Origin of the sequence: Pontibacter akesuensis, assembly GCF_001611675.1 — a bacterium.
GTDB classification, from domain to species: Bacteria; Bacteroidota; Bacteroidia; order Cytophagales; family Hymenobacteraceae; genus Pontibacter; species Pontibacter akesuensis.
The window spans coordinates 2,306,699-2,537,384 of the sequence record NZ_CP014766.1; the positions used below are offsets into that span (position 1 = coordinate 2,306,699).

The 230,686-nt window shown below is 50.4% G+C and carries 222 protein-coding genes, 6 tRNA genes and 1 riboswitch (2 of these 229 cut by a window edge); of the genes, 125 read left to right on the forward strand and 103 right to left on the reverse strand.

All coding sequences use genetic code 11. The features are described 5' to 3' along the window. Positions 1-27 carry the 5' portion of a hypothetical protein gene (locus A0W33_RS09755; RefSeq protein WP_068837969.1) on the reverse strand. The gene continues 201 nt to the left of window position 1, outside the view, so the window shows 27 of its 228 coding nt (coding positions 1-27); the start codon lies at positions 25-27; its stop codon lies beyond the left edge, outside the window. A gap of 235 nt (positions 28-262) precedes the next feature. On the opposite strand from A0W33_RS09755, the gene A0W33_RS09760 reads away from it, so the two are divergent. Next, positions 263-1,045, forward strand: coding sequence for a DUF5602 domain-containing protein (locus A0W33_RS09760; RefSeq protein ID WP_139237183.1), 783 nt, complete (start codon positions 263-265; stop codon positions 1,043-1,045). 63 nt (positions 1,046-1,108) lie between these two features. On the opposite strand, the gene A0W33_RS09765 is transcribed toward A0W33_RS09760, so the two are convergent. From A0W33_RS09765 to A0W33_RS09775, 3 genes are all read right to left on the reverse strand, one after another. Next, positions 1,109-2,848 carry a M28 family metallopeptidase gene (locus A0W33_RS09765; RefSeq protein ID WP_068837971.1) on the reverse strand — a complete coding sequence of 580 codons (1,740 nt, stop codon included), beginning with the start codon at positions 2,846-2,848 and terminating at the stop codon, positions 1,109-1,111. Positions 2,849-2,918: 70 nt separating this feature from the next. Beyond that, on the reverse strand, positions 2,919-3,395 hold the full coding sequence (locus A0W33_RS09770; protein ID WP_068837972.1) for a very short patch repair endonuclease: 477 nt from the start codon (positions 3,393-3,395) through the stop codon (positions 2,919-2,921). A 129-nt stretch (positions 3,396-3,524) separates the two neighbouring features. Further along, positions 3,525-3,824 (reverse strand): hypothetical protein, encoded by a 300-nt coding sequence (locus A0W33_RS09775; RefSeq protein WP_068837973.1) that lies wholly within the window; start codon positions 3,822-3,824, stop codon positions 3,525-3,527. A gap of 336 nt (positions 3,825-4,160) precedes the next feature. Between A0W33_RS09775 and A0W33_RS09780 the strand changes: the two genes are divergently transcribed. The 4 genes from A0W33_RS09780 (at position 4,161) to lpdA (ending at position 12,227) form a co-directional block, all read left to right on the forward strand. Then, a complete protein-coding gene (locus tag A0W33_RS09780; protein WP_068837974.1) occupies positions 4,161-5,702 on the forward strand; it encodes an MFS transporter in 1,542 nt (513 codons plus the stop codon). A 425-nt stretch (positions 5,703-6,127) separates the two neighbouring features. After that, positions 6,128-8,902, forward strand: a complete 2,775-nt coding sequence (locus A0W33_RS09785; RefSeq protein ID WP_068837975.1) for a 2-oxoglutarate dehydrogenase E1 component — start codon at positions 6,128-6,130, stop codon at positions 8,900-8,902. A gap of 90 nt (positions 8,903-8,992) precedes the next feature. After that, positions 8,993-10,597 (forward strand): 2-oxoglutarate dehydrogenase complex dihydrolipoyllysine-residue succinyltransferase, encoded by a 1,605-nt coding sequence (gene odhB, locus A0W33_RS09790; RefSeq protein ID WP_068837976.1) that lies wholly within the window; start codon positions 8,993-8,995, stop codon positions 10,595-10,597. 226 nt (positions 10,598-10,823) lie between these two features. Then, positions 10,824-12,227 carry a dihydrolipoyl dehydrogenase gene (lpdA, locus tag A0W33_RS09795; protein WP_068837977.1) on the forward strand — a complete coding sequence of 468 codons (1,404 nt, stop codon included), beginning with the start codon at positions 10,824-10,826 and terminating at the stop codon, positions 12,225-12,227. 260 nt (positions 12,228-12,487) lie between these two features. Here lpdA and A0W33_RS09800 read toward each other — a convergent pair whose 3' ends face one another. Genes A0W33_RS09800 through A0W33_RS09815 form a run of 4 tightly spaced genes read right to left on the reverse strand, consistent with a single transcriptional unit; the run spans position 12,488 to position 15,451 of the window. Then, on the reverse strand, positions 12,488-13,201 hold the full coding sequence (locus tag A0W33_RS09800) for a DUF4097 family beta strand repeat-containing protein (protein ID WP_068837978.1): 714 nt from the start codon (positions 13,199-13,201) through the stop codon (positions 12,488-12,490). A gap of 25 nt (positions 13,202-13,226) precedes the next feature. Beyond that, a complete protein-coding gene (locus A0W33_RS09805) occupies positions 13,227-14,117 on the reverse strand; it encodes a DUF4097 family beta strand repeat-containing protein (protein ID WP_229802128.1) in 891 nt (296 codons plus the stop codon). A gap of 34 nt (positions 14,118-14,151) precedes the next feature. Continuing rightward, a complete protein-coding gene (locus tag A0W33_RS09810) occupies positions 14,152-14,952 on the reverse strand; it encodes a HEAT repeat domain-containing protein (protein ID WP_068837979.1) in 801 nt (266 codons plus the stop codon). Then, complete coding sequence (locus A0W33_RS09815) at positions 14,939-15,451, reverse strand: RNA polymerase sigma factor (protein WP_068837980.1); 513 nt, start codon at positions 15,449-15,451, stop codon at positions 14,939-14,941. Before A0W33_RS09815 ends, A0W33_RS09810 begins: the two co-directional genes overlap by 14 nt. A gap of 275 nt (positions 15,452-15,726) precedes the next feature. On the opposite strand from A0W33_RS09815, the gene A0W33_RS09820 reads away from it, so the two are divergent. Then, positions 15,727-16,509, forward strand: a complete 783-nt coding sequence (locus A0W33_RS09820; RefSeq protein ID WP_068837981.1) for a pentapeptide repeat-containing protein — start codon at positions 15,727-15,729, stop codon at positions 16,507-16,509. Between the two features lie 56 nt (positions 16,510-16,565). Here the strand turns inward: A0W33_RS09820 and A0W33_RS09825 are convergent, their stop codons facing one another. Further along, a complete protein-coding gene (locus A0W33_RS09825) occupies positions 16,566-17,123 on the reverse strand; it encodes a hypothetical protein (protein WP_068837982.1) in 558 nt (185 codons plus the stop codon). A 374-nt stretch (positions 17,124-17,497) separates the two neighbouring features. On the opposite strand from A0W33_RS09825, the gene A0W33_RS09830 reads away from it, so the two are divergent. The 5 genes from A0W33_RS09830 (at position 17,498) to A0W33_RS09850 (ending at position 22,941) form a co-directional block, all read left to right on the forward strand. Then, positions 17,498-18,217, forward strand: coding sequence for an ABC transporter ATP-binding protein (locus A0W33_RS09830; protein WP_068837983.1), 720 nt, complete (start codon positions 17,498-17,500; stop codon positions 18,215-18,217). Positions 18,218-18,415: 198 nt separating this feature from the next. Continuing rightward, on the forward strand, positions 18,416-19,660 hold the full coding sequence (locus A0W33_RS09835; RefSeq protein WP_068837984.1) for an ABC transporter permease: 1,245 nt from the start codon (positions 18,416-18,418) through the stop codon (positions 19,658-19,660). Positions 19,661-19,888: 228 nt separating this feature from the next. Then, positions 19,889-21,139: an ABC transporter permease gene (locus A0W33_RS09840; protein ID WP_068837985.1), complete on the forward strand. Its 1,251-nt coding sequence runs from the start codon at positions 19,889-19,891 to the stop codon at positions 21,137-21,139. A 97-nt stretch (positions 21,140-21,236) separates the two neighbouring features. Continuing rightward, a complete protein-coding gene (locus tag A0W33_RS09845; protein WP_068837986.1) occupies positions 21,237-22,331 on the forward strand; it encodes an efflux RND transporter periplasmic adaptor subunit in 1,095 nt (364 codons plus the stop codon). A gap of 124 nt (positions 22,332-22,455) precedes the next feature. Further along, positions 22,456-22,941, forward strand: coding sequence for a GNAT family N-acetyltransferase (locus tag A0W33_RS09850; RefSeq protein WP_068837987.1), 486 nt, complete (start codon positions 22,456-22,458; stop codon positions 22,939-22,941). Between the two features lie 329 nt (positions 22,942-23,270). Here A0W33_RS09850 and A0W33_RS09855 read toward each other — a convergent pair whose 3' ends face one another. Both A0W33_RS09855 and A0W33_RS09860 read right to left on the reverse strand, forming a co-directional pair. Further along, on the reverse strand, positions 23,271-25,778 hold the full coding sequence (locus A0W33_RS09855) for a TonB-dependent receptor domain-containing protein (protein WP_068837988.1): 2,508 nt from the start codon (positions 25,776-25,778) through the stop codon (positions 23,271-23,273). Between the two features lie 269 nt (positions 25,779-26,047). Beyond that, entirely contained in the window at positions 26,048-26,587 is a 540-nt protein-coding gene (locus A0W33_RS09860) for an RNA methyltransferase (protein WP_068837989.1), read from the reverse strand. A gap of 292 nt (positions 26,588-26,879) precedes the next feature. Here A0W33_RS09860 and mutS point away from each other — a divergent pair, with 292 nt between their 5' ends. From mutS to A0W33_RS09885, 5 genes are all read left to right on the forward strand, one after another. Beyond that, a complete protein-coding gene (gene mutS / locus A0W33_RS09865; RefSeq protein ID WP_068837990.1) occupies positions 26,880-29,513 on the forward strand; it encodes a DNA mismatch repair protein MutS in 2,634 nt (877 codons plus the stop codon). A 283-nt stretch (positions 29,514-29,796) separates the two neighbouring features. Next, a tRNA-Gly gene (locus A0W33_RS09870) sits at positions 29,797-29,869 on the forward strand. A 78-nt stretch (positions 29,870-29,947) separates the two neighbouring features. Then, positions 29,948-30,031, forward strand: a tRNA-Leu gene (locus tag A0W33_RS09875). 400 nt (positions 30,032-30,431) lie between these two features. Then, on the forward strand, positions 30,432-31,712 hold the full coding sequence (locus tag A0W33_RS09880) for an AAA family ATPase (protein WP_068837991.1): 1,281 nt from the start codon (positions 30,432-30,434) through the stop codon (positions 31,710-31,712). Then, positions 31,702-32,316: an RloB family protein gene (locus tag A0W33_RS09885; protein ID WP_068837992.1), complete on the forward strand. Its 615-nt coding sequence runs from the start codon at positions 31,702-31,704 to the stop codon at positions 32,314-32,316. The genes A0W33_RS09880 and A0W33_RS09885 overlap by 11 nt, the downstream gene beginning before the upstream one ends. Positions 32,317-33,107: 791 nt before the next feature. On the opposite strand, the gene A0W33_RS09895 is transcribed toward A0W33_RS09885, so the two are convergent. Further along, a complete protein-coding gene (locus tag A0W33_RS09895) occupies positions 33,108-33,827 on the reverse strand; it encodes a hypothetical protein (RefSeq protein ID WP_068837994.1) in 720 nt (239 codons plus the stop codon). 179 nt (positions 33,828-34,006) lie between these two features. Between A0W33_RS09895 and A0W33_RS09900 the strand changes: the two genes are divergently transcribed. The 4 genes from A0W33_RS09900 (at position 34,007) to A0W33_RS09915 (ending at position 37,995) form a co-directional block, all read left to right on the forward strand. Further along, a complete protein-coding gene (locus A0W33_RS09900; RefSeq protein ID WP_068837995.1) occupies positions 34,007-34,858 on the forward strand; it encodes a DNA/RNA non-specific endonuclease in 852 nt (283 codons plus the stop codon). Between the two features lie 114 nt (positions 34,859-34,972). Further along, a complete protein-coding gene (locus A0W33_RS09905; RefSeq protein ID WP_068837996.1) occupies positions 34,973-35,632 on the forward strand; it encodes an SOS response-associated peptidase in 660 nt (219 codons plus the stop codon). Positions 35,633-36,048: 416 nt separating this feature from the next. Further along, the gene (locus A0W33_RS09910; protein WP_139237182.1) at positions 36,049-36,780 is read left to right on the forward strand and encodes a hypothetical protein; all 732 of its coding nucleotides are present in this window, start codon (positions 36,049-36,051) and stop codon (positions 36,778-36,780) included. 201 nt (positions 36,781-36,981) lie between these two features. After that, complete coding sequence (locus A0W33_RS09915) at positions 36,982-37,995, forward strand: hypothetical protein (RefSeq protein WP_068837998.1); 1,014 nt, start codon at positions 36,982-36,984, stop codon at positions 37,993-37,995. A 96-nt stretch (positions 37,996-38,091) separates the two neighbouring features. Here the strand turns inward: A0W33_RS09915 and A0W33_RS09920 are convergent, their stop codons facing one another. The 6 genes from A0W33_RS09920 to A0W33_RS09945 all read right to left on the reverse strand — a co-directional run bounded on the left by A0W33_RS09920 (position 38,092) and on the right by A0W33_RS09945 (position 42,926). Continuing rightward, positions 38,092-38,649, reverse strand: a complete 558-nt coding sequence (locus A0W33_RS09920) for a hypothetical protein (protein ID WP_068837999.1) — start codon at positions 38,647-38,649, stop codon at positions 38,092-38,094. Positions 38,650-38,980: 331 nt separating this feature from the next. After that, positions 38,981-39,910: a phage/plasmid replication domain-containing protein gene (locus A0W33_RS09925; RefSeq protein WP_068838000.1), complete on the reverse strand. Its 930-nt coding sequence runs from the start codon at positions 39,908-39,910 to the stop codon at positions 38,981-38,983. A gap of 35 nt (positions 39,911-39,945) precedes the next feature. After that, positions 39,946-40,479, reverse strand: coding sequence for a hypothetical protein (locus A0W33_RS09930; protein ID WP_068838001.1), 534 nt, complete (start codon positions 40,477-40,479; stop codon positions 39,946-39,948). Then, positions 40,473-40,778, reverse strand: coding sequence for a helix-turn-helix domain-containing protein (locus A0W33_RS09935; protein ID WP_068838002.1), 306 nt, complete (start codon positions 40,776-40,778; stop codon positions 40,473-40,475). Before A0W33_RS09935 ends, A0W33_RS09930 begins: the two co-directional genes overlap by 7 nt. 139 nt (positions 40,779-40,917) lie before the next feature. Beyond that, the gene (locus A0W33_RS09940; RefSeq protein ID WP_068838003.1) at positions 40,918-41,835 is read right to left on the reverse strand and encodes a hypothetical protein; all 918 of its coding nucleotides are present in this window, start codon (positions 41,833-41,835) and stop codon (positions 40,918-40,920) included. A gap of 2 nt (positions 41,836-41,837) precedes the next feature. Next, positions 41,838-42,926 carry a site-specific integrase gene (locus tag A0W33_RS09945; protein ID WP_068838004.1) on the reverse strand — a complete coding sequence of 363 codons (1,089 nt, stop codon included), beginning with the start codon at positions 42,924-42,926 and terminating at the stop codon, positions 41,838-41,840. 882 nt (positions 42,927-43,808) lie between these two features. On the opposite strand from A0W33_RS09945, the gene A0W33_RS09950 reads away from it, so the two are divergent. Then, positions 43,809-44,273, forward strand: a complete 465-nt coding sequence (locus A0W33_RS09950; RefSeq protein WP_068838005.1) for an STAS/SEC14 domain-containing protein — start codon at positions 43,809-43,811, stop codon at positions 44,271-44,273. Between the two features lie 78 nt (positions 44,274-44,351). Here A0W33_RS09950 and A0W33_RS09955 read toward each other — a convergent pair whose 3' ends face one another. From A0W33_RS09955 to A0W33_RS10110, 32 genes are all read right to left on the reverse strand, one after another. Then, a complete protein-coding gene (locus tag A0W33_RS09955) occupies positions 44,352-44,768 on the reverse strand; it encodes a hypothetical protein (protein WP_068838006.1) in 417 nt (138 codons plus the stop codon). 189 nt (positions 44,769-44,957) lie between these two features. Further along, positions 44,958-46,274 (reverse strand): rod shape-determining protein RodA, encoded by a 1,317-nt coding sequence (gene rodA, locus A0W33_RS09960; RefSeq protein ID WP_082815192.1) that lies wholly within the window; start codon positions 46,272-46,274, stop codon positions 44,958-44,960. Positions 46,275-46,278: 4 nt separating this feature from the next. Continuing rightward, positions 46,279-48,108: a penicillin-binding protein 2 gene (gene mrdA, locus A0W33_RS09965; RefSeq protein ID WP_068838007.1), complete on the reverse strand. Its 1,830-nt coding sequence runs from the start codon at positions 48,106-48,108 to the stop codon at positions 46,279-46,281. Next, positions 48,105-48,638, reverse strand: a complete 534-nt coding sequence (locus tag A0W33_RS09970; RefSeq protein WP_068838008.1) for a hypothetical protein — start codon at positions 48,636-48,638, stop codon at positions 48,105-48,107. Before A0W33_RS09970 ends, mrdA begins: the two co-directional genes overlap by 4 nt. Then, the gene (gene mreC, locus A0W33_RS09975) at positions 48,628-49,494 is read right to left on the reverse strand and encodes a rod shape-determining protein MreC (RefSeq protein ID WP_068838009.1); all 867 of its coding nucleotides are present in this window, start codon (positions 49,492-49,494) and stop codon (positions 48,628-48,630) included. Before mreC ends, A0W33_RS09970 begins: the two co-directional genes overlap by 11 nt. A 6-nt stretch (positions 49,495-49,500) precedes the next feature. Continuing rightward, the gene (locus tag A0W33_RS09980; protein ID WP_068838010.1) at positions 49,501-50,526 is read right to left on the reverse strand and encodes a rod shape-determining protein; all 1,026 of its coding nucleotides are present in this window, start codon (positions 50,524-50,526) and stop codon (positions 49,501-49,503) included. A gap of 876 nt (positions 50,527-51,402) precedes the next feature. Further along, the gene (gene purH, locus A0W33_RS09985; RefSeq protein WP_068838011.1) at positions 51,403-52,926 is read right to left on the reverse strand and encodes a bifunctional phosphoribosylaminoimidazolecarboxamide formyltransferase/IMP cyclohydrolase; all 1,524 of its coding nucleotides are present in this window, start codon (positions 52,924-52,926) and stop codon (positions 51,403-51,405) included. A 31-nt stretch (positions 52,927-52,957) separates the two neighbouring features. After that, entirely contained in the window at positions 52,958-53,551 is a 594-nt protein-coding gene (gene purN / locus A0W33_RS09990; RefSeq protein ID WP_068840047.1) for a phosphoribosylglycinamide formyltransferase, read from the reverse strand. Between the two features lie 85 nt (positions 53,552-53,636). Next, on the reverse strand, positions 53,637-54,020 hold the full coding sequence (locus A0W33_RS09995; protein ID WP_068838012.1) for an SRPBCC domain-containing protein: 384 nt from the start codon (positions 54,018-54,020) through the stop codon (positions 53,637-53,639). A 145-nt stretch (positions 54,021-54,165) separates the two neighbouring features. Continuing rightward, positions 54,166-54,990, reverse strand: a complete 825-nt coding sequence (locus A0W33_RS10000; protein ID WP_068838013.1) for a Cof-type HAD-IIB family hydrolase — start codon at positions 54,988-54,990, stop codon at positions 54,166-54,168. Between the two features lie 66 nt (positions 54,991-55,056). Then, the gene (locus A0W33_RS10005; RefSeq protein WP_229802131.1) at positions 55,057-55,554 is read right to left on the reverse strand and encodes a PaaI family thioesterase; all 498 of its coding nucleotides are present in this window, start codon (positions 55,552-55,554) and stop codon (positions 55,057-55,059) included. Between the two features lie 98 nt (positions 55,555-55,652). After that, entirely contained in the window at positions 55,653-56,084 is a 432-nt protein-coding gene (locus tag A0W33_RS10010) for a Fur family transcriptional regulator (RefSeq protein WP_068838014.1), read from the reverse strand. A gap of 112 nt (positions 56,085-56,196) precedes the next feature. After that, complete coding sequence (locus A0W33_RS10015; RefSeq protein ID WP_139237181.1) at positions 56,197-57,039, reverse strand: geranylgeranylglycerol-phosphate geranylgeranyltransferase; 843 nt, start codon at positions 57,037-57,039, stop codon at positions 56,197-56,199. A gap of 110 nt (positions 57,040-57,149) precedes the next feature. Then, a complete protein-coding gene (locus A0W33_RS10020) occupies positions 57,150-57,344 on the reverse strand; it encodes a cold-shock protein (protein WP_068838015.1) in 195 nt (64 codons plus the stop codon). 118 nt (positions 57,345-57,462) lie between these two features. Beyond that, a complete protein-coding gene (locus A0W33_RS10025) occupies positions 57,463-57,960 on the reverse strand; it encodes a KdsC family phosphatase (RefSeq protein ID WP_068838016.1) in 498 nt (165 codons plus the stop codon). A 113-nt stretch (positions 57,961-58,073) separates the two neighbouring features. After that, on the reverse strand, positions 58,074-58,619 hold the full coding sequence (locus tag A0W33_RS10030) for a hypothetical protein (RefSeq protein ID WP_074937234.1): 546 nt from the start codon (positions 58,617-58,619) through the stop codon (positions 58,074-58,076). A gap of 117 nt (positions 58,620-58,736) precedes the next feature. Beyond that, the gene (iscX, locus tag A0W33_RS10035; protein WP_068838018.1) at positions 58,737-58,973 is read right to left on the reverse strand and encodes a Fe-S cluster assembly protein IscX; all 237 of its coding nucleotides are present in this window, start codon (positions 58,971-58,973) and stop codon (positions 58,737-58,739) included. Positions 58,974-59,112: 139 nt separating this feature from the next. Beyond that, positions 59,113-59,442, reverse strand: a complete 330-nt coding sequence (locus A0W33_RS10040) for a 2Fe-2S iron-sulfur cluster-binding protein (protein WP_139237180.1) — start codon at positions 59,440-59,442, stop codon at positions 59,113-59,115. A 101-nt stretch (positions 59,443-59,543) separates the two neighbouring features. After that, a complete protein-coding gene (locus A0W33_RS10045; protein WP_068838019.1) occupies positions 59,544-60,320 on the reverse strand; it encodes a Rossmann-like and DUF2520 domain-containing protein in 777 nt (258 codons plus the stop codon). Continuing rightward, entirely contained in the window at positions 60,317-61,288 is a 972-nt protein-coding gene (locus A0W33_RS10050; protein WP_172798106.1) for a glycosyltransferase, read from the reverse strand. Before A0W33_RS10050 ends, A0W33_RS10045 begins: the two co-directional genes overlap by 4 nt. 309 nt (positions 61,289-61,597) lie before the next feature. Continuing rightward, positions 61,598-64,186, reverse strand: coding sequence for a cytochrome c biogenesis protein CcsA (gene ccsA / locus A0W33_RS10055; protein WP_068838021.1), 2,589 nt, complete (start codon positions 64,184-64,186; stop codon positions 61,598-61,600). A 100-nt stretch (positions 64,187-64,286) separates the two neighbouring features. Further along, positions 64,287-64,712, reverse strand: a complete 426-nt coding sequence (locus tag A0W33_RS10060; RefSeq protein ID WP_068838022.1) for a cytochrome c maturation protein CcmE domain-containing protein — start codon at positions 64,710-64,712, stop codon at positions 64,287-64,289. A 97-nt stretch (positions 64,713-64,809) separates the two neighbouring features. Next, positions 64,810-65,076: a CcmD family protein gene (locus tag A0W33_RS10065; RefSeq protein WP_229802133.1), complete on the reverse strand. Its 267-nt coding sequence runs from the start codon at positions 65,074-65,076 to the stop codon at positions 64,810-64,812. Further along, complete coding sequence (gene ccsA, locus A0W33_RS10070; protein WP_068838023.1) at positions 65,063-65,728, reverse strand: cytochrome c biogenesis protein CcsA; 666 nt, start codon at positions 65,726-65,728, stop codon at positions 65,063-65,065. Before ccsA (A0W33_RS10070) ends, A0W33_RS10065 begins: the two co-directional genes overlap by 14 nt. Positions 65,729-65,922: 194 nt before the next feature. Then, on the reverse strand, positions 65,923-66,594 hold the full coding sequence (locus A0W33_RS10075) for a heme exporter protein CcmB (RefSeq protein ID WP_068838024.1): 672 nt from the start codon (positions 66,592-66,594) through the stop codon (positions 65,923-65,925). Between the two features lie 156 nt (positions 66,595-66,750). Beyond that, the gene (gene phoU, locus A0W33_RS10080) at positions 66,751-67,467 is read right to left on the reverse strand and encodes a phosphate signaling complex protein PhoU (RefSeq protein ID WP_068838025.1); all 717 of its coding nucleotides are present in this window, start codon (positions 67,465-67,467) and stop codon (positions 66,751-66,753) included. 58 nt (positions 67,468-67,525) lie between these two features. Further along, on the reverse strand, positions 67,526-68,287 hold the full coding sequence (gene pstB, locus A0W33_RS10085; RefSeq protein WP_068838026.1) for a phosphate ABC transporter ATP-binding protein PstB: 762 nt from the start codon (positions 68,285-68,287) through the stop codon (positions 67,526-67,528). An 82-nt stretch (positions 68,288-68,369) separates the two neighbouring features. After that, a complete protein-coding gene (pstA, locus tag A0W33_RS10090) occupies positions 68,370-69,227 on the reverse strand; it encodes a phosphate ABC transporter permease PstA (protein ID WP_068838027.1) in 858 nt (285 codons plus the stop codon). Further along, positions 69,220-70,095, reverse strand: coding sequence for a phosphate ABC transporter permease subunit PstC (gene pstC, locus A0W33_RS10095; protein ID WP_068838028.1), 876 nt, complete (start codon positions 70,093-70,095; stop codon positions 69,220-69,222). The genes pstA and pstC overlap by 8 nt, the downstream gene beginning before the upstream one ends. Positions 70,096-70,171: 76 nt before the next feature. Beyond that, positions 70,172-71,170 (reverse strand): PstS family phosphate ABC transporter substrate-binding protein, encoded by a 999-nt coding sequence (locus A0W33_RS10100; RefSeq protein WP_068838029.1) that lies wholly within the window; start codon positions 71,168-71,170, stop codon positions 70,172-70,174. 223 nt (positions 71,171-71,393) lie between these two features. Further along, complete coding sequence (locus A0W33_RS10105) at positions 71,394-72,584, reverse strand: porin (RefSeq protein WP_068838030.1); 1,191 nt, start codon at positions 72,582-72,584, stop codon at positions 71,394-71,396. A gap of 143 nt (positions 72,585-72,727) precedes the next feature. Continuing rightward, positions 72,728-74,038 (reverse strand): porin, encoded by a 1,311-nt coding sequence (locus A0W33_RS10110; protein WP_229802135.1) that lies wholly within the window; start codon positions 74,036-74,038, stop codon positions 72,728-72,730. A gap of 458 nt (positions 74,039-74,496) precedes the next feature. On the opposite strand from A0W33_RS10110, the gene A0W33_RS10115 reads away from it, so the two are divergent. Both A0W33_RS10115 and A0W33_RS10120 read left to right on the forward strand, forming a co-directional pair. Further along, entirely contained in the window at positions 74,497-77,295 is a 2,799-nt protein-coding gene (locus A0W33_RS10115; protein ID WP_068838031.1) for a TonB-dependent receptor, read from the forward strand. A gap of 49 nt (positions 77,296-77,344) precedes the next feature. Continuing rightward, positions 77,345-78,676 (forward strand): hypothetical protein, encoded by a 1,332-nt coding sequence (locus A0W33_RS10120; protein WP_068838032.1) that lies wholly within the window; start codon positions 77,345-77,347, stop codon positions 78,674-78,676. A 151-nt stretch (positions 78,677-78,827) separates the two neighbouring features. On the opposite strand, the gene A0W33_RS10125 is transcribed toward A0W33_RS10120, so the two are convergent. From A0W33_RS10125 to A0W33_RS10145, 5 genes are all read right to left on the reverse strand, one after another. Next, positions 78,828-79,016 carry a hypothetical protein gene (locus tag A0W33_RS10125; protein ID WP_068838033.1) on the reverse strand — a complete coding sequence of 63 codons (189 nt, stop codon included), beginning with the start codon at positions 79,014-79,016 and terminating at the stop codon, positions 78,828-78,830. A gap of 170 nt (positions 79,017-79,186) precedes the next feature. Then, entirely contained in the window at positions 79,187-80,146 is a 960-nt protein-coding gene (locus A0W33_RS10130; RefSeq protein ID WP_068838034.1) for an AAA family ATPase, read from the reverse strand. Between the two features lie 160 nt (positions 80,147-80,306). Continuing rightward, on the reverse strand, positions 80,307-80,747 hold the full coding sequence (locus A0W33_RS10135; RefSeq protein ID WP_068838035.1) for a hypothetical protein: 441 nt from the start codon (positions 80,745-80,747) through the stop codon (positions 80,307-80,309). Between the two features lie 328 nt (positions 80,748-81,075). Then, a complete protein-coding gene (locus A0W33_RS10140; RefSeq protein ID WP_068838036.1) occupies positions 81,076-81,462 on the reverse strand; it encodes a hypothetical protein in 387 nt (128 codons plus the stop codon). 320 nt (positions 81,463-81,782) lie between these two features. Beyond that, positions 81,783-82,886: a hypothetical protein gene (locus A0W33_RS10145; RefSeq protein ID WP_068838037.1), complete on the reverse strand. Its 1,104-nt coding sequence runs from the start codon at positions 82,884-82,886 to the stop codon at positions 81,783-81,785. A 33-nt stretch (positions 82,887-82,919) separates the two neighbouring features. On the opposite strand from A0W33_RS10145, the gene A0W33_RS10150 reads away from it, so the two are divergent. The 4 genes from A0W33_RS10150 (at position 82,920) to recO (ending at position 87,036) form a co-directional block, all read left to right on the forward strand. Beyond that, on the forward strand, positions 82,920-83,243 hold the full coding sequence (locus tag A0W33_RS10150; RefSeq protein ID WP_068838038.1) for a 2Fe-2S iron-sulfur cluster-binding protein: 324 nt from the start codon (positions 82,920-82,922) through the stop codon (positions 83,241-83,243). A 161-nt stretch (positions 83,244-83,404) separates the two neighbouring features. Then, complete coding sequence (locus A0W33_RS10155) at positions 83,405-84,001, forward strand: thymidine kinase (protein WP_068838039.1); 597 nt, start codon at positions 83,405-83,407, stop codon at positions 83,999-84,001. A 17-nt stretch (positions 84,002-84,018) separates the two neighbouring features. Next, a complete protein-coding gene (porZ, locus tag A0W33_RS10160) occupies positions 84,019-86,322 on the forward strand; it encodes a type IX secretion system anionic LPS delivery protein PorZ (RefSeq protein ID WP_068838040.1) in 2,304 nt (767 codons plus the stop codon). A 3-nt stretch (positions 86,323-86,325) separates the two neighbouring features. After that, positions 86,326-87,036, forward strand: a complete 711-nt coding sequence (gene recO / locus A0W33_RS10165) for a DNA repair protein RecO (protein ID WP_068838041.1) — start codon at positions 86,326-86,328, stop codon at positions 87,034-87,036. Between the two features lie 65 nt (positions 87,037-87,101). Here the strand turns inward: recO and A0W33_RS10170 are convergent, their stop codons facing one another. From A0W33_RS10170 to A0W33_RS10180, 3 genes are read right to left on the reverse strand one after another with little or no spacing between them, the layout of a single operon-like run. After that, positions 87,102-87,617: an FKBP-type peptidyl-prolyl cis-trans isomerase gene (locus tag A0W33_RS10170; RefSeq protein WP_068838042.1), complete on the reverse strand. Its 516-nt coding sequence runs from the start codon at positions 87,615-87,617 to the stop codon at positions 87,102-87,104. Between the two features lie 12 nt (positions 87,618-87,629). Beyond that, on the reverse strand, positions 87,630-88,601 hold the full coding sequence (locus A0W33_RS10175) for an FKBP-type peptidyl-prolyl cis-trans isomerase (RefSeq protein WP_068838043.1): 972 nt from the start codon (positions 88,599-88,601) through the stop codon (positions 87,630-87,632). A gap of 25 nt (positions 88,602-88,626) precedes the next feature. Next, a complete protein-coding gene (locus tag A0W33_RS10180) occupies positions 88,627-89,649 on the reverse strand; it encodes a DHH family phosphoesterase (RefSeq protein ID WP_068838044.1) in 1,023 nt (340 codons plus the stop codon). Between the two features lie 222 nt (positions 89,650-89,871). Here A0W33_RS10180 and A0W33_RS10185 point away from each other — a divergent pair, with 222 nt between their 5' ends. Next, complete coding sequence (locus A0W33_RS10185) at positions 89,872-90,291, forward strand: nucleoside-diphosphate kinase (RefSeq protein WP_068838045.1); 420 nt, start codon at positions 89,872-89,874, stop codon at positions 90,289-90,291. Positions 90,292-91,067: 776 nt separating this feature from the next. On the opposite strand, the gene A0W33_RS10190 is transcribed toward A0W33_RS10185, so the two are convergent. Continuing rightward, positions 91,068-91,448, reverse strand: a complete 381-nt coding sequence (locus A0W33_RS10190) for a LysM peptidoglycan-binding domain-containing protein (protein ID WP_071890032.1) — start codon at positions 91,446-91,448, stop codon at positions 91,068-91,070. 193 nt (positions 91,449-91,641) lie between these two features. Here A0W33_RS10190 and A0W33_RS10195 point away from each other — a divergent pair, with 193 nt between their 5' ends. Further along, positions 91,642-92,052: a hypothetical protein gene (locus A0W33_RS10195; RefSeq protein ID WP_068838046.1), complete on the forward strand. Its 411-nt coding sequence runs from the start codon at positions 91,642-91,644 to the stop codon at positions 92,050-92,052. A 75-nt stretch (positions 92,053-92,127) separates the two neighbouring features. Here A0W33_RS10195 and A0W33_RS10200 read toward each other — a convergent pair whose 3' ends face one another. The 3 genes from A0W33_RS10200 to dxs form a co-directional block, all read right to left on the reverse strand. Further along, positions 92,128-93,285: an MFS transporter gene (locus A0W33_RS10200; protein WP_068838047.1), complete on the reverse strand. Its 1,158-nt coding sequence runs from the start codon at positions 93,283-93,285 to the stop codon at positions 92,128-92,130. A 100-nt stretch (positions 93,286-93,385) separates the two neighbouring features. Further along, a complete protein-coding gene (locus A0W33_RS10205; protein WP_068838048.1) occupies positions 93,386-94,156 on the reverse strand; it encodes an alpha/beta fold hydrolase in 771 nt (256 codons plus the stop codon). Between the two features lie 249 nt (positions 94,157-94,405). After that, positions 94,406-96,322, reverse strand: a complete 1,917-nt coding sequence (gene dxs, locus A0W33_RS10210) for a 1-deoxy-D-xylulose-5-phosphate synthase (RefSeq protein ID WP_068840054.1) — start codon at positions 96,320-96,322, stop codon at positions 94,406-94,408. A gap of 368 nt (positions 96,323-96,690) precedes the next feature. On the opposite strand from dxs, the gene A0W33_RS10215 reads away from it, so the two are divergent. Next, on the forward strand, positions 96,691-97,461 hold the full coding sequence (locus A0W33_RS10215; RefSeq protein WP_172798107.1) for a segregation and condensation protein A: 771 nt from the start codon (positions 96,691-96,693) through the stop codon (positions 97,459-97,461). Positions 97,462-97,627: 166 nt separating this feature from the next. Continuing rightward, positions 97,628-98,689, forward strand: coding sequence for a lysylphosphatidylglycerol synthase transmembrane domain-containing protein (locus tag A0W33_RS10220; RefSeq protein ID WP_068840056.1), 1,062 nt, complete (start codon positions 97,628-97,630; stop codon positions 98,687-98,689). Positions 98,690-98,776: 87 nt separating this feature from the next. Here A0W33_RS10220 and A0W33_RS10225 read toward each other — a convergent pair whose 3' ends face one another. Further along, positions 98,777-99,205 carry a nuclear transport factor 2 family protein gene (locus tag A0W33_RS10225; RefSeq protein WP_068840057.1) on the reverse strand — a complete coding sequence of 143 codons (429 nt, stop codon included), beginning with the start codon at positions 99,203-99,205 and terminating at the stop codon, positions 98,777-98,779. A 129-nt stretch (positions 99,206-99,334) separates the two neighbouring features. Between A0W33_RS10225 and A0W33_RS10230 the strand changes: the two genes are divergently transcribed. Then, positions 99,335-100,477 carry an FAD-dependent monooxygenase gene (locus A0W33_RS10230; protein WP_068838049.1) on the forward strand — a complete coding sequence of 381 codons (1,143 nt, stop codon included), beginning with the start codon at positions 99,335-99,337 and terminating at the stop codon, positions 100,475-100,477. Between the two features lie 178 nt (positions 100,478-100,655). Beyond that, positions 100,656-101,171, forward strand: coding sequence for a hypothetical protein (locus A0W33_RS10235; RefSeq protein WP_139237179.1), 516 nt, complete (start codon positions 100,656-100,658; stop codon positions 101,169-101,171). A 57-nt stretch (positions 101,172-101,228) separates the two neighbouring features. On the opposite strand, the gene A0W33_RS10240 is transcribed toward A0W33_RS10235, so the two are convergent. Both A0W33_RS10240 and A0W33_RS10245 read right to left on the reverse strand, forming a co-directional pair. After that, positions 101,229-102,314, reverse strand: a complete 1,086-nt coding sequence (locus tag A0W33_RS10240; protein ID WP_068838051.1) for a hypothetical protein — start codon at positions 102,312-102,314, stop codon at positions 101,229-101,231. A gap of 414 nt (positions 102,315-102,728) precedes the next feature. Further along, complete coding sequence (locus tag A0W33_RS10245; RefSeq protein WP_068838052.1) at positions 102,729-103,718, reverse strand: aspartate-semialdehyde dehydrogenase; 990 nt, start codon at positions 103,716-103,718, stop codon at positions 102,729-102,731. Positions 103,719-104,176: 458 nt separating this feature from the next. On the opposite strand from A0W33_RS10245, the gene A0W33_RS10250 reads away from it, so the two are divergent. Next, the gene (locus tag A0W33_RS10250; protein WP_068838053.1) at positions 104,177-106,747 is read left to right on the forward strand and encodes a lamin tail domain-containing protein; all 2,571 of its coding nucleotides are present in this window, start codon (positions 104,177-104,179) and stop codon (positions 106,745-106,747) included. A 663-nt stretch (positions 106,748-107,410) separates the two neighbouring features. Here A0W33_RS10250 and A0W33_RS10255 read toward each other — a convergent pair. Further along, positions 107,411-108,619, reverse strand: a complete 1,209-nt coding sequence (locus A0W33_RS10255) for an alpha/beta fold hydrolase (RefSeq protein ID WP_244888601.1) — start codon at positions 108,617-108,619, stop codon at positions 107,411-107,413. Positions 108,620-108,819: 200 nt separating this feature from the next. On the opposite strand from A0W33_RS10255, the gene A0W33_RS10260 reads away from it, so the two are divergent. After that, positions 108,820-109,641: a sulfite exporter TauE/SafE family protein gene (locus A0W33_RS10260; protein WP_068840058.1), complete on the forward strand. Its 822-nt coding sequence runs from the start codon at positions 108,820-108,822 to the stop codon at positions 109,639-109,641. A gap of 212 nt (positions 109,642-109,853) precedes the next feature. Here the strand turns inward: A0W33_RS10260 and A0W33_RS10265 are convergent, their stop codons facing one another. From A0W33_RS10265 to A0W33_RS10280, 4 genes are read right to left on the reverse strand one after another with little or no spacing between them, the layout of a single operon-like run. Then, the gene (locus tag A0W33_RS10265; protein ID WP_068838055.1) at positions 109,854-111,287 is read right to left on the reverse strand and encodes a TolC family protein; all 1,434 of its coding nucleotides are present in this window, start codon (positions 111,285-111,287) and stop codon (positions 109,854-109,856) included. Beyond that, positions 111,284-112,648, reverse strand: coding sequence for an HlyD family secretion protein (locus A0W33_RS10270; protein ID WP_068838056.1), 1,365 nt, complete (start codon positions 112,646-112,648; stop codon positions 111,284-111,286). The genes A0W33_RS10265 and A0W33_RS10270 overlap by 4 nt, the downstream gene beginning before the upstream one ends. Positions 112,649-112,654: 6 nt before the next feature. Continuing rightward, positions 112,655-114,391, reverse strand: a complete 1,737-nt coding sequence (locus A0W33_RS10275) for a peptidase domain-containing ABC transporter (RefSeq protein ID WP_068838057.1) — start codon at positions 114,389-114,391, stop codon at positions 112,655-112,657. 10 nt (positions 114,392-114,401) lie between these two features. Beyond that, positions 114,402-115,085, reverse strand: a complete 684-nt coding sequence (locus A0W33_RS10280; protein ID WP_068838058.1) for a TetR/AcrR family transcriptional regulator — start codon at positions 115,083-115,085, stop codon at positions 114,402-114,404. A gap of 355 nt (positions 115,086-115,440) precedes the next feature. Between A0W33_RS10280 and A0W33_RS10285 the strand changes: the two genes are divergently transcribed. Next, entirely contained in the window at positions 115,441-116,706 is a 1,266-nt protein-coding gene (locus A0W33_RS10285) for a DEAD/DEAH box helicase (RefSeq protein WP_068840059.1), read from the forward strand. Positions 116,707-116,807: 101 nt separating this feature from the next. Here the strand turns inward: A0W33_RS10285 and A0W33_RS10290 are convergent, their stop codons facing one another. The 4 genes from A0W33_RS10290 to A0W33_RS10305 form a co-directional block, all read right to left on the reverse strand. Then, positions 116,808-117,290, reverse strand: coding sequence for a hypothetical protein (locus A0W33_RS10290; RefSeq protein ID WP_068838059.1), 483 nt, complete (start codon positions 117,288-117,290; stop codon positions 116,808-116,810). Between the two features lie 90 nt (positions 117,291-117,380). Continuing rightward, the gene (locus A0W33_RS10295) at positions 117,381-117,908 is read right to left on the reverse strand and encodes a dihydrofolate reductase family protein (protein ID WP_068838060.1); all 528 of its coding nucleotides are present in this window, start codon (positions 117,906-117,908) and stop codon (positions 117,381-117,383) included. A 21-nt stretch (positions 117,909-117,929) separates the two neighbouring features. Beyond that, entirely contained in the window at positions 117,930-118,607 is a 678-nt protein-coding gene (locus A0W33_RS10300; protein ID WP_068838061.1) for an energy transducer TonB, read from the reverse strand. Positions 118,608-118,693: 86 nt separating this feature from the next. Next, positions 118,694-119,098 (reverse strand): thiol-disulfide oxidoreductase DCC family protein, encoded by a 405-nt coding sequence (locus tag A0W33_RS10305; RefSeq protein WP_068838062.1) that lies wholly within the window; start codon positions 119,096-119,098, stop codon positions 118,694-118,696. Between the two features lie 340 nt (positions 119,099-119,438). Here A0W33_RS10305 and A0W33_RS10310 point away from each other — a divergent pair, with 340 nt between their 5' ends. Then, positions 119,439-119,834 (forward strand): hypothetical protein, encoded by a 396-nt coding sequence (locus tag A0W33_RS10310; protein WP_068838063.1) that lies wholly within the window; start codon positions 119,439-119,441, stop codon positions 119,832-119,834. Positions 119,835-119,961: 127 nt separating this feature from the next. Here the strand turns inward: A0W33_RS10310 and A0W33_RS10315 are convergent, their stop codons facing one another. Together A0W33_RS10315 and A0W33_RS10320 are read right to left on the reverse strand one after the other, a co-directional pair. Then, positions 119,962-120,318, reverse strand: a complete 357-nt coding sequence (locus tag A0W33_RS10315; RefSeq protein ID WP_068838064.1) for a c-type cytochrome — start codon at positions 120,316-120,318, stop codon at positions 119,962-119,964. A 4-nt stretch (positions 120,319-120,322) separates the two neighbouring features. Beyond that, positions 120,323-121,774 (reverse strand): PQQ-dependent sugar dehydrogenase, encoded by a 1,452-nt coding sequence (locus tag A0W33_RS10320; protein ID WP_068838065.1) that lies wholly within the window; start codon positions 121,772-121,774, stop codon positions 120,323-120,325. 75 nt (positions 121,775-121,849) lie between these two features. On the opposite strand from A0W33_RS10320, the gene A0W33_RS10325 reads away from it, so the two are divergent. Further along, positions 121,850-122,185 (forward strand): DUF2752 domain-containing protein, encoded by a 336-nt coding sequence (locus A0W33_RS10325; protein ID WP_068838066.1) that lies wholly within the window; start codon positions 121,850-121,852, stop codon positions 122,183-122,185. 99 nt (positions 122,186-122,284) lie between these two features. After that, positions 122,285-122,638, forward strand: a complete 354-nt coding sequence (locus A0W33_RS10330) for a TM2 domain-containing protein (RefSeq protein ID WP_068838067.1) — start codon at positions 122,285-122,287, stop codon at positions 122,636-122,638. On the opposite strand, the gene A0W33_RS10335 is transcribed toward A0W33_RS10330, so the two are convergent. Both A0W33_RS10335 and A0W33_RS10340 read right to left on the reverse strand, forming a co-directional pair. After that, positions 122,639-124,594, reverse strand: a complete 1,956-nt coding sequence (locus A0W33_RS10335; RefSeq protein ID WP_068838068.1) for a M1 family aminopeptidase — start codon at positions 124,592-124,594, stop codon at positions 122,639-122,641. 221 nt (positions 124,595-124,815) lie between these two features. Continuing rightward, complete coding sequence (locus tag A0W33_RS10340) at positions 124,816-125,700, reverse strand: TraB/GumN family protein (RefSeq protein WP_082815195.1); 885 nt, start codon at positions 125,698-125,700, stop codon at positions 124,816-124,818. Between the two features lie 139 nt (positions 125,701-125,839). Here A0W33_RS10340 and A0W33_RS10345 point away from each other — a divergent pair, with 139 nt between their 5' ends. From A0W33_RS10345 to A0W33_RS10365, 5 genes are all read left to right on the forward strand, one after another. Further along, on the forward strand, positions 125,840-126,661 hold the full coding sequence (locus tag A0W33_RS10345) for an MOSC domain-containing protein (protein WP_308428469.1): 822 nt from the start codon (positions 125,840-125,842) through the stop codon (positions 126,659-126,661). 1,099 nt (positions 126,662-127,760) lie between these two features. Further along, a complete protein-coding gene (locus tag A0W33_RS10350) occupies positions 127,761-131,009 on the forward strand; it encodes a SusC/RagA family TonB-linked outer membrane protein (protein ID WP_068838069.1) in 3,249 nt (1,082 codons plus the stop codon). Between the two features lie 10 nt (positions 131,010-131,019). Beyond that, on the forward strand, positions 131,020-132,540 hold the full coding sequence (locus A0W33_RS10355) for a RagB/SusD family nutrient uptake outer membrane protein (RefSeq protein WP_068838070.1): 1,521 nt from the start codon (positions 131,020-131,022) through the stop codon (positions 132,538-132,540). Between the two features lie 148 nt (positions 132,541-132,688). Further along, positions 132,689-134,365, forward strand: coding sequence for an amidase (locus A0W33_RS10360; RefSeq protein WP_068838071.1), 1,677 nt, complete (start codon positions 132,689-132,691; stop codon positions 134,363-134,365). A 129-nt stretch (positions 134,366-134,494) separates the two neighbouring features. Further along, a complete protein-coding gene (locus tag A0W33_RS10365) occupies positions 134,495-136,885 on the forward strand; it encodes a prolyl oligopeptidase family serine peptidase (protein ID WP_068838072.1) in 2,391 nt (796 codons plus the stop codon). A gap of 59 nt (positions 136,886-136,944) precedes the next feature. Here the strand turns inward: A0W33_RS10365 and A0W33_RS10370 are convergent, their stop codons facing one another. Next, positions 136,945-137,748 carry a phosphatase PAP2 family protein gene (locus A0W33_RS10370; protein ID WP_068838073.1) on the reverse strand — a complete coding sequence of 268 codons (804 nt, stop codon included), beginning with the start codon at positions 137,746-137,748 and terminating at the stop codon, positions 136,945-136,947. 1 nt (position 137,749) lies between these two features. Beyond that, positions 137,750-138,553: a phosphatase PAP2 family protein gene (locus A0W33_RS10375; RefSeq protein ID WP_068838074.1), complete on the reverse strand. Its 804-nt coding sequence runs from the start codon at positions 138,551-138,553 to the stop codon at positions 137,750-137,752. 271 nt (positions 138,554-138,824) lie between these two features. On the opposite strand from A0W33_RS10375, the gene metK reads away from it, so the two are divergent. Next, entirely contained in the window at positions 138,825-140,129 is a 1,305-nt protein-coding gene (gene metK / locus A0W33_RS10380) for a methionine adenosyltransferase (protein ID WP_068838075.1), read from the forward strand. Between the two features lie 148 nt (positions 140,130-140,277). Here metK and hpf read toward each other — a convergent pair whose 3' ends face one another. The 4 genes from hpf to A0W33_RS10400 form a co-directional block, all read right to left on the reverse strand. Beyond that, positions 140,278-140,577, reverse strand: coding sequence for a ribosome hibernation-promoting factor, HPF/YfiA family (gene hpf / locus A0W33_RS10385; RefSeq protein WP_068838076.1), 300 nt, complete (start codon positions 140,575-140,577; stop codon positions 140,278-140,280). A gap of 24 nt (positions 140,578-140,601) precedes the next feature. Continuing rightward, positions 140,602-141,480, reverse strand: coding sequence for a tyrosine-type recombinase/integrase (locus tag A0W33_RS10390; protein ID WP_068838077.1), 879 nt, complete (start codon positions 141,478-141,480; stop codon positions 140,602-140,604). A gap of 69 nt (positions 141,481-141,549) precedes the next feature. Then, positions 141,550-141,744, reverse strand: a complete 195-nt coding sequence (rpsU, locus tag A0W33_RS10395; protein ID WP_068838078.1) for a 30S ribosomal protein S21 — start codon at positions 141,742-141,744, stop codon at positions 141,550-141,552. A gap of 149 nt (positions 141,745-141,893) precedes the next feature. Further along, complete coding sequence (locus tag A0W33_RS10400; RefSeq protein ID WP_068838079.1) at positions 141,894-143,033, reverse strand: acyl-CoA dehydrogenase; 1,140 nt, start codon at positions 143,031-143,033, stop codon at positions 141,894-141,896. A gap of 243 nt (positions 143,034-143,276) precedes the next feature. On the opposite strand from A0W33_RS10400, the gene A0W33_RS10405 reads away from it, so the two are divergent. From A0W33_RS10405 to A0W33_RS10435, 7 genes are all read left to right on the forward strand, one after another. After that, a complete protein-coding gene (locus A0W33_RS10405) occupies positions 143,277-144,029 on the forward strand; it encodes a tyrosine-protein phosphatase (protein WP_068838080.1) in 753 nt (250 codons plus the stop codon). 36 nt (positions 144,030-144,065) lie between these two features. After that, on the forward strand, positions 144,066-145,058 hold the full coding sequence (locus tag A0W33_RS10410) for an NAD-dependent epimerase/dehydratase family protein (RefSeq protein WP_068838081.1): 993 nt from the start codon (positions 144,066-144,068) through the stop codon (positions 145,056-145,058). A 65-nt stretch (positions 145,059-145,123) separates the two neighbouring features. Continuing rightward, the gene (locus A0W33_RS10415) at positions 145,124-146,521 is read left to right on the forward strand and encodes a tetratricopeptide repeat protein (RefSeq protein WP_068838082.1); all 1,398 of its coding nucleotides are present in this window, start codon (positions 145,124-145,126) and stop codon (positions 146,519-146,521) included. Between the two features lie 6 nt (positions 146,522-146,527). After that, a complete protein-coding gene (locus A0W33_RS10420; protein WP_068838083.1) occupies positions 146,528-147,301 on the forward strand; it encodes a phosphosulfolactate synthase in 774 nt (257 codons plus the stop codon). Positions 147,302-147,406: 105 nt separating this feature from the next. Next, positions 147,407-148,351 carry a DUF368 domain-containing protein gene (locus tag A0W33_RS10425; RefSeq protein ID WP_068838084.1) on the forward strand — a complete coding sequence of 315 codons (945 nt, stop codon included), beginning with the start codon at positions 147,407-147,409 and terminating at the stop codon, positions 148,349-148,351. 22 nt (positions 148,352-148,373) lie between these two features. Next, positions 148,374-149,111: a shikimate dehydrogenase family protein gene (locus A0W33_RS10430; RefSeq protein WP_068838085.1), complete on the forward strand. Its 738-nt coding sequence runs from the start codon at positions 148,374-148,376 to the stop codon at positions 149,109-149,111. 101 nt (positions 149,112-149,212) lie between these two features. After that, positions 149,213-149,617 carry a YkvA family protein gene (locus tag A0W33_RS10435; RefSeq protein ID WP_068838086.1) on the forward strand — a complete coding sequence of 135 codons (405 nt, stop codon included), beginning with the start codon at positions 149,213-149,215 and terminating at the stop codon, positions 149,615-149,617. Between the two features lie 3 nt (positions 149,618-149,620). Here the strand turns inward: A0W33_RS10435 and A0W33_RS10440 are convergent, their stop codons facing one another. After that, positions 149,621-149,833 (reverse strand): hypothetical protein, encoded by a 213-nt coding sequence (locus A0W33_RS10440; protein WP_068838087.1) that lies wholly within the window; start codon positions 149,831-149,833, stop codon positions 149,621-149,623. A gap of 136 nt (positions 149,834-149,969) precedes the next feature. Here A0W33_RS10440 and A0W33_RS10445 point away from each other — a divergent pair, with 136 nt between their 5' ends. The 9 genes from A0W33_RS10445 (at position 149,970) to A0W33_RS10485 (ending at position 160,459) form a co-directional block, all read left to right on the forward strand. Continuing rightward, positions 149,970-150,548, forward strand: a complete 579-nt coding sequence (locus tag A0W33_RS10445) for an RNA polymerase sigma factor (RefSeq protein ID WP_082815196.1) — start codon at positions 149,970-149,972, stop codon at positions 150,546-150,548. Further along, positions 150,532-152,265, forward strand: coding sequence for an outer membrane beta-barrel protein (locus tag A0W33_RS10450; protein ID WP_068838088.1), 1,734 nt, complete (start codon positions 150,532-150,534; stop codon positions 152,263-152,265). Before A0W33_RS10445 ends, A0W33_RS10450 begins: the two co-directional genes overlap by 17 nt. Before the next feature lie 271 nt (positions 152,266-152,536). After that, a complete protein-coding gene (locus A0W33_RS10455; RefSeq protein ID WP_068838089.1) occupies positions 152,537-152,908 on the forward strand; it encodes a hypothetical protein in 372 nt (123 codons plus the stop codon). A 477-nt stretch (positions 152,909-153,385) separates the two neighbouring features. Further along, on the forward strand, positions 153,386-154,783 hold the full coding sequence (locus A0W33_RS10460) for a DUF4270 family protein (RefSeq protein ID WP_172798108.1): 1,398 nt from the start codon (positions 153,386-153,388) through the stop codon (positions 154,781-154,783). A gap of 10 nt (positions 154,784-154,793) precedes the next feature. After that, positions 154,794-155,813, forward strand: a complete 1,020-nt coding sequence (locus A0W33_RS10465) for a Kelch repeat-containing protein (RefSeq protein WP_082815197.1) — start codon at positions 154,794-154,796, stop codon at positions 155,811-155,813. Between the two features lie 143 nt (positions 155,814-155,956). Then, positions 155,957-156,331 carry a hypothetical protein gene (locus tag A0W33_RS20900; RefSeq protein WP_139237178.1) on the forward strand — a complete coding sequence of 125 codons (375 nt, stop codon included), beginning with the start codon at positions 155,957-155,959 and terminating at the stop codon, positions 156,329-156,331. A 168-nt stretch (positions 156,332-156,499) separates the two neighbouring features. Continuing rightward, a complete protein-coding gene (uvrB, locus tag A0W33_RS10475; RefSeq protein WP_068838092.1) occupies positions 156,500-158,527 on the forward strand; it encodes an excinuclease ABC subunit UvrB in 2,028 nt (675 codons plus the stop codon). Positions 158,528-158,654: 127 nt separating this feature from the next. Further along, positions 158,655-159,188, forward strand: coding sequence for a GNAT family N-acetyltransferase (locus A0W33_RS10480; protein ID WP_068838093.1), 534 nt, complete (start codon positions 158,655-158,657; stop codon positions 159,186-159,188). A 353-nt stretch (positions 159,189-159,541) separates the two neighbouring features. Continuing rightward, on the forward strand, positions 159,542-160,459 hold the full coding sequence (locus A0W33_RS10485) for an SMP-30/gluconolactonase/LRE family protein (protein ID WP_068840064.1): 918 nt from the start codon (positions 159,542-159,544) through the stop codon (positions 160,457-160,459). 35 nt (positions 160,460-160,494) lie between these two features. On the opposite strand, the gene A0W33_RS10490 is transcribed toward A0W33_RS10485, so the two are convergent. Next, positions 160,495-162,699, reverse strand: coding sequence for a B12-binding domain-containing radical SAM protein (locus A0W33_RS10490; RefSeq protein ID WP_068838094.1), 2,205 nt, complete (start codon positions 162,697-162,699; stop codon positions 160,495-160,497). Between the two features lie 284 nt (positions 162,700-162,983). Here A0W33_RS10490 and A0W33_RS10495 point away from each other — a divergent pair, with 284 nt between their 5' ends. Further along, positions 162,984-163,301: a hypothetical protein gene (locus A0W33_RS10495; protein ID WP_139237177.1), complete on the forward strand. Its 318-nt coding sequence runs from the start codon at positions 162,984-162,986 to the stop codon at positions 163,299-163,301. A gap of 73 nt (positions 163,302-163,374) precedes the next feature. On the opposite strand, the gene A0W33_RS10500 is transcribed toward A0W33_RS10495, so the two are convergent. After that, positions 163,375-163,602, reverse strand: coding sequence for a DUF2798 domain-containing protein (locus A0W33_RS10500; protein WP_068838096.1), 228 nt, complete (start codon positions 163,600-163,602; stop codon positions 163,375-163,377). A gap of 51 nt (positions 163,603-163,653) precedes the next feature. Next, on the reverse strand, positions 163,654-163,818 hold the full coding sequence (locus A0W33_RS20905) for a hypothetical protein (protein WP_157578022.1): 165 nt from the start codon (positions 163,816-163,818) through the stop codon (positions 163,654-163,656). Positions 163,819-163,970: 152 nt separating this feature from the next. Here A0W33_RS20905 and A0W33_RS10505 point away from each other — a divergent pair, with 152 nt between their 5' ends. Continuing rightward, entirely contained in the window at positions 163,971-164,297 is a 327-nt protein-coding gene (locus A0W33_RS10505) for a hypothetical protein (protein ID WP_068838097.1), read from the forward strand. A 78-nt stretch (positions 164,298-164,375) separates the two neighbouring features. Here A0W33_RS10505 and A0W33_RS10510 read toward each other — a convergent pair whose 3' ends face one another. Beyond that, positions 164,376-165,479, reverse strand: coding sequence for a YncE family protein (locus tag A0W33_RS10510; RefSeq protein WP_068838098.1), 1,104 nt, complete (start codon positions 165,477-165,479; stop codon positions 164,376-164,378). A gap of 33 nt (positions 165,480-165,512) precedes the next feature. Beyond that, entirely contained in the window at positions 165,513-167,420 is a 1,908-nt protein-coding gene (locus A0W33_RS10515) for a TonB-dependent receptor plug domain-containing protein (protein ID WP_082815198.1), read from the reverse strand. 104 nt (positions 167,421-167,524) lie between these two features. Next, positions 167,525-167,729: riboswitch (cobalamin riboswitch) on the reverse strand. A 113-nt stretch (positions 167,730-167,842) separates the two neighbouring features. Between A0W33_RS10515 and A0W33_RS10520 the strand changes: the two genes are divergently transcribed. Next, positions 167,843-168,442, forward strand: a complete 600-nt coding sequence (locus A0W33_RS10520; RefSeq protein ID WP_068838100.1) for a DNA-3-methyladenine glycosylase — start codon at positions 167,843-167,845, stop codon at positions 168,440-168,442. 91 nt (positions 168,443-168,533) lie between these two features. Here A0W33_RS10520 and A0W33_RS21335 read toward each other — a convergent pair whose 3' ends face one another. The 5 genes from A0W33_RS21335 to A0W33_RS10540 all read right to left on the reverse strand — a co-directional run bounded on the left by A0W33_RS21335 (position 168,534) and on the right by A0W33_RS10540 (position 171,573). Further along, complete coding sequence (locus A0W33_RS21335; protein WP_082815199.1) at positions 168,534-168,737, reverse strand: PLDc N-terminal domain-containing protein; 204 nt, start codon at positions 168,735-168,737, stop codon at positions 168,534-168,536. Between the two features lie 221 nt (positions 168,738-168,958). Further along, positions 168,959-169,468: a GNAT family N-acetyltransferase gene (locus A0W33_RS10530; protein WP_172798109.1), complete on the reverse strand. Its 510-nt coding sequence runs from the start codon at positions 169,466-169,468 to the stop codon at positions 168,959-168,961. Positions 169,469-169,739: 271 nt separating this feature from the next. Beyond that, complete coding sequence (locus A0W33_RS20910) at positions 169,740-169,913, reverse strand: hypothetical protein (RefSeq protein WP_157578024.1); 174 nt, start codon at positions 169,911-169,913, stop codon at positions 169,740-169,742. Positions 169,914-170,053: 140 nt separating this feature from the next. Continuing rightward, complete coding sequence (locus A0W33_RS10535) at positions 170,054-170,266, reverse strand: hypothetical protein (RefSeq protein ID WP_068838103.1); 213 nt, start codon at positions 170,264-170,266, stop codon at positions 170,054-170,056. A 116-nt stretch (positions 170,267-170,382) separates the two neighbouring features. Then, positions 170,383-171,573, reverse strand: a complete 1,191-nt coding sequence (locus tag A0W33_RS10540; RefSeq protein ID WP_068838104.1) for a THUMP-like domain-containing protein — start codon at positions 171,571-171,573, stop codon at positions 170,383-170,385. 156 nt (positions 171,574-171,729) lie between these two features. Here A0W33_RS10540 and A0W33_RS10545 point away from each other — a divergent pair, with 156 nt between their 5' ends. Together A0W33_RS10545 and ahcY are read left to right on the forward strand one after the other, a co-directional pair. After that, on the forward strand, positions 171,730-172,425 hold the full coding sequence (locus A0W33_RS10545) for a DUF4397 domain-containing protein (RefSeq protein WP_068838105.1): 696 nt from the start codon (positions 171,730-171,732) through the stop codon (positions 172,423-172,425). Positions 172,426-172,591: 166 nt separating this feature from the next. After that, positions 172,592-173,899: an adenosylhomocysteinase gene (gene ahcY / locus A0W33_RS10550; RefSeq protein WP_068838106.1), complete on the forward strand. Its 1,308-nt coding sequence runs from the start codon at positions 172,592-172,594 to the stop codon at positions 173,897-173,899. Between the two features lie 141 nt (positions 173,900-174,040). Here ahcY and A0W33_RS10555 read toward each other — a convergent pair whose 3' ends face one another. Together A0W33_RS10555 and A0W33_RS10560 are read right to left on the reverse strand one after the other, a co-directional pair. Further along, a complete protein-coding gene (locus tag A0W33_RS10555) occupies positions 174,041-174,790 on the reverse strand; it encodes a LytR/AlgR family response regulator transcription factor (RefSeq protein ID WP_068838107.1) in 750 nt (249 codons plus the stop codon). A gap of 30 nt (positions 174,791-174,820) precedes the next feature. Then, positions 174,821-177,775 carry a two-component regulator propeller domain-containing protein gene (locus tag A0W33_RS10560; protein WP_172798110.1) on the reverse strand — a complete coding sequence of 985 codons (2,955 nt, stop codon included), beginning with the start codon at positions 177,773-177,775 and terminating at the stop codon, positions 174,821-174,823. Positions 177,776-178,143: 368 nt separating this feature from the next. Between A0W33_RS10560 and A0W33_RS10565 the strand changes: the two genes are divergently transcribed. The 6 genes from A0W33_RS10565 (at position 178,144) to nadD (ending at position 182,424) form a co-directional block, all read left to right on the forward strand. Further along, positions 178,144-178,920 (forward strand): glycosyltransferase family 2 protein, encoded by a 777-nt coding sequence (locus A0W33_RS10565; RefSeq protein WP_068838109.1) that lies wholly within the window; start codon positions 178,144-178,146, stop codon positions 178,918-178,920. A gap of 66 nt (positions 178,921-178,986) precedes the next feature. Next, the gene (locus tag A0W33_RS10570; RefSeq protein WP_068838110.1) at positions 178,987-179,973 is read left to right on the forward strand and encodes a glycosyltransferase family 2 protein; all 987 of its coding nucleotides are present in this window, start codon (positions 178,987-178,989) and stop codon (positions 179,971-179,973) included. A gap of 389 nt (positions 179,974-180,362) precedes the next feature. Further along, on the forward strand, positions 180,363-180,956 hold the full coding sequence (locus A0W33_RS10575; RefSeq protein WP_068838111.1) for a sigma-70 family RNA polymerase sigma factor: 594 nt from the start codon (positions 180,363-180,365) through the stop codon (positions 180,954-180,956). 25 nt (positions 180,957-180,981) lie between these two features. Further along, entirely contained in the window at positions 180,982-181,263 is a 282-nt protein-coding gene (locus tag A0W33_RS10580) for an anti-sigma factor family protein (RefSeq protein ID WP_068838112.1), read from the forward strand. 7 nt (positions 181,264-181,270) lie between these two features. After that, positions 181,271-181,855 (forward strand): guanylate kinase, encoded by a 585-nt coding sequence (gene gmk, locus A0W33_RS10585; RefSeq protein ID WP_068838113.1) that lies wholly within the window; start codon positions 181,271-181,273, stop codon positions 181,853-181,855. After that, a complete protein-coding gene (gene nadD / locus A0W33_RS10590; protein ID WP_068838114.1) occupies positions 181,852-182,424 on the forward strand; it encodes a nicotinate (nicotinamide) nucleotide adenylyltransferase in 573 nt (190 codons plus the stop codon). The genes gmk and nadD overlap by 4 nt, the downstream gene beginning before the upstream one ends. 145 nt (positions 182,425-182,569) lie before the next feature. Here the strand turns inward: nadD and frr are convergent, their stop codons facing one another. The 3 genes from frr to A0W33_RS10605 form a co-directional block, all read right to left on the reverse strand. After that, positions 182,570-183,133 carry a ribosome recycling factor gene (gene frr / locus A0W33_RS10595; protein WP_068838115.1) on the reverse strand — a complete coding sequence of 188 codons (564 nt, stop codon included), beginning with the start codon at positions 183,131-183,133 and terminating at the stop codon, positions 182,570-182,572. 54 nt (positions 183,134-183,187) lie between these two features. Then, the gene (gene pyrH / locus A0W33_RS10600; protein WP_068838116.1) at positions 183,188-183,964 is read right to left on the reverse strand and encodes a UMP kinase; all 777 of its coding nucleotides are present in this window, start codon (positions 183,962-183,964) and stop codon (positions 183,188-183,190) included. A gap of 81 nt (positions 183,965-184,045) precedes the next feature. Continuing rightward, positions 184,046-184,546: an acetyl-CoA carboxylase biotin carboxyl carrier protein subunit gene (locus A0W33_RS10605; protein WP_068840065.1), complete on the reverse strand. Its 501-nt coding sequence runs from the start codon at positions 184,544-184,546 to the stop codon at positions 184,046-184,048. Between the two features lie 86 nt (positions 184,547-184,632). On the opposite strand from A0W33_RS10605, the gene A0W33_RS10610 reads away from it, so the two are divergent. The 52 genes from A0W33_RS10610 (at position 184,633) to hscA (ending at position 223,863) form a co-directional block, all read left to right on the forward strand. After that, positions 184,633-187,179, forward strand: a complete 2,547-nt coding sequence (locus A0W33_RS10610) for a M1 family aminopeptidase (RefSeq protein WP_068838117.1) — start codon at positions 184,633-184,635, stop codon at positions 187,177-187,179. Between the two features lie 150 nt (positions 187,180-187,329). Then, a tRNA-Tyr gene (locus A0W33_RS10615) sits at positions 187,330-187,412 on the forward strand. A gap of 75 nt (positions 187,413-187,487) precedes the next feature. Beyond that, positions 187,488-187,560: transfer RNA gene (locus A0W33_RS10620), tRNA-Gly, on the forward strand. A gap of 116 nt (positions 187,561-187,676) precedes the next feature. Then, a tRNA-Thr gene (locus A0W33_RS10625) sits at positions 187,677-187,748 on the forward strand. Positions 187,749-187,821: 73 nt separating this feature from the next. After that, positions 187,822-189,009: an elongation factor Tu gene (tuf, locus tag A0W33_RS10630; protein WP_068838118.1), complete on the forward strand. Its 1,188-nt coding sequence runs from the start codon at positions 187,822-187,824 to the stop codon at positions 189,007-189,009. 108 nt (positions 189,010-189,117) lie between these two features. Further along, positions 189,118-189,190, forward strand: a tRNA-Trp gene (locus A0W33_RS10635). A 31-nt stretch (positions 189,191-189,221) separates the two neighbouring features. After that, positions 189,222-189,413, forward strand: a complete 192-nt coding sequence (gene secE / locus A0W33_RS10640) for a preprotein translocase subunit SecE (RefSeq protein WP_068838119.1) — start codon at positions 189,222-189,224, stop codon at positions 189,411-189,413. A gap of 12 nt (positions 189,414-189,425) precedes the next feature. After that, positions 189,426-189,983, forward strand: a complete 558-nt coding sequence (nusG, locus tag A0W33_RS10645; RefSeq protein WP_068838120.1) for a transcription termination/antitermination protein NusG — start codon at positions 189,426-189,428, stop codon at positions 189,981-189,983. Positions 189,984-189,996: 13 nt separating this feature from the next. Next, positions 189,997-190,440: a 50S ribosomal protein L11 gene (gene rplK, locus A0W33_RS10650; RefSeq protein WP_068838121.1), complete on the forward strand. Its 444-nt coding sequence runs from the start codon at positions 189,997-189,999 to the stop codon at positions 190,438-190,440. 13 nt (positions 190,441-190,453) lie between these two features. Further along, complete coding sequence (gene rplA, locus A0W33_RS10655; protein ID WP_068838122.1) at positions 190,454-191,146, forward strand: 50S ribosomal protein L1; 693 nt, start codon at positions 190,454-190,456, stop codon at positions 191,144-191,146. Positions 191,147-191,150: 4 nt separating this feature from the next. Then, a complete protein-coding gene (gene rplJ / locus A0W33_RS10660) occupies positions 191,151-191,675 on the forward strand; it encodes a 50S ribosomal protein L10 (protein ID WP_068838123.1) in 525 nt (174 codons plus the stop codon). A 43-nt stretch (positions 191,676-191,718) separates the two neighbouring features. Continuing rightward, positions 191,719-192,099, forward strand: coding sequence for a 50S ribosomal protein L7/L12 (gene rplL / locus A0W33_RS10665; RefSeq protein ID WP_068838124.1), 381 nt, complete (start codon positions 191,719-191,721; stop codon positions 192,097-192,099). A 161-nt stretch (positions 192,100-192,260) separates the two neighbouring features. Further along, positions 192,261-196,133 (forward strand): DNA-directed RNA polymerase subunit beta, encoded by a 3,873-nt coding sequence (gene rpoB / locus A0W33_RS10670; RefSeq protein WP_068838125.1) that lies wholly within the window; start codon positions 192,261-192,263, stop codon positions 196,131-196,133. A gap of 102 nt (positions 196,134-196,235) precedes the next feature. Next, positions 196,236-200,549, forward strand: coding sequence for a DNA-directed RNA polymerase subunit beta' (rpoC, locus tag A0W33_RS10675; RefSeq protein ID WP_068838126.1), 4,314 nt, complete (start codon positions 196,236-196,238; stop codon positions 200,547-200,549). A 3-nt stretch (positions 200,550-200,552) separates the two neighbouring features. Continuing rightward, positions 200,553-200,870: a DUF3467 domain-containing protein gene (locus tag A0W33_RS10680; RefSeq protein WP_068838127.1), complete on the forward strand. Its 318-nt coding sequence runs from the start codon at positions 200,553-200,555 to the stop codon at positions 200,868-200,870. A 104-nt stretch (positions 200,871-200,974) separates the two neighbouring features. After that, positions 200,975-201,388 (forward strand): 30S ribosomal protein S12, encoded by a 414-nt coding sequence (rpsL, locus tag A0W33_RS10685; protein ID WP_068838128.1) that lies wholly within the window; start codon positions 200,975-200,977, stop codon positions 201,386-201,388. Between the two features lie 18 nt (positions 201,389-201,406). Then, a complete protein-coding gene (rpsG, locus tag A0W33_RS10690) occupies positions 201,407-201,874 on the forward strand; it encodes a 30S ribosomal protein S7 (RefSeq protein ID WP_068838129.1) in 468 nt (155 codons plus the stop codon). Between the two features lie 2 nt (positions 201,875-201,876). After that, on the forward strand, positions 201,877-203,979 hold the full coding sequence (gene fusA, locus A0W33_RS10695; RefSeq protein WP_068838130.1) for an elongation factor G: 2,103 nt from the start codon (positions 201,877-201,879) through the stop codon (positions 203,977-203,979). A gap of 9 nt (positions 203,980-203,988) precedes the next feature. Further along, entirely contained in the window at positions 203,989-204,294 is a 306-nt protein-coding gene (rpsJ, locus tag A0W33_RS10700) for a 30S ribosomal protein S10 (protein ID WP_068838131.1), read from the forward strand. 182 nt (positions 204,295-204,476) lie between these two features. Next, positions 204,477-205,094, forward strand: coding sequence for a 50S ribosomal protein L3 (gene rplC, locus A0W33_RS10705; RefSeq protein ID WP_068838132.1), 618 nt, complete (start codon positions 204,477-204,479; stop codon positions 205,092-205,094). Position 205,095: 1 nt separating this feature from the next. After that, entirely contained in the window at positions 205,096-205,725 is a 630-nt protein-coding gene (rplD, locus tag A0W33_RS10710) for a 50S ribosomal protein L4 (RefSeq protein ID WP_068838133.1), read from the forward strand. Next, positions 205,725-206,012, forward strand: coding sequence for a 50S ribosomal protein L23 (gene rplW, locus A0W33_RS10715; protein ID WP_068838134.1), 288 nt, complete (start codon positions 205,725-205,727; stop codon positions 206,010-206,012). Before rplD ends, rplW begins: the two co-directional genes overlap by 1 nt. A gap of 10 nt (positions 206,013-206,022) precedes the next feature. After that, a complete protein-coding gene (gene rplB / locus A0W33_RS10720; RefSeq protein WP_068838135.1) occupies positions 206,023-206,850 on the forward strand; it encodes a 50S ribosomal protein L2 in 828 nt (275 codons plus the stop codon). A gap of 3 nt (positions 206,851-206,853) precedes the next feature. Then, a complete protein-coding gene (rpsS, locus tag A0W33_RS10725) occupies positions 206,854-207,132 on the forward strand; it encodes a 30S ribosomal protein S19 (RefSeq protein ID WP_068838136.1) in 279 nt (92 codons plus the stop codon). A 2-nt stretch (positions 207,133-207,134) separates the two neighbouring features. Next, positions 207,135-207,527 (forward strand): 50S ribosomal protein L22, encoded by a 393-nt coding sequence (gene rplV, locus A0W33_RS10730; RefSeq protein ID WP_068838137.1) that lies wholly within the window; start codon positions 207,135-207,137, stop codon positions 207,525-207,527. Between the two features lie 5 nt (positions 207,528-207,532). Beyond that, complete coding sequence (gene rpsC / locus A0W33_RS10735; protein WP_068838138.1) at positions 207,533-208,300, forward strand: 30S ribosomal protein S3; 768 nt, start codon at positions 207,533-207,535, stop codon at positions 208,298-208,300. A 29-nt stretch (positions 208,301-208,329) separates the two neighbouring features. Then, on the forward strand, positions 208,330-208,752 hold the full coding sequence (rplP, locus tag A0W33_RS10740) for a 50S ribosomal protein L16 (protein ID WP_068838139.1): 423 nt from the start codon (positions 208,330-208,332) through the stop codon (positions 208,750-208,752). Continuing rightward, on the forward strand, positions 208,752-208,952 hold the full coding sequence (rpmC, locus tag A0W33_RS10745; RefSeq protein WP_068838140.1) for a 50S ribosomal protein L29: 201 nt from the start codon (positions 208,752-208,754) through the stop codon (positions 208,950-208,952). The genes rplP and rpmC overlap by 1 nt, the downstream gene beginning before the upstream one ends. 14 nt (positions 208,953-208,966) lie before the next feature. Continuing rightward, positions 208,967-209,221, forward strand: coding sequence for a 30S ribosomal protein S17 (gene rpsQ / locus A0W33_RS10750; RefSeq protein ID WP_068838141.1), 255 nt, complete (start codon positions 208,967-208,969; stop codon positions 209,219-209,221). Position 209,222: 1 nt separating this feature from the next. Beyond that, positions 209,223-209,591, forward strand: coding sequence for a 50S ribosomal protein L14 (gene rplN / locus A0W33_RS10755; RefSeq protein ID WP_068838142.1), 369 nt, complete (start codon positions 209,223-209,225; stop codon positions 209,589-209,591). 18 nt (positions 209,592-209,609) lie between these two features. Beyond that, on the forward strand, positions 209,610-209,933 hold the full coding sequence (gene rplX, locus A0W33_RS10760) for a 50S ribosomal protein L24 (RefSeq protein ID WP_068838143.1): 324 nt from the start codon (positions 209,610-209,612) through the stop codon (positions 209,931-209,933). A 1-nt stretch (position 209,934) separates the two neighbouring features. After that, a complete protein-coding gene (gene rplE / locus A0W33_RS10765; RefSeq protein WP_068838144.1) occupies positions 209,935-210,489 on the forward strand; it encodes a 50S ribosomal protein L5 in 555 nt (184 codons plus the stop codon). A 2-nt stretch (positions 210,490-210,491) separates the two neighbouring features. After that, complete coding sequence (rpsN, locus tag A0W33_RS10770; RefSeq protein WP_068838145.1) at positions 210,492-210,761, forward strand: 30S ribosomal protein S14; 270 nt, start codon at positions 210,492-210,494, stop codon at positions 210,759-210,761. Between the two features lie 89 nt (positions 210,762-210,850). Then, entirely contained in the window at positions 210,851-211,249 is a 399-nt protein-coding gene (rpsH, locus tag A0W33_RS10775; protein ID WP_068838146.1) for a 30S ribosomal protein S8, read from the forward strand. Positions 211,250-211,263: 14 nt separating this feature from the next. Continuing rightward, positions 211,264-211,818 (forward strand): 50S ribosomal protein L6, encoded by a 555-nt coding sequence (gene rplF / locus A0W33_RS10780; RefSeq protein ID WP_068838147.1) that lies wholly within the window; start codon positions 211,264-211,266, stop codon positions 211,816-211,818. A gap of 8 nt (positions 211,819-211,826) precedes the next feature. Beyond that, the gene (rplR, locus tag A0W33_RS10785; RefSeq protein WP_068838148.1) at positions 211,827-212,174 is read left to right on the forward strand and encodes a 50S ribosomal protein L18; all 348 of its coding nucleotides are present in this window, start codon (positions 211,827-211,829) and stop codon (positions 212,172-212,174) included. 5 nt (positions 212,175-212,179) lie between these two features. Next, positions 212,180-212,698 carry a 30S ribosomal protein S5 gene (gene rpsE, locus A0W33_RS10790; RefSeq protein WP_068838149.1) on the forward strand — a complete coding sequence of 173 codons (519 nt, stop codon included), beginning with the start codon at positions 212,180-212,182 and terminating at the stop codon, positions 212,696-212,698. Between the two features lie 5 nt (positions 212,699-212,703). Continuing rightward, entirely contained in the window at positions 212,704-212,883 is a 180-nt protein-coding gene (rpmD, locus tag A0W33_RS10795; protein ID WP_068838150.1) for a 50S ribosomal protein L30, read from the forward strand. 2 nt (positions 212,884-212,885) lie between these two features. After that, a complete protein-coding gene (gene rplO / locus A0W33_RS10800) occupies positions 212,886-213,332 on the forward strand; it encodes a 50S ribosomal protein L15 (RefSeq protein ID WP_068838151.1) in 447 nt (148 codons plus the stop codon). 9 nt (positions 213,333-213,341) lie between these two features. Then, positions 213,342-214,658 (forward strand): preprotein translocase subunit SecY, encoded by a 1,317-nt coding sequence (gene secY / locus A0W33_RS10805; protein WP_068838152.1) that lies wholly within the window; start codon positions 213,342-213,344, stop codon positions 214,656-214,658. Positions 214,659-214,661: 3 nt separating this feature from the next. Next, the gene (gene map / locus A0W33_RS10810; RefSeq protein ID WP_068838153.1) at positions 214,662-215,435 is read left to right on the forward strand and encodes a type I methionyl aminopeptidase; all 774 of its coding nucleotides are present in this window, start codon (positions 214,662-214,664) and stop codon (positions 215,433-215,435) included. Beyond that, a complete protein-coding gene (gene infA / locus A0W33_RS10815) occupies positions 215,436-215,654 on the forward strand; it encodes a translation initiation factor IF-1 (RefSeq protein ID WP_025609076.1) in 219 nt (72 codons plus the stop codon). Between the two features lie 5 nt (positions 215,655-215,659). Continuing rightward, positions 215,660-215,776, forward strand: coding sequence for a 50S ribosomal protein L36 (gene rpmJ, locus A0W33_RS20650; protein ID WP_071890035.1), 117 nt, complete (start codon positions 215,660-215,662; stop codon positions 215,774-215,776). A gap of 9 nt (positions 215,777-215,785) precedes the next feature. Beyond that, positions 215,786-216,163 (forward strand): 30S ribosomal protein S13, encoded by a 378-nt coding sequence (gene rpsM / locus A0W33_RS10820; RefSeq protein ID WP_068838154.1) that lies wholly within the window; start codon positions 215,786-215,788, stop codon positions 216,161-216,163. 9 nt (positions 216,164-216,172) lie between these two features. Continuing rightward, positions 216,173-216,565 (forward strand): 30S ribosomal protein S11, encoded by a 393-nt coding sequence (rpsK, locus tag A0W33_RS10825; RefSeq protein ID WP_068838155.1) that lies wholly within the window; start codon positions 216,173-216,175, stop codon positions 216,563-216,565. Positions 216,566-216,586: 21 nt separating this feature from the next. After that, the gene (gene rpsD, locus A0W33_RS10830) at positions 216,587-217,192 is read left to right on the forward strand and encodes a 30S ribosomal protein S4 (protein WP_068838156.1); all 606 of its coding nucleotides are present in this window, start codon (positions 216,587-216,589) and stop codon (positions 217,190-217,192) included. Positions 217,193-217,229: 37 nt separating this feature from the next. Continuing rightward, complete coding sequence (locus A0W33_RS10835; protein WP_068838157.1) at positions 217,230-218,219, forward strand: DNA-directed RNA polymerase subunit alpha; 990 nt, start codon at positions 217,230-217,232, stop codon at positions 218,217-218,219. Positions 218,220-218,291: 72 nt separating this feature from the next. Further along, the gene (gene rplQ / locus A0W33_RS10840) at positions 218,292-218,864 is read left to right on the forward strand and encodes a 50S ribosomal protein L17 (protein ID WP_068838158.1); all 573 of its coding nucleotides are present in this window, start codon (positions 218,292-218,294) and stop codon (positions 218,862-218,864) included. A gap of 77 nt (positions 218,865-218,941) precedes the next feature. Further along, a complete protein-coding gene (gene carA / locus A0W33_RS10845) occupies positions 218,942-220,057 on the forward strand; it encodes a glutamine-hydrolyzing carbamoyl-phosphate synthase small subunit (RefSeq protein WP_068838159.1) in 1,116 nt (371 codons plus the stop codon). A gap of 22 nt (positions 220,058-220,079) precedes the next feature. Further along, positions 220,080-221,357, forward strand: a complete 1,278-nt coding sequence (gene eno / locus A0W33_RS10850; RefSeq protein ID WP_068838160.1) for a phosphopyruvate hydratase — start codon at positions 220,080-220,082, stop codon at positions 221,355-221,357. 88 nt (positions 221,358-221,445) lie between these two features. Continuing rightward, the gene (locus A0W33_RS10855) at positions 221,446-221,745 is read left to right on the forward strand and encodes an FtsB family cell division protein (RefSeq protein WP_068838161.1); all 300 of its coding nucleotides are present in this window, start codon (positions 221,446-221,448) and stop codon (positions 221,743-221,745) included. A 252-nt stretch (positions 221,746-221,997) separates the two neighbouring features. Next, on the forward strand, positions 221,998-223,863 hold the full coding sequence (gene hscA / locus A0W33_RS10860) for a Fe-S protein assembly chaperone HscA (RefSeq protein WP_068838162.1): 1,866 nt from the start codon (positions 221,998-222,000) through the stop codon (positions 223,861-223,863). A gap of 585 nt (positions 223,864-224,448) precedes the next feature. Here hscA and A0W33_RS10865 read toward each other — a convergent pair. Both A0W33_RS10865 and A0W33_RS10870 read right to left on the reverse strand, forming a co-directional pair. Continuing rightward, positions 224,449-224,793 carry a hypothetical protein gene (locus A0W33_RS10865; RefSeq protein ID WP_068838163.1) on the reverse strand — a complete coding sequence of 115 codons (345 nt, stop codon included), beginning with the start codon at positions 224,791-224,793 and terminating at the stop codon, positions 224,449-224,451. Positions 224,794-224,802: 9 nt separating this feature from the next. Next, positions 224,803-225,870 carry an Ldh family oxidoreductase gene (locus A0W33_RS10870; protein ID WP_068838164.1) on the reverse strand — a complete coding sequence of 356 codons (1,068 nt, stop codon included), beginning with the start codon at positions 225,868-225,870 and terminating at the stop codon, positions 224,803-224,805. A 196-nt stretch (positions 225,871-226,066) separates the two neighbouring features. On the opposite strand from A0W33_RS10870, the gene A0W33_RS10875 reads away from it, so the two are divergent. Continuing rightward, positions 226,067-228,448, forward strand: coding sequence for a hypothetical protein (locus A0W33_RS10875; protein WP_068838165.1), 2,382 nt, complete (start codon positions 226,067-226,069; stop codon positions 228,446-228,448). 195 nt (positions 228,449-228,643) lie between these two features. On the opposite strand, the gene A0W33_RS10880 is transcribed toward A0W33_RS10875, so the two are convergent. Next, a protein-coding gene (locus A0W33_RS10880; protein ID WP_068838166.1) for a PKD domain-containing protein crosses the window boundary here: on the reverse strand, positions 228,644-230,686 show its 3' portion. Its footprint extends 126 nt past the window's final position; the window shows 2,043 of its 2,169 coding nt (coding positions 127-2,169); the start codon falls outside the window, past its right edge; its stop codon occupies positions 228,644-228,646.

Consider the following 230,686-nt stretch of genomic DNA (forward strand, 5'->3'; position numbering starts at 1 on the left):
AAAAGCTAATTTCCAAGTCTTTTTCATAATCTTAATCAATTTGATTTTGTACTTATTTATACGATATCACTAAAAAAGTAACCCTTTCCGGTAATTGAATTTATACATTTTCGAGGTGAAGGGTTATTAATTGCTAGTAAATATGCTAAATTGGTGAGTAAAGTGGCTAAAGGAATGAAAAATTTTAAAGGGCATTTGTTGTGGATTTGTAGTTTTATTTGTATTTATTTGATGTAAGTATCAACCAAGCAAGTATAAGCTTATGAAAAGAATCTTACAAAGTATGAAATCATGTGCCCTGCTGATGGGAGCGGCACTCGTGCTGGCTTCGTGTGATAAGCAGGACGACCTGAAAACAGAAGTGCATTATGGTCCGGAAACAGTAATTGGCGAAGGGACAGTGCGGGCCTGGGTACAGACTGCGCCTAACAACAAGCCGGTGGCTATTGGACTGAGCATGTCCAAAAAAGTTATCGCGTCGCTGCCGAACGAGATGACGGAGTATAAACTTGACTTGCCTAAAGGGTTGGATATTGCACCATACGACCACGTGGTGCTGGACTGGAACCCGATGGGCCACCCGCCAATGAACTATGAGCACCCGCACTTCGATATGCACTTCTATATGATATCAGACGAAGAGCGCAAAGCCATACCTGGAGGGCCGCAGCAGCACACGGCTGCCTTTGCAGAAAGCTTTATGCCTCCATCGTATGTTTCGGCTGTGGATGCCGTACGGGAAATGGGTGTTCACTGGATCAATAAATTCTCCCCAGAGCTAAACGGGGAACACTTCACGCACACCTATATTATTGGGGTCAACCAGGAAAAGATCATTTTTTACGAGCCGATGATCACGCTGGCATACCTGCAGGGGCTGGACAAAGGGCAGAAGAACGTGTTGAAGGTAGAGCAGGCGCCAAAGGTGCAGCGCAATGGCTACCATCCGCTCTCTTACACGATCTACAACGATGCTGTGGAGGACGAGTTTGACGTTTCGCTGACAGAGCTGCAGTATAGAAAAGCAGAAAAGTCCGGTAAATAAAAAACAGAAAGGCCCTGCTGCACACACGCAACAGGGCCTTTTGTATTAGATAAAGTATAAAGCTTATTTCGCCGCGGCTGTATTCGACAGCATTTCCTCGCGCCGGGCTTTGAACTCAGTTCCCGGCTTCCATTCCGGATACTTCTCTGTGTTGGCTACTCTGTTGCCGACCCTGAAGAACAGCTGCAGGTCTTCCACTGCGCCTGCCAGGTTCCAGTCGTCACGCACTTCGTCTGTTGGTTTGTGGTAATCGTTGGCGGTGTAGTTCTCGTTCCACTTCTGCACATAGTCGGCCGGTTGGTTACGCGCTTTCACGCCTGACTCCGCATACAATGCCGGCACGCCCTGCTTGGCAAATTCAAAGTGGTCGGAGCGGTAGAAAGAGCCGTTCTCTGGAGTCTCCTCCGGTACAATATACCGGTTCTGCCTTTTTGCCTCTTCTGCCAGTACATCTTCCAGCGTAGTGTTGCCATAGCCAATCACCACCACGTCCTCTGTAGGGCCGTAGGCATTCAGCACATCCATGTTAATGTTGGCCACCGTCTTCTCTAGCGGGTAGAGCGGGTTGGTGGCGTAATACTTAGAGCCAAGCAGCCCTTTTTCCTCAGCCGTTACAGCCAGGAACAGGATGGAGCGCTTGGGCTTCGTTTCCATTTTGCTGAATGCCTCGGCTAGCTCCAGCAGCGCCGCAGTGCCCGTGGCATTGTCCAGGGCGCCGTTGTATACCTGGTCGCCCTGTAGCTTCGGGTCTTTGCCCAGGTGGTCCCAATGCGCCGTGTACACCACGTACTCATCCTTCAATTTCGGATCAGAGCCTTCTAGCTTCGCAATCACGTTCTGAGACTGTACCTCACGTAGTTTGTTCTTGATGTTGAAGCTGGCGGTTGCCTTCAGCGGCACGGGTTTAAAATCCTTTTGCCGTGCTGCCTGCTTTAGCTGGCTGAAGTCGCGACCAAGGGCGGTGAAAATCTCGCGGGCTTTGGGCTCGGTGATCCAGGCCTCTACCTTCGCGCGGTCCATGTGCTTGTTGGCTTTGCTGATGTCAATGCCTTCGCGGCTGTTGCTCCCCGAAATAACCTCGTACGGATATCCGGCAGGCCCGGTCTCGTGTATAATGATGGCAGCGGCAGCACCCTTCTCTGCGGCTATTTCATACTTGTAAGTCCAGCGGCCATAGTAGGTCATGGCTTTGCCGCCAAACATGGTGGTGTCGAGCTGTTGTGCGTTGTTAGGGTCAGGTATGGGCGGGTCGTTCACGAGCATCACAATCGTTTTACCCTTTACATCCAGCCCCTTGTAATCATCCCAGCCAAATTCCGGGGCTACAATGCCATATCCCACGAACACCATGTCCGAATTATCGATGTTCACCTCAGGTACATAGTGCTTGGACAAGGCTACGTAGTCGTTTGGAAAGTTAAGCGGTATCTTCTTGCCATTGGCCGTGATCGTGGCCGTAGGCGTAGGCGTATAGCCGAACATCGGCACTTTCTGTACAAAGCTGCCATCCGGGTTGCCGGGCTGCAGGCCCAGTGCCTTGAACTGGCGGGTGAGGTAAGCGACGGTAGAGTCTTCTCCGGCGGTACCTGGGGCGCGTCCTTCGAAGGCATCAGAGGCCAGCGTGGTGGTGTGGGCAAGCAGGTCTTCGGCGTTGATGCTCTGCAGTGCCGGTTGTAGGTTCGTACTGTCAGCGTTGGCTGTGGCGTTGGCGGCCTCGTCGTTCTCGCTTACCTGGCGGGAGTTTTCGTTGCAACCGACAGCCAGAAGCCCAAGCAGGCCCAGCAGCGGGATATTTTTTTTCATAAGGTTAAGTATAGGGTGGTTTTACCTTCAAGTTAAGGAAAAATTATACTTAATCCGGCGCAATTTGTTGCTACGCAGCCACCTGCCAGCTTGCCGGCACACCCTGGTGCAGTTCACGTATGACGGCTACAATGCTCTGGAGGCCCTGTTGCAGCTGGCATTCCCACACTACCACGCGCTGCCATCCGGCCTCGTTGTACAGGCGCTTATACTTTGCGTCGCGGGCCTGGTTCTGTTCGAACTTGTGTTGCCAGAAGGGGAGATTAGTTTTAGGAAGAGCGGGTTTGCAGTACGGGCAGCGGTGCCAGAAACAACCGTGCACAAACACGGCCAGCCGGCGGCCGGGGTAGCAGATGTCAGGTTTGCCGGGAGCTTTAAGCCAGTGCACGCGGTAGCCGCGCAGGCCTGCTCGCCACAATGCCTGCCGCAGTTTCAGCTCGGGTCTTGTGTTCTTGCTTTTGTTGCCCCGCATGTAGCGGCTTATTTTCTCCTGTGCCGTTAAAGGCTCCGGTGGCTTTTTATAGGTTTTGCTCTTCTTTTTTGCCAATGTACTACATGCTGGTACTTAAGTATAACACTGGTTTTGGCGGCTTAGTTTAAGATAAATAAAAGCCAGCATCAAAAGTTTTCATAACATGGAAAGGCTTGCGCGTTGTGTTGTATGCATGTCCGCAGATCAGATGCGGTAGTAAATGCGGTTCATGGTGTTGTTGTATGGATCGTAACCGGGGCGCTTTTTTGTGAACCTGTTGTCGAGGAGTTGCGTCTGGCGCATCTGTTTCAGGTCGAAGCAGTGCCAGCCTTCGGCCGCCTTGCCGTCTTTGCTGATAAGCCAGGCGCAGAGGCAGTCTTCGTTCTGGTGGGTGTGGCCCAGCAGGTGCGGCTCCACTACATGCTTTTCGTCCTTGTAGTGAAACTGAACCAGCAGCCTGGCCCCGATGGCTTTGGAAAGTTCTTCCAGCAGATAGCTATACATACCTATTACTAGTTTGAGTGTGTTCTCTGTCTGGCGTTGCTGCGCAGCTACTCATCTCCCGAACCCAGCTATGGTGTGACAGCTGTTCCCATGCTTAAAAGTAAAGACACACAAGTTGTTATAACAGGAAATTAAGTAGGGAAAAGTAACATTAGTATAGCAGTTGCAACATTGATTGGATTGCGGTTTAAGACAAGTATAGGATGATAACTCTGATGAAAAAGGTGTGCTAACACATTGAAAGTAACATCAACGGATAAGAAAATAAAGTAATAGAATGGGAGCCGTTCTTTGCTGGAAACAACTTTTAAAGCCATTCCGCAAGTATAGCCCTACATGCAGTACCAACCACAGACAGATGAGGCCACCGGAAAGTGGGTGCTGGTATCGGCCACCACGGCGTCGGCTATGGCTTTTATAGATGGTTCTGCGCTGAACGTGGTGCTGCCCTCCCTCCAGCGTGACTTGGGTGCCACTGCCACGGACCTGCTTTGGATACTGAATGCTTACCTGCTTTTCCTGGCTTCGCTCACGCTGCTTGGCGGCACGCTCGGCGACCGGCTGGGGCGGAAAAAAGTATTTATGTGGGGCATCGGCCTTTTCATGCTTGCCTCACTGGGTTGTGGGTTGGCGCCGTCTCCTGCGCTGCTAATCCTGGCGCGGGCGGTGCAGGGCGTGGGCGGTGCCCTGATGGTGCCGGGCAGCCTGGCGATCATCTCCTCTTATTTTAAAAAGGAAGAGCGGGGGCAGGCTATCGGCACCTGGTCGGCAGTGACCACCATGGTCACGATGGTAGGCCCGGCCTTAGGCGGCTTTCTGGCAGATCTGGGCTGGTGGCGCGCCGTATTCTTCCTGAACCTGCCGCTCGGCCTGTTGGCTTTGCTGGCGTTATACTTCAAAGTGCCGGAGAGCCGCAGTAGCACAGGCGGAAAACCCATGGATTGGCTCGGGGCGCTGCTGGCCATACTTGGTCTGGCAGGCATTACGTACGGCTTTATCTCGATGCCTGAGTTGGGCTTCCGAAGTATAGCCGTGGCCGGTACACTGGTAGTTGGTGCGTTAGCGCTGCTGCTGTTTGTGTGGGTGGAGGCTAAAAGCAACCAACCCATGGTGCCGCTGCAACTGTTCCGAAATTCCACCTTTAGTGGTGCCAACCTGCTCACGCTGCTGCTGTACGGCGCGCTTAACGTGGGGCTGTTTATATTGGTCCTAAACCTGGTGCAGGTGCAGCAGTACAGCCAGTTGCAGGCGGGACTGGCCACGCTGCCCTTCGCTTTGCTCCTGATGCTATGCTCCCGCAGGGTGGGCAAACTGGCCGGTACCTATGGGCCGCGCTGGTTCCTGATAGTGGGGCCGGCATTGGTAGCCGTCGGATTTGTGCTGCTGGGGCAGGTGGAGCAGGCAGCCGGCTTTGCGAACTACTGGCATACGTACCTGCCGGGCGTGCTGGTGTTTGGGGCGGGCATGGCGTTAACGGTGGCACCGCTCACCACTGCGGTGATGGGTGCCGTGGAAGACGCCCTGGCTGGTACGGCTTCTGGCGTGAACAACGCGGTAAGCCGTACGGCGGGGGTGCTAAGTATAGCCGTGGTAGGAGCCATGGCCGTGGCTACGTTTGGGCAGGAGCTGCAGGCAAGTATGGCAAGTATAAATCTGGGTGCTCCGGCAACACAGGAAATCCTGGCGCAGGCAGATCAGTTGGGAGGGGCTACTGTGCCGGAGCAGGTACAGGGAGCGCAGCGGGTACAGGTGCAGCAAGTGTTGGATGCAGCCTTTTTGGAGGCCTATACTTTGGTGATGCACATCTGTGCCGCGCTTGCTTTGCTTGCTGCAGTAGCAGCCTTTTTCCTCGTTTCCCCACAGGAGCGCCAGCTTTGAAGTGTAAAACCACTTTCCATCAATCTGAAAAGGGTCAGGCAGTGGCCTTTACTAAATGTATCGTGTTTCTAGTCTTGCCACAGGTTCCGCTTAGCAGTTAACCGACCTGAAACAGGCAGGTTGCTGCGGCTTTTCATGCTTGCTGCTCTTGCATAGTGCGCTTAGTATCAATATTGTGGACACGGATGGGGTGATGCCAGGATTCAGTTATACAGTTTTGCTGCCCCACGTGATCGCATTAACAGGCAGATACTAAGAAGATTAAGCGCCCTTGGAAACTTTATACAACCGAAGCAGCAAAAACAGGGTATTTACTAGAACATTAGTCTTGATAATGAGTTGTATTTGCTTATGCGAATGTGTGAAATTTGATTTTTCAATAATACTTCTAACTTTGTCTTTCACACACGCAGTAGTTTTAAATTATGGATAAATATACGTACATCGCCAACGCGCACGGCGATTATATAGATGGTCTGTACAAGGACTATCAGCAAAACCCAGAGTCAGTAGACGCTGGCTGGCGCAAATTCTTTGAAGGTTTTGATTTTGCTTCCGCCTATGGCGAGAACGGACACAACGGTGAAGCCGTTGCTATCGCTGCTCCGGCTCCAACTGCAGCTCCTGCGAAAGGAACTGTGGCAGAAGGCGAGTCGGAGAAAGAGGTGGCCGTGCGCAACCTCATCCACGCGTACCGCACACGCGGCCACCTGCGCGCGCTCACGAACCCGGTACGTGCCCGCAAAGACCGCAAAGCGCGTCTTGATCTGGCTGATTTCGGATTGACGGAAGCTGACCTGGACACCGTGTTCAACGTGGGAGAAGTGATCGGCATCGGCCCGGCCACTTTGCGCGACATTGAGGCTGCCCTGAAAAAAATCTATTCAGGCGCCATCGGCTTTGAGTACATGTACATCCGCGACGCGGAGGTGCTGGAGTGGTTCAAAGAGAAAGTGGAGAAAGACTCGCTTAACTTCAACCCATCACTCGATTTCAAGAAGCGCATCCTTTCCAAACTAAACGAGGCAGTGGTGTTTGAGAACTTCCTGCACACGAAGTTTTTGGGCCAGAAGCGTTTCTCACTGGAAGGTGGCGAAACAACCATCCCCGCCCTGGATGCCATCATCGACAAAGGCTCTGAACTGGGCGTTGAAGAAGTAGTGATCGGTATGGCGCACCGTGGCCGCCTGAACGTGCTGGCCAACATCATGGGCAAAACCTATGAGCAGATCTTCACGGAGTTTGAAGGCACCGCTGTTCCGGATTTGACTATGGGTGACGGTGACGTGAAGTACCACATGGGCTTCTCGTCTGAAGTAATCACCCCATCCGGCAACAAAGTGAACCTGAAACTGGCGCCGAACCCATCGCACCTGGAGGCGGTGAACCCGGTAGTAGAAGGCTTTGTACGTGCCAAAATAGACACGCTTTATAACAAGGATGCAGACAAGATCCTTCCGATCCTGATTCACGGTGATGCCGCCGTGGCAGGCCAGGGCATTGTGTACGAAGTGACGCAGATGGCGAACCTGGAAGGCTACAACACCGGTGGTACCATCCACTTTGTGATTAACAACCAGGTAGGTTTCACAACCGATTTTGAAGATGCCCGCTCCTCTATCTACAGCACAGACGTTGCCAAGGTAATTGATGCGCCGGTGTTGCACGTGAACGGGGATGACCCGGAGGCGGTGGTGTTTGCCATGCGCTTTGCCATGGAATACCGCCAGAAGGTGAACAACGACATCTTTATCGACATGGTGTGCTACCGCCGCCATGGCCACAACGAGTCAGACGAGCCGAAGTTCACGCAGCCACAGCTGTACAACCTCATCTCGAAGCACGCCAACCCACGCGAAGTATACAACAAGCAGTTGATTGCAAGCGGTGCGATTGAAGCAGACTTGGCTAAGAGCATGGACAAGGAGTTCCGCAAAATGCTGCAGGACCGCTTGGACATGGTGAAGCAGAAGCCGCTGCCTTACAACTACCAGCAGATGGAGAAAGAGTGGCAGGAACTGCGCCGTTCCGAGCCAGAGGATTTTAATCAATCGCCGGAAACAGGTATCTCTGCTGAGGCGGTAGAAGCCGTAGGAAAGGCACTGACCGAATTGCCACAGGGCTTTAAGCCACTCAAGCAGATCGAAAAGCTGATTAAGGAGCGCAAGGAAATGTTCTTCGAGACCAAGCAACTGAACTGGGCAGCCGGCGAATTGCTGGCTTACGGCTCTATTTTGCTGGATGGCCGAATTGTGCGTTTCTCCGGTCAGGATGTGCAGCGCGGTACTTTCTCACATCGCCACGCGGTGTTGCACGATGCCGTTACCAGCGCGCCTTACAACAACCTGAACTATATTCGTGAGGGCCAGGGTTCTTTCGAGATCTACAACTCGCTGCTGTCGGAGTATGGCGTGCTAGGTTTTGAGTTTGGCTATTCCATGGCGAACCCGAACGCACTCGTGATCTGGGAAGCCCAGTTCGGTGACTTTGCCAACGGTGCCCAGGTAATGATCGATCAGTTTATCACAGCCACAGAATCAAAGTGGCAGCGCATGAACGGTCTGGTGATGCTGTTGCCGCACGGCTACGAAGGCCAGGGACCGGAGCACTCGAATGCCCGCCCGGAGCGCTTCCTGCAGCTAGCTGCCGAGAACAACATCTTCGTGACAAGTATAACCACACCGGCTAACCTGTTCCACTTCATGCGTCGCCAGTTGGCGCTGCCGTTCCGCAAGCCGGCTATCAACATGTCGCCTAAGTCGTTGCTGCGCCACCCGCTGGTGTCTTCTCCGGTAGCCGACTTTACATCGGGAGGCTTTAAAGAAGTTATAGGTGATGACTACGCCACGGCTAAGTCTGTGAAGAAAGTGTTGCTGTGCTCTGGCAAAGTATACTTTGATTTACTGGAAGAGCAGCAGAACAGCAAGCGCAAGGACGTGGCACTTATCCGTCTGGAGCAGATGGCGCCATTCCCGAAAGTGCAGTTGGAGGCTGAGCTTGCCAAGTATAAAGACGCGAAGATTTACTGGGTACAGGAAGAGCCTGAGAATATGGGCGGCTGGACGTACATCCTGCGCCTGATGCGCAAGCAGATCGAGGACGTGGTGGCCCGTAAAGCCAGTGCCTCGCCTGCCACAGGTTACAACAAGGTACACGTAAAAGAGCAGCAGGAACTGGTGCAAAGAGCATTCGCCATCTAATGAATAATTTAAAATGAGTAATGACTAATTAAGTAGATTAGTCATTACTCATTCATAATTCTTAATTCGTAATTCATAATTGAATAATATATGAGCTTAGAAGTAAAAGTGCCTACCGTAGGTGAATCGATCACTGAGGTAACTATAGCCCAGTGGCTTAAGAAAGACGGTGACCGTGTGGAGATGGATGAGGTGATTGCTGAGCTGGAATCTGACAAAGCCACATTCGAACTGCCAGCTGAAGGCGCAGGCATTTTACGTATTGTAGCACAAGAAGGCGATACCATCGAAATCGGTGCTGTGATCTGCAGAATCGATCAGGATGGTGTTTCGGCATCTGCTCCTGCGGCGGCCCCTGCTGCCCAGGCGTCACAGCCAGCCGCGCAAGCAGCTGCTCCTGCCGAGGCGGCATCGCAGCCAGCCGCAGTAGCAGCCGGTGAGCCAGTAGAAATGAAAGTGCCGACTGTTGGTGAATCCATCACAGAAGTAACGATCGCCAGTTGGCTGAAAAATGACGGCGACCATGTGGAAATGGACGAAGTAATCGCTGAGCTGGAGTCTGATAAAGCTACTTTTGAGCTGCCGGCTGAAGCTGCCGGTACACTGCAGATTGTAGCTCAGCAAGGCGATACGGTAGAGATTGGTGGGCTGCTTTGCAAGATCGTTCCGGGTGCAGGCGCTGCCAATGCACAGGCGCAGGCCAACGCCAAGCAGGATGCCGCTACACAAAAAGTAGCGCAGCCAGCGGCACAAGCTGCCGCCGCTACAGGGTATGGCAACCAGACGTATGCTTCTGGTACACCATCGCCGGCTGCCGGTAAAATACTTACAGAAAAAGGCATCAACGCTGCCGACGTGCAGGGCACAGGCCGCGACGGACGCATCACCAAAGAAGATGCGCAAAATGCACAGCAGGCTGCCGCTAAACCGGCTGCTGCCCCTGCTCCGAAGCAGGAAGCTACTGCCGCCGCAGCGGCTCCGGCTGCCGCAGGAGAGCGCAACCAACGCCGTGAGAAAATGAGCTCGCTGCGCAAAACCGTTGCCCGTCGCCTGGTGCAGGTGAAGAATGATACGGCCATGCTGACTACCTTTAACGAGGTGGATATGAAGCCGATTATGGACATCCGCAGCAAGTACAAGGAGCAGTTTAAGGAGAAGCACGAGGTAGGCTTGGGCTTCATGTCGTTCTTTACAAAAGCGTGTACAGTTGCCTTGAAGGAGTGGCCTGCGGTAAACGCGCAGATTGATGGCAATGACATGATCTTTAATGATTTCGTGGATGTGTCCATCGCTGTTTCCTCACCAAAAGGCCTGGTCGTGCCGGTTATTCGCAACGCGGAAAGCCTGACACTGGATGGCATTGAGAAAGAGGTTATTCGTTTAGCGAAAAAAGCGCGCGACGGCAAATTGTCTATCGAGGAGATGACAGGCGGTACCTTCACCATCACCAACGGTGGTGTGTTCGGTTCCATGATGTCTACTCCGATCATCAACGCGCCGCAGTCGGCTATACTTGGTATGCACAACATCGTGCAGCGCCCGGTTGCTATAGACGGTAAAGTGGAGATCAGACCAATGATGTACCTGGCCCTGTCTTACGATCACCGCATTATCGACGGCCGTGAGTCGGTTAGCTTCCTGGTGCGCGTGAAGGAACTGCTCGAAGATCCGATGAGATTGCTGTTAGGGGTATAGTAAATAGAAATAAAGGAGGGGTTAGCTAAAAAGCTTGCTCCTCCTTTTTTTGATTGTCCCCTTGGGGGGGCTTTAGGGGGGGCTGCGAACGTAAAACATCCCCCTACCCCCTTCAAAGGGGGACTTCCCCAACCCCTGCCCCTCCTTGGAGGGGCAGGGGTTGGTCTAACGTTCAAAGAGAAAACAATACAAAACGAGAGGGAACTCTCCTTAAAGTATAAAAAGAATGAAATACGATGTAACCGTAATCGGTTCTGGACCTGGTGGCTACGTGGCAGCGATTCGTTGTGCGCAGCTGGGCCTGAAAACCGCTATTATTGAGAAGTATAATGTACTGGGCGGTACGTGCCTGAACGTGGGCTGTATCCCGTCTAAAGCGCTGTTGGATTCGTCCGAGCATTTCCACAATGCGGCCCATGCCTTCAAAGACCATGGCATTGAGTTGGAGAACCTTCAGGTGAATCTGCAGCAGATGATTCAGCGCAAAGCAGGAGTGGTGAAGTCGAACAACGACGGCATTGCGTACCTGATGAAAAAGAACAAGATCGACACCTACTACGGCCTGGGCTCTTTCGTGAGCAAGAACACGATTAAGGTAACAGACGCAGAAGGGAAAGAGCAGCAGATCGAAACAGACAAAACGATTATCGCGACAGGCTCCAAGCCAACATCGCTGCCGTTTCTGCCTGTGGATAAGCAGCGCATCATCACGTCTACAGAGGCGTTGACGCTGACAGAAGTGCCAAAGAACATGATCATCATCGGTGGTGGCGTGATCGGGCTGGAACTTGGTTCTGTGTATGCACGCCTGGGTTCTAAAGTGCAGGTGGTGGAGTACATGGATTCCATCATCCCAACCATGGACCGTGCACTGGGCAAAGAGCTGCAGCGCATCCTGAAGAAGACGCTTGGGTTCGAGTTCTTCTTCAACCACAAAGTAACCGGCGCTACCAACGAGGGCGAAACGGTGAAAGTAACGGCCGAGAACCCGAAAGGAGAGGCGGTAACGTTTGAGGGCGACTACGTGCTTGTTTCTGTGGGCCGTAAACCGTACACCGAAGGCCTGGGCCTGGAGAACGCCGGGGTGCAGTTGGGTGACCGGGGCATGATTGCCGTGAACGATCACCTGGAGACTAATGTGCCGGGTATTTATGCCATTGGCGACGTAGTGCGTGGCGCGATGCTAGCACACAAAGCCGAGGAAGAAGGCGTGCTGGTGGCCGAGCAGATTGTGGGGCAGAAGCCGCACATCAACTACAACCTGATTCCGGGCGTGGTGTATACCTGGCCCGAGGTGGCGAGCGTTGGTTTTAGCGAAGAGCAGCTGAAGGAGCAGGGTCGTGCCTATAAGTCAGGCTCATTCCCGTTCAAAGCATCTGGCCGCGCCAAAGCATCCGGCGATACAGACGGTTTCGTGAAAGTACTGGCTGATAAGGAAACGGATGAGATCATCGGCGTGCACATGATTGGCCCGCGTATTGCCGACCTTATTGCCGAGGCAGTGACAGCCATGGAGTTCCGTGCCTCTGCCGAGGATGTGGCCCGCATGAGCCATGCACACCCGACTTATGCCGAAGCTATGAAGGAAGCGTGCCTGGCAGCGACGGAGAACCGTGCGTTGCACATCTAAGCAAAATCTTTCTCAAGTATAGAATGGCAGCGCCACCTCATTTGAGGTGGCGCTGTTTGTGTTTTAAGGCTTGTACTCTGGGATAAGTAGCTATAAGCTGACCAGACGCTCGCAGGAGCTGCGCACGCTGCGAGGTCTTCCGACAAGTATACTTAGTGCTCTTCAAATATAATTTTTAAAGCTAGCAAGTGCCATTAGAAACTGTGTTGAAATCTTCTTACGAATCATTTCTAATTCATAATTTATAATTTGGCCCAGCACTAGTCCTGCTTACGGAAATAAATGTCGTTGCTGATGCTTTCCAGGTTAATTTTGGAGCCGCCGCCGTTCACGTTCCCTTTTAGCTCATATCCCACCATGGGTGCATCTTTTCTGCCATTCGGAAATTCCATTCCCAAATCAGAGTATACCTCACCGGTGATGGTCTCCAGCAAAACTGTGGCTCCTTTCTTTTCGGACCAGTTCATGTCTACAAAGCCGCTGATGGATTTGGCGTGCACCGGACCAGTAAGGCCCCGTAGCTCGATATTGCCGTTAATGGTTTCCACGGTCAGGTCCGCATCACGAGGCACGAAAATCTCATAGTTGATCTTGGTGCAGGTGTAGCTGTGGTCCCCGTTGTCTCCGTTGATCTGCATGCTGTAGTTCCCCCGACTTCCCGGGCAGTCTTCAGCTTTGCCTTTCTTTATCAGCTCTTCGTCCAGGTCAACTTTTGCCCGGGCGCTCGTGTTGTCTGATTTGAAATCGAGGGTCAGCGCGTCGTTCAGTTTGCCGCCGTTTATCTCGTAGTCAATTTTGATGGAGGCTTCTTTTTTATCCCAGGCAGTTATCTTGATGTTGTCACCAAAGGTAAGCTTTAGGTCGATTTTTTTGTTCGCCGGCACCGCCAGCACCTTCTCCACTGTTTTAGTCTGGGCCAGTAAGCTTGTGGTAAATGCAAACCACACTAAGCTTAAAACGAATACTTTTTTCATAGTCCTTTAGATTATAGTTTTTGAATTACTTGCTCTTGCGGATAAACATATCCCCCGTAATGGTATACAAACTCACTTCTGCTCCACCACCGTTCGTAGTGGCTTCGATGGTGTCACCTCCGGCCACGCGGGGCAAGCCGTTCTTCGTGTTGCCCGCCCGGTTCATATCGAAGTCAGAGTAGACCTCTCCTTGTAGCGTCTTCAGTTTAAAGCTGGCTTTGGTGCTTGCCGGAAGCGAAATATCCACAGTGCCTGCCACCGAAGAAATGGCGGTGGGCTTACTCTGGTTAAGACCGGAGAATTTTGCAACGATATCCCCGGCCGTTGTATTGGCGATAACGGGACCCGTTACATTGGTGAGCGTGGCGTTGGAGTTGTTCAGCTTTAGCTCAATCTCCCCGTTCATGTCCGCCATGGTTATGTCATTACCGGTCCAGTTCGTCTCCGCATACACCACGGCAGCGTTCTTTGGAATTCGGATAATGTAGTTGCCACTCTGGCGGGAGGCTTTGCTGATCCTGATTGTGTTGTTCTCCTTTGTTACAGCCAGTCCGAAGCCCGTGTTATCTTCCAATTGGTTATACATTGGTTTAAGTCCTTTGGCGCGTTCTGGCGGAGCATCTTGGCCATCGCCTTCTATAATCACCTCATCGCCGTTGTATCCCACTATCTGCACGCCGCTGTTGAACATCGACAGGATAACACGGCTGTCTTTGTTATTGGCCAGCTTCACTTTATGCGTGAGCGGCTTGTTCTGTGCCGCCGCATCATCCTGTTGTAAAGCTACTTCGTTTGTTGCTGTCTCTGAGCCATGGGCCCATGCCAAGCTGCTAGTGTGCGGGGATGCCGCTACTGCGCCCATGCTTTTTCCGGTGAGCATCAGACATACCGATGCCATTAACATTATTTTTTTCATGTTTCTATTTTATACTTAATGTCAGAATTTGATTTTATATAAGAATGCCGATGCCTTCCTGGGCTTTGTTCTTTACAATGGGTAAGAGGTCTTCTTTCTCGGCCAGCTTCCTGAACTGCTCCACAGCCTTTTTCTCCTTTAGCTGCACCAGCATGTCTATCAGCGTGATCTGCATCAGCGGGTCTGTTTGTTTCGGCAGCGACTTGATCAGGGCATTCCGTACCTGCTCGCTTTCCTTGAACTTGAAGAGTGCCTCGCTGGCGGCAAGGCGCACATTCACGTTCGGATCGCTGTTCATGGTGCTGATGAGCAGGGTGATCACCTCATCGTCTTCGGGGGCTGCGCTAAATTCTTGGCTTACTACTTGGATGCGGTCGCTGGCTGAGTAATCTGCCGCGGGCCCTGTTGCCAGCACCTGCTTCATTTCCTGTACCTCTTTCCTCAGAGCGGCAATTTCCGGCGTCTGCTGCGCCGTGGTGGAGCCATTCATGTAGTGGCTGCCTGCCCAGAAGGCACCTGCCACCAGCAGAATGGTTGCTGCCACGCGCCAGTAGGCGGTTGCTCCCTGCAGCATCGGGAAAAACAAGTGCTTGCCCTGCTGTGGTGCCTTTGCCTGCTTTTCTATCTTCTCAAACAGCCACTCGTCTGCCAAGAACTTATCCAGTTGCGCCTCCTGCTGTTGCGCATAATAGCCGAACTGCGCGGCGTGCGGCTGCAAATGCTTCGGCAACTCTTGCTCCCGGCTGAAGAAATCCTGCAGTTGCTTTTCCTCGGCCACCGTGGTTTCGCCCTCGTAGTATTTTTGCAGCAGTGCCTCTATGTTATCCCACTTCATAATTTTCCAGCTTTAAGAAACTGTCACGTACACTTTTGCGGGCCCTTGAAAGTATAACCCGAATGTTGTTGACGGTTAAATTCGTAATCTGCTCTATCTCCTCGAAAGAACAGCCTTCCACATCGCGCAGATGCAGGATAAGCTTTTGCTGTTCCGGCAGCCCTGCCACCAGGCCTTCTACCTTGCTCATGCTGTCGGCCGATTCGGTGTGCTGGTAGGGTGTTACTTCTCCCGAGCTTAGCTCCAACCCTGTGGCATCCACCATGCGTTTCCGCTTGCTAGTCTTGATGCTGTCCAGGCACAGGTTTCGGGTGATAGTCATGGCAAAGGCCTCGATGCTGGTGTAGGCATGCAGCTTGTGCTTATTTGTCCAGAGTTTCAGGAACACGTCCTGCAGGATATCCTCTGCTTCTTCTTTATCCCGAAGTATAAAGACAGCCAGCCGATACAGCTTTTGCTTTGCAGGAAGCACCTTGCTTTTAAACTCTTGTAAATCCATTCAGTAACAGAGACGACCGGGGTGGGAAAACATTACAGCAGATAGAAAAAAAATATTTCTGACTGCGGCGTGGCAATGGCAAATTTTAAAAATCCCTTTCAAAGCAGATGTGGCTACAATTTTGGGGCAAATGAAAGATGGCTTTACAGGCTAAAGGTTGCAGCAGCACCGGTTGCCGGGGCAGTTTTTTCAGGTCCGAGGCAACCTTCTGCTTTCTCCTGGCATCTTTTAATCAGAAGCTTAGGGAAAGAACGTTAACCTTAATTAAAACTTTGATGAAAGGAATTCAGCTACTACTCGTAATCCTCATGTTGCCGCTGCTGGCATGGGCTCAAAAAAGTGTGAATGCATCTGAGATCATCGCCAAAATAAGCCGTGGCGAGGCCGTGTCTTACAAAAACGCCGTGATAGTGGGCGACCTGGACATGACCAAGCTCCAGAACATGAAGCAGGACAAGAACAGCAACAGCGCAAGCAAGGAGTACACCAGCACCGTAAAAGCTCCGCTTACTTTTGTGGATTGTATTTTTAAAGGCGATGTGCTGGCTTATTTCAACCCCGAGAACAGCGGCTTTCTGAACACCTCGGGCAACGAGATGTACAAGACGAACTTTGAGGGCGATGTGGTGTTTGAGAATTGCACGTTTGAGGAAGCCGCCGCTTTCAAGTATAGCGCGTTTGATGGTAAGGTATCGTTTATGAGCAGCCGATTTGCCGAAGAGGCGCTGTTTAAGTATGCCGACTTTGAGAAGGGCGTGAACTTCAGCAACGTTCGGTTTGGGGGCGATGCCAACTTTAAGTATGTGGAGTTTCCGGAGCGCGTAAGCTTTGCCGGTGCCACGTTTAAAGAGGAGGCAAACTTTAAGTATACCGAGTTCGAACGAGGCGTAAACTTCGAGAAGGCCAGCTTCGACGGAACGGCCAACTTCAAGTATGCCGAGATCTCCGACAGCTTCAACGTGAAGGGAGCCAGGTTTAACGGTGGCGACGACTTTAAGTACACCCAACTCAACAACAGACAGGTATCCCTTACCGCCCTTCGGGAAATGAACCGATAAGTTTCGTTCTACATAGCTTGCACGTATCGCCGCTCCTATGGGGTGGCGATACGTGTTTAAGTGCCCCGCACCAGTTGCAGTATACTTCCCAGGCCCTCATCAGAAGTATAGGCTTTAACGGGAGGCAAGGCCAACCACGCGTGGCGCACCTGGTTGAGCAGGTCCAAATCTATGCTCCGGTTATACTTTATACTTGCCACAGCGGCAGCAATGGCCGATTTGAGGTGGTTGGCTTTTACACGCAGGGTGTGGCGGGCATAGCGGGCAGGGTGCAGGTGCACGTGGCGGTTCTCCGCCAGCCCCCAGCGCAGTGTCCAGTCGGAGCCGTCGGAGAGGGGAAGCACCTGAAAGCCGGCGGAGCCAAGGTGGCGCAAGTATGGCTCAGGCTGTAGCAACTGCCGCTCCTGCAAGTATAAAATGGCTTCCCTGGCTAGCTGCTGCGGCGAGAGAGGCCCCAGGTACAGGTCCAGTTGCGAACTGCCAATGGTACGCAAAGCTTTGATTAGTTGCTGCTCCGGCACACGTACGCTTTCCTGCACAAACCCTTCGATAAAGTCCAGGTGGTGCTTGAGGGCGTGAAACAGAACAGGCTCCGGTAGCTGCTGAGTGAACATCTGCTTATGTACGCAAGCCCCTCAAGCGGGATTACTTTAAAAGGGCGCCTATAAGTTTACAGGGGATGTAGCAGGAAATCCTCACTGTTAATCAGTCAGAAAATATTTTAATAGGCAGGCAACCTGTATGCCGGCTGTTGCATCTATCTGCTACAATGGCAACAACTTAGGCGACTTGTTTGCCTTTGCCCCATCAAACCTGCCGTTCGCCAATGTATAGCTTTTGTTATGCTGATTTGGTCGACACAGATATGCGGTAGGTAGAGGAAAAGGCGTTGTAAGTAGAATATAAACAGGATTTAATTAAACATATCAGTACCTTGCAATACAAACTACCGTAAAACAGAAGGTGCCTATACTTTAACTGCCAGCCTATGATACAGCTACAGAACATCCATAAGTACTATGCCATGGGCCACAACAAGATGCATGTGCTCAAAGGCATTGATGTGCACGTGCAGGAGGGGGAGTTTGTATCAATCATGGGGTCCTCGGGCTCAGGAAAGTCTACGCTGCTCAACATCCTGGGTATCCTGGACGACTATGACCTTGGCGACTACACGCTGGCTGGCACACCTATCCGGAACCTTTCTGCCGCCAAAGCAGCCTACTACCGCAACAAGTTTCTGGGCTTTGTTTTCCAGTCGTTCAACCTGCTGTCGTTTAAAAATGCGATGGAGAACGTGGCGCTGCCGCTATACTACCAGCAGGTGGGCCGTAAGCAGCGCAACAAACTGGCGCTGGAGTACCTGGACATGGTCGGGCTGAAGGACTGGGCAGAGCATTCGCCAAACGAACTGTCGGGCGGGCAGAAACAGCGTGTGGCTATCGCCCGCGCCCTCATCTCGCAGCCCAAACTTATACTTGCCGACGAACCAACGGGCGCCCTGGACACCCAGACGTCCTACGATGTAATGGATATCTTTAAAGAAGTTAACCGCAAAGGCATGACGGTGGTTATCGTGACGCATGAGAACGACATTGCCGCGCAGACGCACCGGGTAATCAGACTAAAAGATGGCCTGATCATGAACGATGACCACGGGGTGATGGAGCGGGCAAGTATGGCTTCGGAAGCTGGAGGAGAATTCTGAATGAGTGAATTTTTCATTTCAGGTATGTCATCTCGACGATAGGAGAGATCTCTTCAGAATTCCAGATAGATTTCTCACTACCGTTCGAAATGACAGAACGTGCCGACTAAGTTACAAGGATTCAATCATTCAAAAATCAGTCATTCAAAATTCCCCATTCACACAGTCACTCACTCGCTCATTCAAAATTAAAAAAGCATGTTCGACATAGATAAATGGCAGGAGATACTGGGCACGATGCGCAAGAACAAACTGCGCACGTTCCTGACGGCCTTTGGTGTGTTCTGGGGCATCTTCATGCTGGTGCTGCTGCTGGGAGCGGGCAAGGGGTTGGAGAATGGCGTGATCAACCGCTTCGGAGATGGCGCGAAGAACAGTATCTATGTGTGGAGCGGCAAAACAGCGGTAGCGCACAAAGGCATGAAGCCCGGTCGCCAGATCCAGCTCACCAACCAGGACCTGGACGCTATCAACCGTGAGGTAGCCAACCTGAACATGATGGCCCCGCGCAACCGGGTGTGGGGGGAGTATACCATCAACTACAAAAAGCAGAACGGCTCTTACCAGGTATTCGGTACGGAGCCCGATTTTCTGGAACTGAACGGCGAGCGCGCCTACCGGGGCCGCCTGCTGAACAATTACGATGAAGCGGAGAAGCGCAAAGTAGTGGTGCTCGGGGAGCAGGCTTCCCTGGTGCTGTTCGGTGAGGAGGACCCTGTTGGCAAGTATGTCAACATCCGGGGTAATTATTTTAAAGTGGTGGGTACTTTCAAAACACGCGGCAACAACAGTGCCCGCCGCGAAGAGCGTGCTTATATACCATTCTCCACCTTGCAAAGCACTTTTAACCAGCCTAACCAGGTGCAGATGATGGCGCTGGTGGCTCAGGATGGCGTGCCTGCGGCAGAGATGGAAGAAAGGCTGCGCGAGTTGCTGGCACAGCGCCACAAGTTCGCGGCCGAAGACGACATGGCTCTTGGCATTGAAAATACAGAGAAGGAGTTTCTCAAAATAATGGGCCTGTTCAACGGCATCCGCATCTTTGTCTGGATTGTGGGCATCGGAACGCTGATAGCAGGTATTGTGGGGGTGAGCAACATCATGATGATCATTGTAAAGGAGCGTACCCGCGAGATAGGCGTGCGCAAAGCACTGGGGGCTACGCCGCTTTCCATCGTGAGCCTAATCCTGCAGGAGTCAGTGGTGATCACGGCTTTTTCCGGTTACATGGGCCTGCTGTTCGGCACCATGGTGCTGGCGTTGCTGGAGTACATGATGGTTTCCTCCGGTGTAGAGGCACCGTTCTTTGCCAACCCCGAAGTAGACCCAAGCGTGGCGATTGCCGCTACGGTGGTGCTGGTGCTTTCCGGCGCGCTGGCAGGCCTGATGCCCGCCCTAAAGGCAGCTTATATCAAACCGGTAGAGGCACTGCGGGCGGATTGACGAATTTTGAATGAGTGGTTGAGTGAATGAGTGAGCTTTTCATCTCAGTTATGTCATCTCGACGATAGGAGAGATTTCTTCAGAATTCCAAATAGATTTCTCACTACCGTTCGAAATGACAGAACGTGCCGACTAAGTTACAAGGATTCAATCATTCAAAAATCAGTCATTCAAAATTAAAACATTCGCTCAATCACGCATTCGCACATTCAAAATTCATCAAGCGCCATGATAGACATCGATAAATGGAACGAGATCTACACCACCGTCAAAAAGCACAAGCTTCGCACGGCGCTGACGGCCTTTGGTGTGTTCTGGGGCATTTTTATGCTGGTGGTGCTCCTGGGAGCCGGAAAGGGCTTGGAAAATGGGATTACAAGTGAGTTCAATGTGGCCAAAAATGCCGTCTTCCTCTGGACTCAGCGTACGAGCGTGCCTTACATGGGGCTTAAGGCGGGGCGCACGATCCAGATGACGAATGATGATGTGGCGGCTATCAAGGCGAATATACCTGAGGTAAGTGTGGTGGCGCCGAGCAACCAGCTGTGGGGCGATTTTACGGTTAACTACCAGGATAAGAGTTCAGCCTTTACCGTAAACGGCGAGACGCCGGAACTGCTGGCCGTGAAGCCGCTGAATGTGACTACCGGCCGTTTTGTCAATGGCATTGACCTGAAGGAACGCCGCAAGGTGGCTGTGGTCGGTCCGCGGGTGCTGGAGGTGCTGTTTCCGGAGGAAAAGAACCCGATTGGCAAGTACATCAGCATCAAAGGCAGCTATTTTCAGATCGTCGGCACCTTTGAGCCGATTGGAAAGGGGGAGGACGTGGTGGAAGATTCGAAGGTAATTTACATTCCGCACACCACGCTGCAGCAAACCTACAACCAGGTAAACAAGGTGGGCTTTATGGCGATGATTCCAAAGCAGGGCGTTCCCGCTACGGTAGTAGAGGACAAAGTGAAAGCCCTGCTCATGCAACGCCACCAGGTAGCCCCTGCCGATCTGAAAGCCTTCGGCACTGCCAACGTGGAGAAGGAGTTTCAGGATGTGCAGGGCATGATTGCAGGCATTGCCGCCTTCAGTTGGCTGGTAAGTATAGGCACCATCTTCGCAGGCATTATTGGTGTGGGTAACATTATGCTGATCGTTGTAAAAGAGCGGACAAAAGAGATTGGTGTGCGCAAAGCACTCGGGGCTACACCCTGGTCCATCATCAGCCTCATTATCCAGGAATCTATTGTGATAACGGGTTTTGCAGGATACATTGGCCTGATGGCAGGCACCGGAATTATCGCGCTAATTGAGTATGCGATGCGGGAGTTTGATATCCAGGCTGGCTTCTTTGGAATCCCGGGGATCAACCTAAGTATAGCCGTCACAGCCACGCTGCTGCTCGTGTTTACGGGTGCCCTCGCAGGCTTGATTCCAGCCACAAAAGCGGCGCGCGTGAGTCCGGTAGTGGCGCTGCGGGACGAGTAGTTCCAGGATGTAGACAAGAAGTGCCTCCCGCACAGTCACAAAGTGAGAGGCATCAGAACTGATAAATGATAATTGTTAATTGATAAATGATTACCCTATGAAAAAGGTATTATTAGGCTTATTCGTGATCGTTTTTATTGGCCTGTCCGGCTGGTTGGGGTATTACTTTTACAACAAAGCGAATACAGATCCGGTGGTGTACAAAACAGAGTCGCCTTTTGAGACGGAGATCGTGAAGAAAACGGTGGCCACAGGTTCGATTGTGCCGCGCAAGGAGGTGCAGGTGAAATCACAGGTGTCGGGTATTGTGGAGGAACTGTACGTGGAGGCGGGGCAGGTAGTGAAGAAAGGGCAGCTGCTGGCCAAAATACGCATTGTGCCGAACATGGTGAGCGTGAACAATGCCGAAACGCAGCTGCAAACGGCCAAATTAAATTTTGATGAAGCCAAGCGCGAACTGGCCCGCTATCAGGAGCTGTACGCACAGAAAGTAGTGCCTGAGCAGGAGTTTCGCAAGTATAAAGCTGACTACGACATGAAGCGCGAGAACCTGTCGGCGGCAGAAAGCAACCTGCAGCTGGTTCGGGAGGGCTCGTCGCGCAAAAAGGGCCAGTCATCAAACCTGGTTTACTCTACCATTGATGGCATGCTGCTGGATGTGCCGATTAAGGAAGGAACGTCCATCATAGAGCGCAATAACTTCAACGAAGGAACCACCATCGCCTCTGTAGCCGACATGCGCAGCCTGATATTTGAAGGCAAAATAGATGAATCAGAAGTGGGTAAACTGAAGGAGAACATGGACCTGCTGCTCACGATCGGCGCTATCGAGGGGCGTGTGTTCGATGCCAAGCTGGAGTACATCGCGCCGAAGGGTGTGGATGAGGAGGGCACCATCAAGTTTCCGATACGGGCGAAGGTACTGCTCGATGAAAAAGACTTTATTCGCGCCGGCTACAGCGCCAACGCAGACATTGTGCTGGACAAGCGCGAAAAAACGCTGGCTATAAAAGAGAGCATGCTGAAGTTCGAGGAAGAGCGGCCGTACGTGGAGGTGGAAACAGCGCCGCAGCGTTTCGAAAAGCGCATGATCAAAACCGGTTTGTCTGATGGCATTAACATCGAAGTGTTGTCGGGCTTGCAGAAGAAGGACAAGATAAAAGTAATGGAGGCGGGAATCGCGCAGTTGTAAGTACTAGCATTGTGTTTGTGTTTAGTTAAAAAGCGGGTGTGGTTACCCGCTTTTTTTGTGCCCTCTAAGTATAGATTACCGCTGCAGGCTCTACCTTTGCATTCGTTATACTTACAGCGCATTTATGGCACAGCACTACAACACGCCCTCGGCTATACAAATCGTAGATTTCAACCTCTTCTACGCTCAGGCTTTCTACGACCTCAACCACGAGTGGATCTCTAAATACTTTGTGATGGAGGAAGCCGACACCAAATCATTGACTGACCCACAAGGATACATCATCAGCAAAGGCGGCCATATCCTGATGGCGCTTTTCAATGGGGAGCCGGTAGGCACCTGTGCGCTACTGAATGACGGAGAAGGTGTCTTTGAACTAGCTAAAATGGCGGTAGCACCCAAAATGCAGGGCATGAAGATCGGGAGAATGTTGGGTGATGCTGCCATCGAACGGGCACGTCTGGCGGGTGCAAACAAAGTATACCTGGTATCCAACCGCCGCCTGCAGACTGCTTTGAATCTGTATGAGCGCCTGGGTTTTGTGGAGGTGCCGATGCCGCCGAGCATTTATGAGCGGGCCGATATTATGATGGAGCTGGAGTTGAAGTAGGGGAAAGTATAGGCTGGGCTGGGGAGATGTACTCTGTTGCTTTTCCTCGCTACGTGTCATTCTCTCTTACTCCCTGTCTGGCGCAAGCGTCCGCTTGTGCCGTTGACAGCACCTGCTATACTTTCTAAGCCACCCTCTTTCGTTGCTTCAACCAAGCTATCTTTTCTAGCCGCAGTTCATCCTACAGCCCCCAACTACCAAACGTTTCACCTTATACTTTGGAGCGCTTACGGTTGGGGTGAGGTAAAAGTCCCCCTTTGAAGGGGGTAGGGGGATGTTGCACTTCTGCTGAACATTGGCTTCTCCGAACGCAACCTCAACCACCCCTCTTAAAACTCCCCCTCGTCCCCATCACCGCCTTCTTCTCTGTCACCCTGGTCTCCGCGTCGGTTGCGGTTGTTGTCGTCGCTGTTGATGCGGTAGGTGAAGCCGAGGTAAATGATGCGACTTTGGCGGCGGTTCTCACTTTCTGTCCGGAAGCCCGGGCCATAGCTCAGGAAGTTAAACTGGCGGGTGTTGAAGATGTCCGACACGCGCAGCGAAACGGTGCCGTTGCCTTTCAGCACTTCCTTCTTCACGCCCAGGTTCGAGGTAAACATTTGCTCCATACGGCCCTGAATGTCGGCGGAAGGGGCGCGGTAGTAACCGGACAGTTGTATTTCAAGGTCCTTCCACACCGTCATGTTTGAGTTCAGCCTGGCATTCCAGCTAAGCTGGCTGTTGCTAAGTTCGGTGTCTCCCTGGGTGGTGCTTAACTGTGTTCTAAAGCCGGACACGCTGCCGTTCAGGCGCCACCAGTTGTTTACCGGGTAATTGATGCCAAACTCCACGCCGTAGGAAGTGTTGCTGGAGAGGTTCAGGAAGGTGGTCTCTGTGCCGGGAAGGGTGTCGCCGTTGATGACAACGTTGATGGGAGTTCTGAAGCGCTCTATCTCGTCGGTAGTGTGGCGGTAAAATATACTGGAGTTGAAAGAGGCGCTGCCCCAGTACCTCAGGTAGCCAAGCTCCAGCGAGTTCACAAACTCCGGTTTCAGGTTCGGGTTACCGTAGTCGATGTTGAACCTATCCGACCTGTCCACAAACGGGTTCAGGAAGCGGCTGCGGGGCCTGTTAATGCGGCGGCTGTAGCTGAACTGCACCTTGTTATTCTCGTCGAAATCGTTCGTGATGAAAAACGTCGGGAACAGGCTGAAGTAGTTGTTGTCCACCGGGTCTTGTGAGATTTGGTCAGGCGTTGTGTTGAGTTGCTCTGTGCGCTGGTCTGCTGTAGTATAGGTTTGCTCCGCGCGCAGGCCAAACTGGTAGCTGATGGTTTTAAACTTGTTGCTGTAGTTGGCATACACGGCATGTACCAGCTCATCGTATATGAAGTGGTTGCTTTGGTTTACATCATACTCCAGCAGGCCGGTGCTGTTGTTTCGGTTAAAGAAGCGCGAGTCCTCATCCAGCCGCTCAAAGGTGCTGCGGAAACCGGCTTCAAGGTTGCTGTTCTCAGACAGGGGGTGCACGTAATCCGCCTTGGCCACAAACTCAAAGTTGCCATCGTCTACCAGTGTCTGCTGCACCTCGGGCGCTTCCTCCAGGTTTTCCTCCCTAAAGTTGCTTACCTCCTCGTCCACGTTAGTGTTGAACACCAGGTCAGCCGTCAGTTCCTGCCCCTGCTTGTCGAAGGTTTGGCGGTAGCCCAGGGTGATGTCCATGGCCTGCTCGTCCTCCACTTCGTCGGTGTTGCGCAGGCGCGTGCCCGTCTCCAAACGGTTCTCATCCAGAAAGCGGTAGTAGATGTTGTTTGTTCCTTCATCCTTGCCAAAACGGTACAGCGCAGAGGCGGACAAGGTATGCTTGGGCGTGAGGTAGTAATCGGCACCCAACCTAAAGTTGTGGGAGATATCGGTGCTGTTGCGGTCGCCCCGCTGAATACGGTAGCTGGTGCTGTCAAGTAGCTCAGACTCGTCGTAGTAATAGTTCTCGGTAAAGCTGTTGCTTTCGCCCGGCCGCGTACGCTGCCTAAAATCGTAGCCCCCGTTCAGCGACCACTTATCATAGCGGTAGTTCAGGTTCAGGGAGGTGTTGTAGTTATCGTAAGTGCCGGCCGTAACCGAGGCAGAACCGTAGAAGCCCGGCTTCTTCTCCTTTTTGAGCACCAGATTGATGATGCCGGAAGTACCCTCCGGGTTATACTTGGAGGAAGGGTTGGTGATCAGTTCGATGCTCTCAATCAGGTTCGCCGGGATCTGGTCCATGGTGAGGTTCGAGAGGGCGGAGCGCTTGCCATCGATGAGGATGGTGACGTTGGAACTGCCGCGCATACTCACGTTGCCGTCAATATCCACCGTTACCGAGGGTAGGTTCTCCATCACCTCGGCCACCGAACCGCTCTGAGCGTTGATGTCCTGGGCTACATTCACCACTCGTTTGTCGAGCTCAAACTCCACCAACTGCTGCTCGGTCACAATCTCTACCTCGCTTAGTTTGGTGGCCGCTGCCTTTAGGGCAATGGTGCCCAGCGCGGCTGTGGGGTTATCGGCCGAAACGGTAATGTTCGGAACAAACTTGGTGGGGTAGCCCACGCGGGAGGCGCGAAGTATAAACTGGCCGAAAGGCACGCGCTCAAGTATAAAAAGGCCTTCTATGTCGGTGGTAGCGCCGGTTATCAGGCTGGAGTCGCGGGCGGAGAGCAGCACCACGTTCGCAAAGCCAACCGGGGTTTTTGATTCGCCCTCTACCAAGGTGCCCGATACTTTGCCACTGCCGCCTGTTTGCTGTGCCTGCAGCAGGAGCGGGGAGAAGAGGGCAATGAGGAAATAGAACAAAGAACGGTAAGTATGTATTTTCATAGTTGGTGCAATGCAAATAGAACAAAAAAGGACAGCCGTCGCACGACTCCTGTTTACCAGGGATATGCCCGTGATATGACAGGGTAGCCTTGGCTTCCTATATAATCAGACCTGAAAGCAGCAGAAGGGTTTAAAACTGCAGGATGTTTTTTTGTAAGCGACTGACTATTAAGTATAGTCCCAACAGGAAGTGGCCTTTCTTGTTTTGGCGCGACTGAAAAGGGCACGGCGTTTTAGCGCATGCCAGCCATAGTATAGTTTACGTCAGTTTATACTTCCTGTGTTAGTGTTTTGCTCAGGAAGTCCCACACCACCACCCCGGTTGCCACCGAGATGTTGAGCGAGTGCTTTGTGCCGAATTGCGGAATCTCCAGTATAAAGTCAGACAAGTTGATTACTTCCTGCTCTACCCCAAATACCTCGTTGCCCAGCACCAGCGCGTACTTCTGGTTTGGCTGCGGCTGAAACTGGTTCAGCATGATGCTGCTCTCGGCCTGCTCCACTGATCCTACCTTGTACCCCTGCGCCTGCAGTTGCTTCACCAATGCCAGCGTGTCCGGCACATGCTCCCACTCCACTGACTCAGTCGCACCGAGGGCCGTTTTCTCGATGTCGCGATGCGGGGGCTTACCTGTAATGCCGCAGAGGTATACTTTCTCGGCCATAAAGGCATCAGCCGTGCGGAAAACAGAGCCTACATTATTCAGGCTGCGCACGTTGTCTAGCACCAAGACTAACGGTATTTTTTTCTTATTTTTGAATTCTTCAACCGAGTCGCGGTTGAGGTCGTCCATCGAGAGTTTTCGCATTGGTAGAGATATAAGACACAGGACGTAAGACACAAGATTTGCGGACGCCCTTGTAACTGCAAAGGTCAGGCGTTTTAGGCAAAAGTCAAACTTTAGGCACAATGGCGTAGGAATGACTTGTAGCATGGCTGTTTTGAGTTGCTTAATTCAGGGCTTATACTTGAGGGGCCGGTTTAAAGCTTTACGTTCTCTAAAGCTAACAAAGTATAAATTTCTCTCCTCGGAGGGGCAGGGGTGGGTTTGCTTCCATTCCTAATTCATAATTCAGCATTCATCATTAGTGAAGTATAGTATGAAAGGAGAAGGCAAAGAAACAGTAACCCCGCTGATGAAGCAGTACAACGCCATTAAGGCGAAGCATCCGGGGGCGTTGCTGTTGTTCAGGGTAGGGGATTTTTACGAAACCTTCGGCGAAGATGCCGTGAAGGCCAGCAAACTGTTGGACATTGTGCTGACAAAGCGTGGCGCCGGTTCCCCTTCTGAAATCGCCCTTGCCGGTTTTCCGCACCACTCCCTGGATACCTATTTGCCCAAACTGGTGCGTGCCGGGGAGCGCGTGGCTATCTGCGATCAGCTGGAAGACCCTAAATCGGTAAAAGGCATCGTGAAGCGCGGCGTGACGGAGCTTGTAACACCGGGCGTTTCTTTTAACGACCAGGTGCTGGAGCGGCGCAGCAACAACTATTTGGCTGCGGTGCAGTTCGGCAAAACCGAAGTAGGCATCTCTTTCCTAGATATCTCCACTGGCGAGTTTATCACCGCCCAGGGCGATAAAAATTACATTGGCAAACTGCTGCAGAGCCTGGCGCCGGCGGAGGTGCTGTTCTGCAAGCGCGAGAAAGAACGCTTCATGGAGCTGTATGGCCCCGACTTTCGGTACTATGCGCTGGAAGAGTGGGTGTTCAGCCACGACTTCGCCTATGAGTCGCTGACGCGGCAGTTTGGCACGGCCACATTGAAAGGCTTTGGCATTGAAGGCATGGCCGAGGGCATTATTTCGGCTGGCGCTATACTTCACTACCTCTCTGAGACGCAGCACAACGAGATCAGCCACGTTGCCACCATCTCCCGCCTGGAGGAGGACAAGTATGTGTGGCTCGATCGGTTTACGGTGCGCAACCTGGAACTGCTGTACCCGCAGCACCCCGAGGGCGTGCCGCTGATTGAGGTGCTGGACCAGACCATAACCCCCATGGGTGCGCGTCTGCTTAAGAAGTGGGTGGTGCTGCCGCTGAAGGATGTGGTCCAGATTCGCCGCCGCCTGGACACGGTAGAGGCCCTGATGCAGCACGATGAGCTGCTGGACGAGCTCTACAAGCACCTGAAGCAAATCAACGACCTGGAGCGCCTGATTTCGAAAGTGGCGGTGCGCCGCGTGAATCCCCGGGAATTGGTGCAACTGGCAAAGGCGCTGGAGGCCATACTTCCCATCAAGAAAATACTCGCAGCAAGTGGCATACCAGCCCTGCAGAAGCTGGCCGATCAGCTGGCGCCGTGCGATGGGTTGCGGGAGGAGATTCGCAATACACTAAAGGCAGAGCCGCCCATGCTCACGAACCAGGGTAACATGGTGAACGATGGCGTGCACGAAGAGCTCGATGAGCTGCGTGCCATCTCGTTTTCGGGCAAGGACTACCTGGCGCAGGTGCAACAGCGGGAAGTGAAGAACACGGGCATCAGCTCCCTTAAGATTGCCTACAACAAAGTATTTGGCTATTACCTGGAGGTGAGCAACGCGCACAAAGACAAAGTGCCAGCCTCCTGGATCCGCAAGCAGACGCTGGTGAACGCCGAGCGCTACATCACTGAGGAGCTGAAGACCTATGAGGAGAAAATCCTCAATGCCGAGGAGCGCATTTACGCTATTGAGTTTGGCCTGTTCAATGAGCTGGTGCTGCATGCGCTGGATTATGTGGCGCAGATACAGCAGAACGCCAAAGTAATCGGTGTGATCGACTGCCTGAGCTCCTTCGCCAACATCGCGCAAAGCAGCAATTACGTGAAGCCGGAGGTAAGCGATTCGCTTATACTTGATATCACCAAAGGCCGCCACCCGGTTATCGAGAAGCAGCTGCCGCTGGGAGAGGTGTACGTGCCGAACGATATTTTCCTGGACAAAGAGGAGCAGCAGATCGTGATTATTACCGGTCCGAACATGGCTGGTAAGAGCGCACTGCTGCGCCAGACGGCCCTCATCGTGCTGATGGCGCAGATCGGGTCGTTTGTGCCTGCGGAGGCCGCCAAAATTGGTGTTATCGATAAAATATTCACCCGCGTGGGCGCCTCTGATAACTTATCGAAAGGCGAGTCTACGTTTATGGTGGAGATGACCGAGACAGCCAGCATCCTGAACAACCTCTCGGACCGCAGCCTGATTCTGATGGATGAGATTGGCCGGGGCACGAGCACGTACGATGGAATTTCGATTGCCTGGGCTATTGTGGAGCACCTGCACAACCACCCGCAGTTCCGGGGCAAAACCCTTTTCGCCACCCACTACCACGAACTGAACCAATTGGCAGAAGACCTGCCGCGCGTGAAGAACTACAATGTGTCGGTGAAGGAGGCTGGCGGAAAGATCCTGTTTATGCGCAAATTGGTGGCAGGAGGCAGCGAGCACAGCTTCGGTATACATGTGGCGCAGATGGCAGGTATGCCGAACAATGTCGTGCTTCGCGCCAACGAGATCATGCACCACCTCGAAAAGGAAAAGGTAACGGACGAGGCGCCACAACAGAAGCTGAAGCACGCACCGAAGAGCAACTACCAGCTCAGCATGTTCGAGCTGAACGATCCGCAGCTGGCGCGTGTAAAAGAGCTGATGGAGCAACTGGACATTAACACTATCACGCCAGTGGAAGCCTTACTCAAACTTAACGAGCTGAAACTGCTGCTGCAGGACAAGAAGCGGGAGGCGGTGCGGTAACAGGTTTAAGCTGTATTTATACTTGGTGTACCCTGTGCATATGCTGTACTTATAGGTATGGCAGGGTTTTATGTACTGATATTTAGGCTACAACTATGGGGTGCAGTACTTGTGCTGCAACAGGCAATGCATGGTACTTATCTCACTACTGAAAAATTTCTCACTGATTATCAGTAGAAAAAGGGACAAGAGGAGAAAAAAAGTAGCCCAGCTATTGACAAGTGAGATTTTGTCTCTATCTTTGCATCACTAAATCACTACGGCGGTTTGGTAAAATCAAAAAGCGGGAGTAGCTCAGTTGGTAGAGCGCGACCTTGCCAAGGTCGAGGCCGCGGGTTCGAATCCCGTCTCCCGCTCTGCTAAAGGAAACAAAGACGTTGTGCTGAACAACGTCTTTGTTTTTTAAGCGAATCTCTTCGGGAATAGCCCGAGTTGCCGGGATGGTGGAACTGGTAGACACGCAAGACTTAAAATCTTGTGAGCGCAAGCTCGTGCGGGTTCGATTCCCGCTCCTGGTACTATTTTAATATTATAAAAGGCTGTAAGTGAATAACTTACAGCCTTTTTTTGTTTATTGAGCAACAAGCTAGCAACAAATTTTCTTAATAATTGAGATTGATACCTCATACCTATTTATTAGGATTTACTGATCTAATTCTATAATCAACTGTCAATGCTATCAACGCTGAAGTAGTAGCTAAATTAATTTCCTGCTAAGACTCAAAAAGCTAGTGCACATATTTTTGTGCCGCTAGATTAGAAGTGTACAGAAAGGCTAAGTAAGTTGTTATAGTAGTAGAAAAATCAAAACAAAATCAGACATATTAAAACTTTCTGCGTTAACATTTGTTTGGAATTCAATCTGTTTTTGTTATTTTTATACAAATTGTCTCTATATTTGCCATCAAACAATAGAAAATGTTACTAAGATTTGCAATTGAGAACTTCCGCTCTATCAAAGATAGAGTAGAGTTTAGTATGGAGCCAACCACTCTTAAGGAGCATCCTTCTAATATATATACAATTGGCAAGAACAAGGCGCTAAGGTCAGCAGTTATATATGGCCCCAATGCTTCAGGAAAGAGTAATTTAATAAGAGCTTTCCGTGCCATAATCTATTTGGTTGAAAAAAGTGCAGAGTTTTCACCAGGAAAAGAAATACTGCCTTATGAACCGCATAGACTAGACAAGAAGTCCGCCTCCTCTCCTGTATATTTTGAACTTGAGTTTATAGCAGATAATAAAAAAAAGTACCTTTTTATTGTCTCCTTCTCAAGAGATGAAATATTAAGAGAAGAAGCATATACTTTTCAAAAGGGGCAAAAGGCATTAATTTATTCTAGAAAAAATAAGGGAGTAACATACGGGGACTATTATAAGGGGGAAAGAAAGTCATTAGAAAAGAAACTGCTTCCTAATCAGTTATTGATATCTAAAGCAGTTCTTGATAATAACGAGTTACTTACCCCTATTTATCATTTCTTTAAATATGAAATGATGGTAATCTCGTGGCTGTATGATTATCAGCAGAACAGGGTACAACAGTTGTTTGCAAAGCGCCTGGCTAATGAAGAAGATTTAAATTTCAATAAGAGGTTCAATACATTAATTTGTGCATTGGATACAGGTATAGTGGAAGTCAAATCTCATGAAGAACCATGGGATGCTGTTAGCTTTCCAGACAATGTCCCTACTGAGGTTCAAGACAAGTTAAAGAATGATTATAAATACAATATCAAAGCAAGTCATAAAGTCTTTGATAATGGTGTTGATAATGGAACCGTTCCTTTCGATAAGGAAGATGAGTCACAAGGAACGAGGAATTTGTTCTCTATCGCTGGTCTTATTTTAGATGCTCTAGAGTTTGGTTCTACTTTAGTTGTTGATGAGTTTGACAACAATCTGCACCCCCACATCACAAAGGTTTTGGTGCAGCTTTTTCACAACCCCAAGATAAATACTAATAATGCTCAACTGATATTTGCTACTCATGATACCAGTCAGCTTGATAATAGTTTGTTTAGAAGAGACCAGATTTGGTTTACTGAAAAGAATGAGTTTGGTGCTACATCTATGTATTGCTTATCAGATATTCAAGGTGTTAGAAATACAGTGCCTTACGACAAGTGGTATAACAGTGGTAAATTAGGAGCTACTCCTGTCATCAATGAATTAGAATTGCTGTTCAATGAGGAGTAGAGGAAAATTTCAGCAAAAGAAGGTCAATTCTCGTGTATTAATCTTGTGTGAAGGAGAAACAGAAGAATTATATTTTTTAGAAATAAAGAATTCTTTATCAAGAGACACGCAGAAAGGTTTACAAATCAACATAAGTAGGTCAAAAAATAGAGACCCTCTAAACATAGTAAAAGAGGCAATAATAAAGAAAAAGGCTGCAAAGAATGAAGGAGCTCCATATTCAACAGTATGGGTTGTCTTCGATCATGATAATTTCCCTAAAAGAAAAGAAGCTTTTGCTAAAGCTATCTCCAATGATATTAAGCTTGCTTATTCTAGTATCAGCATAGAAGTTTGGTTTATTTTTCACTATGAATATAGGGTTCGCTCATTTACCAATGGTGTTGAAGTAAAGAAGTATTTCAAAGATAATTACATGCCTAATTATCGTCCAGGCACTTCTCGTGTTTATGAGCAAATTCAAAGTCTAACTAAAACAGCAATAGATAATGCTGTAAAAATAAGGGATCATCATATAGATGATGTTTTGTCAGGAAAGCACATTAGTGACTTAAATCCTTATATAACCATTGATGAACTTGTAGAGTATTTGAAAGGACTTTAAAACAAGCTAGCTGTGACCAATAAAGCACCACGTTTGAAGTGTCTGGTGCTTTATTTTTAGTATATTAATTTGAATTTGCTCTTATATAACTTTAGGCAACTAATAGCAGCCTTTTTCTATATAATTCATCCGCTTACTCTCTTCAATCTTCTGCATCAGGCTATTGTACCGTTTAGTAGGCTTGCCTGCATAGGTTCTTTTGAAGTGCTTACTGTAGAGATGCTCATACAGTTTGTCAGAGTTAAATACTTTCTCATAGTACCTGAAGAGCCTCCTGTTCATTTAAGCGTAGTCTGGCTTCCATACATGCACACAGAGTAGGCCAAACGGTGCAGGAACTCACGCGCGCGGGATTCCTTAACAAATCTTAACATTTAGCCCTTATTATATACTGCTAAAGTATAGTCTTTTTCCAAAGTTTAACCACTGTTACCCCTGCTTAAGTCAGGCGGTATAGGCTCTGATTTAGCCGCTCTTTAAGGGTAGCCTTTACTATGCAAATTGTCAGGAACTATATATACCCCCAAAACTCTAGTTTTCTCTAGTAGTTCCTGCTATCACATCAACAGCAAATCTATTTAAGTATTAGACGGTCCTTCACTGTCTTTGATCTTTTGCATTAGCCTTAGGAAGGGTTTGGTAGGCTTACTCGCATAAGGTCTTCTAAGGTGCCTGCTATAGGCCTGATCATACATCTTCTCAGAGGTTAATACTATCTCAATAAAATTAAGCGGCTCTATATGTAGAAATTATCATGTTGACTAAGGCAGAGTAAAATTTTTGTCTACACCTTAGTTTAGATAAGCTTCCTTGATAAGGTCCAGAAATTTTTGCTTACCTGTTCGATCCCCATAGCTGCGTGATTTCTTGTACCACCATTGCCTTCCAGCATGTGGGACAGAATCAATTTTTATGTTTTTCAATATACTCTCATTTCGAGTGGAGTACATTTGCATAAATGATTTGTAGGCTTTTCTACTAACAAAGATTATTACTTTAGGATTAGTCAGTGCTGTAACTCTTAATAGAGTTTCATAGGCTACTTTATCATCTATCAGGTCAGGCTGTATTGAGCGATTTTCATGTTTCTCTCCTTTGATGTATGCAGGCTTTTGATAATAGTTGTAAAAGCTAAAGTTGCTAAACACCTCTTGATTGATACTTACTTCTGGAAGTTCAAGAAGCGCTGTTTTTAAGTTAAAATATATAGAAAGAGGTTTCTCATGTGTTCCATTCTCAGCTATAAAAACATTGTTTCTAGTATAGATATATTTTCTGTAAATATCTCCCAAACCAAAAGAGTTGCCTTCATACCAGTTTTGAAAATAGTCAAAGCTTGAGTAAGCCTTTAGCTTATCATATGGCAAATAATGACTTTCACCTAAAAATAAAATTCTTTTAGATGTTTCCCAGTTCTTGCCAACAAATGGTAAGAGTTCTGGGTAATTAGCTATATGAGGAATAGTGCTTTTAAAGTCTTGATCATATTGGGTTGACAGTATTGTTTCCATATTAACTTTTTTATGAATTGGAATAAATTGAAGTAGAACGGCTTATTATAAAGGCATAACCTATTTAGAGTGTTATCAAATATTCATAAAATAACTAATATATCAAATATTAGTTATTTAGTATTAGCATATACCTAGTGAGTAAGCTAATTAGTCCATCTATCGATAGTTCAGTTGCCATGCAGAATCGTTCTTTAAAATACCTCCTCATTGCTTTTCTTATTTTAACTGGTTGTAAGGACTCAGAGGTAATCCCACAGCAGTCACTTACATTAGAAGATGAGCAACTTCTGCTAGGAAATCCTAGTGCTGCCACTGCCGATATGAGCAATTTCAATAATTACCTTATGCTTAAGCCACAGTACGCGCTCTCTTACAGCCGCGACAGAGGCACACCTAACTGGGTAAGCTGGCATGTGAGTAAGGACTGGCTAGGAGCAGCAGAGAGGCAGGATGACTTTAGAGCGGACCCAAGCCTGCCAGAGGGGTGGTACCGTATAGGAAGCAGCTCCTACAGGGGCACAGGCTTTGACAGAGGGCACAATACGCCCTCAGCTGACAGAACGAACACTGATGAGAATAACTCTGCCACTTTTCTGATGACAAACATTATTCCACAGGCTCCCAACAACAACCAAGAGACATGGGCAAACCTTGAGGACTATACGCGTGAGCTGGTGCGTGAGGGGATGGAAGTGTACGTGATCATGGGCAGTTACGGTGCAGGGGGCACAGGCAGCAACGGCAATGTCAAAACCATTGACAACGGCAGAATAACTGTGCCCAACAGAATCTGGAAAGTGCTTGTGGTGCTACCAGAGGGCAACAACGATCTGGAGCGAATAAATACTAGCACACGCGTGATAGCAGTGGACACACCTAACAGTAACACTGTCAGTTCTGACTGGGGATCCTATCGCACCACTGTAGATGCCATAGAAGCCGCCACTGGCTATGACCTGCTTTCTGCTCTACCGATAGACCTGCAAAGGGGGCTAGAGAGTCAGGTTGATACAGAACCTATTCAGTAAGCAGAGGCAATCAAGTGCTATAGCAAGCTAACATTATCATAGCTCTTTCAGCTGCTTCTAAGAATCAGCTGAAAGAGCTACAACAGCAATCACTGCAAAATTTAACTTAACCCTATGTGTGGAAGATATTCTGTTATTCCTAAAGCAAAAGGCAAGTCCCATGTGGCAGACCTGCTGGGAAAGCATATGAGTGAGGCGACCTATAACGCTGCCCCCTCACAGTCTCTTCCCGTTGTTACCAACAAGCAACCGGATACAATACAGTTCTTCTCATGGGGACTGCAGCCTTTTTGGGCTAAGGACGTGAAGTCAATAAAGCGCTCCATCAACGCCAGGTCTGAGACACTGTCAGAGAAGCCTTCATTTAGAAACCTTATCAAGACAAAGAGGTGTCTTGTACCTGCTGATGGATTCTATGAATGGATGGCCACACCACAGGGCAAGGTGCCACACAGGATACTGTTAAAGAGCGGTGAACTGTTCTCCTTTGCAGGGTTGTGGGATGAGTGGCTGGATAAAGGCACTGGTGAAATTCTTTATACCTACACTATAATCACTACAGAGGCCAATGATATAGTTAAGCCGATACACGACAGAATGCCTGTGATACTCTCAGCAGAGGCCGAGGAACTGTGGCTGGATGAGAACGAAAAGCAGGAGGATTTGCTTTCCCTCCTCAAGCCTTACCCATCAGCAGAGATGACAGTTTATCCTGTTTCGCCTCTTGTTAATTCACCCCTGAATAATGTTCCAGAGGTGATTAATTCTTTATAGCATACCATAGCTCTCCCTAAAGGCTAAGAGTTCAATTTGCGTGGCTGCAGAAGCTTTCAGGTATATCAAGATCAGCCTATGTAAAACTGTTATATGATGCTCGAATAGCGTGTATATACCAATATTCATTTCCAATAATCCGATTTAAACTTCACTCCCATTATTGCTTATTGATATTAAGTTAAGGATGAAAATTGTTACTATTTTGTAATTTTTGAACTTGCTTATACCTATTAAACTCTTAAACAAGATATTATACTAAAAAAATATTGAGCTTACCTCTATAATATAAAATAAAAGCTTGAAATAATCATGTTACCTTAAGTCATAAAGATTCTTGTATTATTATTAAAATAAATATAATATTTATCAAGAAAAATAACCTGTACAATCAGTTTCACTTTAATCAAAACTGTATGAAGGCCTTACTATCATTTCTGCTTTTGTTAATCTTAGTAGTTTCAATTACAGCTTGCCTAACAATTAACATTCCTCCTGCGGCTACTACTACAACTACTACTACTACAGAAACTCCCCCCAAGCCACCTACAGATGATAGTGATACACAAACACCCCCTGGCACTCCCATAGATACTATGGTTGTTTATCATGGAAATCACCCCAAAGTAAAGCAAGCTGTATTGGAAGCGAATAAAATTTTGAATGATACTGCATTCTATAAGAATATAAGACAACTAGATGACTTTGCATTTACAGGTGAAAGTCCTAGAATCATTGCAAAAAGGATACAGGACTCAGGTCTTACTGTTAGAGTAAGGCTATATAAAGAAACTGACACAGAAACAACAGCATACTTTTCAAGCGATCATCCAAATACAATTTTTTTGAACTCTGCTAAACTTGATTATGATAGAGACATGGCTGATATCATTAACACAATTGTACATGAGACAGTCCATGCTGTTGATAGGGCACATCAGAATTTAAGGTTTGGTCATGGGGATAATGATTCAGAGGGTAAAGACAATAGCGCTCCATATTGGATTGGTGCTCTTGCAGAATGTATGTATGAAGGGTCTAGAAATGGCTGTGGGGATGCAGTGGTAAGTAAACTTATTGCACAGTATCAAAATGAGTTTAAGTTAGTTGAGTCCGCGGAAATAAATGAGTACGATATACTGGATTAGCTTTTACCTTTTAATAAGAATAAATAAAAAGGCCTAATCCATAAAAAAAGCACTTTTTCCACCACAGCTTCCAAGCACTTCAACAGCAACTCCTTCTCAAATACTAATCTGTGATAATCGGTCTTTGCTATTGCAATTATCAAAACTATCATCATATGAGTACTGAAATTAAATTTTTTAACAATTTAATTAAAAATCAACATGAACAATAAGCTCTTAGGATCAATTAGTTTTGCCTTACTTATCATTTTATTTTTTAGTAAATATTCTCATGCACAAATAATAATGCATGATAGCAGAGGCAAAGATGTTTTTGAATTTTATAAAGGAGGGTCATTACAAGCCACACTTGTGCCTACCCAAGTTTCTATGCAGCTCAATTATAATTTGGTTCTAGGATCACCTTACTACTTCTATGTTGAGGGGGACACGGCAAGAAAGACAGTTGGAGCCTCCACCTCACTCAGTTTTGTTGGAAAGGTAACAGGTGGAGGTGCAAATAAAGGTAAGCCATATGATGTAATTAATGGTCTAGTACGCCCTTCATACAGAGCGGAAATTGGTTTACAGAGAAATTTGAATACCTTCTATAATATAAAACTTATTCCTCGCGGCAATAACTTCACTCATGCTGGAGGAATGAGTGTGTACTTAGAATATCAAAATGTAAATTTCTATGACACATTGTCTCAAATAATAGATAATAAAAGACCCATTATATATGGCCTACATGGTCATATAAATTTGTTTCATACTAAATCAGGCCTTTTCGCTATATCCTTATCTGGTGATATATATAAAAGCTACAATCAGGATGCGCTGACTCCTTTTCAGGAAAGAACACAAAGCACTTACATTGATCCTAATGTGGTTTCTGTTGGTGATGTTTTTGGGAACATTGGAGCTTTTGATCGTGTGACAGCCTATCGACTAAGGGCCTCACTGCCCATATTTGTCAATGAATGGATTAGCCTCACGCCTTACACTTCTATGTATGGCTACATTGATGATGAGCCAAAAAACCTGACTGGAATGGCACTTAACCTGTTCAACGGTTCTCCAGCAGAATTAAAAGGCTCCATTGTACAGGGTTTTGGAATTGGAGTAGATTGGTTAAGAGATAATAATGAGTGGAGTTCGGCTAATGTATCCCTATATGGATCTTTAAATCTAGATTTACTAAGAAAATCACTAGTGGGCAGGCTTTATGATTAATAAATCATAGTTCTGTAAGAGCCACTATACCTACATAGTTCTAAAATGTTTATTTCAAAGATTTAAATATCCGATAAACAGCAGCTACTTTCCCCGTTAACTTATCCGCTCACTTTCCCCAATCTTCTGCATTAATTTCAAAAACCGCTTAGTAGGCTTGCCTGCATAGGTTCTCCTGAAGTGCTTGCTGTACAGCTGCTCATAAAGCTTATCAGAGTTGAACACTTTCTCATAGAACCTGAAGAGCTTCCTGTTCTTTTGGCTATAGGTCTGGCTCTCATACATGCAGCCAGGGTAGGCGGAACGGTGCAGGAACTTTGCCCCTACTGAATAGAGTATCCTGCACCGCCTGCTGGTGTGAGGGCACAAGAAATACCACACGCTGCCTTTTCCTATGTTGGCGGGTACAGTAACGAGCTGTACCCTGTAGTTTACAGGCTGCCCGTTGTGGGTGTAGTCCAGCTCTAGGTAGGGGCTCTCTGATCGGGTGTTTACAGCTATACCTATGGCGGCCGTCTTTTGGCCGTTACTGCTCCAGGTAATGGTGCCGCTGTTGAACTGTTCAGGCTTCAGGTAGCCCCATTTCTTCAAATCGGACAGAGAAACCTGCAAAACATCATCAAATAAGGTCGGGAAAGTGGGAAATTTGGCCATAAAATGAGCGTTTTTAGCTGTTTTTGATGGTTTTCTGCTGCTTTTTAAACCTAAATCCTTAGGGAATATGCCCAATAAAGTGCTTCAAATGGCATCAGGTGCAGGTGAATACCCCCCTTTACCTTTTAATTGGCAGCGGTATTTTTTCATAGGTCAGCGGTGTGGGCTTTTGAATAGTTGCAGGGATTTTAAGCCCCCTACCCCCTTACCTTTTTCTTTCTTAGTTGCACGCGGGCGCGTCTGCCTCTCCAGCGGTCGGGGCTTGGGAATGGTGCAGGGATTTGCAAGGCCCTACCCATACGCGCGGGAAACCTTAACAAAAGATAACAGCTTACCTGTAGTGCTGCTTTGCCCTGGCTACTTTCTTATTCAGCTCCTTTATCAGCTCTGGCTGATCTGCAAACGTATTGCTGCTGCATAGCTCTTTAAGCTTTCTTTTGAGATTGGAATAGTAGGCAGCGTGCTTGAACATGTGCTGCTCTTTAGATACCTCCACATGGTGCAGTACGGTGTCCAGCCCTTTCTCCTGTATGCACATGGCCAGGAGCTGCTTCAGGTAATCATCTGGGGTGTTGATCTTGCTTGTGTCCATCTTTGCTAATCCTACTTTGCTTATTGCTTCATATTCCTTGAACCATCGGTCATACATGCTGATGTAGAACTGCTCATCAGTCAGGGTGTCTGGTGTTATGAGGGCTTGATTAAACTGCTTTGGCAGGCGCTGCATATAGCACAGCTCTGCCCTTAGCAGGTGCTTGCCCCTGTACACATCGGGAATAGCCACACCGTTTTTCCTGCTTTCAGCTATCTTGTTGTAGAACTTGTAACTCCTGAGGTTATTCTGGTAGCTAAGGCTTTTGGGCTGCACCAGCCGCTGGTATTTAGCGCTAGGGCCTAAGTGCTGGTAGTACAGTTCTGGCTTGTGGTCCATTACAAGGTTGTGCCCTATGTCTACTCTTGACACGGTAGCTTTCTGTATGGGCAGGTGCAGGGTGTCTGCCATCATCTCAAAGGCCCGCCTGCTGTCTGATCTGTTCAGGGTGTGCAGGTTTGTGCCCAGGTAGAACTTTGCAAGGCTACCTGTTATGCTGACTCCATGCACCGACACGCCCACTCTTAAATTGCCTGCATTGCCTGCAATGTAAGTTTGCCCGCTTTCCTGCCTGTAAGTTTCTGATAGGTTGGTGAGGTAGTGCAGGCAGTCCTGTACAGAACCGCCTGCCTGCTCCTGGCTTAGGAATAGCTTTGTAGTATCATACATAGCATTTGATAATATCTATCAACGTGTACAGCTTACTATAAAGCACTCTCATAACTGAACAAGGGGCTAGCCTGCTCCCTTAGGTGTTGCAGCTCTTTGTCTAAGCCTCCATCTATCAGGTTCTGGTAATAGCCTGATACCAGGTTCCTGCCGTTCAGCACCACAAGCACCTCTACCAGTGTCAGATCTGCATTGGTGAGGAACAGGTAGCAGTCGTTCCTGTAGGGGAACAGCGGGTTTGGCTCTTTGCTGCTCAGTAGCCTGTTGGCGTTAGGATAGCCATAGCTGCACTCTGGATAGTCTGCATCCTCAAAGTAGATGCTGGACAGGTTCAACTTGCCGTTGCCTAAGGCCCATTCTGCCAGCCGCTTGCTGTTGGCTTTCACTATCTCCCTGGCAGGTGTCTTGTACAGGTACATTTGCCCCTTGGGATTGATAAAATCCATCAAACCTGTGTAGCCTTTGGGGTTGGCATAAGCTGTGCAGTCCAACCTGGCTTTGCTCCTGATCTTGTGCTGTAGCCTTAGGCTTTCAGGCAGGCTCTCAAATCTGTAGTAGGCCGTTAGCATGCTGCACCTCCCATTCTTTTTAGGGTGATGTAGGTAGCCGCCTGCTCCTCCAGCTCTGCCTCATTCAGGGGCTGTGTGTGGTTCCTTTGCAGCCATTGGTCTACTTCTGCCTTGTTGAAGTAGATGTGCTTTCCCTGTGGCTTAAAGTGCGGTATCTGAGCCGCAGAGGTTAGCTTGTACAGATAGCTCTTGGATAAGCCTGTATAGCTGGCTACCTCTTCAAAATTTAATACTGTCTTCTGGCTTAGAAGCAGGGTTTCTATGTTCCTAAGCCTTTGCTCTAATTGTTGTAGTTCCATTTCTCGTTTGTTGAGAGTTGAAGAAATGGAAAGGCCTTTCCTTTGTCTGTTATAACACTACAAACATAGGCAAGCAATGAAACTAAACTGTTCCATTTGTTCCAATGGAACAAAGCAGGAACTAATGGAACAGTCTATGTCATGAACTACATGAGTATTTAGGTAAATGCTGAAAATGCTCTCTATAATCTTCAGCATCATTTCTTTTTTGGGGTTGGAAATTCTTTGCCGCTAACTTTACATCAAATTGAGCATTGAAGGCAGCTGCTTTTGCGGGATTTGTAATAGCGTTTTGGCTTTTAAAATACCCTTTGCTCTCCAGCTCCATGCATAGGGCTACTAAATGTCTACCTTTTGGCTCAGTTAGCCATTGACCAGAGCTTGAAAGATGTTCTTTCAAAAGATTAAGTATTATGTCTGCCTGCTCAGTATTTTTAAACAGGTTAGGCCAAGTATAACTTACCTGCTGCTTTGCCTGCCTAGCAGCGTTTTCTGCATCTTTTAAGCTTGCTTCATATGTATCTCTTTCAGAATAATTTATTGTAGGTTCAGACTTGCTAACACTTTCCTTATACCATAACAACCAATTGTAATAGTTTGCAGCAATTATGTAGTAAATATTAGGCATGTCATCATAGCTTTCTATAACAAGGTTAAAGCTAATGCTCTTCATTAGGCTATCATTGATTTCACAATAGTCAAATTGATCTACTTGCTGCTTTGTCAGTGTGTATCGACCATCAGTACTTGATGTAGCAACGGTTTTAGCTATATCAGGATATTGTTCTTCTAGGCTGCTCAAATTTTCTGCCCATAGTTCTATGTGCAGTTCAAGCCATTTGCTCTTTAAAAATGAGCTCTTGTATCTGCTTGCAAACTCCAGTTTGAGAGTCTCAAAGGCGTTATACAATAACTTAGTATAAGCTTTGCTCTGTTCTAAAGATATTCTCCTAAAGTCCTTGCTTGATAGCTCATCGTCCCTAAGAAGCCTAAAAATATCAAGTTTGTCTAGTTCCCCATCTACCCAATCTTGATAGGTGTATTTGAATTCCTGCATAACTAAAAATTAAGGTCAGGCAAAGCATTTACAGCCTGTGCTTTGCGCTCATCTGCAATAGTAAGGTACTTCTGTGTGTGCTTGATTGAAGTGTGCCCTAAGAGTTGGGAAAGTGTTTTAATGTCATAACCCAACAGCAGGATGTTGGTAGCAAAGGAATGGCGGGCACTGTGCCATGTAATGCGCTTTTCTATACCAGCCCGCTTAACCCAATTCTTAACTGTCTTAACTGAACCTTCAAAGGATGGTAAAGGGAATATCAGATCTTTGGGTTTACCTTTTTCTCCTATCAGTGTAAGGGCGTTTCTGTTAAGCCTAAGGCGGTTTACCTCCTGTGTCTTGTTCTGCTTAATAAGCAGCTCATCATTGCTGATATCCTGCCACTGCAGAACCTTTATGTCTCCAAACCTCAGGCCCGTGTTGCAGGCAAATAGGAAAGCCCGCTTTATTGTTTCATTGCCACATTCAGTACTTGCTAACTTGCTTACCTCATCTAAGCTTAGCACTCCCTTACTCATGCCCCCACTCTTAAATTTTAGTTTCTCGGGCAGTGGGTTTTTAGGGAACAGGTTTTCTCTAATCCCATGCTTTACAACCTTCCTGAAGCGGTTAAAATAGGTCAGTGGTCCTTCTCCAGTATGGTTAGCCTCTAAGTAATCCTTATAGCCTATTATTAGGTTTTGTGTAAGCTCTTTGCAAAGCAGCTTTTCTTTCCCGAACCGCTCCTTCAGGTAAGCTTTGAATTTCTTAAGGCTGGCAGATAATACCCTGTAATCTGCTTTGGTATAGGTAGTGATGTAAGCTTGGTAGAACTTCAGAAAGTCTGTGTGGCTAAGGCTCTTTGATTGCAGGTCATAGTTGCCTAACAAAGCTTCTTCTGTTCTCTTTGCTTTTATCCTTTGAGCAAGTTCTAAAGCAGATTGATTAGACTGCTTGTCTAGGGCGTTCTTAGGCTTCTCTATCAGGTAGAGTTTTAAGTACTCATACTGCCTTACCCCACCATTATAATAGTCTAAGTAGAGGCTAAGGTTGCCATTGCTAAGCTTTCTCTGCCTAAGTCTAACAGGCTCTTTATTCGTTTGCTTTTTCACTTGTTGGGCTATTGTATTCCTTTGTTATCAAATATAACAATAATAAAATATGCCGAGCAACAAACCAGCAACAAAGTTTAGCAGAACAAGAGTATATCAAAGGAAAATAGGAGAGGCTTTAAAATATAAAAACAGCCTTAAAAGTTAATTTAGGGCTGTTTTTGTTTACTGTTGTTTTCCTATGTTTGCAGGTTGTGTACCCGCTCCTGGTACATAAGCTCCTATTTGGGATGCAAACGTTTTAACAGAAAACCCGCTTAAACAGTGTTTAATGCGGGTTTTTACTTTTATAGCCCATCTTTATTTAGTCTTTCCCCGCTTCTTGTTCTGTAAAAGAAGCCTAAAGTCTTTCCAGCTGGCACATTTGTGTGCAAGAAAAAGTAAAGCTTACTAAATGAGTATGTGTATAAAGCTCATTCAGCTACTAATGCATAGGCAAAGTAAAATACAGATCCAACTATCATAATGGAGGCCATTGTGTTTGGTGTCATAGCTCGTGCGGGTTTAGGTTGTAATTAGATTCGTTAAACAGGAGAAATTTTCCTATCTTCTTTGTTTTGAGAACAGTTGTTGAAATAGTAATGTTTTGAATATCAGTGGAATAATTTAGAATTGAGAATGAGGGTATTTTGATCCTGGTAAAAAGGATGATAGTATTTAACTTTTACTTTCGGTTAGAAGCTTTCTTTTTTGCCCAGTACGCTCGCTGTCAGGCTTGTATAAGGAGTAGTACTTTCTGTGGCAGTCTGTTCTGCGAAAAGACTAAGCCTGAAGTTGATGGTTTAAGCGTACAACTATCCCGTAGATGATTGTGAAAATTTGTGATATTATTTTACCTTTAAAAGTTTAAATAATATCATTGCTATAGCTGCACCTATTATCATGTTGAAGGAAGTGAAAAGTGTCTTTGGAAAGACATTTTATAGAATAGAGTATAAAGATGACTTAAATGTTGTGGAAGCTACGTGGCAGGGCACCGCATCGAAACAAGATTTAAGGAATGCCATCATAGCCGGTTTGGAAGTACACGAAAACACAAAGTGTGCCTTTAGGCTAAATGATAATACCGAATTCACTGGCCCATGGGCTGATTCGGTAAAATGGATTGAGGAGGAATGGTTACCCCGGGCTTATAAATCAGGGATAAGGTATCTGGCGCATGTTGCGCGGCCCAATTCCTTTGGTGAAGCAGCAGGCGAAGCAATGCTGCTGGGTAAGATAGGAGCTGCTATAGAGGTGAAGCTTTTTGATAACCGGGAAGATGCCTTACAGTGGCTTAAGAAAAAGCAAGAGGCAGATGACGCCTCAAAGTTTTCTATAGATAGCACCACAGGAAACCCTGCTTAACTAAGCAGCGGTTTATTATAGCCGAGACATATTTTCTGACCCTTCCTTGTACGGTACCGCTGCGCGTTTTAGCCTGTTTTAATCCACTAATACTTGCAGCCAATCTATAGCCACTGCTTTGCTGGTGAAGTTCTGGAGCAGGAAAGGGAGTTGCTGTGATTCTTTGATGTGCTGGATATTGCCTTCTGCCGATTGTTCCACCGCATAACTTGGCGACTGCAGCCGGGCAACTTTCTGTACGCGAGTAGTCACCAAGCCAGCGGCCAGGTACACGGCAATCTGCCTGCTCTCTTCGCTGCCCACTGATATGACCGTTTTAGAAGAATCCAGCAGAATGCGCTTCACATCGTAGTGCTTTACCTTATCGATCAGGATATTGATGCTGTGCTTTATCTCGGGGAGCAGGTAGTCGTGCAAATCAGGATAGCCTACTTCCAGAATATCGGTTGATGGGTTGTAATCTAAGCTTATAAGGCTGTTCTCAAACAGGATCATCTATGTTAGCTTAATGTGAGGCATTAATTTAGTTAATTTCATTGTCTTTGTTGGTCAAAGTAGAAGCCATACTGCAATACCTATTCCCGCGAGTACCCCTTCCCAATAGCGTATCAGGCTACGTAGAAGCCATGTTACAGTTTATACTTGCCCCGTCATCCCTAACCTTTCACTGGTTTATACTTACACTTAGCGGGCTAGTTCTTTGGTACGGTTGGCATCGATGGCCAGCAGGATGAACAGCAGGATGGTAAACGACCAGAGCGAGGAGCCGCCGTAGCTGAAGAAAGGCAGCGGAATGCCCACCACCGGCGCCAGGCCAATCGTCATGCCCACGTTGATGAGGAAGTGGAAGAAAATAATGGAGGCCACGCAGTAGCCGTAGGCGCGCCCAAATACCGACTTCTGCCGTTCGGCTATACTTACAATGCGAATAAGCAAGAGCAGGAACAGTGCAATCAGTACCGTGCTGCCTACCCAGCCGTGCTCTTCGCCAATGGTACAGAAGATAAAGTCAGTACTTTGCTCAGGCACGAAGTCGAATTTGGTTTGGGTGCCCTCCAGAAAGCCCTTGCCCCAAAAGCCACCGGAACCGATGGCAATCTTCGACTGTGTCACGTTCCAGCCATAGCCCAGCGGGTCGGCCTCTGGATTGATGAGCGCCTTGATACGGTTCTGCTGGTGCGGCTGCAGCACGTCGTTTACAAAAAAATCTACGCTGAAGATCATGGCAACCACCACACCCCACAACGCGATCATGACCTTGAAGCGGCGCAGCAACCTGAAATCAAGCCAGGTGGCCAGTGCCATAAGTATGGTGATGCCCGCAATGAGGTACAGTTTCGGGATGAGCAGGGTAAGTATAAAGATGGCCGCCGCCGAAACCCCGACAATAAGTATAAGCGGCGACATGCCCTCGCGGAAATAGGCCAGCACAAAGGCGCTGAACACCAGGGCGGAGCCTGTTTCGTTTTGAAGTATGATGATGGCAGGCGGCAACACGGTGATACCAGCCAATATCATCTGGTCCTTAAAGTTCTGCTGGCGCAGGTTTACCGAGCTCAGGAATTTAGAAGCCGCCAATGCCGTGGCAAACTTAGCCAACTCGGCTGGCTGCAGACGTATGCCCGCCCCCAGTTCAAGCCAGGAGCGCGAGCCGGCAATAGGCTTGGCCACCACCAGCGTAACCAACAGCAAAAGTATGATAAAGCCGTAAATGGGGTATGCGAGGTGCTCGTATACTTTGTGGTCCACCACCAACAGCACGATAATCAGCAGAAAAGAGGCACCGATCCAGGCAAGTTGCTTCCCCGAGTTAATGTCGAAGCTCAGGATGTTGATCACGTTGTCTGGGCTGTACACTGCGGCGTAGATGTTCATCCAGCCAAGTGCCACCAGCAAAAAGTATAGCAGCACCGTCACCCAATCAAGATGAGGCGCGATAAGGCCGGAGGAGCGGCGGCTTTGTGGAGCGGCAACTAGTTTTTTCCCAAGTACTTTCTCCATGGCCTTACTTCGATTTAATGTTGAGGTACTCCCTGCTTAGCACCCATTTCTCCTGATCCTTGATCGTAACGGTATCTGTCAGGTACTGCTCAATCATCAGGCCCGCAATAGGAGCCGCCGACTGGCCTCCCCATTTGCCGTGCTCTACGTACACTGCAATGGCGATTTTGGGATTGTCTTTCGGGGCAAAGGCGACGAATACCGCATGGTCGGCGCCCTGCGGGTTTTGGGCCGTACCAGTCTTTCCACACACCACTATACCTACCTTCTCCAGGTTAGCCCTACGGCCTGTGCCCGCGCGCACTACCTCAGCCATGCCAGCTATAATCGGCTCAAAGTGCTGGGGACTCACCGAGGCACGGTGCTTCTCCTGGTATTCCTTCAGCGGCTTTCCGTCATCGCCCACAGCGCGGATAATGTGCGGTGTTATATAGTAGCCCCTGTTGGCAACTACGGCCATAAAGTTAGCCATCTGCAGCGGTGTTACACCCAGCTCGCCCTGCCCGATGCTAAGGGAGTAGATGGTAGAGTACTTCCAGCGGTTTTTACCGTACACGCGGTCGTACAGATCGGTAGAGGCCACAATGCCTTTCTTTTCGCCCGGTATGTCGATGCCGAGCTGCTGACCAAAGCCAAAGCTCAAAACTTGCTCCCGCCACTCCTTCAGGCCAATAGCAGTATCGGTGAAGGTGTTCTTTGACTTCCCCCGGTTGATGAGCGCCTTGTAAGCCTGGTAAAACCATGGGTTGCAGGAGTGCTGCACCGCCCCGTACAGGTTAAGCGGGGAAGGGTGCGCGTGGCAGTTTACCAGCGCTTTGTTGCAGGCATAGGTTGTGTTCGGGTTAATAGCCCCTTCTTCCAAAGCAATCAAAGCCTGTGTCAGTTTAAAGATAGATCCGGGCGGGTTCTGGTCGGCCATGATCGGACGGTTGAACATTGTTTTGTTCGTGTCCTGGAGCAGGGCCATGTAGTTTTTGCCGTAGTCTTTGCCGGTAAACAGGTTCGGATCGTAGAAGGGGGCGGAGATGTAAGCCAGTACTTCGCCGGTGGATGGTTCTATGGCCACCACGCTGCCCTTGGCGCCGTTCATCAGGAATTCGCCGTAGGCCTGCAGGTCCAGATCGATGGTGCTGGTGAGGTTCTGGCCGGCAATGGCCAGGGTGTCGTAGGTGCCATCGCGGAAAGAGCCCTTCTCCACCCCGCGCACGTTTACCATTTTATACTTCACGCCACGCTGCCCCATCAAGTACTGCTCATACTCCAGTTCTATGCCGCTTTTGCCGATATAGTCGCCGGGGCGGTAGCCGCTGTAGGAGGAGTCCTCCAGTTGCTTCGGGCTGATCTCGGCAATATAGCCCAACGCGTGCGCCAGGCTCTGGTGCGGGTAGCCACGGGCGGTACGGGCGTTAATGTAAAAACCGGGAAAATCGATCAGGTTGCCCTGGATGTAGGCAAACTCCTGGGTGCTTAGCTTCTGGTAAAAGGGGGAAGGCTGCACGTACGAAAAGGCGCGCGCTTTTTTCAGGCGCTCCCGCACATCCTCCAAAGGCAGTTTAACGAGTTCTGCCAGGCGCAGGGTGTCCAGGTTCTTCACGTCCTTGGGCACCACCATCAGGTCGTAAACTGGGGTGTTCTGCACCAGCAGTTTGCCGTTGCGGTCGTAAATCAGGCCCCGGAAAGGATATTGGATGACAGGCTTAATGGCGTTTGTTTCGGCAGCCTGTTTGTAGCTGCTGTCCACCACCTGAATGTAAAAGAGCCGCAGGGTAAAAACGACACCTATGATAAGGAAAATGCCCTGGATAATGTATTTTCTGTTTTCTAAGTAGTTCATCGGTAGTCTATCCGCTCTCGTTTAGCGGAGAAGAACAGCAGTTGTAAAATTACCATGACGATACTTGTAAACAAAGTACTCAGCAGGATCTTCACCATCGTGTACACCGCTGACTGCAAAGAGATTGTCTCCAGAAAGAAAACAGCCGTGTGATGCACCAGAACCAGCGTAAACGTATAGGCCAAAAACCAGCGCCAACCCATCGTGTGTATGTTCACGGCATCGCCACTGTCGTAACCATCGCGTGGCGTAAGAAGGTTCAATAGCAGTGGCCTTAAAAATGCCAGCAGCACGCTTGCCGCCGCATGTATGCCCATGGTATCATAGAAAATATCCACCGTAAAACCCACCACAAACCCAAGCACCAGCAGCCATACACGGCTGATAACCAGGGGTAGAAACAGCAGGAAGGCTATGTAGATAAAGCAGAAGCCGGTACTGAAAAGCACCAGGCTGTCCATGAGCAGAATCTGCAGTGCCACAAACACAAAAAACTGGGCGATATTTCTCAGGCCAAAGCTACTGTTCATCGGGAAGGATTCCTGCGTTTTGTTCTAATGTGTCGCGCTCTACCTTATACATGTTCTCCACCACGTACACATAGGCAAGCTGCGCAAAATCAACAGCCAGCTTTACCTCAATCGTATAGAAGCTCTTGTCGGGCTCTTTTTCGATGGAGCTGATGGTGCCGATCATGATGCCCTCCGGGAAGACGGTGTTGAAACCGCTTGTCACAATGGTGTCGCCCTTAGCCGGTTTGATATGCAGCGGAATGTAGTCGAGCAGCGCGGTACGGTAGTCGCCCCCCGCCCACTTCACGGTGCCAAAGGTATCGCTTTTCTTGATTTTAGCCGAAACCAGCATCTGGGAGTGCAGGAGCGAGGTAACGGTGGCATAGTGCTCTGATACCGTCTTCACCCGGCCCACCACGCCATTCGGGGCAATCACGCCCATACCTGGCTTCACGCCGTCGGCCGTGCCTTTGGCTATGGTCAGGTAGTTGTTCATGCGGCGCACCGAGTTGTTGATCACGCGGCCGGCCAGCAGGTTGTACGGGTATACTTTGCTCGTGTCCGTAGCCACAAAGTAGGTGCTATCCAGTGTGGCGGTGCTGTCACTGAGTGTTGCTTGCCGGAACTGCAGCACCTCCTCGCGCAGGGCGGCGTTCTCCCGCGCCAGCGTCTGGTTTATACTTGTGAGCCGGAAATAATCGGTGATGCCGCTCTGGAACTCCAGCACCTGCCCCACATACTTGTTGGCCGAGTTGAAGAAAGCGGCTCCCTGGTACGTGTTGTAGCGCACAATCAGGAAAACGCACAGCACCTCCAGCAACAAGAACAGGATAACTGCCCGAAACCGGTATATAAAGGCAAAGAGATTCCGCACTTGTTACTACGTCAGCAACACGTTTTTAAAACCTTCGATGTTCTTGATGGCGGCACCCGTGCCACGCACCACCGCTCTTAGCGGGTCTTCGGCAATGTGGATCGGCAGTTTTGTTTTGGCAGCCAAACGCTTGTCCAGGCCACGGAGCAACGCGCCACCGCCTGTTAGGTGAATGCCGTTGTCGTAGATGTCGGCAGAAAGCTCCGGTGGGGCAATCTCCAGCGCTTTCAGAACAGCCTCCTCGATCTTAGAAACGGACTTATCCAGCGCAATGGCAATTTCCTGGTAAGTTACCTTGATCACCTTCGGAATACCAGTCATCAGGTCACGGCCACGGATCTCGTAGTCGGCTGGTGGGTTCTCGATTTCTGTCAGGGCAGCGCCTACTTCAATTTTAATCTTCTCGGCAGAACGCTCACCGATCAGCAGGTTGTGCTGGCGGCGCATGTAATCGAGAATGTCTTTCGTAAACACGTCGCCGGCAATGCGGATGGACTGGTCGCACACGATACCGGAAAGGGCTATCACGGCAATCTCCGTTGTACCACCCCCGATATCCACAATCATGGAGCCAATCGGCTGCTCCACGTCAATGCCGATACCGATCGCTGCAGCCATGGGCTCCTGGATCATCCATACTTCCTTGGCGCCGGCATGCTGGGCCGAGTCACGTACGGCGCGTTTTTCCACTTCCGTGATGCCCGACGGAATACAAATTACCATGCGGTGCGAGGGCTGGAACAAACGGCGGCCGGTGTCAATCATCTTGATCATACCGCGAATCATCTCCTCTGCCGCGTGGAAGTCGGCGATCACGCCGTCTTTCAGAGGTCTGATGGTCTTGATGTTCTCGTGCGTTTTCTCGTGCATCTGCATGGCATTGCGGCCAATGGCCAACACACGACCTGTGGTGCGATCCACAGCAATAATAGAAGGTTCGTCGACTACAATTTTATCGTTATGTATGATCAGGGTATTGGCGGTGCCAAGGTCAATGGCTATATCGCTCGTCAAAAAATTAAATAGTCCCATGTTTATGTCTGAAGGCGTGCGGTAGCCCCGTTATATTTTCAATATACAATGTTTCTGTTCAGAAACTTGCGGCAAAATTAGTGAAATTCAGTGGAATTAATAATGTAACAGGATTTCTGTTGGCTTAATTAGTTTTTATTTATTAGGAATGCCTGCCTGGGCTTCGCCTGCCTGCTTTGGAAGCACAGCTATTAGTGGTAAAACTGGATGAGTAACCTGATCCTCAAGTACAAAAAAACATCTTTACTGGCGCTGCCTCCGCTTGTGTCTTACAATGTTATCGTGGTTGCAGCTTGGCTAGGTTCGAAAGCCATACTTGTTTAGCTGTTGCATTCGCAACTCCGAACAGGCTATCTTATCTAGCTGCCGCTGATCCTCTAGTTCCCAAATACCAAATGTTTCACTTTGTGTTTTGGAGCGCTCACGGCTGGGGTAGGGGCCCTATGTGAGCGAGGCCCCGTCCTCGGGCATCGCGCTAGGAGCTTTTCTTTGCTCGCTTCGCTTTGCAATCCCGCTCCCGCGGGACCGAAAAACTCCAAAGGCGCTCAACCCAAGGACTGGGATCGGTTCCAGTAGCCACTGCTTATGCAACTTCAGCCAAACTCCCTCCACTGTTTTTAGGGGAGTGCTGGGGAAGGGTAAAGTAGGGACAGGTCGCGACCTGTCCACTCCACACCGTCAACTACAGCGCTTATACTTGAACATGAACAGTGCAGCTACTCCCTCTCCTGTTTTGGAGTAGGGGCCCTCGATAAAGGAGAGGGTTGGGGTGAGGTAAATCATAGTAGGAGGCAACCACAGCGGCAGCAAAAAGACCCCAGCCTCTACTGAAGCTGGGGTCTTCCTCAATTTATAAGTAATTTATACTTGAGGAGCCTAGTGTTTGAAGTGGCGGACGCCTGTCATTACCATCGCCATGCCATGCGCATCGCAATAATCAATTGAATCTTGGTCTTTGATCGAGCCACCGGGCTGTACTACTGCCTTGATACCTGCTTTGTCAGCAATCTCCACGCAGTCCGGGAACGGGAAAAACGCATCAGAAGCCATCACGGTTTTGCTCAGGTCAAAGCCGAAGCTGTTGGCCTTCTCGATGGCTTGGCGCAGGGCGTCCACGCGGGAGGTCTGGCCCACGCCGCTGGAGAACATCATTTTATCGGTTGCCAGCACGATAGTGTTCGACTTGGTGTGCTTGCATACTTTGGCTGCGAACACAAGTGCTTTTTTCTCCTCGGTCGTCGGCATGCGCTTGGTGGCAGTTTTGAAGTCGGCCTCTGTTTCGGTGGCCAGGTCCTTGTCCTGCTCAACAAAGCCGTTCAGTAAAGTTTTTACTTGCTTCTTTGGCAGCTCCACTTGTTTTTGCTTCAGCAGGATGCGGTTTTTCTTTGTCTTCAGCAGGTCCAGTGCATCGGCATCATAGTCAGGCGCGATCAACACTTCGAAGAACAGCTTGTTCAGTTCCTCGGCCACGGCCATGTCTATGGTGCGGTTGGCTATGATTACGCCGCCAAAGGCTGATACCGGATCAGAAGAAAGTGCGTTGAGATAGGCTTCTTTCATCGTTTCGCCCGTGGCGCAACCGCAGGCGTTCGTGTGCTTCAATATAGCCACGGCTGGTTCTTCAAACTCTGCGCCCAGTGCCACGGCAGCGTCTACGTCTACCAGGTTGTTGTAAGAAAGCTGTTTGCCGTTCAGCTGCTCAAACAGGTCTTCCAGCTTACCATAGAAAGTGCCCTGCTGGTGCGGGTTCTCCCCGTAGCGCAGTGGTGTGCTGTCCTGAACGCTTATTTTTAGGGCCTGTGTCTCGCCATTGGCGTTCATGTAGTTGAAGATGTGCGTGTCGTAGTGGGAAGATACGTTAAAGGCTTTGGCAGCGAAACGCTTGCGGTCCTCCAGGTCGGTAGCACCGTCTTTTGCCTGCAGCAGCTCCACCACTTCGTCGTACTGCTCGCGCGACGAAACAATCAGCACGTCCTTAAAATTTTTGGCGGCGGCACGGATCAGCGAAATACCACCGATGTCGATCTTCTCAATCACGTCGGCCTCTGATGCGCCCGATGCAACGGTTTCCTCAAAAGGATAAAGGTCCACCACCACCAGGTCGATCGGCGGAATCTCGAACTTCTCGCGCTCAGAAATATCACTGTCGTTATCGCGACGGTGCAGGATACCACCGAATACTTTCGGGTGCAGTGTTTTTACACGACCGCCGAAAATGGAAGGGTAGTCCGTCAGGTCTTCCACGGCTACTACTTCAGCGCCTTGCTCCTCCAGAAACGTCTGTGTGCCACCGGTTGAGTAAATGGTAACGCCGTGCTGCTTTAGTAGCTCCACCAGCGGCTCCAGACGGTCTTTATAGTATACCGAGATCAGTGCGGATTTGATTTTAACGGATTGCATGGGTAAGGTATGTTTGGGTTGATAATTGGGTCTATGCTTGCTCTTGCTGCGTCAGCAACTCTTCTACCACCAGCGGCAGGTGCTGGTGCTCCAGCTGTAACACGCGGGCGGCGAGGGCCTCCGGCGTATCGGTTGGCAACACCGGGCAGCGCTCCTGACGTATAAATTCGCCTTTATCGTACTCCTCGTTGATGTAGTGGATGGTGATGCCTGATTCCGGCTCCTGCGCCTGCACCACGGCTGCGTGCACTTTCTGGCCGTGCATGCCTTTGCCGCCATACTTGGGCAGCAGGGCAGGGTGAATGTTGATGATGCGGTTCGGGAAAGCGCGCAGCAGGTTCTGCGGCACCAGCCACAGGAAGCCTGCCAGCACGATCAGATCAGGCTCGAAAGCCTGTACCTGCTCCAGCACGGTATCGGTATTGTAGAAGGCATCGCGCGAAAACAAAAGAGCCGGGACGTGGTAGGTCTCGGCTCTTTTAAGGGCATACGCATTCGGGTTGTTAGAGAACAGGGCGGCCACACGGATCTGCGGGTGGTGCTCGAAATATTCCAGCAGCCGCTGCGCATTGCTCCCTGACCCAGAGGCGAATATGACTATATTTTTCTTGTCCTTAGGTTCCAAAAGTATGAACTTGTAATGAAGGTGCAAATATAGCGGGTTTGCCTTTAGAAGGAAGCGGGCAAGTATAAATTATACACGCGGCGGCTTAATCTCCCTCGTAAAAATCAATTAAGGCGGCGAAGTAGGCATCGTCCCACCCTTCGGTAATGTCGTTGTAGTCCTCATCCGGGATGTTGGTGTGGCGCAGCTCAGCCGAGGTGCCATACTTGTGCGGGTGCAATTTGATGGTAACGATAGAAGGCTCTTCCTGTTCGCCGAAATACCACTGCTGCACAAGCATCTTGCCCGGCTCAAACTCGAGGTTCTTGCCCACAATGCTTCCTTCCCAGAGCGAAAACTCCGAGCCCGGCTCCTCCGACATCTCCGCCGCCTCGCCCGTCCAGAGCTGTATGGTGCCTGGGTTGGTCAGCGCCACGTATACTTCCTCCGGATCAGCCGGGATGATGTAATATTTTTTATAGTCTTTCATGGTTCTTTAAAAGGATGTAAGACACAGGTACCAAGATGCAAGACTTCTTTCGGTATACTTGAAAAAAAGAGCTTATAAGTGCTTAAGGCAGAAATTGCTTTATGATAAAGTCTTGTGTGCTGAGTCTTACTACTTGTGTCTAAAATTATTTCCAATACGCCTCTATGGCTACGGCTACACCGTCTTCTACGCTGCTTAGGGTAATTTTGTCTGCTACGGCTTTTACTTCCTCGCGGGCGTTACCGACTGCTATGCCCATACCTACGGCTTTGATCATTTCGATGTCGTTGTAGTTATCGCCGAACGCCATCACCTCGTGCAAACCGATGCCATACTTGCTTTCGAGGAGCAACTCCAGTGCTGTGGCTTTCGAAATGGAGCGTGGCGCGATCTCGATGTAGGTATCTTTGGAGCGATAGGCGTGTATCTGATCAGCATAATTCTTCACCAGCTCCTGGTACAGCGTCTCGATCTCGTCGGCCGGGCCCATGCACATGATTTTGTGCGCGCCGGTTTCGGCTGAGTGCCAGGCGTCAAGTATAGTGTTAAGGGATGAGATAGTTGGTGTAACCTTCGTATTGCTTTGCTCCCGCTTTGCCCAGTAATCCAGCTGTGGCGCATACCAGTTATCCTGCTCGTAAAGGCTCACGTGAATGTCGGTGCCCTGTGTAAGCTGGTAAATAGCCAGGCAAACCTCAACAGGCACTTGTGTGGAGTCGAGCTGCACTGGTGCCGTTTTGCCATCCTCAAAATATAAAATATAGCCGCCGTTAAAGCAAATCAGCGGGTTGTGCAGAATGCCCAGTTCCTGCTGCAGGTGGCGCATGGCGCTTGGCATCCGGGAAGAAGCCAGAATAACAGGGATATCCTTGTCAAGGCTTCGGAAGGTGCGGATGGTGCGCTCCGATAGCTGGCGCTCTTTGTTGAGCAGCGTACCGTCTATATCTGTGCAAATGGCTTTGAGGTTCATGTGCTGGCAGTGGTTGAGGCGCGCAAGTTACAAGTATACGAGCCGAAAAACCAGCCTCTCTTCTTTCTACTTCTTTTTCGCCTTCAGCGACCACGTATAGCGGAACTCGGCTACTTTGTCGCCCTGCTCGTCGGTGCCAACGCTGCTGGCTATCACCGTCACGCCCTCGCCGGTTGCTTTGGTGTGCTCCACGGCCTCCAGTATCTGCTTGCCGTCTTCGCAGGAAAACGTGATTTTGCCTACTGCCTTCTTGGTAAAATCAGCCTCCATGTGCACCACCAGCATCGATATTCCTGGCTTAGCCTCATGCACGTGCATCATGCACAGCACACCCGTTGAAAGCTCGGCGGCCATACTTAGGCAGGCGAAGTAAATGGAGTTGAACGGGTTTTTGTTCAGGTATTTATAGGGTATGGTGACGGTAGCGCTTTCTTCGGTGATGGAGGCCACGCGCAGATCCGCCATGTACGCCATCGGCAGCTTTGCCAGCATAAACAGCCTGAATTTAACAGGGGAGGCTACCAATTGGCGAAAGGCCGCAGCTGAGTCAGTTTTAACTTTCATGGATGGCTGGTGTTTTAGGTGGCTAGGCAGTTTGACCTGGTGACAAAAGGGATACGCTGCACCTCTAAATATAGCCAAATAAAAGTATAAAGCTGAAGTTAGCTGGCCGCTGCCTGATCACAGTCTTTGCAGATTCCCTGGGCCGAAAAATGAAGACGCTCTACTTTGTAAGTCTTCGGCAGGGAAATAGGAGGGATCACCACATCGTTCAGGCAGAAGGTCTGGCTGCAGGAGGTGCAGTAGAAGTGGATGTGGTTGTCGTGGTGGTGCTGTTGCGAGCAGGACTCTTCCTGGCAGAGCGCAAACTTCACCGCACCGCTCACATCGTTTATACTATGGATCAGTCCTCTCTCCTCGAAGGAATATAACGTGCGGTAAATCGTGACGCGGTCGTAGCGGTCGCCGATCAGCTTTTCGAGGTCGGCGTGCGAGAGCGCAAAGCTGTTCTGCAGGAACTGGCGCAGCACCTCCTGGCGGCAGCCGGTTTTACGCAGCCCATAGTTTAAAAGCAACTTTTGCACGCTGTCCATCTTTCCTTATACTTCGTTGGCCTTCAGAGATTACAAATATACTCACATATCCCTTTAAAACATAAAAGTGCCTATACGTGAAGGTTTCCTGTGCAGCTGCCGCGCCTTTTGCCTAAAGCAACAGCATGGAGAGAATGCCCATCAGCATGATGCCCTTGTTTAAGTTGCTGAGATAGGCAAAGTCACGGATACGGTCGGCGCGCACCAGTTTTAAAACCATCCAAACCGTTGGCGCCAGCACCAGCACCGCCATGTACACATCAAACAAAAGCTTGGTGGAGGGGTGAAGTATAACCACAATTACAAAGGCTTGGAAGGCGGCGATGAGCGGGTAGAGCACCAGCTTGGTGCCATAAACGCCGGCTACAATGGGCAAGGTGCGGCAGTCGAAGGAGGCATCGCCTTTCATGTCCTCCATATCTTTGATGATCTCGCGAATAAGGGAGATAAGCAGTGCGAAGAGAGCGTAGCTTAGCGTGATTTTGTTCAGCGTATCGGCATACACGGCCACGATCAGCAGCATGGTGGCGGCAAGCAAGGAGATAACCACGTTGCCGATCAGCAGCATTTTCTTTAGCCGGCCCGAGTAGCCCCACAGCAACAGCACCACCCCCAGGTTTATGGCCCCCACCTTCAGCGAAAGCGCCGCCCCGAGTAATACGCCTATGCCAGACAAGATGAGGTGCGCAAACATGGCCCTGCGCCTGCGGATGCGACGGCCTACCAGAATGCGGTTCGGCTTGTTGATGGCGTCAATCTTGACATCGTAGTAGTCGTTGATGATGTAGCCGGCGGCCGCGATGCAGACCGTGGAGAGTACCAGCAGCAGAAAGCCCGGCTCCAGCAGTTTGTCCCACTCCACGCCGCGTGTCAGCAGGCAGGCCTGCACCAGCGCCTGACAAAGCGCAATCATCAGCAGGTTGCGGGCTCGGATCAGGGAGAGGATTGAGTTCACAGGCGGGATCTGAAGAGTATGTTGCTTTTGTAAAGGTACGATGCAGAAATGAAGCGGCAATAAAAAAGCCCCTACCAGGAGGGGCTTTACTGTTGTAGTAGAGGTTTGCGCTATACTTTCTTTACGTTCACAGCGTTAATGCCTTTCTTACCTTCAACAGTATCGAACTCTACCTGGTCGTGCTGCTGAATTTGCAGGCCGTTTAAGCCTGTAATGTGTACGAAGAAATCTTCGTTTGTCTCGTCATCGGTGATGAACCCAAAACCCTTAGACTCAATAAAGAACTTTACTTTTCCTGTCTTCATAAAATAAACTATTGATTGTAATTAAAGAGCTGTAAACTAGAAAATAAATTCTATATATGCAATAGTATATTAAAGAAATTATTCTACTGGATTTTAAAATAGTATAAATACGTACGTATTACCAAGTGTCCTGTGTTTTCATGATGGTTTCAATGAGCTCACGCACTGCGCCTCTGCCCCCTTTTTTAGTGGAGGTGAAGGTGGAAATCTCCCTGATGTCGTCTGCCGCGTCGGCCGGGCAGGCGCGCAGTCCGCACCGCTGCATCACCTCAAAGTCAGGCATGTCATCGCCCATGTAGGCTACCGTGCCCGGGTGCACGCCCTGCATGTAGAGGTAGTTTTCAAGCGTATCCACCTTGTCTTCTATGCCCAGGAAAATATCCTCAATTCCCAGCTGCTCCAGGCGCTTCCGCACCCCAGGCTCGTTTTTGCCGGAAATAATAGCTACCCGGTAGCCCTGGCTTAGGGCATGTTTGATGGCAAAACCATCCTTGATGTTGAAGGCGCGCACCTGCTCTCCGTCGGCAAAGCAGTACAGCAGGCCATCCGTCAGTACGCCGTCTACATCAAAAACAAAAGTGTTGATGCGGGTAAGGTCTGTTTGGGTAATGGACATAGGTTAGTGATTGGCAATGGGTGAAAAATTAGGCAAAATGTTCTTATGTAGGACAAATTGTAAACGAGGTGAAATCAAGTAAAACCCTGTTCCGTGTTGAGAGATGCTTTACTTTAATCGTCAACGCTCCATTCCCCTGTCTCCGAGTGGTAGGTATGCTCAACACCGAAGTATGAATAGTAATTGAGCTGGTATTCAGCGGGCTTATGAAGGCTGTACTGGAAATCCTGCTGCAGTACACCGAAGGCAGTAGGCGGCACTTTATACACATTATGACTTGTCAAAGCTTCCAGATCTGGAGGATAATATCCTTTATCTGCTTTATACTCTTCCAGTTCGCTGATAATTTCTTCTGCTCTGTAGTCGGTAACATGACTCTGAATTTTAGAGAAAACGAAAAAGCAGACTATCGACAAAAATGTCAGTAGACCTACAAGGTAGAACCACCGACTTTCGAAAGTTTTCTTTGTTGCATGAAATAGGTCCAATATCACACCAACCACTACGGCTGAAATAAGGATCAGAAAGGCACCAGCCATTCCAAATGGAATGAGTCCGTAGGAAGTATGTAAAAGCCACAAACTCATTGCAGCCATATAAAGGCCACAGAAGGTGAGCAATCTTTTTTTACTCCGGTAAGCTTTGCTGTATACTGCCATGTTAGTTTGCTTCAGGTAAGTATTAGGTCTGGTCTCCCCATTATAAAACAGGAAAGGCTCCTTCCTGCGAAAGAGCCTTTAAAAGTATAGATTTTTCCTGATTTATACCTGCGAAATCTAGTCCTGGTTATCGCGCCATTCGTAAACCCAGGCTGCCTGGATCTGCTCCAGGTGGCCTTCTGTGGCCTGCTCGCGCGTGCCTTCAAAATTAGGCAGCGAAAGAATCCAGTCCAGCAATTCAGTAAAGCGGATGCGGTAAATCTTTGATTCTGTGAAGTCATCGCCAAACTTCTCGTAAAGCGCCATGGCAATGTCCTCGTGATCGCTCCAGTGTATCGGTGGCTCGTAGCTCATATTTTTCAGTTATCAGTTAACAATTATCATTTGTCATCTCCTTTGTACCAAGTATACCTGCTACCTACTTATACTTTGGAAGTATGCAGCTTGCACAATGCATTAGAACTGGCAGTAGGTAAATGAAGAGGAGAGTCGGTTAGTGGCCCAGGAAATCCTGCTCCGGAATCGTTATCACCACGTCTTCATTGCCCTGCACCACGCACTGGCAGCCCAGGCGGGAGTTGATGCGCGGGTCTACGGCGCGGTCAATGTAATCCTCTTCTTTGTCTGAGATCTCAGGCAGGTCGTCCATGCCGGCCTCCACATATACGTGGCAGGTGCTGCAACCGCAAACACCGCCGCAGTTGTGCTGTAGCTTAATGGCGTTGTTTAGCGCCACATCCAGCACCGACTCACCTTCCACGGCCGGGTGTGTCTGGTCTGGGGAGCCATCGGCAAACTTAAATGTTATATTTACTACTTTCATGTCTTTCTCAATTTGAGGCGCAATTTACAAAGCATGCCCCCCGAATCAAAGTATACGGGCGCTTATGCTCTTGCAGTTAAACTACTTTGCAGGCGAATTGGTTAAGCCTGGTTGCCGGAATCCTGGATACTCTGCGTAAGTAGCCGGTACAGGTCCTGCCACCTGGGCTGTTGCTGCAGCATGTGCAGGTGTGCCTGTATCACGTTGTCGTCGTGGCGTATGGCGGGGCCGGTTTGCACTGTAAAGGGGTGCTGCTGCATGGCCTTGGCAATTGTCTCCTGAAGCAGAGGCCTTAGCAGTGCAATGGGCAAGCCGGCTTGCTCTAGCAGTTGCTGGCTGATGCCGAGCAGGTGATTCGTGAAGTTGCAGGCAAACACGGCGGCCAGGTGCAGCTGCTTTCTGGCTTCAGAATCCACCGTTTCCACTGTTTTGCTTATACTTTGCGCAAGTGCTTGCAAACTTTCTAGCGCTTCGGCATCCTTAGCCTCCAGTAGCAGCGGTACCTGCGCAAAATCCACCGCCTTTGCTTTGCTGAACGTTTGGAGCGGATAGAACACGCCTGCTTTTGCGCCTGCAACAGCGGCAAGTATAGCTAACGGCTGTGAACCGGAAGTATGGGCCACCACGGTGCCTGATTTCACCTTTATTTCAGCGGCTACAGCGGCGAGTGCGGCATCGGGCACGGCAATCAACACCACCTCTGCTACTTCCTCTCGCAGATCAAGCGAGACAATGGCTGCCGCCGCTACTTTGCCGGCTAATGCATCCCGCTGGGCGGCGTTACGGCTGTAGATGGCTGTTATAGTATGGCCTGCTGCATGCAGGGCCTGCGCCAGGTGCCACGCCACGTTTCCGGCTCCGATAAAGGTTATGTTCATCTTTGTCTGGGGTGTAAGCTGCTGATGTTTTTGTAGAGGCTGTATAACTGCGGCATAACGGCCTGAGACGAGAAGCGGCTCATAAAGTCCTGCCTGATCTGGCGGCTATCATACTTGCCGATGTTGTTAATCAGGTATAACATAGCTTTTGACAGCGCTTCAGGATTATTTTTTTCCACCGCTACCCCATTTGTTTCATTAACGGTTTCTTCCGGAGCGCCGCATTTAGTAGCGATGATAGGTTTACCGCAGGCGATTGCTTCCAGAAACACATTGCCAAGCGCCTCATATTGGCTGGCTAGTACAAAGGCATCACAGTTTTGATATTGGTGTAAGGCCTCTTCTCTGTTTATTTCCCCAAGCCAGCTTACTTTGTCTAAAATTCCTGCATCTGCAGTTAGCTGTCTATAGGTTTCCAAATATTCTCCCGTACCGCCGATAGTTAAGCTTGCGCTTTCATACTCAGACACCACTAATTTGAAAGCGGCTAACAAAGTGTCAAACCCCTTCTTTGGATGGATGTACCCAAGCGAGAAAAACCGGAAAGCCCTACTATCAGACTTCAAACTGCATTTAAAAAAGTCTTCTTCTACAAAATTAGGGATAACTGTTACGCGGCTGATGCCTTGTGCCTGCATCCGCTGCTTCTGGAAATGACTTTCTGCTATATTTTGCGCTGAGGAATCATACGCGAGCTTAAGGGCGGGTTTCAACTTCCCATCTTTGCCAACAGAATACTTATCGGGGAAGGGGCCGGTGTGTTCCGTTATACAGAAGGGGATTCCTGTTTCGTCACTCAACCTTTTTGCTATTATTCCAGCAGGCCTTGCTGTTTGCGCATGTATCAGATCAACAGGCCCAAAATCGGCTTCAAAAGCTTTAAGATTTGATAAATTGGCTTTTACAACACCTTCGAGGTTGCCTTGAGCTATGTGCTGTGTCCAGGTAAAGGTAGGATGGTAGTACACTGCATGGTTTTGCCGTAGCGTCTCTTTTTGCGGATGGATGGTGGCCGCAAAAAGCTTCTTTAAGTTATGCAGGTGGTCCTTTGCCTGTAGTGCCAGATCCGACCGGTTCTGCCCCCAGTTGCTTACTCCAATGTTGATGTCTGTGTAGCGGGAGCTAAGCTGCTGCAACTGCTTTACCAGAAAAGATCCACTTACCGGGAAGTCAACAGAGGGATACCAGGATGGAATAATGAAGATGTTCATGCCTCACCGCGCTTAAAACAGAAAAGGCAGGATAAACCTGCCTTTTCAAATATAGGGAAATCTTGCTTATGCTACCTGTGCTTTTCGGGCTTGCTTTGGTTTGGCTGCTCGTGGGCTGCCACCTTCGTCCTTGCGGCGCACGATGGCCATCACGAAACCGATTGACATCACAATGGTACCAATCCAGAGGATGCTTACGAAAGGCTTCTCCATTGCTTTCAGGATAATCCAGTCCTTCTGCGTGGCATTCACCCCAATGGTGAATTTATCGTTCTCGGTGTCGATGTTCATAAACGTGAGGCGCAGGCCAAGGTCGGCAACTTCCTCAGGCACGCGGCCCATCATCTGGTCTTTGATCATCAGCACCGGGTGGGCGTGGTAGTTCTTGGTCTCACCCAGAATCTTCATGTCTGCCTGCACAGCAATGTCGCCGGGAGCCAGTTTAACGCCTGGTACCTGCTTTATCTGCTCGATGCCGTTGAAGATCGCTACATAGTCATTCAAAATAATCGTGTCGCCGGCGCTAAGCACATACTCCTTCAGCTCACCCCACTCTTTCTCTTCCGGTGCAAGTCCTGATACGTGCGTGTACAGGTCCATGCTTACAGAGTGCTTGATGTCGGGAGACGCCAGCAGACCCATGTTCTCGTTTACCTGCGCGCGTGGGTAAAGTGTAAAGGCCTTACCCGTTTCGCGTTCTTTATACTTAACCTCGTAGTAGGTGTTCTCCGGAGACAGCAGTTCCAGCGTATCGCCTGTGTCGAAGTATACTTTCTCGTTCGCCACGATTTGCCCACGCGCAATGGCCTTGTACGGGTCAGCAGTCAGGAACAGCAGCTCGCGGTCTACGTAGCCCGGCACACCGATTACTTCCTGGAACTGGCCATGGTAGCTAACGGTATACTTGTCCATTTGCACAGGGGCATTGCGCCACAGCAGCACGTTGTCACGGTTCAGTTCGTCAGGGAATTCGCGGGAGTACACCATGCCCGATGTGTTTTCGGAGATGATGTTGGAGTAGCCCGAAGAGAACAGGATACCCAGCAGCATCATAGCGATACCGATGTGCGCCACGGCACCACCGGAAAGCGATACTTTTTTATGGATCAGGTTGAGGATAATGCTTAGGTTAGCGAAGATCGAGAACAGGCCAGCCACCAGCAGGGTTATGTAAGCCGGGTTGTCAATAGTATCGTTCAGCACGCCCAGCTTCGACAACACGATGATCAAGCTGGCGAACAGCAAGGTCAGCATGGCAGGCAAAGTCAGTGCATCAGCAAAGCTTTCCTTCTCGCCTTTGCGCCACCATAGCAGCTGCGCCACTCCTGAAAGTATGGCAATCGCTACGCCGCCCCACAACTGGAACTTCGTGTAGTGTTCAATCTGGTCGGCTGGCAGAGCCGCGTTAGACTCGATGCCAATAAAGCCAAGGAAGGAGTTGTAAACTGGGATAGACGTTGTAAACAACACCTGGAAAGCTGCCAGACATAGTACGATTGCGCCGATAAACACCCAAAACTCACCGTTGTAGGTAGAAAGCTCTTTCTCTGTTGTCGGAATAAACTTCCAGCGGTACACCAGCAGGCCAATGGCCAGCACGGCAAACACAGCCAGGTAAGCGAACAGCTGCCCGGACAAGCCAAGGTCGGTGAACGAGTGCACGGAGGCATTACCCAGGATACCGCTTCGGGTCAGGAACGTAGCGTAAAGAATCAGCAGGAATGAGGCAATTACCAGAATGTACGTTGCCTTAAGCCCGGACTTGCCACGGCGGTAAGCGATCATCGTATGGATGCCGCCCACCAGGATCAGCCACGGAATGTATACCGCATTTTCCACTGGGTCCCAGTTCCAGTAGCCACCAAAGTTAAGCGTCTCATAGGCCCAGTAAGCACCCATAATAATACCGATGCCCAGCACTACCGCAGCGAAATGCGCCCACGGCAAAGCAGGCTTTACCCACTCAGTAAACTTGCCTTTCCAGAGGCCGGCCATCGCGAAAGCAAACGGAACCAGCGTGGCGGCAAAACCCAGGAACAGGGTTGGCGGGTGAATCACCATCCAATAATTCTGGAGCAGTGGGTTCAGGCCGGTACCGTCAGTTGGCACGAAGTTCGGGTCCATGGCGAACACAGGAGCCTCAGGCATGAAGTCGCGCATCAAAATAAAAGGAGAGGAGCCGATTTTTACATCACCGATCACCACACCTAGAATCATGGATGTCAGGAAGAGCTGCACAAAGGAGAACATTGCCATCACAGGCGCCTCCCATACTTTGTTTTTCTTGTAGGAGTTGATGAGCACGAAGCCCAGCAGTACATGCCAGAATATCCAGAGCAGGAACGAACCCTCCTGACCTTCCCAGAAACAGGAGATCATGTAATACACCGGCAGGTGATTAGAGGAGTGGCTCCAGGCGTAATAGTACTCGTAGCGGTGCTCGTAAATGATGTTGAACAGCGAGAAGATGATCATCATCACGGCGGCTCCGTGCACGTAAAAAGCACCGCGTGCCAGGTTGCGCCAGCTATTGTCGCCGGACAGCTCCACCTTGGAACGGGATGCCATAAAATAAGCGTAGGAGGACACCACGGCTGCTACAAAAGCCACAATCACACTTGTATGGCCAATATCCCCGATGAGCGTATTAATCATTGCTGATAGTTAAAAGTTTAAAGTTATGAGTTATGAGTTGGAGAAGAAAAGGAGCCGAAACGGTAGACGCTGAACTTTCAACTCTAAACTCTAAACTAATTTAAAGGCTTGCTGTATTTTGCTGTACTTCCTTCTCCACATACTTGGATGGGCACTTAAGGAGGATTTTATCGGCTACAAAAACGTTCTTCTGCATGCTGCCCGTAATTACCACCTGCTCCGAGCGCTCAAAGTCCTGCGGCTTTGGGTTGAAGTATACTACCTGCTGCTCTACCCGGTTGGTATCCACCAGCGTGAAGGTAAAGTAGTTCGGATCTATCAGCGGGTCGTACTGCATACCCACAATGTGGCCCTGCGAGTCTTTCTTCAGACGGCCCACCACGTGTACTTTTGTGTCGTTGCCTTCTTCGGCAAGCTCCATGGCCTCCCCAAACGAAACATAGGTGCTGGCATCGCCTACGGAAGACATAATGATCACAATAGCCACAGCGATGACTAAAATCCCGATGATGTGTGTCTTTTTCATCTTTGGTTAACTTTTTCCTGTTATTCCTGTAGCCTAACACACCAGCGGACAATATAAATCCATGGCAGAAGGCTAATTTCATACTTATGTTTTGCTGCTACTCACGCATCTGTTTTTCCAGTTTGCTCACCTTCCGGTCAAGCGAAACCAGGTAAAGAATCATGCCCACCATAACGGTCAGCAACACAATCACCACCACGTAAATTTTGCCGTCGCGGCGCAGCGTGTCGGCCATTTCCACTTCGGCTTGTGGGGCCGATGAGAACTCTACCTCCGTCTGTTCGGGCTGGGCCTGCACTGGCGCAAGGCCTGCCGTGGTGCCAAGTATAAAGCACCACACGGCCAGTATTCTAAACAGTTTCATATAAGCGTTGTCTGATTAATTCCAATCTTGATTTCACGTTCACGATCCAGATGCCGAGCAGTGTCCAGCCCAGCACGGCCGGGTAAAACACCAGGCGCAGACTGCTATCCATGTCGTAGGCGTTAAAGCCAGGGTTGCCGCCGTTGCCGGGGTGCAGCGAATCGGTGAGGCGCGGAAGTATGAACAGCAGCGGAATAAGCGCAGCAAAGGCGAAGATGTTGTACACTGCGCTGATGCGGGCACGCTGCTGCTGCTCGTTAAAGGAACTGCGCAGCACCAGGTACGCGAAGTAAATCAGCAAACCGATGGCCGAGGCGTTCTGCTTCGGATCGTTGCTCCAGTACTCGCCCCACGTAAACTTGGCCCACTCCATACCCGTTACAATGCCCAGCACGCCAAAGAGGATGCCGACTTTCGCTGCCTCGTAAGCGATCACATCGTTCTTGACGGTAGGGTTGCGCAGGTACTTGATAGAGTAAACAACCGATACCAGCAGGATCAGGATCATGCCAAACCACATGGGCACGTGGAAGTATAAATTGCGGATAGTCTCGTTAAGAATAGCCAGCCGCGGCACATCAGAAAGCATACCAGCCACCACGGTAAAAACCAGTAGGAGCACGGCCAGTATTTTCCACCAATTTTTCTTCATTTCTTTTTTAGATACTTGATATTAGAGGTTAGATGTAAGACTCTATTGTTGTTAAGCCTTATCACATCGTGCCCAATACCTTAACAAAAGTTTATGCGAATTAGCTCTATGTTCTTCAACCATAATTCGAAGCTTTGCAGCCTGACTCTTAAGACTGATTGTCTAGCGTCTAATATCTACCTTCTAGCGTCTCTTTACGAACGCCAAAGGTACGGGAATAAGATGTAGGAAACAGTGACGACAATCATGTTTATGGCAAGCAGGGTAAGCAGTTCGTCGAGGCTGAGGCTGCGGTCCAGGCCATCCATGGCGTTTTTCGACATTTTGATGAGCATAAGCAGCATGGGCACGATTACAGGAAAGCTGAGTACGGCCATGAGCGTGCTGCTGTTGGCGGCTTTGGAGGCGATACTCGAAATCATGGTAAGGGAGGTGGAAAACCCGATGGCGCCCAGCAGCAGCGTGAGCAGGAACATGGGCACGTCCTGCACCGGGTTGCCTAGTACGAAACCGTAAAACACGAAGCAGATAAAGGCCAGCAGCAACATCAACAGCGTGTTGTAGATAATCTTGGCAAGTATAATGCCCTGCGGGCTCACGATAGAGTAGAAGTAAAGCAGCCGCCCCCTGTTCTCCTGCATAAAGCTCTTGGCGATGGCGTTGACCGAGGTAAACAGCAGGATAATCCAAAGCAAAGCGTTCCATACCGGGGCTTGCAGCATATTGGAGCGCATGCCAAAGCTTAGGTAGCAGACAAACACCACGCTGCCCACATACAGCAGCATGCCGTTCAGCGCGTACTTTTGCCGCCACTCCAGCACCAGGTCCTTCTGAATGAGGTATAAAATCTCTTTAAACAGCACCATCTTTTCGATTTTGCTGCAAAGGTAAGGCACAAAAGCATGGAAACGTAGCTTTTACAGGCTGATCGATACTATAGCGCCTTGCCAGTATAAAACAAAACGGCACAGGCTGCTGTAGCCTGTGCCGTTCACCATACTTCGAAAGCAGAACAAACTGGGTTATGACGGGTTTTGCTCGTCTTTGTCCTGGTCCTTCTTTGCTTCCTTCTTCTTTTTCTTGTCGTCTTTGTGCTTCACCATTTTTGCCTCGCGGTAAAAAATGATTTCCTCGGCAATGTTGGTTACCTGGTCGCCCACGCGCTCCAGCTTTTTGATGATGGAAAGTATGGCCAGCGCCTCCCGTATCTTGCCAGGGTTCTCTGTCATGTACTTGGTGATCACATCGTCAGACTTGCGGTAGATCTTGTCCAGTTTCTTGTCCCGCTTTATCAGAGCCTTTGCCAGCTGTGGGTCGTTGTTTCTGAAGGCGGTGCGGCACTCTACCAACATGGCCAGTGCCTCTTCGTACATGGGCAGCACGTTGGTGATTTCCAGGAGCTGAGGCTCCACAGGCGCCTCCAGCTTTTTAACAAACCGGGCAATGCCCTCAGCCGTGTCGCCGATGCGCTCCAGGTTGGCGTTGATTTTCAGCACGGCCAGCACCAGGCGCAGGTCTACGGCCACGGGTGTGAACAGGGCGAAGAAGTTCTCGCACATGCGGTCAATCTTCAGGTCGAACTGGTTTACCTTGCGGTCGCGTTGGATGATTTTCTTGGCCAGCTCCACATCAGCGTTCAGCATGGCTTCGCGGCCGCTCTGCACCTGGTACTCCACCAGGTCCCACATTTCGAGGAGTTTGGTCTTCAGGCGGGCTAATTCAACATCTATGTGTGGCATTCAAGTCTTTTTATGGGGTGAACATCTACAAGTATACGGAAATGATGGGGTATTTAAATCAACCGAAACGGCCCGTGATGTAGTTTTGTGTGCGATCGTCTTTCGGGCTGGTGAACATTGTCTTGGTCTTGTTGTACTCCACCAGTTCACCCATGTAAAAGAACGCCGTGTTGTCGCTCACGCGGCCAGCCTGCTGCATGTTGTGCGTCACGATCACGATGGTGTAGTCGTGCTTCAGCTTGTAGATCAGCTCCTCGATTTTGGCGGTGGAGATGGGGTCCAGCGCGGAGGCGGGCTCGTCCATCAGCAGCACCGAAGGCGAGATGGCCAGCGCGCGCGCTATGCACAAGCGCTGCTGCTGCCCGCCTGAAAGTGCCAGCGCCGATTTGTGCAGCTTGTCCTTCACCTCGTCCCACAAAGCGGCCTGCTTCAGCGAGTGCTCCGCGGCTTCTTCCAGTACGTCTTTTTTCTTGATGCCCTGTATCCGCAGGCCGTACACCACATTCTCAAAGATGGTTTTCGGGAAAGGGTTCGGCTTCTGGAACACCATCCCTACTTCCTTGCGCAGTTCATCCACACGGATGTCTTTGTTGTAGATGTCCCTGTTGTCCATCAGGATCTCTCCTTCGGTTCTGAAGCCATCGATGTAATCGTTCATGCGGTTGAAGGTGCGCAGAAACGTGGACTTGCCACAGCCCGATGGGCCGATAAAGGCAGTTACGTTCTTCTCCTCCATCGCAATATTGATGTCTTTCAGGGCGTGAAAGTCACCGTAGAAAGCGTTGAGGTTCTTGGCTTCGAGCTTGGTTTTTTTGCTCATAGAGTATAAAAAGACACGAGATATTAGAAACTAAGAGTAAGGCGAGTATAAAACGGGGTATCGCCCGCTTCTGCTGGCCGTGTTACCACCTGATTTTTCGCTGCTGCCTATTGCGTAAGTATACGGCGATACCGTTTAACAGGAAGGTAATAAATAATAGCACGATAATGGCCGCTGCTGCGTTGGTAAGGAACTCCTCCTGCGGCCGTGAGGTCCAGTTAAAGATCTGGATCGGCAACACGGTGAACTCATCCAGCGGCGATGCCGGCGTAAACGGCACATACGCCAGCGCTCCGATCACGATCAGCGGAGCTGCCTCGCCCACTGCCCGCGACAGCGCAAGTATAATGCCGGTAAGTATACCGCCGAAAGAAGCCGGCAGCACCTGGTTCCAGATGGTTTGCCACTTGGAGGCCCCGAGCGCATAAGAACCGTCGCGCACGCTGCCCGGCACGGCTTTGATAGCCTCGCGTGTAGTGACGATAATGATCGGCAGGATAAGCAGCGACAGGGTAAGCGCGCCGGCCAGCAAACTGCCGCCCAAGCGCATCTGGCGCACAAAGATCTCCAGGCCCAGCAAGCCGTAAATGATAGAAGGCACACCCGCCAGGTTGGCAATGTTAATCTCCAGGAAGTTAGACAGCTTTGTTTTCCGGCTGTACTCCTCCAGGTAAATGCCTGCGCCAACCCCCAGCGGAAAGGAAATCAGCGCCGTGAGCACCAGCAGCCAGAGCGTACCCACCCAGGCGGTAAGTATGCCGGCGCTGCTGGCTCTGCGCGATGGAAGGTCCATCAGGAAATCCCAATCAATGCGGGCAATGCCTTCCTGCACAATATCGATCAGGAAGATAGCCAGCACCACCAGCCCGATAAAGGTGCAAAATACCCCGAAAACCTGAAAGACTTTGTCCTTCAACCTGTTGCGATCCGAATTAGTCATACTTCTCCTGATATTTCTTTTTGATCCAGAAACTGATGTTGTTCAGCGCAAACGTGAAAACAAACAGGGTGATGCCGGCGGCAAAGATGGTCCGGTACTCCAGCGAGCCGTGCGGCACGTCACCCAAACTTACCTGCACAATGTAGGTAGTGATGGTTTCGATGGGAACAAGCGGGTTCAGTGTCAGGCGCGGCTGCTGCCCAGCGGCAATGGCCACAATCATGGTTTCGCCCACGGCCCGCGAGATGGCAAGTATAACCGACACCACAATACCGGAAGAAGCGGCCGGCACCATCACACCAAAGGCCGTCTGCAGGCGTGTGGAGCCCATGCCGTACGCTGCCTCCCGCAGCGAACGGGGCACAGCGCTGATGGCGTCCTCGCTCAGTGAAGAGATCATCGGGATGATCATGATGCCCATCACAATACCAGCAGATAAGGCATTGAAACCAGCCAGCGAGGGAATGATGGCTTGCAGAAAAGGCGTTACCACGGTTAAGGCGAAGAAGCCGTAAACTACCGTCGGAATGGTAGCCAGCACCTCCAGCATGGGCTTTACCACCTGTTTCAGCGTGGCATGTGCGTACTCGTTCAGGTACACGGCAATGGTCAGGCCAATGGGCAGGGCCACCGAAATAGCAATAAAGGTAGTCAGCAGGGTGCCCGCCACCAGTGGCATGATTCCAAACTTCTTATCGGCGAAGAGCGGCGTCCATTCTTTCTCTGTTAGGAAGTCCACGATAGAGACTTCCTGAAAGAAAGCAATCGACTCTGACAGCAATACCCAAATAATGCCGATGGTGACCAGAATTGTGATTACCGCCGATAACCACAACAAGCCCTCGATTATTTTCTCTGATATTTTCAAGGTGCTGTTTTTAAAGTAGGAACACGTTAGCGGTAGCCTAACCGGCCTGCATTAACGCATATTTCCATTGCTGTATTTATTGCTTGGCGTCGCTGGAGCCGGTGTCACCAACAAACTGCTGGAACTTCTGCTTCTGCTCTTCATACTTTTCGGCAGGCATCGGAATATAACCTACTTCTTCGCTAAGCTGTGCGGCATTATCGAGGTAGAAGTTTACAAACTGCACGACCTCCGGTCTTGCCGTGGCTTTAGAGCTCACGTAAATGAACAGCGGGCGGGAAAGCGGGGCGTAAGAGCCGTCTTTAACTGTCTCCAGCGAAGGCATGATTGCGCCGGCGCCGTTGCTGTCGTTCTGGTCATCCACTGGCACTGCCTTCAGTTTTTCCTTATTTTCGTCGTAGTACGCGTAACCGAAGAAGCCGAGTGCATACGGGTCAGTTGATACGCCCTGCACCAGCACGTTGTCGTCTTCGCTGGCTGTATAGTCGCCGCGGCTGGCGTGGCTCTCGCCTACAATCGCCTCTGTAAAGTAATCATAAGTACCTGACTCTACGCCAGCGCCATACAGGTGAATTTCCTGGTCAGGCCACTCCGGGCGAATCTGATTCCACTTTTTGATGGTGCCCTGTGCCGCCGGCTCCCAGATTTTCTTCAGCTCGGCTACGGTGATGTCCTTTACCCAGTCATTCTCCGGGTGCACAACCACTGTCAGGCCGTCGTAAGCTACCGGCAGTTCGATGTAGGAGATGTTATTGCTTTTGGCCAGTTCGTCCTCGTTCGCATTCATGCTGCGGGAAGCGTTCACAATGTCAATTTCGCCACGGGAGAACTTCTTCATGCCGCCACCTGTGCCCGACACACCAACGGTTACCCGAACCTCCTCTGCCTCGTTACGGAACTCCTCCGCCACGGCCTCGGTGATAGGGTACACAGTAGAAGAACCGTCGATCTGGATGTTGCCGGTTAAGTCTCCGTTTGCTCCCTCGTTACCGCCGCCGCAAGCGCTTAAGAGCAGTACACCGCCCAGTGCGAGTGCAGCATTCAATCTGGAAAAGTTGAGCCTTAGGTTTAACATATTAGTAGCTGTTTTGGGTGTTGCTATTTGTTTGAAAAATTACTTCTGCGTTAATGTGTTTTTTGTTTAAGCTGCTATACTTCAATGTGTATGAAGTAGTTGTGTGACAGAGGTTTTATACTGGCTTATCCTTTATTGCCTGTGTTTGCAAGTGCAAAGTTGAGACAATTGGAGGCAACCTCTGCCGGTGCATTGTTAAGAAATTGTTACTATTTAAATATGATTAAAGCGCCACTTCCATCTGGAGTCGAAACAGATAGCTGTCTGGTCTTCCGGGCTGGTCCTGAAGTGTTACATCACTCTGAACCTTAAGGCTATGGCCTACAATGTACCTGGAAACCCCAAGTGTATACTGCTCCTGTGGGCGCAGGCCGGAAACCTCTGTAGGGTTATAACTGGTGTAGCGGGCTGCCACTTCCCAATTGTTCTCGAACAGGTATCCTCCCTGCAGGTTGAATGCATTGCCTGTTACAAACGTCTCCTCTACTGCACCCGCATCTGTCCTGGCTACAACCGGGCCTTCTGAGGCTTTACTATCCGCATATTCTGCCATGGCAGAGAATCCTCTATATTTAAACATGGCATCTACGAAAATGGTACTAAGGTCGCGCTGCTCACTTAGAAAGTCGCCAAGCTGCCCCCTTTCGCGGGAGGCATTGTCATTATAATCAAATGCCGCGGCTATAGCCAGTTTTGGGGTTTCTTCCCGGTAAATATCGCCTCCTACATAGGCCCCGTCTCCCTCAAATTCACCGAAAGGAAAAACCTCTACCTTAGCCGTGTAGTCATAGCCGCCTGAGTTGTTGATGGTGATATCCCGGCCTTCGCCCATGGCGATGGAGCCAATCTCCCTGATAACTACCTGGCCAATGTTGTGCACGTGGTGCAGTTGTAGCCCGGCGTCGCGGTCAATGTTGAAGCGGGAGTTCAGGAGGCTTCGGTCTACAAACTGTAGTTTCTGCGAGGAGACAACACGCTCTCTGTTGCCCGGTAATTTTGTCTGGCCAACCCAAAGCTCCCAATGCGGCGCAAAGTTCCATTTTGCCACTGCGTCAAGTATAATGTTGTCAGCGTTGTTCGACATGGAAGGGTTGTCGTTTCCGATGTCGCTGTTGCTTAGGCCAAGCTCAATTTTGTACTCTAATTTAGGTGAGTAGGCAAAGCCTTCGAACTTTAGGCGTGCTCTGCGGATCAGGAAGCGGTCATCCCAATTGTTTGTTGCAGGGTTGTTGCCACCCTGGTACAGCATCTGGAAACGGGTGCCAAACTTAAGGCTGAAAGAGGAGTCTGCTGCAATAAACTGCAGGCCCTTACCTAACTTAGAGTAATTCACACTTTGCCCCGAAGCGCCTATGCTCGAGAACAATGCGATAAACAGCAGAAGTATAATTCCTTTCAGTTTTAGATAATTCACTTGGTAGAAGTTATGGTGAGAAATAGAGTAGGTTGTGCCTGTTATACTTTCAACCTGAAAAAGAAGGTGCAGCGATTGTGGTTTAAACCAGGCCTTTGCTATTCCCGCTGCCCTACTACTGACTGCCTTACAAGATGGCTTCTTTAGAAGTTAAACTGGGCCTGAAGCCTTAGCCTGCTTCCGTGCTGCCTGTTGTAGAGGTTAGCGAATGACCTGGTGGTTCTGTCTGCAATACTGTAGTCAGCTACCAGTTCAAAGTTTTTAATAGGTTGCCACTCGGCACCTACCTCTGTCTCGTATACTTTGTGGCTTACAGCGTCACGCTCATGCTTTTTGCCGCCATCATAGTACTGCACTTTCGCAAAGGGAATAAGGATATGGTTGCCAAACTTCATTCTGTACATGGTTTGGGCGTAGCCGCCGTGTAGCGGCTTTACCTTTATCGACAGCGTTTCAGGATCGAACTCAGGGCCCTCTCCAATGTTATATTCTGCCTGAAAGCCCAGCGGCTGTGGGTACACCACCAGTGATGCCGCCACACGACGATCTGTGAAACCTTCTTTTGCCTGCTGCTCAGAACCCAGAGACACGCCTGTGGAGAGCTGATCGGGGGTAACGACATACTTGCCAGAGTAGGCCTGGATGCCGGGCTCGATATACTGCCCGTTCGCGAGTTGTAGCGGGTAGGCTAGCCGCACTGCCGTGTGCAGTTGGTCGTTAGCGTCTGATTTGTTGGAGGTCTGCCCGTTAAACACGCCTACACCGAACACGCCGTAGTCGCCGCTTCCCTTCAGTCCTGAGCTGGTCAGTTCTTCAAAGCGTTCCCTGATTTCGGAAGGGGCCCAGTAAAACATAACCCCCAGGTCACGCTCGTTGGCAAAAGCGCTGTTGATGGCATCGCTACGGTCCAGGGCCAGGCGGTTGCTGCTGGACTGCATGTTCTCAAAGCCGTAGGGTATTTTGCTTTGGCCGACTCTTATCCTGAATTCTTTTGCTGCGTCAAGTGCAAGGTCGAAGTAGGCGTCGCGCAGTTGAACAAAGTTAAGGGCGCTGCCACCAGGGGAGGAGGCAAAGTCAGGCTGGATGTACACATAAAGCCGCTCGTGTACATTTCCGCTGAAAACGATGCGTGCCCGCCTGATAAAGAAGCCGTTGCCTGCTCCCAAAGATCTGTCACACTGATCGCACTTAAGCTGTGGGTTAGTCTCCAACAGGCGGTTATACCTTATCTGTGCGTATCCGCGGATGGAAAGGGTTTTGTACCAGGGCGTTTTAGCTTCCTTGGCAGGAGCTATATAAATGGTGTCGACCCGGGAGATGATGCGCTGCTCGGCCGTTGCCGTGGTGGCAACCTGAATTGTGTCTGTGTTTGCAGGAGTCTGGCCTGAAGCACTGTTATTTATAAAACTGGCTGTCAGGAACAGCAGCGCTGCTCCAACAAAAGATCTAGTCACTTCTTCCTGATTAAGGTGAGATTTAATCAACTGCCTGAAGAGAGCGTTTAGTCAGAACGGTCCTGCAGGGGTTACACCAGCAAAACAAGCAGTTAGTCAGGCTGCCGTTTTCTTGCTGTTGTTTGATGCTGCAAAATAAGCACATCTATATTACTTCCGGATTATGGCAATGTTATGCTAATGTTAAGCTTCTAAGCGGCAGTTAACCATCTGAAATGTGGCGTTAAAGGCGCTAAAGGAAAGAGTCTAAAGTTTCTGGCAGGTCAACCAACCCATCGCGGCTTACCAGCAAGGCTCGCTGTGGCGGCTACTCCGGCAGCGGCTTAATGTTGAGGTAAACCTGCGATAACCGTTGCTTAACAAACAGAGAGGATGTTTAACGGTAACGTAACCACGGCTTAAAGTTGAGTTAAAGTAGCCCCTCTACTTTTGCAGCGAGACTAAACAACAGTACAGCCATGAAATCTTTTCTAACACTTCTCCTCCTCCTCACCACCGCCACCTTCAGCTTTGCCCAAGAGGGTACGCTGAAAGGCAAAGTAACCGATAAGCTAACGGGCGAAGAAATAATAGGCGCCGTAGTCTTCATCAAAGGCACTCCCAAAGGCACCACAACCGACTACGAAGGAAACTTCGCGTTGCCGCTTGCCCCTGGCACCTATAATTTGTCTGTTACCTTTCTGTCTTACAAGCCTTACGAGCAGGCAGGACTACAGGTAACGGCAGGGCAGCCAACCACAGTTAATATACAGCTGGAAGAAAACACCACGCAGATACAGACAGTGGAGATAGTGGGAGCACGGCAGACAAACACAGAGGCCGCCGTGCTGCAGACCATGCGCCAGAGCGAGGTGGTGGTAAGTGGTGTGGCAGGCGAGCAAATCGCCAAGTCCATGGACCGGGACGCTGCCGCTGTGGTACGCCGCATTCCGGGAGTAACGGTTATGAACGATCGCTACATTATGATCAGGGGCTTGAGCGAGCGCTACAACACCGTAATGCTGAATGATGCCCTGACCCCAAGTACAGAGCCAGACTCCCGCGCCTTTTCGTTCGACATACTTCCTACCAGCGTTCTTGACCGGATCATGGTGTTCAAGTCAGGGTCGCCGGAATTGCCTGGCGAGTTTGGCGGCGGCGTCATCAAAGTATACACGAAGAACTTCGCCACCGAAAACACCACCAGCATCGGTATATCGGGCGGCTACCGCGGGGGCACCACCTTCAACAACATCAGCACGCAAAAAGGCAGTGGCACCGATTTTCTTGGATTTGATAACGGCGAAAGGGCACTGCCGGGAGGATTCCCGGCCAACGTGAACAACGTAAGCAGTGAAAGCCTTATTTCTGCTGCCAGACAACTCGACGGAGACTGGTCTACCAATAAGCTGAATGCTCTGCCGGACCTGCGCCTTTCATTGGGGCTGACGCGCCGCTTTTTTATAGGCAACACGGAAGCCAGCAACCTGACGGCCGTTTCATACAGCAACACGAGCCAGGTGCTGGATGTGGAGCGTTACCGCTACACGGCTTTTGATGAGCAGCAGCAGAAAAGTCCGCTGGAATATAAGTATAACGACATCGAATCGAGCCAGAACAACCGCCTGGGTATTATCAGCAACTGGGCCTTCCGGTTGAATAACAACAACAAGATTGAATTCCGCAACCTGTTCAACCAGCTCGGGCAATCGCAGGTGGTGGAGCGCTCGGGAATAGAACTGCAGGGCAAGGATGTGGATGTGCGCAACATTGCACAGCGCTACGAATCCAGAACCATTTACTCCGGCCAGCTGCAGGGCACGCACGACCTGGACAACGAACGCACCAGCTATACCTGGACCGCAGGCTATAACTACTCCAACCGCAACGAGCCGAACTTTAAGCGCATCAGGTCACAGCGCAACATCGGTAGCGACGAGCCTTTCCTTTGGGTGATTCCTGCTTTTGCCGCCAGTACTTTTGATGCAGGCCGCTTTTACTCTGACATGCACGAGAACACCATTATGGCGAGCGGCCAGGTAGAGCACAGCTTCGCGGGGAAAGACACATTGGCGGAGAACCAGCCAAAGATCCGTGTGGGCTTTTACACAGAAAACAAGGACAGGACCTTTGATGCGCGCTGGATGTCTTACACGGTTTCGGATCCATCGCAGTTCAACAACAACCTGCTGACACTGCCCTTGGGCGAGCTGTTCAACCCGCAAAACATAAATACTACCGGGTTCAGCCTGAGGGAGGGCACCAACCCTACCGACCGCTACGATGCTTCTAACTTACTGGTGGCAGGTTATGTGGGAGGCAGCCTTCCGGTTAACGCTAAGCTAAATTTGTCGGGCGGCGTACGTGTGGAATACAACAAGCAGCAACTGACTTCCTCGCAGTATGGCGGCGGTAAGCTGGAGGTGGATAACCCCATCACAAGTATACTCCCATCGCTTAACGCCACCTACAACTACAGCGAACGCTCTCTTTTCAGAGGTGGCTACAGCATCAGTGTGAACCGCCCAGAGTTCAGGGAACTGGCGCCCTTTGCCTACTACGATTTTCAGCTGAACGCGGAAATTCAGGGTAATGAGAACCTGACAACAGCTACAATACACAACGCCGACCTGCGATACGAGTTCTACCCTAACCCAACCGAGATCCTTTCGTTTGGCGTGTTTTACAAGTACTTCAACAGCCCGATAGAAATCTACAGCCTGCCAACATCCGGTAACCCCATTTACAAGCCGGGCAACGCAAAGAGCGGCCAAAGCTATGGTGTAGAGGCTGAAGTAAGGAAGTCCTTCCTGAACCTATCGAACAACAGTATCATCCAAAACCTAAGCCTTGTGCTGAACGCCTCCCTCATCGAGAGTAAAGTTGACTTGGGTGAAGCGACAGAAGGGCAGGATCGAAACAGGGCCATGTATGGCCAGTCGCCTTACATCGTGAACACCGGCCTGTATTACCAGGACGATGCCCGTGACCTGCAGGTAAGCCTCCTGTACAACGTGATCGGCAAGCGCATCTTTACGGTGGGCGACGACCAGACACCAACTGTTTACGAGATGCCCCGCAACGTGCTGGACCTCTCCCTGACAAAGGGATTTGGGAAGCACTTCGAGGTGAAAGCAGGTATCCAGGACATTCTGAACCAAAAAGTGAGACTGATCCAGGACTCCAACCGAAACGCCAAAATTGACGGCGTGGACGAAGACTTCATCACCTACAGGCTTGGCAGCTACACAACAGTGGGTGTGAACTACAACTTCTAGAACGATTTGATAACAAGCAAAAAACCTTTCAACCCAAAACCCAATAACAATGAAAAAATTAAGCACATTACTACTGCTTGCTTTATTAGGTGTTGCTAACGTGTCCTGCGACGATGACAGCACGACAACGCCAACTCCGGTAGACAACACCAATGGCGTAGAGGAAATTAGTGGTGTCATCACTTCCGACATGACGCTTAAAGCTGATAAGAAGTACCTGCTAAAAGGATTTGTATATGTACAGGCTCCCGCTAAACTGACAATAGAGCCGGGAACAATCATTAAAGGCGATCAAACCTCAAAAGGATCGTTGATTATTGAGCGCGGTGCACAGATCATTGCACGCGGTACCGCTGAAAAGCCGATTGTATTTACATCTAACCAGCCAAAAGGCTCACGGAAATCCGGCGACTGGGGTGGCTTGATTTTGCTTGGTAACGCTCCGGTTAACGTGGGTAGCTCTGCCGCTATTGAAGGAGGCGTTGACAGGCTGTACGGTGGCTCTAAGGCCGACGACAACTCAGGCGTGCTGAAGTATGTGCGTGTGGAGTTTGCCGGTATTGCCTACCAGCCAGACAATGAGATCAACGGTATTACCTTTGGCGGTGTGGGTAGCGGCACAGAGATCGACTTTGTGCAGGTTTCTTTCAGCGGCGACGACGCCTTTGAATGGTTCGGTGGAAGTGCCAACGCCAAGCACCTGATCGCTTACAAAACGGTGGACGATATGTTTGACACGGACAACGGCTTTTCTGGTACTATCCAGTATGCGGTTGGTATAAGTGACCCAAACATTGCGGACGTCTCAAAATCTAACGGCTTTGAGTCTGACAACAACAAGGCAGGCGACGCGGCCACGCCAAACACAACGGCCAAGTTCTCGAACATCAGCTTGTTCGGCCCGTTGGCAACCGCTTCTACCACGGCACAGGCCAACTACGGAAGCGGTATCCACTTCAAGAAAAACACCAAGATATCCGTTTACAACTCTGTTATAGCCGGATGGCCGACAGGCATCTACCTGGATGGAGCTGCGGTAGAGGGAGGCGCAACAAACAATGAGCTTAACTTCAAGAATAATTATGTTGTTGCGGCCACAACGCCACTTAGGGTAGCCTCTGGCAGCACGTTTAACGTGCAAAGCTGGTACGATGCCAACGGAAACGTGCTGAAGACAGCTAACACAGACGTGATGATTGAAGGCGCATTCAAACAAAGCGGCGCCCCTACGTTACTGCCGGGAACGGGCTCTGCGCTGCTAAGTGGTGCATCGTTTGCAAACCTAAATGGCTTTGAGCAGGTGCAGTACATCGGCGCCTTCGGTGCTACTGATTGGACCGCCGGCTGGGCAAACTTCGACCCACAGAACACAGACTACTAGGTTCCCTTCTGATAATATTGGTTGCACATGTATGGGTGAGAAACATCGTGTCAGCCAGTAGCAGGCGGCTTAGTCTCCCGTCCTGCGAGAAACCCGCCAATCGGCGGGTTTCTTTTTATACTTCAAAATTAAGTTACAGGCAGTCGTGGCGCTAAAAGCTAACGCCTGATCCGCCGCCGCTACCGCCTAAATAACTGAACAGAAAGTAAGCCAGCGCAAGTATAACGATCAGGCCAAGGCACCCAATGCCTGCGCAGCCGCCACGGCCTCTTCCGCCCGTTCTGCCCCCGCCGCCCATCAGTTTGCGCAGCAAAAACATTTTCAGCAATCCTCTAAACATACTCCTTTATTCAAGTGGAACAACAATAAACACTCCCGCACCACAAAGGTGCAGGAGGTTAGGAGTTACGCAGGAGTTGACGGTAGTGTTTGTATGGTTGCCGAAGGAGGGCATTCTTACCGGTGCCCCTGGCCAGGAAAGTAGGGTGTTCTGCAGCCTTGCCGCTATACTTAGCTGATCGGTACTTTGCGCAGGATGGCCTCAATAAAATCCTTTGTCCTGATGCCGTCGGCCTCGGCTTCGTAATTGAGGATGATGCGGTGGTTCATCACATCATGGGCCACGTCCTTGATGTCCTCTGGCAGCACGTAATCGCGGTCGTCGAAGTAGGCAACGGCTTTGGCCGCGCGGTTCAGGGCTATACTTGCCCGCGGCGACACGCCAAATTGAATGTAGGGGGCAAACTCCTCCAGGTCGTACTCAGCCGGTCGCCGGGTGGCAAACACCAGCTCAATGATATACTTTTCCAGTGTCTCGGAAATCTGCACCTGGTTTATCTCGTTCCGGATAGCGAAAATGTCTTCTTTTGAAAGCACTTTGGTTACCGCATCGGTAAAGCTCATGTTGGCCATGCGGCGCATGATTTCCAGCTCGTCCTCCTTCCTGGGGTAGTCGATGTACACTTTCATCATGAAGCGGTCTACCTGGGCTTCGGGCAGCGGGTAAGTACCCTCATGCTCCACAGGGTTTTGGGTGGCCAGCACCAGGAAGGGCAAATCCAGCATAAAGGTGGTCTCGCCAATGGTTACCTGCTTTTCCTGCATCGCCTCCAGCAAAGCCGACTGCACCTTGGCGGGAGAGCGGTTCACCTCGTCGGCAAGTATAAGGTTGGCAAAAATCGGCCCCTTCTTCACCTCGAAAATAGAGGCGTTCTGGTTGTAGATCATCGTGCCGATGAGGTCGGAGGGCAGCAGGTCGGGCGTGAACTGAAGCCGCTGGAAATCGAGGTGCAGCGCCTTTGAAAGCGAGTTGATGGTAAGGGTCTTAGCGAGCCCGGGCACGCCCTCCAGCAGAATGTGCCCGCCGGTAAACAAGCCAATCAGCAGGCGGTCCACCATGTAGGACTGGCCTACCACTACCTTGCTTACCTCATTCAGTACCTGTTTTATTTTGAGTTGATATGTCTTCACGGTTTGCAGCTATAGCAGGAGCACGGTATCAGACACCTGTGCCCATAAAAGGCTTAAATATAGCGATAATACGCTAGTTGTGCCAAGTTATTGCCGGCAGTGGCTACAAAACAAAAAAGCACCCGGTGTGGGTGCTTTTTACTATATCTAAAGGAGCGGCCTATGCCGCCGCCATACTAGGTTCGTTGAACTGGAGCGTTGAAACGCGGTTGTGCTGGGCCTGCTTCACCATGTCAATCAGGCTGCGGATGCTGTTGTCCTCAACATCCAGCGGTAACACCATGGTGTCTCCTGCTGTGGTGCGCACATGCACTTTTCGCCGGTGCGTCATCAGGTAAAGGGCAATAAAGAAGCCGCTCAGCAAGAAGAAGGAATCGTTGAAATATACGAGCAACGCCGCCGCGATACTTAGGAGCAGGTATAGGGTATTGCCGGAGAGCTTTAGCTCCCAGGCGGCGATGTCTTCGAGCATGACGGCCTGCCCGGCCTTTTGGGACCAGATGGCGCGCCGCTGAATCAGGCGATGTGTCGTGAGGGCGAGGCGCTTATCCACAGTCTGGATAAGGTACTGCTCTCCAGGTAATAGCTTATGTGTAGCCATTTTTGCCGGAGTATTAAGTTTGTTGAATTTTGGGTAGCGTATAAAAGTCAGTAGCACAGCTTCCGGGAGTTGATGTTATACAAAGAAGATTCCGAAAACCTAAAAATGGTTGCACTCTATAGGGGCAAATATAGAAATATTTTACAAGCCGCTAAGCTTCTATGCCCCCTGCTGGTATGCCTTCTTATACGTTCGCTTTGTTAAAACGCTGTAAGTAAGCTGGATAGTGTGCCCGGGGAGCCGAAAAAAAAGGCCGGGGAGGCAAAAAAAATCAGCTTACTATATATTTTCATCAATATAGTAAGCTGATTCTATATGTTTCCTGCGCTTAGGCTGTCAGGTACAGCTCGCCCTCGTAGCCGTGGGCGCGCTGGTTTTTGAAGCGCGTAATGTCAGATTGCATGTTGTCGTAAATCTCCTGAATCTCCTCAGAGTCCTGAGTCAGGGGTTTGATGTGCTCGCTTAGAAGCTTGGCCGCCAGCGGGTAAAACTTGGCGTCATCAGTATTCTTCACGTTCACTTTAAATGAGCTAACGGCACTTTCCAGTTTCTTCAGCGCAGGATACTCCCCCTTGTACTCCTGTATGGTGTCACGAAGCTTCTCCCGTATCATCAGGTACAGGTCCTCTTCAAACGTCATACCGAAGTCATCTTCATCCTCATCTTCGTCATCGTTAAAAGCGAGGTCGTCGTCGTAGTCAAAATCGTCTTTCATGGCTGGTAAGCTGTTTTGTTTAAAATGTTAGTACGGGTTACAAAGCTGTTTGTGTCGGATTGGGCTTATTTTTTAAAGCACCCCGGTTAAAGCCAAACGTCAGGCCAAAGCAAGCGGCGCTGGTAAAGCGGGTGCATAATTAATGTTTCAGCTGCTTATTTGCAATGCCTACGGAGCCAATTCTGCCATGTTTTCTCTTTTTGCGAAATACCGGGCTGCCGTATGCCGATGGCACCGGTACTGCCTTGAATGACCTGTTACGGGCACAAAAAAAGCCGCTGTGTTGGCAGCGGCTTTTTCTATACTTTATACGTGGCAGATCAGGCGAACTTGCGCTCCACCAGGCGGAGCAGTTTGTTTACATGCTCCTGCTTTTTGGTCCAGTCATACTTGGGGGCCAGGGTGTGGGTAACGTACTGTGTGGCAGTCTGCGCATCCGTGAAGTTGTCGAGCGTCTGGATGGTCTGGTAGTAGGTCAGGTTATCGCCGTCGAACAGCTCGTTGATGAAGCTGAAGCGCTGGTTAATGGAAATAGAGTTCTTCAGCGAGTCTATTTTGCGGTTGCTGTGCGAATCGGCGACAGAGGAGGATACTGGCGTCGCCTTGCGGAAGTTATCGTTTAGCGTGGGGCGCACGTTTACCGGGGCCTCATCCTCGGCATCGTCATCCTCCTGCTTGTACATGGCCGGGCGCGCCACAGGCACCTGAGCCTCCCGCTGCGCTGTGTGGATCGGGGCCACCACGTCTTTCTCCTGTACCGGCGCCGGTGGCGCAGGCTTTGGCGCTGCGTAGGCGGCTGGAGCTTGTTCTTTCACCTCTTCCTCGGTTATCGGGAGCAGGTTGTTGAACTGGCTGAGCAGCTGGCTTAGCGGCGTGCGCTGCTGCTGGTTGGCGTTAATGTAAAGCTTAAAGCGGCTAAGTATGTATTCGCGGTCGCGGCTGCTCGGCGACAAAGTATCAATAAAGCCGGCAAAGAGCGCTTTGTCGATGTCGATATAGCGCAGGTTCTCCTGCAGCTTTGGCAGCGTAATTTCCTCTTGAATGCGCAGAAACTTCTCCTCAAACGTGGTAACAGGCGCCAGCACCACCAGAAAGGTGTCGTAAATGGCTTTCTGCAGCAGCGGCTCAAACGCATTGCGCTTCATCAGGATCTTGCGCGAGATCACGTTCATAAAGTTCAGCAGCGCCTCCTTCACCTCCTCGTGCTCATAGTCGAAGTAGGGGCTGCGCAGGTTGGCCATCTCCTGGTGCCACTTGAGCAGCAGCTCTTTGATCACAAAAAGGTTTACCTGCTTGATGGGCGTAAAACTGATCAGCTGAGGCCCGTTCAGGGTGTCGTGTGAGGCAAAGTGACGGTCGCAAAGCAGATTTGCCAGCTCTTTGCTGTACCGTTCCAGGTGTAATTGATTATATTTGTCTTCCATTGGTATCGCTTTCTTCTGTAAAGTTATAAAATTATGCCGAAGTTAAGAGTGCAAAACCTGTTCGGCCTGGAGGTGGCGGTAGCCGAGGGACAAACCCTGCTCAAGGCCCTGCAGGCACAGGGCACCGACTGGATGCACGCCTGCGGCGGCAAAGGACGCTGCACTTCCTGCCGCATTGTGGTGCAACAGGGCCTCCCGAACTTTTCGCCGCTCTCGGCAGCAGAGCTTCGCTACCGCGAAAAGGGCCGGCTGAAGGATAACGAACGATTAACGTGCCAATGTACGCTGACTGGCGGAGAAGTTACCGGAAATGTTCCCGAACAGACAAAACTGCCGCACATGAAGTATAGCAGTTAGAGGGTTAGAAAGGTTTAAATGAGTGATTGGGAAGTATAATGTATGAAAATCCTGTAAATCCGCTCATCCTGTAAATCCTGATTCAGACAATCCGCACATTGTCAGAGCAGCACATTACCATCGTATTCACACATTTACAATTAGCACACCACACAGAACAGATGTTTATTGAACCGCGCGTAGGTAACGTACATCCCGCACACAAACGAGGGTGGATCGAAGTAATTTGTGGATCCATGTTTTCAGGGAAGACGGAGGAGTTGATCAGGAGGCTGAATCGCGCCAAGATTGCGAAACAGAAAATAGAGATCTTCAAACCCTCCATCGATAAGCGCTACCACGAGGAAGACGTGGTGTCGCATAATGCCAACGCCATCCGCTCCACACCGATCGGCTTTGCCCAGGACATGCTGTTGCTGGGCGGCAGCTGCGATGTGGTGGGCATCGACGAAGCCCAGTTCTTTGACGAAGGTTTGCCGGAAGTATGCGTGAAGCTGGCTAACAGCGGCGTGCGCGTGATCGCTGCCGGGTTAGACATGGATTACCTCGGCAAGCCGTTTGGGCCCATGCCAGCGCTGATGTCGGTGGCAGAGTACGTGACCAAGGTGCACGCCGTATGCGTACAATGCGGGGACATCGCCAACTACTCTTTCCGGATTGCTGCGGATGAGAAGCAGGTGCTGCTCGGCGAAACCGATTCGTACGAGGCCCGCTGCCGCCATTGCTTTAAGGAAGGATTGAAGAACAAGCAACACTGAACTGATTTATACTTGCCGTGAACGCCATACTTGCCTTAACCTTGCGCACTTTATACTTGCTGCTGCTGGTATGGCTGGCGGTGGGGCAGGTGCAGGCGCAAAGCCCGGTGCCTATCGGGAGTTGGCAGGTGCACGTGCCTTACCAGCGCGGCAAGGCCGTAGCCGTGGCCGGCGACAAAGTATACCTGGCAGCGGAGAACGGTCTTTTCTATTATGATACCGAGTTTAACTCCCTCGAAACGGTAACGACAGTAGACGGCTTAAGCGAGCAGCAGATCAGCGACATTGCCTACGACGAAACCTCCCAAATACTGGTGATCGCTTACGCTAACACGAAAGTAGACTTGCTCACCGATGCAGAAACCTACGCGATCACAGACATCTTCCGGGAGCGGATACCCGGGGAGAAGCAGATTAACAGCGTGTATGTGCACAAGGGGCTGGCCTACCTGGCCACCAGTTTCGGGGTGGTGGTACTGAACCTGCCCAAGCAGGAGGTGCAGAGCACGTACCGCGCCCTCGGCCCCGGTGGCGCAGAAACCGGTGTCAGTAGCGTCGCCATACTTCAGGGTACTATATACCTCGCCACGAACCACGGCGTGTTGGCAGCTCCGGCGGCAGGAGCCAACCTGCAGGATTTTAGAAGCTGGCGCAACGTGAACGGCAGTTTGCCCGCCGCTGCTGCCGTAACTGGACTCGCTACTTTCAACAACACGCTCTATGTCAGTTCGGGCAGCAGTATCTATACTTACACGAACGGTGCATGGGCAGTTGCTATCACCACAGCTGCCCCTATCCGAAGTATAAATGCCTCCCCGTCATTTCTATCAGTAGCCACTGCCACGGGTGTCATGCTGCTGGATGCGCAAGGGCAGGCTTATACTTTAAATAACTCCGCTATTACTCAGCCACACGAAGCTATTGCCACCGCCGATGGGACCGTTTGGGTTGCCGACAACAGCAGAGGTCTAATAAAACTTAACCAAAGCGGCACTGAAGCCACCGCTTTTGCTCCCAACGGCCCCTATGCCAGCAGCAGCTTCTTTGTTTATTCGTACCAGGGCAAAGTGTATGTATTAAGTGGCGGCTTCAGCGAGAGCTATACGCCTTTCAACTCCTGGAACGGCTTCTACACCTATGGAAAAGGCCAATGGGCTAGCTATAACCGCTCTCTTTTTCCTGCACCTGGCTTTGCTGCTGCGCAGGATCTGGTAAGTGCCGAATTTAACCCCACCACCAACAAGCTTTACCTGGCCAGCTACGGCTCGGGCCTGCTTGCGTGGGAGGGGCCGGAGCAGGCAACCCTGTACAACAGCGCCAACAGTCCGCTGCTAAGTATAGAGGGGGCGCCGGATGATGTGCGGGTATCGGATGTGGCAGTGGATTACGAGGGGAATGTCTGGGTGGTGAACCTCAACCGCCGTTCCGGTGCTGCAGGACTGCACAAACTCGCGCCGGACGGTACCTGGCAATCCTATGACTTACAGGGTATAGCCGATGCCACATACTTGTCGCAAATTGTGCTGGACGATTACAGCCAGAAATGGCTTTCCGTTGCCCCGATGAGTGGGCGTGTAGGTGGTGTGCTGGTGTTTGATGCACAGCAGAACCGCACCCGCAGGCTCTCGACCGGAGAGAGCAACGGTAACTTGCCGAGTGCAGCCGTCTACAGCATGGCCAGAGACCTGAACGGTGATATTTGGGTAGGCACAGGCAATGGGGTAGGCGTGTACTACAACCCGGCTTTTGCGTTCGAAAGCTCGCCGTACGATGCCCGCATTCCCATCATCAATGGGCGGCCGCTACTGGATGGGCAGGTGGTGCGAACCATTGCCGTAGACGGGGCCAACCGCAAGTGGATGGGCACCGACAACGGCTTATGGCTTTTCGGGGCGGACGGTGATGAACTGCTGGCGCATTATACTTCCCGAAACAGTCCGCTGCCATCTGACAAGGTGCTTTCCGTGGCTGTAGAGCACCAGTCGGGCGAGGTGTTTATCGCCACTGATGCGGGCCTTGCCTCCTTCCGCTCCACAGCCACCATTACGGAGGGAGAGCCTGAATGCGCCGTGGTATTTCCCAATCCGGTGCGCACAGATTATACTGGTCAAGTGGCCGTTTCGGGTTTGCCTAACAATGCCGATGTGCGCATCACCGATGTATCCGGCACGCTGGTGTACCGGGGCAAGGCAACAGGCGGCACTTTTGCCTGGAACGCTCGCGATTACAACGGAAAACGCGTGAAGGCGGGCGTGTACCTTGTGCTCAGTGCAAGCGAGAACGGCGATCAAACCTGTATCAGCAAAATAGCCGTACTTTAGAGCATGTTAGTTAAAACAAGGGGCATTGTGCTTAGCAGCATCAAGTATAGGGAAACGTCCATCATCTCTAAAATGTATACGGAGGCGCTGGGCGTGCAGTCCTATATCGTGAATGGCGTGCGGAGGCAAAAGCCCGGTGGTCGCATTGCGTTGTTCCAGCCGTTCACGCTGCTCGACATGGTGGTTTATACTTCGGCCAGGGGAGGGCTTACGCGCATCAATGAGTTTCGGTCGGCTCATCCGTTTTCCTCTATTCCCTTTGACATCCGGAAGAGCAGTATTTTGCTGTTTTTATCGGAGGTGGTGGCGCGTACGATAAAAGAGGAGGAGGAGAATCCTTCGCTGTTTCACTTCCTGTACCACGCCGTAATCACGTTCGATGAGATGGACACGGGCTATGAGAACTTTCACCTGGTGTTTTTGCTGCAGTTAAGCTACCACTTGGGCTTTGGCCCTGGCTCCGGGGCAGAGGTGGTGGAGCAGGTGGCTTTCTCGTCTAATGCTCAATCGGCTACCTCGGCACCCACCGTGATGGCCATGCAGGTACACGAAGTATACTTCAACCAGCTGCTGCAGGACCCGAACAACGCTACGGTACCCAACGGCAAAGTGCGCCGCGAACTGCTCGATATCCTCATCCGCTACTACCAGCTGCATGTGGATAAGCTGGGGGAGATTAAATCACTGGCTATACTTTCAGAGGTGCTGGCCTAAGTATAGCTCACAAAAAAGGCCACCGAATTTCTCCAGTGGCCTTTTTTTATAGCATTTGGTATTGCTTACCAAACATCCTCTATCACCATATCAAACACCAGCACCGAGTTGGCAGGTATGCCTTGCACGGGCTGGCGGCCGTAGCCGAGGTGCGACGGTATGAACAAACGCGCTTTCTCGCCTTCCTTCATCAGTTGCAAACCCTCATCCCATCCCGGTATAACGCCGCCAATGCCTACCTTCAGCTTAAGGGGTTTGCCGCGCTTGTAGCTGGAGTCAAACTCGTTGCCATCCAGCAGTATGCCTGTATAATTTACCGCAACGCTGTCGCCACGGAAAACATTGACACCGGTGCCCTCTTCCAGTTTCTGGTAGTATAAACCGCTGCGTGTTTTTACCAGCGTGCCCGGATCGATGCCCTTGGCTTTAAAGTACTCCTGTAGCTGTTCTTCGTTCTTTGCCTTGTAATCGGTATAGAAACTGTCTTCCTCTTTGCAGGCGGAGAATGATAAAATAAATGCAAAAATCAGAAGCGCGCCCATAAGGCCGCTTCTGTTCTTGTTAAGGATGCTTTGTAACATAATTAGCGTTTACTATTGTTGTTTCTCTACGTCCAGCAGTTCAATGTCGAAGCGCAGGATAGAGTTGGCTGGCATGTCCGGGCCACGCTCCTGCTCACCGTAAGCCAGCGTAGAAGGAATAAGCAAAGTAGCCTTGCTGCCTTCTTTCAGTTGCTGAATGGCATCATCCCATCCTTTGATTACCTGGCCCTGGCCAAGTACAAACTTAAATGGCTCGTTGTTGTTCATCGCGTTCTCGCGTGATGACTCCAGCTGCTTGCCGTCCAGGTGCGTGAGCACGTAGTGCACAGTTACCTGGTCGCCGGCATTTGCCTGTGGGCCTTTGCCTTCTTCGGTTACCACGTAGTACACGCCTGACTCAGTTTTCTGCGCGTTTGGCAGGCTCTTCTCCTGAAGATACTTCAGAATGATGGCATCGTCAATTTTAAGCTGCTCAGTGGCACGTACCTGCGATTGCTTCATCTGCTCTTCAAACATCTTCTGCTGGTCTATCATTGCCTGCTCACGCGACTGCACTTTCTCTGCCTTCAAAAAGAAGGTAAGGTTAGAGCCCGGCTTGATGAACGGCGGCATTGGCTGTCCAAACGTCTTCGCGAAAAGCGAATCGGCGTTCACCTTAAACACACCGCTGTCTCCCGGAGAAAGCATCATCAACGCATTTTCTAAGCTGCCTTTGAAAGACGGCTCCATAACCGGAATCATGATCGGCATGCCCGCACCCTGGGTACGGGAATCGAACAGGAGGGAGTCCGCGTCGTTTTTATAAGACATGTGCATCGTTACCACCTGGCCTATTTTGGCACCGGTAGTGTCCTCTGCAGCAACTTCTCCTTTGTTTTCGTACTCACCGTCCTCATTTTGCTCAAAGATCTTGTAAGTCAGACCGTCGGCAGTCGTGTAGAACTCATCGTTATTTTTGTTGCAGCCCTGCAACAGTAACGCACCGGCTAGTACCGGCAATAAGAATTTGGTTTTAGATAGCATTTAATATAGGTTGATATAATTTTGATTACCTGGTTGTGGCCTGCTGCAGCTTCTCTTTGTAAGCGGGCAGCAAGCTTTCGAATTTCGCTACCGTGGCTTCCAGCGAGTCCAGCGACATGCCGCCTGCTGCGTTCTTGTGGCCGCCGCCGTTAAAATGCTCCCGTGCAAACTCGTTTGCCGAGAAAGCACCAACCGAGCGAAACGACATTTTCACGGCTTCCCTGCGGTCGATGATAAGGGCGGCAAAAACAATGCCCTCGATTGACAGCGCATAGTTCACCAGTCCTTCCGTATCGCCTGTTTTGGAGTCGTACTTTTTCAGCTCGTCGGCTGTTATGGAGATGTAGGCGGTGTTATACTCGCGCAGCACCACCAGTTTATCCTTCAAGGCATAACCCAAAAAGCGCAGGCGCAGTTCAGAAGAGCTGTCGTAAATAAGGCGGTGAATGTCTGAAGTTCTCACCCCGATGTTCAGCAGGTCGGCAATGATAAGGTGCACGTTCTTAGAAGTGCTTGGGTGGCGGAACGATCCAGTGTCCGTCATAATGCCGGCGTAAAGGCTCTCGCCGATACCCGCGTCAATCATGTCGCCGTCGCCCATTGCCTTAATCAGGTCATACACGATCTCTGCCGTGGCAGCCGCGTCGGTGTTGGCAAAGTCCAGGTCGGCAAAGTCTTCGGGCTGCAGGTGGTGGTCTATCAGCACCTTAGTGCCTGGTGCCTGCCGGATATACTCGCCCATCTCGTTGATGCGCGAGAGATTGTTGAAATCAAGGCAAAAGATAACCTGGGCCTCGTTGATGATCCGCTGCACCAGGGCGTCGTTTTTCTCTGAGTATACCATCACATCGTCGTTGCCCTGCATCCAGTTCAGAAAAGAGGGATAATCAGACGGGGTGATTACCGTAACGTGGTGGCCTTTCTTTTTCAGGTAGCCCGCCAGGCCAAGCGACGAGCCCAGTGCATCGGCATCCGGTTTATGATGCGTGGTGATCATCACCTCTTTAGGCTCACTTAAAAGCTCTTTTAGAGCATTAATATTATGCATACTGAGTAGATAAATCCTCTGATTAATAAGGATATAAGGCGCGAATTTCTGAATAAAATACGTGTAAAGCAACAATAGCCCTATTTTGCTGCCGCCGTGCCGCCTACAATACAAATGTGGCACTTAACTAAACTATAACCTAAAAGTCTGCTAATATTCCCCGAAATGCGCTACTTTTGCCAACTTAAATAAGAAGTATAAACACTAAAGGTAAAAAGAAACATGGCCGGAAACATCACATTCACTATGATTAAACCTGATGCGGTTGCAGATAACCACATTGGCGGCATAACTAAGATGATCGAAGAAGGCGGCTTCCGCGTGGTAGCGATGAAAAAGACAAAGCTGACAGAGGAGCGTGCCGGAAAGTTTTATGAAGTGCACAAGGAGCGTCCGTTTTACGGCGACCTGGTAAAATATATGTCTTCTGGCCCTATCGTGGCTATGATCCTGGAGAAGGACAACGCCGTGGAGGATTTCCGCAAGCTAATCGGCGCGACGAACCCGGCCCAGGCTGAGGAAGGCACCATCCGTAAGAAGTACGCGAAGTCTATCGAGGCAAACGCTGTTCACGGCTCAGACTCTGATGAGAACGCACAGATTGAAGGCGACTTCTACTTCTCTGCCGACGAGCGTTTCTAAGCAGTATTGAAAGTATACTTATTGATTCAAAGCCTGCCAGACGCACTTCTGGCAGGCTTTTTTCATGCCAGTCATACTTGGAGGCGTCTCTAGTGCAAGCGCACGCTTGTATCTTCCGTGTAGCAGAACAAGATTGTAGTTGTTAGTCTCACGTTTCATACTGTCATAAGCATTCTAGTTCCCACGCCCCTCGGGGAGAGCACTAGGAAGAGGGGCTTCGGAAAGCTGTCGCGTTTATTCATTGATTTCGCTATTCATTCTAGCCGCTGTTTCCGCAACTTCAGCCAAGCTATCCTTTCTAGCCTCTGTTCATCCTCTAGTTCCCAAATACCTACTGTTTCACTTCTGGCTTTGGAGCGCTCACGGCTGGGGCAGGGGCCCTACAGGAGCGGGGCCTCGTCCTCGGGCATTGCGCTGTGCAATTGAAGCTGCTGGCACCGCATCAATTACAAGGCGCTCTTTTTCGAGGGCCCCTACCCCCACCCAAAGACTAAAATCAGTTCAGATGGCAAAAGCAGTTGCCATATACCTTTGTCCAAGTCCCCCTTTGAAGGGGTAGGGGGATGTTTTACGGTTGCTGATAATTCCGTTAAGATATCAGACCAAAAGCCTCACTCCCTCCCCTGTTTTTAGGGGAGGGCTGGGGAGGGGTAAATTCCGCTCCTAGGAGAAGCTAGGTGTGTATAACTTAATCCAGATTTAAGAAAGCGCCAGACACAAAGAAACGGCCAGCCCTTTTGAGGCTGGCCGTTCTGCTTTAAACACAAACAGTATCTTTAGTCGCGGGGAATAACCAGACGCTGGCCGGGGCGAATCAGGTCGGGGTTGTCGCCTATCTTGTCTTTGTTCGCCTCATAAATCCTTTTCCACGTATTGGCGTCGCCGTAGTGCTTCTTCGCAATTTTTGAAAGGGAGTCGCCACTCTGCACAGTGTAAATATCCTGGTTCGGGCCGGCAGTGGTTGTCTGCTGCTTATCGCTTTCGCTGTAAAAACCCTGCTCCGGATGGCCGGGGGACTTGGTTACCATATCGCCGCCCTTGCTGATGGGCTGCGTGCCCTTTGGAGTTTCTACGCGCTTGGAGGATTGTACATTGCTTGTTGGTTTTGATGCTTTCTCTTCCTTGCCCTTCTTATTGAAAAAATCTAACAGTCCCATACTAATTCTTTTTAAGTCTTAAGGTTTTCATAGCCGCGGCACGTCCATGTTGCCGCACAGTATAAGATACGCCGCAAGAGGCAGTTAGTTATACTGCCCTTGCGGCAACAGGAAAGTATGCCCTGCCGTAAAGGGACAGACGCAGCCGAAGTATGGCGGCGGGAAATTTGCATTCATCTGAAAGAAACAAACTATGAAAAGTATAAAGACATCAAACATGCTGTATTCCCTGTTGCTAAGCGTGCTGCTGCTAAGCTGCGGTGGTGATAAGGAGGAAGTAGGGGCAGAGACCCTCTTATCAGGCCCGGACAATAAAACCTGGGTAGCTAATGAAGAGCTAAATGCTGCAGGCGATGAGCAGGACCTGAGCAAGGAAGAGAAAGCGCAAACCATGCAGTTCTATGCCGATGGCCGCTTTGCCATGGGTGGCGGCGGTTCGCTGCAAACCGGTACCTGGCAGTTTGACCAGGCAGCAAAACGCCTGACGCTGCAGTTTGAGGGCCAGGACGTGACACAGAACTTTGAAGTGCAGAAGCTGGATGACGACGAACTCAACCTGCGTGGCGCGGATGGTACCGTGTTGGAACTGGAAGTGAAAAAATAACTTATTTACTGATTTGAAGTATAAATCAGTGGTTTCGATTTATAGCGGCAGTCTGCTTTGGCAGGCTGCCGTTTTTCATTTGGCGGTAAGCGGCCGCACGGTAAGCAAACCCAGCAGCGGGCCTACGGCAATCGGAACAAAAAGCCACGGCAGCGGGAGCACCGTAGCCAGGAAGCCTGTTAGCTGAATGCTTATGATGGTGATGGCAAAACCAATGGAGGTGACAACCGTGAGGGCCGTGCCCACTAACTCCGGAGGAGCCATGCGTGCCGTAAGCGCGGAGAACTGTGGCGAATCGCCGGCCACCACCACACCCCAAAATACCAGGAAGGGCAGGAGCAGCGAAGGTGCCTGAAACACCCAAACGCTAAGCACGCAGCACACCCCTGAAAGCAGCAACTGCGCAAACGCTACCCAGCCGCTGCCCCAGCGCTGCGAAAGATATCCGCCGCCGATACAGCCAACTGCCCCAGCGGCGATGACTGAAAAGGTCATAAGGGCTAACCGGCTCGGTTGCCAGCCCGGGAAAGCGAAGGCAAGTATAACCGGCACAAAAGCCCAAAACGTATAGAGTTCCCACATGTGCCCGAAGTACCCGAAAGCCGCCGCTCGAAACTCCCGCGCCTTGAAAACCCGTAGCATGTTGCCCACCTCAAACTTAGCGCCTTTTGACAAGTAAGGGCCGTCTGGCACGAGCAGGTACATCAGCACGCCGCCCACAGCGGCCAGTATACTTACTGCCAGCAAAGTAGTTTGCCAAGGAAGCGCCGCTCCCAAGCCGCGCAGCAAGTATGGAAAAGCCGTGCCTAGCACCAACGCACCCACCAGGTAACCGATGGCCTTGCCCAGCTTGCCGCTGTACCAACTGGCCGCTATTTTCATGCCCGCTGGGTAAATGCCCGCCAGCAGAAAACCTGTGGCACCCCGCAGAAGCAGCACGCCGGTTATACTTGTAGCTGTATACAGCACCAGCACATTTGCCAGGGCGCCGAACAATGCGCAACCTAAAAACAGCTTGCGCGGCGACACACGATCAGCCAGCGAAAAGAAGGCAAAGCAAAGGGTGCCAAGTATAAATCCAAACTGCACCGCCGAAGTAAGCAGCCCCAACGCCTCCTCCTGCAAGCCTAGTGATGCCTGTAATTCAGGCAGCACCGCATTCCCGGCAAACCACAGCGAAGTACCCGCAAACTGCGAAAAGACAATGGTCGGCAGAATTCGCGATGAAGGCATAGGGCGCGTTAGAAAGTGTGGGAGTTAGAAAGTTAGAGAGTTTAGAAGTTAGGAGGTGAAGGAATGACTTTCTAACCTTCTAGCTTCTAAACTTTCTAACTCAAAAGATCGTTTCGGCGAATTTCTGAAGGGCCAGGCGGGTTTCATGGGTGCGTTCAAACATGGCCATGTGGCCAGTTTTCTCCAGGAAGTTTACCATGCTGTTGCCCGGCAGGTGGCATTGCTCCAGCGCTTTGTCCAGCGGCACGGCTCCGTCTTCTTTGCCGAAAACAAATAGTACCGGACATTTCAGTTGCTGCAGTACTTCAGTGCGATCAGCGCGATCGCGCATGGCGGCCATGGCTCCTGTTACGCTTTCTTTAGGAGTAGCGCGGCCAATTTCCTTCATCATCTCGATTTTCGGAGCCAGCCGCTCGCGGTTTTCGCGGTAAAAGAGCGGCTCCACGAAAGGGTTAATGAAGTTGGCCACGCCATGGCGCTCCACATAATCGATGCTCTTGCTGCGCTGTTCCTTTTTCTCGTCGGTATCAGGCAGAGCAGAGGACTGGAAAAGACAAAGACCCTTGAGCAGGTGGCCATACTTCTCCGCAAAAGCCATGCTCACGTATCCGCCCATCGAGTGCCCCACCAGTAAAAACCGCCGCACGTTTAACGCCTCCAGCTGCTGCTTCACATAGTCGGCCATACTTTCCATGTTGTAGCTGCTGATGTTTTCGATGTTCTCGCCAAAGCCTGGCAGGTCCAGCGTGATGATGCGGAATTGCTGCTGCAGCGGCTGCACAAACTCCGCCCATACTTGCTTGCTCTCGCAGAAGCCATGCAGAAAAACCAGAACATCGCCGGAGCCGGCATCGGTGTGGGTATTGGCCATAATGAGATATTAGATACTAGACCTCTCTTGTATGAGTCAAGATTAACATGACGAAGTTAGCAGTTTATACTTCTAATTTCAGGCGCAGATTGTGGTTTTGTAGGTTTAGAAGTTGTAAAATTGATCTTCAAAGCTAATCCTGCCAATCTTAGTAATTCTGTAAATCCTGATTCAGACAAAATAGAAAGGCCTCGCAAGATTATACTTGCAAGGCCTTTTATCTAAAGTCTACTAGCTAGCGTCTAATGTCTATACTTTCACTGCTACGCCAACAAGCTCCCGCACGGTGTTTTCGATGTCGATCGGGGCGAAACCGGCTTCGTGCTGCAGCTCCAGCTGTGAGCCGTGCTCAAAGATGGCATCCGGAATACCAAGTCGCTTCACTTGGGATGTATAGCCGTTATCGACCATGAACTCCAGTACTGCGCTTCCGAAACCACCCTGCAGGCAGCCATCCTCCACGGTTACCACCTTCTCATACTTGCTGAAGATGTGGTGCAGCAGCTCTGCATCGAGCGGCTTGGCGTAGCGCATGTCGTAATGGCCTGGGGTGATGCCGTCAAGTGCCAGCTTCTGGCAAACATCCACTGCGTAGTTTCCGATGTGGCCGAATGTTAGGATGGCAACTTCCTCTCCTTCCTGAATGGTGCGGCCTTTTCCTACCTGCTGCAGCTCCAGCGGCGTGCGCCATTTGGGCATCACACCTTCGCCACGCGGGTAGCGAATCGTGAACGGACCCATATCCTCCTGAGAGGCAGTGTACATCATGTTGCGCAGCTCCTGCTCGTTCATCGGGGCGGCTACCACCATGTTCGGGATGCAGCGCATGTAAGCAATATCGTAAGCGCCATGGTGCGTTGGGCCGTCGGCACCGGCAAAACCGGCTCTGTCGAGGCAAAACACCACGTTCAGGTTCTGGAGACAGACATCGTGCACCACCTGGTCGTAGCCACGTTGCATAAAGGTGCTGTAGATGTTGCAGAACGGCACCAGTCCCTGCGTGGCCAAACCGGCAGAGAAGGTAACAGCGTGCTGCTCAGCAATGCCCACGTCAAACGCACGCTCCGGCATGGCCGCCATCATAATATTTAGCGAGCAGCCGGATGGCATGGCAGGCGTTACGCCCATCACTTTCGGGTTTTGCTCGGCCAGTTCCACCATGGTATGGCCAAACACATCCTGGTACTTCGGAGGCTGTGGCGTATCGTGGTGCTTTTTGTAGATCTCGCCGGTGATCTTGTCAAACAGGCCGGGCGCATGCCACTTGGTCTGGTCTTTCTCGGCCAGGGCAAAGCCTTTTCCTTTGGTGGTAAGGCAATGCAGGATTTTCGGACCTGGAATATGCTTCAGGTCCTCCATCACGGAGATCAGGTGGTTGATATCGTGGCCGTCAATCGGGCCGAAGTAGCGGAAGTTAAGCCCCTCGAACAGGTTGCTCTGCTTGAGGAGCGTAGCTTTGATGCCGCTTTCTATCTTGGAAACGATCTGGCGTGGGTCCGGACCAAACTTGCTGATCTTGCCCAGGATGTTCCAGATCTCATCGCGCATTTTGTTGTAGGTGCGCGAGGTGGTGATGTCGGTGAGGTATTCTTTCAGCGCGCCCACGTTCGGGTCGATGCTCATGCAATTATCGTTGAGCACCACCAGCAGGTTTGCGTTGGCTACGCCGGCGTGGTTCATGGCCTCAAACGCCATACCGCCCGTCATGGCACCGTCGCCAATCACAGCAATGTGCTGTCGGTCGTCCTCACCTTTATACTTGGAGGCTACCGCCATACCCAACGCCGCTGAAATGGAGGTGCTGGAGTGGCCTACGCCAAAGGTGTCAAATTCACTTTCTTTGCGCTTGGGAAAGCCCGAGATGCCGCCGTGCTTGCGGTTCGTATGGAAATTATCGCGGCGGCCCGTCAAAATCTTGTGTCCGTAAGCCTGGTGCCCCACATCCCATACCAACTGGTCGTAAGGCGTGTTGAACACGTAGTGCAGCGCCGTTGTGAGCTCCACCACGCCAAGACTGGCGCCAAAATGGCCACCATGAATCGAAACGACATCAATAATGAATTGCCTTAACTCCTGGCTCACTTGCAGCATCTGCTCCGGCTTCAGCTTCCGCAGGTCGGCAGGTGAGTTTATGGAAGCAAGCAGCTCTCCGGGTTTGTTGATCATAGGATTGTCCTTATAGACCTCTAACAAAAAGTTTTGGCGAAAGTTTACAACGCGCGCATTGTAGCCTATCAGCCAAAAGGTAAAGTTACTAAAATATAAAACACAAGCCGCCACCCGTTTAAGTCAAATTGCGCACCAACGCATAATAGCAACTAAAACCACCTAAAGATCAGGTGGCTACGGGAAACTTGTGGCGCTGTGGGGGCAGCCAGGCAATATATGTTTTGCTGTATACCTGTGCTGTGGCAAATGGTTGTGAACTATGGCGGTGCCGGTTTGGGTTGAGGGGGAGCGGGCTGTGTTCCAATCCGCTAAAAATGCTTATTTTTGTTTTCCGCGCAGCCACACGCGCCCTTAATTTTTAAAAGGTGAGTTTCGAGATTAGATTACCGCTGTTTGAAGGTCCGTTCGACCTGCTGCTCTTCTTTATTGAGCGTGATGAGTTGGAGATTCATGACATTCCGATCTTCCAGATCACGAATGAGTTTATGGGCTACCTGAAGGAGTTGGAGCAGCTGAACATTGAGGTAGCCAGCGACTTTATACTTACCGCGGCCACCCTGATGCGCATCAAGGCGAAAATGCTGCTGCCGCGCGCCGAGAAGGATGAGGAAGGCAACGAGATAGACCCGCGCGAGGAACTGGTGCAGCACCTGCTGGAGTACAAGAAGTATAAAAGCGCCACCCCGGATCTGTCGGAGATGGAGGATGCGCGCCTGGCTCAGGAGAATCGCGGCAACATTCATCAGGAGCTGCAGCAGATTGCCAACGCTAATCACTTTGAGTACGAGCTGCAGGATTTAAGCCTGTACAAGATCATGCGCGTGTTCGAGAAAGTGATGACCCGCTACGAGGAGGAGCAGAACAGGCCTAAGCATACCGTTATCCAGTTTCCGTACACGGTGGAGGAGCAGCGCGACATTATCCTGAAAATGGTGCAGGAGCGCAACCACCTGTCTTTTGTGAAGCTAGTGGAGGAGTACCCGGACAAGATCGGGATGATCTTCAACTTCCTGGCCATCCTCGACATGCTGCAACTCAACCTGATCAGCATTGAGGTAGGCGAGGGTTTCAACGACTTTGTGATTATGGAGGCGCAGGGCCAGGCCACGCAGGTAATGCAACTGCTGGCGGAATAGCCCGTTTCAAGGGGAAAGCAGGTGTTTTGAATGCCTTCCCGAATAAGTGCGCACAAGTATAAATTCAATTTTCAGCGGAAAGAATGGGTTTTTGATGTGCGCTTGATAGCTTTACGTGTTTGCCAGGCGCATTGAACCAGCGCCCGGGCAAACTTCGCCCCACTACATGGACCAGAACAAAAAAACCATACTTAAAAGCTTCAGCCCGGTTAAGGTCTTGATACCCGTTTTCCTGGGTTTGGCGGCTACCGCGTGGCTTTTTATCAAGGATGATAAAGTAAGTGAGTTGAAGGGGTTGGCGCAGGCCAACATCTGGTGGCTGGTGGCCGCGCTGGCGGTGCTGGTGGTGCGCGATTTCGGCTACATGTTCCGTATCCGGCACCTGACTGACAAGTTCCTTACCTGGCGCAACAGCCTGGACGTGATTATGCTCTGGGAGTTCGCCTCGGCCGTGACCCCCTCTGTGGTGGGTGGCACCACCGTGGCCACCATCATCCTGAACAAAGAGGGTATTCCGCTGGGCAAATCACTGGCGTACGTCATGCTGACAGCGGTGCTGGACAACATGTTCTTCATCGTTGCCGCGCCCATCGCCTTGCTGGTGTCGCAGGGGGAGGTGTTTCCTACCTTCAACCTTGATCCCTCGGATGTAGCCAAGCTGAAATCTGCCTTCTACATCAGCTACGGCCTGATTGCGGTGTATACTTTCCTGATGATTTACGCGCTTTTCGTGAAGCCGCGGGCGTTTAAGTGGCTGTTGCTGCGGGCTACTTCCATCGGGTTTTTGCGCAAGTGGCGCGTTAACGCGTTTCAGCATGGCAACGAGATTATGTGGGCCTCGCAACAGTTGAAGGGCAAGGACACGGCCTACTGGACCAAAGCCATCGTCTCTACCGTTTTTGTGTGGAGCGCGCGCTATTTCCTGCTAAACTGCCTGATTGCCGCCTTCGTGGATGTTGATTTCAGCGAACACCTGCTCATCATTTCCCGCAACCTCATTTTCTGGATCGTGATGCTGATTGCCATTACGCCGGGCGGAGCCGGAATTGTGGAGATGGCCTTTCCGAGTTTCTTTGGCTTGTTCCTGGGCGGTTTCAGTAGCGTGGTGGTGGTGCTGTATCGCCTGATCACCTACTATCCATACTTAATCCTGGGTTCTGTGTTCCTGCCGAAGTGGATTTCTAAAGTGTTTGGACGCCAGCAGCAGGAGAGCGAGGTAAACGTATAAATAAGATTCTAAAGCGTAAGTATAAACAGGGAAGCCGCACCAAATATTTGATGCGGCTTCCCTGTTTTAGAGCTAGCAAGTATAAACTTAGATTTTGTAAGCCTGGCGTGCCAGCAGTTTCCATTGGCCCTGCTGCTTTTGCCACACGAGCATTACACCTAACTTTACCGTGCCCGGCTTGCCGCTGTCGTTTGTTTCGGCAGAAAGCTTGTGGCGCACAATGGCTGTTTTGCCCGCTACTTTCACCGTTTGCTCGGTCAGGTCCATGGTTACAAAATCAGACTTGCCGCTGGTGAGGGAGGAGACGAAGGCAGCCTTATCCTCAATGTTGCCACTGGAGTGGCCGTAGCTAAGTTCGTTTGCCGTGATGGCTTCGAGTGCCTGCTGGTTACCGTCTACCATGGCGGTTTTTAGTTTGTCAACGGCGGCGGCTACTTCAGTTTCAGCCTTTGACTGGGCGTTGGAAGAAAGGGCAAACGTAAGGCAAAGCGTGAGCAGGTAAAGGGTCTTTTTCATGTAATCGTTGTTATTAGTGTAGATAAAGAAGCGCTCTGTAAAATCAACTAAAGGCTTTATACTTGACCAATATAAAACTTTTGTCTGGAACGGGAGCCAAACAGGCAGGTTCAAAAGCAGAAACAGAACATGAAAGTAAGTATCGTAGGAGGAGGCATCGGGGGATTGTGTACGGCAATTGCGCTGCAGCAAATTGGTGTGGACGTAAAAGTATACGAAAGCGCGCCTGAGCTCAAACCGGTTGGGGCAGGCGTGGGGCTTGCGGCAAACGCCATTCAAGGCCTGCAGCGCCTGGGGGTGGCCGATGCGGTGGTAGCGCGTGGGAAGCAGTTGGAGGCGCTGGTGATTTTCGATGAGAACGGGAACGTGATCAGCAACATGGATACGCGCCCGCTGAGCAGCAAGTATGGCATCAACAATTTTGTGATCCACCGGGCCGATTTGCATGAGGTACTGCAGCAGCGCCTGCAGCCTGGTACCCTGGTGCTGGGCAAGCGTGCCGCCAGTATAAAGCAGCAGGAAAAGCAGGTGGAGATAAAGTTTGAAGATGGCACACAGGCCGCCGCAGACCTGCTTATTGCCGCCGATGGCATCAACTCGGCTATACGCCAGCAGTTGCTGCCCCACAGCCAACCACGCTACGCGGGCTATACGTGCTGGCGCGGCGTGGTGGAAAATCCCGGCGTAGAAATCAACCAAATGATCTCGGCGGAAACCTGGGCACCGCAGGGGCGCGTGGGAATTGCCCCGCTGCAGGGCAACGGCATCTACTGGTACGCCTGCATCAACGCCCCGCAAAACAGCGACAAGATGCGGCAAATGACACCCGCTGCGCTTGCCGCACACTTTTCTGACTTGCCGGCAGCCGTACCCGCAATCATTGGTGCCACGCCGCCCACACAACTTATCTGGAACGACATTGCTGATCTGAAGCCGCTGAAGCAGTTTGCCTACGGTCGTGTGCTCCTGCTGGGCGATGCGGCCCATGCTACCTCGCCTAACATGGGGCAGGGCGCCTGCCAGGCCATAGAGGATGCGGTGGTACTGGGGCAGTGCCTGCAGCAGGCGGCAAGTATAAAAGCCGCCCTGGCGAAATATGAACAACGGCGGTTAGCCCGCACTGCTAAAGTTATCCGCCTGTCGCGCTTGCTCGGGGCAGTATCTCAGTGGCAGCACCCGATGCTGCGTGGCTCCCGAAATGCAGCTTTCCGGTTGATGCCCGCCTTCGTGACACAGAGCCAGATGGAGTGGCTCTACCAGGTTGATTTTTAGCGGAAGGCGAACTTATACTCTCTGAGGTGTTGCCAGCTTAACTTTTCTCATTTAACCAGTGTAATTTTAAACCATGTTGTATTGCTGCTTCAGGCAAGGGTGGTATGGTTTATGCGGGAAAGAGATGTATCTTTAATAGCAATCCTTTAAACCTGTGCCGACCGGAAGAATCAATCTTATGATGAGAAACCTACTACTGTTTGTAACTGCTTTATTTATACTTAGCTGCTCCGACAGCAACTCCAATCTCGAGGAAAAACTAACCACTGCCATTACGGAAGGCGAAGTGGGGCCGGAAGGTTACAAGATTATCCAGATGACTGAGCTCACCGATTTTGAGTGGGACAGAATGTATTACTTTCAGGCTTCTGAAGACAAAAAAGAGATCAGCGCTGCCATTGGTTTTAAATGGGACGGTACTACGGTACCAGAGCTCAGCCGCCGGCTGCTGTTTGTAAAAGACCAGGAGGTGGTATCGTTTGTGGATTTCAACTACAACGATTTCCCGCTGTTCGTGTATGGCTGCGAAGACGACAAATGGGTGTACCCCAACAGCCGCAGCCAGTTCGCCAGCTTTAAGTACTGCGACGGCGATCGCGAAATATACACGTTCATCCCCGTGAAATGCATCGATAATATAAAGGAATTAATGGCCTATGACTGCCCGGCAGAAGGGGCAGTAGCAGCAAAATAAGAAAAGCCGGTTCATCACCGGCTTTTCTTATTTTATGAGTTGTTTAGCGCTTACGCCCTATCTTGCAAAAACTTCATTATCAGAGAAAGGCAGTTTTCGGATAGTATATTCGGCCTGTGGCGGTGTGGCGCCTCCGAACAGCTTGTTCAGGTGGGCGTATAGTACAAAAGCCTCATCACCATACCCTGTAGCCGTGGTCGGGAAAACAGCGCCAGCCTCAAAGCGCTCCTCCAGCATCCCCGTCTCCCATTTGTTATTTGTTTTAAAGGAGAGCACCCTTCCGCTTGGCTGTCCCCCGGCATTGTTCACTACCACCAGTTGCTTTCCGTTGTTGCTCAGCAACAGCCCATCCGGTCCCTGAAGCGGAGCGTTCAACTGCACCTTGCTCGTAGCATCTGGGTTTGAGAGCGGGATTTTGTAAATCGCGTTATCGGCAGAAAAAGCAACCAGCAGAAAGCCAGATGGGTGGTAGGCAATGCCGTTAAAGCCGAAAGCTCCTTGTGCTGTGGCAAAATCCTGGTTCTCGTAAAACACAGTGGCATTCCCTCTTGTATCCACTTTATAAATAATGGGCGAGAAGCTATCGGTCACATAGGCGTTTCCCTGCTTGTCCAGGGTTATGTCGTTCGCGAAATGCGGCATGTTTGGACGAAGCGCGCCCAGGTTTGCAAAATGCATGGGAGCACCCGTGGCCAGATCGTAAATCCCCAAAACGGCCATTTGCCCGGCGGTGGCTGGAGTAGAGCTTGGCGTGCCGCCCGGATCTGAGCCCGCCACCAGTACTCTTTTGCGGGCCTCATCTACCTGCAGCCCAATGCTGGCCACCAGGCGTTCATCGGAGATAAAAGGAGAATAGTTTCCCTGATAGCTCACCGTGCCGATGGTACCTGTGCTTACAGAAGAAACCAGGAAGCGCTCGTAGCGGGCATCGTGGCTGACGCCTTCCGGGTACAGCCCCGGGCTATTGAAGGTAATTACGTTCGGAATGTCTTTTGCCTTGTCGACGTCCTCAAAGATATCCTCAAATTCGTCCCAAATTTCATCAGGGGAGCAGGAAGTGATTCCGAAGCCTAGCAGGAGGAAGAGCAGGAAAGAAAGTTTGTTGCGCAGGAACGCTGCTGTTGTCGTGGATAGTTGTCTCATAGATGGGTATAGGTTTAAGTATGAATTGGTCTTCACTGCAGCCACGCGACGTAACCACAGATAAACTAGTTATACTCTTCTGTACAAGCCTTTAGCCATGCAAGCACGCGATTACTTAGTGAAGCTGCCTTTTATGGGAGAAAAGAGGAGGAAGATTTAAGCAAATCAGCAGTCTTGAACCTATTGAAGAGGAGATGCCAGTCCAACTTATTTATAAGACAATTAGGAGTTTATTCTTGTGCCGGCATGGTGACCTGCTCTACAAAACAGTAACTTTTACACTTATACTTTAAGACCATACTCAAACAAAAAATGGAGACCCGAAAGTCTCCATTCCCAGCTTCCAAACCCACTAGGTTCGGAAGATCAATTACTATTATTGTCTTGTGTCTTACATCTTGATACTTGTGTCTTTTAAACCAGCTCGTGCTTCACCAGGTATTCGGCGATTTGTACGGCGTTGGTAGCGGCGCCTTTGCGCAGGTTGTCCGCCACGATCCACATGTTCAGGGTGCGCGGCTGCGTTTCGTCGAGGCGTACGCGACCTACAAACACTTCGTCTTTGCCGTGGGCATCCTGCGGCATCGGGTACTTCAGGTTCTTCACGTCATCCACCACTACCACGCCTTCGGTCTCGCCGAGGATGCGGTATACTTCGTCCAGCGTAAAATCCTTAGCAAACTCCACGTTCACCGACTCAGAGTGACCGCCCATCACCGGGATGCGCACCGCCGTAGCCGTGACACGGATCGAGTCGTCGCCCATGATCTTCTTCGTCTCCAGGATCATTTTCATCTCCTCTTTGGTGTAGCCGTTGTCCTGGAACACGTCGATGTGCGGCAGCACGTTCAGGTCGATTTGGTATGGGTAAGCTTTCTCGCCCTCCTTGCCCCCACGCTCATTCATCAGCTGGTCCACCGCTTTCACGCCCGTGCCCGTTACCGACTGATAGGTGCTTACCACGATGCGCTTCATCTGCAGCTCCTCGTGCAGCTTATTCAGCGCCACCACCATCTGGATAGTAGAGCAGTTCGGGTTTGCGATGATCTTGTCTTCTTTTGTCAATTCTTTGGCGTTAATTTCCGGCACCACCAGCTTTTTGGATGGGTCCATGCGCCAGGCCGAGGAGTTATCCACTACCACCGTGCCCACCTCGGCAAACTTAGGTGCCCACTCCGTAGAGGTGCTGCCACCAGCCGAGAAAATAGCAATTTGCGGGGCAGCCGCAATCGCGTCCTGCATCCCGATAACCTTTAGCTGTTTACCCTTAAATTCCATCTGTTTCCCAACAGATCTTTCTGAAGCAACCAACAATAACTCTGTCACCGGGAAGTCTCGCTCCGCCAGTACTTTCAAAATCTCGCCGCCTACCAATCCGGTGGCGCCTACAACTGCTACTTTCATTTAAGGTATGTTTCTAATGGTTTAATTCTTTGTTGGTCAGATAGCCGTTTACTAACCGTAAGCACAACTTTCTTACCCTGACCTATTTAGCTTTCTAACTAACTAGTTCTGTTCCCGTAAAAGTTCTAAATTTCACAAAAGCAGTCACATTCATAAAACGATAGGAGCGTGCGCAGCTCCTATGCAGGTCAGGTTAGGATATTGGGCGTGTCCTTTCGCTTGCGCGAGCAGGCCGGGCTTTCGCCTGTACTCCTCGCTGCGCTGCGGGGTGTCGGCTCTATCCCTCACGCGGCGGCAAAATTACGAAAGTTTTCACCACAAATGTGCAAATGAAAAGAACTTTACCTGAAGTACTTACCAGAAAAATAATAGCTATAGTATGTAGTATAGGTAAAATTTTGGATTGCCTAACTCCCCCTCCTGTTTTGGGGGTAGGGGACCTTTTTACAAGGAAGGGGTTGGGGGGAGGTCTTCTCCTCCTGCTACTTCCGCTCCTAAGCCAGGCGCAACTGCAAGACAGCTTCTCCGACGGCAGCTTCACCCTAAACCCCACCTGGACCGGCAATACCGACAGCTTTACCGTTAACGCACAGAACCAGCTGCAGAGTAATGGTCCTGCCGTTACCGGAACGGTGCTGCAACTGGTGACGCCCTCGCAGGCAACCGTGGGCACCACCTGGGAGTTCTGGGCAAACCTGAAACTCGCCACCTCCTCCAGCAACTACGCCGACATCTATCTCATTTCTGATTCCGAAAACCTTAGCAGCGCCACCACCAGCGGGTACTTTGTGCGTTTGGGCGGCACACCAGACGAGGTAAGCCTTTTTCGCAAAGACGCTGGCAAGTCGGCACTCAACCTCATCAACGGGGAAGACAAAACCCTTGACGGCACGAACAGCGTGGTGCGCGTGCGGGTAACACGAAGTATAACTAACGAGTGGGAACTGCTGATCGACCTCACTGGCACCGGCCAAAGCTACACCAGCCAGGGCACCGCCACCGACGCCACTTACAAACGCTCTTCATACTTTGGGGTGCTGCTGAAGTATAGCTCCGCCAACAGCAAAAGCTTTCTTTTTGATGATTTTTCGATTACTGATAAACAGCCACCGGCTCTAACCGAGCTGCAGACGCTAAACCCGCAGGAGCTGATGCTATACTTCAACGAGCCACTGCAGCAGGGGCAGATTTTAGGTAATTATACCTTGAACGGAAGTGTAAAACCCATCATCGCCGAGCAAACAGAATCCAATCAGGTGCGGCTGGTATTTGCGCAAAGTTTCAGGAGCGGCAGCAACACCTTAAGTATAGCCAACCTGCAGGACTTGTACGGCAACAGCCTGAGCGGTCCGATTGAGCGGAGCTTTAGCTATGTGCCTCCCGCTGTGCTGCCGGGCTACAACCAACTGCTCATCACCGAAATCATGGCTGACGAAACACCTGCCATTGGGCTGCCGCCGCAGGAGTACATCGAACTGCACAACCCGACCCAGCAGGTGCTTTCGCTGAAGGGAGTCAAGTATAGCGATGCCACTTCTACGGCTACACTCCCGGATGTGCAGTTGTTGCCGGGGGAGTATGCTGTGGTGGTGCCTAACAGCCAGTTGCAGAATTTCAGAGAGTACAGCAAAGTGATCGGTATCAGCAATTTCCCAAGCCTGAACAACAGCGGCGAACTGCTGCAGTTGCGCCAGCCCAACGGTCGCCTGATTTATGCGGTTTCTTATGCTGATAGCTGGTACAAGGACAACGGCAAGCGCGAAGGCGGCTGGAGCCTGGAAATGATTGATGTACAGAACCCCTGCGCCGGGGCCAGCAACTGGACTGCCTCCGTTAACCCGCGAGGAGGTACGCCCGCCCAGGCTAACTCCGTAGCCGCCCAAAACCCAGATAACACACCGCCTGCCCTAGTAGATGTTACCGCTACCGCGCCAGACAAAATTTTGCTGCGCTTCAGCGAGCGGCTGGACAGTTTGCAGGCAGCAAGTATAGCCAATTACAGCCTTAGCCCAAATGTAGCCATAGCCAACGTGCAGGTAACAGGACCGCTGTTCACCGAAGTTATACTTGCCCTAAGCGCGCCGCTGCAGGAAAACCAGCTGTACACGCTAAGCGTCACCGGCATAACCGACTGTTCCGGCAACCTTAATCAGCAGCCATTGACTTATACTTTTGCCTTACCGTCTGCTCCCGAGCCCGGCGATGTGGTGATTAACGAAGTACTGTTCAACCCGCGGTCCGGCGGGGCGGACTTTGTAGAACTGGTGAACCGCAGCGCAAAGTACCTGAACCTGCAAAGCTGGCAATTGGCCAATACCAGCGGCGATTCCATCAGCAACAGGAAAATCATTACAAAACAGAATCACATACTTCCTCCAGGCGCTTATGTCGTGCTTACTTCCAACCCTGACAACGTCAAAATGAATTATCCAGCGGCCTTGCCCGAAGCTTTCCTTTCCATGAGCAGCCTGCCCAGTTACCCCGACGAGGCCGGGACGGTGATTGTGCTGCAGCCCGATGGGCAGGTGGCAGACAGGTTTAGCTACGATGAGGACATGCACTTTGCCCTGCTTGATGATCAGAATGGCGTGTCGTTGGAGCGGCTGCGGGTGGAGGGGCCAAGTACGGCCAGCAATTTTCACTCGGCCGCCACTACTGTTTTTGCCACGCCCGGGTACAGAAATTCACAGTCGCAGGAGGGGGTAGTGGCGCAGCAGGTGTTTCAGGTTACTCCCAAGGTTTTCTCCCCAGATGGAGACGGTTTCCAGGACTTTGCCACCATCGACTACCGCGCCGACCAAACCGGCCTCGTCGCTAACATCACCATCTTTGATGCTCAGGGCCGTGAAATACGCAAACTGGTGCGGAATGAGTTATTGGCAGCCAATGGTCTTTTTCAGTGGGATGGGCTGCGGGAGGATGGCACCAAAGCCAGCATTGGCTATTATCTTTTCTATATTGAGCTTTTTGGGTTGAATGGGGAGAGGAGTGAGCACAGGGAGAAGGTAGTGGTGGGAAGTAGGTTTTGAAGTATGCTTTCGGGGTATTATAGCTTCCGTTCGGTATATGTATAGTTAACCCAACAAAGCTTACCCAGCCTCTGTTCATCCTCCTGGCCTTCCCTAGCGCAAGCGTCCGCTTGTGCCTCAATCTGCCTTTGCTTTCTGTAATTTGTAGTTCCATAGCCGTTGCTTATGCAACTTCAGCCAAGCTATCTTTCCTAGCCACCGCTCATCCTCCAGCTCCCAAATACCTATCGTTTCACCTTTAGCTTTGGAGCCCTCACGGCCGGGAGGCCCCGTCCTCGGGCATCGCGCTGTGCAATTGAAGCTGCTCCTCGCTCCGCTGCGGGCTGCCCTAACGGGCACCACATCAATTACAAGGCGCTCAACCCAAGGACTGGAATCGGTTCAAACAGCTGTAGCTGTAGCTATGCAACAAAGGCTAAGCTCCCTCTCCTGTTTTGGGGATAGGGGCCCTCTAAAAAGGAGAGGGTTGGGGTGAGGTAAATTCCCCCTTTGAAGGGGGTAGGGGGATGTCCCTGCTTCTGCTGCAATTACAAAGCTTGTACTTCATCCTTCACGCCAGTTCAATTCCCCTCCTCGGAGGGGCTAGAGGTGGTTATTGCTATAGCCATGGCAAAAGCAGAATTCCCTCGCCCCTTGGGGAGAGGGTAGGGTGAGGGGAAACCTCTAAAATTGCTGCAACCAGGGCACCAGCGACTTTAGCATCGGGACGAAGGCCGAACCGTGGCCCTGGCCTTTGATCGGGATGAGCTCCAGGTTCTTCGCGCCTTGCTGCTTAAAGCGGTCGTAGGTTACCTGTGAGTTCTGGAACGGAACGATGTTGTCGGTTGTGCCGTGGTAGAGGCGGGTAGGGCTCTGTGGCACCCAATCGTAGAAGCTGTTGGCCTGCAGCGCCTGTTTCAGCGCCAGTTCTTTTTTATCATCCTGCAGCGCAGCAAAAAAAGTAGGATTGAAGAGTTTTTTGGTGTCTGTTGTCAATTCCCGGTTAATGGCGCTGCCGCCCTTTACACCGTCAAACAAAGCAGGTAGTTTAGACGCGTATGGCTCCTGGAACAGCTCGGTGAGCGGCCGGTTCCAGTTGTTGGTATGGTTATAGGCCTGCAGGATGTAAGCCAGGTACGCCGGATACGTATAGGCTTGCCCGCTCTTGATGCCGCTAAGCATGTGCACCAGGTCGTAACCACCGGCACCGGCTGCCGAAGCCGTTACCTGCAACCCATGTTCCGGGTGCGTCTCAATCTCCTTCTGGGCAGCCAGCGTTACGTAACCTCCCTCCGAATAACCTACCAGGAACAGCTTATCATTTGCCTGCACCTGCTGCTTCTTGTAAAAGGTCTTTGCCGCTTTGATCATGTCCACCACCGCCAAAGCAGAGTGCTTTTGATCGTAGTAAGGGTGAAAAATATCTTTGGACGCGCCGAAACCGATGTAATCCGGAACCAGCGTTATGAAGCCTCCGGCAGCAAAGGCCTCAAACCCGGAAAGGCCGGTGAAGCTGGTAGGAGCTTCGCTTTGGCGGAAAATGGTGCCGTGCTGGGCGCTGATTACAGGTGCCGGGGCTGTCATGCCCTGCGGTACGCACACCAATCCCGAAGCCTGTATTTCGCGGCCCTGGTAGGTAGTGGTGTAAATAAGCTTGTACACGGAAACACCATACTTGATCTCGGTCAGGTACTGGTCTTGTCCTTTGGAGGCGGTAAAAGCCTGTAGCGTTTCCTTCGGTACGCTCAGCAACAGCTCCGACGACACATAGGCGTCTTTTGCGGCCGGCGCTTCGGCGGCGGCAGGGGTGGCGGCTGTGGCGTCTTTCTCACAGCTGGTGTTAAACAGCAGTGTGCCAAGCAGCAAAGTATAAAGGATGATATTTCTGATCACAGGATAAGTCTTAGAGGTGTGCAGGTGATTAACAGCTGTTGTAACATAGAAGTGCCATCGGAGCATGTTTAAATAGCTGAAATTTATTTCAGAGAGGCTGCTTCAGTTAAGGCGCTGGCAGCGTATCTTGCGCCGCTTTTTCGCGGAGGTAAGTATGGACTTGCCAACAGGTTAAGCGTGTATCGTAGCAACGTTTGCAAGTGGAAGATATTCTGTACCTGTGCCTTTTCGCCTTTATGGCGGGTTTTATAGATTCGGTGGTGGGCGGAGGCGGCCTGATTCAGCTGCCAGCCTTGCTGATATTCCTGCCGGGCGTGCCGCTGCCCACCATTTTTGGCACGGGCAAGTTTGCGGGCATAGCAGGCACCACCGCCGCAATGGTGCGCTACGTTCGCACCGTTAAAATCAACTACCTGGCTATACTTCCGGCAGCGGCCATGGCATTTGTGTTTTCCTTTTTGGGAGCAAGGGCGCTTAGCCACCTCGATGCCAACCTGCTGAAGCCGCTCATACTGGTGCTGCTGGTGCTGGTGGCAGTCTATACGTTCATCAAAAAAGACTTTGGATCGCTGCACGCGCCAAAGCTCACTGCATCCAAAGAGCGCTTGTACGGGTTAATGGTTGGTGCTGTGATCGGTTTTTATGATGGCTTCTTCGGGCCTGGCACCGGCAGTTTCCTTATCTTCATCTTTATTGGCCTGTTTGGCTTCAACTTCCTGGCGGCTTCGGCGGCGGCGAAAGTCGTGAACGTGGCAACCAACCTGTCGGCCCTGCTATACTTCGGCTACAAAGGCTATATTCTATATGACGTAGCGATTCCGATGGCGGTCTGCAGTATTATCGGCTCCCAACTAGGCACCCGCACCGCCCTCAGGCGCGGCGTAGGCTTTGTACGTGTCCTGTTCCTGATCGTGGTAAGCGGTATTATCCTCAAGTTCGCCTACGATACTTACGGCACCGGCGGCAGCGACTTTGCTAACCTGGCTTCATCGGTGCAAGTATGGTTTGGGCGGAAGGGTTAGGCTTTAAATTGTTGATTCTGGGAAAAGGTAGCTGGGCTTAAAAATTAGTTAACTAGTGTGTTAGAATAGTTTATAATCGCAGCTGATTTACCCACCCCTGCCCCTCCGAGGAGGGGAATTTACTCGTGCTGATAATTCCCCTCTTGGGAGGGGCAGGGGTGGGTTCTCATTTACCGGAATTTATACAAAGCCATTCAAAGTTGCCCACATCTCTACTCCACTGGAATCTCCCCGGCGGCCCAATAGAGGTACGTTCTGGCCTTGGCATACTTGGTGCGAAGGGTATAAAGCTTTACCTGCGCCTCCAGTAACTTGGCCTCCCTCGAGTTGATGAGAAACAAAGAGCTTTCCCCGTTCTCAAAGCGGATCTGCTCGCCATTGCGCAGCGTCAGCGCGTTGGCTACCATCTGCTCCTGCAGTTGCAGCTGGCTTTCCAGGGCCTGCAGTTCGTTATAGGCAAGCAACACCGCGTTTTCTACCTCACGGGTTTGCTGCACCAACTCCAGGCTGTTTGCCTGTAGCTTTGCCTTTGTTAGCTGCAGCTTTCCGCGCTCCTCCCGCAGGAAAATCGGAAGGCTGAAACTCAACCCCAGTTTATAGTTGCCCTGCAGGTGGTCCTGCTCCATTATGTCTGGCTGCAGGTAAAAATCGCGCTGCAGTACATTATACTCTGCATTGAGTTTGGGCAACAGCTTGTTTGCGGCAAAGGTGCGCTCTATTTGCAATTGCTCCCCCTTCAGGCTTAGCTTCTGAAGCTCTGGATGACTGCTTCGGGCTTCCGCCAGCAGGCTCTGCAACTCCTGCGCGCTCACGGTAGAGGCGTCAATTCCTGTAAGCGTAGGAATTGTATGCGCCTGCAGTTCGAGCGGTACCTGGTCTTCGGCCCACAGGTGCACTGCCACCTGCAGCTGCGCATTCTGCAACTCCAGCTGTGCCTGCTGCAGCAGCAGCTGCCGTTCTTGCAGGGCCATCAAGGCTTCTACCGTGTCGATGGCGGCCAGATCTCCTTCCAACACCCGGGATCGAACAGCCCGCAATCTGAATTCCGTCAGTTCCTGTGCCTCCTGGTATACCTGGGCGGTGCGGTACTGCAGCAACCACTCCCAGTAATCTTTTGTGGCCTCTAGCAGCAGCTTGTTGATCAGCTTGACGCGTTCGGCCTCTGCGATACCCTGCATCAGTTTAGCCTGGCGAATAGTGGCACGGCGCTCGTCAATGAAAAGCCCCTGTCCGAGTGGCACAGCAATACCGGCATAGCTCAACCCATCGGGAGGCATTGTGTTTTCCGGGTTCAGGTACTGGCCTGTGTTGCGGTCGAAGCCTGCTACAAGCTCCGGCCCGAACCACAGGGGCACCCGCAGTTTGTTGCTCCACAGGTTGTAGTACTCTTTGCCGCCGTACTCCTTGCGGTACAGCTTGCTACTGATAACAGGGTCCATCGTGCCGCGTGCTATCCGTAGCTCCTGCCGGGCCTGCTCTGTCAGCAGGGCGGCCTGTGAGGCAATGGGGTGGTGCTGCAGAATCAGGCGGTGGAAATCCTGAAGTGTGAGCACCTTGGCCGTATCCTGCGCCTGCGCCTGGGGAAAGCCCAGCAAGACGAAGGCGAGCATCACCAGCAGTATTCCATATCTGTCGCGCTTTCTCATTCTTCTTCGTAAGCCGTTTCAGTTTTCTTTTTTGTGTCTGTCGCCTTCTTGTCGGTAGTATAGTCGGCGGGGAAACTGTTGAGCTGGCGCCATATCTCGTACCAGATCGGAACGGTGTTCAGCATGGCCCACCCTTGCACCCCGGAGCCGACGCGCAGCGCATCAGGCCACTCTTCCTGCTCCGGGTCCGGCACCACCAGCAGGCGGTACTGCCCGTTGGTGCCCGTGTTGTCGATCACAGCCACTGTGCCACCAAATGTGCCGAAGCTTGCTCCCGGCCAGCCAGAGAATACCAAGGCCGGCCACCCCTCAAACTGCAGGCGCATGTCATCGCCGGGCTTTATAAGCGGCAGGTCCAGTGCATTCACGTAAAGCTCCGCCGCCAGCTGTGGGCTGCTGGGCATAATAGTGGCCAGAGCCTCTCCCTCTTTGATGGTTTCGCCAATGCCGGCCTTCAGGGTTTTAACCAGATAGCCATCCTGCGGCGCCACAATGTGGTAGTACTGGTTTCGTACCTCTGTGCTGTTGTACTCGCTTTGCAGCTTGGCAACTTCGGCCTGGGTGCCCAGTACGTAGGAGCGGGTTGCGTTCAACTCGGCCTCGGCTTTCGCAATTTTATCAGCGTACTCGGCCTGTAGCGAGTTGAGCTCTGTGCGGGCGTTCTGTAGTTCTGCACGCGTCGCATCTGTTTTGTTTATCACCGACAGCAGCTTGGCCTGTGCCTCCTGTAGCTTCAGGCGGCGCTGCTCCAACTCCGTTAGCGACTTCAGCCCCTGCTTGTACAGGTTCTCCTGGCGGATAAACTGCGATTCTGCTACGGCCAGTTCTGTGCGCTGTGCCACCACGTCCATGCTGTCGCTTTGCAGCTTCAGGCGCGTTTGCTCCACTTTGTTGCGGGCTTTCTGCAGACTGTATACAAGCCCTTCGCGCAGCGCCTCTATCTGTTCCTGCATGGCCAGCGCCTTGGCGCCTGTGGCAACGGCAGACCCCTGCTTCGCCTCTAACTGCTCCCCCAGGTTGGCCAGCAGGTTGGGGTCCATGTACTTCTCCTTTATCTCGGAGATACTGGCAATTGTATCGCCTTTTTTCACAAAGGCGCCCTCCATCACATACCACTCTGTAATACGGCCTGCAATAACGGCCTCCAGCGTTTGCGGCCGGTCCTGCGGCGTCAATGCCGTCAGCGTACCTATTGAGTTGATGTTCTGCGTCCAGGGCAGGAAGAGGCACAGGAGCACGACCAGAAAGATGCCCCCGATCCAGTAGGTCAGGATGCGGCCCTGGCGGGGCGTCTGCACCTGCTGCATGGCTTTCAACTGTGTGTGGTCCGTTTGTGTGGTATCGTTTGATGTTTTAGGCATAATTTCCTAAGCTGTTACTTCTGTTAATTCTCTCAATAATTCATGCCGGCTAATTTGCTCAAAATTGCCGGAGGCCACGAGTTTACCGTCCTGCATCAGTAGGGTTTGGTCGCAAAGCTTCATCACGTCATGGTCGTTCGAGACAATGAGCATGCTCCATTCAAATTCCTGACTTGTGAGCGTACGCATCATGTGTATCTTTTCTTTTTTACTCATACCTACCCAGAAGTCATCAATAATAAGCAGCTTAGGGCGCCTTGCCAGGCTCCGGGCCATCACTATTTTGCGGGCAATGCTACCCGGCAGGCGCTGGCTTCCGCCCACAAGGTACGTTTGCAGCCCCTCCGGAAGTTCGTGTACAAATTCATTCAGGCCAACCAGCTTTATAGCCCAGAGCACGTCATTAAGGGGCAATTGGCGGCCTAGGGTGATGTTTTCGATCAAGGTGCCGTCAAATACCTGTTCTGTCGAGATGTTGTCGCCGATAAGGCTGCGCAAGCTGCCGATGTGCAGGTCGCGGAGGGATACATCGCTGTAGACAATGCTGCCTTCATACGACGGGTAAAGCCCCAGCAGCAGGCTTATAAGCGTGCTTTTGCCCGAATTGTTGTAGCCTGCCAGGCACACGCGCTCCGATGGCTTTATGCTAAAGCTGATGTTGTCGATTACCAGCTTTTTAGTGTCGGGATGGCGGTAACGCAGGTGGCGCACCTGTATGCCCAGTCCACCGTCTAGCGGAAGCTCTTCCAGTCTTGTGCCCTTCACATCTTCGATAGGCAAGTCTGTTACCATGCCTATTTTGTCCAGGCTTGTCAGCACGTCATACACCGTATCCAGTTTTATGATGATCTTCTCCACGGCATTCATGATAAGAATGATAATGATCTCGGAGGCGACAAACTGCCCGATATTGATCTCCCGCTGCACCACCAGAATACAGCCCAGCACCAGCAAGCCACCCGTGATAAAGGTCTTAAAGCCAACGAAGCTGAGGTACTGGGTCATGAGCACGCTAAAGTGCTCCTTCCTCACTTTTAGATATTTACTTACATAACCGTCGGTGCGCTCCATGGGCAGGTTGGTGTGGCCCACCAGCTTAAAGGTGCTCAGGGAGCGGGCCATCTCCTCCAGCCAGGCTACCAGTTTATACTTGTACTTCGATTCTTCCAGGCTCGTTTCCACCCCTTTTTTGCCTGTCAGCCAGATAATGGTTACAAGCACGACGATCAGTATCACGCCCAAAAAGATAAAGTATGGGTGATAGAGCGACAGCAGGATCAACCCGAACACAATCTGGATAACGGCGGTGGAGAAATCCAACAGTATTTTGGCCAGCCCCTTTTGCAGCGACACCACATCAAAAAAACGGTTCATCAACTCGGGCGGGTAATACTTTGTCAGCGACTCGGCCTGCAGGCGCGGGATGCGGTAAGCAAAATCGAAGGCGGTTCGGGCAAAGATGCGCTGCTGCAGGTACTCCACCAGCCACAACTGCATCACCTGCAAACCACCCACTAGCAGCAGGGCCAGCACGATCAAACAGATCAGCACCACCACCGACACGGGAATCTGGCCGCTGGACACGAAGCCGATAATGCTCTGTATGCCCAGGGGCAGTGCCAGACTGATTAAGCCAGCCGCGACAGCATACACATAGAGGTAGGTGATTTCACGTTTCTCTACAGACAGCAGGTGCAGGAAACGCTGCATTGGCGTGATTTTATTTTTGGAGGAGGCACTCATAAAATATTGATTACTGGTGGTCTATTGCGGAAAAGATCAGGTGCTTCAGGAATGCATAGGTCTCTGCCTCGGCATGCTGATGCCCATGAATGTTGGTGAGCGTGGGAAGATGCTGCGCAAAAAACAGCTGCTGGTGCGCCGCCTCCAACACCGTGCTCGTTAGGGCGTGCGGGTAGGGGTAGGTGGGGTTTACCTGCAGCACGATCTGGGCCACATGCTTGCAAAGCCGCTTGTACTCCAGAAAATAGCCTTCCTTGTTGTCTGCATCCACTTCTTTGGTCAGGTATACTTTAGAGGCTTCCACAATTACAATGCGGTGCAGCGCTCTCTCGTCGACGTGTGTGGTGGCGGGATCGTTCTGGTTAGAGCTGCTGATAACCTGCAGCACGCGGTGCAGGCGCTCGCGCGGGTCCTGTATGTTGTTCGTCTCAAAGGTAACGCGGTAATCTACCCAGGCCCAGTACCAGGAAACCAGGTACACCAGTAGCTTGTGCTTGTTCTCGAAATAGCGGTAAATGGATGCCTCGGTAGAGCCTATCTCGGCAGCGAGCTTTTTGAACGTGAAATGCTCAAAGCCCAGTGCATCAATCAACTTTATACTTTCGGAGATGATTTTCCGGCCTAACTCGGTACCCTCAGGTTCCCGGAGGTAAGACTTATGGTTTAAGGAAATTCTAATGCCCGTTGCCAACATTATGCCTGTTTGTTTCTTGAAAATAATAGCGACTGCCTGTTTAAGTGCTGCAAAGATATACTTGCTTTTGCTTATAATAGTATTACTATCATAAATGTTTCGGGAACTGCTACTTTTTTTTTAAAAAGCGCTATATGCTCAAAAATGACACCTTTCTACTGCTGTCTAATGTTTATTCCTGTAAAGTAGAGGGCTGGGATAGGAGTTAATTTGAATCTGAGATGCAGAATGGGCGTGGGGATAGCCGGGATTTTAACCTCACACGTTAGGCAGCACCACATTTCAACAAATCCCCGTACCTTTGCAGGCTGGCTTCGCCGTAAGTATAGGCAGAGCCATTGTAAACACCAGCAGCATGAAGTTTGAAGATTACCGCATTTCCGACGAGATAAAGAACAGCCTCGACAAGCTGGGCTTCCGGAAACCTACCGATATCCAGTTCAAGGCTATTCCACCCATTATGAAGGGGGAGGATGTGCTCGCTATTGCGCAGACCGGCACGGGCAAAACCGCTGCCTTCGCTATTCCCATCATCGACAGGCTGCAGTACGGCAAAAACCGCAAGCGGAACGACGGGATTAAGTGCGTGGTGATGGTGCCGACGCGTGAACTGGCGCTGCAGATCACTGAGGTCTTCAACCAGATTGGCCGTGGTACCCGCGTATCAACTTTCTGCGTGTTTGGCGGGGTAGAGCAGGGGCCGCAGATCGCGAAGCTGGAGGCAGGCATCGATATACTGGTAGCCACACCTGGCCGCCTGTTTGACCTGGTAAGCCAGGGTTATATTCAGCTGCACCGCATTGAGGTGCTGGTGCTCGACGAGGCTGACCACATGCTGGACCTCGGCTTTATCCACGATATCCGCCAACTGATCACGAAACTACCCTACAAGCGCCAGACGCTGTTTTTCTCGGCCACCATTAACGAAAAGATTAAGGAGCTGGCCTACTCGCTGGTGAACAAGCCGGTGCGCATCCAGATATCCCCGAAAGACCCCGTTGCCAAAAACGTGGACCACTCGGTGATGTACGTAAGTATGGATGACAAGCGCTTCTTTCTGGAGCGTGTGGTGAAGGAGAACCCTGATAAAAAGATACTGGCCTTTGTGCGCACCAAAGTACGCGCCGAGCGTGTGGTAGCGGCCATGGAGCGCGTAGGCATCGAGGCGATTAGCATACACGGGGGCAAAGAGCAGAAAGACCGCCTGGAGGTAATGCGCAAGTTTAAGAAAGGCGAGGTAAAGCTGCTGGTCGCGACGGATGTGAGTGCCCGCGGCATTGATATCCCAGCCGTAGAATACGTGGTGAACTACGATTTGCCGGAGCAGCCCGAGAACTACGTGCACCGCGTGGGCCGTACGGGCCGTGCCGAGGCAAAAGGCATCGCCGTGAGCTTTTGCGCGCCGGAAGAGAAGCCGATTCTCGATGAGATCCAAACCTACCTGACCAAAGACATCAAGGTGCTGGAGCTTGACAAGGAAGATTACGAAGCCACCATCGATTTCAGCCCGGAGGCCAAGTATGACTGGAAGGCGCTGATGAAAGAGGCGGAGGAAAGCGAGGAGAAGGTAAAGGCTGCCAAATCCAAGAAGGCAAAAGCCAAGGCAAAAAAGAAGAAATAGTAATACAGGGGCTATAAAAGCAAAGGCCAGTGCGGACAACAGATCTGCACTGGCCTTTCTTGTTTAATTCAGCTGAAGGTCGCTGCTGTTTATGATGCTTTCTATACTTTGTTGCTGGCCTTCACCTGCTCCAGCAGCCGCTCTATCCATAAAATCAGGAACAGGGCTACCAGGTTGATGCCAATGAACTTCTCACCCATGTCGGCGCCTGCCTGAAACTCGAAAGAGGAGAGTGCCACCCGAAACTTAAATACCCAGGAGCCGATCATGTCAAAGCCAAAGCCAATGCGCAGCCCCGACACATACTGGAAGCCAAACGCCCCGAAGGTAAAGTATACCACCTGCAACACCTGGTTGATGAGCGAAACAACCAAACCGCGTTGCGCGTTGCGGAGCAGCATGCGGCCGCAAAGTATGGAGAAAACGAAGAGGCCTACCGCAAAGAAGGTAATGCGCAGCGCCGGCTGATCAATCATCACCTGGCCCTGGAAAAGCACCCAGGCCGTGAGCAGAATACCCAATACTCCTCCCGCTACCTGGTAAATGGCTAGTGCCTTTAACTGCTTGTGAACGTGCTGCGCCATACTTTAACGATGCTGATTGTGCCTGTAAATGTGCCGCAAAGGTAGCAAAATAACGGTGGCAAAATGGTGGAAGGCAAGTATGGAAGCGGGTTACTTTGCCAGTGTCAGCTGTACGAAGCCGTTGGCAAAAGATTTGCTCTGGCTTACCTGAAGGTGCTTTTCCTGCGTGCCTTGGGCGAACAGCGAAATGCCGTTGCCAAGTATAATCGGGACATACGTGAGCACGATTTCATCGATCAGCCCGGCGTTCAGGAGCAGCGTGTTGAGCTGGCCGCCGCCAATGAGCCAGATATCCTGCCCTGCCTGCTGCTTCAGCTGCTTTACAAAATCCGCTGGGTTTTCCTGCACAAACTTTACATGCTCAGTGTCAGGGAGCTGGCTGCGGCTGAAAACGTAGTTGGTTTTGTCGGGGTAGGGGAAGGGCATGTCGAAGCCAAGGATGACTTTGTAGGTGCTGTGCCCCATCAGGGTGGTATCAATAGCGGCAAGCAAGGCGCTGTAACCGTAGTCTTCCCCCGCTATCGCATACCGTTCGTCGTGCAGCCAGGTGGTATCGCCATCAGGCTTGGCAATATAGCCATCTAAGCTGGCGGCTATGTAAAGGATAACCTTCCTCATAAATACAAAGGCATCGGTGCTTTACTTCCTTCCGTTGGCAATGACAAATCTAACGGGTATGTAGACGATCGATGCCACAGACTTGCCGCCTACTACAGCTGGTGTCCAATCATCGGGGAGGAGCTGCACGACGCGAAGCGCCTCTGCGTCCAGAAGGGGTGTAACAGAAGTGGTCACCTGCTCGCTTACCAGCTCTCCATCTTCGGTTACCACAGCGCATATTACTACAGTTCCTGATTGGTTATTACGCTGTGCCACGGCCGGGAAGCGGGCGTTTTGCCCTATCCAACCATACATGCGGGGGTTGCCGCCGAAGAACAAGGGTTTGGAATCAACCTTGGTTGTAACAAACTGCTCGCCTGTATATACCGGTATGTCGAACGAGCCGGTATCAGGCTGCAGGTATGTTATAGTGCTGTTGTCGAAATTATAGGTATGGTCTGGCTGGCCTTTAAAGTCGTAAAAGGTCCAGGTGCCCGACATGCGCCCCATCGTATAGGAGCCCTTGGCGCTCCAGGCGCGCCCTTTGATGCTGTAGGGACCGTGCTTGATGGTTCCGTCGCTTCGCAGCACATGAAACTCCTCTACAGAGTCGAGTGCCTTATTTTCCTTTTTCACGAGAGCAGGTTCTGCCGGGGTTTGCGCAAGTGCCGCAAAGGGAAGCCACAGCAGGAGCAGCAGCAGGTTAAATTTGTTCATAGGAGCTATTGTAGAATGTGTCTACAATATACTTTAAATTATACAAGTTTAAGCCTTTTGCTAAAATTATATAATAAAGTTTGAATTTAGCTTTTAGCGAACAGTAGGAGCTTTGTCAGCTTGTAAAAGGAGTTCCTATTGTCGGCTACTAAACGGTAGCTGCGCTCGGCTATTTTATCTGCCAGGGGCAAGTGGTGGTAAAGCCAGTTCCAGGTACCGCTGTACCCGCTGATCTTCAGCAACACGGCCACAGCCTCTGCACCGCGCAGGCGCTGGCCATACCTGGTTATCAGGTAAACGGATTTCCTGAATTGCTTTCTGCTGATGCCGTAAAACTCCTCCGGCACCTCCTGAAACGGCACGTAAGTTACCTGGTCCTTTGTCAGGCGTTGCCAGCGGCTTATCCAAAACTTACAGAAACTGCAATCGCCGTCGTACACAACAATTGGTTTAGCGGGTGCTGCTGTGAGGTGTGGTGTCTTGTCTGTCATAAAAATATTTGTTTGTCCTGAAGTAGTACCTGAGCCTAAATCCTTCGGTGGCTGCCTTAGGCATTTACAGCAAGATGCGGTATGCGTGTTTATACTTTCTTCAGGTGTATTGGTTGGCCGCGGGAGCGGGTTTAGCCCGAAAAGGAAGGTTGGCATAATGCTGTGGAAATAGTCTACAACCTGTAGAATAAAAGACCAGGTTGCCAGAACAATCTACACATTCATCTTGTTGTGTTATGTGTATAAATGGTTAATTAACAGGTATTTGTAAAATAATATAGGTTTGGCACGATTCTGTTACTATGGGAGGAGAACAAAGATCAAAGCAAAACATTAACCTATGAAAAAAGTAACAGTTTTCGCAGCAGCGATAGCCATACTAGGATTAACTTCTCTTGATGCCAACGCACAGACGCAGACAGAGAAGAAAACACAAGCTCAAACGCAAACACAGCAAGACCAGCAAACGCAAACACAAGGTCAGCAGCAGGCTGAACAGGTAAAGCAGGATGGACGCGAACTGGTAAAGCAGGATCAGCTTCCGGAAGGTGTGCAGAACGCGCTGAAGAGCGATGTGTATAAAGACTGGACAGTAGGTGAAATCTACAAAGTAGCGCCAGCAGCAGGTGCTCCGAATGCCGAAGTGGTGTACGAAGTAAGAATGACTAACGCACAAGGCCAGGCCGGTGTGGTTAGAATGAATGAGAAAGGCGGAGCCGCCTCAACCGAAGAATAACTGTAAACGTCATATAGTAAGCCGAAAAAAGCCTCACCTTGTGGGGCTTTTTTTTGCGCCATACTTTTGGGAGTGCTGCCGGAAAAGCTATTTCTGGCAGCACTCTTATATCTAGCTCAGGCGGGTATCACCCCTCTTCTCTTTTAGCTTTCTTCAAAGCCTTCAGGTAGGCAACCAGGTCATCCAGTTCCCCGTCAGAGATAACGTTCTCTTTAAAAGCAGGCATAATGCCCACGCCGTTTCGGATTTGAAAGCGCATCAGGAAGCCGGGCAGCGGTTTGTTGTTGATGGCTGGCGCCAGGCCTGCGGTTCCACCAGGGTGGCACTTCTGGCAATACTCCATATACACCACCTCACCCTGTGCCACGGCCGGGTTCTCGGTGCTTAGCGGCGCAAACATGGGAACGCCACGGCGGGCAGTGCCGCAGTAGCTCAGCGAGAGTAGCAGAAACAGGGTAGCGGAAAGTATAAATAGTCGTTTCATCGTCTTAGCTTTTAGTGATTTTCCAGATTACGCCCGTCTTAACCTGCGGCTCTGCGCCTTTTTCTGTCATTTTAACCACGCCGAAGTCCACAATGTACATGCTTTGGCCATCTGGTGAGAACTTTACACTCACCGGCCGCTCCAGCCCACCCGTTTTAAGTTTGGAGGCGGGCGCTACTTTCTTGCCTTTGTTGGCGGCAAAATCAGTTACCACACCGTTCTCCACGTTTACGCGCACCACTTTATACCCTACCGGGGCTAAAACTTTGCCCACTTCCGGTGCCATGTCGCCGAACTGCGCCACGAACACCTCTCCCTGGTAGCCGAAGGCATTGGATCTGGAAAAATCGAGGCCATTGGAGGAGGAGTGCACGCCCAGATCAGCGGTTGGCTTGGGCGGCTGGTTCGGGTGCTGCGCCAGCAGGACTTGCGGGGCTTTCTTGTCAGGTGCCTCAAACCGGTCGCCGTTCATGGCCAGGCCGCCTGCAAAGTCGGGCCAGCCGTACCAGGTATCCGGCTGCACTTTCCAGAGGTAATCAGCCGTGCCCCAGATAGGGCGGCTGCCCCGCACGTCAAAGCTGTTTTCGCTGATGTACAGTTGCCCGTTAGGCGCGAAGGCCAGGCCATATGGGTTCCGGAAGCCCCAGGCCACCAGTTCCAGTTGCCCGCCTTCCGGCGTAATGCGCATCACAGCCCCGGAGCAGGGAATGCTGCCTTTAATCACTTCCCCCTCCCTGGTCGGGGTGCCATAAGGTACGTAAGCGCCTGTGGTTTGCACGCCGCTCTTGCTTTCCAGCGGAATCGTGCTGGTGTAGTTGAGGCCTTTTAATACAATGTCACGGCAGGGAATGTCGTGGAAGTCCGGAAACCGCTTGAGCCAGCCGTAGTCGTAATTATCTGGCCCAACCACGGCGGAGTTGGTTGCGGTGCCCAAGCCAAAGTATAAATTGCCATCGGGGCCGATCACGGGGCCGTTAGTATGGTGGTCGCCCATGGTGGGGAGGTTCTCGACGAGAGGTGTTATACTTCCTTCCGGCGAAATACGCAGGATCTTACCACCCTCCAGTTCGCCGCCTTCCCCTACAAAAAAGTTGCCGTTATGGAAAGTGACGCCGGTCCAGGGCCCGTTCCGTTGTCCGGTGGCCACAGTGGCAACAGTACCGTTCGGCTCCACGCGCAGTAGCTTTGGCTCCAGGAACACCTCCCCATACGAGTACCCCGACTCCACCACATAAAGTTGCCCCTGCGCATCAAACGCCACGCCGGTAGGGAAAGTAAGGCCGGTAGCCACTACCTCAGCCTTGTAGCCTTCCGGCAGGGCAATGTCACCTGGGTCTGTGGGCCGTATATCGGTGCGAATGTCGCCCTGGCCGCCTCCATCGGAAGGCAGCAGGTGGAAACATCCACTTAAAAGGAGGAGCAGGAGGAGGGGCAGTGGCCTGTAAATGTTTTTCATAGCTTTTGATTTCCAGAATATTATCCTACATTATGACGTAATCGTTCTGTACGGGGGCACTAATGCAAGGTTAACATGGAAAAGGTGCAGGTTGTTTTGGGCTACGGCCGCTTGCTGCAGGCAAGGCTTCCGTTGGAGGTGGTGCTGTGGCTGGCAGGTCTTTCGGTTCTGGCTTTGATGGACCCTGAAAAGGAGCACTTGCTTAGCTTTTGCCCCTTTAGCTGGGTGCTGGAAAGCGGGTGCCCCGGCTGCGGACTGGGCCATGCGATAGCCTTTCTGGCGCGGGGGGAGTGGGAGGCGTCCTGGCAGGCGCATCCCTTGGCGGTGCCGGCGGTGCTGTTGCTACTAGGGCGCTGTGGCAGGTTGCTGCTGTTTAACCGAAGGCACAACAGGCGCAGTTACGACAGCTGATCCAGGCTTCTGCCCGGGCAGCGGCTGTGGAAGTGCGGGTCTAAGTATGGGCCTGGGTAAACGTAAATAGATTTTATTCACCAACTATAACCCATACGTATGGCAAGCATACTACACCTGATGCCGGACCTGGAGCCGGACGAAATGAGCTACATCCAATCGCTGGTGCAAAACATGAGCGAAGATGAAGGGCGCCAGTTTGCAAACATTTACCGGCCCCGCCGCCGTGAACCGATGCTGGTGCTGCTCACTACCGTGGTGGGTTTTTTCGGGGTTGCCGGTATTCAGCGCTTTATTGTGGGGCAGATCGGGCTAGGCCTGCTATACTTCTTTACCGCAGGCCTATGCTTTATAGGCACCATTGTAGATTTGATCAACCACAAGCGCCTTGCCTATGAATACAATGTGAAAGAGGCGGATAAGGTAGTTATGATGATGCGCTACGGGCGCTAGTTATTTTGTCCTGATCCGGATAAAACTGCTGCGGAAATGCTGCTGCCCGTCTGTGAGGTGCAGCAAATACCAGCCGCCGCTAAGGCTGCTTACATCCAGTTGTGCCCGGTAGGAAGGCGCCATTGAAAGCTGCCGGACTGTTCTGCCTGCCGCATCATAGATGAAGGCGGTGTTGGGCTGAAAGGAAAGGTTGGCAACGTGCACTTCTGAAGTATAAACCGGGTTCGGAAACAGCACGGCATTGGCGGGCGCGGGTATCTCGAGCGCGGTATTCTGTACAACCTGCTCTGTTACCTGCAGCAGCCAGTTGTTCGGATCTACAAGTATGTCCAAAATCGGCGCATCCGCCTGTACCAGGTGCTCAGTTACAGGTTGCTCCTGCGTTAGCCTGTACACAATGGTGTCGTTGGCTGTAACGATACCGTACTCCACATCAGAACGGAAGAAGGGAGTGGTGGCGCTAGTGGTTTGGGTGGATCGGATTACGGCCTGGCCGTTTTCCTGGTTCCACTCTACTGCGTAGATCGGGTAGCCTTCGCCACTGTACCACTGGTCGAAGAAGTAATCAAGGTCTTTGCCAGAAACCTCCTCCATTACCAGTTGCAGATCGGAAGTGCGTGCGGTGCCGCCGCCGAAGCGCTGCTGGTACTCGCGCAGGGCCTGGAAGAAAAGCGCATCGTTGTTCAGCTCGAAGCGCAGCATATGCACCACGCTGGCTCCTTTTTTATAAGTAAGGCGGTAGTCAAAAATGCGGGATACACGGGTGGTGTCTTCCACTTTTAAACTTCCCTGGGGCCGCTGCAGGGCAAAGGTGTGCGCATCCTTTAACCAATTTTCTGCTGCCGTTTCGCTGTAGGGCTTCAGGGCCAGGTACTCGGCATAGGACGCAAAGCCTTCGTTCAGCCAGATATCCTGCCAACTGGCGCAGGTTACGTTGTCGCCAAACCACTGGTGGGCCAGTTCGTGCGCCGTCAAAGTGAAGGTGAACGTACTTTGTGTCGTCATCGTTTGGTGCTCCATGCCGCCACCCATGGGTGCCATGCTGTGGCCATACTTCTCCTTGTAAAAAGGGTACAGCCCAAACTGCGCGGAGAATTGCTCCAGAAAGCCAGCGGTGCGGTCAATTTCCTGTTTGTACCTCTCCAAAGCGCCTCCGCGGTACACGTAGTTTACAATGGGCACGGGAGCAGGCGCGTCGGGTAGGTTTGCTACCTGCACATACTCCTCGTAATCCGACACAGCCACCGACACCAGGTAATAATCAATCGGGTAGCGCGATTTCCACTCATGGCGCTTTCTGCCGTCGGGCAAATCCACCACCCGCGTCAGCAGGCCGTTGGAGCCAACTTTGTTCTCGGCAGCGGTGGTTACGAAAACGTGTACGGAATCGGCCTTATCGGTGAGTACCTGCTTGGTGGGCCACCATTCGTAGGCGGCATAGGGCTCGCTCAGGCTCCAGGTTACAGAATTCCCCCACTGTGGCTCCCGGGCCGTGCTGAAGCCGTTGCCGATGGCTGCGTTGTTTCCGGAGGGTGCCGTGCCCTTGTAGTAAATAACGGCCCTTACCAGTTGTGCCGCTGCCACCGGCACAGCAAGAGGCACGGCTACTTCCACACCTGCACGGTTTATACTTGCCTGGCGCTGCCCGTTCACCACCACCGAGTCTATCTGGAAGTTGGGGTGCAGCTCAAAGGCAAAAACGTTTAGCGGCTGCCTTGCCCTAGCTTGCAGCGTCACGTTTCCGGCAACGTAGCGGCTGTCGCGCTCCAATTGCAGGTCCAGTTTGTAGAAGGTCATGTCGTACTGGTTCATGAGCCGCTGGTGTTCGGGTGTTGCCACTGCCTCGCGTTGAGTTGCCTGCAGGCGGCTTTCTGCACAGGTTGCCAGTTCCTGCGCAAAAGTGCAGGTATAACTAAAAAGCAGGCAAAGCAGAAGGGGTGGCAGGAAACGGGTCATGTTTTATACAGAGGATAGTATGAAGGTGGAAGTGGTTATACGTTACTTAGGTGAACAGAGAGCTCATTTATAAAGAGTAAGTATAACAAGTAACAGTCAACTTAAGGCCTTGTTATACTTCATCCGGTGGTAAGTTGCTGCACTCTCATACGTACGCTAAAACAAGTATGGCAGGCATCGCCTTTGCGGTGCCTGCCATACTTGTCAACAATAGAAAAGGTTTACTTCGTGACCGGTGTTACCTTGTATCCCTGCTTGCGCAGCAACGCCACCACACCGTTCTCGCCGGATAAGTGGCCGGCACCCACGGCAAAGAAGGTTGCTTTCTGCTTGGCCATTCGCTCCATTATCGGAATCCAGCTCTTGTTGCGCTGCACCAGGAACACCTCATTGAATTTCTTATAGTCTTCTTCGGAGTAATCGCGCTTCATCAGGTTCTCCAGGCCCTGCAGGTCCTGGGCCAGGTACAGCTCCACCAGTTTGTCGTAATCGGCTTTTGCCTGCGGAATGTCCTGCACCATGCGCACCAGCATGTCGGCGTACATGTCGTTCGGCAATTTGTCCACAGCGGCCATCTGCTGCTGCACTGTCTCAATGCCCACTACCTCTTTCTTCTGGCTGTGCGCTATCTCCATCAGCCGCTGCTCATAAGATTCAGGCGTGCACTCCGTCAGCTTCGCCATCACCATGGTCTGCAGCATAAACGGCTTCATGCCGTCCAGCAGTTTTATATCAATGCCGTAGTTAGCGGTAAAATAGTCCGACAGCACCTTATACTCTTCAGCCTCGAACAGCGCCTGCAGCGACTGCCCCTCTGGCAGTTTGGCGTACTGCATCATCTCGCCCATCATGTTTGGGTCATCCATGTCCAGCTCCAGCGTAAGCTGTTCTGTTTGCTTTACCTTCTCCTGCAGTAGATCGGATAGCACCAGCTTGTCCGGGCACACAGCATGGATGGTGCCGTAGAGATAGGACGGGCTTTTCAGGCCTTTGCCTGATATTTGCCAGAGAAGGGCGTTTATGTCTTTCCCGCCCCCAGCTAAGGCAGGTAGGGCTTGCAGCAGCAGTAGTGCCAGCGCCAGTACAAAGTGTTGTTTTCTGTTCATCGTGAAGGTTGGTTTATAGAATGCAAGCTACTATTTTGAGCTGATTAAGAATCATAAATTTTGGTACAAGCTTCAAAAAGGTGATTCGCCCTGTTTTAATATATTTGCACGTACACCCAATTCCTAATCGATGCGCCATATGCCAGAAATGCACCTATCCGAAATTTACATTTACCCTATCAAATCGTTGGGCGGCATTAGCGTGCAGCAGGCGGAGGTGGAGGACCGGGGCCTGAAATACGATCGCCGCTGGATGCTGGTAGATGAAGCCGGGAAATTCCTGACGCAGCGACAGCACGCGCAAATGGCTTTGCTGCAGGTGGCGCTGCAGGATGATGGCCTGCTGGTGACACACAAGCAAGACCTGCTGAAGCCCTTGTTTATCCCCTTCGAAGCGAAAGAAGGCAGCGGCCGGGAAGTGGAGGTGACAGTATGGGGGGACACGGTGAAGGCCCTGGAGGTAAACGGGAACACCAGTGCCTGGTTTACAGATGCCTTGGGAATGCCCGCCCGCCTGGTGCGCATGCTGGAACACTCAAAGCGACTGGTTGATCCCGAGTATGCCGCACAGGGGGAGTTGGTGAGCTTTGCCGATGATTTTCCCTTTCTACTGATAGGACAGGCCTCGCTGGATGACCTGAACAGCCGCCTGAAAGAAGAGCAGGTGCCCATGAACCGCTTCCGTCCTAATTTCGTGTTTGTGGGTGGCCAGCCATTTGAGGAAGATACCTGGGGCCACTTCAACATTGGCTCGCTTCCCTTCTATGGGGCAAAACCCAGTGCCCGGTGTGTGGTAACTACTATCAACCAGGATACCAGCGAGAAAGGGCAGGAGCCGCTGCGCACCCTCTCTACCTATCGTCTGAAGAACAACAAAGTTATGTTCGGCCAAAACCTGCTCCATAGCGCCAACGGCCAGGTGGCGGTTGGAGATTCCATCCACATCCATTCCCGGCACTAAGTATTGCAGCCATAACAGGTGCTTTTAAAGCCGCAGGAGTAGGAGTCAGGCCTCTTGGCTGACCTGGGCGCTCTTATAGTATATAGTATAGTATGGTTGAATTTGCGGGCAACTATACCTTTGCTTGTTATGCTGTTGCTTTACATCTTGTAGCATGTACCGCAGCAGGCTTCGTGAACCTGATGTTATTCTCTGTGTCAAAAGTAAAGGCCTTGCCGGATGGCTTAATGTGCATAGAGAGCTTGAAGTTCACATAAAGCGGATGGAGTAGTCTTTTGATCAACAGTAGCACCACTTTGCTGCTGACCGGAAAATCCTAGAATCTGAACACGGTAACAACAGGCAGGTAACAGTGCTTGTATTCGTGTCTTAAGCTTTATGTCTGCCACAACGCAAGTATAACTTCTAGAGAAGGAAACTATCAGGCATGATAACAAGGGGTGTATGTTGTTCTGAGAGGTGTTAAAGGGCTTCCCTCTTATTTCCTTTAAACCTTAACTGCTTAAGCTTGAAGAGGTAAAGCTTATAGTTGGAGTTTTAAGTGCTATTTTCATAATAAGAAAAAAAAGTATGCTTGCCTGTTAAGTATAACTTTTCCTCCCGAAAGCCGCTAAGGCGAACCTTGTTTTCAAAACATAGGATACCTGTTGCTAGGTCGTTCGAAGCAGTCTTTCTTTAGTAGTAAATAACATAGCCTGTTTGACTGCATCATATCAACTAGTATCAATATTAAACTATCTTTATTATTGGAAATGTATTGTTTGTTGAGCTTGTTTTACGACGCATAATCAAATGCAAGTAAAGAATTTACTATTCCTGATGAATCGTTGGCCCTGAAAAATGATATGTTATCAAGTATAAACTGAACCTTTAGTATAAACATAACTGCAGCGGCACGTGGTAACATCTGCTATAGCGGCAAGCGGGTAATCGCAAAGTTTGGTTTTGAATGGATGTTGGAACATTTTGGTTTTGCCGTGAATTATGTACTGTAACATAGGGTTTAATTTTTCAGCAGGAGTTTTTCTTTTAGTTGCATTTAGTTATATTTGGTTTTACAACACAATTCTAACCAAATATTCATCTTAAAATCAATTTTATGAAAAGACTGCTACTACTCAGTTTTGCCCTAGTCTTTGCGCTGCTTCAGCAGGTGCAGGCTCAGAGCAGAACGGTAACGGGTACAGTGACAGACGCATCGAGTGGGCAAGGACTACCTGGGGTGACTGTACTAGTAAAAGGAACTCAGGTTGGCACAGCAACAGGAGTTAACGGAGGTTACTCTGTGAATGTGCCGGAAGGCAGTAACACGCTTGTTTTTAGCTACATCGGCTACAAGAACGTGGAGCGTGCTATTGGCAATTCTTCAACAGTAAACGTATCACTGGCTATTGACCAGGAGCAACTTCAGGAAGTTGTTGTAGTGGGGTATTCTACATCAACAAAGGAGTCTTTCACTGGTACGGCAAAAGTTGTAAGTGGAGAGAAGCTGGAAGACAAGAACGTTTCAAACGTTTCTCAGGCGTTGGCAGGTGAGGTTGCAGGTGTTCGTGTAATCAACACCAGTGGCCAGCCAGGTACTGAAGCAACTATCCGTATCCGTGGTATCGGTTCCGTAAATGGTAACCGTGCGCCACTTTATGTAGTTGACGGTGTTCCATTTGTAGGTAGCCTTAACTCTATCAACCCAGCTGACATCGAGTCTACTACTGTGTTGAAGGATGCTGCTGCGACAGCTATTTATGGTTCAAGAGGTGCAAACGGTGTGGTTCTGATCACTACTAAGAGCGGTAGAGGCAAAAAGTCATATATCGAAGTGGATGCTAACCTTGGTACTAACATGCAGTTACTGCCACGCTACGAGACAATCAAGTCACCAGAGCAGTACATTGGTCTGAGCTGGGAAGCTTTATTCAATCAGCGAAGAGCAATTAACAACGCAGACAATAACCCTGCAAACGATGTTGATCCTGTAGCTTTCGCGAACGAAAGACTATTCTCTACTTCAGGAATTTCTCCAGGCTATAACCTGTGGAATGTTGCAAACGGTGCAGAACTGATCGACCCGGAAACCAGAATGGTTAGAGAAGGGGTGACAAGAAAGTATGATCCGGAGAACTGGGAAGATTATGGTTTCCAGAACTCAGCACGAAAAGAAGTGAATGTTAAGTTTGGTGGATCAAATGACCAGACAAGCTACTATACTTCATTCGGTTACCTGAACGACGTTGGCTACCTGATCAACTCTGATTATGAGCGTCTGACTGCCCGTTTAAACGTAAGACAGGAAATTACAGAGTGGTTAACAGGTGGTGTGAACTTCGCTTATGCTAGGTCTGAAACAAATAGAAACGGACAGAGCTCTGACTCAGGAAGCATTTTCTGGTTCTCTGATAACATTCCTTCTATCTATCCACTGTACCAGAGAGATGCCGAAGGCAACCTGATCACAGACCCTATCTTTGGTGGAAACCAGTTTGACTATGGCGAAAGAACAGGATTCTCCCGTGCTTTTGGTGGTCTTACAAACGCAATCGCTGATGCAACATACGATGTAAACAGAGACAAGCGTAACGAATTGAATGGTAGCGCAAACCTGGATATAACAATTTTTGAAGGCTTGACTTTCGAAAACCGTTTGGGTGCCCAGTACTACCAGAACAATTACATCAACAGAGGAAATAAGTACTACGGTGGTTCAGCATCACAGAACGGTAGCATCTTCCTGGCAAGAACAGAGCTGTTTAACTACAACTTGTTGAACTTGCTGCGTTACAGCAAAAACTTTGGTGAGCACAGCTTAGAAGTTCTTGCTGCGCATGAGGCAACCGACTGGAGCAGAAGCTATTTGTCTGCTTCTGCCTATAACCTGGTAGACCCAAACATTCTAGAGATTGGAAACGCTGTAGTAACAAACCCTTCTAACTCTTACACAGAAGAGTATGCACTGGAGAGTTATTTCGCACAGGCTAACTACGATCTGGATAAGAAATACTTCTTGTCAGCAACTATCAGAAGAGACGGCTCTTCAAGATTCCGCGAAGATAAGTGGGGTACTTTCGGTTCAGTAGGTGCAGCCTGGTTAATCTCCAGCGAAGACTTTATGAACAGCCAGTCGCTCTTCAATTCTTTGAAACTAAAAGCTAGTTATGGTTTGATTGGTGATCAGGCAGGTGTAGGTTTCTATCCTGGATACGACCTGTTCGATGTAGATAACCTGAACGATAACCCGGCTTTCGCCTTTGATACAAAAGGTAACCCTGATCTGACTTGGGAAACTTCTAAGATGTTCCAGACTGGTATCGAGTTTGAAGTTCTGAACAGCCGTATTCTAGGAAGTATAGATTACTATGTAAAGAACACAGATGACCTGATCTTCGACGTAAGAGTTGCTCCATCTTTGGGTTATGCTATCCTTACTCAGAACGCAGGTAGCTTGAGAAACAGAGGTTTAGAATTTGATTTCACAGGTAATGCGTTTGAAGGCAAGGACTATCGTTTGAGCCTGAACGTAAACGGCGAAATCTTCAGCAACGAGATTACGAGCATGCCAATAGACCCGGCAACTAATCGTCCGAAGGCTATTGACGTTCAGTCTCCATACGGTTGGTCAGAAGGACATTCAGTTTATGACTTCTACATGAGAGAGTGGGCTGGTGTATCTTACAATGGACTATCAATGTGGAATGTTTACTACAATGATGCCAATGGTAACGATATAGTTGACGAAGGTGAAGGAATCACTAGCTTAACAGATTATCTGGCTAATAACCCAGAGATAAGCGAAGGTGATCTTAAAAGATCTACAACTACAGCATACGCAAATGCAACACAGAAATATGTAGGCAAGTCTGCAATTCCGGATGTAAGAGGCGCGTTTAATATCGGTGCTGGCTACAAAGGGTTTGACCTAAATGTTCAGATGCTGTACAGCCTTGGTGGATATGCATATGATTACACTTATGCAGGACTGATGAGCAACACTAACATTGGTGGTAACAACTGGCACGTTGACATTCTTGACAGATGGCAGCAGCAGGGTGATGTGACAAACGTTCCGCGCCTGTCAAACAACAGAGATGCAAACGTAAGCTCAGTTTCTACCCGTTTCCTGACTAAAGCTGATTACTTGGTACTGAACAATGTGCGTCTTAGCTACACAGTTCCTGCAACTTACACAAGCAAAATCGGTGTAGGCGGATTATCTGTATGGGTATCTGGCGATAACCTGTGGTTAAAAACAAAGCGTGACGGCTTCAACCCTTCTACTGCAGAAGCAGGTAGCTCTAACACATACCGTTACTCACCACTTTCTACTGTAACAGCAGGTTTAAGAATCAAAATTTAATTAACGTAACATGAAAAATAGGTTTTTATACATAGGCGCACTTGCTCTGACATTTATGTCGACGGGTTGCGAAGAGGAATTCCTGGATAAGCAGCCAACTGAGCAGTTGTCACCTGAGCAGATTGCAATAGCCGCCGAAACGGACCCTTCCCTGTTGAACGCATTTACGGCAGGTTTGTACTCTACGATGTACAACACGGGAACAGGCGGAACAACTGGCCATGATGACTTTGGTCAGAAAGGCTACGATATCTACAGCGACATGCTTGCTTCTGACATGGTTTTATCAGCCATCAACTACGGCTGGTACTCCACAGTAGCAAGATATCAGGCTACAACCAACAACACGTTGGATGATGCCTATCAGCCTTGGCGTTACTACTACAGAATCATTTTTGGTGCTAACACGCTGATTGGAATTTTGGGTGGAAATGATGCGGTACTGGATACGCCAGAGGAGGAGTACATCATGGGTCAGGCAAAAGCGATGCGTGCTTATGGTTATTTCTACCTTTCTCAGTTCTATGCACAGGGATATGGTACAGGATCAGAAAAAATCCTGCCTATCTATGTGGATACTGAGGCGCCTGCACAGCCGTTAAGCACTTCTGAAGAAGTTTACAGCCTCATGGTAAGTGACTTGGAGGAGGCAATTACATTGCTGGAAGGCTTTGACAGATCAGCTAAGAACGAAGTAAACCAGGAAGTAGCAAAAGGATTGTTGTCTTATGTGCTGGCAGCCAGAGGAACACAGTCTGATCTGCAGCGAGTGGTTGAATTGACAAATGACATCATCACAGATGGTGGCTATAGCTTAATGACAAAGAACCAACTGGCTGCACAGTTTGATGCAGACGGTAACATTCTGAACAGAGATGCAGCAGGTTTTAACGACGTGTCGAACCAAAGCTGGATCTGGGGTGTAGACCTTACTTTGGACATAGGCCTGGACCTGGTATCTTGGTGGGGACAAGTTGACTTGTTTACATATAGCTATGCTTGGGCAGGTGACCCTAAAGCCATCGATGCAAGCTTATATGCTGCTATTCCGGCAGACGATATCAGAAAAAAGCAGTTCGTGCCAACCACAAACAGCCGTAACCTGATGCCGCTTAACAAGTTCTATGCGCCTGACAGAAGAATCGGTGGACAGCGTAACGTGGTAACAGACTACGTGTACATGCGCCTTGAGGAAATCTATCTGCTGAATGCAGAAGCGAAGGCAAGACTAGGCATGGATGCGGAAGCAAGAGAAATGTTGAAGATGCTGGTGTCTACACGAGTTGCTGATGCAAGCTATATTGATGCACTCTCTGGTCAGGCATTGTTAAACGAAATCTTCCTGCAGACGCGTATCGAGTTATGGGGTGAAGGTAAGTCTTACCTGGCAATGAAGCGTCTGAAGCAGTCAATTACAAGAGGTTCAAACCACTTGTTCTTCCCAGGCGAGACATTCTCATGGAATGATGATGAGTTGACCTTCCCTATACCACAAGCAGAGATTCTTAACAACCCTGCGCTTAATCAATAAGCAGCATAGGTGGGTCAAGAGCTTATAAGTTCTTGACTACTTAAGAAGGATGTTAATATTCTTGAAGAAAACAAGAGGGCTGCCCGAAAGAGCAGCCCTCTTGTTTTGAATATTTCTTAATTTAGAAGGCTAATCAATAAAAGATAAAATGAAAAAGACAACCATAGCCATACTTGGTGCAGCCTGCTTTGTGTCTGGAGCATTTGTGGCCCGGGTAGCAGAGGAGAAACTGACAGTGGCGATATTGCAGGATGCGCAGAAAGTAATCGGGTTAAATTTCACCGATGCGCAACTGGACTCTACAATTTCGGAACTGGAAAGCTATCGCAAAGACTATGCGGTGCTGCGCAAGCAGAACTTGCCGAACAACGTAGCTCCGGCACTGGTGTTTAATCCCATTCCAGTAGGCTATACCTTCCCCGCAGGCAAATCGATGTTTGAGGTAGAGCGGCCAACAAAGGTAAAGCTGCCACGCAAGCGCGACGAGCTGGCTTTCTATTCTGTGCCACAGCTGGCAGAACTGGTGCGCACGCAGCAGATCACATCCGAGGAGCTGACAAAGTTCTTTATCGCACGCCTTAAGAAGTATGGCCCGACCTTGGAATGCATTACAACCTTAACAGAGGAACTGGCACTGCAGCAGGCACGGCAGGCAGATAAGGAAATCAAGGCTGGCAAGTATAAAGGCATGCTCCACGGTATTCCGTTTGGGGTGAAGGATTTGTTATCAACCGAAAAGTATAAGACCACTTGGGGCGCGATGCCTTACAAAGATCAGGTGATAGACGAGGATGCCACTGTGGTGCAGCGCCTGCAGGATGCGGGGGGCGTGCTGGTGGCTAAAACTACACTCGGGGCACTGGCCATGGGTGATGTGTGGTACGGCGGCAAAACACGCTCGCCGTGGGATATCAGCAAAGGCTCCAGCGGCTCGTCAGCAGGATCTGCGGCGGCAGTGGCTGCTGGCCTGCTGCCATATGCCATCGGTACTGAAACATTGGGTTCCATAGTGTCTCCGTCAACAGCCTGTGGTACAACGGGCCTGCGCCCTACTTTTGGGCGGGTGAGCCGCCATGGTGCCATGGCCCTTAGCTGGTCGATGGATAAGATAGGACCGATAGCTCGCTCTGCCGAGGATTGTGCCATCGTATTCAACGCCATTTACGGACCTGATGGAAAAGATCAGTCGGTATATGATGCCCCGTTTAACTACAACAAAAGTATAGATCCGAAGAAGCTGCGCGTAGGTTACCTGAAGGATGACTTTGCGCGGGAGTATGGCTTTGCTCAAAACGACCAGGCAACACTGGAGGCGTTGCGAAAAGCCGGTGTCGAGCTGGTGCCAATTTCACTTCCGGACAACCTGCCGATAAGTGAGCTTATCATGACCATATCAGTAGAAGGTGCCGCTGCGTTTGAAGAGCTGACCCTTAGTGGCCGTGATAGCCTGCTGGTGGCCCAGCACAAGAATGCCTGGCCAAACACTTTCCGGGCTGCGCGCTTTATACCGGCGGTGGAGTACCTGCAGGCACAGCGGGTGCGGAACCTGCTGGTGCAGCAGATGCAGGAAACACTGAAAGATGTGGACGTATACCTGAGCCCATCCTTTGCAAGCAACAACCTAGTTGTAACAAACCTGACGGGTCACCCTTGCGTGGTGGTGCCGAATGGTTTCCAGAAAAATGGCATGCCAACAACCATCACCTTTATGGGCAAGTTGTTTGGGGAGGCAGAGCTGCTAAGCTTTGCAAAGTTTTACCAGGGGCTGACTCAGTTTGAGGAGCAGCACCCAAGTATGGACTTCAGCAAGAAGAAGAAGTCTTAGCAAGTAAACATGAAGTATGGCCGCCGCCCGGAAAGCAATGCATCTTTCGGGCGGCGGTTTTGCTTCATAGGGGTTAATATTTTAATTTAAGGGAGAAATCTAAAAAAGCATACCTAACATACCGATTGCATGCAACTAAAACGACAAGCCGTAGCCCTTATGGCTTTCCTGCTGCTAGGCAGCAATGTGGCCGTACAGGCGCAGGAAAAAAAACTGGAACTGAGCGTGGAAAAGATCATGCGCGATCCGAAATGGATCGGCACTGCGCCAAGCAATGTGTTCTGGTCTGAAGACGGCAAGAAAATATACTTTTCGTGGAACCCCGACGGCAACCGGGAAGACTCGCTGTACAGCGTAAATGCAGAAGGCAAGAACCTGCAGAAAGTAAGCCCGCAGGAGCGCCGTAGCCTTCCGTCGCCGCGAGGGGAGTATAACCGTGCCGAAACAAAGAAAGTGTATGAGCGAAACGGTGATATCTTTATTTATGACATCAAATCAGGAAAGGCGCAGCAGGTAACCAATACGGTGGAGCGCGAAAGTAACCCTGATTTTACATTTGATGAGCAGGAAGTGGTATTCATGAAAGATGGCAACCTCTTTGCCTGGTCCATCAGCAATGGACAGACAAAGCAGCTTACGGATTTCAGGAAAGGCAGAAAGCCAGCAGACGAAGGAAAAAGTGCACAGCGGGAGTGGCTAAAGGAGCAACAGCTTGCCCTGCTCCAGATCGTGCGCGACCGCAAGGAATCTCAGGACGCTGCTGAACTGCAGCAAAAGAAAGAGGCGCCGAACAGGCCGAAGGAAATATACATAGAAGATAAGATCGTGAGCAGCGTAGACCTTGGGCCCGACGAACGCTTTATATCTTACCAACTCATCACACGTCCGAAGAACGCCAAGGTGGCCATTGTGCCTAATTTTGTAACGGCTTCGGGTTATACAGAAGATATCAACACCAGAACTAAGGTAGGCGATGCGCAAACTACTTCTGAGTTCTTCGTGTATGATACGCAGCGCGATTCTACCTATGCCATCACGATGAAAGATGTGGCAGGAATTGACGAGCAGCCCGCGTACCTCAAAAGTAAAAAAGCAGGAGCGACAGAAGGCGAAGCAAAGAAGCAGCAAATGCGCGCCACTAGCATCTATGGCCCTGTCTGGTCCAAGGATGGCAAACATGCAGTGGTGGTGGCTCGCTCGGAGGATAACAAAGACCGTTGGATACTGGAACTGGACCCTGCCACCGGAAAGCTGACCGTGCTGGACCGCCAGCGCGACGAAGCCTGGATAAACGGGCCTGGAATCGGTTACGGAACAGGCGACATTGGTTGGATGCCGGATAACAAGCGCGTGTGGTTTCATTCTGAAGAGAATGGCTATTCGCACCTGTACACAGTGGATGTAAGCAGCGGCCAGAAAAAGGCACTGACCAGCGGTAAGTTCGAAGTATCGGATGTGCGTATGTCGGACAGTGGCAAGTACTTTTACTTCAAGGCCAACAAAGTGCATCCGGGGGAGCAGCACTTTTACCGCATGCCCGTAAATGGCGGCGAACTGACGCAGCTCACAAGTATGACGGGAGCGCATGAGGTGAGCCTGTCGCCAGATGAGAAGAATTTGGCCATCCGTTACTCCTTCAGCAACAAGCCATGGGAGCTTTACGTGATGGACAATAAGAAAGGAGCAAAGCCAAAGCAGGTAACCGAGTCGCTGACAGACGAGTTCAAATCCTATAACTGGCGTGAGCCGGAGGTGATCTCCTTTAAGGCCAGCGACGGTGCCGATGTATATGCCCGCATCTACCAACCAAAGAACCCGACACCGAACGGACCTGCTGTTGTGTTTGTGCATGGCGCTGGCTACCTGCAGAACGCGCACAAGTGGTGGAGCAGCTACTTCCGCGAGTACATGTTCCATAACTTCCTGGCGGATCAGGGCTATACTGTGCTGGACATCGACTACCGCGGCAGCGCCGGCTACGGCCGCGACGTGCGCACCGGCATCTACCAGTTTATGGGCGGCAAAGATTTAAGTGACCATGTGGACGGAGCGAAGATGCTGGTGGACAAGTATAAAGTGGACCCAAAGCGCATCGGTATCTACGGTGGTTCTTACGGAGGCTTCATCACCTTGATGGCTATGTTTACTGAGCCGGATGTATTTGCCGCCGGAGCCGCATTACGTTCTGTTACCGACTGGGCGCATTACAACCACGGGTATACTTCAAATATCCTGAACACACCGCAAACAGACAGTCTGGCTTATGCCAAGAGCTCGCCTATTTACTATGCGGAAGGGTTGAAAGGTGCTTTGCTGATTGCGCACGGTATGGTGGATACGAACGTGCACTTCCAGGATGTGGTACGCCTCACGCAGCGACTGATAGAACTTGGAAAAGATAACTGGGAGTTGGCGGTATACCCGGTGGAGAACCATGGGTTTACAGAGCCTGCCAGCTGGACAGATGAGTATAAACGTATTTACAAGCTCTTTGAGGAGAACCTGAAAGAGAAGAAGTAGAGCCGTTAGAGGTATAGAGTAGGAGCGTGTGGTGCGAAAGTGCCGCACGCTTTTGCATTTCAGAAAGTACAGATTATCGCTACACCTTCGTACTGTTCGTTGCTTTCGGGAAGCAGGCTGATGCTGGAGTTACGCTTGTGTAGTTCAGGCACCAGGATGCCTATACTTGCTCCTACCACATAGCCCACAATGTTGTCGCTCACAAAGTGTTTGCCGGCCTTCAGGCGCAGGTAAGCAACAGTGGCAGGAACAGAGGCTGCCGCTGCCCAGATATAAGGGCGGACAGGGGAATCCGGGTTGAAGTCGTGGTATACTTTGGCTAGAAAAAAGGTTGCCGTGGCTGTTGCGGCGGTGTGGCCGGCGTAAAAAGAGTTTGTTGCCTGCTTGTCAGTCCGTAGCTCCAGTGGCGCGTCGGCTGCATACACATATGGCCGCCTGCGCCTCGAGTTGCCAGTTGTCAGGCTGTATACACCCCCCGCAATAGACATGGCCTGGCCGTAGAGCAAGTATACCTGCGGTGCATTTTGCTGAATATCCTTATCGAGCAGCAGCAGGAGTGGGGTTGCAAACGAGCCATAAAAGAACACATCGCTGACGCTTTCGGCACGGGTACTGTAGTTGCCGGCAGCAAAGCGGTCTAGGCCATTCACGTTATTCTTGTTCAACGCGGCAAGTTCTTGCAGGGTCACTTTGTCCTTTTTGTCCATCAGGTAGCTACCAACCAGCGAGGCGCCTACGCCTCCGGCAATGATTGCCCCGTCTTTTAGCCAGCTTGTTTGATAAGGAGATACCGCTGCCTGGCCCAAAGCATTTTGCGCGCAAAATGCGCAAATGATGAGCCAGAGCAACAGGAGCCGTTTCATGCTAGAATGTATAGGTAAGATGCGCGCCACTGAAGTTTCTTCCGGATACCGGGATCAGGGTAAAGTTGCGCTTGTTTGATTTCTTATGGAACTGCGGTACAAGTATACCAGCGGCTGCGCCGATACCGTACCCGAGCAGGTTATCGCTTAAAAAGTGCTTGCCAGCCTTCAGTCGTAAATAACCCACGGTGGCAGGCAATGCAGCGGCCGCAGCCCAAACGTAGGGCCTTGCCCGGGAATCAGGATTAAAATCGTGGAAGATTTTAGCCGCGAAGAAGGATGCAGCAGCGGTAGCGGATGTGTGGCCAGCATAAAATGAGTTCAGGGCATTTCCGTCGTTCTTATCGTTGATGTCCGCTTCAGGGCTGTAGGTAATCGGGCGGGCACGCTCCACGTTTCCGTTCACCATAGTAAATAGTGCACCGGTTACGGCCATTGTCTCCACGTATAACACTGCCACCTGTCCGGCTTTGCTGCCCACGTTGTCGTTTAGGAGCATGAGCACGGGCAATCCGAAGGAGCCATAGAAGCCAATGTCACTTAAATTTGCTGCGCTTTCAGAGTCATAGCCAGCGGAGAAGCGATCAAATGCATTCACGTCATTTTTGTTCAACGCCATTAACTCGGCATCCGTCATTCCTTCCTTATCACCCATCAGGGTGAGGCCGTAATAGCTAAGGCCGATACCTGCCGCAATGATCGGGGCATCCACTTTAAAACTGGTCTTGTAAGGTGATTCGTTCTGGGCAAATGCCTGGGAAGTTACAAAAGTTAAAATCGTGAGTAACGATAGGATGGGTTTCATGTATTTTTTCAATGGAGGGTTTCCTTAGTTTTTAAGTGAAACGAGCATGTTTTTCAAAAGGTTGTACGGGTAAACCCCCTGCAGCCATACTTTTTGAGTAGAAGCCTGCAGATGAATTGATTAATATAGTAAACGGCTAATAATATAATATTAATGAGTCTGCTGCACCGTTTTTGATACATGTTTCAAGTATGGCAGAATTGTTTTAGCTTTGTAGCCGCTGCCCTTGGTGGCAACAGGTTTATACTTTGTACCTAAACCCCTAAAAGAAATGCCATATTTATTTACGTCTGAGTCTGTGTCTGAGGGACACCCGGATAAAGTTGCTGACCAGATCTCGGATGCACTTTTAGATGAGTTCCTGAAGCAGGACCCGCAGTCTAAAGTGGCCTGTGAAACGCTGGTAACCACTGGTTTGGTGGTGCTAAGCGGCGAGGTGAAGACAGAAGCGTACGTTGACGTGCAAAAAGTAGCACGGGAGGTGATCAAACGTATTGGTTATACAAAATCAGAGTACAAGTTCGATGCAGAGGCGTGTGGGGTTATCTCCGCTATCCACGAACAGTCTGCCGACATTAATCAGGGAGTAGAGCGTGCCAACCCGGAGGAGCAGGGAGCTGGGGACCAGGGAATGATGTTCGGGTACGCCTCCAGCGAGACCGACAATTATATGCCGCTGGCGCTAAGTATTTCGCATCTGCTGCTGGAGGAGCTTTCTGCCATCCGCAAGGAAGGCAAGGAAATGACCTACCTGCGCCCGGACGCAAAATCGCAGGTAACTATCCGCTACAACGACAACGACGTGCCGGAGAAGATCGATACAATCGTGATCTCTACTCAGCACGATGAGTTTATACTTCCTGATGGCGACAGCAATGAAGCCAAGGATAATGCTGAGCAGCAAATGGTGGCCAGGATTGCCCAGGACGTAAATAGCATCCTGATGCCGCGTGTACTGAAGCAATTGCCGGAGCGCGTGCAGAAACTGTTTAATTCAGACATCATTTACCACATCAACCCAACTGGGAAGTTCGTGATAGGTGGCCCGCACGGCGATACAGGTCTTACTGGCCGGAAGATCATCGTGGATACCTATGGTGGCAAAGGAGCACACGGTGGTGGTGCTTTCTCTGGTAAAGACTCTTCTAAAGTAGACCGCTCTGCAGCGTATGCCGCACGGCACATCGCCAAGAACCTGGTAGCTGCAGGCGTGGCCGACCAGGCGCTGGTACAGGTGGCGTATGCCATTGGTGTTGCCAAGCCAGTAGGTTTGTATGTAACCACGTATGGCTCTACAAAGGTGAAGGATGCCAGCGGTAACCTGATGAGCGACGGTGAGATTGCTGAGAAGGTGGATAAGCTGTTTGACATGCGCCCTTACGCCATTGTGCAGCGCTTTGGCTTGCAGAACCCAATCTTCGCCGACACGGCAGCTTATGGACACATGGGCCGCACACCAGGTACGAAAACAGTGGAAATCTCCAGGAACGGCCATAAAGAGACCAGGGAGTTCGAAACGTTTACGTGGGAGAAGTTGGACTACGTAGACAAGATTAAGGCGGAGTTTAGCCTGTAAATTAGATTTTAGACGCTAGTATCAAGACACAAGATTAAGTTTAACATAGAAGAGCCCGATGGTCATCCATCGGGCTCTTCTATGTTTTATATTATTAAAATTCGTAATTCTTAATTTGTCATTCATAATTGCGGAAGCGAAGCTTCCGCTAGTGTGCCGCTTGCTTCTGCTTGTGTTTCTTTAGTTGGCGTCTCATAGCGTCTATGGCTGCATCTGCGGCCGCCTCAAAGGATGGTGCATCTTCCTGGGAGAAGAGGGTAGAGCCAGGGATGAAGAGCCTGATCTCCACTGTTTTGTTGTTGATGCCGTCGTTATTATTATTCTTAAGGAATACTTCCCCATCTATAATTCGGTCGTAGAACGTTTCCAGTTTGTCAACCTTCTGCTGGATAAAAGAATTTAACTGCTCATCAGCGTCGAAGTTAACGGAATACATTTGTAGCTTCATAGTTGTTACATTAAATGGTTAAACTTATGCTTTTGGATGCGCTTTCTCAAAAACAGATTTTAGCTGTTCAATCGAGTTATGTGTATACACCTGCGTTGCCGCAAGGCTCGCGTGTCCCAGTAAGTCCTTGATTGCATTCAGGTCGGCCCCCTTGTTCAGCAGGTGCGTAGCGAAGGAATGTCGCAGTACGTGCGGGCTGTTACTATCGGAGGTTGTAATCATGCTGATGTACTTCTTTACGACGCGGTAAATGAATTTTGGATACAGGGGACGAGCTTTAATAGTAACGAGCAATTTTACCGAATTGTTATCACCAAACAGGCGCTTTTTCTCTTCCTGGTACGCATCCAGCGCCAGTAGCAGCGAGTCGTTCAGGGGCACAATACGCTCTTTGTTACCTTTGCCGAGCACACGCACGGTTTTAGCACGCACTTCTATATCCGAGGGAGCTATGTTAATCAGTTCTGCCAAGCGGATGCCCGTGCCATACAGAAACTCCAGTATAAGCCGGTCGCGCTGCCCCTCAAAATTGTCTTCAAATTCAAAGGAGTCCAGCAGGTTGTTGAAAGGTTCCTCCTGCACAAAGGCGGGCAGCTTTTTAGTGGCCTTGGGCGCTTTGATGCGCAGCATCGGGTTTACCTTAATACGCTCCTGTGCCATCAGGAACCTGTAGTAAGACCTTAGGCAGGCAATTTTGCGGTTAATAGAGCGCGGCTTGATGTTGTTCTGGACCAGCGTCAGGAGCCAGGAACGGATCAGGGTGTGGTCTGCCTCGGCGGCATCGGAGATCTCGTATACTTGCTGCAGGTAAGCCGCAAACTGGCCAAGGTCGGTGTGGTAGGAGGTAAGCGTGTGCGGGCTGTACCGCTTTTCGTACTGAAGGTACTTAAAAAATAAATCCATAAACTAGTATACCTGATGTTGTCTCAGATATACTAATTTATGGAAAAATAAAATATCTTGTTAGAGATACTAGTAGTTTTGATCAGCAAACATCTGCTGCTTGTAAACAGCTCTCTCCTTTTGCTTTCTCTTGGCAACAGATGGCTTCTGGAAAAACGTTCTGGCACGAAGTTCCTTTAGAACACCAGTTCTCTCGAATTTCTTCTTGAATCTTTTCAATGCACGGTCTACAGACTCGTTATCTTTTACGTTTACAATGATCATATTTCTTCTCGCTCTCTTTGAATTAGGGTTGCAAATTTAAACAAGCTTATACTTAAAAATCAACTAATTGGCCAAATATTTTATCTGTCCGGTTGATTTCAGGTGAAAAAGCCGTGGGAGAAGCAGGATTAAGGCTTCCCCCAGCCACTTTATTTCAGTATAGCTCTTGATATAACAAGTTTTTGTATCTCACTTGTTCCCTCGCCAATAGTACACAGCTTCGCATCGCGGTAATACTTCTCGGCCGGGTAATCTTTTGTGAAGCCGTAGCCGCCAAAAATCTGCACGCCCTCGTTGGCAACGCGCACCGATACTTCGGAAGCAAACAACTTGGCCATCGCAGACTCTTTGTTCACGTTCAGGCCACGGTTCTTCATGTCTGCCGCCTGGTAGGTCAGCAGGGAAGCCGCTTCTACTTCAGTGGCCATGTCAGCCAGTTTGAAGGCAATGCCCTGGAAACTGGAGATCGGCTTGTTAAACTGCTGGCGCTCCTGCGAATAAGCCAGGGCGGCATCCAGTGCGCCCTGAGCGATACCCAGCGACAGCGCTGCGATAGAAATGCGGCCACCGTCCAATACCTTCATCGACTGAATGAAGCCATCGCCTATCTCACCTAGTATCTGGTCTTTGTGGACACGGCAGTCCTGGAAAATAAGCTCGGTCGTTTCAGAGGCACGCATGCCCATTTTGTCTTCCTTGCGGCCAGCGCTGAAGCCTGGCGTTCCCTTCTCAATCACGAAGGCGGTCATGCCATGGGAATCACCTACCTCACCGGTACGCACAATCACTACCGCCACATTGCCAGACTTGCCGTGTGTGATGAAGTTTTTGGCGCCGTTGATCACCCAGTAATCGCCGTCCTGTACGGCTACAGTACGCATGTTGCCTGCATCCGAGCCTGTGTTGGGTTCGGTCAGGCCCCAGGCGCCTATCCACTCGGCGGTAGCCAGTTTCGGCAGGTACTTTTGCTTCTGCTCCTCGTTGCCGAAAGCCAGAATGTGGCCGGTGCAAAGGGAGTTGTGCGCAGCCATCGACAAACCGATAGAGCCATCAATTTTGGAAAGCTCTGCAATGGCCGTTACGTACTCGAGGTAGCCGAAGCCCGAGCCGCCGTATTCTGTTGGCACCAGTACGCCCATCAGGCCAAGTTCGCCCAGTTTCTTAAATACCTCCACCGGGAATTCCTGCGTGTCGTCCCACTCACGCATGTAGGGTTTGATATGCTTGGCGCCAAAGTCGCGCACCATGTCAGCGATCATGCGCTGGTTTTCAGTAGTTTTTAATTCCATTTGTAGTATAAGGTCAAATAAGTTCGGTAGCTCTAAAACGGTTAGGCACTATCCGTTGTTTACAAAGCTATAGAAATAAGGGCAAACCACCAATCAGAACACGGTATTTAACCCAGTGTAAAAGAGGCCGCTGCGCAGATTGGCAGCTTTATTTTGACAGCCCCTTTTATTTCTGTTATTTTGAAGTTTATTTGCTCAGTGCCACCCCCGTATAAGGGAGCAGCAAGAGTATAACACCATGGCATGATGCAGTTTTTAAAAAACTTGTTTGGAGGAAGTGAGCCAGAGGGGCTGGAGGCGTCGCTGGGCGAGATAGGTGTGGACATGCACTCACACATCCTTCCGGGCATTGACGACGGCTCAGAAAGCCTGGAGCAGTCGTTGGAGCTGGTGCGGGCCATGAAGGCGCTCGGCTACCGCAAGCTGATCATGACGCCGCACGTGATGAGCGACTTCTACAAGAACACGCCGGAGATTATCCGGGAGAAGCTTGCCTTGCTGCGGCAGGCCGTGGATGAGGCAGGCATCGAGATGGAGCTGGATTGCGCCGCTGAGTATTACCTGGACGAGGGCCTGCTGCAGAAGCTGGACGACAACGAGGAACTGCTTACCTTCGGCGATAACTACCTGCTGTTTGAAACTTCTTTCCTGAACGAGCCGCTGAACCTCCGCGAAGCCATCTTTAAAATGCGCAGCAAAGGCTACAAACCCGTGCTGGCCCACCCCGAGCGCTATACTTACTTTTACGGCAAGTATGAGGAACTGGTGGGGCTGAAAGAACTGGGGGTGCTGCTGCAGCCAAATCTCAACTCGCTCACTGGCTATTACTCCTCCAGCGCAAAAGAGGTGGCAGAAAAGCTGGTAGAGCACGGGCTGGTTGATTTTCTGGGGTCTGACACGCACGGCCTTAAGCACATCAACACCCTGCAGAAAGTTGTCAGTACGAAGCACCTGGTAAAGGCGCTGGCACTCCCGCTGCGCAACCGGCAGCTATAGCATATCCTTTTCGCTCATTTTTATACTTCCACACACATGGTATTTGTAACAGGCGGCAGTGGGCTGATCGGCAGTTTCCTTCTTGCGGAACTCCTGCAGCGCGGGTACGCGGTAAAGGCGCTTTACCGGGGCCAAATACCGTCTATTGCCGGCGCAGCGCAGGTGCAGTGGCTGGAGGGCGATATTCTGGACCCAGCTTTGCTACGGAAAGCCATAGAGGGTGTGCAGTATGTTTTTCACTGCGCCGGCCTGGTTTCTTACGCCCCACAGGACGAGGAACTGCTGAAACAGGTGAACATCGAGGGCACCGCCAATATAGTAGATGCCTGCCTGGAAGCCGGAAACGTGAAGCTGTGCCACGTGAGCTCCATTGCGGCTATCGGACGGCCGAAGAATGTGGAGGTGCTGGACGAAAAATCGAAGTGGGACCCGGCGGATGACCTCTCAGCCTATGCCAGCTCCAAGTATTTTGCCGAGCTGGAAGTATGGCGCGGTGTGGCCGAAGGACTGGATGCCGTGATGGTGAATCCCTCTATCGTGCTTGGCCCCGCCGACTGGAACCGCAGCAGCACACAGCTCTTTAAGTATGTGTACAACGAAAACGCCTTCTACACGGTAGGCGAGGCCAACTTTGTGGATGTGCGCGATGTGGTGGAGGCAATGCTGCAGCTGGTGTTATCCGACATAACAGGCGAACGGTTTATCCTGAACTCGGAGCGCATGGGCTATAAGGCTTTCTTCGAGGAGGTGGCCCGCTGCTTTGGAAAGAAAGCACCAGGTAAGAAAGTGCCGCCCGCTGTGGCAGAGGTGGTATGGCGGCTGGAGCACGTGCGGTCCTGGTTTACGGGCAAGCGCCCGCTAATCACCAAAGACACCGCCCGAACCGCTAAGAAAACGCATCTCTTTAGCAATAATAAAATATCCCGCGCGCTCGGGTTTACCTTCAGACCGGTTTCAGCATCAGTGGCTTGGGTTTGCGGGGAGCTGCAGGCACAGCAGGAAAGCGGCATCAGGCAAGGTGCCGAATAAACTATTTGGAGTGTTAAAATGTAGTAAGAAAAAGCTGTTTTTACACAGCTTGTTGGACACTGGAGATGAAAGAAGACTTTGAGGAACATCGGGAGGATCTGGAGCTGATTCAGCGTTACGAGCGTATGCTCAGTAACAACGAGGCACTGTTTTTCGACCTGACTGATTTCGAATATATAATAGACCACTACACCGCCAGCTTTGAGTACAAGAAGGCGCTTGCCGCCTGCGATGCCGCCATTGCGCAGTATCCGTTCTCAACGGATCTACAGATAGACAAGGCGCAGCTGCTGGCCATGGCTGGTAACTTCGAGGATGCACTGGAGATGATCAACATTGTGGCCGAGGTGGAACCTGAAAGTGCCGACGTGCAGCTGACGCGCGGCATTATCTATACCCAGCGCGGCGAGTTCCGGGAGGCGATCGATTACTTTAAGAAGGCCCTTGCTTATTCTGAGGATCGCGACGATATCTACTTTAACATCGGCCTGGCTTACCAAACCTGGGGCAAGGTGGCCTCGGCCATCAAGTACTATAAAAAGTGCGTGGAGCTGAACCAGGAAAACGAGGCGGCCATGCAGGAGATCCTGTACTGCCTGGAAGTGACGAACTCGGTGAGCGAGCATATCCCTTTCTTCCATAAGTTTGTGGATGATGATCCTTACTCGCATGTGGCCTGGTTTAACCTGGGCAACGTGCACAACAAGCAGGGTGCCTACGAGAAAGCCATCGCCGCCTACGATTACGCCACCATCATCCGCCCTGACTTTATCACGGCTTACAACAACATGGCAAATGCGCTGGTGTATGTGGGGGATTACCCGAAGGCCATCGATGCGTTCAATGCCATGATCGAGCACGGCTCTGCTACGGCCGAAATCTACTGCAACATCGGCGAATGCTATGAGAAGATGCAGCAGTGGGACCTGTCGCGCCGCTACTACCAGAAGTCGGTGGATATGGACCCGGAGATGGACGAGGCCTGGTTTGGTATCGGGGTTATACTTGATGCGCAGGGAAAGTGGTATGAGGCGGTACACTTCTTTAAGAAGGCGGTGGAGCTGTACGACGACAGTGTGGATTACTGGGTGGCGCTGGCCGCGGCCGAGTACCATGTGGGCCATGTGGTGTCGGCGCTGGAAAGCTACGAGCGCGCTGCCGAGATACAGCCAGAGGACAAGAACATCTACCTGAACTGGTCTATCATTCTGTTTGAGCAGGGCAACTTTGAGGAGGCCACTGATATTATTTTAAATGCGATAGAACTGCAACCCAATGAAGCAGAGCTGTATTACCGGGCATGCGCGTACATGCTGTCGGCAGGAAAATACCGCGAAGCCTATAATTATTTGGAAAATGCTTTAATTTTGGACTTCGATAAGCACAAGCTGCTGTTCGAGTTCTTTCCTGAGCTGGAATCGCAGCGTGCATTAGCCCGATTAATTGATCAGTATCGCAAATAAAACCACATGAACTATACGCTGAACAACATTCCCACGCGTGACGCAAAACCACGCGAGAGCGGATTTACCATGGCCATGGACAAAGGCCTTAGCCTGCGGGAGGTTGAAGATTTCCTGGAGGTAGCCAGTGAGTACGTTGACATTGTAAAGCTGGGCTGGGCCACGTCCTACGTGACGCCTAACCTGAAAGAGAAGCTGGCCCTTTACAGGTCTGCCGGAATCCCTACCTATTTCGGGGGCACGCTGTTCGAAGCGTTTATCGTCCGCAACCAGTTCGAGGACTACCGCCGCGTGCTGGACCAGTACGAGATGACGTTTGCCGAAGTATCCGACGGCTCGCTCGACATGGACCACGAAGAGAAGTGCAAGTACATTGCCACGCTTTCGGAGCAGGTAACGGTGCTTTCGGAAGTTGGCTCCAAGGATGCCGAGAAAATTATCCCGCCTTACATGTGGATAAAGCTGATGAAGGCTGAGCTGGAAGCTGGTGCCTGGAAAGTGATCGGTGAGGCCCGCGAGGGTGGTAATGTGGGTCTTTTCCGCTCTACCGGCGAAGTGCGCAGTGGCCTTGTGGAGGAAATCCTGACGCAGATTCCGTTTGAGAAAATTCTTTGGGAAGCGCCGCAGAAAGCGCAGCAGGTATGGTTTATCAAGCTGTTGGGCGCTAACGTGAACCTCGGCAACATTGCTCCGAACGAGATCATCCCGCTGGAGACAATCCGCCTGGGCCTTCGTGGCGACACCTTCAGCTATTTCCTGAACATGGAAAAGCCCTGCTAAAAGATTATAATATTAGTATAAAAGTATAAATTGCCCGTGCGGTGTGGCCTCACGGGCAATTCTTGTTTTACCCATCGCTGCACAAGTATAGCTGTAACACCATTTATGGAAAGAAGATCTTTAAAGGAATATTTGCTGCTCTTTTCCAAAGGCGTAGGTATGGGCGCTGCCGATGTCGTGCCAGGCGTGTCGGGTGGCACGATTGCCTTCATCACGGGCATTTACGAGGAATTGTTGGGCTCCATTCGCTCAGTGAACGGGGAGGCCATAAAGCTGCTGTTGCGCTTTAACCTGAAGGGCTTTTGGAAACATATCAACGGCACTTTCCTGGTCGTGCTGCTGGCTGGCATTGGCTTGTCATTTGCCTCACTTTCCAGGCTCATTTTATACCTTCTGGAGTATCATTCAGAGTTGTTGTGGTCTTTCTTCTTCGGCCTGATTGTGGCTTCGGCTGTGGTGGTGGCAAAGCAGGTAAGGCGTTGGACACCGGGAGTGATTATTGCAGGGTTACTGGGGGCGGCCATTGCCTTTTATATTACGGTAGCAACGCCAGGCCAGACGCCGGAAGCATACTGGTTTGTGTTTATATCCGGGGCTATCGCCATTTGCGCCATGATTCTGCCTGGCATATCTGGTAGCTTTATACTTGTGTTACTGGCTAAATACGAGTTCATCATGCTGGCGCTAAAAGAATTAAGAATTGATATCATTGCCGTATTTGGCATCGGCTGTCTTACAGGCATACTGGCCTTTTCGCACGTGCTCAATTTCATGCTGAAGCGCTACCACGGTATTACCATTGCGCTGCTCACAGGTTTTATGGTAGGCTCTCTGAACAAAGTATGGCCCTGGAAAATCACGCTTGAAACCTACACCGACCGCCACGGCGAGGTGAAGCCGCTGGTGCAGGAGAACGTGTTACCGGGCAGTTATGAGACCCTGACCGGAAATGAGTCCTACCTGGTGTATGGTGTTGTGCTTGCCATCTTCGGTTTCCTGCTGGTGTACCTCATCGATCACTTCACTTCAGATAATACAGCAGAAGTATAACCCGTAACCAAAGAACACAACCATGCGCAAGTTCGGGCTAATCGGCAAAAAGCTGGGGCATTCTTTCTCAAAGAAATACTTCACAGAAAAGTTTGCCCGGGAGGGTATAGCCGATTCCTCCTATGCGCTGTATGAGCTGCCACAAATTGAGGACTTGCTTCCGCTGCTCCAGCAGGAGCCGGAACTGGTTGGCCTGAATGTAACGGTGCCCTACAAAGAGCAGGTGCTGCCCCTGCTGGATGCCTTGGATAAGGCCGCCGCCCGCATCGGTGCGGTGAATACCATCAAAATAGAGAACGGCCGCACCACAGGCTATAACACCGACTACACTGGCTTTAATCAGACAATGGAGCGCTTTTACCCGCCTCAGGTGCGGGAGCAGGCGCTGGTGTTGGGTACAGGGGGCGCTGCAAAGGCCGTCTGGGCTGCTTTAGAGGCACTCGGCATTCCATTTAAGCGGGTATCGCGGCAGGAAAACAAGGGGCAGCTAACGTATGAGCAGCTCACACCGGAGGTGGTGGGCAAGTATAACCTGCTCATCAATACCACCCCGTTGGGCATGTACCCGGATGTGCAGGAGGCGCCGGCGCTGTCTTACAAAAGTATAACAGCACGCCATTATGCCTATGATTTAGTGTACAACCCGGAACAAACGCTTTTTCTGCAGAAATGTGCCGCAAATGGCGCCAAAACCATAAATGGCCTCCCCATGCTCTACGCGCAGGCAGATTCCGCCTGGCACATCTGGAGCTCCAGATAAAAAGAACAGTACAATTGTTTGGTGCTGAATTAGTGCTGCAAATGTGTAACTGTATTGTGTAGTGTTTGCGTAAAACAAGTGCGAATCTCTCAAACCTACACATGGCTAGTCTACAAACTTTAAAGCACAAGGCGCACGCCTTCAACACGGATATTTATGCTCTGTACCTTTCCTACCGCGACGACCGCGTTGCCTGGTATGTGCGCGTGTTGCTTGCCGTGGCCATTGGTTACGCCCTAAGCCCTGTTGATTTGGTGCCTGACCTGACCTCGGTGCTGGGCTACGTGGATGATGTGGTGCTGGTCGTGGCGCTTGTTTCGCTTTCGTACCGTTTGCTAAACAGGCAGGTGCTGCACGAGTCGCGGCTGCAGGCTTACGAGGAGATGAGCCGGGAGAGTGAGAAATCACTACTGGCGCTGAAAGTGATAAGCTATGCCTGGGTGCTGCTGCTTACGCTTGTCGCGCTGATGGTGTATAAATTCCTGTTTTTGAACATTCCGTATTAAGCTTTAACCACCTTTTAGCAAAAGAATCAACATACTATAAGGCTGCTTAGACCTGCCATGTGTTACAAAGCCTCCCCACAAGGGAGGCTTTTGCTTTTGGCCTGTTTCCAGTTTGCCCCTGCTGCGTCTTACTGGTTTCTTTTCCAACTCATCCGCACAGCCCCCTACTAAAAATAAAAGCCATGCTTCTATACTTAACAAGTCTTGTTTTTTCATATTTTTACTTGCTATAATAACAGGTTATGGGAAGTATAGCCAATCCTTAATTTTTATTCCATAATTTTTTTATCCGCTTGCAACCATTCTGCTTCAAACAGAATCATAGAGGAGAACAAGCGTAAACAGGCAACACTTGAAGCTTTTTACTAAACCTAAATCTGAAGAGGATAAGCTCATAGAAGGATGCATCGCGGGCAAACGCGACATGCAGCGCCTGCTCTATGACCTATACTCCAAAAAGATGATGGTGATTTGCCTGCGTTACGCGCCCACTACTTTCGAGGCAGAGGATATCATGCAGGACGCCTTCGTGAAGGTGTTTGGCCATATCCAAAGCTTCAAGAAGGATTGTCCCCTCGAATTCTGGATCCGGCGCATCGTCATCAACACCGCACTCAAGCACCTGCGCAGCAAGCAGCTGCTCACGGTGTCGCACGAGGCGGATGAGGTAGCCAACCTCAGCTCAGACAATGTGAACCTGAGCGGTTATACCATGGATGAACTCCTAAGTATGATACAGAGTCTGGCGCCGCGCTACCGCATGGTTTTTAACCTCTATGCCATAGAAGGGTACAGCCATAAGGAAATTGGCGAGATGCTGGATATATCGGAGGGTACCTCAAAATCGCAATACTCACGTGCCCGGGCAATACTGCAAGGTATGCTCGTTGGCCAGGAAAAAAAAATTAAGGAACATGTCATCAGCAGCTAATAACAAGCGCGGTAGGCTGGAAGAAGAATTCCAGCGCCGCATGCAAGACGCTGAGGCTTCTCCGTCTGCAGCGGTCTGGGACCGTATTGACCACCAACTGACCATGCAGGAAAGCAGCCACTACAAGAGCGGTATGCTGTTCTACAGGCAGCTGGCGGCCGCATGCGTCGCTATCCTGCTGCTGGCAGGTGGACTGGGCGCCTATTATTTAGGAGATGCCTCCCCTAAAAGTCCGGTAGCACAGCTACAGCAGCCTACTGCAACGCCAAGTATGGCAGCGACTGCACCTGCAACAGCAACAGAAAATTCGGAAGCCACTACTGAGGAGACCATTGCGGCAGCCATGCAGCAGGCCGTTCGGGCAGACCAGCCAAGTGTAGGAGCTGCACCTGTCTCCAGGAAAGCTACAGGCGCGAAAGCTGCCGGAGCTAAAAGAGCACCAGTACCAGCAGCTTCTGCGGCACAAATTGAGCAGGCGGAGGAAACAACTGCAAGTATAACAGCAGAAAGCATTGCCCTCGCACCCGGAGCAACCACAGGCGCAGACCCAACCATCTGGCACCGAAAGCCAGATACCAGGTACAATTCTTTCTTTAACGGGGGCGACAATACGGCTGCACAGCGGCTGTTCTCCAACTTTGAGGAAGCACGCAAGTCTATTTTCGGGGCACCGGCTGCCAACGGCATTGCCGCCGCCACACAGCCACGCACTTCATTTGCCGGAACGGGTGCTACTGCTGCGCCCACCAATGATTTCAGAAAGCTAAACGAGCTGGCCATAAATCGCCAAAAGGAGCTGCAGCGGGAGCAGGAAATGATGGTGCAGGCGCTGAACGACAAGCGAACCGGTGCTGACGTGAAGGTGGTAGACGAAAAGGAGCTAAGCGGGGATAGCCGCTGGACAGTAGGCATGGCGTACATGCCAAGCTACTTTGAGCAGAACATCGGCATTCCGGCACAGGGGGTGGGCGGCATTTCCTACGATAGCTTCGCGGCCCCGAGTTTATCAACCCTAAGGCAGACAAATACCTACATGGCCGATGCCCGGGAAGAGTACCACGAAGAGATAGAGCCGGGCTTCTCGTTTGGCGTGGAAGTGAAAACAGGTTTTAAGCTGGGCAAAAAGTGGAAGCTCCTTTCCGGCCTCGGCTTCACTCAGAACACGGCCCGCTCCAAGTCAAGCTACCTGATTGAGCAGTTTGAGGAAAAACCCGGTACGAATCAGAAAGTATCGCCAGGCCCGACCACTATCTTCCTGTCGTCGCTGAACAACAACTATGCGGCAGACTCCATGAGTGTGGCGAGAACCAGCGAGTATGGCGTTACTTACCGCTACCGCCACCTAACGGTACCGGCGGGCATCCAGTACGAGGGTAACATTTCCAAAGACTGGTTCTGGTTTGCAGGGGGAGGCGTTGCGGCTAACATCCTGATTGAGTCGGCAGTGCTGGCCTCTAATGCGGAGGTGCGGGACAAATCGTACGCGCTGAACGATGATGAATCCCCGTTCCGCAAGTTGCAGTGGTCGGGCAACGTGACCGCAGGCCTGGGCAAACGCCTCTCCAACAACATTTCGGTGGCGGTGGGGCCGGAGTACCGTGCCTACCTTAACAGCATGCTGGCTAACCCGGGCACGACACAGGCGCCACAGGGCAAGCCGTACACCATCGGCCTGAACATGGCAGTGAACTACGATTTGGGACCGGGTAACCGCTAGTCTCAAAAAATAAAAAAGCAGCATGCAACCGCTGCCGGCCTGCAGGGGTCCTGAAAGTATAGAAGCAGAAAAAAACACCTATGAAACCGCTGCATAACTTTTTCGATGCCCTGTGCCTCGCTGCCCAACCAGACATGTACGGCTGGTATGTGTTGGTTGCCTTGCTGTTCTTTTCGCTTGTATAATACCGTGCCTTACTCTAAGCTGTGAAAAAAAGCGCCTGCCGCCATGGGCAGGCCATCTTACAACGCCACTAGTACAAAATTAACCTATGAAAAGCCTCCTGTACGTAACGCTGCTTTACCTCTGCCTCGCACTGCTTGCCGCTGGCTGCTCGAACAGCGCCCCTGTGCCTGCTTGCACTGCCGTGGAGGTGGTGGGCGTAAACTGCGACACAGGCTGGTATATCTTAAAGCTGCAGGATGACTCTGAGGAGCTGGCAAGCAAGTCCGGCAGCTACGTTGGCCAACTGCATGGCGGATACGTCACGACAGACAATCTGCCGGAGGCATACAGGCAGGTGGGGCAGCGGGCGCAGCTGCGGCTGGAGCTGAACACTTCCTACGGGCCTCGCTGCGTTGCCACAGCCATGATGTATCCTGCCGTGCGGGTAACAGAGGTTTGCGGCGCAGACAACAAATAAATTGAAGCAATTTGTGACAATGGTTAGTGAATGAATACTGATTTCTTTCAGAGGGCCTGCCGGTGCAGGCCCTTTGTTTTACAGGCCGATCCCATGTATAACCTCTGACTTTACCCGGGCTGGGTTATTGTTCTGAATTATGGAAGACAGGTACAGAAACTGCGCAGAGGCTTGAATTTTGCGGGAAGTGATGCTGGGGAAAGCATACGGATATCAGCCATAAGAAATTAAAGTGGTGTGTTATGATTTTTGCCAGTGGGAAGTATACAATAAACTGTTGCCCTTGAAGTTTAGTAGGGGTAATATCTTTCAGTAGAAGAAAATATAGTGTTATATTTGAAGCTGAATTACATTACCGCCTTGTGCTTTTAATTTAAAAAGGTTTATCAAGCGGCAGCTTGTCCGGTGATGAGTGTGCAGCCGCAGGATCCTGAAATATTCCTGACCAGATTGGGAGATCCGTTTTCACGTTATTATATGTTATTCGCTAAGAAAAAATCACCTTCTAAGTATAGCCTCCATTATCTTTTTGCCTGCCTGAGCGCACTGCTGGTTCTTTCCTCCTGCGAGGACCCGAACGAGTTGGGGCTTGCCCTGGTGGAAGACAATGTGCAGGGAAACTTCATAGACACCCTCACCCTGGATGTGTCAACGGTACTGCTGGATTCCGTAGCCACTTCCGGCACAAGCACCTTGCTGGTGGGTAAGTACAACGTGCCCAATGCCGGTACGCTAATGGCCTCCACTTTCTTTCAGGTTGGCCTGGGCGCCACCTGGACCCTGGCCGCCGATGCCACGTTCGAGTCCATCGAATTGATCTTGCCGACGTCCGGTTACTATTACGGCGACACGGCTGCCGCTCTGACAGTAGATGTTAACGAAGTAACCTCTACCCTAAGAACAAGGGCCCTTTCCCCTGTTTTCCCGAATGAGGAGCCACGATCGCTCTTTTACCAGGCCAATGCCATTTACAATAACAGTAAAGTAGCCGTTGCCGCTACACCGTTGGCCACGCACACGTTCACGCCCCGTCCTTTATCCAAAGATACCGTTATAGTTTCATTGGCAGATGAACTGGGGCAGCAGTGGCTTGCGCTTCGTAAAGCCGACAATGCCAGCCTTACGGATAATGCCGCCTTCCTGACCTACTTCAGGGGCCTGAATATTGCGCCTGTGCAGGGGAACGCCGTTATTGGATTCTCCTCCACACCGGTTGTGCGACTGAATTATTCGGAGACTGTTAATGGCGCTAGAGTGGCGAAGTCGCACGATTTCCCGCTGAACAACACAAGCGTGCAGTTCAACAAAATTACAAATGACTTTGCCGGCTCCCCGCTGGAGGGAATCAAAAGAGGCGAGGAGTTGTCAGCCCAGGCATCTAACGGTGTGAGCGTGGCGCAGGGCGGAAGTGGCCTGATGATAAAGGTGGAGATTCCGCACCTGAACCGTTTAAAGGAGCAGCTGAAGCCGGAGTTTATCAACCAGGCCGTTCTGATCGTGGAGCCGCTGGCAGGCAGCCAGACCGCCTACCCGTATCCGGTGCCGCCTTCCCTGGCCTTGTACAGAACAAACGAGAATAATGTGCCGATCATGAACGTGCTGGCTGACTTTGGCTCTACTGCTAGGGAGCCTCAGCCGCTAATCGCCAACTTTATAAAAAGCACGACAGCAGGACAGAACAACCGCTACGAGTTTATCATAACCGAATACATTGTGGATAAACTCAATGATGCGCGTATCGGGACAGACAATGCCTTGTTCATTGCGCCGCCGCCATCAGCTGTACAGAACGGCGTTAGTCGTCTGGTGATTGGTGCACAGGATAAAGGCACCAAGAACATCAGGTTGAAAATTTATTATACTACCATTAAATAAGATCGGTGACATGAGAAACCTTTTAAGGAACATGCGTCTTTTATCGGCTTTGATGTTGCTGCTTTCGATGGGCGTGTTTACGTCCTGCGACTCGGAGGAGGAACTGGTAATTGGAGAGTGGGAAAGGCTGGGTGATTTTGAGGGCGTAGCCAGAAGCAGCGCCGTTTCATTTGTGATTAACGGTAAAGCTTATGTGGGCACCGGCTACAGTGGAACAACGCGCCTGAAAGACTTTTGGATGTATGAGCCGGCAACGGACAACTGGACAAGGTTAGCTGATTTTCCCGGCGAGGCCCGTAGCGCGGCGGTTGGCTTTTCGGCCAATGGCAAAGGCTATGTCGGCACAGGTTACAATGGGAGTGGCTTCTTAAAGGATTTTTACGAGTACGACCCCGCAACCAACGCATGGACGCAGATTGCAGACTTTCCGGGTTCTGCCCGCCTCAGTGCTATTGCCATGTCCTTTGACCAGGTGGGCTACGTAGGCGCAGGCTATGACGGGAGCTACCTGAAAGACTTCTGGAAGTATAACCCTGCCACCGGTGCCTGGGAAGCGCAGGCCGAGTTAGTCGGCGCCAGAAGGTTGGGCGGTTTTGCCTTCACCACGAATGGCAAAGGCTATGTAGGCGGCGGCACAAACGCTGGCGTTTACAATACGGATTTACTTGAGTTTGACCCGGCCACCGGCACCTGGAAAATTTTGCGTGCATTTGACACCAGCGGCAGGGAACCAGACAGCTATCCTAAAATTGGCCCATACGCCACCGCATTTGCTGTTGGCAACCAGGGCTATGTCGTAAACGAGGGCTTCGTGGACAATGAAGGTCAGCGAATGTCAGTAGATGAAGTATGGCAGTATGAGCCAACCACAGATTCTTGGACAAAGCTGCAGAACTTTAGAGGATCGCTTAGAGAAGGCGCCGTGGGTTTTGGCATTGGTGACCGGGGTTATGTTGGTCTTGGCAATCAAGGCACTTTCGACTTCAAGAAGGACTTCTGGACGCTGAACCCAGCCGTGATAAAAGAATAGAACAAGCGCTAACCCGCTAATTCAAGTGTAGAACAGCCTGGCTTAAGTGTCAGGCTGTTTTTTTATGCCCGCATGCAACCGATGCGGCAGGTAGCGGGTCCTGTTTAAAAGAAGTTGTTTAACTCCTGTTTAACCACCCGCATATGCGTTATGTCCTTTACCTATTGCTCGTTTTAAGTATAGCCGCTTGTGGGAAAGAAGAGGAAGCGCTGCCCTGCCTGACAGCAACGGTAGTGGGACCGGCTGAATGTGGGGAGGGAACCGTAATTGAAGTATACAGCGGCGAAGCCCGGCAACAAGATGCAATAGCCGGTTGCGATTTTGCTCCTGTTAGAATGTATACTGTGAATAACCTGCCGGAAAACCTCCAGGCGCCGGGAATCACCTTCACCTGTCAGCTGGCGGAGCCGGAGAAGAACCAGGAAGGGCGAATTTGCCAGGCAGTGTATATGGTGTATGAGGCGGCCACCATCAAGCGCCTTTGCAGCGTGCCGGAGCGGGCGACTTTAGAAGACTAATTTTTTCTGCAATATTTACTGAAGCCTGTTGCCCTGCAGCAGGCTTTTTTTACGCGCAAAGCTTTTTTTACAGGCAAGCCGTACAGCATAACAACTATAGCAGCAGCCTAAACTAACTGCCTGTTTTAAATGTTATGGTTTATCTTTACTACTCAGTAAAACAGACGAATGGATTTTAAGCTAACATCAGAGTTTCAACCAACCGGCGATCAGCCGAAAGCCATAGCCCAACTCACCGAGGGTATAAAAAACGGTGAGCCAGCACAGGTACTGCTCGGTGCCACCGGTACCGGTAAAACCTTCACGATGGCGAACGTCATCAAGAACACGGGCAAGCCTACGCTCGTGTTGTGCCACAACAAAACGCTGGCCGCCCAGCTTTACGGTGAGTTTAAGCAGTTCTTCCCGGATAATGCGGTGGAGTACTTTATCTCCTATTACGATTACTACCAGCCGGAAGCCTACATTGCCTCATCGGATGTGTTCATCGAAAAGGACCTGCAAATTAACGAAGAGATCGAGAAGCTGCGGCTGCATACGACTTCTGCCTTGCTTTCCGGCCGCCGCGATATTGTGGTGGTGGCGTCGGTGAGCTGTATCTATGGTATCGGTAACCCGGAGGAGTTTGGCAAAAACGTGATGCACCTGGCACCGGGGCAGCGCTATAGTCGCAATAACCTGCTTTATACTTTTGTGCAGATACTTTACAGCCGCACCGAGGCAGAATTTACACGTGGAACATTCCGGGTGAAGGGCGATACAGTGGACATTTACCCAGCCTACGCCGACTTTGCTTACCGCCTATACTTCTTCGGCGATGAGTTGGAAGCCATCCACCGCATCGATCCGGAGTCGGGAAAAAAGCTGTCGGAGGAGCAGGCGGTGACGCTGTACCCGGCAAACCTCTTCGTAACCGGTAAAGACACGCTGAACCAGGCCATCCATGAAATCCAGTACGACATGGTGGCGCAGAACGAGTACTTCCTGAAGGAGGACAGACCGGCTGAGGCAAAGCGCATCAAAGAAAGAACCGAGTTCGACCTGGAGATGATCCGAGAGCTCGGCTACTGCTCAGGCATCGAGAACTACTCCCGCTACTTCGACCGCCGGGAGCCGGGTGCCCGTCCGTTCTGCCTGCTCGATTACTTTCCGGATGATTACCTGATGGTGATTGACGAGAGTCATGCTACCCTGCCGCAGGTTCGCGCCATGTGGGGCGGCGACCGCTCGCGCAAAGTGGCCTTAGTGGAGTATGGCTTCCGCTTGCCCGCCGCCATGGACAACCGCCCGCTCACCTTCAACGAGTTTGAGAGCCTGATGCACCAGGTGGTGTTTGTGAGCGCCACGCCCGGCGATTATGAGATTCAGAAATCAGAGGGCGTGGTGGTGGAGCAGATAATCCGGCCAACCGGCTTGCTGGACCCTGAGATCGAGATCAGGCCAAGCACAAACCAGGTGGACGACTTGCTGGATGAGATTGACGAGCGCGTGAAAACAGGTGCCCGCGTATTGGTAACAACGCTGACCAAACGTATGGCCGAAGAACTGGCCAAGTACCTGGAGCGCCTCAACATCAAGGTAAAATACCTGCACTCAGAGGTAAAGACCCTGGACCGCGTGGAGATTCTGCGTGAGCTGCGCCTGGGCATTATTGATGTGCTGATAGGTGTGAACCTGCTGCGTGAGGGCCTTGACCTACCGGAGGTGAGTTTGGTGGCGATATTGGATGCAGACAAGGAGGGCTTCCTGCGCGACCAGCGCTCCCTGATCCAGACAATGGGCCGCGCCGCACGTAACGATAAAGGCAAGGTGATTATGTACGCCGACCGCATGACAGGTTCCATGCAGCGGGCCATTGATGAAACGAACCGCCGCCGTGATACCCAGATTGCCTACAACATCGAGCACGGCATTACGCCACGCACGGTAATCAAAACGAACGACGAGATTTTCCAGCAGACCTCTGTAGCTGACGCCAGGAAGCGGGAAGCGAAGATGTATGTGGGGCCAGAAGAAGTGTCGATGGCTGCCGAGCCGGTGGTGCAGCTGATGAAGCGCGACGAACTGGAGAAACTGATCAAGAAAACTGAGAAGCAGATGGAAGCCGCCGCCAAAGACCTCGACTTCCTGCAGGCTGCCAAGTATAGGGACGAGCTGGCAGACCTGCGCAAGCTGCTCAAGTCCAAACGCGACTAAGCAACGGGAAGTATACACCGCATTGGGGTAATTACAAAGTTTAAACGCCGCTCCCGCACCTGCTGCAGGAGCGGCGTTTTTGTATGACGTATAGCAGGCGTACCTTTGGCCTCTTAGAAAACAGAAAATGAAATCAACCGATAGCACTACCTTTCATTTCAGGGCAGGCACCGCAGCCGATGCCGCGTTGCTTGCGGATTTAGGCTGGCGCACCTTTGAGGAGACGTTTTCAGAGTCTAACGATCCGGCAGACATGGCCGCTTTCAAATACACCATGTACAGCCCCGCGCTACAGGCGGCGGAATTGGCCGATCCCGAAACAGAATTCGTGCTAGTGGAGGCGAGCGGAGAAGCCATTGCCTACATGAAACTGTACAAGGGAGAGGCTCCTATGGAAATCAAAGGGAACAAGCCGCTTCAGGTCAGCAGGCTCTACATTGCCGCCGCGTGGCTCGGGAGAGGGTTAGGAGACCAGTTGATGCAAAAGGCCTTGGCAAAGGCAGCAACGGAAGGCTTTGACGTAGTATGGCTCACGGTGTGGGAGCACAACGAGCGGGCGAAGCGCTTTTACCACAAGTATGGCTTCCGGGAAATGGGAGAGCTGGAGTTTATACTTGGCCAGGACGTGCAACGGGACCTGTACATGCAGCTGGAGGTGTAGGAGGTACCTGATGGGCCTGTTCCCGCTCCGGGCGGAGCAGAAACAGGTATCAGGTTCTTTTCATAGTTTTTGTTAGGGAAGGTAGTAGTCTGAAAGCTGGCGGCTTTATTGCCTGCTTCCGAATATAAGATTCCCAAACCGCGAAAACGGTTGCATGGGGTTGAGAAATTTTTTGGTAGGCATGAAGTGCCGGGCAACCGTATGATTAGGTTCGGCCGCTGTCAGTTGGCACGGACATAAAAGTTAGCTTGTACCAATCCTCGGTGCGGAATTGCATAAATTTTTTTATAGTTTCTGCTTTCGCAATGCGGGTTGCCGTTAAAATGAGGTTTCAACAAAAGCTCTTTACTGAGATGTATCCATACAAAGCCACTTTGATCCTGACTGTTGCATTTATCCTGTTCTTGCCCGCACTGCTTTGCGCTCAGATCACGGATAAAAAGTCTATCGTTGCCAAAGGAGCAAAGGTGGAGAAATTAGGGGAGGGTTATTCTTTCACGGAAGGGCCGGCTGCGGATTCGGAAGGGAATGTATACTTCACTGATCAACCAAATGATAAGATCCTTCGCTGGTCAGCAAGCACTGGTGAGATTAGCACGTTCTCTGATAAAACCGGGCGCTCCAACGGCTTATACTTTGATGCTAAAGGCAATCTTATTGCCGCTGCTGATGAAAAGAACCAGCTCTGGTCCTTCGACAAATCAGGAAACCCAACGGTGCTTGTCTCTGACTATGAAGGGAATTTACTCAACGGGCCAAACGACCTTTGGATTGCGCCTGATGGCGGCATGTATATCACGGACCCCTTATACAAAAGAGACTACTGGACCCGCAATCCACAAATGCAGCAGGACGGCCAGCACCTGTATTACCTAAGCCCTGACAGGAGCCGCATGCAGCGGGTGGATGAAAGCCTGCAGCAGCCAAATGGCATTGTAGGCACCCCAGATGGAAAGAAATTGTACGTGGCCGACATAGGAGCGGGGAAAACCTATGTGTATGATATTATGAAAGACGGTACGCCAACAAATAAAACCCTCTTTGCACCCATGGGGTCCGACGGCATGACCATCGACAATCAAGGGAACATTTACCTCACCGGAAAGGGAGTGACCGTGTTCAACAAAGCAGGCGAGCAGATAGCACATATCCCTATTGACGAAAACTGGACGGCGAATGTGACATTCGGAGGCAAAGACCGAAAGACACTGTTTATAACAGCTATGGACTCAGTTTATGGTCTTCAAATGAAGGTAAAGGGGGGAAGGTAGCTAAAGCAACAGGTTTAAATTACAGGCGACTTCTGTTACAATAACAACAACCCCTTCTCCCGCAGCTCAAACCAAGTGGGGGAGCTCATGAATTCTGCAAAATTCAGGTGCGCCTCGGCCGGATAGCTTTCCTCCAGTTGCTTTAATGTTGTGGCCGTGGTGCTTTCGGTGGTGATTGTCTGCAGCATGTCCAGCAGCCATTGCCCGATCACAGCTGTAGTTTTCACCTGGAAGTCCTCCCCCTTTTCGTAAAATGTTAGCACGCAACGCTCAATCGTCTGCCCTTTCTTGGCAATCATGGTGAATTCTATTTCCGGGATGCCGCCCAGCCACAGCACCCGCGCATTGCGGCGCTCCACATCCGGCTTCGGTGGTTGCTGCACGGCCTCGTAAATCAGGTTCTGATCGGTTTTCACACGTGGAACCTTGAAGTCAAACCAGAAAGAAAGCGGCTGCTCCAGAGCTACACCGTGCATGTAATTGTAGATGGCTTTGGCCAGTCCCTCGCCGAATAAGGAGTGGTCGGTGCCCTGCGGGTCGTCGTGCCAGAGGTCGTTGTTTGCGAAAGGGCCGTCTTCCGGTCCTACTTTCACCACGCCATACTTCTCCGGGTTCTTGCCCACCGGGCTGTGCGCCGTCATGCTGAAACGGTGCCAGTAACCCGACTGAATCACGCCGTTGACGAACAGCTGCCGCACCACTTCCAGGGAGTCAATCGTTTCCTGGGCTGTTTGGGTAGGAAAGCCATACATGAGGTAAGCGTGCACCATAATACCGGCTTGGGTAAACGCATCCGTTACGCGCGCCACCTGGTCGATGCTCACGCCCTTCTCCATCAGCTTCAGCAGCCGGTCGGAGGCTACCTCCAGGCCACCGGAAACGGCAATACAGCCAGAGGCAGCCAGCAGGCGGCACAGGTCCGGTGTAAATGTCTTCTCAAAGCGGATATTTCCCCACCAGCTGATCTTCACGCCACGCCGCAGCAGCTCAATGGCCATGTCACGGAGCGGGGCAGGAGGGGCGGCCTCATCCACAAAATGAAAGCCCGTTTGCCCGGTCTGCGCGATGATCTGCTCCATACGGTCTACCAGCAGGGTGGCCGGTGCCACATCGTAGCGATTAATGTAGTCTAGGGTGATGTCGCAGAAGGAGCAGCGCTTCCAGTAGCAGCCGTGGGCGATGGTGAGTTTGTTCCAGCGGCCGTCGCTCCAGAGGCGGTGCATCGGGTTAATCACGTCAATCACCGAGAGGTACTCCTGCAGTTTCAGGTCGCTGTAGTCCGGTGTGCCGATCTCGTTGTGGGGCACGTCCGGGTCGGTGCTGCCGTTGATATATTGTACTTCGCCATCGGCAAGTATAAATGTGCGCTGCAGCTGCTCCACGTCGCGCTGGCCCTGCAGGTGCTCCAGCAGTTTCAGCCACGGGCCTTCGCCATCATCCAGCGTCACAAAGTCGATGTACTTGAACAGGCGCGGTTCGCGCAGGCTTCTAAGTTCGGTGTTGGGATACCCGCCGCCCATCATGGTCTTTATGTGCGGGTACTTCTCCTTGATGTATTTGGCCATACGCAGGCCTCCGTACAGATTACCCGGAAACGGTATCGACAGCCCCACTATACTTGGTTGCACCTGCTGCAGACGCTCCTCCAGCACTTCCAGCAGCATCTCGTCCACCAGGTTAGGCGCCAGTTGCAGGGCCTCTTCCATGGGATCGAAATGGGTGGCCGACATGGCCAGGCTGTCGGCGTAGCGGCTAAAGGCAAAGTAGGGGCAGATGGTTTCCTTGATCAGGTCGCCGAGGTCCTCTAAGTATAAAGTAGCCAGGTAGCGGGCGCGGTCGGAGATGCCCATACTTCCGAAAGCCCAGTCGATGTCCTCTACCTGGTCGAAGCGCGAAGCCTCGGGCAGAAAGCGGCTGTAGGAGATCTGCTGAGCCAGTGTGCTGTCTTTGTTCTGCAGGAAACGAATAACCGGCTCAATTGTGTTCAGGTACTCACGCTTGAGGCGCAGCATGCGCAGGCTGTTGTCCGACAACTCAAAGTCACCCGCTTCTATCGCCTCAAATATCTGCTTTAAGCCCGTGCGGGAAAACATTTTCAGGACAAGCTCAATGCCCATGTCTGCCTGCATTACCTCGTAGCCGCGCCCGCCCAAGAAGCCTTTCAGGTAGGCCGTTGCCGGGTACGGGGTATTCAGCTGGGTGAGTGGTGGCGTAAGAAGCAGTATGGTTGGCTTATCCAAGGTAAATCAGAGTTAAAGTGTGCTATAAACAAGGCAGCAGCGTTGGGCACAAAAGTACAGATTATGCGACACAGTTGGTGCCTGACCTTATGCAACAGCTAGCCGTGGCTGGTAGTTCACGGGTATTTGGGCCTTCTCCAGTATGTTTATATTTAAGTATATTTTTTATGAAATATTTTATATTAAATATTTTGTATCTTAGATTAGTTTGTTATATTTGAATAGGAATTGAATGCGCCCCTTACGCTTACCTTTCTTTGTCACACTCTTAACTGCTTGAGGCTATGACTATAACTATACGAAAGAACATTCTGATGCTGCTGCATGTCATTCTTTTGGTTCTCGCTATACTTGCTTTAAACTGGCAGGACAAAGCAGTCGCCGGAAACGACGTGCGGAAGCCGGATCTGAAGGAGTCGATTGTGCGGGAAACAAGTGAAAGACAGGAGCCTGCCTGCTGCCTGCAGAAAGCAACGCACATAGCAGCGTTGAAGCAAGAAGCCAGTTTGGGTTTTGCCAGTTTCCTGGTCGGTGAGCCGCTCCTGCGCAAAAAGCAGCCTTGCCAGAAAACTATTGCCCTTCGCAGAATAGCCGTTTCCTGATTTTTGCTCCATAAAAGCAGAACGGCCCCGGCCCACGATCATCTCGTGGGCCGGGGCCGTTCTGCTTTTATACTTATTTACGTATAAATCGGGCCACCACGTAGTTCACTCCAGGTATGATAGCCAGCACCGTCACTGCGATCATCACGAAGAAAACGAAAAAACTGCGCAGCCACCTGCCGAAAAAATCGGCACTTAGCCCAAACGTATAAAGCTGCAGGGCAGAGGCCAGCAAAAGGCTGATGAGCGCTATAAGCAGCAGCTTACGTCCTAACAGGGATTTAGGTAATCTTCTTTTCATTCGTGCGGATGATCAACCCAAAGGTACAGCCACTGCCGGCACAATAAAAAATCAGGAGTGCCCTTTTTCTGCCTCCTCGGCCTCTGTGCGCTCGCTCTGGCCTTTCTGTGCCTTCTCGGGTGGTGGCGACTGCTTGTCCTGCTGCACTTTCTGCACATCCGATGAGTCGTCTTTGGTGGTTTCCTGTGGCGGTTTTTGCTGATTGTTCTCTTTCATAGACATTTTATATAAAGTGATGTAGGTGTGTACGGAAGGTGACTTTACGCGATGCGATTTTCAACTATAAGCCGCCGGGGGCCGTACATGTATAGAGTCGCTGGCCCCAAGGCTGGCGCCATGTACAACAGCATTAGCATAGGAAAACAGATATGAAAAAGATAAAATCAACTTTATTCACGATAGCAGCCGCCACTGTAGCAGTGTTTGGAATGAGTGCCTGCGGTGATACCAGCGAACCGGGAGATACCTCGGTACAACAGGGTGAGTTTTACGAAGACCAGGGAGGCATGGTAGTGGAAGACGGTGAAGAGCAGGAGCGAACCCGAAGAGGAGACACCACGCAGGAAGCAGGGGAGCGCTACTATAACGATTCTGACCACGACAGCCATAAGGCCAACGATGGAAAAGCCTTAGGCGATGGCGCTTACGATGGTAAAGGAAACGGTGTGGAGCGTGATGAAATAGACGGTCAATAGGCGCATCAAAGTATAAAACACAAAAAAGCCTGCCCCAGTAGTGAGGCAGGCTTTTTTGTGCAAGTATAAATCCGCTACTTAATTAAACACGAAACCATTCGGACCGATGCCTGCTCTGAAGCTATTTACCTGTGTGCCATCCGGCGAATACACATAAACGGTACCGTCGCCGGTAAAAGCACTCTTGGCGCCATAGATGTTGCCTGTTTCCGGGTCTACGCCCAGGCCATAAAAGCTTTTGTTGATGAGGCTGGTGCCGCTGAGGGTGGTGGCATTGGTACTTTGTGCAAAGGTTTTGCCATCGTAGTTAAAGTACAGCCTATCGCCTGATGCCATAATGGCCAAGTTGCTGGGACTGCTTTGATTGCTTCCGAACGTAAGCGTGCGTGCCACCGCGTTCGTAGCGGTATTGATAGCGATAAGTGCGCCAGGGGTTGTTTTGGAGTAATCCACTGACCAGTCAGCGTTGTAAACTGTTTTGCCGGCCGCCAGCACCCATAGCCTGTTTTGCTGGTCCAGTTCCAACTCCACAGGCCCATCCGATACGGTGATGTCTACTTCTTTTGTGTCCGTTAGTGTATTGATTACCGTTACCACATTAGAGCCACTGTTGGCTACATAAAGTTTGCCGTTTGCAATTAGCAGTTCCTCCGGCTGTGGTCCTACAGGTATGGTTTTAGTTACTTGCATGGTGTTCAGGTCGATAACGGATACCTGACCTGGCTCGCCGTAAACTACCCATTCCGTTACATAACCTTTGTCTTCGTTTAGGGCAGTAAAGTAGCGGGGCTGCTTCAGATTTTCCAGCACCGCCTTTGTCTCAAACGTATACGCATCCACCACTTCAAGCTTGTTGCTGTTGTTTACTGTGATGTAGGCTAGGTCTTCCATTATGTCAAGGTCCATCACTACATCGCCAAGTGGCCTGTCGGCATTAGCCTTGCTGAAAATATTGTTAATAACAGTATGGTTTGCGCTATCGCTTAGGAAAGAGATAGAGCCATTGGGAGTGCCGAAATTGCCCTCATTTAAGATAAATACTCCTTTCTGGTCGTATGGTCCGCGCAATTCAACTGGCGCCTCTGGCTCCACATTGTTGTCATCACAACTGGTAAAGGTAAAGGCGCTTGTAAAAAGCGTGGCCGCTAAAAAGAAGTTGCGGAAGTAATTCTGTTTTTTCATTAGGATTTAGGTAAGTATAGCTAATTAAATTATTTAAGGTATGATAAAGCGCAGGCTGAACGTATAGCCCCGTGGTGGCATGGCACGGTAAGCCATGGTCTGGTACACCGCGTTCGTGGCATTATCGGCCCGGAGCGTGAGCAGCAGGCGGTGCTGACCCAAGGATAAGTTTTTGCTTAGGGCGAAGTTCAAAAGCAGAAAGTCATCCAGGCTTGCTGTTTCGGAGTTGGATGTATAGCGCAGGCCGGTATAGTTCAGGTTGCCGAGCAAAGACCAGTTTTTATACCTGGCCTCTGTGGACAGCAATGCCTTGTGCAGCGGCACGTACATTAACTGTTTGCCTTTGTCGCCAGTGCCTTCGTACACCTCCACCTGCTCAGAGGAAGTGTAGGTATAAGCGGCTGTTGTCTGGAGTTGAAGCTGCCCCAAAGTGGAGGTGGCCGAAGAACTCAGCTCCACACCCTTGCTCTCCACTTTCTGCAGGTTTGCGGGGCGCCAGCGGCCTGTCTCGTCCGGCGACCACTGCAGCCAGTTGTCAATCTGCATCAGGTAAGCGGTGGCCTCTGTCTGAAGTATAGTCCAGCCTAAATCTGTTCGGTTGCCGAGGCCAAGTTCATAGTTCCAGCCTTTTTCGGGGCGTAGATCAGGGTTGCCTGCCCCGATCCAGAAGCGGTCGTTCAGGGTGGGCACCCGGTAGCTGGCGCTGATGTTGCCTTTTAACGCTAATAGCTCGTTATTGAATGGCTTATAGTTGAACCCAAAAGACGGTGTAAGCGGAGGATTGTATCCTTCCACAAAGGCCTGGCGCAGGTTCAGGCTTATCTGCAACGGCTCCACCGGATCGTAACGGAAAAGCGCAAAGGCTGATGCGCGCACTTCGTCCTGCTGGCCGGCATAGCCATCGTTTGTAGCCTGGAAGTACTGCAGGTTCAAACCGCCGCGCAAGCTCCAGCGTCTGCCGTAGGTATAGGTTTGCTCTGCCTGCAGCTGATAGGTGTCCACGTCTGATTCAGAGTCGGTGCTGCGGTCGGTGTAGTGCAGGTAATCATTAAAATACGCGGCCTTAACGGCTGTTTGCCCAAGCCAGCTATCGTGCTTGAACTCTGCCATCAGGCGCAGGCTCTCGTCCAGCTGGTTGGCGTCGGTGTCGGCAGAACCCATGGCGGGTTGCAACTCACGATCAGCAAAAGTATACCAGCCATGCAGCGCCACGCTGGTTTTGGGTGAGATTTCCCAAGCCAAATCCTGGGTGGTGCCATACTGGGCCACCGCCGCGTGCTGCTGCCTTGCCTCTGGCGTGCCAAACCGGCTGAGATCTTTAAAATGATAATTATTCTCCGCCTGCAGGCCATATAGGCTCAGGCCATACTTCAGCTTTCTGCCACTGTAGCCCAGGCTGCCGCTTCCAAAGTATCTCTCGAAACTGCCCACTTCCAGTTTCACATCTCCGCTAAACCCTTCCTGATTATATTCCGGAGAACTCAGCAAAACTGCGCCACCAATGGCGCCGCTGCCATAGTTCGCCGCCGCCGGGCCATACTGCACCGCCACATCGCCAAAGCCCGTAACCGGCAGTGTCGCAAAGTCTGTCTGACCAAGTGTGGCGGGGGCTATGTTCAGACCGTTCCAGAGCACAGCAGTCTGGGAGGCGTTGGTGCCCCTGAAGGCAACCGAGGATATGCCGCTGGCGCCATAGCTTTTAAAGTATAGCGGCGTGCGCGCCTGCAGGGCATCGGCTAGTGAGCCGGAGCTGTAGGTGCTCAGAAAGGCACTGTCTACCTGCGTGACGCGGCTACCCACCGTGTATACTTCGGTGGGCTTGCCGAAAATCTCCACGATGCCCAGGTGATAGGAGCTCGTATCCTGCTGCGCCACCGCCACAGGCGCAAGGCTACAGAGGCAGGCGCAAAGCCATACGTTCAGAAAAGGTAATTTTACCACTACAGTTCGTGCTTACATCCCGAAGCATGCAAACAGGTACAAAGGCAGGAACAGCTAGCGCTATAAAGCGGAGGCCGTGCAGCTTTTCACCCGAAAGCATACGACAAATACGTGTCGGACTGGCAGGTATCCTGGCTCTCTTCAGCTTGCCCGCCTTCCCATACCGCAAAGCAGTACAGTGGCGTTGGTAATGGGCAAGCCCTTTTTAGAAGATTACAGTTGCGGGTACAGCGCAGGTTTTTCACCTGTTTCCCTTTTAAACACATCGCTACGGAAGCAGCGACGGTCACCAATCTGGTACAAAAGTAGTGAATAATTAATAATGAGGAATGATTAATGAGAAGCTTCGCTCAATTTTGCAGCTTGTGCGTAAAGAGGCAGAGTTATTACACATTATTCATTCCTCATTATCAATTGCCAACATGAAGCTGCCGAAGTCTTTTTATACCCGCCCTGATGTGGTGCACCTGGCACAGGAGCTGCTGGGTAAGTATGTGTATACTTGTGTGAACGGTATGCTGACAGGCGGCATGATCGTGGAGACGGAGGCTTACTCGGGCCAGAACGATAAGGCCTGTCATGCGCACCTGAACCGCCGCACCAAGCGCACCGAGATCATGTACCACGAGGGCGGGGTGGCCTACGTATACCTGGTGTACGGCATTTACCACCTGTTCAACATCATTACCAACACTGAGGGAAACGCCGATGCCGTGCTGGTGCGGGCTATTGAGCCGGAAGTGGGAGTGGAGGAAATGCTGCTGCGGCGTGGCATGGCAAGTATAAAACCAAACCTGACGGCAGGCCCCGGTGTGCTTAGCATTGCGCTGGGCATCGACAAGAAACTCTACGGCGCCGACCTCACCGGCAGCACCATCTGGCTCGAAGACAAAGGCATCACCATTCCCCCGGAGCAGATCGTCTCCGGCCCGCGTATCGGAATAGACTATGCCGAAGAGGACGCGCTCCTGCCCTGGCGCTTTTGGGTGAAGGGAAACAAATGGGTAAGCAAGAAGAAGTAGGAAGTGCTGGAGATGTAGCCACAGGCATTCCTACTCCCTATGGCTAGGGAACACAGCTACGCTATAGGATGTGGTGCTGGTATAGCGGCCCTTAAGAATTAGCCTTCCTGAGCGATGCGAACTTGAAGAAGAAAATGAGTGGCCCGATAACTGGTAGAAACATTGTTCCGGCCAGCCAGACAAGCTTTTGGTTCGACTGTAACCTGTTAGTCACCAAAATTACGATCCAGGCGGCAAGAAATAATAAAACAGCGGCGGCATTAAGGAGCATCCAAGTAGTTAATGCTAACGACATAAGTTTGTTTTTAAGAGGAGGTGAATCAGGTATATGCGCAGGATATTTACCTGCATCCTATCAAAGATAGAAAAATTCAAAGAAATAGCAAGTGTTATGTATCCACCGGAACACTGTCCTGTCGAAAGTATGTGCTGATGCCCTTGAAGAAAACAAACGTGCTCCTGAAAAGTACCGACACCATAATCGGTAGGAGTTACTTGAAGTAGTTTTGACGGTACTTACATTCCCTCTGAAGCGGATGCGGTAACAGCACCGGCTTCCCGCGCAATATCTTTGTGCATGATGGTGATGCCCATGTCGCCACCCAGTTTGGTATAGATGCGCCAGCCAAGGTCAAAGTAAAAGCTTACCCTGTCGGTAGCCACCAGGTATAAGTGGCAGAATCCAATTTGCTGCGCATGCTGCTCCAGCACCTGCACCAGTTGCTTCCCAACCCCTTGTAGCCTGTACTCCGGGGCCACATACAGCGCAGCCAGCCACGGCCGCAGATCCGGCAGTTCCGTGATGCCATCATCTTCTATTAGCATGACTGAGCCGGCGGGTGTGTTGTCATCCAATGCGACAAATGTGGCGGGGAAATCCGTTGCCTGCAGGTGCTCGCGCAGCGGCTCCTTCACCACCTCTACGGTGTTACCCGGCTTCTGCCACCACTGGCTGTAGACCCAGTTGGCTACGGTGTCAAAATGCTGGGGCACGTCGCGTAAGTGTTGTATGGCTATCTTCTTCATCCCTTCGGCTGTGTATGGTGTAAATATGAGGCAAATGGTCTGCGGCTGATTGGGAAAACCAATATAATTTAATTTTGAAATTATTGCGCGAGATTGCCACGAAAACACGGTGGCTATTGGCGATATGTAACCGTGCACCAAAAAAAGCAGCCACAACATAGAGCCATGGCTGCCTTGGTTTCTGAAGTATAGCTTTTGCTGCCCGTCTGCTCTCCGCAACTGGTTAGGTGAACAGGAGACATTAAAAGGTTCTACTGGTTCAGGATCAGAATTACTTTTTCTTCGTTTCCCTGTCCTGCTCGTTGTCTGTGCGGGCTTGTGGTGTCTGTCCCTCTTTTAGAGGGGTATCCGTCACGTCGCGCTCCAGGCTGTTCGAAATGTCGTTCTTGTTGCTCTTGCTCGTATCCGTCAGTTCAGACTTCTTGTTTTTATCTTGATCTTTCATTTTTCTTGCGTTAAGTTATACTTGCTTTAAAGAAGAAACTTCCGTTAAAGCGCTCAGCCTTTTCTGCGAAGCAGGCTAACGCACTTGGGAGTTCCTGTAAGAGTGTACGGCACCGGGAAGCGCATGTTCAGCGACCCTGGTTAGTATTTCTGGTCGCTGTTCTCCTCTACATCTTTGCCCGAGCGAATGTTGGTAATGCCACCGCCGGTACCGCCAACAGTAGGCGAGGTGGCGTCGCTTTGGGAGCTCGTGCTGCTGTTCTTTAGCTTATCGCCGGGCTTCATGGTGCGTGATGTCTCGTTCACATCCTCCTTCATCCTGTTCTCCGTTTGCTTCTTTTCTTCCTGTTTCATAGCTGTTGTTTAGTTCGTACTGGCCGGCCATACCTGTGGCAGGCTCTCTATACTTTGTACGAAGCTGCATGGGGCTTGTTAATGTTTGTGAAGGGGAAGAATAGCGTTGCGGCAGTTTAGAAAGCTTTTTCGCAGATGAGCACCACAGGCTTCTGGTGCATGTCGGTTGTGAAGAAGAGGTAAAGATCGCCGCCCTCCCTGATGCCGGTTTTGCGGCGGATGTCGGCCACGGATTCAGGGAAGTTGCGCACCGTAATATTGGCTTTTTTGGCAGGCAGTTGCTTAAGGAGCTCTTTTTTACTGTAGCGGCTCACGCCCAGGCACCGGAAACTACGGCCTGGAAAACCAGATAGCAGCTGTGCCGAAGTATAGAGGTGGCTGTTGGGGTGCAGCTTGTGCAAGCCAAGGTGCTGCCCCAGGTAGCGGTAGGCACCTGCTTTAAGTATGGCTGCATTGGGTTCGTAAACAAATTCCAGCGGGTCGGCATATAAAGGTTCGGCGGCTTCTTCCTGGGCGCGGGTAAAGGTAAGGGACTGCGGTGACGAGGCTGGAAGCAGGTTCACAGCCATGCGCGGCACATCGGCGGGAGCAGGTGCCTGCGGCTGCAGCAGGTATAACACCTCCTTCACCTCGTTCTGCACCGCTATCACCCACACCTGCGTTCCGTGCCCAAGTTCCTGCAGCGCCTGTTCAATGTCCAGCATCGGCGATGTTTTCAGAAGTATGGCATCGGCCTTTTGGAAAAGCTCGGGCAGCAGGCGCAGCACATCCGGCTCGCAGTCCTGCAGCAGGTGCAGCTTTTGGTCGTGGTTGCCACGGCGGGCCGGATCTAGGTATAAAACAGACGCCTTGCCCTCAAAATCAGCTAGAAAATCCTCTGCCGTGCTGTTTATACTTTTGATGTTGTCGGCACCAAGTAAACCAAAGTTATACTTGGCCACCTCCTGCAGCGCCGCATTTTGTTCCACGTGTACCACTTCGGCAAAGCTCCTGGCAAAAAAGAAGCTGTCCACCCCAAAGCCACCCGTTAAATCAACCAGCAACCTGCCCTGCACCAGGTCTGACTTGTAAGCGGCCGTTGCCTCTGACGAACTTTGCTCCACCGACACCGCCACCGGAAACACGGCCTGCGGGTGCGCTACCCACGTCGGTAGTTTTTGTATGGCCTTCTGGCGCGCCTTTATCTGCTGCACCAGTTCCTGCACCGGCAGTTGCGGATAGCGGCTGGCCTGCAGCATCAGTTGGGCTACATCATCGTATTGGTGTGCAAGTATAAACTCCTGCTCTTCGGGGGTAAAGGTGCGCATAACCGCTGCTGAATTTTGGTGTGGCAAATATACCTAATTCTAAAAGCGATCCATGGGAACAGTTTCTGTTTAATGTTTTGCATAATTTATTAAACAATCTAATTTGCTGATGGTTAACCTTTTATCCAATCAATATAAAATCTAAAAGTCAGACCTATGAAAAACTGGATGAGATTAACCTTGGTGGCTGTGCTGCCAGTCATGTTCTTCACGAGTTGCGAAGACGATGACGATGACCTGGACCTGCAGGAAGAGCAGGCAAATGTGATGGTGGTGCATGCCTCGCCGGATGCACCGGGGGTGGACCTATATGTGGATGATGCAAAAGTGAACTCTTCCGCGCTAAACTACCCAAACAACACTGGCTACCTGGAGGTAGAGGAGGGCGACCGCAACTTTAAAGTAACAGCTGCAGGCGCAGGTCTTGGTAACCCTGTGATAGATGCCGATGTGATGCTTGACGCTGATAAAAACTATACTGTGTTCGCGGCTGGAAGACTGGCAAATATTGAACCGGTAGTACTGGAAGACAACCTGGCTGCGCCTGCCGCTGGAAAGGCACACGTGCGTTTCGTGCACCTGGCACCCGATGCACCCAACGTGGATGTGGTGGTGCAGGGCGGCCCGACGCTATTCTCTGACCTTCAGTTTAAAGAGGCCACAGCCTTTACGCCTGTAGATGCCGGAAGCTATACCCTGGAGGTGCAGCCTGTGGGAACAGACAATGCCGCTGTTACTGCAACCGTAATGCTGCAGAGCGGCAAGATCTATACTATTTTTGCAAAGGGGCTGCTTTCGCCTCCGGCCGGTAACAACAATGCGTTGGGCGCCGAGGTGATCGTAAACAACTAAGGAACCTCCTGGCACAACTTCCTGTTTTAAACAATGGCACCTGCTATACTTTGGCAGGTGCCCTTGTTTAACCCTGTGGCAAGCGCCTTTTGGGCTTGCCCTTAAAATCTTGAAGAAGCGCAACAAATTTTGTAAATTTGTGTTTTCAATTGAAAAGTAACAAGAAATGATAGATACAGAACTGAAGTACAAAGTGAGAGATATCTCTCTGGCTGAATGGGGCCGTAAAGAAATTAGATTGGCTGAGGCCGAGATGCCAGGTTTGATGGCCATCCGTGAGGAGTTCGGCCCAAGCAAGCCCCTTGCCGGTGCCCGCATTGCAGGCTGCCTGCACATGACCATCCAGACTGCTGTGCTGATTGAGACGCTGGTGGAATTGGGTGCCGAGGTTACCTGGTCTTCCTGCAACATTTTCTCTACCCAGGACCATGCTGCCGCTGCCATTGCCGCTGCCGGTATTTCAGTTTATGCCTGGAAGGGCATGACGGCCGAGGAGTTTGACTGGTGCATTGAGCAAACGTTGTTCTTCGGTGAAGACCGTAAGCCGCTTAACATGATCCTGGACGATGGTGGTGACCTGACCAACATGGTGCTCGATAACTACCCTGAGCTGGCTGCCGGTATCAAAGGGCTGTCTGAAGAGACAACCACGGGTGTTCACCGCCTGTACGAGCGCATGAAGAACGGCACGCTGACAATGCCTGCCATTAACGTGAACGACTCAGTTACAAAGTCTAAGTTCGATAACAAGTATGGCTGTAAAGAGTCGTTGGTAGATGCGATTCGTCGTGCCACTGACGTGATGATGGCCGGTAAAGTGGCCGTTGTAGCTGGTTACGGTGACGTAGGAAAAGGTTCTGCCGCTTCACTTCGTGGTGCCGGTGCCCGTGTGATCGTTACTGAAATTGACCCGATCTGCGCCTTGCAGGCTGCCATGGACGGTTTCGCGGTGAAGCGTATGGTGGATGCCATCAAAGAGGCAGACATCGTGGTAACCGCCACTGGTAACAAAGACATCATCGGCGAGCGCGAGTTCCGCTCACTGAAAGACAAAGCCATCGTTTGTAACATCGGCCACTTCGACAACGAGATCGACATGGCCTGGTTGAACAAGACCTACGGTAATACGAAAGACGTGATTAAGCCACAGGTGGATCTTTACAACATCGAAGGCAAGGATGTGATCGTATTGGCAGAAGGCCGTTTGGTAAACCTTGGTTGCGCCACTGGCCACCCATCGTTCGTAATGTCAAACTCCTTCTCTAACCAGACACTGGCGCAGCTGGAGCTTTGGACAAACACAGATGCTTATGAGAACAAGGTTTATACTTTGCCGAAGCACCTGGATGAGAAAGTAGCCCGCCTGCACCTGTCTAAGATCGGTGTGGAACTGGACGAGCTTTCGCCTGACCAGGCCCGTTACATCGGTGTGGAGGTTGAAGGCCCTTACAAGCCAGAGTATTACAGATACTAAGTAAACCGGGTTCGCCCGCGCAAGTATAAAAGAGGCCGGTGCTTTGCAGCACCGGCCTCTTTGTTTTTAAGTATAAGTTCTTTTGTAGTAGCCGTAGTAATCAAATTGCTTCAGTGAAGCAGGTAGGTTAGTAGCAGTCTGTCATATAATGTTGAAGCGTGACATGAGTGTTTTCTTGTAAGACTTTCCGATTGGCACATCGCCTTTGGCGAACACAACCGAGTTTTCCTCCAGCGCGTCGATCTTGTCGAGGTTGGCGATGTAGGAGCGGTGCACGCGCACAAAGTTCTGCGAGGGCAGCTTCTGCTCCATATCCTTGAGTGTGGAGGAGACAAGGTACTTCTGGTCTGCCGTCACGATAAAGGAATAGTTATCATAGGCCTCCACCCACAGAATGTCGCTGTAGTGCACTTTGATGATGCGGTGCTTTACCTTCACAAAGATGTAGTCGGTGGCCACCTCCTGCTCCTTGTGTTCGGTTTGCTGCGTTCCGTTGCTGCCTTTCTCCCCTCTGCTGTTAGAGTCGTGCTTGTAGAGCGCGATCTCGATGGCTGAGCGCAGGCTCTTGTCGTCAAAGGGTTTCACCAGGAAGCCATCCGGCTCCGTTTTCTTCGCACGATCTATGGTGGCAGCATCGGCGTAAGCGGTAAGGTAGATAAACGGGATCTTAAACTCCTGCCGGATGCGCGAGCCGATCTCCACCCCGTCGGCGTCACCCTTCAGGTTGATATCGAGCAGCACCAGGTCTGGCCGTGTTTCCCGGATCATGTCAATCGTGTCTTCCCCCGTATCTATGGCGCACGTCTCATATCCCAAATCTTCCAGGCTGGCAGCAAGATCTTCCGCAATGATCACCTCATCTTCTGATATCAGGATTTTGGGTTTTGTCATAGCATTAGGTTCATACGTGAAAAAAATAATTTATGATGGCAAAACAAAATATAATGTTGATTTTGTGCCATGGCTATTGTAAAAATTCATGTGTCCCTCGAGTTTCTTACTCAACGATTCCACCAGCTTCAGCCCAAAAGAGTGCCCCTGCTGTCGGTGCTGGTAAAAATCCTCGGGAAGGCCGCGGCCATTGTCACTTACGGTCAGGGTAAACTGCACTTCATCGTGCCGGGTGAGGACAATGCGCAACACGCCCGCTTCTCCCTGCGGGAAGGCATACTTCAGCGTGTTGGACACTAACTCGTTTACGATGAGGCCAAGGGTTATAGCTGTGTCTACGTCTACTTTCGTCTCAGGGATATCCAGCTCCAGCGCCACCCGCTCCATGCTGATGCCATAGGAGGCGTAGAGGCTCTCGCATATCTCCAGAAAGTAATCTTCCAGGTTTATCTGTTCCAGGTCGTTGTGGCGGTAGAGGCGCTCGTGGAGCAGGGCCATCGACCTTACCCGGCTGCGCAGCGCCTGCATCACGTCCTTTGCCAGCGGGTCGGGCACGTGGCGCGCCTGCAGGTTCAGCATGCTCATCACAATCTGCAGGTTGTTCTTAACGCGGTGGTGTATTTCCTGGAGTAGGATCTCCTTCTCGCGGTTCTGGCGCTCCAGCAGCCGGGTGCGGTGGTCTACTTTCATCTCCAGCAGCGTGTTCATTTTTACCAGGCTGCGCTCGCGCAGGTGCACCACGCTAAGTATGGCCCCGGCAATTACCACCAGCAGCACGCCTATAAACCACTCGCGGCGCCAGATGGGCGGCACAATCGCAAACTCGTAGGAGAGCGGCTGCTCTGTCCAGTAGCCCTCGTTGTTCTGGGCCAGCAGCTCAAATTTATACTTGCCCGGCGAGAGGTTGGCGTAGGTGGTAAACGAGCGGCTGGTAGCCGGCGACCAGGAGTCCTCGTAACCGGCCAGCCTATACTTGTACCGGACCTGCTCCGGCCCCGACAGGCAGATGGCGTGAAAGTTAAAGGACAGGTGATTTTGGGTATGCGGCAGCCTTAGCGTTTCAGGCAAGCCGGTCAGGCTGTCCAGTGGGTAGCCGAGCTCCTCCCAGTCGGTGGGCCTGGAATAAAGCATCACATCCGTCAGCATTACTTTGGGGTGCTGCGTGTTGGGGTGGTCGAGGTGGGGCAGGTATTGAGTAAGGCCTTTGGTGGTGCCAAACCAGATGGAACTGTCCCTGGCCTGCACGATGGCGTTGTCGCATACTTCCAAACCCCGAAACCCGCTGTTGGCGGTGTAGCTGCGGTAGCTGAATTTGCCCTCCCGGAGAAGTATGGGCAAGCTTACTTTCAGCACATCACGGTTCGTGGCCACCCACAGGTTGTCGGAGGCATCCGCGAAAACTGTTTTGATGGCCTCGTTCGGCAGCCCCTGTTCCGTGGTGAAAAGCTTCGCTTGCCGGCCCTGCAACAACAACAAGCCCTGGTTAAAGGCGGCAAAGTATAAATTCCCCTTTGTGTCTTCTGTGATGGAGCTAATCTCCCTAACGTTTAAGTTCGTGCGCACCTTTACCACCTGACCTTCCCTTACCTGGAACACACCCTTGTCAGCACCCACCCATAGGCGGCCTTTGGTATCGCGGTAAATAGTTTTCGCCTTGATGGGGCCTTCTGTGGCCGGGAGTAGCTGGAGTGAGTCGCCGTGCAAGGTGGCAATGCCAGCCGCAGTGGCAAAGAAGACGCCGCCTGCGGGGCCGGTGGCCGCCTGGTACACATCGGGCAATGCTCGGGGGGAGGGGTGGGCGTAATGTGTGCTGCCATTTGGGGTTAGCCGCCAAACCCCGTTGCTGCTGCAAACCCACAGTTGCTCCTTGTCGGGCAGCAGGCTGTAAATAGTAGTGCCACGTGGCCACGGCTGCGCGTCGGTCCAATCCGGGCGCTGCTGCCTCATTCTGGCAAAGTCGCCTTCGTCTGTTCCCAGCAGCAGCGTGCCGTTGCTGTCCTGGGCAAGTGCCGTGATGCGTGGCTCCGCCAAACCCGTGAAGTCGAAGAAATGCACAAACCACGGCGTCTTGTACTGCTGCAGACCGTAGCCGCTGGTGCCGATCCAAATGTTATTCTCCATGTCGGTGGCCAGGGCGGTGATCCGGTTGGTGCGCAGGCCGTTGCGCCGGGTCAGGTGCTCGAAAGATTTTCCGTCATACTTCAGGAGCCCGTTTCGCTGCAGGCCTATCCACAAGGTGGCGGTGTTGTCGAGCGTGAAGCTCGTGATGTGGCTGTAGGCCAGGGATTCTGGCAGCGGGATTCTGCGCACCTTGTTTTGTGTGAGCTGCGCAAGGCCCGCCGTGGTGCCTATCCATACTCCGGCATCAGCCTGTGGCAGCAGGGCAGTTACATGGTTGCTGGGCAGTTCGCTGTTTTCGGTTGTGAGATGCAGGAGCTTGCCTTTGCTAACCCTGTACAAACCGCTTTTTTCGGTGCCTGCCAACATTGCTCCGGAAGGCGTATGTGCAATAGAAGTATAGCTTCCCTCCGGAAGCGCAGTGTACTTCTGCATGCGGTTTCCGGACAGAAAAAAGACGCCAGTGTTGGAGGCGACCCATATTCTGCCGGTTTTATCCTCCGAAACGCTCTGTATACTTTCAGCCTGCAGCCCTTGCGCCGCACCGTAGGGTATAAAATCCGAGCCGTTAAAGCGCAGCAGTCCTGCATCCGTTGTTCCGATCCAGAGGTGCTGCTGGCTGTCCAGGAAAAGCGTAGATATGTTGTGGCTGCTTAGGCCGTCTTCTTTGGTGTAGGTAACGAAATCGGTGCCGTTAAAGCGGCTAAGTCCGGCGCGGGTGGCCAGCCACAGGTAACCCTGCTGGTCCTGCTGTATGGCCATGACCTCCGACTGTGGCAAACCCTGCTCCAGCGTCCAGTTTCGGATATTGTACTGCTGCGCCAGCGCAGGTACTGCGGCAGCCAGGTACAGGCACAAAACTATCAAGATGCGTGGGCAATGCATGTAAGGCTTCCTGGTTTACTTTCGGCAGTGGGCATCCTCTACGATAGGGCTGGCACGAAAGCGGTTACGTATGCATTTACTTACGGGTGCACCTGCAAAAAGTATAAATGAAATGGTTGCGGGTTTTTAGTGGGTAAACATCAACTCGTTGTAAAGCTATATAGATTAGGGGTTGCCTGCCGTGTTTCCTTTCCTTAGCCGTAGCTTGGCTGCGCCTGCGAAACACACCACGCACCTGCTTCCGGCACAGCGGTGGCCAAGCCACCGGTCATCCAAAAGCAGCGCGTACTTATAATTTTGGCATAAATAAACGATCTTTGTGCAGCTCATTGAAAAGAGCGGGATAATCTATGGAAGTCAAGCTGTCAGTAACCATCATCACCTTTAACGAGGAGCAGAACATAGGGCGCTGCCTGAAATCGGTGGAGGGGATAGCCGATGAGGTGATTGTTGTGGATTCCCTTTCCATTGACCGGACAAAGGAAATCTGCTTAGCGCATGGGGTAAAGTTTATCGAAAATCCTTTTAAGGGGATGATAGACCAAAAGTCGTTTGCCTTGGAGCAGGCAACGCACAAGCATGTGCTGGCGCTGGATGCGGATGAGTCGCTGACGGAGGAACTGCGGCAGTCGGTACTGGCGGCCAAGCGCAACTGGGCGGCCGATGGTTACCTGCTGAACCGGCTTACCAACTACCGGGGCGAGTGGATCAGGCACTCGGGCTGGTATCCTGACCGTAAATTAAGGTTGTTCGACAAAACCAAGGCGGCTTGGGGTGGGCAAAACCCGCACGACCGGGTTATACCCGTGGAGGGTGCCAAGATCAAAAAGCTGAAGGGCGACATGCTGCATTACTTCAGCTATAACGTGAAAGAGCACCTCGACCAGATAAACAGGTACACGGAGGTATTTAAGGAGGAGATGGTGAAAAAGGGAAAGAAAACGTCGCTGCTGGCTATACTTGTAAAGCCGCCATTCCGCTTCTTCCGGACATACTTTATCAAGCTGGGTTTTCTGGATGGCTTCAACGGCTTTTTCATCGCTGTGCTTTCCGGGTTCACTGTGTTCCTGAAGTATGCCAAACTGTACCTGGCTTACAAAGACACACCTTCCGACAGGCCATCCTAAGTATAAGAGCAGGTCTCTTAGCAGCCATTCATGCTTCAACACAAACACCAGCTTTAAAAAACTCCTATGGTAACCGGAATTTCTGTTGTCATCCCGAATTATAACGGCGTACACTTGTTCAAAGAAACACTGCCTACGGTGGTGGAGGCGCTGGCACACGTCGACAAGCCCACAGAACTGATTGTGGTGGATGATTGCTCCACGGATGACTCTATCGCGTACCTGCAGGCAAACTACCCGCAAATCAGGATACTTCGCAACGAGGTAAACGGCGGTTTCTCAGTTACGGCAAACCACGGCATCCGGAAAGCAAGTTTTGACAAGGTGCTGCTGCTGAACAGCGACGTGAAGCTAACGCCACACTACTTTGCCAACCAGTACAAATACTTCTCCCGGCCGGATACCTTTGGGGTGATGGGGCGGATAGTGGGCTGGCATGATGAAAAGATTCAGGACGGCGCCAAGTTTCCGTCTTTCCACGGCAGCAAGATCAAGACAACCGGTAATTACCTGCTCCAGGACGAGCGGCAGATGGAGGATGGCTTGTACTCGATGTACTTATCGGGTGCCAACGCCTTTATAGATAAGGAGAAATTCCTGCTCATCGGTGGGTTTGATGAGATCTTTTCACCATTTTATGTGGAAGACTACGAGCTGTCGCTGAGGGCGTGGCGGCTGGGTTTTAAATGCTACTATGACTATTCGAGCGTATGCCGCCACCAGGTTTCTTCCTCCATTAAATCAAAGAGCAAGAAAAAGTACGTCAGCACCATGTACGACCGCAACAAGATGTTTCTGCACGCCATCCACCTGGAGGGTACCAGCCGTTACCTGTGGTTTCTGCAGCTGCTGCCTGAGGCACTGATCCGGGTGCTTACCTTCCGCTGGCATTACCTGAGGTCGCTTTCGCTGTTCATGGCCTCCTATAACCGGGTGCGGGAGTCGCGGCAGGCGTTCAAGAAAACAGCCAAAAAAGTAGGTAAACGTTTGAGTGTGAAAGACGTGACTTCTTTTATACTTGGCAAGATGAAGGGAGACATTATCCGGCTCTGACCAGGCGCCGGAAGTATTTTTCTGTTTTAGAAGATGCTGTTGCCGCTGCTCCCTAAGGCCAAGGCAAGTACAGAAAGTTATAAACTGCCCCTGCGTTGGCACTTGAAGTCCTTCGCCATCAGGTAGTTTGTTGCCCCACTGCTCAAGCGGGGCGGCAATTTAGGGCAACTGGTTGTGGGGCAGGCGGGGCAGAAGTATAAAAAAGTGCTTTTCCCCTCTAATTTGATGAATGCCGTATACTATAGCTGCGCTGAAAGACAGTGGCTGTAAGAGATATGCGGTTTGTGTTGCAACCCAAACCGTGCTACTACGGTATGTAATTAAAATTCCTATATTTGCACCTACACGCGATAGAGGACTTTTATAAAGTACAAAATCCATAAGTATAGATGAGCGAGCAACAGGGTAAACAACTAAGTAAAGAGGAGAAAGACGCGCGGTTTGAGGCCGAATTGCTTCCTGTGCTCGATCCTCTGTACAATTTTGCCTACAGACTCACCCTCGACGAAGACGATGCCAACGACCTGGTGCAGGAAACCTATCTGAAGGCTTACCGCTTTTTTGACTACTTCGAACAAGGAACTAATGCAAAAGCATGGCTGTTCCGAATCCTGAAGAACTCCTTCATTAATGAGTTTAGAAAAAAGAGCAAACAGCCTGCAAAAGTAGACTACAGCGAGGTTGAAGGGTATTATAACACCGACGACGTAGAAGGGGAGGGCGGCGTGGCCACCACGACAGACATGCGCACCGAAAGTGTGCAGGATTTGATCGGGGATGAAGTAGCCAGTGCACTCAATGCCCTGCCCATCGACTTCAGAACGGTGATTATACTTTGTGATCTGGAAGGCTTTACGTACGAGGAAATGGCCAAGATTCTGGACATCCCCATCGGAACTGTACGCTCTAGGCTGCACCGTGCCCGAAACTCTTTGAAGGAGAAGTTGGAAAAGTATGCGAAAAGCATGGGTTATAATAGTTAGAGGGAATTTTTAGAGTTTAGCCAAGATGGAACCAAAATTTACAGAAGCATACCAGGAAGCACCTGAAGAAGCGCAAACCGCAAACTGCGAGCGCACAGCACACATGCTGGACATGATCATTGATGGGGAGGCCACTCCCGAAGATCAGCAGTTCTTTAACAGCCACATCGAAGAGTGTGTCAGTTGCTTCGAAAGCCATCAAAAGCAAAAACTCCTCAAAGGCCTTATCAGCGGCCATCTACAGCGTGTGATTGTGCCGGAAAGCCTGGCCCATTCCATCAAAGTGAAGATACAAGAAACGGTATAACCCCCTAATGCAAGGCAAGATTATCATTTTCTCGGCTCCCTCAGGTGCCGGTAAAACCACTATTGTAAAACACCTGCTCAGCGTAAACCCCTTGCTGAGCTTCTCTATCTCGGCCTGCACCCGCGACAAACGCGGCCGCACCGAGGAAAACGGAAAAGACTACTACTTTATCACCCCCGAGGAATTCAAGCAGAAGATTGGGAACGATGAGTTTGTGGAGTGGGAGGAAGTGTATGAAGGCGCCTTCTACGGCACGCTGAAGTCCGAAATAGAACGCATCTGGAAAAGCGGCAAGCACGTGGTGCTGGATGTGGACGTAAAGGGCGGCCTAAGCGTGAAGCATTTCTACAAAGAGCGGGCGCTGGCCATTTTCGTGAAGCCCCCGTCTATCGACGAGCTGGCGAACCGCCTCACTGCCCGCAACACGGACTCGGCCTCCAGCATCAGCAGCCGCGTGTTCAAGGCTAAGTTCGAGATGGGCTTTGAGGATCAGTTCGACCGCGTAATTGTGAACGACGACCTGACCCAGGCCTGCGCCGAAGCTGAGAAGCTTGTAAACCAATTCATTCAGGCAGAACCATCCATCGTATGAAGGTAGGGCTACTCTTTGGCTCCTTCAACCCCATCCACACCGGGCACCTTATACTTGCCAACTTCATGGCCACCAACACCGACCTCGATACGGTGTGGCTGATCGTGTCGCCGCAGAATCCATTTAAGCCCAGCAACACGCTGGTGCACGAATTCGACCGGCTGCAGATGGTAACGCTGGCTATCGGCGATAACGCGAACCTGGGGGTGTCGAACATTGAGTTCAGCATGCCCAAGCCGAGTTATACCATCGATACGCTGACGTACCTGCAGGAGAAGTACCCGAGCTATGAGTTTGTGCTGCTGATGGGGGAGGACAACCTGCCGCTGTTCCCGAAGTGGAAAAATGCCGACAAGATTCTGGAATACCACAAAGTATACGTGTATCCGCGCTCCGGCTCCATCACTACAGAGTTGCCCGAGATGTCGAATGTCACGTTTGTGAAAGCACCCATACTTGACATTTCGGCAACCTTTATCCGACAATGCATCCGGGAGGAGAAAAGTATAAAGTACCTCGTGCCCGATGCCGTGGCCGAGTACATCCAGGTGCATAAGCTGTATCAGTAGCTTTGACAAAGGAGCTTTGTGACAAGAGACAAAAGACACAATATTCACTAAAACAGAAGCGCCTCATACTACTATGAGGCGCTTCTGTTTTTACGTTTTGGAAAAGTCTTTCGTCTTTTGTCCGGTTTATCTTTTGTCAAAGAGCTTATACCGTCATAATCTCTGCTTCCTTCTTGCTTAGCAGCTCGTCCATCTTCACAATGTAAGCGTCCGTCAGCTTCTGCACTTTGCCTTCTGCGTCGCGAACGGCGTCTTCGGCGGTGCCTTCCTTCTGCAGCTTCTTCAGCGAGTCATTTACATCCTTGCGGATGTTACGGATGCTGATCTTACCGCTTTCTGTCTCGTTCTTTACTTGCTTCACCAGGTCGCGGCGGCGCTCCTCAGTCAGGGCAGGTATGTTCAGGCGAACGGCATCTGCTTCCTGCAGCGGGTTCAGGCCAAGGTCGCTGTTCTTGATGGCCTTGTTGATCTCGCCCAGCATGTTCTTCTCCCAAGGTCTGATGAGCAAGGTACGTGCATCCGGCGCTGAGATATTGGCTACCTGCGATACCGGTGTAGGTGTGCCGTAGTAGTCAACGCGCAGGTCTTCTACCATGGCAGGCGTGGCCTTTCCGGCACGAATTTTCGTCAGTTCACTGCCCGTGTGCTGCACAGCCTTCTGCATAGACTCCTCTGCTTCGCTGAGGTAAAACTGAATTTCTTCCGTCATATCTATTTACTTAATATCGTTCTGAAATTTTTTCCAGGCAAAAATAACAAATTTTTATTTTCTGTCAGTTTTCGAGTTTGGCTGTATCTGGTCCACCGTTTCCTTCAGTGTGTCGCCCAGGTCGTCCATACTTACGAGCGTGCCGATGCGCTCGCCCTGCACCAGACGCTTTAGGTTGCCGCCTTTGTTCATATCGAACACGATGATAGGCAAATCGTTCTCCTTGCACAGCGTAAACGCCGTCATGTCCATTACGTTCAGGCCTTTCTCAAACACTTCCTTAAACGAGATATTCGGGTAGAATACTGCGTCCGGGTCCTTCTCCGGGTCAGCAGAGTAAATACCGTCCACACGGGTACCTTTCAGTACCACATCCGCCTCAATCTCTATGGCGCGCAACGAGGCGGCAGAGTCGGTTGTGAAGTATGGATTGCCGGTGCCTGCCCCGAATATAACCACACGGCCTTTCTCCAGGTGGCGCACCGCACGGCGGCGAATGTATGGCTCGCATACCTGCTGTATGTTGATGCCGGACAGCAGGCGCGTGTACACGCCAAGCTTCTCCAGCGCGCTTTGCAGCGCCATGCTGTTGATCACGGTGGCCAGCATGCCCATGTAATCGCCCTGCACGCGGTCCAGGCCTACCTGCTCGGCCTGCACTCCCCTGAAAATATTACCGCCGCCAATCACCACGGCCACTTCCACACCTAGGGCGGCTACCTCTTTTATCTCCTGGGCGTACTGCAACAGCCTGTTTGAGTCGATGCCGTACTGCTGGTCGCCCATGAGTGCCTCACCACTTAGCTTTAGCAAAATTCGTTTATACTTCACGGTAATTTATCTGTATAGGTTATGAATTCTTTTAACACAAAGAAGCGGCTACCGTGGCAGCCGCTCGTCCTTTACTAATATCTATTGAAAAAGAATCATTACCTGATTCTTTTCTACGTTTTGCCGTACCTGCACCTTTACCTCCTTCACCACGCCATCGCCCGGCGATTTGAGGATGTTCTCCATCTTCATTGCCTCCAGGATCATGATCGGGTCTCCCTTTTTCACCTCCTGGCCCGGTGCTACCTTAATGTCAAGTATAAGCCCCGGCATCGGCGCTTTCACGTCGTTTACCTTGTTGGCGTTGGCATTGCCCATGCCTAACTGGTCGAGCAGCAGGTCGAACCGGTCCTGCACGCTTACGGTTTGTACGGCGCCGTTAATTTTGAAGGTGAAGGTTTTCTCCTGGTAGTTTGCCGAAACCACCTCGGCGGTGAAAGAGCGCGTGCCTTTAATGATGTGGAACGTGTTAGGCCCGATAGGGGCGATATCCCAGTTAAACGGCTCCCCATTTAGCTGGATGGCATCTTTTTGTATATCAACCTGCCATGTTTTCTCGTTACCCGTTTTTACCTGGAGCATCTTCTTTTGTATGGTTTCAACCTTAAAGGTAGTGGTTTTCTCAGAGTATTTTAAGAACTTCACCTCAAAATTAAAACATTCCAAGCATGAATCATAGGTTTCTCAGCATAGTGGGTATGGCAGCCGCTATGGCTTTTACAAGTGCCTGTAACACCAACAAAGCGGTGACAGACACAGCGGCCAAAGCACCGGTGGCCAAAAAGAACACGGCTGCTCCCGCCAACTCAGTGCCAGCCTGGGTGCAGGAGAAAGGTCCTTTCAACCCCTCCCGCACCAAAGAGCACGACCTGCTGCATACTACCCTCCGCGTTAGCTTTGACTGGCAGAAGCAGTACCTGAACGGAGTGGCCGAGATCACGGCAAAGCCATACTTCTACCCGCAGGATACGCTCGTGCTGGACGCCAAGGGAATGGACATCCACAGCGTGAACCTGATGAAGGACAATAACGCCACGCCGCTGACTTTTGACTACGACGGGCAGAAACTGGCCATCAAGCTAAACAAGACCTACACCCGCAACGAGAAGTATACCATCGAGATAGACTATACCGCCAAGCCGAACGAACTGACTTCCGGCGGCTCCGAGGCCATCACCTCAGACAAAGGGTTATACTTCATCAACCCATTGGGGGAGGACCCGAACAAGCCAACGCAAATTTGGACACAGGGAGAGACTGAGGCCAGCTCAGCCTGGTTTCCAACCATCGATGCGCCCAACGAGCGTATGACGCAGGATATCTATATCAGGGTAGACCCGAAGTACACCACGCTCTCCAACGGCACCTTTATGTACTCGCGCCAGAACGCCGACGGCACCAAAACAGACTACTGGAAGCAGGAGCTGCCGCACGCGCCATACTTAGCCACACTGGTAGTGGGCGATTTTGCCGTGGTGAAAGACAAGTGGCGCGACCGCGAAGTGAACTACTATGTGGAGCCAGCCTACAAAGGCACCGCCAAGAAAGTGTTCGGCAACACGCCGGCCATGATGGAGTTCTTCTCGAAGAAGTTGGGGGTCGATTACCCGTGGGCAAAGTATGCGCAGGTAGTGGTGCGTGATTTCGTGTCTGGGGCGATGGAGAACACCTCGGCCTCTACCTTTATGGAGGACCTGCACATGACCGAGCGTGAGTTGCTCGACAAGAACTGGGACGGCATCATCGCGCACGAGCTGTTTCACCAGTGGTTTGGTGATTACGTAACGACCGAGTCCTGGGCTAACCTGCCGCTGAACGAGTCTTTTGCCAATTACTCGGAGTACCTGTGGTTTGAGCACAAGTATGGCGCCGACGAGGCCGCTTACCTGCAGCTCGATGAGTTGGGCCAGTACCTGGATGAGGCTGAGCAGAAACGCGTGCCGCTTATCCGCTACCACTACAAGGACAAAGAAGACATGTTCGATTCGCACTCCTATGCCAAAGGCGGCCGTATCCTGCACATGCTGCGCAATATAGTAGGGGATGACGCCTGGTGGGCCTCCCTGAACCTGTACCTGACCCGCAACAAATACTCTGACGTAGAGGTGGCCGAGCTGAGAATGGCTTTTGAGGATGTAACCGGCAGGGACCTGATGTGGTTTTTCGACCAATGGTTCGCCAAGCCGGGGCATCCGGAACTTCAGGTAGAGCACAGTTATGCCAACGGACAATTAACCATACAGGTAGAGCAGGTGCAGGATACGGCCTACGCACCGGTTTACCGCCTGCCATTGCAGGTAGCTGTTTGGGCGGGAGGGCAGAAGCAGGTGTTTCCTATCACGGTGAACAAAGCAAATCAAACCTTCACGTTTAAGGTTGCCAACCAGCCGCAACTGGTGTTGTTTGATGCCGAGCAGCAACTGCTGGGGGTGGTAGAGCACCAGAAAACGGAGCAGGAACTCATCTTCCAATTCCAGAACACGAAGCAGCTGGCCCCGAAGCTGGAGGCACTCGCCAGGCTTCAGGAGAAAGCAAGTCAGCCAGCGGTGAAGAACATGTATCTGGCCGCCCTTAAAGATGACTTCTGGGCTGTACGCAGTACCGCTATCAACGCTCTCAGCAGCCTGAAAGGGGGAGAAGCCGCTGCCGTAGAAGCCGCCATCCAGAAAATGGCGACAGCAGACAAGAAAGGCTCTGTACGGGCCGATGCCATACTTGCCCTGGCAAGCTTGAACGGCGCCAAACACCAGCAACTGTTTAAGCAGGCCATGCAGGATAGCTCCTACCAGGCCGCCGCCGCGGCCATACTTGCCTATGCGGGCACAGGAGCCGCTGACACGAAGCAGCAGTTGGCGCAGTTCGACAAGGAGACAAACGAGGAAGTTGTGCTGGCGCTCGCCACCTTCTACGCCGTGCAGGGAGGACCTGAGAAGTTTGACTGGTTCATGCGAAACCTAAAGACTGCCAAGGGCGGAGAACTTTATTACCTCCTGCAAAGCTTTGGCGCCTACCTAGCCAGCAACAGCAGCACCAACACGCCGGAGGTGATCAGCATGCTGGCAGAACTGGCGAAGAACCACAGCCAATACTACGTGCGGGCCGCTGCTGTTCAGGCGCTTATGGTGATGTCGGAGAAGCCCGAGGTGCAGCAGCTACTGCAGGAAATAAAAGCCGGTGAGAAGGATGAGCGCCTGCTGGAAATGTATGGCATTTAGGCCGCGCAGAAATTATTTCACATTTTTTTACCGGAATGTTTGACTTACATGAAAAAGGGCTTAATTTTGCATCTCTTTAGAACGAGGAACACAGCGAAAGCAGTGTGGGACTAAAGAAAAGTTCTGATGATTTAATGCAGAATTAGCTTCGGGGAGATTCCAGAGCGGCCAAATGGGACGGACTGTAACTCCGTTGTCTTACGACTTCGCAGGTTCGAATCCTGCTCTCCCCACAGACTGAATAACTGAATTTTGAATAGATGAATTAATATTCACGCATTCGGAATTCAGTTACTCAAAATTAGTAAGCGGGAGTAGCTCAGTTGGTAGAGCGATAGCCTTCCAAGCTATAGGCCGCGAGTTCGACCCTCGTCTCCCGCTCAAAAAAAAAGAAAGTCAGGAACATATTTACTACATACAGGACTGGAGGAGGAAATTCATGCAGATGAGCTTCCTTTTTAGTGTAAATAGGGTCGTAGTTTCCTGGCGGTTTAAAAGCCGACGTAGCTCAGGGGTAGAGTGCTTCCTTGGTAAGGAAGAGGTCGTGGGTTCAATTCCCATCGTTGGCTCACAGTCCGTTACGTGTATATTTAAAAGCGCGACATAAACTTAAACGTTTTAACCTTAATTTAATATCATACAATGGCTAAAGAAACATTTGACCGTTCCAAACCGCACGTAAATATCGGTACTATCGGTCACGTTGACCACGGCAAAACTACTTTGACTGCTGCTATCTCTACAGTATTGGCTAGCAAAGGTCTTGCAACACTTCGTGACTTCTCTTCAATTGATAACGCTCCTGAAGAAAAAGAAAGAGGTATCACGATCAATACATCACACGTTGAGTACGCAACTGAAAACCGTCACTATGCACACGTTGACTGCCCAGGTCACGCTGACTACGTGAAGAACATGGTTACTGGTGCTGCCCAGATGGACGGCGCTATCCTTGTGGTTGCTGCAACTGACGGCCCAATGCCACAGACGCGTGAGCACATCCTTCTTGCCCGTCAGGTAGGTGTACCTCAGCTGGTAGTGTTCATGAACAAAGTTGACATGGTAGACGATCCTGAGCTTCTTGAGCTTGTGGAAATGGAAATCCGTGAGCTTCTTTCTTTCTATGACTTCGACGGCGACAACATTCCAGTAATTCAGGGTTCTGCTCTTGGTGGCCTTAACGGCGACGCGAAATGGGTAGCTACTATCGAAGAACTGATGGCTGCTGTTGACTCTTATATTCCGCTTCCAGAGCGTCTTGTTGACCTTCCATTCCTGATGCCAGTAGAGGACGTGTTCTCTATCACAGGTCGTGGTACAGTAGCAACAGGCCGTATTGAGCGTGGTATCATCAACTCTGGTGAGCAGGTTGATATCCTGGGTATGGGTGCTGAGAACTTGAAGTCAGTAGTAACTGGTGTTGAGATGTTCCGCAAGATCCTTGACAGAGGTGAAGCTGGTGACAACGTAGGTCTTCTTCTTCGTGGTATAGAGAAAACTGATATCCGTCGTGGTATGGTTATCTGTAAGCCAGGTTCTGTGAAGCCTCACACGAAGTTCAAAGCTGAAGTTTACGTTCTTTCTAAAGAAGAAGGTGGCCGTCATACGCCATTCTTCAACAAGTACCGTCCACAGTTCTACTTCAGAACCACAGACGTTACTGGTGAGATCATGCTTCCTGAAGGCGTAGAAATGGTAATGCCTGGTGATAACATCACTATCGAGGTAAACCTGATCAACGCGGTTGCCATGGAGAAAGGTCTGCGTTTCGCTATCCGTGAGGGTGGTAGAACAGTAGGTGCCGGCCAGGTAACTGAAATCCTTGACTAATAATATGTTTCAGACCCGTTCCTGGAAAGTTTTTCTGGGAACGGGTTTGTTTTCATAATTCTTTTAAATAAATTTGCACTCCAATTAAAGATTGGCGTGCATTTTTTTACGGGTGTAGCTCAATTGGTAGAGTAGTGGTCTCCAAAACCATTGGCTGGGAGTTCGAGTCTCTCCACCCGTGCAATTTTTATCACCTCAGGAATTTCGAAGCGATGAGCAACATTAGAACTTACATAAACGACACTGTCGAAGAGATGAAGGAAAGAGTCTCTTGGCCTACTTATGCTGAATTGCAAAGAAGTTCAGTGTTGGTCTTGATAGGTTCTTTAATCTTCGCTTTGGTGGTTGGAGCTATGGACTTTGGGTTCGACTCGATACTGACGTGGTTTTACAACCAATTTTAAATTAGAGTATTTATGGCTGATTTAAAGTGGTATGTAGTACGTGCGGTTAGTGGGCAGGAGAAAAAGGCAAAGGCTTATCTTGAAAATGAGATCATGCGCCACAATCTCGATGAGTACGTTCCGCAGGTATTGATTCCTGCAGAGAAAGTATACGAGATGCGCAACGGTAAGAAACGCATCAGGGAGAGAAGCTTCTTTCCTGGATACGTGCTTGTTCATGCAGACCTTTCACATGGCGAGGCAGAGCACATCATCATCAGTACCCCGGGGGTAATTGGTTTCCTTGGCGGAGAGAATAACTCTCCAACTAAAAAGCCGGTTCCACTGCGCCAGTCCGAGATTAACAGGATACTGGGCACAGTAGACGAAGCAGAGGAGCAGGCAGAGGTGCTGGATACGCCGTTTGTAGTTGGTGAGATAGTGAAAGTGATGGACGGTCCTTTCAGCGGATTCTCCGGAACTGTGGAAGAAGTGTTTGAAGAGCGTAAGAAGCTCAACGTGATGGTAAAGATCTTCGGGCGAAACACGCCGGTGGAACTGAACTACATGCAGGTAGAAAAAGAATCGTAGTAAATAAAAATAAATGGCAAAGGAAATTAAAGGTTACCTGAAACTTCAGGTAAAGGGAGGTGCCGCGAACCCATCGCCACCGATTGGACCTGCACTTGGTTCTAAAGGTCTTAACATCATGGAATTCTGTAAGCAGTTTAATGCCAGAACCCAGGATAAGCCAGGACAAGTGTTACCAGTATTGATTACAATCTATGCAGATAAGTCTTTTGACTTCGTTATTAAGACGCCTCCTGCTCCAGTATTGTTAATGGATGCTGCTAAAATCAAGGGAGGTTCTAAAGAGCCAAACCGTAACAAAGTAGGTTCAGTAACTTGGGATCAGGTAAGAGAGATTGCCGAGACAAAGATGCCTGATTTGAATGCATTCAAACTGGAGTCAGCTATGAAACAAGTAGCCGGAACAGCAAGAAGCATGGGTATCACAGTTTCTGGTACAGCTCCGTGGAACGCTTAATAGTTGAAGAGAAATGACTAAGTTATCTAAAAACAGAAAAGCAGCCTTGGCCAAGGCTGACTTAACAAAAGAATATTCTCTAACGGACGCGGCTTCAGTTGTAAAAGATATCACTTTTACGAAGTTTGATGCCTCTGTGGATATTGATGTGCGTTTGGGCGTAGACCCGCGTAAGGCTGACCAGATGGTTCGTGGCATTGTGACACTTCCGCATGGTACTGGTAAGGACGTGAAAGTTCTTGCCCTTGTAACACCTGATAAAGAGCAGGAGGCAAGAGACGCCGGCGCTGACTTCGTTGGTCTTGATGACTTCATTCAGAAGATCGAAAAAGGCTGGACAGATGTTGACGTGATCATCACAATGCCTGCAGTTATGGCGAAAGTAGGTCGCTTGGGTAGAATCTTAGGTCCTCGTAATCTGATGCCTAACCCTAAGTCGGGTACAGTAACGCAAGACGTAGCCAAGGCTGTGAAAGAAGTGAAAGCGGGTAAAATCGACTTTAAAGTTGACAAGTTCGGTATCATTCACACAAGCGTGGGTAAAGTGTCCTTCTCTGCTGAGCAACTTGCGGCAAACGCAAACGAAGTACTTCTGACGCTAAACCGTCTGAAGCCATCTTCAGCGAAAGGAACTTATATCAAGAGCATTACATTGTCTAGCACAATGAGCCCGGCCGTAACTGTAGAAAAGAACGCAACGATCTAAGAACATGACCAGGGAAGAAAAAGAGATAATCGTACAAGACCTGAGCGAGAAGCTTGCCAACACAGCATACTTCTACATCACTGATGCTTCTACCATGAGTGTGGCTGGCATCAATGCGTTCAGAAGACTTGCATTCGATAGAGGTATCGAATATAAAGTATATAAGAATTCACTTATCAAGAAAGCGCTTGATACTTTAGAAGCTGATACTTCTGCGCTGGATGATGTTTTAAAGGGCGCTTCCGGTATCCTGTTCGGCAAAGAAACAGGCAATGCTCCTGCAAAACTGCTCCAGGATTTCAGAAAGAAAGGCAACCCCCTTCCATTGTTGAAAGGTGCTTACATAGACGCCGGCATTTATGTTGGTGACGAGCAACTGGAGACACTGACCAAGATCAAGTCCAGAGAAGAACTCATTGGCGAGATCATCGGTCTTCTTCAGTCTCCTGCTAAGAATGTTGTTTCTGCCCTACAAAGCAGCGGCGGCAAACTGGCTGGAATCCTGAAAACATTATCAGAAAAAGAATAAACTAAAAAAACGTAATCAATAAGTAACTTTTAATTTTATAAAAATGGCAGATTTGAAAGCATTCGCTGAGCAGTTAGTAAACTTGACTGTTAAAGAAGTTAACGAACTAGCTACTATTCTTAAGGATGAGTACGGCATCGAGCCTGCTGCTGCTGCGCCAATGATGGTTGCTGGTGGTGGTGCTGGTGATGGTGCTGCTGCTGCAGAGGAGAAAACTTCTTTCGACGTGATCCTTAAGGCAGCAGGTGCTCAGAAACTAGCGGTAGTAAAGCTGGTTAAAGAGCTGACTGGTCTTGGTCTGAAAGAGGCAAAAGAACTGGTAGATAGTGCTCCAAAAGCTCTTAAGGAAGGTGTAGCCAAAGATGAGGCTGAATCACTGAAGAAGTCTTTGGAAGAAGCTGGTGCTGAAGTGGAGGTTAAATAATCCCACTTTATCAACATACTGATAACAGGTAGACCTGGCAATGTCGTCAGGTCTTTTCCTGTTTGTATAAAGATTCAAATTAATTGAATCTTTTTTTTGCCCGCAGTTGTTTTGGACTCTGTGTGCTAAATATCTTATTGTTAACGTAAAATTCCAAGGCTTTGGCTAAGAACAAAACGACAGAACGAATCAATTTTGCCTCTATAAAGCCGGTAATTGACTATCCTGACTTTTTGGATGTTCAGGTGCAGTCATTCCAAGACTTTTTTCAGCTGGAAACACCCGCTGCAAATAGAGCCCAGGAAGGTTTGTTTAAGGTGTTCGCCGAGAACTTTCCTATATCAGATTCAAGAGAAAACTTCGTACTGGAGTTCATTGATTACCATATAGACCCACCAAAATACTCTGTTGATGAGAGTATTGACAGAGGCCTTACATACTCTGTACCACTAAAAGCAAAACTTCGCCTGATCTGTAATGATGAGGATAACGAGGATTTTGAGACAATTGAGCAGGAAGTGTTCTTGGGAAATATCCCATACATGACTGAGAAAGGCTCTTTTGTGATCAATGGTGCTGAGCGTGTGATCGTATCTCAGTTACACCGTTCCCCAGGCGTGTTCTTTGCGCAAAGCAAGCACACGAACGGCACAAAACTATACTCTGCCAGAATTATTCCTTTCAAAGGATCATGGGTAGAATTTGCGACGGACGTGAACAACGTGATGTATGCGTACATCGACCGTAAAAAGAAATTCCCTGTAACCACGCTACTTCGTGCCATCGGTTATGGTACGGATAAAGATATCCTGGACCTGTTCGGCTTGTCGGAAGAAATCAATGCTGACAAGAAGACGCTGAAAGGCACCATCGGGCGCAAGTTGGCTGCACGTGTTCTAAGAACATGGACAGAAGACTTTGTGGATGAGGATACAGGTGAAGTAGTATCGATCGACAGAAACGAGGTAATCCTGGAGCGAGACTCTGAGATCACGGCAGAAGACATCGATGTGATTGTGGACTCTGGTGTGAAATCTATTATTCTGCACCGTGAGAACGTGAACATCGCTGATTATGCGATCATCTACAATACCCTACAGAAAGACAACTCTAACTCTGAGCAGGAAGCAGTAGAGCAGATTTACCGTCAGTTGCGAAACACGGAAGCACCAGACGTTGAAACTGCCCGCGATATTATTCAGAAGCTGTTCTTCTCAGATAAGCGCTACGACCTTGGGGAAGTGGGCCGCTATAGAATAAATAAGAAGCTTGGCCTGGATACAAACTGGGATGCGAAGGTATTGACGAATGAGGACATCGTTCTTATTGTGAAGTACCTAATTGGTTTGATCAACTCCAAAGCGGTGGTGGATGATATTGACCACTTAAGCAACAGACGTGTAAGAACAGTAGGCGAGCAGCTATATGCTCAGTTTGGTGTTGGCCTTGCACGTATGGCGCGTACCATCAAGGAGCGTATGAACGTGCGCGACAACGAAGACTTTAAGCCAGTTGATTTGATCAACGCGCGTACGCTGTCTTCGGTAATCAACTCGTTCTTCGGAACAAACCAGTTGTCTCAGTTCATGGACCAGACGAACCCGCTGGCTGAAGTGACGCACAAGCGTCGTGTATCAGCACTGGGGCCAGGTGGTCTGTCAAGAGAGCGTGCTGGTTTCGAGGTACGTGACGTTCACTACACACACTACGGTCGTCTTTGTACCATTGAAACGCCGGAAGGTCCGAACATCGGTCTAATCTCTTCCCTGTGCGTGCACGCCCGCGTGAACCACATGGGCTTTATCGAAACACCTTATCGTAAGGTGATTGAAGGTAAAGTGGTAGTAGACGGTACTGTAGAGTACCTGACTGCTGAGGAAGAAGATACGCACCACATCGCACAGGCAAATGCCGTGATTGATGAAGGCGGTAACTTCGTGAACCCAACGGTAAAAGGACGCTTCGAAGGCGACTTCCCAGTGGAGGCACCAGAGACCTATACTTACATGGACGTAGCCCCTAACCAGATTGTATCGGTTGCGGCCTCCATGATTCCTTTCCTGGAGCATGACGATGCCAACCGTGCCCTGATGGGTTCGAACATGCAACGTCAGGCAGTTCCACTTCTGAAGGCTGAAGCACCTATTGTAGGTACTGGACTGGAAAGAAGAGCTGCAATAGACTCTAGAGCGCTTGTGATTGCCGAAGGCGAAGGCGTCATCGATTATGTAGACGCTTCTAAAATTGTTGTGAAGTATGACCTCACAGACGATGAGAAGCTGGTAACATTCGATGCTGAGTACGTAACGTACAAACTGGTGAAGTTCAGAAGAACAAACCAGGATACCTGTATCAACCTGACGCCGATCGTGAAGAAAGGCGAGCGCGTGGAGAAAGGCCAGCCGCTTTGCGAAGGTTATGCAACAAACAATGGTGAACTAGCCATTGGACGTAACATGCAGGTGGCGTTCATGCCTTGGCAGGGATATAACTTCGAGGATGCCATCGTAATATCCGAAAAGGTAGTACGCGATGACGTGTTCACTTCTATTCACATTGAAGAGTTTGAGCTGGAAGTGCGTGAGACGAAGCGTGGAGAGGAAGAATTAACTTCTGAAATTCCGAACGTAAGCGAGGAGGCAGTAAGAAACCTGGATGAGAACGGTATCATCCGCATTGGAGCTGAAATTACCGAAGGAGATATCCTGATTGGTAAGATCACACCAAAAGGAGAGACGGATCCAACTCCGGAGGAGAAACTGCTAAGAGCCATCTTCGGTGATAAAGCTGGCGATGTGAAGGATGCTTCCATGAAGGCGCCTCCATCACTGAACGGTGTGGTTATCGATACAAAACTGTTCTCCCGTCCTAAAAAAGACAAAAACCTGCGGGCCAAGTCTAAGAAAGAGGTAGAAGAACTAAAGGTGAAATACTCTAAGGACCTGATCGCAATTAAGAGCGTGATGGTGGATAAACTGGTAGGACTGCTGGAAGGCAAGACAACACAGGGCATCCGTCACAAATTTGGGGATGATATCCTTTCTAAGGGCGTTAAGTTCACTAGAAAGAACATCACCGAAGCGTTGTTCCCTGAGAAGAACCCATATAAGGACGAGAGCAACTACGCAGTACCTGAAGAGGTGAACATGTTCAAAGACCTTATACTTGAGGATTGGACAGCGGACGAGAAAACGAACAACATGTTGGTAGAGCTTGTTAAGAACTACAACAAACGCCGTAATATCGTTTCTGCGCACTTCAAGCGCGAGCGCTTTACCCTGGAAGTAGGAGACGAGTTGCCAGCCGGTATTGTTCAGTTAGCTAAAGTATATGTTGCCAAAAAGCGCAAGCTGAAAGTTGGTGACAAGATGGCCGGACGTCACGGTAACAAGGGTGTAGTAGCCCGTATCGTGCGCGAGGAAGACATGCCGTTCCTGGAAGATGGAACACCGATGGATATCGTACTGAACCCACTTGGTGTACCTTCTCGAATGAACATCGGTCAGATCTACGAAACTGTACTTGGATGGGCTGGCTTGAAGTTGGGTAGAAAATATGCTACACCAATCTTCGACGGTGCCACAGAAGAGCAGGTTTCAGCTGAGCTGGCAGAGGCAGGGCTTCCACATTTCGGACGTTCCTATTTATTTGATGGATTGAGCGGTGACCGTTTCGATCAGCCGGTAACAGTAGGCGTGATTTACATGCTGAAGCTGGGCCACTTGGTTGATGATAAGATGCACGCTCGTTCTATCGGACCATACTCATTGATCACGCAGCAGCCATTGGGTGGTAAAGCCCAGTTCGGTGGTCAGCGATTCGGTGAGATGGAAGTGTGGGCGTTGGAGGCATTCGGTGCTTCGAACGTGCTGCAGGAAATACTTACAGTAAAATCAGACGACGTGATCGGCCGTGCGAAAGCTTACGAGGCGATTGTAAAAGGCGACGTGTTGCCGAAGCCTAATATCCCGGAATCATTCAACGTACTGATTCACGAGCTAAGAGGTCTGGCACTCGAGATCACGTTGGAGTAACAGTATAATGCTAAGCGCCAAGGCACCTGCCGAGGCGCTTAGCATATTTATGCTGAATTAAGCTGTAGAGCATATTCATAGTATCGACATTATTCTAATAATATGGCATTTGCGAAAAACAAAAAGCTAACTCAGGACTTCTCGAAAGTAACGATCAGCTTGGCTTCGCCAGAGTCAATTCTGGAGCGTTCCAACGGTGAGGTAGTTAAGCCTGAGACCATAAACTATAGAACCTATAAGCCTGAGATGGGTGGTCTGTTCTGCGAAAGAATATTCGGACCCGTAAAGGACTGGGAATGCCACTGCGGAAAGTATAAAAGAATCAGATACAAGGGCATCATCTGCGACCGTTGCGGTGTAGAGGTGACTGAGAAGAAAGTGCGTCGTGAGCGTATGGGCCATATTGAGCTTGTTGTTCCTGTGGCGCACATCTGGTACTTCAAATCCCTTCCGAACAAAATTGGATATCTGTTAGGCTTACCTACCAAGAAGCTTGACCAGATTATCTATTACGAGAGATATGTAGTGATTCAACCAGGTATTCTGGCAGAAGACGGTGTAAACGTACTGGACTTCCTGACAGAGGATGAGTACCTGGACATGATCGATAAGTTGCCGCGTGAGAACCAGATGTTGGACAACAATGATCCAAACAAGTTTATCGCGCGCATGGGTGCCGAGGCATTGCAAATGCTGTTGGAGCGCATCAACCTGGACGACCTTTCTTACGAGCTGCGCCATGCAGCCGCACACGAGACATCGCAGCAGCGTAAGGCTGAGGCGTTGAAGCGTCTGCGTGTAGTAGAGGCTTTCCGTGATGCAACCACACGCATCGAGAACAGACCAGAGTGGATGATCATCCGCATGGTGCCTGTTATCCCGCCGGAGCTTCGCCCGCTTGTGCCGTTGGACGGTGGCCGTTTCGCTACCTCTGACTTGAACGACCTGTACCGACGCGTGATTATTCGTAACAACCGTCTGAAGCGTCTGATCGAGATCAAAGCCCCGGAAGTAATCCTTCGTAACGAGAAGCGAATGCTGCAGGAAGCGGTGGACTCCCTGTTCGACAACTCACGTAAAGTGAACGCTGTTCGTGCAGAAGGAAACCGTGCGCTGAAGTCGCTCTCTGACATGCTGAAAGGCAAGCAGGGACGTTTCCGTCAGAACTTGCTTGGTAAGCGTGTGGATTATTCCGGACGTTCGGTAATTGTGGTTGGTCCAGAACTGAAGCTGCACGAGTGCGGTCTGCCGAAGAACATGGCAGCCGAGCTTTTCAAGCCGTTCATCATCCGCAAGCTGATCGAAAGAGGCATCGTGAAAACGGTAAAATCTGCCAAGAAGATTGTAGACCGTAAGGACCCTGTAGTATGGGATATTCTGGAGAATGTGCTGAAAGGCCACCCAGTGCTTCTAAACCGTGCTCCTACACTACACAGATTAGGTATTCAGGCATTCCAGCCAAAACTGATCGAAGGAAAGGCAATCCAGTTACACCCATTAGTGTGTACGGCATTCAACGCCGACTTTGACGGTGACCAGATGGCGGTGCACGTTCCACTAGGACCTGCTGCTGTACTGGAAGCCTCTATGCTGATGCTTGCGTCGCACAACATCCTGAACCCTGCTAACGGTGCGCCAATTGCGGTACCTTCACAGGACATGGTACTAGGTTTATACTATGTATCAAAAGGAAAGCGTAGCACAGAGAACGAGAAAATCGAAGGGGAAGGCATGAGCTTCTACTCTGCGGAGGAAGTGATTATTGCCATCAACGAGAAGATTATATCAAAGCATGCTTACATCAAGGTAAGAACGAAGATCAGAAACGAGCAAGGCGACCTAGAGTTCAAGTCAATTGAAACAGTTGCCGGCCGTGTGATCTTCAACCAGTTTGTACCGGAAGAAGTGGGCTATATCGATGAACTGCTGACGAAGAAGAAGCTGCAGCAGATCATTTCAAGAGTATTTAAGGAAACGGGTATGGCCCGTACGGCTCAGTTCCTGGACGATATCAAGACACTTGGATTTCAGTCTGCTTACAAAGGCGGTCTATCCATGGGTCTGGGTGATATCAACATCCCGGCTGAGAAGGAAATACTGGTAAATCAGGCGAAGAAAGATGTAGAAGCTGTATGGCAGAACTACTCAATGGGTCTGATCACCGACAACGAGCGTTACAACCAGGTAATTGATATCTGGACACGTATCAACAACCAGATCACGGAAACGTTGATGCGCCGCCTGGAGAACGAAGATCAGGGCTTTAACTCTATCTTCATGATGATGCACTCTGGAGCCCGTGGCTCAAGAGAGCAGATTCGCCAGTTGGGTGGTATGCGAGGTCTGATGGCGAAGCCACAGAAATCGCTTCAAGGCTCAGTAGGTGAAATCATCGAGAACCCAATCCTTTCTAACTTTAAGGAAGGTCTGGATGTAATCGAGTATTTCATCTCAACACACGGTGCACGTAAAGGTCTTGCCGATACAGCACTTAAGACGGCCGATGCCGGTTACCTGACACGTCGTCTGGTAGACGTATCACAGGACGTTATTGTGAACGAGGAAGACTGCGGTACGCTGAGAGGTCTGGAAGTGAGTGCACTGAAAGACAACGAGGATATCGTGGAGTCTCTGTCAGAGCGTATACTTGGTCGTGTAGCAGTACATGATGTATACGATCCGATTACAAACGAGCTTATCACCGAGTCAGGCGTGGAGATAACAGAGGAAGTTGCGCGTGCCATTGAGAACACGGCAATTGACTTTGTAGAGATACGCTCTGTATTGACGTGTGAGTCGAAGCGTGGTATCTGCGCAAAGTGCTACGGTCGTAACTTGGCAACAGGATTCATGGTGCAGAAAGGTGAGGCTGTAGGTGTAATTGCCGCGCAGTCCATTGGTGAGCCAGGAACGCAGCTGACACTCCGTACATTCCACGTGGGTGGTACGGCATCGAACATTGCGGTAGATGCAACCATACTTGCGAAATTCGGCGGTAGAATCGAGTTTGAAGATGTACGCTCACTGGATACAGTGAACAACGAAGGAGACGCCGTGAAGGTAGTGATGGGTCGTTCAGGCGAAGTAAGAGTCGTTGAGCCGACCACTGGTAAACTACTTATCAGCAACCACGTGCCATATGGTTCATTCCTGCACGTAAACGAAGGACAGATCGTGGAAAAAGGAGCTCAGCTATGTAACTGGGATCCATACAACGCGGTTATCCTTTCGGAATTCGATGGTGAAATCGCATATGAAGCCATCATTGAAGGTATAACTTACCGTGAGGAATCGGATGAGCAGACAGGGTATCGTGAGAAGGTGATTATCGATACAAAAGATAAGACCCAGAACCCGGCCATACTTGTAAATCCAAAGAGCGGCGAACCAAAAGGATACAACATCCCGGTAGGTGCCCACTTGACGGTTGAAAACGGGGAGAAGATCAAAGCTGGTCAGATTCTGGTGAAAATACCGCGTGCTATCGGTAAGACAAGAGACATTACAGGTGGTCTGCCACGTGTGACGGAACTGTTCGAGGCACGAAACCCATCTAACCCGGCCGTTGTGTCAGAGATAGATGGTGTGGTAACTTACGGAAACGTGAAGCGTGGTAACCGTGAAATTTACATCGAGTCGAAAGACGGCGTGAAGAAGAAGTACATGGTGCCGCTTTCCAAGCACATCCTGGTGCAGGATAACGACTTCATCCGAGCTGGTATGCCATTGTCGGACGGCGCGATTACGCCGAACGACATTCTGAATATTCAGGGACCGGGAGCCGTACAGGAATACCTGGTAAATGAGATACAGGAAGTATACCGCTTGCAGGGTGTGAAGATCAACGACAAGCACATTGAGGTGGTAGTGCGCCAGATGATGCAGAAAGTGATCGTAGTTGACGCAGGGGATACCAGCTTCCTGGAGAACCAGTCTGTGGACAAGATCACGTTCATGGAAGAAAACGACCGTATCATCGATATGAAGGTGGTGGAGGATGCAGGAGACTCTGCTGACCTGAAGCCAGGGCAGATCGTGACGGCTCGCCGTTTGCGTGACGAGAACTCGAGCCTAAAGCGCCGTGACTTGAAATTGGTAACTGTGCGTGATGCGCAGCCATCAGTATCGCGTCCGACACTGCAAGGTATCACACAAGCCTCGTTGGGTACACAGAGCTTTATCTCTGCCGCATCATTCCAGGAAACTACCAAAGTACTGAGTGAAGCAGCTATCAAAGGTAAGGCGGACGAACTGCTTGGTCTGAAAGAAAACGTGATCGTGGGTCACCTGATCCCGGCCGGTACAGGTCTGCGTGAATACCAGAACCTGATCGTGGGAAGCCAGGAAGAGTACGATGCGTTGGTAGACTCGAAGAAAGCTACTACGAAGAGACAGCAGGAACTGCAAAACAGATAAGCAATGGCTGAGGATCTGCAGAAACAAAATCAGATTAGCATTGAGCTAACGGAGGAAGTAGCGGAAGGCGAGTATGTAAACCTTGCAATGATCGCCCACTCCAGCAGTGAATTTGTGGTCGATTTTATAAAGCTGATGCCCGGTCTGCCAAAAGCGAAAGTAAAATCAAGGATAGTTATCACGCCGGAGCACGCCAAAAGACTTTTGGCGGCTCTGGCCGATAACATCAAGAAATTTGAGGATAGCTTTGGAGAAATAAAGCAGACACAGGATGCTCCCTCTTTCCCGATGAACTTCGGCGGAACGGTGGGAGAAGCCTAAGGTGCAGAGAATTAATGAATTAAAATTTTGAATTTGCAATTCGAATTATATACCTTTGCAGTCCAAAATTTAAAGTGGAAAAATCTATAATTAACAGCTAGTAAATGCCTACTATACAGCAATTAGTAAGAAAAGGTAGAGAAAAGTTGACTTTCAAGTCAAAGTCTCCTGCCTTAGACTCATGCCCACAGCGCCGTGGTGTATGTACCCGCGTATATACAACAACGCCAAAGAAGCCTAACTCTGCCATGCGTAAAGTAGCCAGAGTAAGACTTACTAACGGTAAAGAAGTAAACGCCTATATTCCAGGTGAAGGACACAACCTTCAGGAGCACTCTATTGTGCTGATCAGAGGTGGTAGAGTAAAAGACCTTCCAGGTGTTCGTTACCACATCGTACGTGGCGCACTGGATACTGCAGGTGTAAGCGGCCGTCTTCAGTCACGCTCTAAGTATGGCGCGAAGAGACCGAAGCCAGGACAGCCAGCGGCTGCTGCAGGAAAAGGTAAAAAGAAATAATCCCTAGTTTATAATACAATGAGAAAAGCAAAGCCGAAAAGTAGAATTCTCCTTCCAGATCCAAAGTACAAAGAAACATTAGTAACCCGTTTTGTTAACTACCTGATGGAAGATGGCAAAAAGAGTGTTGCTTATGGAATATTCTATGATGCTGTAGAATTAGTAGAGCAAAGAACAAAAGAGAACGGTCTGGAAACCTGGAAGAAGGCATTGAATAACATCATGCCAAGCGTCGAGGTAAAAAGCCGCAGGGTTGGAGGAGCTACTTTCCAAGTGCCGACTGAGGTTCGTCCGGACCGCAGAGTATCTCTTGGTATCAAATGGATGATATCATACTCTCGCAAAAGAGGTGAGAAAACGATGAAAGACAGATTAGCGGGCGAGATAATCGCTGCTGCTAAAGGAGAAGGTGCTGCCGTGAAAAAGAAAGATGATACGCACAGAATGGCAGAAGCAAACAAAGCGTTCTCACACTTTAGATTCTAAGAATGGCAAGAGACTTAAAATACACACGAAATATTGGTATTGCCGCGCACATTGATGCAGGCAAGACCACTACGACAGAACGTATACTTTATTACGCAGGTGTAAGCCACAAAATTGGAGAAGTACATGATGGTGCTGCTACAATGGACTGGATGGAGCAGGAGCAGGAGCGTGGTATCACGATCACTTCCGCTGCAACAACTGTAAGCTGGAACTACAGAGGCCAGCCGTACCACATCAACATCATCGATACACCAGGACACGTTGACTTTACCGTAGAGGTAAACCGATCCCTGCGCGTATTGGATGGTCTGGTGTTCCTGTTCTCTGCAGTAGATGGCGTTGAGCCTCAGTCAGAGACAAACTGGCGCCTTGCTGACAACTACAAAGTTGCGCGTATCGGTTTCGTTAACAAGATGGACCGTTCTGGTGCTGACTTCCTTGCTGTATGTAAGCAGGTGAAGGAAATGCTGGGCAGCAACGCAGTAGCACTTCAGTTACCAATCGGCTCTGAAGATAATTTCCGAGGTGTAGTTGACTTGGTGAACAACCGTGGTATTATCTGGAACGAGGAAGATAAAGGCATGACCTTTACTGAAGTTCCGATTCCTGATGATATGGTAGAGGAAGCTGCTGAATACAGAGAGAAACTGTTGGAAGCTGTTGCCGAGTACGACGAGACATTGATGGAGAAATACTTCGAAGATCCAGATTCGATCTCTGAAGACGAAATCATCGCTGCCCTTCGTGCCGCTACTATTGATATGGCCATTGTTCCTATGCTTTGCGGTTCTTCTTTCAAAAACAAAGGAGTGCAGACAATGCTTGACTACGTGATGGCGCTTTGCCCATCTCCAATGGACAGAGAGAGCATCATCGGAACAAACCCGGACACAGGAGCTGAGGTTGTGCGTAAGCCAAGCGAAAGCGAGCCATTTGCTGGTCTTGCCTTTAAAATCGCTACTGACCCTTACGTAGGTCGTCTTTGCTTCGTACGCGCTTACTCTGGTGTACTGGAGTCTGGCTCGTATGTATACAACACGCGTTCGAATAACAAGGAGCGTATCTCCCGTATCTTCCAGATGCACGCTAACAAGCAGAACCAGATCGATAAGCTGGGTGCTGGTGACATCGGTGCGGTAGTAGGCTTTAAGGATATTAAAACTGGTGACACCCTTTGCGATCAGAACGCGAAGATCGTGCTGGAGTCTATGGACTTCCCAGAGCCAGTAATCGGATACGCTATCGAGCCTAAAACTCAGGCGGACTCTGATAAGATGGGTATGGCGATTGCCAAGCTTGTTGAAGAGGATCCAACCCTACAGGTAAACACTGACGAGGAAACTGGTCAGACGATCCTAAGAGGTATGGGTGAGCTTCACCTGGAGATCATCATCGACCGTATGAAGCGTGAGTTCAAGGTTGAGTTGAACCAGGGCGCGCCACAGGTAGCTTACAAAGAGACGATTACGAAGAATGTGGAGCACCGTGAGGTATTCAAGAAGCAGTCTGGTGGTCGTGGTAAGTTTGCCGACATCGTGTTCGAAATGGGACCACGTGAAGATGGCAAGCAGGGACTTGAATTTGTGAACGGCATCGTAGGTGGTGTAATTCCAAGAGAATTCATTCCTGCTGTTCAGAAGGGTTTCGAAGAAGCCATGAAGAACGGTATCCTAGCTGGCTTCCCAATCGACTCAATGAAAGTTCGTCTATTCCACGGATCTTTCCACGACGTTGACTCCGACTCACTTTCTTTTGAACTGGCAGCTCGCCAGGGCTTCAAAGAGGCAGGCAAGCAGTGTGCGCCAAGACTTCTTGAGCCAATCATGTCAGTGGACGTAGTGACGCCGGATGAGTACACAGGACCTGTAACAGGTGACCTGAACAGAAGAAGAGGTATCATGAAAGGTATGGACACCAAAGGTACATCTACAGTAGTGAAAGCTGATGTTCCACTTTCAGAACTGTTTGGTTATGTAACTGACCTTCGTACCATTACTTCTGGTAGAGCTACTGCTTCTCTTACTTTCGCTCATTACGAGCAAGTACCACAGAACTTAGCAGATGCGATCATTGCTAAAATAAAAGGAACATCAGCTAAATAGTAGTATAAGATGAATCAGAAAATAAGAATAAAGCTTAAGTCTTACGATCACAACCTGGTTGATAAATCTTCAGAGAAGATTGTAAAAGCAGTAAAAGCTACCGGTGCCGTTGTAAGCGGACCAATTCCTCTTCCAACAGAGAAGGATAAGTTCACTGTATTGCGTTCACCACACGTGAACAAAAAGTCACGTGAGCAGTTTCAGCTTTGCACTTACAAGAGATTGGTAGATATCTACTCTACCAGCTCTAAAACAGTAGACGCCCTAATGAAGCTAGAGTTACCTAGTGGCGTTGATGTTGAGATCAAAGTTTGATAAGCAACTTAGTAAAACAAAAAGAGGAAGGTGTTCGCCTTCCTCTTTTTGTTTATACAGCACTGTAAATAAATATTTTACAGATAAGTTGATAAGGAAAAGAAAAATTTATTAACTTTGCACTCCCTTAGCAAAATAGGGGACAGTGAATAATTGTATCCATCTCTTAAAGAAAAAGTTGAATGCCTGGAATTATCGGTAAGAAAATCGGAATGACAAGCCTCTTCACAGCAGATGGTAAATACACACCAGTAACGCTTATACAAGCAGGTCCGTGTGTAGTTACTCAAGTGAAGACAGTAGAAACAGATGGCTATGCTGCGGTGCAGCTTGGCTATGGCGAGAAAAAGCTAAAAAGAGTAACGAAAGCGGAAGCCGGACATTACGCAAAAGCAAAAGCAGCGCCTGCTAAGAAGGTAGCTGAGTTTGATGTGGAAGGTGTATCTTATACACTGGGCGATGTAGTGAACGCAGACATGTTTATCGAAGGTGAGTTTGTTGACGTAGTTGGCACATCAAAAGGTAAAGGTTTTCAGGGTGTTGTAAAGCGCCACAACTTTGCCGGTGTTGGTGGTCAGACGCACGGTCAGCACAACAGGGGCAGACACCCAGGTTCGATCGGTGCAGCCTCATGGCCTTCCAGAGTATTCAAAGGAATGCGCATGGCAGGTAGAATGGGTGGTAACAGAGTAAAGGTGGAAAACCTTGTAGTACTGCGTGTTATCGCTGATAAAAACCTTATAGTTGTTAGTGGCTCTGTTCCTGGTGCCAAAAATTCTTACGTGTTAATTGAGAAATAAAATGGAGCTTTCTGTATTAAATATCAAAGGTGAAGATACAGGCAGAAAGGTAACACTTTCTGATGCTGTGTTTGGTCTGGAGCCAAACGAGCATGCAATGTATCTTGACGTGAAACAGTATCTGGCAAACCAGAGACAAGGAACACACAAATCTAAAGAGCGCGCGGAAGTTGCAGGTTCTACAAGAAAGATCAAGAAGCAAAAAGGTACAGGCGGAGCACGTGCGGGTAGCATAAAGTCGCCAGTTTTTATCGGTGGTGGTCGTGTATTCGGACCTAAGCCAAGAGACTATTCCTTCAAGCTGAACAAGAAGCTGAAGCGTGTTGCGCGTCTTTCTGCTTTGTCGCTTCTGGCGCGTGACAACAGAGTGGCTCTGGTAGAGTCTTTCTCTATGGATGCTCCAAAGACAAGCGAGTTCAGAGGCATTTTGAGCAACCTGAAGTCTACTGGCAAAACACTGTTTGTTTTACCAGCTGCCGATAAGAACATCGTGTTGTCTAGCAGAAACCTGCCTAAAGTGAAAGTTTCTACTGCTAAGGATATCAATACATATGATCTTCTTAACACAGAAAAACTTCTGCTGGTAGAGCAGTCGGTAAATGAATTAGAAACACTCTTTAGCGCGAAGTAATGAACGTTCTGAAAAGACCAATAATCACAGAAAAATACGCTGCCTTGAACGAGGTTGGAAAGTATGCTTTTGAGGTGGAGAAAGACGCCAACAAGGTTGAAATCAAAAAAGCGGTTGAGAAGATGTACGGCGTGAATGTAGCCAAAGTGGCAACTATCCGCGCACTGGGAAAGAAGAAGACTAAGTATACGAAGTCTGGCGCTGTAACCGGCCGTACCTCCCTGATCAAAAAGGCAATAGTAACCCTGAGAGAGGGTGAAGTTATAGACTTTTACAGCGGCATATAATTAAGTAAAAATGGCTTTAAAAAAGTTAAGACCAACAACACCAGGTCAAAGATTCAGAGTAGCCCCATCATTTGATGAGATAACAACTGCTACTCCTGAGAAGTCTTTGTTGGCACCTATGACAAAATCTGGTGGACGAAACGACTCTGGTAAGATGACTATCCGCTATGTAGGCGGTGGACACAAGAGGAAGTACCGCATGATTGACTTCAAGCGCACGAAACATGGCGTGCCTGCTACAGTGAAGACAATTGAGTACGACCCAAACAGAACAGCCCGTATTGCGCTGATTTTCTACGCAGACGGTGTAAAGAGCTATATCATTGCTCCTGCTGGACTAGAAGTAGGAACTGTCATCAATTCAGGTCCTGGTATTGCTCCAGAAGTAGGAAACTGCTTGCCACTTTCCGATATTCCTCTAGGTACAATCATACACAACATTGAGCTTCAGCCAGGCAACGGTGCCATACTTGCAAGAAGTGCTGGTTCTTATGCACAGCTTGTAGCACGTGAAGGACGCTATGCCACCATCAAATTGCCTTCCGGCGAACTGAGAATGGTACTGGTGAACTGCTCTGCAACAGTTGGTACAGTTTCTAACGGAGAGCACATGAACGTGAACCTGGGCAAGGCTGGCCGCAAGAGATGGCTGGGCAGACGTCCGCGCGTTCGTGGTGTCGCTATGAACCCTGTCGATCACCCTATGGGTGGTGGTGAAGGTAAGTCCTCAGGTGGACACCCTCGCTCACGCAAAGGCTTGTATGCGAAAGGTCTTAAGACTAGAAACAAGAACAAGTATTCTGAAAAGCTTATTGTTAATAGAGGTAAGAAGAAATAATAAATGGCTAGATCATTAAAAAAAGGGCCTTATATTGACTTTAGGCTCGAGAAGAAAGTAACTGTAATGAACGAGTCTGGCAAAAAGTCAGTTATTAAGACTTGGTCACGCAGATCTATGATTTCTCCGGATTTCGTGGGTCACACGTTCGCAGTTCATAACGGAAATAAATTCATTCCTGTGTATGTTACCGAGAACATGGTAGGTCACAAACTTGGCGAATTTGCTCCGACAAGAAACTTTAGAGGTCATATTGCTAAGAAAGATAAAGGCAAGCGTTAACAATGGAAGCAATAGCAAAACTAAATAACGTTCCTACCTCTCCTCGCAAGATGAGAATGGTAGCGGACCTGGTACGCGGCAAAAGCGTATCCAAAGCTCTTGGCATTCTTAAGTTTGAAGCCAATGCTGGTGCAGCCAAAGTTGAGAAACTTGTTTTATCTGCACTTGCAAACTGGCAGGCGAAGAATGAAGATGCTAGAATCGAAGAAGCAAACCTGATCATCAAAACTATCTTTGTTGATGAAGGCAAAATGCTGAAGCGTCTTCGTCCGGCTCCTCAGGGCCGTGGTCACAGGATCAGAAAAAGATCTAACCACGTCACACTTGTAATCGACAGCATGTCTGAAGAGCAGGTGGAGAAGCTATCTAAGAAATCTAAAAAAGCCAACAAGTAAGAATTATGGGACAGAAAGTTAATCCGATCGGTTTTCGACTAGGTGTTATCAAAGGTTGGGATTCAAACTGGTATGGCGGCAAAGATTTCGCTGAGAAACTAATCGAGGACGAGAAAATCAGAAAATACATCTTGGCGCGTATCCCGAAAGGCGGTATTTCTAAGATTATAATCGAAAGAACACTTAAGCGCATTACGCTTACTGTTAACACTGCCAGACCAGGTGTGGTTATCGGTAAAGGCGGAGCGGAAGTAGATAAGATCAAAGAAGAGCTGAAGAAGCTGACTAACAAAGATATTCAGATCAATATCTTTGAGATCAAGCGTCCAGAGTTAGATGCTAAGCTGGTAGGTGAGTCTATCGCACAGCAGCTGCAGGCGCGTATCTCTTTCCGACGTGCCATGAAGCAGGCAATTGCTTCTGCGCTACGAGTGGGAGCTGAAGGTATCAAGGTACAGGTATCTGGCCGCCTAGGTGGTGCAGAGATGGCCAGAACAGAGCATTACAAAGAGGGTAGAACTCCTCTTCACACGCTTCGTGCTGACATCGACTATGCCTTGTCAGAAGCACAGACTGTGTATGGCAAGATTGGTATCAAGGTATGGATCTTCAAAGGCGAAGTATACGGTAAGAGAGATCTTACTCCAAACGCCGGCATGGAGAGCAAAGGACCTGGATCAGCCCCGAACGACAGACGTGGAGGTGGTGGTGACCGCCGCAACAAGAAAAGTGGACCTGGTGAAGGTGCACCGAAGCGCAAGCGTCGTCAATAATCAAGTGTTAACATTATAAGTTTTAGAAAATGTTACAGCCAAGAAGGACAAAATATAGAAAAATGCAAAAAGGCCGCGTGAAGGGGCTTGCCCACAGAGGCAGCACCATTGCGTTTGGTTCTTTCGCTATAAAATCGCTTGAGGCCTCATGGATCACGTCGCGCCAGATTGAGGCAGCACGTATCGCCATGACCAGAGCGATGAAACGTGAAGGTCAGGTTTGGATCCGAATTTTCCCTGACAAGCCAATCACCAAGAAGCCTGCAGAGGTTCGAATGGGTAAGGGTAAAGGTTCTCCGGAGTATTGGGTAGCAGTAGTTAAACCTGGTACGATCATGTTCGAGTCGGACGGTGTTTCTTTAGAGGTAGCAAAAGAGTCATTAAGACTAGCTGCACAGAAACTCCCAGTAAAGTCAAAAATTGTAGTACGTAGAGATTACGTTGATAAATAATGAAAAATTCTGAGATAAAAGCTTATTCTGCCGAAGAACTGCAAGAGAAGCTTAGCGCTGAGAGATCAAGCCTGCATGCCATGCGTTTTGCACACGCCATATCTCCACTCGAGAACCCAATGAAGATCCGCGATACGAAGCGTAACATTGCTCGATTGAATACTGAAGTTCGTCGTCGTGAAATTGAAGCTAACTCTTAAGACGTATTAAGATCATGGAGAGAAACCTAAGAAAAGAAAGAAGCGGTAAGGTTGTTAGCAACAAGATGGACAAATCTATTACTGTACTGGTGGAAAGCAGAATGAAGCACCCGATGTACGGTAAGTTTGTTAGCAAGTCTAACAAGTTCATGGCGCACGACGAGAAGAACGAGTGTAACATTGGTGACATCGTTCGCATTCAGGAGACACGTCCGCTGAGCAAGAACAAGAACTGGCGTTTAGTAGAAATAATAGAAAGGGCTAAGTAATATGATACAGCAGGAATCAAGACTAAGTGTAGCTGACAACAGCGGTGCCAAGGAAGTCCTTTGTATCCGTGTACTAGGCGGTACTGGTAAGAAGTACGCCTCAGTTGGCGACAGAATTGTAGTAACTGTAAAGTCAGCCCTTTCTTCCGGAAACGTTAAAAAGGGAACTGTTTCTAAGGCAGTTATTGTAAGAACAAAGAAAGAGGTTAGAAGAAAAGACGGTACTTATATTCGTTTCGACGATAACGCCGCCGTTTTGCTTAACGCGAACAACGAGCCACGTGGTACTCGTATCTTCGGCCCGGTTGCACGTGAACTTCGTGAAAAGCAATTCATGAAAATTGTTTCGTTAGCACCTGAAGTTCTATAACATAAAATTCAGATTAAAATGAATAAGAAAAAACTTCACGTAAAGACTGGCGATACAGTTAAGGTTATAGCCGGTGACGAGCGCGGCAAAACAGGCCGTATTATCGCTGTGAATATCGAAAAGCAGAGAGTGACTATCGAGGGTCTAAACCAGGTAACGAAGCACAAGAAACCAAGTGCTTCGAACCCACAGGGTGGCATCGAAAAAGTAGAAGCTCCGATTCATGCTAGCAATGTGGCGCTAGTTGATCCTAAATCAGGTGAGACAACCAAAACTGCTACAAGAAAGAACAGCGAAGGTAAAACAGAGCGTTATTCTAAAAAGACAGGAGAGGTAATCTAAGATGGCGACTACAAGATTAAAAGAAAAATATCAGAACGAGGTACTGCCTTCTTTGATGGAAAAATTCCAGTACAAGAACGTAATGCAGGTGCCTAAGATCACGAAGATTTCAATCAATAAAGGTATCGGTTCTGCCGTATCTGACAAGAAGTTGGTTGACATTGGAGTGGACGAGCTAACTACAATCACTGGCCAGAAGGCTGTTGCTACAATCGCGAAGAAGTCGGTTTCGAACTTCAAGCTTCGTGAAGGCATGCCAATCGGCGCGCGTGTTACATTGCGTGGTGAGAGAATGTACGAGTTCCTGGACCGTCTTCTTACTGTTGCTCTTCCACGTGTGCGTGACTTCAGAGGTGTTAACGACAAAGGCTTTGACGGCCGCGGTAACTATACTCTGGGTGTAAAAGAGCAGATTATCTTCCCTGAGATCAGCATAGACAAGATCAAGGCTATATCAGGTATGGATATCACAATTGTTACTACAGCTAAAACCGACGAAGAGAGCTACGAACTGCTGAAAGCATTCGGAATGCCCTTCTCTAATATCAGACAATAACCATGGCGAAAGAAGCAGTAAAAGCCAGAGAGCTTAAAAGACAAAAAATGGTAGCTAAGTATGCTACTAGAAGAGCTGAGCTAAAAGCCAACGGTGATTACGATGCACTGGATAAGTTGCCTCGTAACGCATCGCCGGTTAGACTTCACAACCGTTGCAAACTGTCAGGAAGACCAAGAGGATATATGCGTAAATTTGGCATCTCCCGCGTGGTTTTCAGAGAGTTAGCGTCCATGGGTAAAATTCCTGGCGTTACTAAGTCGAGCTGGTAATTTTTTCTTATCTCATTGAGAATCATCAAAAGATATTTGTATCTTTGCCCCTCGCTTAGATAAAGCATTCATTATTCAATAATTTCATAATGAACTCAGATCCAATAGCAGATTATTTAACTAGAGTGCGTAACGCCATCAAGGCGAACCACAGAATAGTTGAAATACCATCTAGCAAGATAAAAAAAGAGATCACTAAAGTATTGTACGAAAAAGGTTATATTCAAAGCTATAAGTTTGAAGATGCCAGTGTTCAAGGTACAATCAAGATAGCTCTGAAGTACAACCCTAACACTAAGCAGTCTGCTATTGTGAAACTAGAGCGGGTTAGTAAGCCAGGGCTGCGCAAGTACACCGGTAGCGAGACGCTTCCACGAGTTCTGAACGGACTGGGAATCGCTGTTCTTTCTACTTCTAAGGGTGTGATGACAGAGAAGGAAGCCAAGTCGCTGAAGATCGGTGGCGAGGTGTTGTGTTATGTATATTAATAGGAGGATAGACAATGTCACGTATAGGAAAATTGCCCATCACCCTGCCTAGCAATACACAAGTTACAATCGGTGATAACAATATCATCACAGTAAAAGGCCCTAAGGGTGAACTGACTACTGCTGTTGATAGAGACATAATTGTAAAGCAGAACGAAGACAGCATTGTTGTTGAGCGTCCTACTGAGCAAAAGCGTCACAAAGCCATGCACGGCCTTTACAGATCACTGATCAACAACATGGTTGTAGGTGTGAATGAAGGTTTCAAAGAGCGCTTGGAGCTTGTAGGTGTAGGTTATAAAGCTTCAGTTCAGGGAAACATCCTTGAGCTTGCTTTGGGTTACTCTCATAATATTTACATGAGCATGCCGAATGAAGTGACTGCCACAGCGGTTACTGAAAAAGGTAAGAACCCAATTATTACACTGGAGAGCAACGATAAGCAATTGATCGGCCAGGTTGCTGCGAAAATCAGATCACTACGCAAAGTAGAGCCTTACAAAGGTAAGGGTATACGCTTTGTTGGTGAAGTTATCAGAAGAAAAGCTGGTAAGACAGCTTCTAAATAATCGTCATCATGTCTACTAATAAATTAAGCAGAAGACTAAGAATAAAGAAAGGTATCAGAAATAAAATTTCTGGTACCGCTGAAAGGCCACGACTGTCTGTGTTCCGTAGCAACAAAGCTATTTACGTACAGCTGATCGATGATTCTACTGGTGTGACACTAGCGGCTGCCTCTTCAGTTAAACTTGATGATGCAAAAGCTAATACTGAAACTGCCGGAAGAGTAGGAAAAGTTATCGCCGGGCTGGCTCTTGAGAAAGGAATTTCTCAGGTAGTGTTCGACCGTAACGGTTACCTGTACCACGGTAAAGTTAAATCATTGGCAGAAGGCGCTCGTGAAGCTGGCCTTAAATTCTAAAAATTATGTTGAAGAATAATATACGAAGCGTAAAGGCAAGCGAAATCGAGCTTAAGGAGAAAGTAGTTGCCATTAACCGTGTAGCCAAGGTTGTTAAAGGTGGTAGAAGATTTAGCTTCGCCGCTATCGTGGTTGTAGGAGATGGCAACGGTGTGGTAGGTTATGGCTTAGGTAAAGCAAACGAAGTAACTGACGCTATTGCAAAGGGTATTGATGATGCAAAGAAGAACCTGGTAAAGGTTCCTGTGTATCATAATACTGTTCCTCACTCTCAGGAAGGCAAATACTCTGGTGGTTTTGTACTCGTGAAGCCTGCGGCTCCTGGTACAGGTGTAATCGCCGGTGGTGCCATGCGTGCAGTGTTGGAGAGTGCCGGAATCAAAGACGTACTTTGTAAGTCTAAAGGTTCTTCAAACCCTCACAACGTGGTAAAAGCTACGTTTGATGCACTGTCCAAAATGCGTGATCCTTTGGCTGTTGCACAACAGCGTGGTGTTAATTTAGATAAAGTTTTCAACGGATAATCGAAATGGCTAAAGTAACTATCACTCAGGTTAAAAGCATTATCGACAGACCGAAGAGCCAGAAGCTTACTATCAAAGCACTTGGTTTAGGCAAGATAAGCAAATCAGTTTCTGTTGAGTATACTCCGCAGATCGCTGGTATGGTAAAGAAAGTCCACATGTTGGTAGACGTTAAAGAACAATAAAAATGTACTTACAATCTTTAAAACCTGCAGAAGGTTCTGTAAAGAACAGAAAGCGAATAGGTAGAGGTACTGGTTCAGGTAGAGGTGGAACTTCTACACGTGGACATAAAGGTGCTAAATCACGCTCAGGTTATTCACAGAAGGGTGGATTCGAAGGTGGCCAGATGCCACTTCAGAGACGAGTTCCTAAGTTTGGCTTCAAGAACATTAATCGTGTTGAATACAAAGCTATCAACTTGGATGTAATTCAGGCTCTGGCTGAATCAACTAACGAAACAGTAATGAACTTTGATTTCTTCAGAGCGCACGGACTGATTCAGAAGAACGATAAAGTTAAGATATTGGGTAGAGGAGAAGTGAGCAAGGCTGTTGAAATCCACGCACATGCTTTCTCTGGCACTGCAACATCATCAATAGAAAAAGCAGGCGGTAAAACAGTTGCTCTTTAATCAGTAGGTATGAAGAAGTTTTTAACAACGCTAAAGAACATTTTTGCTATAGAGGATCTGAGAGTACGTATTTTAAATACTGTATTCTTTATAGCTATTTTCAGACTAGGTTCTTTTGTTGTTTTACCTGGTGTTGATCCACAATTATTAGAAGCTAATACGTCCGGGTTGTTCGGATTGTTAGACACCTTTTTAGGTGGTGCGTTTAGTAACGCTTCTATATTTGCATTGGGTATCATGCCATACATTTCGGCTTCTATCGTACTGCAACTGCTTACTATAGCTGTACCTTACTTTCAAAAAATGCAGAAGGAGGGTGAATCTGGTCGAAAGAAAATCAACCAGATTACCCGCGTTCTGACAATTGTTATTACACTAGCGCAAGCTATTGGCTTTGTCGCCACAATTAATGCGGAGGCAATTGCTATCAACTATACGCTTTTCACTATCACATCAATGATTGTGCTGACATCAGGAACAGTTTTCTGTATGTGGCTTGGTGAGAAGATAACAGACAAAGGCATTGGTAACGGTATCTCTATGCTGATCATGATTGGTATCATATCACGCTTTCCAGGAGCTATCGTTGCAGAAGCATTGTCCAAACAGTTAAACGGAGCATTGTTGTTCCTGTTCGAGATCCTGATTTTGTTCCTGGTTGTAATGTCAGTTGTAATGCTGACACAAGCCATCCGCAGAATTCCGGTTCAGTATGCTAAGCAGGTGGGTGCAAGTTCACTGTACAGCGGCCAGAGACAGTTTATACCACTTAAGGTTAATGCGGCAGGTGTTATGCCGATTATTTTTGCGCAGTCGCTAATGTTCCTGCCTTCTATGATCGCTTCAATCTGGGCTGACCAGAGCGAGACTGCCAACTATATTGGATCTACTTTCTCTGACTTTACGTCGTGGCAGTACAATGTAGTTTTTGGACTTCTGATTCTTGTATTTACTTACTTCTATACTGCCATCAGCGTTAATCCTAACCAGATTGCGGATGACTTGAAGCGTAGCGGAGGATTTATACCTGGTGTTAAACCTGGTAGAGCTACGTCAGAATACATCGATACTATACTTACAAGAATTACATTACCGGGTGCGATTTATCTGGCACTTGTAGCGATCTTTCCTTCGATCGCCATGCTTTTAGGTGTAACAAGAGAGTTCTCACAATTCTTTGGCGGAACATCTCTGATCATCATGGTTGGTGTGGTGCTAGACACCCTCCAGCAGGTAGAAAGTTACCTACTGATGAGACACTACGACGGTATGATGAAATCTGGAAAGCTTCGCGGCCGAACAGAGAACATTGCGATGGTATCTTAATAAATGATATTATACAAAACGGAAGAAGAAATTGAGCTAATTCGCCAGAGTGCTTTGATTTTAAGCAAAGCACATGGCGAAATTGCTCGTCTTATAAGACCTGGTATAACCACACTGGAACTGGATAAGGTTGCAGAGGAGTTTATCAAAGACAATGGTGGTTCACCATCATTCAAGAATTATAACGGTTTCCCTTACAGCCTATGCATTTCTACTAATTCTGTAGTAGTGCATGGGATGCCTGGTAAGTATACTTTGAACGACGGAGACATAATTTCTGTTGACTGTGGTGTGTTCAAGAATGGCTTTCACAGCGACTGTGCTTATACGCATGCGGTAGGCGAAGTTAAACCAGAAGTACAGAAGCTATTAGATGTTACGAAAGCTTCTTTATACTTAGGATTGGAAAAAGCCGTGGTTGGTAACCGTATGGGCGATTTAAGTTTTGCCATACAGGAGCATGCCGAAGCGAATGGCTACACAGTAGTTCGGGAGCTGGTTGGGCATGGACTTGGACGCAGTTTGCACGAATCGCCTGAAGTTCCGAATTACGGGAGAAAAGGTCAGGGAGTGAAGCTACAGAACGGGTTAGTATTGGCTGTGGAGCCGATGATTAACCTTGGGGGAAGGCAAATTGTGCAGGAGGATGACGGCTGGACGATCCGGACAAAAGACAACAAACCTTCGGCACATTTTGAGCATACTGTTGTGGTGCGTAAGGATAAGGCTGAAATATTAACAACTTTTGAATATATAGAACAAGCTAATAAATCATAAATGGCAAAACAGTCGTCCATAGAGCAAGACGGAACTATAGTAGAAGCTTTGTCTAACGCCATGTTTCGCGTTGAGCTTGAGAATGGTCATCAGGTGGTAGCACACATTTCCGGTAAAATGCGCATGAATTACATCAAGATTTTACCAGGTGACAGAGTGAAATTGGAAATGTCTCCCTACGATCTTACCAAAGGCAGAATTGTTTACCGATATAAATAAATCCAATGAAAGTTAAAGCATCAGTTAAAAAACGCAGCGTGGATTGCAAAGTTATCCGCCGTAAGGGGAAGCTTTATGTAATCAACAAAAAGAATCCAAGATATAAACAAAGACAAGGTTAATTTTTAATTATGGCTAGATTAGCAGGAGTAGATATTCCGGATAACAAAAGAGGCGAAATTGCGCTAACCTATATTTTTGGTATAGGAAGAAGCCTTTCGAAGCAGATTTTGACCAAAGCCGGGGTGGATCTTGACACAAAAGTAAAAGACTGGACTGAAGACGAGGCCGGCGAGATCAGAAATATTATCGCAGCAGAGATCAAAACGGAAGGTGTTTTGAGATCAGAAGTGCAGCTGCACATTAAGCGTCTTCTTGATATTGGCTGCTACCGTGGCTTGAGACACCGTAAAGGTTTACCAGTTCGTGGTCAGCGTACCAAAAACAACTCTCGTACGAGAAAAGGTAAGCGTAAGACAGTTGCAAACAAGAAGAAGGCTACTAAATAATATTTGATCATGGCTCAGAAAAGAAAAGATAAAGCTAAAAAGCGTGTAGTGGTTGTTGAATCAACTGGCCAGGTGCACATTAAAGCTTCTTTCAATAACATCATTATATCAGTAACCAATAACGCAGGACAAGTTATCTCTTGGGCTTCTGCAGGTAAGATGGGCTTTAAGGGTTCTAAAAAGAACACTCCTTATGCTGCACAGATGGCTGCTGGCGATTGTGCTAAGGTTGCTTATGACCTGGGCATGCGTAAGGCTGAAGTTTTTGTTAAAGGACCGGGTGCAGGACGTGAGTCTGCTATCCGTACCGTTCAGAATACAGGTATCGAAGTAACGACTATCAAAGATGTTACCCCACTACCGCACAACGGTTGCCGTCCACCAAAACGCAGAAGAGTTTAATTTCCTAAAAGAGAAGTAAAAATGGCAAGATATACTGGTCCAAAAAGTAAAATCTCAAGACGTTTTAATGAGGAGATTTTCGGCCCTAGCAAGGCGCTGAAAAAGAAGGCATACCCTCCAGGGATGCACGGCCGTGGCCGCCGCAAGAAACTGTCTGAATACGCAATTCAGCTGGCTGAGAAGCAAAAAGCTAAATACATATACGGCATACTCGAGAAGCAGTTTGCTAACTTGTTTGAGAAGGCACACAGAAAAGGTGGTATCACTGGTGAAAACCTGTTGATTTTGCTGGAGTCTAGACTTGATAACACGGTTTATCGTTTAGGTATCGCTCCTACAAGAAGAGCTGCGCGTCAGTTTGTTCTTCACAAGCACATAACTGTAAACGGTGAAATTGTAAACATTCCTTCTTACTCTTTGAAAGTAGGTGATGTTATAGCTGTACGTGAGAAGTCAAAATCTCTGGAGGCAATCACTACTAGCCTGACCACACGCAATGCGCGTCAGTTTAGCTGGTTAGAGTGGAACGCAAGCGAAATGGCCGGAAGCTTCATTGCTTCTCCTGAGAGAGAGCAGATACCTGAGAAAATCCAGGAGCAGCTGATCGTCGAGCTTTACTCTAAGTAAGCAGCTAAATCAATTTATAACCTTTAACACTGCAAGTATGTCAATATTAGCATTTCAAATGCCAGAGAAAGTTGTAATGGAAAAAGCCGACGACTTTCATGGTTTATTTGAATTCAAGCCGCTTGAAAAGGGTTACGGGGTAACCATCGGTAATGCTTTACGAAGAATCCTTCTTTCATCATTGGAGGGTTATGCTATCACAAGCATTCGTATAGGCGGTGTGCTGCATGAGTTTTCGTCTGTTGAAGGGGTGGTTGAGGATGTTTCTGACATTATTCTTAACCTGAAGATGGTTCGCTTCAAAAAGGTGAACGAGATGGTAGATGAGAAGATCACGATTGCGATCAGTGGTCAGGATACTTTCAAAGCTGGTGATATCAATAACTTCACAGCAAGCTTCGAGGTGCTAAACCCAGAGTTGGTAATTTGCAACCTGGACCCAAGCATCAACTTCGAGCTTGAGATGACGATTCAGAAAGGACGTGGTTACGTTCCTGCTGATGAGAATAAGCCTACCGATCAGGTATTCGGTCAGATTGCAATTGATGCTATCTATACTCCGATCAAGAATGTGAAGTTCAGTGTGGAGAACACACGTGTAGAGCAGAAAACTGACTACGAGAAACTTGTTCTTGACATTCAGACAGACGGTTCTATTCACCCGGAGGATGCGCTGAAAGGTGCAGCCAACATTCTGATCCAGCACTTTATGCTGTTCTCTGACAACACGATGACGTTTGAGACGGCTAAGCCGGAAGAAGAAGAGGCGGTAGACGAAGAACTGCTGCATATGCGCAAGGTTCTGAAGACATCACTCCAGGATATGGATCTTTCAGTGCGTGCTTACAACTGCCTTAAGGCTGCCGACATCAAAACGCTCGGTGACCTGGTGCAGCTGGACATCGCTGATATGATGAAGTTCAGAAACTTCGGTAAGAAGTCTTTGACTGAGCTGGAAAATCTGGTTCAGGAGAAGGGTTTGGTTTTCGGAATGGACCTTTCTAAGTATAAATTAGAGGAAGATTAATTAAATCCTACGGCATAATTCCCAATCCCTGCAAAGGTTGATTGACGGTATGCACGTGCACAAATCAATATAATGAGACACGGTAAAAAATTCAATCACTTAGGAAGAACCGCTTCGCACCGCAAGGCAATGCTATCTAACATGGCGTCGTCTTTGATCGTACACAAGCGCGTTTCAACAACAGTGGCAAAAGCCAAGGCCCTTCGCAAGTATGTGGAGCCGCTTCTTACAAAAGCTAAGAGCGACACAACACACTCCAGAAGAACTGTTTTCGCTTACCTTCAGGACAAAGAGTCTGTTAAAGAACTTTTTGACGAAGTATCAACGAAGATCGCAAACCGCCCAGGTGGTTACACGCGTATCATCAAAACTGGTTACAGACTGGGTGACAACGCAGAAATGTGTGTGATCGAGCTGGTAGACTACAACGAGGATATGCTGTCAACTTCTGGTGACACTGCAACAGGTGCCAAGAGAACGCGTCGTCGCGGTGGCAAGAAGAAGTCTGACGAAACAACTGCCGCTGCTCCAGCTGCAGCTGCAACAGAAACTCCTGCAGCCACTGAAGCAACAGAAGCCCCTGAGGCAACTGATGCTCCTGCTGAGTCTAACGACAAAACAGAAGACACAAAAGATGCGCAATAAGCTCTGTTTGTAAATAATTTAAAGGGACATGACGTAAGTCGTGTCCCTTTTTTTATGTTTGTAACAAAATTTTTAAGATGAAAAAACATACATCCTCTGAAGCTATCCTTCTTTTAGAAGATGGAACAGTATACAAGGGCAAGAGCCTGGGCCGGATTGGTACTTCGGGTGGTGAACTCTGCTTTAACACTGGCATGACCGGTTATCAGGAAATCTTTACCGACCCCTCTTACTACGGGCAATTGGTTGTTACCACTGTTTCGCATGTAGGCAACTATGGCGTGCAGCCTAACGAAGTAGAGTCGGGACGCGTGCAGATCAGTGGCCTGGTTTGCAAAGATTTCTCCAACCATTTCTCGAGGAAAACAGCGGAAGGGTCGCTACAGGAATATTTTGAAAAGGCCGGTATCGTGGGTATTTGTGAAATAGACACACGGTCTCTTGTGCGGCATATTCGGGATAAAGGAGCCATGAACGCGATCGTCTCATCTGAAATAACGGATGTGGAGGAGTTGCGTAAGAAGTTAAATGCTGTGCCGTCGATGAATGGACTGGAACTGTCGTCGCATGTGAGCACGACAACGGAGTATGATCTGAAGCCCGAGGTCCCTAAGTATAGAGTAGCCGTTTTGGACCTCGGTGTGAAGCGTAACAGCCTGAACAACTTTATGCAGCGCGGCTGCGAAGTAAAAGTATTCCCGTACAATACCTCCTTCGAGGAAATGGAGAAGTGGAACCCAGACGGTTACTTTATTTCAAACGGCCCTGGCGACCCGGCAGCTACTAAGGATGCAGTGGCAAGCGTGAAACAGATACTGCAGCAAGAGATACCTATGTTCGGTATTTGCATGGGACATCAGATTCTGGCGCAGGCGAATGGGATTGCTACCTATAAAATGCACAACGGGCACAGGGGATTAAATCACCCAGTAAAGAACCTGCTAACGGGCCGAAGCGAAATTACAAGCCAGAACCACGGCTTTGTGGTGGATGCGGAGCAACTGAAGAATCACCCGGAGGTAGAGATAACACACATTAACCTGAATGACAATACGGTGGAAGGCATGCGCATGAAAACCAAACCTGCGTTTTCGGTGCAGTTCCACCCGGAGTCTTCACCAGGGCCACACGACTCGACCTATTTATTTGATGAGTTTGTGGCACTACTGGAGCAAAGCAAAAACAAAGTATAACTATCGTAAAACAACAAAAGCAATGAGTATTATCACTGACATCAAAGCCAGACAGATATTCGATTCGAGAGGCAACCCTACTGTAGAAGTAGATGTAACGACGGAAAGCGGCATACTAGGCCGCGCTGCGGTGCCATCTGGTGCCTCTACCGGCGTGCACGAGGCAGTGGAACTGCGTGACAACGACAAGAGCATGTACATGGGCAAAGGTGTGCTGCAGGCTGTTAAAAACGTAAACGAGAAGATTGCCGAGGAAATCATCGGTTTCCCTGTGTTCGAGCAGAACCTGCTGGATAAGATCATGATCGAGCTGGACGGCACGACCAACAAAGGCAACCTGGGTGCCAACGCCATACTTGGTGTATCGCTTGCCATTGCCCGCGCCGCTGCGCAGGAGCTGAACATGCCGATTTACCGCTATGTAGGCGGCGTGAACGCGAATACGCTCCCTGTGCCGATGATGAACATCCTGAACGGTGGCAGCCATGCGGACAATGCCATTGATTTTCAGGAATTCATGATCATGCCAATTGGTGCTCCTTCTTTCTCTGAGGCATTGCGTATGGGTTCGGAAGTGTTCCACCACCTGAAAAACGTGTTGAAGAAGAAAGGCCTATCTACCAACGTGGGTGATGAAGGTGGTTTTGCGCCAAACATTGCATCCAACGTAGAGGCGATAGAGGTGGTATTGCAGGCGATAGAAGCTGCCGGTTACAAGCCGGGAGACGATATGATGATTGCCATGGATGCAGCCAGCTCCGAATTTTACGATGCTTCCTCCGGCAAATACCACTTTAAGAAGTCTACAGGCGATAAGCTGACTTCTTCTGAAATGGTAAGCTACTGGAAAGACTGGGTGAACAAGTATCCGATCAACTCCATTGAGGATGGCATGGCTGAGGACGACTGGAAGGGCTGGAAAGAACTGACGGAAGCTATTGGCAGCAAGTGCCAACTGGTGGGTGATGACCTGTTCGTAACCAACGTGGACCGTCTGCAGCAAGGCATCGACCAGGGAATAGCTAACTCGATCCTGATCAAAGTAAACCAGATCGGCACCCTGACAGAAACAATCAACGCGATCAACCTGGGCCGCCGCCACGGGTATAAGAGCGTGATGAGCCACCGTTCCGGCGAAACAGAAGATAGCACCATCGCTGACCTGGCTGTTGCGCTGAACACAGGCCAGATTAAAACAGGTTCTGCTTCCCGTTCTGACCGTATGGCCAAGTATAACCAGTTGCTTCGAATTGAGGAGGAACTAGGGGAGACAGCATACTTCCCGGGCCGGAAATTTTAAATTTAGATTTCTGAAAAAATAATAGCTAAGGCTGTGGGTTATGAAGCTCACAGCCTTATTTTTGTAAGAGTACTTTAAGCCCAGAGTTATGATACAGCGCATCCCCAAAATATTCAGAAACTTCTATTTTATCGCTTCTGTCATTTTTGTAGTATGGATGCTGTTTTTCGATTCAAACGACTTTGTAACGCAGTACCAGATGCGCCGGCAGCTAAACGACCTGGAGGCGGATAAGGAGCACTACCTGGAGAAGATGGCCGAGGTAGAAAAAGACCGTAAGGAGCTGATGGGTAACCCGGCACTGCTGGAGAAATTCGCCCGCGAGAAGTACCTGATGAAGCGCCCAGGTGAGGATGTGTTCATCGTGGTAGTAAAAGACGAAGAGTAATTAGTTTTGGGTTCTGAGTGCTGAGTCTCGAGTTTTGATTGATATAGCGCCAGCGTTATCAAGTATTAAAATAGCAAAGTATAAACCTGCGCCCTGCAGGATTTAAGCGTAACACGCAGTGCCTGCTTTAGGTGCGCATAGTCTGCACTAGGGCTGTTAGTCCTTCAAAACAAATCCCTCCCTAAATTATTTGTAACTTTGTGCCCAAGCGCCGTCGCTAATTAGTGATGGCCTCACGTAAAAGACGATACTATGGCAAAAGTTGCAATAAACCTTTCTACCGGAGCTCTTCAGCAGGAAGAGGTAATTGTAGGTATAGATTTAGGTACGACCAACAGCTTGGTGGCCTACATACATCCTGAAGATAAAAAACCAATCGCGATCAACGACCAGGGCCGCGGCACGATTGTGCCCTCTGTGGTGCACTTTGCAGACAACGGCGAGACCTATGTGGGCAATGAGGCGAAGGAATATCTGATCACCGACCCTGCCAACACCATTTACTCGGTAAAGCGCCTGCTGGGCAAGTCCTACAAAGACCTGGGTGGGCACCAAGTTTACTTTGGCTACAAAGTAGTTGACGATGACAGCGAAGGGCTGGTGAAGATACGGGTGCAGGACAAGTTCTATTCGCCCATCGAACTGTCGGCGGAGATACTGAAGGAACTGCGGGAGCGTGCGGAGCACTCGCTCAAAACTCCGGTGAACCGCGCCGTGATTACCGTTCCGGCTTACTTCAACGATTCACAGCGGCAGGCTACCCGCGATGCCGGTAAACTGGCAGGGCTGGAGGTGCTGCGTATTGTGAACGAGCCTACAGCGGCGGCATTAGCCTACGGCATTGGCATAGACCCGAACGAGGAGAAAACAGTTGCCGTTTATGATCTGGGTGGCGGCACATTTGACATCTCCATTTTAAGTATACACCAGGGGATTTTTGAGGTGCTTTCTACCAACGGCGATACGTACTTGGGCGGCGACGATTTTGACAGGGCCATCATCAACCACTGGATTGAGCAGAATCAACTGATCGCCGATACGGTGAACCAGGACAAGAACCTGTCGCAGGAGCTGCGCCTGAAAGCCGAGGAGGCAAAGAAAATTCTAAGCTCGCAGGAAGTATACACCGGCACCATCAACGGTACCATTGATTGCCACCTGGAGCGCCATACGTTTGAGGCATTGATTGCTCCGATCGTAGCGCGCACGATGGAAAGCTGCAAGCAAGCCATGGCCGATGCCAAACTGCAGCCCGAGCAGATCGATGCTGTGATTATGGTGGGAGGCTCTACGCGCGTGCCGATGGTATACGACGCTGTATCAACGTTTTTCGGAAAGCCTGCGAATAACTCGCTGAACCCGGATGAGGTGGTAGCGCTGGGAGCCGCCATTCAAGCCGATATCCTGGCTGGAAACCGCAAAGACATCCTTTTGCTGGACGTGACACCGCTTACGCTGGGAATCGAAACAATGGGTGGGCTGATGGATTCTATCATTCCCCGTAACTCCAAGATACCAACCAAAGCCGGCCGCCAGTATACTACTTCGGTAGACGGGCAGATTAACATGAAGATATCCGTTTACCAGGGTGAGCGCGACCTGGTAAAGGAGAACCGCAAGTTGGCAGAGTTTGACTTAAAAGGTATTCCAGCCATGCCAGCCGGTTTCCCAAAGGTTGACGTGAACTTTATACTTAACGCCGACGGCATCCTGAAAGTGGAGGCTGTGGAGCTTCGTTCAGGTGTGCGCCAGGAGGTGGAGGTGAAGCCGCAGTATGGCCTCACGGACGAGCAGGTGGAGCAGATGCTGATGGACTCCATCACCCACGCCAAAGAAGACGTGTCGACGCGGATGGTGATTGAGGCGCGTACATCGGCTGAGCAGATGCTATACCAGGTAGAGCGCTTCGTGCAGAAAAACGGGCAGCACCTGACAGAGGAAGAGATAAAGCTCACGAACGAGAACATGCAGAAGCTGCGCGATGTGCTGGCCGCAGGTGGTGACAAAGACGCTATTTATGGAGCAGTAGACCGGCTGGAAGAGCAAACCAGCCCCTTTGCCGAGCGCGTGATGCAGATCTCGATTAAGCAGGCCATGGCGGGGAAGAAGATTGAGTAAGTATAAAATCAAGTACAGAACAGGAACGGCAGCTCTCTATGAGCTGCCGTTTTTGCTTTGTGGCTGATGTGGTTTGATTACACCCGGCTTTGTCTTGTTTAGGTAGGGGAGTTTTACACTCTTTTTAAGGAGATGTTCAGCAGGAGTAAACACCCCTGTAGTCCCCTCAAGGGGACACTTCTGCCTCAAGGGGGAAGTTCTACTTGTTGCATCGTGAAAGCAGTGGCTAGCTGAACCGTTTCCAGTCCTCGGGTTGAGTGCCTTGTGCATGTTGCGGTGCCCGTAAGGGCAGCCCGCAGCGGAGCGAGGAGCAGCTTCAGGCGCACAGCGCGATGCCCGAGGACGGGGCCTCGCGGCCGTGAGCGCTCCAAAGCATGTAATGGAACAGTAGGTATTTGGGAGCTGGAGGATCAGCAGCAGCTAGAAAGAATAGCTTGTTCGGAGATAAAACAAGCAGCGGCTATGTAAGTATGGCTGCAACAAGTATAGCCCCCGCTATCAAAGTATGGCTTTTCAAGCCAGATAGATATAATCAGTGACAGTCAACGGCACAAGCGGACGGAGAATCGCGCAGCTTAGACAAAGCTACTGTATCGCATCCAGCACGAACTGCAGCAGGTTGAAATTGAAGTACAGCAACGTAATCGCCACAATCATCCCAACCATCACGCCAGCGTACGGGGCATCCTGCTCCCGCACCTCCCGAACACCCCAGTACAGGTAACCCGCTACCGCGATCAAGGCATACAGCAACAGCAGGATCGGGATAGCCAGCAGTACCTCCACAGAGGCAAAGCGCCAGAAGTAGTTTAGCCCCAACCAGAACAGGTCCAGCGCCCAGGCCACCACCAGCATCAGAATGCTGCGTTTGCCGGAGCCCAACCCGATACTGGTTAAAAGCCTTGCTACTGCCGTGCCACCTGCTGCCATACGTTTGTTTTAGAAGTTGATATTGAATCGCTGCGCCAGAGCCTCCAGGTCGCGCTCTACAGGTGCTAGTAGGGGAATGCCTTTCTGCAGGCGTTTGGTTGTCATTTCACGCTCCGGATCGCCGGGGATGAGAACGGCTTTCTCGCCTTTCTTTACCTTTGCTTTACGGAACGCCCCGATCCAGTTATCCATGTGGTACTTGAACTCATCAGCCGGACGGAAGGCATCAATGCGCATGGCGCCCAGGAAGTGTCCGATTCCTTCACCGGGCAGGTTTTCTGCTACAGGCAGGAAGCTTACGAAAGGTGGCACCCAAGGGCCATAGTTCGCACCCGAAAGCACAGCCGATAAAATATCCACCACCGCAGACAAGGCATAGCCTTTATGGCTGCCGTGCACGCGATCCGAACCCAGCGGAAGCAGCGCACCGCCCTCTTTTAGTTCATTGGCATTGGTGGAGCGATGACCTTCCTCTGTTTGAATCCACCCGACAGGAGCTTTCTTTTCTTTACGCTGCAAGATTTCCAACTTACCATTAGCAGCAGCGGCTGTAGCCAGGTCGGCTACGAAAGGAGGTTGGTTGTTAGTAGGCACCGCTACGGCAATCGGGTTAGTGCCCAGCATACGGTCTGTAGAGAATGTAGGCGCTACCAGCGGCGACGCATTGGTCATGGCAATACCGATCATATCCTCTTCCAGCGCCATCATCGCATGATAGCCGGCAATACCAAAGTGGTTAGAGTTTTTAACCGAAACCCAACCGGTTCCTACCTGCGCTGCCTTCTGCCTGGCGATGGCCATGGCGCGTGGCGCCACCAATAATCCCAGGCCTCCGTCGCCGTCTACGGTGGCAGTACTTGGCGTTTCGTGTACAATACGGATGTTCGGCTTTGGGTTGATGCGACCGGCTTCCCACAGCCGCACGTATCCGCTCAAACGGGCTACGCCGTGTGAATCAATGCCGCGCAGATCAGCGGAAAGCAACACTTCAGTGGCCAGTTTGGCATCTTCGGGTGGGCAGCCCATGTTCAAAAACACGTTTTGGGTAAATTCGAAAAGTCGTCGGTATGAATACATTTGAGGTTATGCTGATGAAGCCGGCAAATTAAGAAAATATCAAAGCAATGCCTTGCCCATACTTCCCAAAACGGCAAAAGGAAAGATTTATGGCGCTGCTCCGGCATTTATATCTTCTATTTTATATACTTTGTTCTTTCCTGTTAAAATTTGGAATAGACTTTGCCTTAGTTTCTGAAAGCTAAGCTCCTATACTATGAAGAAAGCACTACTACTGTTCGCCACTGTACTCGCTGGCTTTGCCGCCGAAGCACAGAACAAGCTGCTGTTTGAGGAGAAAACAGCCGAAGCCTACCAACTCAAGTATAACGCCGGCACTTCGGGCGACAGCCAGGTGCAGCTCAATACCATCATCAACCTGCTAAAAGACAATAAAGCCACTCCGAAGCATGGCAGGCCACCGCGCACGCCGGAGTTCACGCTCCGCTTTGAGCAGCAGGCAAGTATAGCCGACGCCGGTGATGTACTGAAGCTGAAAGTACAGGTGGGCAAGCCGCAGCTTAGTGGCAGCACCGATTACCGTGGCTTTGATTTAGGAGATGCTTTGCTGCCCGACAAGTATAAAGCAAAGGTAAAACTGCTGAACGAGAAGAACGAGGTGGTGAAAGTATACGAGCAGACCATCACCCTGAAATTAAACGGCATGGCGCTGCTGGAGGAGCAGGTGCCTGATACTGCTGCCAACCAGAACTTTAAACTGCAGGTAGAGGAGGAGCAGGTGGTGTATACTTCTGAGGATGTGCGCCAACTGCAGGAGCAACTGGCGCTGGTGCGGGCATATTTTGCCGCCGAGGCCGACGTGCTGCAGGCCCTGCAGGAGGCGGCGCATATCTTACCGGATGACATAGACCGACTGCCGCTGCAGGAGCGTAACCTGGTTGCGCTGGAGCAGCAGTACGACCAACTGGAGAAGCAGAACTTCACCGAGAAACTGAACCTGAACCAGCAGGACCCGCAGCGCCTGAAGTATAAATTAAACCAACTGGGGCAGGTACTGGACGAGCGTCGCAAAGCGATAGAATATACGTTTGCTACGCTCGACCAGCAGTTCTACAACCGTGGCGTGAGCCTGATCAACGGCGGCAACGCTTCGGCGGCCCAGGTATACTTCGATAAATCGGTAGCGGCTAACCCAAACTTTGCCCCGGCGCACGTGCAACTGGCGCGCATCGACCTGCGGAACGGCTACATCCGCGAAGCCACCAATCGCACCCGCGATGTGCTCACCCGCATGCGCGTAGACCCGCAAACCGAGCAACTGGCGCTAAGCCTGGCGCACGATATTTACAGGGTTCATATTTCGGAGGGCGATAAACTGACTTTTCGGGGTGAGTACGACAATGCGCTGGACGCCTATGCGGAAGCAAGAGACTTGTGTCGCACCATCGGCGGACTGCGTTGCAACATGCAGGCGCTGAACGATGGCGAAGGCCGGGCTGCCAATGGGGTGTACCGTAGTTTGGTTGAGAACGGAAAACGCCTGCTGTCGCGCAACGAGCTGCAGGAGGCGGAGCGGGTGGCACGGGAGGCGCTTAGCTTTCAGAAGGAGTATGCTGATGTGCTTCAAACCACTGCGGAAGCCGATGATTTGCTGGGGCAGGTGAAGTTTCAGTATTACGTGCGCTTCATAGACGAGGGCAAACGCTTTCTGGCACAGCAGAACTACAGATCAGCCCTAAGCCAGTTTGAAGAAGCGCTGGAACTGGAGCAAAATTACCGCTTTAAACCGGTGCAGGAGCTAAGGCAGCTGTCGCAGAAAGCGGCCAAGCCGGTGCTGCTGGCCATGCTGGGCGAGGGCTATGAGCAGGCCATGCAGAACAGGCTACCCAACGCCCGCCAAACAGCTGCGGACGCCACGGCCATGCAGGAGCGCTACGCCCTGGTGCAGGATGCGGAGGTGCAGGGCAAGTATAAGCTGCTGCGCGAGCGCATCTTCACCCAAGAGTGCATGAATACGCAGGCCGCCTATGATGGACATTACCAGAAGGCGCAGGCGCTGGAGCGGGAGCGCAGGTATATCGCGGCAGACCAGGCATACGTGGCCGCCATCAAAGCCGCGGAGGGAAATGTGGCATGTGGTATCGCTACCTTTACCGCCACCGACAGAAGAACAGCCATTGCTGCGGCAGCTGCTTATCAGCGCAAACTGGAGGAGGCCAACCGGTTGATAGGCAAAAACAAGTATAGCGAAGGCATTGCCTTGTACGAAGAGGCAAAGGCGCTCTATCTGGCACAGCAGGTGAACAAGTATGGGCTGGATCATATCTCGCTTTACAACTTTGCAAAGAATCACCAGAGGCAGCCTTTTACCGCTACTGTGGTAGGCTATTATACCAATCAGGGCGAGGAGCAGGTAGCCGTCCAACTCCTGACACAACTGCTGGAGAAAGGCTACCGCAAAGGCAAAACTAAAAAGGTGCAGCAGCAACTAGGACAGCAACTGGCGCAGAAAGATGTGCAGCAAGGGGAGGTGCAGGATGAGAAAGTACTAGCCGCAAAGTATAGCCAGCACAACCACAGCCTGAAGCACCTGAAAAAGGCGTATGAGAAGACGCATAAACAACTCACCAAAGGATAGCAGCTGGCATTTGTGTTTGTACCATATAGAGAGAGTTTATGTAAAAAAGCAGTAGCTGCTCATGAAGTATGGACGGCTACTGCTGTTAAAGGGGAGCAGGTAAATCAGCTGAATGAAGCCAAGTATAAACCTGCTGTTAATAGAAAGAATTAAGTCGAGTCATAGCTGGCATAGGCGCATCTAATAGGAGTGCGATTACTGCTCCTTGAAATAGTTTGCCTGCAGGTTGTTCAGGAAGCGGTTGGCTGTAGCGGCATCTGCGTTGATAGAGGCGTCTTTTTTTACATACACCCCGTAGCCACCACTGTTCCTTATTTCGGAATTGGTAACCTGCAGGGTGCCCCGCACGCCCAGGCTGGTCTTTTGGGCGAGATCATTTAATCTAGTGCTGCCTCCGTAGTTCAGGCCTACAAAGTCCAGCTGGTTCATCGGGTTGTTTGTGTCGAACAGGATGCCTTTCCAGGAGCCCGGGGCGTAGGTCTTTCCTGTGAAAATAACCATAGCATTCTCGCTGCTTCCTTTGGCGTTCAGGTAGCCTCTGCCCTGCACATACAAGGCTTTATCAGTTGCAAATTCGAAAAGAGCATGAGTAGCTCCAGTATTGTGAATTTTCACGCCTGTTTCAAAGATCAGGTCGTCGGTGATGTGGTAGCGGGCGCCATCGCTGAACACCGGCCAAACCACATTCTGCTCATGCGCGACAGTCCCCTGCGTTTCCAGCCCGTTGTAGCCGTTGTTGTCGTTCAGGCGCGAGGCAGCATCCAGTTTGTGCACCTCCTCTGCCGTTACAAACATGGCGGCACCCGTGTTGTGGCTGAAGCTGTTGTTGGCAAACTGAGTCAGGCGGCCTCCTGCAAACTGAACAGCCATGCCGTACCCGCCACTGTGCGTGAACGCTGAGTTCGTAACTTTCAGGGTGCTATTCGTGCCGATCATTGTAAAATCGCCCCAGAGCACCACATTCGCTTTTACCCTGTGCATTGAACCAAGGTCACTTCTGCCGCCGTAGGACACAGTTACGTGATCCATTTCATTTAGCTGATTTCCAGACATAACCATGATGCCTTTCCAGTAGCCCTTTGTCTTGCTCAGGCCGGTGAAGGTGATGGGACTTGCCGCAGTTCCTTTTGCTGTGAGGGAGCCCGACGGGCGAACATACAGGGCTTTGTCGGCCATAAACTCCACAGTTACACCCGGAGCCACCGTTACGCCTCCTTCGATGTTCAGGTCGTGCACAGCTACGTAGGAGGTGCCCCCCTGCAGCAGTGGCCAGGTAACACCTCTTACCTGCTGGTGCAGGGTGCCGCCGATGCCGATTCCTTTGGTGCCGGAGAAGGTAGAGGCTGCATCTAGCTTGTATACCTGGCCTGCTGTGACATATAATGGCAGGCCGCTGTTTCCGCTGAACGTATTATTAGCGAAAACCCCAAACTGGCCTAACACATACAGGCCATAGCCGTTGGCATTGGTGAAAGAGGAGTTCTTAATGCTCACCACAGCCGCGGTTATGTCGGTGCCCGTAATACCAACGTTGGCTGTTACGTTTTCGGGCATATCGCGCATGGTGCTGCTGCCGGCGTAAGTTACTTCCACATAATCCAGCTCGTTTAGGGGGTTATTAGTGTCAAATAAGATGCCTTTCCAGAAGCCCGGTGTTTTGGTTTTGCCCGTGAATATGATTTTCTGGGCGGCAGTTCCCTTGGCCGTCATGAAGCCCTGGTGCATGATCTCCAGCCCTTTGTCTGCCTCAAACTCAATTATTACGCCGGGCTGCACCACAAGCCGCGCCTTCACCTGTATGTTATTGGTGACCACATAATCCGGTTTTGCAGGGTCAGCCTCTCTGTTTGTGAGCACCCGAAATTTAGTTATATCCTCCGATAAGATACCATTATCTGTTGGGGTGTTGGTAACTGGTACCGCCGTTATCATTACTTTGTCCTTTTTAACTCCGTTGGCACTCGATACGGTTACCTCCCACTCGTATTCCCCCGCCAAATCAGGCACGAAAGTGGGTTTTGCCTCTGTTACGTTCGTGAGCGTTACGGTACTGCCTGCTGGCTTTTTTATACTTGCCCACGTGTAGCTCAAGGGTTTACTTTGACTGTCTTTCGAGGCCGATGCATCCAGTGTAACGCTTTGACCTACCTGCACCGTCTGGTCAGGGCCGGCATTCGCGGATACCGTTTCTACGCGTGGCGCAGGCTCCACTTTGTCTTCGTCGCAGCTTGCCAGGAG

Coding starts and splice junctions, on each gene's coding strand:
- A0W33_RS09760 (WP_139237183.1), top strand. CDS start 263: ATGAAAAGAATCTTACAAAGTATGAAATCATGTGCCCTGCTGATGGGA.
- A0W33_RS09765 (WP_068837971.1), bottom strand. CDS start 2,848: ATGAAAAAAAATATCCCGCTGCTGGGCCTGCTTGGGCTTCTGGCTGTC.
- A0W33_RS09775 (WP_068837973.1), bottom strand. CDS start 3,824: ATGTATAGCTATCTGCTGGAAGAACTTTCCAAAGCCATCGGGGCCAGG.
- A0W33_RS09780 (WP_068837974.1), top strand. CDS start 4,161: ATGCAGTACCAACCACAGACAGATGAGGCCACCGGAAAGTGGGTGCTG.
- A0W33_RS09785 (WP_068837975.1), top strand. CDS start 6,128: ATGGATAAATATACGTACATCGCCAACGCGCACGGCGATTATATAGAT.
- odhB (WP_068837976.1), top strand. CDS start 8,993: ATGAGCTTAGAAGTAAAAGTGCCTACCGTAGGTGAATCGATCACTGAG.
- lpdA (WP_068837977.1), top strand. CDS start 10,824: ATGAAATACGATGTAACCGTAATCGGTTCTGGACCTGGTGGCTACGTG.
- A0W33_RS09800 (WP_068837978.1), bottom strand. CDS start 13,201: ATGAAAAAAGTATTCGTTTTAAGCTTAGTGTGGTTTGCATTTACCACA.
- A0W33_RS09805 (WP_229802128.1), bottom strand. CDS start 14,117: ATGAAAAAAATAATGTTAATGGCATCGGTATGTCTGATGCTCACCGGA.
- A0W33_RS09810 (WP_068837979.1), bottom strand. CDS start 14,952: ATGAAGTGGGATAACATAGAGGCACTGCTGCAAAAATACTACGAGGGC.
- A0W33_RS09815 (WP_068837980.1), bottom strand. CDS start 15,451: ATGGATTTACAAGAGTTTAAAAGCAAGGTGCTTCCTGCAAAGCAAAAG.
- A0W33_RS09820 (WP_068837981.1), top strand. CDS start 15,727: ATGAAAGGAATTCAGCTACTACTCGTAATCCTCATGTTGCCGCTGCTG.
- A0W33_RS09825 (WP_068837982.1), bottom strand. CDS start 17,123: ATGTTCACTCAGCAGCTACCGGAGCCTGTTCTGTTTCACGCCCTCAAG.
- A0W33_RS09830 (WP_068837983.1), top strand. CDS start 17,498: ATGATACAGCTACAGAACATCCATAAGTACTATGCCATGGGCCACAAC.
- A0W33_RS09835 (WP_068837984.1), top strand. CDS start 18,416: ATGTTCGACATAGATAAATGGCAGGAGATACTGGGCACGATGCGCAAG.
- A0W33_RS09840 (WP_068837985.1), top strand. CDS start 19,889: ATGATAGACATCGATAAATGGAACGAGATCTACACCACCGTCAAAAAG.
- A0W33_RS09845 (WP_068837986.1), top strand. CDS start 21,237: ATGAAAAAGGTATTATTAGGCTTATTCGTGATCGTTTTTATTGGCCTG.
- A0W33_RS09850 (WP_068837987.1), top strand. CDS start 22,456: ATGGCACAGCACTACAACACGCCCTCGGCTATACAAATCGTAGATTTC.
- A0W33_RS09855 (WP_068837988.1), bottom strand. CDS start 25,778: ATGAAAATACATACTTACCGTTCTTTGTTCTATTTCCTCATTGCCCTC.
- A0W33_RS09860 (WP_068837989.1), bottom strand. CDS start 26,587: ATGCGAAAACTCTCGATGGACGACCTCAACCGCGACTCGGTTGAAGAA.
- mutS (WP_068837990.1), top strand. CDS start 26,880: ATGAAAGGAGAAGGCAAAGAAACAGTAACCCCGCTGATGAAGCAGTAC.
- A0W33_RS09880 (WP_068837991.1), top strand. CDS start 30,432: ATGTTACTAAGATTTGCAATTGAGAACTTCCGCTCTATCAAAGATAGA.
- A0W33_RS09885 (WP_068837992.1), top strand. CDS start 31,702: ATGAGGAGTAGAGGAAAATTTCAGCAAAAGAAGGTCAATTCTCGTGTA.
- A0W33_RS09895 (WP_068837994.1), bottom strand. CDS start 33,827: ATGGAAACAATACTGTCAACCCAATATGATCAAGACTTTAAAAGCACT.
- A0W33_RS09900 (WP_068837995.1), top strand. CDS start 34,007: ATGCAGAATCGTTCTTTAAAATACCTCCTCATTGCTTTTCTTATTTTA.
- A0W33_RS09905 (WP_068837996.1), top strand. CDS start 34,973: ATGTGTGGAAGATATTCTGTTATTCCTAAAGCAAAAGGCAAGTCCCAT.
- A0W33_RS09910 (WP_139237182.1), top strand. CDS start 36,049: ATGAAGGCCTTACTATCATTTCTGCTTTTGTTAATCTTAGTAGTTTCA.
- A0W33_RS09915 (WP_068837998.1), top strand. CDS start 36,982: ATGAACAATAAGCTCTTAGGATCAATTAGTTTTGCCTTACTTATCATT.
- A0W33_RS09920 (WP_068837999.1), bottom strand. CDS start 38,649: ATGGCCAAATTTCCCACTTTCCCGACCTTATTTGATGATGTTTTGCAG.
- A0W33_RS09925 (WP_068838000.1), bottom strand. CDS start 39,910: ATGTATGATACTACAAAGCTATTCCTAAGCCAGGAGCAGGCAGGCGGT.
- A0W33_RS09930 (WP_068838001.1), bottom strand. CDS start 40,479: ATGCTAACGGCCTACTACAGATTTGAGAGCCTGCCTGAAAGCCTAAGG.
- A0W33_RS09935 (WP_068838002.1), bottom strand. CDS start 40,778: ATGGAACTACAACAATTAGAGCAAAGGCTTAGGAACATAGAAACCCTG.
- A0W33_RS09940 (WP_068838003.1), bottom strand. CDS start 41,835: ATGCAGGAATTCAAATACACCTATCAAGATTGGGTAGATGGGGAACTA.
- A0W33_RS09950 (WP_068838005.1), top strand. CDS start 43,809: ATGTTGAAGGAAGTGAAAAGTGTCTTTGGAAAGACATTTTATAGAATA.
- A0W33_RS09955 (WP_068838006.1), bottom strand. CDS start 44,768: ATGATCCTGTTTGAGAACAGCCTTATAAGCTTAGATTACAACCCATCA.
- rodA (WP_082815192.1), bottom strand. CDS start 46,274: ATGGAGAAAGTACTTGGGAAAAAACTAGTTGCCGCTCCACAAAGCCGC.
- mrdA (WP_068838007.1), bottom strand. CDS start 48,108: ATGAACTACTTAGAAAACAGAAAATACATTATCCAGGGCATTTTCCTT.
- A0W33_RS09970 (WP_068838008.1), bottom strand. CDS start 48,638: ATGAACAGTAGCTTTGGCCTGAGAAATATCGCCCAGTTTTTTGTGTTT.
- A0W33_RS09980 (WP_068838010.1), bottom strand. CDS start 50,526: ATGGGACTATTTAATTTTTTGACGAGCGATATAGCCATTGACCTTGGC.
- purH (WP_068838011.1), bottom strand. CDS start 52,926: ATGCAATCCGTTAAAATCAAATCCGCACTGATCTCGGTATACTATAAA.
- A0W33_RS09995 (WP_068838012.1), bottom strand. CDS start 54,020: ATGAAAGACTATAAAAAATATTACATCATCCCGGCTGATCCGGAGGAA.
- A0W33_RS10000 (WP_068838013.1), bottom strand. CDS start 54,990: ATGAACCTCAAAGCCATTTGCACAGATATAGACGGTACGCTGCTCAAC.
- A0W33_RS10005 (WP_229802131.1), bottom strand. CDS start 55,554: ATGAAAGTTAAAACTGACTCAGCTGCGGCCTTTCGCCAATTGGTAGCC.
- A0W33_RS10010 (WP_068838014.1), bottom strand. CDS start 56,084: ATGGACAGCGTGCAAAAGTTGCTTTTAAACTATGGGCTGCGTAAAACC.
- A0W33_RS10020 (WP_068838015.1), bottom strand. CDS start 57,344: ATGAAGACAGGAAAAGTAAAGTTCTTTATTGAGTCTAAGGGTTTTGGG.
- A0W33_RS10025 (WP_068838016.1), bottom strand. CDS start 57,960: ATGTCCATTACCCAAACAGACCTTACCCGCATCAACACTTTTGTTTTT.
- A0W33_RS10030 (WP_074937234.1), bottom strand. CDS start 58,619: ATGGCAGTATACAGCAAAGCTTACCGGAGTAAAAAAAGATTGCTCACC.
- iscX (WP_068838018.1), bottom strand. CDS start 58,973: ATGAGCTACGAGCCACCGATACACTGGAGCGATCACGAGGACATTGCC.
- A0W33_RS10040 (WP_139237180.1), bottom strand. CDS start 59,442: ATGAAAGTAGTAAATATAACATTTAAGTTTGCCGATGGCTCCCCAGAC.
- A0W33_RS10045 (WP_068838019.1), bottom strand. CDS start 60,320: ATGAACATAACCTTTATCGGAGCCGGAAACGTGGCGTGGCACCTGGCG.
- ccsA (WP_068838021.1), bottom strand. CDS start 64,186: ATGATTAATACGCTCATCGGGGATATTGGCCATACAAGTGTGATTGTG.
- A0W33_RS10060 (WP_068838022.1), bottom strand. CDS start 64,712: ATGAAAAAGACACACATCATCGGGATTTTAGTCATCGCTGTGGCTATT.
- A0W33_RS10065 (WP_229802133.1), bottom strand. CDS start 65,076: ATGAAACTGTTTAGAATACTGGCCGTGTGGTGCTTTATACTTGGCACC.
- ccsA (WP_068838023.1), bottom strand. CDS start 65,728: ATGAAGAAAAATTGGTGGAAAATACTGGCCGTGCTCCTACTGGTTTTT.
- A0W33_RS10075 (WP_068838024.1), bottom strand. CDS start 66,594: ATGGTGCTGTTTAAAGAGATTTTATACCTCATTCAGAAGGACCTGGTG.
- phoU (WP_068838025.1), bottom strand. CDS start 67,467: ATGCCACACATAGATGTTGAATTAGCCCGCCTGAAGACCAAACTCCTC.
- pstB (WP_068838026.1), bottom strand. CDS start 68,287: ATGAGCAAAAAAACCAAGCTCGAAGCCAAGAACCTCAACGCTTTCTAC.
- pstA (WP_068838027.1), bottom strand. CDS start 69,227: ATGACTAATTCGGATCGCAACAGGTTGAAGGACAAAGTCTTTCAGGTT.
- A0W33_RS10100 (WP_068838029.1), bottom strand. CDS start 71,170: ATGTTAAACCTAAGGCTCAACTTTTCCAGATTGAATGCTGCACTCGCA.
- A0W33_RS10115 (WP_068838031.1), top strand. CDS start 74,497: ATGAAATCTTTTCTAACACTTCTCCTCCTCCTCACCACCGCCACCTTC.
- A0W33_RS10120 (WP_068838032.1), top strand. CDS start 77,345: ATGAAAAAATTAAGCACATTACTACTGCTTGCTTTATTAGGTGTTGCT.
- A0W33_RS10125 (WP_068838033.1), bottom strand. CDS start 79,016: ATGTTTAGAGGATTGCTGAAAATGTTTTTGCTGCGCAAACTGATGGGC.
- A0W33_RS10135 (WP_068838035.1), bottom strand. CDS start 80,747: ATGGCTACACATAAGCTATTACCTGGAGAGCAGTACCTTATCCAGACT.
- A0W33_RS10140 (WP_068838036.1), bottom strand. CDS start 81,462: ATGAAAGACGATTTTGACTACGACGACGACCTCGCTTTTAACGATGAC.
- A0W33_RS10145 (WP_068838037.1), bottom strand. CDS start 82,886: ATGGAAGACAAATATAATCAATTACACCTGGAACGGTACAGCAAAGAG.
- A0W33_RS10150 (WP_068838038.1), top strand. CDS start 82,920: ATGCCGAAGTTAAGAGTGCAAAACCTGTTCGGCCTGGAGGTGGCGGTA.
- A0W33_RS10155 (WP_068838039.1), top strand. CDS start 83,405: ATGTTTATTGAACCGCGCGTAGGTAACGTACATCCCGCACACAAACGA.
- recO (WP_068838041.1), top strand. CDS start 86,326: ATGTTAGTTAAAACAAGGGGCATTGTGCTTAGCAGCATCAAGTATAGG.
- A0W33_RS10170 (WP_068838042.1), bottom strand. CDS start 87,617: ATGTTACAAAGCATCCTTAACAAGAACAGAAGCGGCCTTATGGGCGCG.
- A0W33_RS10175 (WP_068838043.1), bottom strand. CDS start 88,601: ATGCTATCTAAAACCAAATTCTTATTGCCGGTACTAGCCGGTGCGTTA.
- A0W33_RS10180 (WP_068838044.1), bottom strand. CDS start 89,649: ATGCATAATATTAATGCTCTAAAAGAGCTTTTAAGTGAGCCTAAAGAG.
- A0W33_RS10185 (WP_068838045.1), top strand. CDS start 89,872: ATGGCCGGAAACATCACATTCACTATGATTAAACCTGATGCGGTTGCA.
- A0W33_RS10190 (WP_071890032.1), bottom strand. CDS start 91,448: ATGGGACTGTTAGATTTTTTCAATAAGAAGGGCAAGGAAGAGAAAGCA.
- A0W33_RS10195 (WP_068838046.1), top strand. CDS start 91,642: ATGAAAAGTATAAAGACATCAAACATGCTGTATTCCCTGTTGCTAAGC.
- A0W33_RS10200 (WP_068838047.1), bottom strand. CDS start 93,285: ATGCCTTCATCGCGAATTCTGCCGACCATTGTCTTTTCGCAGTTTGCG.
- A0W33_RS10205 (WP_068838048.1), bottom strand. CDS start 94,156: ATGGCCAATACCCACACCGATGCCGGCTCCGGCGATGTTCTGGTTTTT.
- dxs (WP_068840054.1), bottom strand. CDS start 96,322: ATGATCAACAAACCCGGAGAGCTGCTTGCTTCCATAAACTCACCTGCC.
- A0W33_RS10220 (WP_068840056.1), top strand. CDS start 97,628: ATGGACCAGAACAAAAAAACCATACTTAAAAGCTTCAGCCCGGTTAAG.
- A0W33_RS10225 (WP_068840057.1), bottom strand. CDS start 99,205: ATGAAAAAGACCCTTTACCTGCTCACGCTTTGCCTTACGTTTGCCCTT.
- A0W33_RS10230 (WP_068838049.1), top strand. CDS start 99,335: ATGAAAGTAAGTATCGTAGGAGGAGGCATCGGGGGATTGTGTACGGCA.
- A0W33_RS10235 (WP_139237179.1), top strand. CDS start 100,656: ATGATGAGAAACCTACTACTGTTTGTAACTGCTTTATTTATACTTAGC.
- A0W33_RS10240 (WP_068838051.1), bottom strand. CDS start 102,314: ATGAGACAACTATCCACGACAACAGCAGCGTTCCTGCGCAACAAACTT.
- A0W33_RS10245 (WP_068838052.1), bottom strand. CDS start 103,718: ATGAAAGTAGCAGTTGTAGGCGCCACCGGATTGGTAGGCGGCGAGATT.
- A0W33_RS10265 (WP_068838055.1), bottom strand. CDS start 111,287: ATGAGAAAGCGCGACAGATATGGAATACTGCTGGTGATGCTCGCCTTC.
- A0W33_RS10270 (WP_068838056.1), bottom strand. CDS start 112,648: ATGCCTAAAACATCAAACGATACCACACAAACGGACCACACACAGTTG.
- A0W33_RS10275 (WP_068838057.1), bottom strand. CDS start 114,391: ATGAGTGCCTCCTCCAAAAATAAAATCACGCCAATGCAGCGTTTCCTG.
- A0W33_RS10280 (WP_068838058.1), bottom strand. CDS start 115,085: ATGTTGGCAACGGGCATTAGAATTTCCTTAAACCATAAGTCTTACCTC.
- A0W33_RS10285 (WP_068840059.1), top strand. CDS start 115,441: ATGAAGTTTGAAGATTACCGCATTTCCGACGAGATAAAGAACAGCCTC.
- A0W33_RS10290 (WP_068838059.1), bottom strand. CDS start 117,290: ATGGCGCAGCACGTTCACAAGCAGTTAAAGGCACTAGCCATTTACCAG.
- A0W33_RS10295 (WP_068838060.1), bottom strand. CDS start 117,908: ATGAGGAAGGTTATCCTTTACATAGCCGCCAGCTTAGATGGCTATATT.
- A0W33_RS10300 (WP_068838061.1), bottom strand. CDS start 118,607: ATGAACAAATTTAACCTGCTGCTGCTCCTGCTGTGGCTTCCCTTTGCG.
- A0W33_RS10305 (WP_068838062.1), bottom strand. CDS start 119,098: ATGACAGACAAGACACCACACCTCACAGCAGCACCCGCTAAACCAATT.
- A0W33_RS10310 (WP_068838063.1), top strand. CDS start 119,439: ATGAAAAAAGTAACAGTTTTCGCAGCAGCGATAGCCATACTAGGATTA.
- A0W33_RS10315 (WP_068838064.1), bottom strand. CDS start 120,318: ATGAAACGACTATTTATACTTTCCGCTACCCTGTTTCTGCTACTCTCG.
- A0W33_RS10320 (WP_068838065.1), bottom strand. CDS start 121,774: ATGAAAAACATTTACAGGCCACTGCCCCTCCTCCTGCTCCTCCTTTTA.
- A0W33_RS10325 (WP_068838066.1), top strand. CDS start 121,850: ATGGAAAAGGTGCAGGTTGTTTTGGGCTACGGCCGCTTGCTGCAGGCA.
- A0W33_RS10330 (WP_068838067.1), top strand. CDS start 122,285: ATGGCAAGCATACTACACCTGATGCCGGACCTGGAGCCGGACGAAATG.
- A0W33_RS10335 (WP_068838068.1), bottom strand. CDS start 124,594: ATGACCCGTTTCCTGCCACCCCTTCTGCTTTGCCTGCTTTTTAGTTAT.
- A0W33_RS10340 (WP_082815195.1), bottom strand. CDS start 125,700: ATGAACAGAAAACAACACTTTGTACTGGCGCTGGCACTACTGCTGCTG.
- A0W33_RS10345 (WP_308428469.1), top strand. CDS start 125,840: ATGCCAGAAATGCACCTATCCGAAATTTACATTTACCCTATCAAATCG.
- A0W33_RS10350 (WP_068838069.1), top strand. CDS start 127,761: ATGAAAAGACTGCTACTACTCAGTTTTGCCCTAGTCTTTGCGCTGCTT.
- A0W33_RS10355 (WP_068838070.1), top strand. CDS start 131,020: ATGAAAAATAGGTTTTTATACATAGGCGCACTTGCTCTGACATTTATG.
- A0W33_RS10360 (WP_068838071.1), top strand. CDS start 132,689: ATGAAAAAGACAACCATAGCCATACTTGGTGCAGCCTGCTTTGTGTCT.
- A0W33_RS10365 (WP_068838072.1), top strand. CDS start 134,495: ATGCAACTAAAACGACAAGCCGTAGCCCTTATGGCTTTCCTGCTGCTA.
- A0W33_RS10370 (WP_068838073.1), bottom strand. CDS start 137,748: ATGAAACGGCTCCTGTTGCTCTGGCTCATCATTTGCGCATTTTGCGCG.
- A0W33_RS10375 (WP_068838074.1), bottom strand. CDS start 138,553: ATGAAACCCATCCTATCGTTACTCACGATTTTAACTTTTGTAACTTCC.
- metK (WP_068838075.1), top strand. CDS start 138,825: ATGCCATATTTATTTACGTCTGAGTCTGTGTCTGAGGGACACCCGGAT.
- hpf (WP_068838076.1), bottom strand. CDS start 140,577: ATGAAGCTACAAATGTATTCCGTTAACTTCGACGCTGATGAGCAGTTA.
- A0W33_RS10390 (WP_068838077.1), bottom strand. CDS start 141,480: ATGGATTTATTTTTTAAGTACCTTCAGTACGAAAAGCGGTACAGCCCG.
- rpsU (WP_068838078.1), bottom strand. CDS start 141,744: ATGATCATTGTAAACGTAAAAGATAACGAGTCTGTAGACCGTGCATTG.
- A0W33_RS10400 (WP_068838079.1), bottom strand. CDS start 143,033: ATGGAATTAAAAACTACTGAAAACCAGCGCATGATCGCTGACATGGTG.
- A0W33_RS10405 (WP_068838080.1), top strand. CDS start 143,277: ATGATGCAGTTTTTAAAAAACTTGTTTGGAGGAAGTGAGCCAGAGGGG.
- A0W33_RS10410 (WP_068838081.1), top strand. CDS start 144,066: ATGGTATTTGTAACAGGCGGCAGTGGGCTGATCGGCAGTTTCCTTCTT.
- A0W33_RS10415 (WP_068838082.1), top strand. CDS start 145,124: ATGAAAGAAGACTTTGAGGAACATCGGGAGGATCTGGAGCTGATTCAG.
- A0W33_RS10420 (WP_068838083.1), top strand. CDS start 146,528: ATGAACTATACGCTGAACAACATTCCCACGCGTGACGCAAAACCACGC.
- A0W33_RS10425 (WP_068838084.1), top strand. CDS start 147,407: ATGGAAAGAAGATCTTTAAAGGAATATTTGCTGCTCTTTTCCAAAGGC.
- A0W33_RS10430 (WP_068838085.1), top strand. CDS start 148,374: ATGCGCAAGTTCGGGCTAATCGGCAAAAAGCTGGGGCATTCTTTCTCA.
- A0W33_RS10435 (WP_068838086.1), top strand. CDS start 149,213: ATGGCTAGTCTACAAACTTTAAAGCACAAGGCGCACGCCTTCAACACG.
- A0W33_RS10440 (WP_068838087.1), bottom strand. CDS start 149,833: ATGAAAAAACAAGACTTGTTAAGTATAGAAGCATGGCTTTTATTTTTA.
- A0W33_RS10450 (WP_068838088.1), top strand. CDS start 150,532: ATGTCATCAGCAGCTAATAACAAGCGCGGTAGGCTGGAAGAAGAATTC.
- A0W33_RS10455 (WP_068838089.1), top strand. CDS start 152,537: ATGAAAAGCCTCCTGTACGTAACGCTGCTTTACCTCTGCCTCGCACTG.
- A0W33_RS10460 (WP_172798108.1), top strand. CDS start 153,386: ATGTTATTCGCTAAGAAAAAATCACCTTCTAAGTATAGCCTCCATTAT.
- A0W33_RS10465 (WP_082815197.1), top strand. CDS start 154,794: ATGAGAAACCTTTTAAGGAACATGCGTCTTTTATCGGCTTTGATGTTG.
- A0W33_RS20900 (WP_139237178.1), top strand. CDS start 155,957: ATGCGTTATGTCCTTTACCTATTGCTCGTTTTAAGTATAGCCGCTTGT.
- uvrB (WP_068838092.1), top strand. CDS start 156,500: ATGGATTTTAAGCTAACATCAGAGTTTCAACCAACCGGCGATCAGCCG.
- A0W33_RS10480 (WP_068838093.1), top strand. CDS start 158,655: ATGAAATCAACCGATAGCACTACCTTTCATTTCAGGGCAGGCACCGCA.
- A0W33_RS10485 (WP_068840064.1), top strand. CDS start 159,542: ATGTATCCATACAAAGCCACTTTGATCCTGACTGTTGCATTTATCCTG.
- A0W33_RS10495 (WP_139237177.1), top strand. CDS start 162,984: ATGACTATAACTATACGAAAGAACATTCTGATGCTGCTGCATGTCATT.
- A0W33_RS10500 (WP_068838096.1), bottom strand. CDS start 163,602: ATGAAAAGAAGATTACCTAAATCCCTGTTAGGACGTAAGCTGCTGCTT.
- A0W33_RS20905 (WP_157578022.1), bottom strand. CDS start 163,818: ATGAAAGAGAACAATCAGCAAAAACCGCCACAGGAAACCACCAAAGAC.
- A0W33_RS10505 (WP_068838097.1), top strand. CDS start 163,971: ATGAAAAAGATAAAATCAACTTTATTCACGATAGCAGCCGCCACTGTA.
- A0W33_RS10510 (WP_068838098.1), bottom strand. CDS start 165,479: ATGAAAAAACAGAATTACTTCCGCAACTTCTTTTTAGCGGCCACGCTT.
- A0W33_RS10520 (WP_068838100.1), top strand. CDS start 167,843: ATGAAGCTGCCGAAGTCTTTTTATACCCGCCCTGATGTGGTGCACCTG.
- A0W33_RS21335 (WP_082815199.1), bottom strand. CDS start 168,737: ATGTCGTTAGCATTAACTACTTGGATGCTCCTTAATGCCGCCGCTGTT.
- A0W33_RS10530 (WP_172798109.1), bottom strand. CDS start 169,468: ATGAAGAAGATAGCCATACAACACTTACGCGACGTGCCCCAGCATTTT.
- A0W33_RS20910 (WP_157578024.1), bottom strand. CDS start 169,913: ATGAAAGATCAAGATAAAAACAAGAAGTCTGAACTGACGGATACGAGC.
- A0W33_RS10535 (WP_068838103.1), bottom strand. CDS start 170,266: ATGAAACAGGAAGAAAAGAAGCAAACGGAGAACAGGATGAAGGAGGAT.
- A0W33_RS10540 (WP_068838104.1), bottom strand. CDS start 171,573: ATGCGCACCTTTACCCCCGAAGAGCAGGAGTTTATACTTGCACACCAA.
- A0W33_RS10545 (WP_068838105.1), top strand. CDS start 171,730: ATGAAAAACTGGATGAGATTAACCTTGGTGGCTGTGCTGCCAGTCATG.
- ahcY (WP_068838106.1), top strand. CDS start 172,592: ATGATAGATACAGAACTGAAGTACAAAGTGAGAGATATCTCTCTGGCT.
- A0W33_RS10555 (WP_068838107.1), bottom strand. CDS start 174,790: ATGACAAAACCCAAAATCCTGATATCAGAAGATGAGGTGATCATTGCG.
- A0W33_RS10565 (WP_068838109.1), top strand. CDS start 178,144: ATGGAAGTCAAGCTGTCAGTAACCATCATCACCTTTAACGAGGAGCAG.
- A0W33_RS10570 (WP_068838110.1), top strand. CDS start 178,987: ATGGTAACCGGAATTTCTGTTGTCATCCCGAATTATAACGGCGTACAC.
- A0W33_RS10575 (WP_068838111.1), top strand. CDS start 180,363: ATGAGCGAGCAACAGGGTAAACAACTAAGTAAAGAGGAGAAAGACGCG.
- A0W33_RS10580 (WP_068838112.1), top strand. CDS start 180,982: ATGGAACCAAAATTTACAGAAGCATACCAGGAAGCACCTGAAGAAGCG.
- gmk (WP_068838113.1), top strand. CDS start 181,271: ATGCAAGGCAAGATTATCATTTTCTCGGCTCCCTCAGGTGCCGGTAAA.
- nadD (WP_068838114.1), top strand. CDS start 181,852: ATGAAGGTAGGGCTACTCTTTGGCTCCTTCAACCCCATCCACACCGGG.
- frr (WP_068838115.1), bottom strand. CDS start 183,133: ATGACGGAAGAAATTCAGTTTTACCTCAGCGAAGCAGAGGAGTCTATG.
- A0W33_RS10605 (WP_068840065.1), bottom strand. CDS start 184,546: ATGCTCCAGGTAAAAACGGGTAACGAGAAAACATGGCAGGTTGATATA.
- A0W33_RS10610 (WP_068838117.1), top strand. CDS start 184,633: ATGAATCATAGGTTTCTCAGCATAGTGGGTATGGCAGCCGCTATGGCT.
- tuf (WP_068838118.1), top strand. CDS start 187,822: ATGGCTAAAGAAACATTTGACCGTTCCAAACCGCACGTAAATATCGGT.
- secE (WP_068838119.1), top strand. CDS start 189,222: ATGAGCAACATTAGAACTTACATAAACGACACTGTCGAAGAGATGAAG.
- nusG (WP_068838120.1), top strand. CDS start 189,426: ATGGCTGATTTAAAGTGGTATGTAGTACGTGCGGTTAGTGGGCAGGAG.
- rplK (WP_068838121.1), top strand. CDS start 189,997: ATGGCAAAGGAAATTAAAGGTTACCTGAAACTTCAGGTAAAGGGAGGT.
- rplA (WP_068838122.1), top strand. CDS start 190,454: ATGACTAAGTTATCTAAAAACAGAAAAGCAGCCTTGGCCAAGGCTGAC.
- rplJ (WP_068838123.1), top strand. CDS start 191,151: ATGACCAGGGAAGAAAAAGAGATAATCGTACAAGACCTGAGCGAGAAG.
- rplL (WP_068838124.1), top strand. CDS start 191,719: ATGGCAGATTTGAAAGCATTCGCTGAGCAGTTAGTAAACTTGACTGTT.
- rpoC (WP_068838126.1), top strand. CDS start 196,236: ATGGCATTTGCGAAAAACAAAAAGCTAACTCAGGACTTCTCGAAAGTA.
- A0W33_RS10680 (WP_068838127.1), top strand. CDS start 200,553: ATGGCTGAGGATCTGCAGAAACAAAATCAGATTAGCATTGAGCTAACG.
- rpsL (WP_068838128.1), top strand. CDS start 200,975: ATGCCTACTATACAGCAATTAGTAAGAAAAGGTAGAGAAAAGTTGACT.
- rpsG (WP_068838129.1), top strand. CDS start 201,407: ATGAGAAAAGCAAAGCCGAAAAGTAGAATTCTCCTTCCAGATCCAAAG.
- fusA (WP_068838130.1), top strand. CDS start 201,877: ATGGCAAGAGACTTAAAATACACACGAAATATTGGTATTGCCGCGCAC.
- rpsJ (WP_068838131.1), top strand. CDS start 203,989: ATGAATCAGAAAATAAGAATAAAGCTTAAGTCTTACGATCACAACCTG.
- rplC (WP_068838132.1), top strand. CDS start 204,477: ATGCCTGGAATTATCGGTAAGAAAATCGGAATGACAAGCCTCTTCACA.
- rplD (WP_068838133.1), top strand. CDS start 205,096: ATGGAGCTTTCTGTATTAAATATCAAAGGTGAAGATACAGGCAGAAAG.
- rplW (WP_068838134.1), top strand. CDS start 205,725: ATGAACGTTCTGAAAAGACCAATAATCACAGAAAAATACGCTGCCTTG.
- rplB (WP_068838135.1), top strand. CDS start 206,023: ATGGCTTTAAAAAAGTTAAGACCAACAACACCAGGTCAAAGATTCAGA.
- rpsS (WP_068838136.1), top strand. CDS start 206,854: ATGGCTAGATCATTAAAAAAAGGGCCTTATATTGACTTTAGGCTCGAG.
- rplV (WP_068838137.1), top strand. CDS start 207,135: ATGGAAGCAATAGCAAAACTAAATAACGTTCCTACCTCTCCTCGCAAG.
- rpsC (WP_068838138.1), top strand. CDS start 207,533: ATGGGACAGAAAGTTAATCCGATCGGTTTTCGACTAGGTGTTATCAAA.
- rplP (WP_068838139.1), top strand. CDS start 208,330: ATGTTACAGCCAAGAAGGACAAAATATAGAAAAATGCAAAAAGGCCGC.
- rpmC (WP_068838140.1), top strand. CDS start 208,752: ATGAAAAATTCTGAGATAAAAGCTTATTCTGCCGAAGAACTGCAAGAG.
- rpsQ (WP_068838141.1), top strand. CDS start 208,967: ATGGAGAGAAACCTAAGAAAAGAAAGAAGCGGTAAGGTTGTTAGCAAC.
- rplN (WP_068838142.1), top strand. CDS start 209,223: ATGATACAGCAGGAATCAAGACTAAGTGTAGCTGACAACAGCGGTGCC.
- rplX (WP_068838143.1), top strand. CDS start 209,610: ATGAATAAGAAAAAACTTCACGTAAAGACTGGCGATACAGTTAAGGTT.
- rplE (WP_068838144.1), top strand. CDS start 209,935: ATGGCGACTACAAGATTAAAAGAAAAATATCAGAACGAGGTACTGCCT.
- rpsN (WP_068838145.1), top strand. CDS start 210,492: ATGGCGAAAGAAGCAGTAAAAGCCAGAGAGCTTAAAAGACAAAAAATG.
- rpsH (WP_068838146.1), top strand. CDS start 210,851: ATGAACTCAGATCCAATAGCAGATTATTTAACTAGAGTGCGTAACGCC.
- rplF (WP_068838147.1), top strand. CDS start 211,264: ATGTCACGTATAGGAAAATTGCCCATCACCCTGCCTAGCAATACACAA.
- rplR (WP_068838148.1), top strand. CDS start 211,827: ATGTCTACTAATAAATTAAGCAGAAGACTAAGAATAAAGAAAGGTATC.
- rpsE (WP_068838149.1), top strand. CDS start 212,180: ATGTTGAAGAATAATATACGAAGCGTAAAGGCAAGCGAAATCGAGCTT.
- rpmD (WP_068838150.1), top strand. CDS start 212,704: ATGGCTAAAGTAACTATCACTCAGGTTAAAAGCATTATCGACAGACCG.
- rplO (WP_068838151.1), top strand. CDS start 212,886: ATGTACTTACAATCTTTAAAACCTGCAGAAGGTTCTGTAAAGAACAGA.
- secY (WP_068838152.1), top strand. CDS start 213,342: ATGAAGAAGTTTTTAACAACGCTAAAGAACATTTTTGCTATAGAGGAT.
- map (WP_068838153.1), top strand. CDS start 214,662: ATGATATTATACAAAACGGAAGAAGAAATTGAGCTAATTCGCCAGAGT.
- infA (WP_025609076.1), top strand. CDS start 215,436: ATGGCAAAACAGTCGTCCATAGAGCAAGACGGAACTATAGTAGAAGCT.
- rpmJ (WP_071890035.1), top strand. CDS start 215,660: ATGAAAGTTAAAGCATCAGTTAAAAAACGCAGCGTGGATTGCAAAGTT.
- rpsM (WP_068838154.1), top strand. CDS start 215,786: ATGGCTAGATTAGCAGGAGTAGATATTCCGGATAACAAAAGAGGCGAA.
- rpsK (WP_068838155.1), top strand. CDS start 216,173: ATGGCTCAGAAAAGAAAAGATAAAGCTAAAAAGCGTGTAGTGGTTGTT.
- rpsD (WP_068838156.1), top strand. CDS start 216,587: ATGGCAAGATATACTGGTCCAAAAAGTAAAATCTCAAGACGTTTTAAT.
- A0W33_RS10835 (WP_068838157.1), top strand. CDS start 217,230: ATGTCAATATTAGCATTTCAAATGCCAGAGAAAGTTGTAATGGAAAAA.
- rplQ (WP_068838158.1), top strand. CDS start 218,292: ATGAGACACGGTAAAAAATTCAATCACTTAGGAAGAACCGCTTCGCAC.
- carA (WP_068838159.1), top strand. CDS start 218,942: ATGAAAAAACATACATCCTCTGAAGCTATCCTTCTTTTAGAAGATGGA.
- eno (WP_068838160.1), top strand. CDS start 220,080: ATGAGTATTATCACTGACATCAAAGCCAGACAGATATTCGATTCGAGA.
- A0W33_RS10855 (WP_068838161.1), top strand. CDS start 221,446: ATGATACAGCGCATCCCCAAAATATTCAGAAACTTCTATTTTATCGCT.
- hscA (WP_068838162.1), top strand. CDS start 221,998: ATGGCAAAAGTTGCAATAAACCTTTCTACCGGAGCTCTTCAGCAGGAA.
- A0W33_RS10865 (WP_068838163.1), bottom strand. CDS start 224,793: ATGGCAGCAGGTGGCACGGCAGTAGCAAGGCTTTTAACCAGTATCGGG.
- A0W33_RS10870 (WP_068838164.1), bottom strand. CDS start 225,870: ATGTATTCATACCGACGACTTTTCGAATTTACCCAAAACGTGTTTTTG.
- A0W33_RS10875 (WP_068838165.1), top strand. CDS start 226,067: ATGAAGAAAGCACTACTACTGTTCGCCACTGTACTCGCTGGCTTTGCC.